The organism is Pseudomonas sp. H3_C08, from assembly GCF_054669455.1.
Genome location: NZ_CP162803.1, coordinates 5,986,275 through 6,216,960 on the forward strand (window position 1 = coordinate 5,986,275; position 230,686 = coordinate 6,216,960).

197 protein-coding genes, 5 tRNA genes, 3 rRNA genes, 1 other RNA gene and 3 pseudogenes (2 of these 209 only partly in view) are annotated in these 230,686 nt (G+C 58.2%); 123 read left to right on the forward strand and 86 right to left on the reverse strand.

Annotation, left to right across the window (positions count from 1 at the left end; translation table 11 throughout):
- The 4 genes from accB to gcbA all read right to left on the reverse strand — a co-directional run.
- Positions 1 to 79, reverse strand: partial view of an acetyl-CoA carboxylase biotin carboxyl carrier protein gene (gene accB / locus AB4N74_RS27150; RefSeq protein ID WP_093430248.1) — the start only. The gene continues 386 nt to the left of window position 1, outside the view; the window shows 79 of its 465 coding nt (coding positions 1-79); the start codon lies at positions 77 to 79; the stop codon falls past the left edge of the window.
- A 48-nt stretch (positions 80 to 127) separates the two neighbouring features.
- Positions 128 to 580, reverse strand: a complete 453-nt coding sequence (gene aroQ / locus AB4N74_RS27155; RefSeq protein ID WP_093430249.1) for a type II 3-dehydroquinate dehydratase — start codon at positions 578 to 580, stop codon at positions 128 to 130.
- 241 nt (positions 581 to 821) lie between these two features.
- Positions 822 to 2,768, reverse strand: coding sequence for a methyl-accepting chemotaxis protein (locus tag AB4N74_RS27160; protein ID WP_460097795.1), 1,947 nt, complete (start codon positions 2,766 to 2,768; stop codon positions 822 to 824).
- 51 nt (positions 2,769 to 2,819) lie between these two features.
- Complete coding sequence (gcbA, locus tag AB4N74_RS27165) at positions 2,820 to 4,490, reverse strand: diguanylate cyclase GcbA (RefSeq protein ID WP_093430251.1); 1,671 nt, start codon at positions 4,488 to 4,490, stop codon at positions 2,820 to 2,822.
- 425 nt (positions 4,491 to 4,915) lie between these two features.
- Here gcbA and AB4N74_RS27170 point away from each other — a divergent pair, with 425 nt between their 5' ends.
- The 7 genes from AB4N74_RS27170 (at position 4,916) to AB4N74_RS27200 (ending at position 12,582) form a co-directional block, all read left to right on the forward strand.
- Positions 4,916 to 5,983 (forward strand): DUF2333 family protein, encoded by a 1,068-nt coding sequence (locus AB4N74_RS27170; RefSeq protein WP_016984927.1) that lies wholly within the window; start codon positions 4,916 to 4,918, stop codon positions 5,981 to 5,983.
- A gap of 3 nt (positions 5,984 to 5,986) precedes the next feature.
- Positions 5,987 to 6,544, forward strand: a complete 558-nt coding sequence (locus AB4N74_RS27175; protein WP_093430252.1) for an NUDIX hydrolase — start codon at positions 5,987 to 5,989, stop codon at positions 6,542 to 6,544.
- Between the two features lie 284 nt (positions 6,545 to 6,828).
- Entirely contained in the window at positions 6,829 to 7,200 is a 372-nt protein-coding gene (locus tag AB4N74_RS27180) for a translation initiation factor Sui1 (RefSeq protein WP_007914613.1), read from the forward strand.
- Positions 7,201 to 7,419: 219 nt separating this feature from the next.
- Positions 7,420 to 9,333: an arginine decarboxylase gene (gene speA, locus AB4N74_RS27185; RefSeq protein ID WP_093430253.1), complete on the forward strand. Its 1,914-nt coding sequence runs from the start codon at positions 7,420 to 7,422 to the stop codon at positions 9,331 to 9,333.
- A 233-nt stretch (positions 9,334 to 9,566) separates the two neighbouring features.
- On the forward strand, positions 9,567 to 10,910 hold the full coding sequence (locus AB4N74_RS27190) for a type VI secretion system Vgr family protein (protein ID WP_460097798.1): 1,344 nt from the start codon (positions 9,567 to 9,569) through the stop codon (positions 10,908 to 10,910).
- A complete protein-coding gene (locus tag AB4N74_RS27195; RefSeq protein WP_093430255.1) occupies positions 10,907 to 11,701 on the forward strand; it encodes a DUF4123 domain-containing protein in 795 nt (264 codons plus the stop codon). The genes AB4N74_RS27190 and AB4N74_RS27195 overlap by 4 nt, the downstream gene beginning before the upstream one ends.
- Positions 11,702 to 11,718: 17 nt before the next feature.
- On the forward strand, positions 11,719 to 12,582 hold the full coding sequence (locus AB4N74_RS27200; protein WP_460097800.1) for an alpha/beta hydrolase: 864 nt from the start codon (positions 11,719 to 11,721) through the stop codon (positions 12,580 to 12,582).
- Here AB4N74_RS27200 and AB4N74_RS27205 read toward each other — a convergent pair.
- Positions 12,576 to 13,925 carry an MATE family efflux transporter gene (locus AB4N74_RS27205; RefSeq protein WP_460097801.1) on the reverse strand — a complete coding sequence of 450 codons (1,350 nt, stop codon included), beginning with the start codon at positions 13,923 to 13,925 and terminating at the stop codon, positions 12,576 to 12,578. The genes AB4N74_RS27200 and AB4N74_RS27205 overlap by 7 nt on opposite strands.
- A 159-nt stretch (positions 13,926 to 14,084) precedes the next feature.
- Positions 14,085 to 14,378, reverse strand: coding sequence for a hypothetical protein (locus AB4N74_RS27210; protein WP_460097803.1), 294 nt, complete (start codon positions 14,376 to 14,378; stop codon positions 14,085 to 14,087).
- A gap of 245 nt (positions 14,379 to 14,623) precedes the next feature.
- On the opposite strand from AB4N74_RS27210, the gene AB4N74_RS27215 reads away from it, so the two are divergent.
- The 5 genes from AB4N74_RS27215 (at position 14,624) to AB4N74_RS27235 (ending at position 19,131) form a co-directional block, all read left to right on the forward strand.
- Positions 14,624 to 14,926 carry a MazG-like family protein gene (locus AB4N74_RS27215; protein WP_122606447.1) on the forward strand — a complete coding sequence of 101 codons (303 nt, stop codon included), beginning with the start codon at positions 14,624 to 14,626 and terminating at the stop codon, positions 14,924 to 14,926.
- The gene (locus AB4N74_RS27220; RefSeq protein WP_116255834.1) at positions 14,926 to 15,675 is read left to right on the forward strand and encodes a methyltransferase; all 750 of its coding nucleotides are present in this window, start codon (positions 14,926 to 14,928) and stop codon (positions 15,673 to 15,675) included. The genes AB4N74_RS27215 and AB4N74_RS27220 overlap by 1 nt, the downstream gene beginning before the upstream one ends.
- A gap of 12 nt (positions 15,676 to 15,687) precedes the next feature.
- A complete protein-coding gene (locus AB4N74_RS27225; protein ID WP_460097804.1) occupies positions 15,688 to 16,308 on the forward strand; it encodes a DUF4136 domain-containing protein in 621 nt (206 codons plus the stop codon).
- Positions 16,309 to 16,362: 54 nt separating this feature from the next.
- Positions 16,363 to 16,920: a DUF4136 domain-containing protein gene (locus AB4N74_RS27230; protein WP_460089742.1), complete on the forward strand. Its 558-nt coding sequence runs from the start codon at positions 16,363 to 16,365 to the stop codon at positions 16,918 to 16,920.
- Positions 16,921 to 17,142: 222 nt separating this feature from the next.
- Positions 17,143 to 19,131 (forward strand): pilus assembly protein TadG-related protein, encoded by a 1,989-nt coding sequence (locus tag AB4N74_RS27235; RefSeq protein WP_116255835.1) that lies wholly within the window; start codon positions 17,143 to 17,145, stop codon positions 19,129 to 19,131.
- Here AB4N74_RS27235 and AB4N74_RS27240 read toward each other — a convergent pair.
- Both AB4N74_RS27240 and AB4N74_RS27245 read right to left on the reverse strand, forming a co-directional pair.
- A complete protein-coding gene (locus AB4N74_RS27240; protein WP_460097806.1) occupies positions 19,128 to 21,881 on the reverse strand; it encodes a PAS domain-containing sensor histidine kinase in 2,754 nt (917 codons plus the stop codon). The genes AB4N74_RS27235 and AB4N74_RS27240 overlap by 4 nt on opposite strands.
- The gene (locus tag AB4N74_RS27245) at positions 21,878 to 22,321 is read right to left on the reverse strand and encodes a TadE/TadG family type IV pilus assembly protein (protein WP_093430263.1); all 444 of its coding nucleotides are present in this window, start codon (positions 22,319 to 22,321) and stop codon (positions 21,878 to 21,880) included. The genes AB4N74_RS27240 and AB4N74_RS27245 overlap by 4 nt, the downstream gene beginning before the upstream one ends.
- Before the next feature lie 75 nt (positions 22,322 to 22,396).
- On the opposite strand from AB4N74_RS27245, the gene AB4N74_RS27250 reads away from it, so the two are divergent.
- From AB4N74_RS27250 to AB4N74_RS27265, 4 genes and pseudogenes are all read left to right on the forward strand, one after another.
- A complete protein-coding gene (locus tag AB4N74_RS27250) occupies positions 22,397 to 22,867 on the forward strand; it encodes a prepilin peptidase (protein WP_175559554.1) in 471 nt (156 codons plus the stop codon).
- A 126-nt stretch (positions 22,868 to 22,993) separates the two neighbouring features.
- Positions 22,994 to 23,782 carry a response regulator transcription factor gene (locus AB4N74_RS27255; RefSeq protein ID WP_460097808.1) on the forward strand — a complete coding sequence of 263 codons (789 nt, stop codon included), beginning with the start codon at positions 22,994 to 22,996 and terminating at the stop codon, positions 23,780 to 23,782.
- Between the two features lie 928 nt (positions 23,783 to 24,710).
- Positions 24,711 to 25,070: pseudogene (locus tag AB4N74_RS27260) on the forward strand (DUF6124 family protein); the annotation flags it as partial.
- Between the two features lie 529 nt (positions 25,071 to 25,599).
- Positions 25,600 to 25,962 carry a DUF6124 family protein gene (locus AB4N74_RS27265; RefSeq protein WP_095126100.1) on the forward strand — a complete coding sequence of 121 codons (363 nt, stop codon included), beginning with the start codon at positions 25,600 to 25,602 and terminating at the stop codon, positions 25,960 to 25,962.
- Positions 25,963 to 26,080: 118 nt separating this feature from the next.
- Here the strand turns inward: AB4N74_RS27265 and AB4N74_RS27270 are convergent, their stop codons facing one another.
- Genes AB4N74_RS27270 through cpaB form a run of 8 tightly spaced genes read right to left on the reverse strand, consistent with a single transcriptional unit; the run spans position 26,081 to position 33,529 of the window.
- Positions 26,081 to 26,353: a DUF3613 domain-containing protein gene (locus AB4N74_RS27270; RefSeq protein WP_095047374.1), complete on the reverse strand. Its 273-nt coding sequence runs from the start codon at positions 26,351 to 26,353 to the stop codon at positions 26,081 to 26,083.
- Positions 26,354 to 26,363: 10 nt separating this feature from the next.
- Complete coding sequence (locus AB4N74_RS27275) at positions 26,364 to 27,086, reverse strand: tetratricopeptide repeat protein (protein WP_095047375.1); 723 nt, start codon at positions 27,084 to 27,086, stop codon at positions 26,364 to 26,366.
- A gap of 22 nt (positions 27,087 to 27,108) precedes the next feature.
- Complete coding sequence (locus tag AB4N74_RS27280; protein ID WP_093430270.1) at positions 27,109 to 27,993, reverse strand: type II secretion system F family protein; 885 nt, start codon at positions 27,991 to 27,993, stop codon at positions 27,109 to 27,111.
- 1 nt (position 27,994) lies between these two features.
- A complete protein-coding gene (locus tag AB4N74_RS27285) occupies positions 27,995 to 28,879 on the reverse strand; it encodes a type II secretion system F family protein (RefSeq protein WP_093430271.1) in 885 nt (294 codons plus the stop codon).
- Positions 28,880 to 28,897: 18 nt separating this feature from the next.
- On the reverse strand, positions 28,898 to 30,166 hold the full coding sequence (locus AB4N74_RS27290) for a CpaF family protein (RefSeq protein WP_093430272.1): 1,269 nt from the start codon (positions 30,164 to 30,166) through the stop codon (positions 28,898 to 28,900).
- The gene (locus AB4N74_RS27295; RefSeq protein ID WP_460097812.1) at positions 30,163 to 31,353 is read right to left on the reverse strand and encodes an AAA family ATPase; all 1,191 of its coding nucleotides are present in this window, start codon (positions 31,351 to 31,353) and stop codon (positions 30,163 to 30,165) included. Before AB4N74_RS27295 ends, AB4N74_RS27290 begins: the two co-directional genes overlap by 4 nt.
- The gene (locus tag AB4N74_RS27300; RefSeq protein ID WP_093430274.1) at positions 31,350 to 32,567 is read right to left on the reverse strand and encodes a type II and III secretion system protein family protein; all 1,218 of its coding nucleotides are present in this window, start codon (positions 32,565 to 32,567) and stop codon (positions 31,350 to 31,352) included. Before AB4N74_RS27300 ends, AB4N74_RS27295 begins: the two co-directional genes overlap by 4 nt.
- Positions 32,568 to 32,587: 20 nt before the next feature.
- Positions 32,588 to 33,529, reverse strand: coding sequence for a Flp pilus assembly protein CpaB (cpaB, locus tag AB4N74_RS27305; protein ID WP_099757905.1), 942 nt, complete (start codon positions 33,527 to 33,529; stop codon positions 32,588 to 32,590).
- 338 nt (positions 33,530 to 33,867) lie between these two features.
- Here cpaB and AB4N74_RS27310 point away from each other — a divergent pair, with 338 nt between their 5' ends.
- Complete coding sequence (locus AB4N74_RS27310) at positions 33,868 to 34,074, forward strand: Flp family type IVb pilin (RefSeq protein WP_095047415.1); 207 nt, start codon at positions 33,868 to 33,870, stop codon at positions 34,072 to 34,074.
- A 71-nt stretch (positions 34,075 to 34,145) separates the two neighbouring features.
- The gene (locus AB4N74_RS27315) at positions 34,146 to 34,553 is read left to right on the forward strand and encodes a response regulator (RefSeq protein ID WP_460089761.1); all 408 of its coding nucleotides are present in this window, start codon (positions 34,146 to 34,148) and stop codon (positions 34,551 to 34,553) included.
- A 695-nt stretch (positions 34,554 to 35,248) separates the two neighbouring features.
- Here AB4N74_RS27315 and AB4N74_RS27320 read toward each other — a convergent pair.
- From AB4N74_RS27320 to AB4N74_RS27335, 4 genes are all read right to left on the reverse strand, one after another.
- Positions 35,249 to 36,919 carry a ShlB/FhaC/HecB family hemolysin secretion/activation protein gene (locus tag AB4N74_RS27320; protein WP_460097814.1) on the reverse strand — a complete coding sequence of 557 codons (1,671 nt, stop codon included), beginning with the start codon at positions 36,917 to 36,919 and terminating at the stop codon, positions 35,249 to 35,251.
- Between the two features lie 134 nt (positions 36,920 to 37,053).
- On the reverse strand, positions 37,054 to 38,574 hold the full coding sequence (locus AB4N74_RS27325) for a collagen-like triple helix repeat-containing protein (protein WP_460097816.1): 1,521 nt from the start codon (positions 38,572 to 38,574) through the stop codon (positions 37,054 to 37,056).
- Positions 38,575 to 38,873: 299 nt separating this feature from the next.
- On the reverse strand, positions 38,874 to 39,728 hold the full coding sequence (locus AB4N74_RS27330) for a MaoC family dehydratase (protein WP_099757909.1): 855 nt from the start codon (positions 39,726 to 39,728) through the stop codon (positions 38,874 to 38,876).
- Positions 39,729 to 39,730: 2 nt separating this feature from the next.
- On the reverse strand, positions 39,731 to 41,083 hold the full coding sequence (locus AB4N74_RS27335; RefSeq protein ID WP_414925518.1) for a 3-oxoacyl-ACP reductase: 1,353 nt from the start codon (positions 41,081 to 41,083) through the stop codon (positions 39,731 to 39,733).
- Positions 41,084 to 41,366: 283 nt separating this feature from the next.
- Between AB4N74_RS27335 and AB4N74_RS27340 the strand changes: the two genes are divergently transcribed.
- Entirely contained in the window at positions 41,367 to 42,644 is a 1,278-nt protein-coding gene (locus AB4N74_RS27340) for an acetyl-CoA C-acetyltransferase (RefSeq protein ID WP_099757911.1), read from the forward strand.
- Between the two features lie 216 nt (positions 42,645 to 42,860).
- Here the strand turns inward: AB4N74_RS27340 and AB4N74_RS27345 are convergent, their stop codons facing one another.
- Together AB4N74_RS27345 and AB4N74_RS27350 are read right to left on the reverse strand one after the other, a co-directional pair.
- A complete protein-coding gene (locus AB4N74_RS27345) occupies positions 42,861 to 43,628 on the reverse strand; it encodes a methyl-accepting chemotaxis protein (RefSeq protein WP_371748302.1) in 768 nt (255 codons plus the stop codon).
- A 138-nt stretch (positions 43,629 to 43,766) separates the two neighbouring features.
- Positions 43,767 to 44,807 (reverse strand): annotated as a pseudogene (locus AB4N74_RS27350) (cache domain-containing protein); the annotation flags it as partial.
- A gap of 447 nt (positions 44,808 to 45,254) precedes the next feature.
- On the opposite strand from AB4N74_RS27350, the gene AB4N74_RS27355 reads away from it, so the two are divergent.
- Complete coding sequence (locus tag AB4N74_RS27355; RefSeq protein WP_007914672.1) at positions 45,255 to 46,151, forward strand: PA4780 family RIO1-like protein kinase; 897 nt, start codon at positions 45,255 to 45,257, stop codon at positions 46,149 to 46,151.
- 323 nt (positions 46,152 to 46,474) lie between these two features.
- Positions 46,475 to 47,683 carry an MFS transporter gene (locus AB4N74_RS27360; RefSeq protein WP_257356950.1) on the forward strand — a complete coding sequence of 403 codons (1,209 nt, stop codon included), beginning with the start codon at positions 46,475 to 46,477 and terminating at the stop codon, positions 47,681 to 47,683.
- Here the strand turns inward: AB4N74_RS27360 and cueR are convergent.
- The 3 genes from cueR to AB4N74_RS27375 all read right to left on the reverse strand — a co-directional run bounded on the left by cueR (position 47,637) and on the right by AB4N74_RS27375 (position 51,018).
- Positions 47,637 to 48,050, reverse strand: coding sequence for a Cu(I)-responsive transcriptional regulator (cueR, locus tag AB4N74_RS27365; RefSeq protein ID WP_093430285.1), 414 nt, complete (start codon positions 48,048 to 48,050; stop codon positions 47,637 to 47,639). The two genes, AB4N74_RS27360 and cueR, sit on opposite strands and share 47 nt — an antisense overlap.
- Entirely contained in the window at positions 48,047 to 50,440 is a 2,394-nt protein-coding gene (gene cueA, locus AB4N74_RS27370) for a copper resistance metal-translocating P1-type ATPase CueA (RefSeq protein WP_460097819.1), read from the reverse strand. Before cueA ends, cueR begins: the two co-directional genes overlap by 4 nt.
- A 194-nt stretch (positions 50,441 to 50,634) precedes the next feature.
- On the reverse strand, positions 50,635 to 51,018 hold the full coding sequence (locus AB4N74_RS27375; protein WP_093430287.1) for a hypothetical protein: 384 nt from the start codon (positions 51,016 to 51,018) through the stop codon (positions 50,635 to 50,637).
- Between the two features lie 147 nt (positions 51,019 to 51,165).
- On the opposite strand from AB4N74_RS27375, the gene AB4N74_RS27380 reads away from it, so the two are divergent.
- On the forward strand, positions 51,166 to 51,363 hold the full coding sequence (locus AB4N74_RS27380; RefSeq protein ID WP_038360680.1) for a cation transporter: 198 nt from the start codon (positions 51,166 to 51,168) through the stop codon (positions 51,361 to 51,363).
- An 88-nt stretch (positions 51,364 to 51,451) separates the two neighbouring features.
- Positions 51,452 to 52,654: a multidrug effflux MFS transporter gene (locus tag AB4N74_RS27385; protein WP_257356952.1), complete on the forward strand. Its 1,203-nt coding sequence runs from the start codon at positions 51,452 to 51,454 to the stop codon at positions 52,652 to 52,654.
- A 5-nt stretch (positions 52,655 to 52,659) separates the two neighbouring features.
- Here AB4N74_RS27385 and AB4N74_RS27390 read toward each other — a convergent pair whose 3' ends face one another.
- From AB4N74_RS27390 to AB4N74_RS27400, 3 genes are all read right to left on the reverse strand, one after another.
- Entirely contained in the window at positions 52,660 to 52,833 is a 174-nt protein-coding gene (locus tag AB4N74_RS27390; protein ID WP_007914687.1) for a hypothetical protein, read from the reverse strand.
- Positions 52,834 to 52,993: 160 nt separating this feature from the next.
- Positions 52,994 to 54,007 carry a zinc-binding alcohol dehydrogenase family protein gene (locus tag AB4N74_RS27395; protein ID WP_099757915.1) on the reverse strand — a complete coding sequence of 338 codons (1,014 nt, stop codon included), beginning with the start codon at positions 54,005 to 54,007 and terminating at the stop codon, positions 52,994 to 52,996.
- Between the two features lie 32 nt (positions 54,008 to 54,039).
- Positions 54,040 to 54,333 carry a putative quinol monooxygenase gene (locus tag AB4N74_RS27400; RefSeq protein WP_116256689.1) on the reverse strand — a complete coding sequence of 98 codons (294 nt, stop codon included), beginning with the start codon at positions 54,331 to 54,333 and terminating at the stop codon, positions 54,040 to 54,042.
- A 119-nt stretch (positions 54,334 to 54,452) separates the two neighbouring features.
- On the opposite strand from AB4N74_RS27400, the gene AB4N74_RS27405 reads away from it, so the two are divergent.
- The 3 genes from AB4N74_RS27405 to AB4N74_RS27415 all read left to right on the forward strand — a co-directional run bounded on the left by AB4N74_RS27405 (position 54,453) and on the right by AB4N74_RS27415 (position 57,957).
- A complete protein-coding gene (locus AB4N74_RS27405; RefSeq protein ID WP_093430303.1) occupies positions 54,453 to 55,382 on the forward strand; it encodes a LysR family transcriptional regulator in 930 nt (309 codons plus the stop codon).
- A 317-nt stretch (positions 55,383 to 55,699) separates the two neighbouring features.
- Positions 55,700 to 56,434: an ArsR/SmtB family transcription factor gene (locus AB4N74_RS27410; protein WP_093430305.1), complete on the forward strand. Its 735-nt coding sequence runs from the start codon at positions 55,700 to 55,702 to the stop codon at positions 56,432 to 56,434.
- Positions 56,435 to 56,574: 140 nt separating this feature from the next.
- Positions 56,575 to 57,957, forward strand: coding sequence for an MFS transporter (locus AB4N74_RS27415; RefSeq protein WP_116256688.1), 1,383 nt, complete (start codon positions 56,575 to 56,577; stop codon positions 57,955 to 57,957).
- 118 nt (positions 57,958 to 58,075) lie between these two features.
- On the opposite strand, the gene AB4N74_RS27420 is transcribed toward AB4N74_RS27415, so the two are convergent.
- From AB4N74_RS27420 to AB4N74_RS27430, 3 genes are all read right to left on the reverse strand, one after another.
- Positions 58,076 to 59,029 carry an adenosine deaminase gene (locus tag AB4N74_RS27420; protein WP_008082147.1) on the reverse strand — a complete coding sequence of 318 codons (954 nt, stop codon included), beginning with the start codon at positions 59,027 to 59,029 and terminating at the stop codon, positions 58,076 to 58,078.
- A gap of 80 nt (positions 59,030 to 59,109) precedes the next feature.
- Entirely contained in the window at positions 59,110 to 60,075 is a 966-nt protein-coding gene (locus AB4N74_RS27425; RefSeq protein ID WP_257356953.1) for a 2-oxoglutarate and iron-dependent oxygenase domain-containing protein, read from the reverse strand.
- 144 nt (positions 60,076 to 60,219) lie between these two features.
- On the reverse strand, positions 60,220 to 61,293 hold the full coding sequence (locus AB4N74_RS27430) for a BMP family ABC transporter substrate-binding protein (protein ID WP_099759385.1): 1,074 nt from the start codon (positions 61,291 to 61,293) through the stop codon (positions 60,220 to 60,222).
- A 288-nt stretch (positions 61,294 to 61,581) separates the two neighbouring features.
- On the opposite strand from AB4N74_RS27430, the gene AB4N74_RS27435 reads away from it, so the two are divergent.
- A complete protein-coding gene (locus AB4N74_RS27435; RefSeq protein ID WP_099757917.1) occupies positions 61,582 to 62,673 on the forward strand; it encodes a calcium:cation antiporter in 1,092 nt (363 codons plus the stop codon).
- Between the two features lie 123 nt (positions 62,674 to 62,796).
- Here AB4N74_RS27435 and AB4N74_RS27440 read toward each other — a convergent pair whose 3' ends face one another.
- The 3 genes from AB4N74_RS27440 to AB4N74_RS27450 all read right to left on the reverse strand — a co-directional run bounded on the left by AB4N74_RS27440 (position 62,797) and on the right by AB4N74_RS27450 (position 65,468).
- On the reverse strand, positions 62,797 to 64,155 hold the full coding sequence (locus AB4N74_RS27440; RefSeq protein ID WP_099757918.1) for an 8-oxoguanine deaminase: 1,359 nt from the start codon (positions 64,153 to 64,155) through the stop codon (positions 62,797 to 62,799).
- A 253-nt stretch (positions 64,156 to 64,408) separates the two neighbouring features.
- Positions 64,409 to 65,095, reverse strand: coding sequence for an SDR family oxidoreductase (locus AB4N74_RS27445; protein WP_257358459.1), 687 nt, complete (start codon positions 65,093 to 65,095; stop codon positions 64,409 to 64,411).
- A gap of 22 nt (positions 65,096 to 65,117) precedes the next feature.
- Positions 65,118 to 65,468: a MerR family transcriptional regulator gene (locus tag AB4N74_RS27450; protein ID WP_099757920.1), complete on the reverse strand. Its 351-nt coding sequence runs from the start codon at positions 65,466 to 65,468 to the stop codon at positions 65,118 to 65,120.
- A gap of 84 nt (positions 65,469 to 65,552) precedes the next feature.
- On the opposite strand from AB4N74_RS27450, the gene AB4N74_RS27455 reads away from it, so the two are divergent.
- Positions 65,553 to 65,969, forward strand: coding sequence for a hypothetical protein (locus AB4N74_RS27455; protein WP_093430369.1), 417 nt, complete (start codon positions 65,553 to 65,555; stop codon positions 65,967 to 65,969).
- A 59-nt stretch (positions 65,970 to 66,028) separates the two neighbouring features.
- On the opposite strand, the gene AB4N74_RS27460 is transcribed toward AB4N74_RS27455, so the two are convergent.
- The 7 genes from AB4N74_RS27460 to AB4N74_RS27490 form a co-directional block, all read right to left on the reverse strand.
- On the reverse strand, positions 66,029 to 66,955 hold the full coding sequence (locus AB4N74_RS27460; RefSeq protein ID WP_099757921.1) for an ABC transporter permease: 927 nt from the start codon (positions 66,953 to 66,955) through the stop codon (positions 66,029 to 66,031).
- Positions 66,955 to 68,061, reverse strand: coding sequence for an ABC transporter permease (locus AB4N74_RS27465; RefSeq protein ID WP_093430325.1), 1,107 nt, complete (start codon positions 68,059 to 68,061; stop codon positions 66,955 to 66,957). Before AB4N74_RS27465 ends, AB4N74_RS27460 begins: the two co-directional genes overlap by 1 nt.
- A gap of 13 nt (positions 68,062 to 68,074) precedes the next feature.
- Positions 68,075 to 69,622, reverse strand: coding sequence for an ABC transporter ATP-binding protein (locus AB4N74_RS27470; RefSeq protein WP_320335861.1), 1,548 nt, complete (start codon positions 69,620 to 69,622; stop codon positions 68,075 to 68,077).
- Between the two features lie 618 nt (positions 69,623 to 70,240).
- A complete protein-coding gene (locus AB4N74_RS27475; RefSeq protein WP_257356955.1) occupies positions 70,241 to 70,822 on the reverse strand; it encodes an IMPACT family protein in 582 nt (193 codons plus the stop codon).
- Between the two features lie 7 nt (positions 70,823 to 70,829).
- Positions 70,830 to 71,480 carry a TetR/AcrR family transcriptional regulator gene (locus AB4N74_RS27480; protein ID WP_038360732.1) on the reverse strand — a complete coding sequence of 217 codons (651 nt, stop codon included), beginning with the start codon at positions 71,478 to 71,480 and terminating at the stop codon, positions 70,830 to 70,832.
- A gap of 87 nt (positions 71,481 to 71,567) precedes the next feature.
- On the reverse strand, positions 71,568 to 72,956 hold the full coding sequence (locus AB4N74_RS27485) for a uracil-xanthine permease family protein (protein WP_257356956.1): 1,389 nt from the start codon (positions 72,954 to 72,956) through the stop codon (positions 71,568 to 71,570).
- Positions 72,957 to 73,077: 121 nt separating this feature from the next.
- Entirely contained in the window at positions 73,078 to 73,998 is a 921-nt protein-coding gene (locus tag AB4N74_RS27490) for a LysR family transcriptional regulator (RefSeq protein WP_007914725.1), read from the reverse strand.
- A 138-nt stretch (positions 73,999 to 74,136) separates the two neighbouring features.
- Between AB4N74_RS27490 and aptA the strand changes: the two genes are divergently transcribed.
- The 13 genes from aptA (at position 74,137) to AB4N74_RS27555 (ending at position 94,707) form a co-directional block, all read left to right on the forward strand.
- Positions 74,137 to 75,486 (forward strand): omega-aminotransferase AptA, encoded by a 1,350-nt coding sequence (gene aptA, locus AB4N74_RS27495; protein ID WP_093430337.1) that lies wholly within the window; start codon positions 74,137 to 74,139, stop codon positions 75,484 to 75,486.
- 76 nt (positions 75,487 to 75,562) lie between these two features.
- Positions 75,563 to 77,056, forward strand: coding sequence for a CoA-acylating methylmalonate-semialdehyde dehydrogenase (locus AB4N74_RS27500; protein ID WP_460097826.1), 1,494 nt, complete (start codon positions 75,563 to 75,565; stop codon positions 77,054 to 77,056).
- Positions 77,057 to 77,631: 575 nt separating this feature from the next.
- Positions 77,632 to 79,168, forward strand: a 16S ribosomal RNA gene (locus AB4N74_RS27505).
- 123 nt (positions 79,169 to 79,291) lie between these two features.
- Positions 79,292 to 79,368, forward strand: a tRNA-Ile gene (locus AB4N74_RS27510).
- 10 nt (positions 79,369 to 79,378) lie between these two features.
- Positions 79,379 to 79,454: transfer RNA gene (locus tag AB4N74_RS27515), tRNA-Ala, on the forward strand.
- 234 nt (positions 79,455 to 79,688) lie between these two features.
- A 23S ribosomal RNA gene (locus AB4N74_RS27520) occupies positions 79,689 to 82,582 on the forward strand.
- Between the two features lie 151 nt (positions 82,583 to 82,733).
- A 5S ribosomal RNA gene (rrf, locus tag AB4N74_RS27525) occupies positions 82,734 to 82,849 on the forward strand.
- Together the 16S, 23S and 5S rRNA genes with 2 tRNA genes alongside form the textbook arrangement of a ribosomal RNA operon.
- A gap of 154 nt (positions 82,850 to 83,003) precedes the next feature.
- Positions 83,004 to 86,456, forward strand: a complete 3,453-nt coding sequence (gene recC, locus AB4N74_RS27530; protein WP_093442400.1) for an exodeoxyribonuclease V subunit gamma — start codon at positions 83,004 to 83,006, stop codon at positions 86,454 to 86,456.
- Complete coding sequence (recB, locus tag AB4N74_RS27535; protein WP_460097828.1) at positions 86,453 to 90,142, forward strand: exodeoxyribonuclease V subunit beta; 3,690 nt, start codon at positions 86,453 to 86,455, stop codon at positions 90,140 to 90,142. Before recC ends, recB begins: the two co-directional genes overlap by 4 nt.
- Positions 90,139 to 92,247: an exodeoxyribonuclease V subunit alpha gene (gene recD, locus AB4N74_RS27540; protein WP_460097830.1), complete on the forward strand. Its 2,109-nt coding sequence runs from the start codon at positions 90,139 to 90,141 to the stop codon at positions 92,245 to 92,247. Before recB ends, recD begins: the two co-directional genes overlap by 4 nt.
- Positions 92,248 to 92,366: 119 nt before the next feature.
- The gene (locus AB4N74_RS27545) at positions 92,367 to 92,942 is read left to right on the forward strand and encodes a YfiR family protein (protein WP_093442386.1); all 576 of its coding nucleotides are present in this window, start codon (positions 92,367 to 92,369) and stop codon (positions 92,940 to 92,942) included.
- Positions 92,939 to 94,207, forward strand: a complete 1,269-nt coding sequence (locus tag AB4N74_RS27550; protein WP_460097832.1) for a diguanylate cyclase domain-containing protein — start codon at positions 92,939 to 92,941, stop codon at positions 94,205 to 94,207. The genes AB4N74_RS27545 and AB4N74_RS27550 overlap by 4 nt, the downstream gene beginning before the upstream one ends.
- Positions 94,208 to 94,254: 47 nt before the next feature.
- On the forward strand, positions 94,255 to 94,707 hold the full coding sequence (locus tag AB4N74_RS27555; protein WP_095051054.1) for an OmpA family protein: 453 nt from the start codon (positions 94,255 to 94,257) through the stop codon (positions 94,705 to 94,707).
- On the opposite strand, the gene AB4N74_RS27560 is transcribed toward AB4N74_RS27555, so the two are convergent.
- Positions 94,704 to 95,651, reverse strand: a complete 948-nt coding sequence (locus AB4N74_RS27560) for a LysR family transcriptional regulator (RefSeq protein WP_093442376.1) — start codon at positions 95,649 to 95,651, stop codon at positions 94,704 to 94,706. The two genes, AB4N74_RS27555 and AB4N74_RS27560, sit on opposite strands and share 4 nt — an antisense overlap.
- 149 nt (positions 95,652 to 95,800) lie before the next feature.
- Here AB4N74_RS27560 and AB4N74_RS27565 point away from each other — a divergent pair, with 149 nt between their 5' ends.
- The gene (locus AB4N74_RS27565) at positions 95,801 to 97,327 is read left to right on the forward strand and encodes a CoA-acylating methylmalonate-semialdehyde dehydrogenase (RefSeq protein ID WP_460097834.1); all 1,527 of its coding nucleotides are present in this window, start codon (positions 95,801 to 95,803) and stop codon (positions 97,325 to 97,327) included.
- Between the two features lie 10 nt (positions 97,328 to 97,337).
- Complete coding sequence (gene mmsB, locus AB4N74_RS27570) at positions 97,338 to 98,240, forward strand: 3-hydroxyisobutyrate dehydrogenase (RefSeq protein ID WP_257356960.1); 903 nt, start codon at positions 97,338 to 97,340, stop codon at positions 98,238 to 98,240.
- Between the two features lie 163 nt (positions 98,241 to 98,403).
- On the opposite strand, the gene AB4N74_RS27575 is transcribed toward mmsB, so the two are convergent.
- Positions 98,404 to 98,748, reverse strand: coding sequence for a cupin domain-containing protein (locus AB4N74_RS27575; protein ID WP_460097835.1), 345 nt, complete (start codon positions 98,746 to 98,748; stop codon positions 98,404 to 98,406).
- 512 nt (positions 98,749 to 99,260) lie between these two features.
- Between AB4N74_RS27575 and AB4N74_RS27580 the strand changes: the two genes are divergently transcribed.
- Genes AB4N74_RS27580 through AB4N74_RS27630 form a run of 11 tightly spaced genes read left to right on the forward strand, consistent with a single transcriptional unit; the run spans position 99,261 to position 113,947 of the window.
- Positions 99,261 to 99,830: an acyl carrier protein gene (locus AB4N74_RS27580; protein ID WP_099757928.1), complete on the forward strand. Its 570-nt coding sequence runs from the start codon at positions 99,261 to 99,263 to the stop codon at positions 99,828 to 99,830.
- Positions 99,831 to 99,838: 8 nt separating this feature from the next.
- The gene (locus tag AB4N74_RS27585; RefSeq protein WP_116256493.1) at positions 99,839 to 101,113 is read left to right on the forward strand and encodes a beta-ketoacyl-[acyl-carrier-protein] synthase family protein; all 1,275 of its coding nucleotides are present in this window, start codon (positions 99,839 to 99,841) and stop codon (positions 101,111 to 101,113) included.
- 1 nt (position 101,114) lies between these two features.
- The gene (locus AB4N74_RS27590; RefSeq protein ID WP_093442360.1) at positions 101,115 to 102,173 is read left to right on the forward strand and encodes a beta-ketoacyl-[acyl-carrier-protein] synthase family protein; all 1,059 of its coding nucleotides are present in this window, start codon (positions 101,115 to 101,117) and stop codon (positions 102,171 to 102,173) included.
- Positions 102,170 to 103,465 carry a beta-ketoacyl-[acyl-carrier-protein] synthase family protein gene (locus tag AB4N74_RS27595; protein WP_460097839.1) on the forward strand — a complete coding sequence of 432 codons (1,296 nt, stop codon included), beginning with the start codon at positions 102,170 to 102,172 and terminating at the stop codon, positions 103,463 to 103,465. The genes AB4N74_RS27590 and AB4N74_RS27595 overlap by 4 nt, the downstream gene beginning before the upstream one ends.
- A complete protein-coding gene (locus AB4N74_RS27600) occupies positions 103,462 to 104,670 on the forward strand; it encodes a beta-ketoacyl synthase N-terminal-like domain-containing protein (protein WP_460097840.1) in 1,209 nt (402 codons plus the stop codon). The genes AB4N74_RS27595 and AB4N74_RS27600 overlap by 4 nt, the downstream gene beginning before the upstream one ends.
- Before the next feature lie 54 nt (positions 104,671 to 104,724).
- Entirely contained in the window at positions 104,725 to 107,595 is a 2,871-nt protein-coding gene (locus tag AB4N74_RS27605; RefSeq protein ID WP_460097841.1) for an aminotransferase class III-fold pyridoxal phosphate-dependent enzyme, read from the forward strand.
- 9 nt (positions 107,596 to 107,604) lie between these two features.
- Positions 107,605 to 108,342, forward strand: a complete 738-nt coding sequence (locus AB4N74_RS27610) for a 3-oxoacyl-ACP reductase family protein (RefSeq protein WP_093442345.1) — start codon at positions 107,605 to 107,607, stop codon at positions 108,340 to 108,342.
- A complete protein-coding gene (locus AB4N74_RS27615; RefSeq protein WP_077570926.1) occupies positions 108,339 to 109,103 on the forward strand; it encodes an SDR family NAD(P)-dependent oxidoreductase in 765 nt (254 codons plus the stop codon). The genes AB4N74_RS27610 and AB4N74_RS27615 overlap by 4 nt, the downstream gene beginning before the upstream one ends.
- A gap of 2 nt (positions 109,104 to 109,105) precedes the next feature.
- Positions 109,106 to 110,404, forward strand: a complete 1,299-nt coding sequence (locus AB4N74_RS27620; protein WP_460097842.1) for a DUF1302 domain-containing protein — start codon at positions 109,106 to 109,108, stop codon at positions 110,402 to 110,404.
- Positions 110,405 to 110,461: 57 nt separating this feature from the next.
- Positions 110,462 to 111,298 (forward strand): outer membrane lipoprotein-sorting protein, encoded by an 837-nt coding sequence (locus tag AB4N74_RS27625; RefSeq protein WP_093442334.1) that lies wholly within the window; start codon positions 110,462 to 110,464, stop codon positions 111,296 to 111,298.
- 33 nt (positions 111,299 to 111,331) lie between these two features.
- Positions 111,332 to 113,947 carry an efflux RND transporter permease subunit gene (locus AB4N74_RS27630; RefSeq protein ID WP_257356966.1) on the forward strand — a complete coding sequence of 872 codons (2,616 nt, stop codon included), beginning with the start codon at positions 111,332 to 111,334 and terminating at the stop codon, positions 113,945 to 113,947.
- 69 nt (positions 113,948 to 114,016) lie between these two features.
- Here the strand turns inward: AB4N74_RS27630 and AB4N74_RS27635 are convergent, their stop codons facing one another.
- The 3 genes from AB4N74_RS27635 to AB4N74_RS27645 all read right to left on the reverse strand — a co-directional run bounded on the left by AB4N74_RS27635 (position 114,017) and on the right by AB4N74_RS27645 (position 116,139).
- Entirely contained in the window at positions 114,017 to 114,427 is a 411-nt protein-coding gene (locus AB4N74_RS27635) for a MerR family transcriptional regulator (protein ID WP_034154373.1), read from the reverse strand.
- A 199-nt stretch (positions 114,428 to 114,626) separates the two neighbouring features.
- The gene (locus tag AB4N74_RS27640) at positions 114,627 to 115,202 is read right to left on the reverse strand and encodes an NAD(P)H-dependent oxidoreductase (protein ID WP_137218889.1); all 576 of its coding nucleotides are present in this window, start codon (positions 115,200 to 115,202) and stop codon (positions 114,627 to 114,629) included.
- Positions 115,203 to 115,257: 55 nt separating this feature from the next.
- Positions 115,258 to 116,139 (reverse strand): LysR substrate-binding domain-containing protein, encoded by an 882-nt coding sequence (locus AB4N74_RS27645; protein WP_460097843.1) that lies wholly within the window; start codon positions 116,137 to 116,139, stop codon positions 115,258 to 115,260.
- Positions 116,140 to 116,355: 216 nt separating this feature from the next.
- On the opposite strand from AB4N74_RS27645, the gene AB4N74_RS27650 reads away from it, so the two are divergent.
- Positions 116,356 to 117,120: a sulfite exporter TauE/SafE family protein gene (locus AB4N74_RS27650; protein WP_099757933.1), complete on the forward strand. Its 765-nt coding sequence runs from the start codon at positions 116,356 to 116,358 to the stop codon at positions 117,118 to 117,120.
- Here the strand turns inward: AB4N74_RS27650 and AB4N74_RS27655 are convergent.
- Complete coding sequence (locus tag AB4N74_RS27655; RefSeq protein ID WP_093442320.1) at positions 117,110 to 117,424, reverse strand: putative quinol monooxygenase; 315 nt, start codon at positions 117,422 to 117,424, stop codon at positions 117,110 to 117,112. The two genes, AB4N74_RS27650 and AB4N74_RS27655, sit on opposite strands and share 11 nt — an antisense overlap.
- A 184-nt stretch (positions 117,425 to 117,608) precedes the next feature.
- Here AB4N74_RS27655 and AB4N74_RS27660 point away from each other — a divergent pair, with 184 nt between their 5' ends.
- The 8 genes from AB4N74_RS27660 (at position 117,609) to AB4N74_RS27695 (ending at position 125,776) form a co-directional block, all read left to right on the forward strand.
- Positions 117,609 to 118,199, forward strand: coding sequence for an NADPH:quinone oxidoreductase MdaB (locus tag AB4N74_RS27660; protein ID WP_116256486.1), 591 nt, complete (start codon positions 117,609 to 117,611; stop codon positions 118,197 to 118,199).
- 108 nt (positions 118,200 to 118,307) lie between these two features.
- Positions 118,308 to 119,219 carry a LysR family transcriptional regulator gene (locus AB4N74_RS27665; RefSeq protein WP_116256485.1) on the forward strand — a complete coding sequence of 304 codons (912 nt, stop codon included), beginning with the start codon at positions 118,308 to 118,310 and terminating at the stop codon, positions 119,217 to 119,219.
- A gap of 103 nt (positions 119,220 to 119,322) precedes the next feature.
- A complete protein-coding gene (locus tag AB4N74_RS27670; protein WP_099757936.1) occupies positions 119,323 to 120,216 on the forward strand; it encodes an NAD-dependent epimerase/dehydratase family protein in 894 nt (297 codons plus the stop codon).
- A 140-nt stretch (positions 120,217 to 120,356) separates the two neighbouring features.
- Complete coding sequence (locus AB4N74_RS27675) at positions 120,357 to 120,974, forward strand: Fic/DOC family protein (RefSeq protein WP_186623018.1); 618 nt, start codon at positions 120,357 to 120,359, stop codon at positions 120,972 to 120,974.
- Between the two features lie 630 nt (positions 120,975 to 121,604).
- Positions 121,605 to 122,954, forward strand: a complete 1,350-nt coding sequence (locus AB4N74_RS27680) for a GntP family permease (protein ID WP_460097844.1) — start codon at positions 121,605 to 121,607, stop codon at positions 122,952 to 122,954.
- A 16-nt stretch (positions 122,955 to 122,970) separates the two neighbouring features.
- Positions 122,971 to 123,831, forward strand: coding sequence for a MurR/RpiR family transcriptional regulator (locus AB4N74_RS27685; protein WP_460097845.1), 861 nt, complete (start codon positions 122,971 to 122,973; stop codon positions 123,829 to 123,831).
- A gap of 1 nt (position 123,832) precedes the next feature.
- Complete coding sequence (locus AB4N74_RS27690) at positions 123,833 to 125,290, forward strand: N-acyl-D-amino-acid deacylase family protein (protein ID WP_093442297.1); 1,458 nt, start codon at positions 123,833 to 123,835, stop codon at positions 125,288 to 125,290.
- Positions 125,291 to 125,407: 117 nt separating this feature from the next.
- Entirely contained in the window at positions 125,408 to 125,776 is a 369-nt protein-coding gene (locus AB4N74_RS27695) for a glyoxalase superfamily protein (RefSeq protein ID WP_095051026.1), read from the forward strand.
- 396 nt (positions 125,777 to 126,172) lie between these two features.
- On the opposite strand, the gene AB4N74_RS27700 is transcribed toward AB4N74_RS27695, so the two are convergent.
- Together AB4N74_RS27700 and gliR are read right to left on the reverse strand one after the other, a co-directional pair.
- Positions 126,173 to 126,538 (reverse strand): DUF6124 family protein, encoded by a 366-nt coding sequence (locus tag AB4N74_RS27700; RefSeq protein ID WP_427120023.1) that lies wholly within the window; start codon positions 126,536 to 126,538, stop codon positions 126,173 to 126,175.
- A gap of 517 nt (positions 126,539 to 127,055) precedes the next feature.
- Positions 127,056 to 128,072 carry an AraC family transcriptional regulator GliR gene (gene gliR, locus AB4N74_RS27705; RefSeq protein WP_460097846.1) on the reverse strand — a complete coding sequence of 339 codons (1,017 nt, stop codon included), beginning with the start codon at positions 128,070 to 128,072 and terminating at the stop codon, positions 127,056 to 127,058.
- 210 nt (positions 128,073 to 128,282) lie between these two features.
- Here gliR and AB4N74_RS27710 point away from each other — a divergent pair, with 210 nt between their 5' ends.
- The 7 genes from AB4N74_RS27710 to AB4N74_RS27740 all read left to right on the forward strand — a co-directional run bounded on the left by AB4N74_RS27710 (position 128,283) and on the right by AB4N74_RS27740 (position 138,469).
- Positions 128,283 to 129,878 (forward strand): FAD-binding oxidoreductase, encoded by a 1,596-nt coding sequence (locus AB4N74_RS27710; protein ID WP_093435560.1) that lies wholly within the window; start codon positions 128,283 to 128,285, stop codon positions 129,876 to 129,878.
- A 5-nt stretch (positions 129,879 to 129,883) separates the two neighbouring features.
- On the forward strand, positions 129,884 to 131,479 hold the full coding sequence (locus AB4N74_RS27715) for a glycerol-3-phosphate dehydrogenase/oxidase (RefSeq protein ID WP_093435565.1): 1,596 nt from the start codon (positions 129,884 to 129,886) through the stop codon (positions 131,477 to 131,479).
- Between the two features lie 20 nt (positions 131,480 to 131,499).
- On the forward strand, positions 131,500 to 133,068 hold the full coding sequence (locus AB4N74_RS27720) for an FGGY-family carbohydrate kinase (RefSeq protein ID WP_093435568.1): 1,569 nt from the start codon (positions 131,500 to 131,502) through the stop codon (positions 133,066 to 133,068).
- Between the two features lie 241 nt (positions 133,069 to 133,309).
- Positions 133,310 to 134,599, forward strand: a complete 1,290-nt coding sequence (locus AB4N74_RS27725) for a phospholipase (protein WP_460097847.1) — start codon at positions 133,310 to 133,312, stop codon at positions 134,597 to 134,599.
- A gap of 49 nt (positions 134,600 to 134,648) precedes the next feature.
- A complete protein-coding gene (locus tag AB4N74_RS27730; protein WP_116256477.1) occupies positions 134,649 to 136,607 on the forward strand; it encodes a DUF1302 domain-containing protein in 1,959 nt (652 codons plus the stop codon).
- Between the two features lie 163 nt (positions 136,608 to 136,770).
- Positions 136,771 to 138,195, forward strand: a complete 1,425-nt coding sequence (locus AB4N74_RS27735) for a DUF1329 domain-containing protein (RefSeq protein ID WP_460097848.1) — start codon at positions 136,771 to 136,773, stop codon at positions 138,193 to 138,195.
- 25 nt (positions 138,196 to 138,220) lie between these two features.
- Positions 138,221 to 138,469, forward strand: coding sequence for a FitA-like ribbon-helix-helix domain-containing protein (locus AB4N74_RS27740; protein WP_093435583.1), 249 nt, complete (start codon positions 138,221 to 138,223; stop codon positions 138,467 to 138,469).
- A 293-nt stretch (positions 138,470 to 138,762) separates the two neighbouring features.
- Here the strand turns inward: AB4N74_RS27740 and AB4N74_RS27745 are convergent, their stop codons facing one another.
- Positions 138,763 to 139,626 (reverse strand): methyl-accepting chemotaxis protein, encoded by an 864-nt coding sequence (locus AB4N74_RS27745; protein WP_371748303.1) that lies wholly within the window; start codon positions 139,624 to 139,626, stop codon positions 138,763 to 138,765.
- 42 nt (positions 139,627 to 139,668) lie between these two features.
- A pseudogene (locus tag AB4N74_RS27750) lies at positions 139,669 to 140,682 on the reverse strand (methyl-accepting chemotaxis protein); the annotation flags it as partial.
- Positions 140,683 to 140,935: 253 nt separating this feature from the next.
- On the opposite strand from AB4N74_RS27750, the gene pmrG reads away from it, so the two are divergent.
- Both pmrG and AB4N74_RS27760 read left to right on the forward strand, forming a co-directional pair.
- Positions 140,936 to 141,607 (forward strand): lipopolysaccharide core heptose(II)-phosphate phosphatase PmrG, encoded by a 672-nt coding sequence (gene pmrG, locus AB4N74_RS27755; RefSeq protein WP_175559634.1) that lies wholly within the window; start codon positions 140,936 to 140,938, stop codon positions 141,605 to 141,607.
- The gene (locus AB4N74_RS27760; RefSeq protein ID WP_460097849.1) at positions 141,604 to 142,425 is read left to right on the forward strand and encodes a phosphatase PAP2 family protein; all 822 of its coding nucleotides are present in this window, start codon (positions 141,604 to 141,606) and stop codon (positions 142,423 to 142,425) included. The genes pmrG and AB4N74_RS27760 overlap by 4 nt, the downstream gene beginning before the upstream one ends.
- 66 nt (positions 142,426 to 142,491) lie before the next feature.
- On the opposite strand, the gene AB4N74_RS27765 is transcribed toward AB4N74_RS27760, so the two are convergent.
- The 5 genes from AB4N74_RS27765 to AB4N74_RS27785 all read right to left on the reverse strand — a co-directional run bounded on the left by AB4N74_RS27765 (position 142,492) and on the right by AB4N74_RS27785 (position 147,838).
- Complete coding sequence (locus tag AB4N74_RS27765) at positions 142,492 to 143,970, reverse strand: ArnT family glycosyltransferase (RefSeq protein WP_460097850.1); 1,479 nt, start codon at positions 143,968 to 143,970, stop codon at positions 142,492 to 142,494.
- 30 nt (positions 143,971 to 144,000) lie between these two features.
- Complete coding sequence (rimJ, locus tag AB4N74_RS27770) at positions 144,001 to 144,588, reverse strand: ribosomal protein S5-alanine N-acetyltransferase (RefSeq protein ID WP_099757950.1); 588 nt, start codon at positions 144,586 to 144,588, stop codon at positions 144,001 to 144,003.
- 248 nt (positions 144,589 to 144,836) lie between these two features.
- Positions 144,837 to 145,211, reverse strand: coding sequence for a DUF6124 family protein (locus AB4N74_RS27775; protein WP_460097851.1), 375 nt, complete (start codon positions 145,209 to 145,211; stop codon positions 144,837 to 144,839).
- Positions 145,212 to 145,422: 211 nt separating this feature from the next.
- A complete protein-coding gene (locus AB4N74_RS27780) occupies positions 145,423 to 146,829 on the reverse strand; it encodes a DUF2252 domain-containing protein (RefSeq protein WP_460097852.1) in 1,407 nt (468 codons plus the stop codon).
- An 85-nt stretch (positions 146,830 to 146,914) separates the two neighbouring features.
- Positions 146,915 to 147,838 (reverse strand): PliI family lysozyme inhibitor of I-type lysozyme, encoded by a 924-nt coding sequence (locus AB4N74_RS27785; protein WP_460097853.1) that lies wholly within the window; start codon positions 147,836 to 147,838, stop codon positions 146,915 to 146,917.
- Between the two features lie 204 nt (positions 147,839 to 148,042).
- Between AB4N74_RS27785 and AB4N74_RS27790 the strand changes: the two genes are divergently transcribed.
- The 7 genes from AB4N74_RS27790 (at position 148,043) to AB4N74_RS27820 (ending at position 154,135) form a co-directional block, all read left to right on the forward strand.
- Positions 148,043 to 149,083 carry a DMT family transporter gene (locus AB4N74_RS27790; protein ID WP_460097854.1) on the forward strand — a complete coding sequence of 347 codons (1,041 nt, stop codon included), beginning with the start codon at positions 148,043 to 148,045 and terminating at the stop codon, positions 149,081 to 149,083.
- Between the two features lie 503 nt (positions 149,084 to 149,586).
- Positions 149,587 to 150,369 carry a hypothetical protein gene (locus AB4N74_RS27795; protein ID WP_460097855.1) on the forward strand — a complete coding sequence of 261 codons (783 nt, stop codon included), beginning with the start codon at positions 149,587 to 149,589 and terminating at the stop codon, positions 150,367 to 150,369.
- A 695-nt stretch (positions 150,370 to 151,064) separates the two neighbouring features.
- Positions 151,065 to 151,337 carry a hypothetical protein gene (locus AB4N74_RS27800; protein ID WP_124420861.1) on the forward strand — a complete coding sequence of 91 codons (273 nt, stop codon included), beginning with the start codon at positions 151,065 to 151,067 and terminating at the stop codon, positions 151,335 to 151,337.
- A complete protein-coding gene (locus tag AB4N74_RS27805; protein WP_116665803.1) occupies positions 151,334 to 151,690 on the forward strand; it encodes a helix-turn-helix domain-containing protein in 357 nt (118 codons plus the stop codon). Before AB4N74_RS27800 ends, AB4N74_RS27805 begins: the two co-directional genes overlap by 4 nt.
- A gap of 3 nt (positions 151,691 to 151,693) precedes the next feature.
- Positions 151,694 to 152,713, forward strand: a complete 1,020-nt coding sequence (locus AB4N74_RS27810) for an ImmA/IrrE family metallo-endopeptidase (protein WP_460097857.1) — start codon at positions 151,694 to 151,696, stop codon at positions 152,711 to 152,713.
- Positions 152,710 to 153,360, forward strand: a complete 651-nt coding sequence (locus tag AB4N74_RS27815) for a C1 family peptidase (protein WP_124420859.1) — start codon at positions 152,710 to 152,712, stop codon at positions 153,358 to 153,360. The genes AB4N74_RS27810 and AB4N74_RS27815 overlap by 4 nt, the downstream gene beginning before the upstream one ends.
- Positions 153,338 to 154,135, forward strand: a complete 798-nt coding sequence (locus AB4N74_RS27820; protein WP_460097858.1) for a thymidylate synthase family protein — start codon at positions 153,338 to 153,340, stop codon at positions 154,133 to 154,135. Before AB4N74_RS27815 ends, AB4N74_RS27820 begins: the two co-directional genes overlap by 23 nt.
- On the opposite strand, the gene AB4N74_RS27825 is transcribed toward AB4N74_RS27820, so the two are convergent.
- Genes AB4N74_RS27825 through AB4N74_RS27835 form a run of 3 tightly spaced genes read right to left on the reverse strand, consistent with a single transcriptional unit; the run spans position 154,132 to position 156,324 of the window.
- Positions 154,132 to 154,803, reverse strand: a complete 672-nt coding sequence (locus AB4N74_RS27825; RefSeq protein WP_124420857.1) for a uracil-DNA glycosylase — start codon at positions 154,801 to 154,803, stop codon at positions 154,132 to 154,134. The two genes, AB4N74_RS27820 and AB4N74_RS27825, sit on opposite strands and share 4 nt — an antisense overlap.
- The gene (locus AB4N74_RS27830) at positions 154,800 to 156,014 is read right to left on the reverse strand and encodes a nucleoside triphosphate pyrophosphohydrolase family protein (protein ID WP_460097859.1); all 1,215 of its coding nucleotides are present in this window, start codon (positions 156,012 to 156,014) and stop codon (positions 154,800 to 154,802) included. Before AB4N74_RS27830 ends, AB4N74_RS27825 begins: the two co-directional genes overlap by 4 nt.
- A 19-nt stretch (positions 156,015 to 156,033) precedes the next feature.
- Positions 156,034 to 156,324, reverse strand: a complete 291-nt coding sequence (locus AB4N74_RS27835; RefSeq protein WP_460097860.1) for a DUF4031 domain-containing protein — start codon at positions 156,322 to 156,324, stop codon at positions 156,034 to 156,036.
- A gap of 121 nt (positions 156,325 to 156,445) precedes the next feature.
- On the opposite strand from AB4N74_RS27835, the gene AB4N74_RS27840 reads away from it, so the two are divergent.
- Positions 156,446 to 156,742, forward strand: a complete 297-nt coding sequence (locus AB4N74_RS27840) for a helix-turn-helix domain-containing protein (RefSeq protein WP_460097861.1) — start codon at positions 156,446 to 156,448, stop codon at positions 156,740 to 156,742.
- A 51-nt stretch (positions 156,743 to 156,793) separates the two neighbouring features.
- On the opposite strand, the gene AB4N74_RS27845 is transcribed toward AB4N74_RS27840, so the two are convergent.
- The 7 genes from AB4N74_RS27845 to AB4N74_RS27875 all read right to left on the reverse strand — a co-directional run bounded on the left by AB4N74_RS27845 (position 156,794) and on the right by AB4N74_RS27875 (position 163,425).
- A complete protein-coding gene (locus AB4N74_RS27845) occupies positions 156,794 to 157,405 on the reverse strand; it encodes an Nmad2 family putative nucleotide modification protein (RefSeq protein ID WP_124420853.1) in 612 nt (203 codons plus the stop codon).
- Positions 157,402 to 157,848: a hypothetical protein gene (locus AB4N74_RS27850; RefSeq protein WP_426386158.1), complete on the reverse strand. Its 447-nt coding sequence runs from the start codon at positions 157,846 to 157,848 to the stop codon at positions 157,402 to 157,404. Before AB4N74_RS27850 ends, AB4N74_RS27845 begins: the two co-directional genes overlap by 4 nt.
- Before the next feature lie 93 nt (positions 157,849 to 157,941).
- Positions 157,942 to 159,198: a nucleoside triphosphate pyrophosphohydrolase family protein gene (locus AB4N74_RS27855; protein ID WP_460097862.1), complete on the reverse strand. Its 1,257-nt coding sequence runs from the start codon at positions 159,196 to 159,198 to the stop codon at positions 157,942 to 157,944.
- 246 nt (positions 159,199 to 159,444) lie between these two features.
- Positions 159,445 to 160,026, reverse strand: coding sequence for a hypothetical protein (locus AB4N74_RS27860; protein ID WP_460097863.1), 582 nt, complete (start codon positions 160,024 to 160,026; stop codon positions 159,445 to 159,447).
- Between the two features lie 237 nt (positions 160,027 to 160,263).
- Complete coding sequence (locus AB4N74_RS27865) at positions 160,264 to 160,902, reverse strand: Sir2 family NAD-dependent protein deacetylase (RefSeq protein WP_460097864.1); 639 nt, start codon at positions 160,900 to 160,902, stop codon at positions 160,264 to 160,266.
- Between the two features lie 1,017 nt (positions 160,903 to 161,919).
- On the reverse strand, positions 161,920 to 162,213 hold the full coding sequence (locus AB4N74_RS27870) for a hypothetical protein (RefSeq protein ID WP_024617742.1): 294 nt from the start codon (positions 162,211 to 162,213) through the stop codon (positions 161,920 to 161,922).
- Between the two features lie 348 nt (positions 162,214 to 162,561).
- Positions 162,562 to 163,425, reverse strand: a complete 864-nt coding sequence (locus AB4N74_RS27875) for an integrase domain-containing protein (RefSeq protein WP_460097865.1) — start codon at positions 163,423 to 163,425, stop codon at positions 162,562 to 162,564.
- Between the two features lie 1,308 nt (positions 163,426 to 164,733).
- Here AB4N74_RS27875 and AB4N74_RS27880 point away from each other — a divergent pair.
- Complete coding sequence (locus AB4N74_RS27880; protein WP_460097866.1) at positions 164,734 to 165,819, forward strand: hypothetical protein; 1,086 nt, start codon at positions 164,734 to 164,736, stop codon at positions 165,817 to 165,819.
- Between the two features lie 420 nt (positions 165,820 to 166,239).
- On the opposite strand, the gene AB4N74_RS27885 is transcribed toward AB4N74_RS27880, so the two are convergent.
- The 11 genes from AB4N74_RS27885 to AB4N74_RS27935 form a co-directional block, all read right to left on the reverse strand.
- Complete coding sequence (locus tag AB4N74_RS27885; RefSeq protein ID WP_460097867.1) at positions 166,240 to 166,485, reverse strand: hypothetical protein; 246 nt, start codon at positions 166,483 to 166,485, stop codon at positions 166,240 to 166,242.
- A 376-nt stretch (positions 166,486 to 166,861) separates the two neighbouring features.
- Positions 166,862 to 167,194 (reverse strand): hypothetical protein, encoded by a 333-nt coding sequence (locus AB4N74_RS27890; protein ID WP_460097868.1) that lies wholly within the window; start codon positions 167,192 to 167,194, stop codon positions 166,862 to 166,864.
- Positions 167,178 to 168,569, reverse strand: coding sequence for a YfjI family protein (locus AB4N74_RS27895; RefSeq protein WP_457461753.1), 1,392 nt, complete (start codon positions 168,567 to 168,569; stop codon positions 167,178 to 167,180). Before AB4N74_RS27895 ends, AB4N74_RS27890 begins: the two co-directional genes overlap by 17 nt.
- A 401-nt stretch (positions 168,570 to 168,970) precedes the next feature.
- A complete protein-coding gene (locus tag AB4N74_RS27900; RefSeq protein ID WP_460097869.1) occupies positions 168,971 to 170,227 on the reverse strand; it encodes an integrase domain-containing protein in 1,257 nt (418 codons plus the stop codon).
- 183 nt (positions 170,228 to 170,410) lie between these two features.
- Positions 170,411 to 170,799, reverse strand: a transfer-messenger RNA (tmRNA) gene (gene ssrA / locus AB4N74_RS27905).
- Between the two features lie 96 nt (positions 170,800 to 170,895).
- Positions 170,896 to 171,174: a hypothetical protein gene (locus AB4N74_RS27910; protein ID WP_460089852.1), complete on the reverse strand. Its 279-nt coding sequence runs from the start codon at positions 171,172 to 171,174 to the stop codon at positions 170,896 to 170,898.
- A gap of 130 nt (positions 171,175 to 171,304) precedes the next feature.
- Entirely contained in the window at positions 171,305 to 174,115 is a 2,811-nt protein-coding gene (locus AB4N74_RS27915; RefSeq protein WP_460097870.1) for an FAD-binding and (Fe-S)-binding domain-containing protein, read from the reverse strand.
- On the reverse strand, positions 174,112 to 174,783 hold the full coding sequence (locus tag AB4N74_RS27920; protein WP_460097871.1) for a LutC/YkgG family protein: 672 nt from the start codon (positions 174,781 to 174,783) through the stop codon (positions 174,112 to 174,114). Before AB4N74_RS27920 ends, AB4N74_RS27915 begins: the two co-directional genes overlap by 4 nt.
- Complete coding sequence (locus tag AB4N74_RS27925; RefSeq protein ID WP_007915200.1) at positions 174,783 to 176,237, reverse strand: LutB/LldF family L-lactate oxidation iron-sulfur protein; 1,455 nt, start codon at positions 176,235 to 176,237, stop codon at positions 174,783 to 174,785. The genes AB4N74_RS27920 and AB4N74_RS27925 overlap by 1 nt, the downstream gene beginning before the upstream one ends.
- Positions 176,234 to 177,058: a (Fe-S)-binding protein gene (locus tag AB4N74_RS27930; protein ID WP_099757966.1), complete on the reverse strand. Its 825-nt coding sequence runs from the start codon at positions 177,056 to 177,058 to the stop codon at positions 176,234 to 176,236. Before AB4N74_RS27930 ends, AB4N74_RS27925 begins: the two co-directional genes overlap by 4 nt.
- A gap of 150 nt (positions 177,059 to 177,208) precedes the next feature.
- Positions 177,209 to 178,903, reverse strand: a complete 1,695-nt coding sequence (locus AB4N74_RS27935; RefSeq protein ID WP_427120045.1) for a lactate permease LctP family transporter — start codon at positions 178,901 to 178,903, stop codon at positions 177,209 to 177,211.
- A gap of 262 nt (positions 178,904 to 179,165) precedes the next feature.
- Here AB4N74_RS27935 and AB4N74_RS27940 point away from each other — a divergent pair, with 262 nt between their 5' ends.
- The gene (locus tag AB4N74_RS27940; RefSeq protein WP_007915207.1) at positions 179,166 to 179,933 is read left to right on the forward strand and encodes an FCD domain-containing protein; all 768 of its coding nucleotides are present in this window, start codon (positions 179,166 to 179,168) and stop codon (positions 179,931 to 179,933) included.
- Positions 179,934 to 180,066: 133 nt separating this feature from the next.
- Here AB4N74_RS27940 and smpB read toward each other — a convergent pair whose 3' ends face one another.
- Positions 180,067 to 180,549 carry an SsrA-binding protein SmpB gene (smpB, locus tag AB4N74_RS27945; protein WP_007915208.1) on the reverse strand — a complete coding sequence of 161 codons (483 nt, stop codon included), beginning with the start codon at positions 180,547 to 180,549 and terminating at the stop codon, positions 180,067 to 180,069.
- A gap of 119 nt (positions 180,550 to 180,668) precedes the next feature.
- Between smpB and AB4N74_RS27950 the strand changes: the two genes are divergently transcribed.
- Genes AB4N74_RS27950 through AB4N74_RS27960 form a run of 3 tightly spaced genes read left to right on the forward strand, consistent with a single transcriptional unit; the run spans position 180,669 to position 182,821 of the window.
- Entirely contained in the window at positions 180,669 to 182,072 is a 1,404-nt protein-coding gene (locus AB4N74_RS27950; protein WP_093435729.1) for a sodium-dependent transporter, read from the forward strand.
- Between the two features lie 7 nt (positions 182,073 to 182,079).
- Positions 182,080 to 182,514, forward strand: coding sequence for a type II toxin-antitoxin system RatA family toxin (locus AB4N74_RS27955; protein WP_003221509.1), 435 nt, complete (start codon positions 182,080 to 182,082; stop codon positions 182,512 to 182,514).
- Positions 182,507 to 182,821, forward strand: a complete 315-nt coding sequence (locus AB4N74_RS27960; RefSeq protein WP_460097872.1) for an RnfH family protein — start codon at positions 182,507 to 182,509, stop codon at positions 182,819 to 182,821. Before AB4N74_RS27955 ends, AB4N74_RS27960 begins: the two co-directional genes overlap by 8 nt.
- Positions 182,822 to 182,881: 60 nt before the next feature.
- Here the strand turns inward: AB4N74_RS27960 and AB4N74_RS27965 are convergent, their stop codons facing one another.
- Positions 182,882 to 183,409: an outer membrane protein assembly factor BamE gene (locus AB4N74_RS27965; protein WP_093435741.1), complete on the reverse strand. Its 528-nt coding sequence runs from the start codon at positions 183,407 to 183,409 to the stop codon at positions 182,882 to 182,884.
- 97 nt (positions 183,410 to 183,506) lie between these two features.
- Between AB4N74_RS27965 and fur the strand changes: the two genes are divergently transcribed.
- Positions 183,507 to 183,911, forward strand: a complete 405-nt coding sequence (fur, locus tag AB4N74_RS27970) for a ferric iron uptake transcriptional regulator (RefSeq protein ID WP_003221515.1) — start codon at positions 183,507 to 183,509, stop codon at positions 183,909 to 183,911.
- 75 nt (positions 183,912 to 183,986) lie between these two features.
- Here fur and recN read toward each other — a convergent pair whose 3' ends face one another.
- Positions 183,987 to 185,660 carry a DNA repair protein RecN gene (gene recN / locus AB4N74_RS27975; protein WP_460097873.1) on the reverse strand — a complete coding sequence of 558 codons (1,674 nt, stop codon included), beginning with the start codon at positions 185,658 to 185,660 and terminating at the stop codon, positions 183,987 to 183,989.
- Between the two features lie 240 nt (positions 185,661 to 185,900).
- Here recN and grpE point away from each other — a divergent pair, with 240 nt between their 5' ends.
- The 8 genes from grpE (at position 185,901) to AB4N74_RS28015 (ending at position 196,371) form a co-directional block, all read left to right on the forward strand.
- The gene (grpE, locus tag AB4N74_RS27980; RefSeq protein ID WP_007915219.1) at positions 185,901 to 186,467 is read left to right on the forward strand and encodes a nucleotide exchange factor GrpE; all 567 of its coding nucleotides are present in this window, start codon (positions 185,901 to 185,903) and stop codon (positions 186,465 to 186,467) included.
- Positions 186,468 to 186,569: 102 nt separating this feature from the next.
- Positions 186,570 to 188,486, forward strand: a complete 1,917-nt coding sequence (gene dnaK / locus AB4N74_RS27985) for a molecular chaperone DnaK (RefSeq protein ID WP_007915221.1) — start codon at positions 186,570 to 186,572, stop codon at positions 188,484 to 188,486.
- Between the two features lie 297 nt (positions 188,487 to 188,783).
- The gene (gene dnaJ, locus AB4N74_RS27990; protein ID WP_016986506.1) at positions 188,784 to 189,908 is read left to right on the forward strand and encodes a molecular chaperone DnaJ; all 1,125 of its coding nucleotides are present in this window, start codon (positions 188,784 to 188,786) and stop codon (positions 189,906 to 189,908) included.
- A 9-nt stretch (positions 189,909 to 189,917) separates the two neighbouring features.
- Positions 189,918 to 190,724, forward strand: coding sequence for a 4-hydroxy-tetrahydrodipicolinate reductase (gene dapB, locus AB4N74_RS27995; RefSeq protein ID WP_460097874.1), 807 nt, complete (start codon positions 189,918 to 189,920; stop codon positions 190,722 to 190,724).
- 257 nt (positions 190,725 to 190,981) lie between these two features.
- Positions 190,982 to 192,118, forward strand: coding sequence for a glutamine-hydrolyzing carbamoyl-phosphate synthase small subunit (carA, locus tag AB4N74_RS28000; protein ID WP_007915228.1), 1,137 nt, complete (start codon positions 190,982 to 190,984; stop codon positions 192,116 to 192,118).
- Positions 192,119 to 192,243: 125 nt separating this feature from the next.
- Complete coding sequence (gene carB / locus AB4N74_RS28005) at positions 192,244 to 195,465, forward strand: carbamoyl-phosphate synthase large subunit (protein WP_007915231.1); 3,222 nt, start codon at positions 192,244 to 192,246, stop codon at positions 195,463 to 195,465.
- A complete protein-coding gene (gene greA, locus AB4N74_RS28010) occupies positions 195,462 to 195,938 on the forward strand; it encodes a transcription elongation factor GreA (protein ID WP_003221530.1) in 477 nt (158 codons plus the stop codon). The genes carB and greA overlap by 4 nt, the downstream gene beginning before the upstream one ends.
- A 28-nt stretch (positions 195,939 to 195,966) precedes the next feature.
- Entirely contained in the window at positions 195,967 to 196,371 is a 405-nt protein-coding gene (locus tag AB4N74_RS28015; RefSeq protein WP_460097875.1) for an MFS transporter, read from the forward strand.
- Positions 196,372 to 196,380: 9 nt separating this feature from the next.
- Here the strand turns inward: AB4N74_RS28015 and AB4N74_RS28020 are convergent, their stop codons facing one another.
- On the reverse strand, positions 196,381 to 196,689 hold the full coding sequence (locus AB4N74_RS28020) for a YhbY family RNA-binding protein (protein WP_003221534.1): 309 nt from the start codon (positions 196,687 to 196,689) through the stop codon (positions 196,381 to 196,383).
- Between the two features lie 101 nt (positions 196,690 to 196,790).
- On the opposite strand from AB4N74_RS28020, the gene rlmE reads away from it, so the two are divergent.
- From rlmE to AB4N74_RS28105, 17 genes are all read left to right on the forward strand, one after another.
- On the forward strand, positions 196,791 to 197,420 hold the full coding sequence (gene rlmE / locus AB4N74_RS28025) for a 23S rRNA (uridine(2552)-2'-O)-methyltransferase RlmE (RefSeq protein WP_007915237.1): 630 nt from the start codon (positions 196,791 to 196,793) through the stop codon (positions 197,418 to 197,420).
- A gap of 202 nt (positions 197,421 to 197,622) precedes the next feature.
- Entirely contained in the window at positions 197,623 to 199,530 is a 1,908-nt protein-coding gene (ftsH, locus tag AB4N74_RS28030; RefSeq protein WP_016986501.1) for an ATP-dependent zinc metalloprotease FtsH, read from the forward strand.
- An 8-nt stretch (positions 199,531 to 199,538) separates the two neighbouring features.
- Entirely contained in the window at positions 199,539 to 200,390 is an 852-nt protein-coding gene (gene folP / locus AB4N74_RS28035) for a dihydropteroate synthase (RefSeq protein ID WP_460097876.1), read from the forward strand.
- Positions 200,391 to 200,406: 16 nt separating this feature from the next.
- Entirely contained in the window at positions 200,407 to 201,744 is a 1,338-nt protein-coding gene (gene glmM, locus AB4N74_RS28040) for a phosphoglucosamine mutase (RefSeq protein WP_257357000.1), read from the forward strand.
- 65 nt (positions 201,745 to 201,809) lie between these two features.
- On the forward strand, positions 201,810 to 202,565 hold the full coding sequence (tpiA, locus tag AB4N74_RS28045; protein WP_016986498.1) for a triose-phosphate isomerase: 756 nt from the start codon (positions 201,810 to 201,812) through the stop codon (positions 202,563 to 202,565).
- A gap of 4 nt (positions 202,566 to 202,569) precedes the next feature.
- Complete coding sequence (gene secG, locus AB4N74_RS28050) at positions 202,570 to 202,956, forward strand: preprotein translocase subunit SecG (RefSeq protein ID WP_460097877.1); 387 nt, start codon at positions 202,570 to 202,572, stop codon at positions 202,954 to 202,956.
- A gap of 21 nt (positions 202,957 to 202,977) precedes the next feature.
- Positions 202,978 to 203,063 (forward strand) — tRNA-Leu (locus AB4N74_RS28055).
- A gap of 97 nt (positions 203,064 to 203,160) precedes the next feature.
- Positions 203,161 to 203,237: transfer RNA gene (locus AB4N74_RS28060), tRNA-Met, on the forward strand.
- A 139-nt stretch (positions 203,238 to 203,376) separates the two neighbouring features.
- Positions 203,377 to 203,835 carry a ribosome maturation factor RimP gene (gene rimP, locus AB4N74_RS28065; protein WP_007915250.1) on the forward strand — a complete coding sequence of 153 codons (459 nt, stop codon included), beginning with the start codon at positions 203,377 to 203,379 and terminating at the stop codon, positions 203,833 to 203,835.
- Positions 203,836 to 203,882: 47 nt separating this feature from the next.
- On the forward strand, positions 203,883 to 205,364 hold the full coding sequence (nusA, locus tag AB4N74_RS28070; protein ID WP_093435760.1) for a transcription termination factor NusA: 1,482 nt from the start codon (positions 203,883 to 203,885) through the stop codon (positions 205,362 to 205,364).
- 27 nt (positions 205,365 to 205,391) lie between these two features.
- Positions 205,392 to 207,923, forward strand: a complete 2,532-nt coding sequence (gene infB / locus AB4N74_RS28075) for a translation initiation factor IF-2 (RefSeq protein WP_095119526.1) — start codon at positions 205,392 to 205,394, stop codon at positions 207,921 to 207,923.
- A gap of 159 nt (positions 207,924 to 208,082) precedes the next feature.
- Complete coding sequence (gene rbfA, locus AB4N74_RS28080; RefSeq protein WP_095049714.1) at positions 208,083 to 208,484, forward strand: 30S ribosome-binding factor RbfA; 402 nt, start codon at positions 208,083 to 208,085, stop codon at positions 208,482 to 208,484.
- Between the two features lie 4 nt (positions 208,485 to 208,488).
- Positions 208,489 to 209,406, forward strand: coding sequence for a tRNA pseudouridine(55) synthase TruB (truB, locus tag AB4N74_RS28085; protein WP_093435771.1), 918 nt, complete (start codon positions 208,489 to 208,491; stop codon positions 209,404 to 209,406).
- A 143-nt stretch (positions 209,407 to 209,549) separates the two neighbouring features.
- Complete coding sequence (gene rpsO, locus AB4N74_RS28090) at positions 209,550 to 209,819, forward strand: 30S ribosomal protein S15 (protein ID WP_003177875.1); 270 nt, start codon at positions 209,550 to 209,552, stop codon at positions 209,817 to 209,819.
- Positions 209,820 to 210,012: 193 nt separating this feature from the next.
- Positions 210,013 to 212,118 carry a polyribonucleotide nucleotidyltransferase gene (gene pnp / locus AB4N74_RS28095; protein WP_460097878.1) on the forward strand — a complete coding sequence of 702 codons (2,106 nt, stop codon included), beginning with the start codon at positions 210,013 to 210,015 and terminating at the stop codon, positions 212,116 to 212,118.
- 448 nt (positions 212,119 to 212,566) lie between these two features.
- On the forward strand, positions 212,567 to 213,217 hold the full coding sequence (locus AB4N74_RS28100; protein WP_316917645.1) for a hypothetical protein: 651 nt from the start codon (positions 212,567 to 212,569) through the stop codon (positions 213,215 to 213,217).
- A gap of 6 nt (positions 213,218 to 213,223) precedes the next feature.
- On the forward strand, positions 213,224 to 214,378 hold the full coding sequence (locus tag AB4N74_RS28105; protein WP_460097879.1) for a helix-turn-helix domain-containing protein: 1,155 nt from the start codon (positions 213,224 to 213,226) through the stop codon (positions 214,376 to 214,378).
- A gap of 361 nt (positions 214,379 to 214,739) precedes the next feature.
- Here the strand turns inward: AB4N74_RS28105 and AB4N74_RS28110 are convergent, their stop codons facing one another.
- Positions 214,740 to 217,475, reverse strand: coding sequence for a TrlF family AAA-like ATPase (locus tag AB4N74_RS28110; RefSeq protein ID WP_460097880.1), 2,736 nt, complete (start codon positions 217,473 to 217,475; stop codon positions 214,740 to 214,742).
- 335 nt (positions 217,476 to 217,810) lie between these two features.
- On the opposite strand from AB4N74_RS28110, the gene gapS1 reads away from it, so the two are divergent.
- The 8 genes from gapS1 (at position 217,811) to AB4N74_RS28150 (ending at position 223,581) form a co-directional block, all read left to right on the forward strand.
- A complete protein-coding gene (gapS1, locus tag AB4N74_RS28115) occupies positions 217,811 to 219,352 on the forward strand; it encodes a GapS1 family protein (protein WP_460097881.1) in 1,542 nt (513 codons plus the stop codon).
- A gap of 125 nt (positions 219,353 to 219,477) precedes the next feature.
- Positions 219,478 to 220,227, forward strand: a complete 750-nt coding sequence (locus AB4N74_RS28120) for a hypothetical protein (RefSeq protein ID WP_460097882.1) — start codon at positions 219,478 to 219,480, stop codon at positions 220,225 to 220,227.
- A gap of 207 nt (positions 220,228 to 220,434) precedes the next feature.
- Positions 220,435 to 221,088 carry a DUF6338 family protein gene (locus tag AB4N74_RS28125; RefSeq protein ID WP_460097883.1) on the forward strand — a complete coding sequence of 218 codons (654 nt, stop codon included), beginning with the start codon at positions 220,435 to 220,437 and terminating at the stop codon, positions 221,086 to 221,088.
- A gap of 9 nt (positions 221,089 to 221,097) precedes the next feature.
- Positions 221,098 to 221,280 (forward strand): hypothetical protein, encoded by a 183-nt coding sequence (locus AB4N74_RS28130; RefSeq protein ID WP_316917652.1) that lies wholly within the window; start codon positions 221,098 to 221,100, stop codon positions 221,278 to 221,280.
- Between the two features lie 27 nt (positions 221,281 to 221,307).
- Complete coding sequence (locus tag AB4N74_RS28135) at positions 221,308 to 222,213, forward strand: pentapeptide repeat-containing protein (protein ID WP_460097884.1); 906 nt, start codon at positions 221,308 to 221,310, stop codon at positions 222,211 to 222,213.
- Positions 222,214 to 222,215: 2 nt separating this feature from the next.
- Entirely contained in the window at positions 222,216 to 222,833 is a 618-nt protein-coding gene (locus AB4N74_RS28140) for a nucleotidyltransferase domain-containing protein (RefSeq protein WP_460097885.1), read from the forward strand.
- Positions 222,830 to 223,123 carry a hypothetical protein gene (locus AB4N74_RS28145; RefSeq protein WP_316917655.1) on the forward strand — a complete coding sequence of 98 codons (294 nt, stop codon included), beginning with the start codon at positions 222,830 to 222,832 and terminating at the stop codon, positions 223,121 to 223,123. The genes AB4N74_RS28140 and AB4N74_RS28145 overlap by 4 nt, the downstream gene beginning before the upstream one ends.
- 134 nt (positions 223,124 to 223,257) lie before the next feature.
- Complete coding sequence (locus AB4N74_RS28150; RefSeq protein WP_460097886.1) at positions 223,258 to 223,581, forward strand: hypothetical protein; 324 nt, start codon at positions 223,258 to 223,260, stop codon at positions 223,579 to 223,581.
- A gap of 137 nt (positions 223,582 to 223,718) precedes the next feature.
- On the opposite strand, the gene AB4N74_RS28155 is transcribed toward AB4N74_RS28150, so the two are convergent.
- From AB4N74_RS28155 to AB4N74_RS28165, 3 genes are all read right to left on the reverse strand, one after another.
- Positions 223,719 to 224,744, reverse strand: a complete 1,026-nt coding sequence (locus AB4N74_RS28155) for a YiiX/YebB-like N1pC/P60 family cysteine hydrolase (protein ID WP_460097887.1) — start codon at positions 224,742 to 224,744, stop codon at positions 223,719 to 223,721.
- Positions 224,745 to 224,785: 41 nt separating this feature from the next.
- On the reverse strand, positions 224,786 to 226,036 hold the full coding sequence (locus AB4N74_RS28160) for an RES family NAD+ phosphorylase (RefSeq protein WP_460097888.1): 1,251 nt from the start codon (positions 226,034 to 226,036) through the stop codon (positions 224,786 to 224,788).
- Between the two features lie 206 nt (positions 226,037 to 226,242).
- The gene (locus tag AB4N74_RS28165) at positions 226,243 to 226,557 is read right to left on the reverse strand and encodes a helix-turn-helix domain-containing protein (RefSeq protein WP_316917659.1); all 315 of its coding nucleotides are present in this window, start codon (positions 226,555 to 226,557) and stop codon (positions 226,243 to 226,245) included.
- A 93-nt stretch (positions 226,558 to 226,650) separates the two neighbouring features.
- On the opposite strand from AB4N74_RS28165, the gene AB4N74_RS28170 reads away from it, so the two are divergent.
- From AB4N74_RS28170 to AB4N74_RS28185, 4 genes are all read left to right on the forward strand, one after another.
- The gene (locus AB4N74_RS28170) at positions 226,651 to 227,064 is read left to right on the forward strand and encodes a hypothetical protein (protein ID WP_460097889.1); all 414 of its coding nucleotides are present in this window, start codon (positions 226,651 to 226,653) and stop codon (positions 227,062 to 227,064) included.
- Positions 227,057 to 227,653, forward strand: a complete 597-nt coding sequence (locus tag AB4N74_RS28175) for an antitoxin Xre/MbcA/ParS toxin-binding domain-containing protein (RefSeq protein WP_460097890.1) — start codon at positions 227,057 to 227,059, stop codon at positions 227,651 to 227,653. The genes AB4N74_RS28170 and AB4N74_RS28175 overlap by 8 nt, the downstream gene beginning before the upstream one ends.
- Before the next feature lie 4 nt (positions 227,654 to 227,657).
- Complete coding sequence (locus AB4N74_RS28180; protein WP_460097891.1) at positions 227,658 to 228,155, forward strand: hypothetical protein; 498 nt, start codon at positions 227,658 to 227,660, stop codon at positions 228,153 to 228,155.
- 187 nt (positions 228,156 to 228,342) lie between these two features.
- A tRNA-Thr gene (locus AB4N74_RS28185) sits at positions 228,343 to 228,418 on the forward strand.
- A 424-nt stretch (positions 228,419 to 228,842) separates the two neighbouring features.
- Here the strand turns inward: AB4N74_RS28185 and AB4N74_RS28190 are convergent.
- A protein-coding gene (locus AB4N74_RS28190; RefSeq protein ID WP_460097892.1) for a hypothetical protein crosses the window boundary here: on the reverse strand, positions 228,843 to 230,686 show its 3' portion. The gene runs 121 nt beyond the window's last position; the window shows 1,844 of its 1,965 coding nt (coding positions 122-1,965); the start codon falls outside the window, past its right edge; it ends in the stop codon at positions 228,843 to 228,845.

The window sequence follows — 230,686 nt, forward strand, 5'->3', positions numbered from 1 at the left end:
CGCCTTCCTTGATCTCGAGCTCGTCGATGCCGGACTCTTCCAGCAATTCGATCAGTTTCTTAACTTTACGGATATCCATGAATCATCAACTCCCAAGGGTCGGTCAGGGGCGTTTAACGCTTGTAGTTCAAGCCGTTGCCTGTGTTTCAAGCTGTTCTAGCGCAGCCTCCAGGGCCAGTCGGTAACCGCTGGCGCCAAGGCCGCAGATCACTCCCACCGCTACGTCGGAGAAGTAAGAGTGATGGCGGAAAGGTTCGCGTTTGTGCACGTTGGACAAATGCACTTCGATGAATGGGATGCTCACTCCCAGCAACGCGTCACGTAATGCGACACTTGTGTGCGTAAAAGCTGCTGGATTGATCAGAATGAAATCGACCCCTTCGCCACGCGCGGCGTGGATACGGTCGATCAATTCGTACTCGGCATTGCTTTGCAGATACAGCAGATGATGGCCGGCTTCACGGGCGCGGCGCTCCAGATCCTGATTGATCTGCGCCAGGGTCGTTGAACCGTAAGTGCCGGGTTCGCGGGTGCCGAGCAGGTTCAGGTTGGGGCCGTGCAGCACCAGGAGGGTCGCCATCTGCGTAGTCCTTGTTATGAATGAGCAATCGTCAGAACCCGGCGACTATGCCGCAAAGACTTTGTGACTGTCCAGTTCTATGCAATAGCCAGCACGATGGCCGATGTTTGCGCGAAATATGTGACCAAGTGGTTTGATCCGGTCACTTGTAGTGATTGTGCTGACGCCTTCGCGAGCAGGCTCGCTCCCACAGGGGTACATATTCCAATGTGGGAGCGAGCCTGCTCGCGAAGGCGGTTCATCAGACGCGAAATGCCTGAACGGCCGTATGCAGTTGCCCGCCCAATACCAGCAGATTCTCACCCTGCTCACGCCCGCGGCCGATCCGCACCAGATTATCCCCACCCAACTGATGAATCCGCTCACTGTGATCGCGAATCTCGCTGACCGCGCCGCTCTGCTGCGCCGTGACGTCGGCAATGCGGATCGCCGTGTCGGAAATGGTCTGGATCGCGCCGACGATTTTATCCAGCGCACCATCCGCCGCTTGCGCCTGATTGGCCGTGGCTTCGGCGTGCTCGACCTGCGCGCGCATGCCTTCAACCGATTGACGAGCAGCGGTTTGCAGGCCGGCGATCAGGGTTTGAATCTCGGCAGTTGCGCCGGCTGTACGTTGTGCCAGCGAGCGCACTTCTTCAGCCACCACGGCAAATCCTCGACCCATTTCCCCGGCACGCGCCGCTTCGATCGCCGCGTTAAGCGCCAGCAGGTTGGTTTGATCGGCAATCGAGCGAATCACCGTCAATACGCCACCAATGGTCGCTGACTCCTCGGCCAGATGCTCGATCATTTGCGCGTTGCCCTGAACCTCACCGACCAGCGCGTGCAGGCCGGTGAGGCTTTGGCCAATCACGGTCTGGCCGTGCTCGACCGCCAATCCGGCGTGACGACTGGCATCCGCTGCCTGCTGTGCATCGCCAGCGACCTGCTGAATCGTCGCCTCCAACTCGCCGAGTGAATCGCGGATCAGCGCGGTGTCACCGGCCTGATGTTCGGCGCCGTTGTGCAAGTCGTTGCTTAGTTCGGCGAGTGTGCGACTGCTGCCTGCGACTTGTTCGGCATTGCCGCGAATTGTCCCGACCAAATCCACCAGGTAGGCACGCAAGCGATTGAGCGAGGCCTCGATGTCGTGCAGTTCACGGTTGGTTTTGCCCAAATGAATGTCGCGGCTGAAATCGCCTTCGGCCCAGTTCGACAGCGCCGGAGCGAGATTGGTCAGCGTGCGGGCCAGCCGCCGCTGCAAGGTGTCGATGAGCAACGCAATCAGCAGAATCAAGCCGATCATCACGCCTTGCATCAGCCGCACTTCGCCTTGAATTTGCCCGTGCTGCGCGCGCACGACCGGCTCAAGTCCGGCGATGGCCTGCTGCACGGCGGCGATTTTCTGGTGGGTGGCGGTGCTGAGGTCGGTGCGTTTCTGGATTTGATCCCGTGTGCGTGCAAGCTCCGCCGGATAGCGTCCGAGCAAGCTGTTGAGCTCACGTTTGAGCCCGACACCGGCGTCTTCGGCAACGGCTTTTTCGCTGCTCTCGATGCCCATCAGCGCGGCGAAATCGTCGCTGCCCGATTCATTGTTGGCGACGACGCCGAGCAAGGGCAGGGCATCAATCACTTGAGATTGCGAGCGGATATTGGTGACTTCGCGCTCAACATCGGCGGCCAGTTCACTGCGCCCGCTGCTGACCAGTTTGTCCCGCGCCAGTGACAGCTTGCCCAAGTGCTGCGAAGCGACGAGCAACGGCGTCAGATAAGCCGCATTGCCGTTGGCGTAAGTGCTGAGCTGATCGAGGCTGGCGCTCAGTTCGCGCTCTGCCTGCAACAGCAAGGCCTGCGGGTCGCCCGCCAGTTTGCCGGCAGCGAGCAGGTCGGTCTTGCTGAATTCATCAAGGCCCGACAGGCTCGGGCGCAGGGTGTCGGCCAGCGCTGGCGGCAATTCGCCGAGTTCTTTCTGCAAATTGTCGATGGCCTGACTGGCACTGCTCAGGCGCAAGGCGTCGCCGCTGGCGAGGTAATCCTCGACGTTGCGTGCCACCTCGTTCTGAAATTGCTGCGACAGCCCCAGATAACGCTCCATCAACAGATACGGGCGCTCAAGGGCTTTTTGCGACCACCACAGCGTCGCGCCGAGTGCGAGGCACACGGCGACCAACAGCAGGGTATTGAGATTGGTGAGCAACTTCAGGCGCATGACGGCTACCAACGGCAGAAATGGTAAGCGCCTGAATTTATTGCGGTTCTGTTACAGGGTTATGACCGAATCAGTGGAATCCGATGAAAAAGTGGCACTTTGCTTTGAGTCGCGCGCGGTCTGCACGCGATTGCGTCCGGCGCCCTTGGCGCGGTACAGCGCCTCATCGGCCTGACTGGCCATCATCAGGCTGTCGCAGTCATCGTGCATTTCCACCACGCCGGCGCTGAAGGTGCACCACAAATCCTGCGGCTGCGCCGGGTAGTGGATTTCAGCGAAGCGCTGGCGGATCTCGTCGAGCACTTTGTGCGCGGCCTCTATATCGGTGTCGGGCATGACGATGGCGAATTCTTCGCCGCCGTATCGGCCAATGAAATCGGTTTTGCGCAAACGCTGCTTGAGAAACAGCGCGAGGCTCTTGATCACCCGGTCGCCCATCGGGTGGCCGTGGCTGTCGTTGACCCGTTTGAAATGGTCGATGTCGAGCATGGCAAAGCTCAATGGCTTGTTCTCGCGGCGGGCGCGGAACGAGCAGTCTTCGAGCAATTGCAGAATGTGCGTGTGGTTGTACAGACCGGTGAGGCTGTCGCGGACCATCCGTGCTTTGAGATTGCGCGCGCGGGCGGCGCGGTTGCGCACGGTGGTGATCAGGTGGCGCGGCTTGATCGGTTTGGTCAGGAAGTCATCGCCGCCCTCGCTCATGGCGTCGAGCTGCTTGTCCAGATCGTCCTCGGCCGACAGGTAAATGATCGGCACGCTGACATAGCGATCGTTATGGCGAATCACTTTGGCCAGTTCGGTACCGGTGCAGGCCGGCATGTACATATCGAGGATGATCAGATCGGGCTGGAAATCGGCCAGTTCCGCCATCGCCTGAATCGGTTCGATCAAGGTCCGCGTGACGATGCCGGCGCTGTTGAGCAGGCGCTCGGTGTGCAAGGCCTGCGCACGCGAATCGTCGATGATCAGCACTTTATAAGGTTCGTACTGGGCGACGCAGGTGAGGACTTCTATCTTTTCCAGCAGGCTCGACGCTTCGAGGGTGCCGGTGAGGAACTCCTGGCCGCCGGCGCGCACGGCGGCGAGGCGGGTTGGCGTGTCGGTTTCGTGCAGGCTGAAGAACAGCAGCGGCAGCGGTTCTTCCAAACCGACCTGGGCCTCGGCGGCGAGTTTCAGGCCGATGCCGGCGCCGCTGAAATCGACGTCCATGACGATCGCCGCGGGCAGGCGCTCGACCATCGAGGAGCGAAACGCCGACACACTGTCCAGCGCCTGCGCGCTCAGACCGAAGAATTCCAGTTGTTTGGCCAGGCGTTCGGCGCGGTCGTGATCTTGCAGCATCACATAGATCGGTTTGCGCAGCGGTGGCAGGAAAGTCTGGTCGAGTTGATCGCCATGGCGCAGGCCGGTGCGTGACAAGCGCTGCATCAAGCGATTGAGGTCGGTGATCAAGCCACTGCTCAGGCGACCGCGATTGGCGTCCACCGCTTCCAGCGATTGGCTGATATGGCGCGCAAGCTGCGTGTGTTCGGGCTGTTCGAAGCGCTCGGCAAAACGCAGCAGGCGCAGGTTGGCCTCGCTCAGTTCGGCGAGATCGACATTGGACCACTCAGTGCGTTGCAGGCGCTGCCATATCTCAAGAATCTGACGTGCCTGATGAATTACCCGCTGGGCAAAGTGGTGCTTGAGACGCTCACGGCTGGGGTCTTCTGGCTCGGTCATATCCTGACTACTAGTTAGGCTGCATGCTGAGATCGACTGGTGGCTCTATGCTAGCACCTCTTTTCCCTTACACGAGTGTCGTACGTCAATAATCTGCAGTGCGTCACCATTCAGTTTCTGACCGGGCGGTTTTGTTTTTGACCTGAGTGTCTGACAAGTCCCCGTAGGCCGGGCACTCCCTGACTAAGCTGGGTGATCAGGATGACGGCGCAGTCGTGCTTTTATCCGTGCAGTGAATGACCTTTGCGATGGTTTTCAATCCGATGGGCTGAAGCATGGGCATCGGGGATTCCCTTAGTCATCGTCGAAGCGTCATTCGCCCATACGAATTGCGGCTTATCTTTACGCGCGGGTGCCCGGCCCCGGCACGTTGTTGTATGGTTGTGGTCGAACCGTTGAACCCAAGTGATTGAAAGGATATCGCCATGCTGGACTGGAAAAACCGCGCGGGCAGCGCGCCTGAACGTGCCGCCGAACCCAAGTCGGCCACCCGCAGCTATGTTGGCGGATTACTGTTCAGCCGTGCATTGGCCACGCTGATCGGCATCTACCTGCTGGTGACCATTGGCCTTGGCTGGTACTGGAGCCAGGAGCCGGCGCTGTTTCCGGTCGCACAAAACGCGCAAGTGGCGGCCGAGAAAGAAGGCAAGCAGATGGTGATCGGCTACACCACCGTCGAAACCCTGAAGACCGTTGCCGGCACCTTGCTCAACAAGCCGGGCGGCTACATTTCCAACGACCGCTTCCCGCCGGGCCTGTGGATGGACAACACGCCAAGCTGGGAATACGGCGTGCTGGTGCAGGTGCGTGACCTGACCCGTGCCCTGCGTAAAGACTTTGCCCGTTCGCAGTCGCAGTCGGCGGAGGATGCCGATCTGGCCAAGGCCGAGCCGCGTTTCAACTTCGACAACAAAAGCTGGATCCTGCCGTCGAGTGAGTCGGAATATCAGGAGGGCATCAACTCGCTGAGTCGTTATCAGGCGCGCCTGTCCGATCCAACCCAGAAAAACGCGCTGTTCTATGCTCGCGCCGACAACCTGAACAACTGGCTGGGCGATGTCGGCACCCGTCTCGGTTCGCTGTCGCAACGCCTGTCGGCCAGCGTTGGCCGGGTCAAACTCAATACCGCGCTGAAAACCGAAGTGCCGGCGATCGGCGAAGTACCGCAGGTTGACGAAGAAGTCGTCGAGACCCCGTGGATGCAGATCGACAACGTGTTCTACGAAGCGCGCGGTCAGGCCTGGGCGCTGTCGCACCTGCTGCGCGCCATTGAAGTCGATTTCGCCGATGTGCTGGCGAAGAAGAACGCCACGGTCAGCGTGCGTCAGATCATCCGTGAACTGGAAGCCTCGCAGGAGCCGGTCTGGAGTCCTATGATTCTTAACGGCAGCGGCTTCGGCGTGCTGGCCAACCACTCGCTGGTCATGGCCAACTATATTTCCCGGGCCAACGCCGCGGTGATCGATTTGCGTCAACTGCTCAATCAGGGCTGATTCATGAGCCAGAACGCCAAAGAGGCGGCCCATCGCGCCGCCTCGGATGCCGAACAGATCGCCTGGGTCGATGAGCAGGACAACCTGCTCGGCGCGCTCGTGCGCGCCGATTTGCGCGAGCGCGGGCTGATTGGCCGTGGCACCTACATCATGTTGTTCAATTCTGCCGGTGAGCTGTGCGTGCACCGGCGCACCTTGAGCAAGGCGATTTATCCCGGCTACTGGGACGTCGCGGCGGGCGGCATGGTCCAGGCAGATGAGACCTACGCCGAGTCGGCGGCCCGTGAACTGGAAGAGGAATTGGGCGTCAGCGGCGTCGAGCTGACGGCTCATGACCATTTCTATTTTGAGGACACCGGCAATCGCCTGTGGTGTTCGGCGTTTTCTGCCGTGTGGGACGGCCCATTGAAACTGCAACCGGAAGAGGTGCTGGAAGCGCGCTTTATTCCGGTCGAACAGGTGCTGCAGGAAATCCAGCAGAAGCCTTATTGCCCGGACTCTCTGGCCGCATTGAAGCGCTATCTGAAGGCGCAGCAAAGCGACGTCGCAAAGAACACATAAATTGGCGCCGATTGGCACTTAGCAATCGGGATTTTTGCCGTTACACTGCGCGACCTTTTCAAGCTGCACCGCGAGTGCTTTTTGTAGAAGCTGCCGCAGGCTGCGATCTTTTGATTTTTTGTTTTGGCGTCGAAATCAAAAGATCGCAGCCTCGTTTCACTCGACAGCTCCTGCATTTGGCGCTTTATCGGTGCAGTAGCGCTGCCCCTGCCTGAGTGGGGCTTCGCGGTCGATGACCTTGCCCAAGGTCGCGATCAGTCTTTGTCCTCCCAAGAGGATTGCCGGTGGCCAAAAAAGCCGCATCCTTCGCCGCCCTGGGCGGCCTGGTATTTTCCACCGACGCAGGTCGTCATTGCCCGGAATGCAGTAAGCCGGTGGACGCCTGTATCTGCAAACAAACCGTGATCCCGGCTGGCGACGGCATTGCCCGCGTGCGACGCGAGAGCAAGGGCCGTGGCGGCAAAACGGTGACTACCATCACCGGCGTGCCACTGGCCGAAGACGCGCTCAAGGAGCTGGCGACAACGTTGAAAAAACGTTGCGGCACCGGCGGCGCGTTGAAAGACGGAATCATCGAAATCCAGGGCGATCATGTCGAGCTACTCTTGGCTGAGCTGATCAAGCACGGTTTCAAAGCGAAGAAGTCCGGCGGCTAGCAGCCTCTGTGAAAACCACCTGCGGCTTGATCCGGCGCTGAAACACTTCAGATCCGGCGTCGTCTCCATGGTTTTCACAGAGCCTGTTCATGACCGGTTTCTAAACTCCACGCAGTCAGTGCGGTCTACCGCCGCGCTGACAAACCGTCATTTTCATTCTTTAGAATGCGCCGGCCTGAGATCAGGCGACGCACTATGACTTCTTTATAGGGGACTTCGATGTCCGTACGACGCACACGCAAAGACGATGGCAGCCAATGGACAGTTGCGGACAGCCGCAGTGTTTACGGGATTCGCCATTGGGGGGCCGGGTATTTCGCGATCAATGACGCCGGTCGCGTCGAAGTTCGTCCGAACGGCCCGAGCAGCTCGCCTATCGACCTGTTCGAACAAGTCGACCAACTGCGCAAAAGCGGTTTGTCCTTGCCGTTGCTGGTTCGCTTCCCCGACATTCTGCAAGACCGTGTTCGCCAACTGACCGGTGCCTTCGATTCGAACATCGAGCGCCTGGAGTACCAGAGCAAATACACCGCGCTGTACCCGATCAAGGTCAACCAGCAAGAAGCGGTGATCGAGAACATCATCGCCACCCAGGACGTCTCCATCGGTCTGGAAGCCGGCTCCAAGCCTGAGCTGCTGGCCGTGCTGGCGCTGGCGCCGAAGGGCGGCACCATCGTCTGCAACGGTTACAAGGACCGCGAGTTCATCCGTCTGGCGCTGATGGGCCAGAAGCTTGGCCACAACGTCTTCATCGTCATCGAGAAAGAATCCGAAGTCGGTCTGGTGATCGAAGAAGCCGCCTCGCTCAAGGTCAAGCCACAGGTCGGCCTGCGCGTGCGTCTGTCGTCGCTGGCGTCGTCGAAGTGGGCGGACACCGGTGGCGAGAAATCCAAATTCGGTCTGTCGGCAGCACAACTGCTGTCGGTGGTCGAGCGTTTCCGCGCGGCAGGCCTGGATCAGGGCATTCGCCTGCTGCACTTCCACATGGGCTCGCAGATCGCCAACCTCGCTGACTATCAGCATGGCTTCAAGGAAGCGATCCGTTACTACGGCGAGCTGCGCAATCTCGGTCTGCCGGTCGATCACATCGACGTCGGCGGCGGTCTGGGCGTCGACTACGACGGCACGCACTCGCGCAACGCCAGCTCGATCAACTACGACATGGACGATTACGCCGGTGTCGTGGTTGGCATGCTCAAGGAATTCTGCGACGCGCAGAGCCTGCCGCATCCGCACATTTTCTCCGAAAGCGGCCGCTCGCTGACCGCGCACCACGCCATGCTGGTGGTGCAGGTAACCGACGTCGAGAAGCACAACGACGAAATCCCGCTGATCGAAAACAAGGAAAACCTGCCGGAAACCGTGCAGTGGCTGGTTGACCTGCTCGGCCCGACCGACATCGAAATGGTCACCGAAACCTACTGGCGCGCCACCCACTATATGAGCGACGTGGCTGCGCAGTACGCCGACGGCAAACTGACCCTGGCGGAAAAAGCTCTGGCCGAGCAGTGCTACTTCGCCGTGTGCCGTCGCCTGCACAACTCGCTGAAAGCCCGTCAGCGTTCGCACCGCCAAGTGCTCGACGAACTCAACGACAAGCTGGCCGACAAGTACATCTGCAACTTCTCGGTATTCCAGAGCCTGCCGGACACCTGGGCAATCGATCAGGTCCTGCCGATCATTCCGCTGCACCGTCTCGATGAAGAGCCGCTGCGTCGCGCGGTGCTGCAAGACCTGACCTGCGACTCCGACGGCAAGATCAATCAGTACGTCGACGAGCAGAGCATCGAAACCAGCCTGCCGGTACACGGTTTGAATGAAGGCGAAGACTACCTGCTGGGCGTGTTCCTGGTTGGCGCCTATCAGGAAATCCTCGGCGACATGCACAACCTGTTCGGTGACACCGACTCGGTGAACATCTACCAGAACGCCGATGGCAGCGTGTACCACGCCGGCATAGAAACCCACGACACCATCGAAGACATGCTGCGTTACGTGCACTTGTCGCCGGAAGAACTGATGACTCACTACCGCGACAAGTGCGCCAGTGCCCGCATCAGTGCCAGCGAGCGCACGCAATTTCTCGATGCCTTGCGTCTGGGCCTGACCCGCTCCTCCTACCTGTCTTCCTGAGGCCAGGTGGCGATCTTACCGGGTTGTCTGAATTTTTCCTGAGCGTGGCGGAAAATTCGGATGATCCGGTGGGATATCTCCCAAAATCTTCGCGAAATCCATGGCATTCCCGGCCAGCAAAGTCATCCGGTCTGCTTTTCGCGTAGGTCATTTCCTAAGTTGTACTTCAGCTCTCTACTCGGCCATGGCTCTCGGCGAGAATCCCCGACCGCCCCTCCTGTAGAGATCCGCCCATGTTCGAACCAGTCAACGAGTCGTCCTTTCGTCTCGATGTAGCGGGCCTGTCCGACCCTTTCGAAGTCCTGGCCTTTACCGGTAGCGAAGCCCTCAGCGAATCCTTTGTGTTCGAGATCGATGTGTTGATCGACGATCCGCACCTGGATCTCGCCGGCCTGCTATACCGTTCGGCGTTCCTCTGTTTCGGGCCGTCGGGGGAGGGCGTGCACGGGCAATTGCAGAGCCTTGTCCAGCATGAACACGCAGAGGGTTCGAGATTGAGCCGGATCCGTCTGGGGCCGAAACTCGGTTGCCTCGCGCTGCGCTTCAGCCAGCGCATCTTCAGTGGCCGTTCGGTGCCGCAGATCATCGAACAAGTGCTCAGGGAGCACGGGATTGTTGGTGCCCAGCGCCGCTTCGATCTGTCCGGCGGCTACCCGGCCCGGACGTTCTGCACGCAGTACCGCGAGTCCGATCTGCAACTGCTCCAGCGCTTGTGCGCGCAGGCGCGGATTCACTATTACTTTGAACACGATCGCGACCGGCATTGCCTGGTGTTCGCCGATGATCCGGCGCAGTTACCCGTGGCCGGTACCGCGCAGTATCCGCGCGCGGACGACGGGCAAGATAGGTCACCCGCGTTGCGGCAATGGCAATTGCAAAGTGCAATCGGGAGCAGTTTATCGGGTGTGCAACGGGCTGAAGGCCAGAGTGAACTGCCAGCGTTGCGCAGCGGTCACTGGCTGCGGTTGGCCGGTCATCCCTTCGCTGAATGCAATCGGCCGTGGTTGCTCACACGCATTGAACATCGCGCCGATCCTTCCCGTGAACCTCCCTACGTCAACCGCCTGTTCGGTACGGTGCAAGTGCCGTACACATCGGCTACAGCGTCATCGCGCCTGCGCATGCACAGCCTGCAACGGGCCTGGGTGGTGGCGGTCGATGAGCCGCAGCCTGACCGGATGCGTCCGGTGGCGGTGCAATTCGACTGGCTCTATCAGGGCGAAGGGGCCGCCCCGAGTCATTGTTGGCTACCGCTTGCGCCGTCCCTGACGCAGGTGTCCATGGCGGCGCTGAGCGAGGGTGTCGAGGTGGTGGTGAGTTTCTTCGAGGGGGATCCGGATCAGCCGATGATCAGCGGCGTGCTGCAGCCGCCATCCGCCGTTGCCGACACCGATGATGACCTGCCGTTGCCTCTGCCCGACAGCCTGGTGAGTGACGGCTTGCAGCAACTGCTGACTTGCGGTGAACCGTTGCTGCTGTTGTGCCTGATCCCCGGCGGCGGCAGTTTCAACCATTGCGCTCAATCGGTGTGCAGTTGCCGACTGGTCACCGCGCTTGAACAGAGCGGCGCAACATGAATGGCGCGGCGCTTGAGCCCATGGCGCAGTGGCTGTTGCTCGATGGCCCGGATGCACCGCAGGCCTTGCTGACCCTGCACCGGGCTTTTGCCGGTGTGCAGTGTTTCAGCCTGTTCGAAGGCACTGAGTTCGAACCGGTCAGCGAGCACGGCCCGGTGTTGATCGAGCTGCGTGACTGCCCGGCATTGGCCGCGTTGTGTCACAGCGACCCGAACACCTGGCGCGGGCTGTTGCTGAGCAGTGAGGTTGCGGCGCAACAACTGCTGAGTCACTTGCAGCGCATGCTCACGGTGTCGTTTGGATTGAACCACCGGGCTTTGCTCAGCTATTACAACCGGCAGACCGCGAGCTATTTTTTCGATGCCTGCGATGCCGCTGAGCTGAGCCGCTGGCTCGGGCCGATTCGTCAGCTGCGCTGGTTCGGTGGCACTTGGGCCGACCGGGCCATTGGCAGTCTGGGCTGGCAGCAGTTGCGCAACCCGGGGCTAGCCGTCGAGCCGCTGAGCATCGAAGAAAGCCTGACCCGGCGCCAGCGCGAACGCCTGCAAACCTGCTTGCTGGAGCAGCATATCTGGCGCTGGTGCCAATCGCTGGGAACCGATTACGCGACGATGGCCTCCCATGTGCATCAAGGCCTGACGCTGGGATTCAGCGACCGCACCGTGCTCGATGGCTGGTTATGGCTACGCTTGCTGCATCCGCGAGCCGTGCTGGTGCCACCGCCGGTGGGGCTGACCCAACAGCAGAGGCTTGACCATGTGCGGCGCCAGTGGCGCAGCGATCAGTCCTGAGGCGAGGTTCGGCGCGTATGGCAGGTTTATTCCGGCAAGGGTGGGGGATCGTGTTGCTGCTGGTGCTGGGCGGTTGTTCGCCGGTGCAGTTGCTCAATGCGTTGACTCCGGACAGCACGTACGCCAAAACCGTGGGCATCGCCTATGGCGACGATCCGCGGCAGAAGCTCGACGTGTATGTGCCGCATCAGCCGATGCCCGGCGCGCCGGTGGTGGTGTTTTTCTATGGCGGCAGCTGGAACAGCGGTTCGCGCGTCGACTACCGCTTTGTCGGCGAAGCGCTGGCGTCCCGAGGGATTGTTGCCGTGGTGGCGGATTACCGTTTGTATCCACAGGTGCGCTATCCGCTGTTCCTGCAAGACGGGGCGCGTGCGGTGGCATGGACCAAAGCGCATATCCACGAGTTTTCCGGCAACCCGCAGCGCTTGTATCTGATGGGACACAGCTCGGGCGGGTACAACGCGGCAATGCTCGCGCTGGACAGCGAATGGCTCGCGGCGGTGGGCATGTCGCCCAGGGATGTACGAGGCTGGATCGGTCTGGCCGGGCCGTATGATTTTCTGCCGATCAAGAATCCCGAGGTGCGCCCGGTGTTCTTCTGGCCGGATTCACCGCCGCAGTCGCAGCCGATCAACCATGTCAGTCGCGGCGCACCGCCTGCGCTGTTGATTGCGGCAAGCCGGGATGATCTGGTCAACCCGACGCGCAACACCGGTGGCCTTGCGAGCAAGCTGCGCGAGGCCGGTGTGCCGGCGCAGGATTTGTATTACTCGCGGCCCAGCCACATAACCTTGGTAGCGACCCTGTCGCGGCCGTTGCGGCGTCTGGCGCCGGTGCTCGATCAGGTGGTCGGGTTTATCGCCCACACGCCGAGTCAGTGAACGCCGCCACTGAACCAGCCATCGTTGCACTTGAGCCACCAGGCTTGCGCACCGAGGGTCAGGCTGCGCAACACCATGAACAGCAGAAAAGATATCCACAGCCCGTGATTGCCCAGACCTTGCAGCGCCCAAGCGAACGGCAATAACAGCACCACGGTGATCAGCATGCCGTTGCGCATTTCCCGCGCGCGGGTGGCGCCGATGAACAAACCGTCGAGCAGGTAGCTCCAGACTGCAATCAGCGGCAGCACGGCGAGGTAGGGCAGGTAGACGAACGCGGTGTCGCGCACGCTCTGGATGTCAGTCTGCATCTCGATGAACAAGTGCCCGGCCAGCAGGAACAGCATGGCGAAGCCGAGGCTGGCGATCAGTGACCAGCCGCCTGCCACCACCAGCGAGCGACGCAGGGCCAGACGATCACGGGCGCCGATGGCGTGTCCGCACAAGGCTTCGACGGCGTGGGCCAGACCATCCAGCGCATGCGCCGTCAGCAGCAAGCCATTGAGCAGCAGCGCGTTGGCGGCCACCGTCGAATCACCCAGTCGCGCGCCTTGTACGGTGATCAGGAAAAACACCGATTGCAGCGCCAGGCTGCGGATGAAGATATCGCGGTTGACCGCCAGCAACGGGCGCCAGCTCTGCCAGATTTTCAGCGCCGCCCAGACGATGTGCCCCGGGTACGCGCGCAGCGCCTTGCGGGTCAGCAGCAGGCCGAGCAGGGCGCCGCTCCATTCGGCGATCACCGAGGCCCGCGCCGAACCGACCACGCCCCAATCCAGGCCGATGACGAACCACAGATTGAGGACGATGTTGATCAGGTTGGTGGTCAGCAGAATCGCCAGCGGCGCCCGGGCATTTTGCGTACCGAGGAACCAGCCGACCAGCGCATAACTGGCCAGCGCCGCCGGCAGGCCGAACAGGCGTGTATGGAAAAAGTCCCGGGTGAGTTGATCCAGCTCCGCCGACGGTTGCATGAAGTGCAACGCAACACCACTCAGCGGCACACCCAAAGTGCCAAGCACCAGTGCCAGTCCCATCGCCAGCAGCAAGCCCTGCAACAGAATCTGCCGCAACGCCGCACCGTCGCTGCGCCCGGCGGCTTGCGCGGCAAACCCGGTGGTGCCCATGCGCAGAAAGCCCATAGCCCAGGCGAGAAATGTGTACAGGCTGGCACCGACCGCCACCGCGCCTAATTGATGGGCGTGGGGCAAGTGGCCGATAACGGTGCTGTCGACCAGCGCCACCAACGGTACGGAAATATTCGACAGAATCATGGGCGCGGCGAGTGCCCAGACCTTGCGGTGCGTCGGGCGGTCGCGCCAGTCGGCGATCAGAGTGGACATGCGGGCTCCTTGGGGAGCGGCATTGTAGCGATTCCTCTGGCCTGAAACGCGATTCACTGTAGGAGTGAGCCTGCTCGCGATAGCGTCCGTTCAGTCAAAACAGCTTCGAATGACACACCGCTATCGCGAGCAGGCTCACTCCTACAAGGTTTTGTGGCGCTAGTGAATAATCCAGCTAAGCAACCACAACCCCAGCAACAACCAGATGATCCCGGCAATGATCGACGCACTCATGAACGCCCGAATCGCCGACCACAACAGCATCAACCCGACAATCAGGGCGATGATGCTGATGATCGAGGTGTCCATGCCCAGGGTTTTGGCCAGGCCGTCGACAAAGTTGCCACCGGCATTGCTCAGAATGTTGAACAAACCACTGAGGCCATCGACGATAAAGCGGATGACTGAACCGAGCGCCTGCCCGAGCCATTCGAAAAAGCTTTCTACCTGCATGTGTGCATCCTGATGAAAGAGCTGAGCCTTGGGCCACAACGCGGGTGGCCGAGTTCCCTGCATGATAGAAGGTTTGCACCCATTCTGTGTGGGAGCGAGCCTGCTCGCGAATACGGTGGATCAGTTAACTGATGGGTTGAATGACACAGCGCTTTCGCGAGCAGGCTCGCTCCCACATTAGATCACCTGCGCCGCTTGCCTTTGGTGGGTATCCCCCCGAAGCTATACGCCTTCAGGAGAACCCGATGAACCTTGTTGAACTGACCGAACGCCTGCACGCCATTCGCGACCGTAATGACTGGCGGCAATTTCACAGCCCGAAAAACCTCGCCATGGCAGCCAGTGTCGAAATGTCCGAACTGGTGGAAATCTTCCAGTGGCTGACGGAAGACCAGTCGCGCCAGTTGCCCGCCGACAAACTCGCCCACGCCGGGCAGGAAGTCGGCGATATCGTGTTGTACCTGTTGCTGCTGTGCAGCGAGTTGGGCCTGGACATGAATGAAGTGGTGCGCGCCAAGCTTGCCGACAGCGAACGGCGGTTCAACTGATGAGCGACCGGCATTTCGATCAGTTGGCGACGCGGTTCGCCGAAAAAATCTATGGCGGTGCGAAAGGCGCGATTCGCCTCGCGGTGTTGCAGGCCGACCTAATCGAGGCACTGCCGGATCGTCCGTTGCGAGTGCTCGACATTGGCGGCGGCCTCGGCCACATGTCGCTGTGGCTGGCTGAACGCGGTCACGATGTGACTTTCACCGAGCCGGCCGCACCGATGCTCGACGGCGCGCGCCAGCGCTTCGCCGACGCCGGGCAAACCGCAACATTCATCCAGGCGCCGTGGCAGGAACTGCTCGGGCAACTCACTGAACCGTACGATCTGGTGATTTGCCACGCCGTGCTCGAATGGCTCGCCGAGCCTCACGCGATCCTGCCGGTGCTGCACCAACTCACCAAGCCCGGCGGCTGGTTGTCGCTGGCGTTCTACAACCGCGATGCGCTGATCTACCGCAACCTGCTCAAAGGCCATTTCAAGAAAATGCGCAAGAACAGCATGGCTGGGGAAAAGCAGAGCCTGACCCCGCAGCAGCCTCTCGACCCACGGGAATTGGCAACGCAACTCGAAGGCCTGTGGCAGGTCGAAACCCAGAGCGGGATCCGGGTTTTTCACGACTACATGCCGGTGGAATTCCAGGCCCGCGCCGAACTCGCGGATTTGCTCGAGATGGAGCTCGCTCACCGCCGTCACCCAAGCTTCGCCGGGCTTGGGCGCTACTTGCACTGGATCTGCCGGCCGATCTGATCGGAGCGCGACATGAAAGCTCAATCCGGGTTATTGCTGATCTGTCTGGGGTTGGCTGCCTGCCAGGGCAGCAACCCGTACGTGGCGCAGTCGCGGCCCTTGCCGCCGGCGCCGGCGCCGGCGCAAGCCGCCACCACCTTCGACCGTAGCGCTTACCCGGCGCCGCCGCGTGACTACGGACGCTATCGCAGTTGGGCCTGGCTCAACGGGCAGTTGCCGCCGGGTACGGCGTGGGCGGACTCGGCGCAAGTGGCCGAAGCGGTGAGCAATGCCCTCGATCAGCGCGGTTTGCGCCCGTTGCACGACAACCGCCCGGCCGACCTGTTGGTCAGCGCCGATCTGCGGCTGGAAACCCGTTTGCGGCAGGTCCAGGACGACTACGGCTACTACGGCGGCGGATACGGCGGCTACGATCGATATGGTCGCGGTTATGGCATGTACAACACGGTGCCGATCGTGCGCACGTATTCGGAGCAGGTCGTGGTGGTGCAGGTCAATCTGTTCGACGCCGGCAGCGGGCAACCGGTCTGGAGCGCCAGTGCCGAAACCGCGAACAAGGGCAGCGAAATCGATCGCACCGATTCGATCCGCGAAGCTGTGGAAAAGGCCATGTCGGCGTATCCTCCGAGTTAGCTTTCTGCCAACGGGAAGCTGCCGCAGGTTCATGTCTTCCACCGGAGAAAAACCATGTTCCGCCGTCTCGCTCTACTGGCCATGGCCGCGCTGCTCAGCGCCTGCGCCGCCAACCAGGTCAACCACGACTTCGATGCCAGCCGCGACTTTGCCGCCTATCGCAGCTGGAGCTGGAAAGACCCCGCCCTGCAATATCGCCCCGATGATCCACGAATCAAAAGCGACCTGACCGAACAGCGCATCCGCCAGGCCGTCGCCGATCAGCTCGACCAGCGCGGTTTGCGTCCTGCGGCGGCGGGGGCCAAGGGTGACTTGAATGTGCAGACTTATCTGATCGTCGAGGATCGTCAGCAGCAAGTGACGACCAACTATGGCGGCGGTTGGGGTGGCCCGTGGAACGGTTATTGGGGCGCGCCGATGTACAACGAAACGCGCAACATCACTTACAAGGTCGCGACCATCCAGATCGACCTGCTCGACGGCAAGGACGGCAAACTGGTGTGGCGCGGCAGCGATGAGCAGATGCTGTCCGGCAAGCCGAATCCCGAAGATCGCAGCAATGCCATTCGCGAGACTGTCGGGCGGATTCTGGCCAACTATCCACCGCGCTGAATCCGTTAAAAAGTGGGAGCTGTTGAGCTCCCATTTTTTGTTCCACCCTAAATTCTGATGTGGGAGCGAGCCTGCTCGCGAAAGCCGGGTGTCATTCAACTGTTATTTATCCGACACGACGCCTTCGCGAGCAGGGATGTTTGTCTGTTCGAAATGGTGCGTTGCCATTAGGCGCGTCTACACTCAGTTGCACCAATGGAGCTTGCGGCAAAGGAGTGCGCCATGTCGCCTCGTTCGCGATTCACCAGCCCGGCCCGGCAGCGCGGGGCGATTGGCTTGATGGCGGCGGCCACCCTCAGTCTGGCGGTGGTGATGCTGCTGTTGGTGGTCGACACCGGCCGCTTGTACATGGAACAACGCAAATTGCAGCGGGTGGTGGACAACGCCGCCCTCGAAGCCGTCAGTCGTGGCGGCAATTGCCTGCCGGGGCTGAGCGCTGCCAGTTACGCCGGGCAAAGCGCCGTGCGCAACGGCTACGTTGTCGACGCCAGCAACACCCTCGCCACCACGTGCGGCACCCTGGTGACTGCCGCCAGCGGTTTACGCACGTTCGCCGTGGATGCCACGCAAATGGCTGCGGTCAAAGTCGTCGCCAGTCGCACGGTGATCACCAGTTTTGCCGGCGGCGTACAAGCCTTGTTCAGCGGTACACCGGTCAGTCTCAATACCACGCTGAATGCCTCGGCGGTGGCCGCCAAACCGCAGCCAACGGTCGCCCAGCTGAATATTCGCAGCACGCTGGCGAGCATCGATACGGCCCAGTCGAACATCCTCAATCCGCTGTTTTCCGGGCTGCTCGGCGGTAACGTCAACCTCACCGCGTTAGGCTGGGACGGCCTGCTGAACACCGATATCAACTTGCTGAAATACCTTGATCAGCTGGCGATCAATCTCAACGTCGCGGCCGGCAACTACACGCAGTTGCTCAATACCCAGGCCACGGTGACGCAACTGATTCAGGCCGCCGCGACGGTGGTGCAACTCAATGGTGCGACGGCCCAGGTAATCACTGCGCTGGGCCAATTGCAGGTGGCGGCGGTCAACGCGGCGCCGGTCAAACTGGGTGACATCCTGCAATTGCAGACCGGGACCACGGCAGCAGGGCTGGACGCCAATCTGCAACTGCTGCAACTGATTCAGGGCGTGGTGCAACTGGCCAACAGCAAGAGTGCGGTGGCGGCGACGCTGCCGATCAGCGTGCTCGGGCTGGCGAATGTCACGGTGCGGGTGAAAGTGATCGAGCCGCCGCAGTTTTCCGCCATTGGCGATCCGGCGCGGGCCAAGGTCAATCCGACCGGGCCGGACCGGATTTATGTGCGTACGGCGCAGGTGCGCACGCTGGTCTCAGTGAATCTGCCGGTGCTGTCCGGGGTCACGGGACTGACCAATGCGGTGTTGGGATTGGTCGCGGGACTGACGCCGACGCTCAATGCAGTCCTGAGTCTGAATCTGGTAGCAGTCCTGAGTTCGGTCGCCTGCGCCGGTTGCCAGCAACTTGACCCACTCCTTTTGCCATCCCCCGAAATTGACATCAGCCTGGATGCTGGTGGCGCGAAAAGCTATGTCACCGATTACAGCTGCCCAACCGGGACAACAGGCACGAAAAGCCTGACTGCCCACACCATCACATCCATTGCCGACCTCAAACTCGGCAAGATCGACCCTGCCAACGCCTTTTCCTCGGCCGCCGAACCGACTGTCACGCCATTACCGTTGGTTGATCTGGGAATCGTCACCTGCCACAAAATTCTGGGCATCGGGACTTGCGACCCCTCCACCCATATTCAATACGGCGCTGGCGGCATTGCGATCATGCTCGACACCAGCGTTGCGCAAAACACTCAGGATCTGGTGTTCTCCAGCGCTACGCCATTCGCCACCCCGGCCAACCTCAAATTACCCCCAAGCATTCAGTCAGCCGCACCCACCAGCAACATCGTCGGCAGCCTGTCGAACACCCTCGCGGGGATCAACCTGATCGTCTACAAACCCCAGGGCAGCAATCCATTGGGTGCCGTTGTTACCGGCGTTGCCTCGTTGATCAGTGATGTCACCAGCAAACTGCTGCCGGTGGTGACCAACCTGGTCAGCCCGTTGCTCGACCCGCTGCTGAACAACCTGCTCAAAGGCCTGGGCATTAACCTGATGGATGTCGACGTCGGTGCCAACATGACCTGCGGCCAGACCGGCAAGGCCTATCTGGTGATCTAGGCGTCCACGGCAACCGGCAACTCAATGCAGAACCGCGCGCCCTCCACCGAGTTGCGCACGCTCAACTCGCCGCCCATGTTGTCGATGATGCCGTAGCTCACCGACAGCCCCAGCCCGGTGCCGACGCCGATGGGTTTGGTGGTGAAAAACGGCTCGAAAATCCGCTCCAGCAAACGCGGATCGATGCCGCCCCCGTTGTCCTCGACCCACAGTCGCACATGCTGCTCATCACGTTCAGCGTAAATTGAGATCCACGGTTTGAAGCTTGAGTCCTTCTCGCGTTTGCTCAGTAACGCATCCCGCGCGTTGACCATCAGATTGATCAACACCTGTTCAAGCTGATCGACGTAGCCACGCACTTGCACCTCGAACCCGGTCTCGCTGATGCGCAAATCCACGCCTTTGCCGCGCATGCCCTCGGCCAGCAGCGACAGCGTGCCTTCAATGGCCGAGGCCGGGTTGAACAGTTGCTGCTCGATCTCCGAACGTCGGCCGAATACGCGCATGTGATCGACGACTTTCGCTGCACGCTGCACCTGCGCATCGATGCGATTGAGCTTGTCGGTCAGGTAATCGACCTGCACATCGCCGTTGCCCAGGCGCTTGAGCACGTTGACGATGGCCATGCGCATCACGTTCAGCGGCTGATTGATTTCATGGGCGAGGCCGGTGGCCATTTCGCCAAGGGTGGCCATTTTCGCGCTTTGTGTGAGTTGCTGCTGCGAGCGGCGCACCTCGGTGTTGTCGCGGCCTACCGCTTGCACTTCGATCAACTGGCCGTGCTCATCGAACACGCCGCGATCGGACCACACCCACCAGGCATGTTCGCGGCCGGGCAGTTGCAGGCTGATATCCGCGGTGCTCACCGGTTGCTCCACGGTCAGTGCAGCCAGACGCTGGACGAACGCAGTACGTTGTTCCTCGGACATCCAGCTGCCTAGATCGACCCCTGGCAGTTCCTCCGGCGTGCATTCCAGATACTTCGCCAGCGGCCGGTTGCCAAAGGTCAGAATCAGATCCGGGCGATAGCGACAGATCATTGCCGGCGAGTCTTCCACCAGAATCCGATAGCGCTCTTCACTCTTTTTCACCTGTTCGGCTGCCAGGGTCGCCTCGGTGACGTCCAGCCATAAACCGACCGCTTCGACCGGCAGGCCGAGGTCATTGCGCAGCAGACGGGCTTCATCGAGCAACCAGTGATACTCGCCGCGACGGTCGCGCAGTCGATAACGGCTGCGCACCGAACCTTCGCGCAGCAACTGGCGGCTGCGGGCGAAATACACCTCGCGATCCTCGGGATGGATCATCTCGACCAGAGCACCGTCGCTGCAGTCCTCAAGGTTCCAGCCCAGCAAGGGTTGCAGGCTGGCACTGAAGAACGCCGGGATCAGCGCGCCTTCCTGGTAGTGCTGGACGTAAATCACCGCGGGCGAGCTGGCAATCAGGTTGTCCAGCCGCGCATGCGCGGCGGCGGCCCGTTGTTGCTGGTTCTGGATGTCGCTGATGTCGAGCATGAAACCGACCAGCCTGCGGTGCTCGCCGCTGCCAATCAGTTGGCCCTGTACGCGATACCACGTGGGCGCTTGCGCGGGATTGCCGTCGTGCAGACGCACCGACAGCGTCAGGGCTTCACCGTGTTGTTGCAAAGCGTGCAGACGGCTGCGCAACTCGTCGCGGTCGGCGGGATGGATTTGCGTCAGCCAGTCTTCCAGCGGTAATCCGCCAGGGTTCACGTTCAAGACCGCCGCCAGCGCGGGTGCCAGTTGAATGTGCTTGTCGCCTGCCAAAATCTCCCACCAGCCTGCACCCAATAGGGTTTGCAGCGCTTCGATGCGCTCCAGTTGCAAGTGATGCTGCTGTTCGCGCAGGCGGCCGAGCAACGGCCCGGCCAGCGCGCCGAGCAGTGCCATCCAGTCACGCTCGGTCAGGTATGGTGCGGCGCTGTCCACGGGATAAAACCCACAGAGCAGCCAGGCCACCACACCGTGTTCATCGCTATACGGCACCGCGAAACCTTCGGCACTGCCGAACAGAACCTGCACTCGCGAATGTTCATCCAGGCCCTGATGCGCGCCGACACGTTGCGGCGCGGCACCGTTCAGGCTGTCCAGCGGCGTGCCCAGACGTTGCTGGTCGTGCCACAGGTTCGGCGCATCGTGGGCGCGATGCTGACGATAGATCTGCCAGCCCTGCTGCTCATCATCGAGCAAGGCCAGCGCCAGACAAGGGATGTGCCAGCGCTGGGCGATCATTTGCAATTGTTCGCTGACGATCGTAGGCAACCGCGCCTGGCTGCATGCGCGCAACTGTTCGCTGATCTGCCCGGCGAGCAATTGGCAGGCATCACGCTGGCGCGATTGTTGGCGTTCGAGCAACAAGTCGGCGATATCGATCAACTGCATCAGCCAGCCCTCGCCCAGCGGTTGAATCCAGCCACGCACGTGCACGGTCTGCTCGCCCAGACCGAAGAAGTCGAGATCAAGCAAAAGCCCCTGCCACTCCCTTGGCCGACCTTCGATGGTCAGTGTGCTGTGCGGCAGTAGATAGGCGCTCAGCGGTAAGGGTCGATCGTGAGTCTTGAACTGCGCCAGCAGATGCCGCAGCGGCCCGGCCATTTGCAGCACGTCACCGTCGTCGTTCAGGTACAGGTGCAAGCCTGTTGCGGGTGAACCGAGTGGGTCGGGCAACTCATGGGCGGCGGGCGGTGTGCGTTTGAGCAAACGCCCGAAAAGTTTGTCTCCCGACGTCAAAATTGCAGACTCGACTTGGCGGTCAGGTAGGTGGGCAGGCTGGGTACCGTGCCGATGCCCGGCAGAACCAGAAACGGCATGACCTGATTGAGCTTGCTGACCGGGTAATTCACTTGCACTGTCAGCAGGCCCGTCGCGCTGTATTCGACACTGGTGTCAACGCCGACCACCAGGTTGAAGATCGGACGGATCCAGGATAATTGCTGGGTCAGCGTGGCATTCGCGGTGTTGATCACCACGGTTGAATAGTTGGGTGTGTTGGGATCGACCGCGACACTGCGGCGCACGGCTTCGGACGTGGCCTGATTGAACGATTGCATCATCACCAAGGGCAGGCTGTAACTGACCAGGCCGTAAAACACGGCGAAAAAGATGATGAACACCAAGGCGAACTCAATCGCCACCGCACCTTTTTGCGACTTGCGAAAGCCGGTTTTCATGAGTGCGTCTACCCTGACTGTCACTGCGTAGTCTCAGCATAGAATCATTCCGCAAAAATGGACGGTTTTTACCGGATGTACAGTTTTCTCCTCCTGATCTGGCTGGGCCTGTGCGCGGAGCAAGATGCCCGCCAGCGACGCATTGCCAATGGGCTGACGCTCGGTGCGGCGGCGCTGGCGCTGATCTGGCTGTTGTGGACCGGCAGCACTTGGCTGGGCGCTGAGGCGGGGCAGGGCGGTTGGGCCTGCCTGATCGCACTGGCGCTGACCCTGCCGGGTTTTTTCATGGGGCGCATGGGCGCCGGCGATGTGAAATTAATGACAGCCCTCGGTCTTGCGACGGACGGTCTGTTTATTCTTGGCGTATTTATGGGGGCGGGCGTCGCCAGCCTGATCTGGATGCTGCTGGCGCCAAGAGTCTGGCTCCATATGAGTCAAGGGCTTAGAGAACGTCTGCGATATCTGGCCCCCGGCATGTCAAAAAAGCTGCCATTTGCACCGTTCGTGCTGGTCGGTGCAGTGCTCGTTATGCTTTGGATCCACTAGTCGCCAAGCGCCACTAGTTCTATGTACATAGTCGGAAAGTACGTCTACTTTCAAATGAACTGGTTATACAGCCAAAGGCTGGCAGTACAGGAATGGTCAGCTTTGGCCTGGGACATGGAGTAGCACGTGAACAAGCTTACGTCTGCGGTAAAAGTCCTCGTGGTCGACGATCAGCCGTTGATCGTGGAGGAGCTGTGCGAGTTTCTTGAAAGCAACGGTTATCGCTGTGTGCCATGCGAATCCAGTCTGCAGGCTATCGAGCGTTTCAGTGAGGACGCGGAAATCGGTCTGGTGCTGAGTGATCTGCACATGCCGGACATGGATGGCATTCAACTGATTCAGGCGTTGCAGCGTTTGGCGGGCAAGCGTCGGGTGTTCGAGGCGATCATGCTCACTGGGCGTGCCGACAAGCAGGATGTGATCAAGGCATTGCGTGCCGGGATTGCCGATTATTATCAGAAGCCGATTGATCTGGATGAGTTGCTCGACGGGGTGCGGCGTCAGGAGGCGGCGCTGCAGGAGCGGCAGAAGAATCTGCAATTGGGGCATTTGAATCAGAAGTTGCAGTATCTGTCTGAGTCGATTGATGACCTTTATCAGGATCTGGACAAGGTGCGTCGTAGTCCTTCGGCGGTGGTTCGTGATGTGTTGGGCGGTGAGCCTGCCGAGGCGGAGGCTCAGGAGATGCCGGAGATTTTCAATCAGTTGTCGCCGCGGCAATTGGATGTGGCGCGGTTGGTGGGCAAGGGGCAGACCAATTATCAGATTGCCTGTGAGTTGGGGATTACCGAGAACACGGTGAAGCTTTATGTTTCGCAGGTGTTGCGGTTGACGCATATGCATAATCGGACGCAGTTGGCTTTGGCCTTGTCGCCTAGTGCTTCTGCTTTGCGGCAGCGGGTTACGGCGCATTGACTTGGCGGCCTGTGGGCCGACCAGGTTCTTGGGGTTTTGGGTGAATATCCGTTGCTGCGGGTGTTGCTGCTGGCGGTTCCGCTCTTACAGCGGGTCACTTTTTCAGACGCCAAAAAGTAACCAAAAGGCTGGGCCCCGGCGTTCGGCCCCTCGCTAGGGCTCGGGGTTCCTTCGTTCCGGGATCTATCCGGGGGCATCGTCTACGGTTTGCTTCGCTGCACCTCCTCTCGATGTGTTTGGCTTCGCCAAACGGTCGCTGCGCTCCCACCCCCGGATAAATCCCTCCACTCAGCCTGCCGAAGGGGCCAGCAGATCAAAAGCTGCAGCCGAGCTAACGCTCATCCTGTTGAGTGGTTAGGAGCGGGTGAGGGGCTTTTGATCTGTTTCAGAGTCTGAATTCGACTCGGTCTTTCATGTCGGCGTAGCTCTACCAGACAACTCGGTCAGTCCCCTCTCCCTCTGGGAGAGGGCTAGGGTGAGGGGCTTTTGATCTGTTTCAGAGTCTGAATTCGACTCGGTCTTTCACGTCGGCGTAGCTCCCCCAGCCAACTCGGTCAGTCCCCTCTCCCTCCGGGAGAGGGCTAGGGTGAGGGTTGGCTTTTGGCTGTTTAAATTTGTTGGAGATAACCGGAACCTTCCCACACGGTTTTCAGGTTGTCCGTCAGACGTGCTCTCTCTAGTCTCTGACTGTCGCTGAACACTCAGCGATCGGGTGTGAGAACCCGGCAGTTTATGGTCATCCAGTTTCTGTGCACGCATAATCGCCGCCAGCTTGTCTGCTGTCTGCAATGTGTCATGGCGGCTGTGTGCGGGCAGACTTCGGTCTGGCCGGGTGTCCATAACCGGTATTCTCACCCCGCATACAGCTGCCACCTTTTGCCCCGTGAGAATGGCAGTGGGTGGTGGCAAAGACTTTGGAATTGTTTCAATGGACAAACTGATCCCCGACCCACCCCACGAACCCATCACCCCGCTCGAAGAAGCCATCCGCGCCGACGACCTCGTCAAAAACCGCGAGGCCATCAAACGCGCCCTCGATTTCTACCTCTGCCCCGAACCCGCGAAACCCCACCAACCGAGCACGATGTTTCTCATCCATCCGAAAATCGATACCGAAAGCCTGCTCGCCCATGCCTGCGAATCCCTGGCTTCGGCCAATACGCTGGCGGGTAACTTTGCCGATCAGTTGGGTCGGCCGGAGCGCAATGCCGCGCTGGCGATTCAGCAGATCATCACGCTGGCCGAGCTGGCGGTAAACCGGGCACTGGATCGGGTGTACCCACAGACCTTACCCGCCAGGCACACCGCGTCATCGTTCTTCGCGAGCAGGCTCGCTCCTACATTTTGAAATGCATTTCAGCTGTGGGAGAGCACAGGGGGACGGCTTCTGATTTGCGTTGGATTCGCCCCTCATCGGAAACGCCGCCCGCCCAGCCCTCTCCCTATGGGCGGTCCGAAGTTTCGGGAGGGCTAGGGTGAGGGTTGGCTTTTGGCTGTTTAAATGTGTGGCAGATAACCGGAACCTTCCCACACGGTTTTCAGGTTGTCCGTCGGACGTGCGCTCTCTAGTCTCTGGCTGTCGCTGCCAATTCAGCGACCGGGTGTGGAAACCTGAATTTCAAGTAGATGCGTTGCATCGCTACCGCAATCATTGTCGGCATCTTCTTTCGTCTGCAAACTGTGTCGCGGCGGCTGTGCGCGGGCAGGCTTCGGTCTGGCCGGTTGCCTACTTATCGGTTTTCCACCCTGCGTACAGCTGCCACCTTTTGTCGTGTGGAAACGACAAAGGTTGGCTCCTCAGCCAAGTAGGAGTTGTTATGGACAAACTGATCCCCGACCCACCCACCGAACCCACGACCCCACTCGAAGAAGCTATCCGCGCCGACGACCTCGTCAAGAACCGCGAGGCCATCAAACGCGCCCTCGATTTCTACCTCTGCCCCGAACCCGCGAAACCCCACCAACCCACCACGATGTTCCTCATCCATCCGAAAATCGATACCGAAAGCCTGCTCGCCCATGCCTGCGAATCCCTGGCTTCGGCCAACACACTGGCCGGTAACTTTGCCGATCAGTTGGGCCGCCCGGAACGCAATACCGCGCTGGCGATTCAGCAGATCATCATGCTGGCCGAGCTGGCGGTAAACCGGGCACTGGATCGGGTGGATCCGCAGACCTGATCCGGCAGGCACACTGCGTCATCGTTCATCGCCAGCAGGCTGGCTCCCACATTTGGAAATGCAATCCACCTGTGGAAGCGAGCCTGCTCGCGAAAGCGCTCGCAAGGTCACCGCCTCACTAATTCTTGCTCTCGATCTTCCCACCCGCATCCGGATCATAAAAATCCGGAATCTCGTATTTGTACTTCTTCAACCAGCGCTGCATCGCCAGATCACGTTCGGTCGCGGTCGCCGTTTGGGGTTTTGGCGAGGCGGCTTTGTTACGGCTTTGCAGGACCAGCCAGCCTTCGGTTTCCTGTTGTTGCGCCGAGGCGGGGCCGGCGTCGATGGCGGTGGCGCTGAGGGGCAGGCTGAGCAGGGTCAGGTAGCACAGGCCTTTGAAGGGATGCATGGCTGTCTCCTTATTTGAGCGATGGCGGCAACGGGTCAGCGACGGCGGCCACTTGATTGCTGGTGGCGGGTTTGGCCTTGACCGGGGCTTTGAGTTTTTCTGCGCGTTGCTGGGCTTCGGTGAATTGTTGCGGGGTCAGTTTCGCGCGGCTGACGATTTCGGCGGCTTGTGGCCAGTCGTTCTGGTACAGCAGCAGGGTGACCATGTTCAGTGTCGCCAATTGATTGTTCTGCTTGAGTTCGATGGCGGTGAGGAACTCGAAGCGCGCATCGTTGAGGCGCAGTTGATTGAGATAGACCACGCCCAGGTCGTTGCGGATTTTTTCGTCGGTGGGGGCTAGGCGGGCGGCGCGTTGCAGGTGGGCCTGGGCCTGGCCGTTGTCGCCGCGAGCAGCGTAGAGCTGACCGAGGCCGTGTTCGGCTTCGGCGGTCAGGCAGCCGCCGAGCAGGCCGCGGTACAGCGGCTCGGCTTCGCTACGGCCGAGCAGACGATAGACCTTGGCTTTGCGCAGGCGCACTTCGCTGATGTTGTCCGGCAGGCTTTGCAGGTTGGCCAGGCTGGCGTGCAACTTGCCGTCGTTGGCCAGGTTGTCGGCGAGGTTCAGGGCCAGTTCCTGCTCCTGAGTCATTTTGCTGCAACTGCTCGGTGACAGCAGTGCTGTCCAGGGTGCCTGGCCGTCGGTGGCGCAACCGCCGAGCAGCAACAGACTTGCCATGACTATCAGTACTTTCATCAAACGCTCTCCATGAGCAAGGTCAGTTTGCGAACGCCCGGGCAATCGCAGTGAAGCCGGGGCCGGCGAGGACGATCAGCAGTGCCGGAAACAGAAACAGCATCATCACTACAGACATCTTCGCCGACATTTTCGAGATGTATTCCTGCAGGCGGGTCAGGCGTCGGTCATCGAGCAGTTGCTTGAGCGCCAGCAGCGATTTCATCGCGCCGCCGCCCTGTTGAATCAGTTGCTGCAGGATCACGCAGGTGTCGCTGAATTCGTCCACGGCGAGCATCACCGCGGCTTTGTTCAACTCCTGGCCAAGTTCCAGACCGGAGTCGACACGGGTCAGGATCAGGCGCAGTTCGCTGGTCAGTTCCGGCAACAGTTTTTGCGCTTCGATGCTGAGTACACGCAGGGCTTGTTCGACTGCCATGCCGGATTCGAAAAGGATGCGCAGCAGCGGAATGAACGTCGACACCTCCACGGCGATGGTTTGCTGCCGGCGTGCCGCCGCGTAGGCCAGCAAGCGTTTAGGCAGCAGATAACCGCCGCCGGTAGCGAGCATCGGCACGATCCAGCGGTTGTCAGCCTGGGGGAAAAACACCTCTTGCAGAAAAATTGCCAAACCCAACGTTAGCAGCGGCGTGCCGATCTGGCAGGCCGCAAAAAGCGCGCGTTCATTGGCCCGGCGCCAGCCGATGCGGTTGAGCAGGGTCTGGGTTTCGCTGTCGATGCTCACCGAACGCTGGCCGAACTTACTGCTGCCCAATGCGCGCAACCAGTTGCCGAAGCGATTCTCGCGCACCAGTTGTCCTTGCAGGCGCTGATTGATCTGACGCACCCGGCGCCGCTCCATCAGCAGGTGATTGATCACCAGCATCAAGGCGCCGAGCAGCAACATCAGTGCCGCGAGCCAGACCATGTCAGACGCTCCTCAACATGCGCCACAGCGCCAGGCTGCCGACCACTTGCAGCACGGCGGCGCTGATCAACATGTGCTGACCACTGGCGTCGTTCCACATCCCCAGCATGTAGCCGGGGTTGGTCAGCATGAAGTAACTCACCAGCAGCAGCGGCAATGAGCCGAGCACCCACGCGGTCATCCGCGTTTCGCCGGTGAGGGCGCGCAGTTGGCGGGCGCCCTGGTCGCGTTCGCGGATCAGTTTGATCAGGTTCTCCAGCAGCTCGCTGGCGTTGCCGCCGTAGCGATGATTGACCTTCAGGCCGAGGGCGAACATGCGCAGTTCATCCTGTTCATACAGCTCGGCAAAATCACTGACCGCATCGGGCAGGTTCACCCCCAGTTGTACGTTGCGCTGGACCCGGCCCATTGCTGTTTTTAACGGATCTTCGCTGGCTTCAATGCCGCCCATGACCGCGTCACTCAGGGTGCGCCCGGACTTCAGGCTACGCACGGTGTGATCAAGCAACTGCGGCAGTTGCTCGATCATGCGTTTGATCCGGCGTTGGTAAAGAATGGCGATGTATAGCCGCAACAGCAGTGGCGGTATGACGATCATCAGTAGCAGGCCGATCCAGTCAGCAAGAAAATACCCCAGCGCTATCGCCAGCGCCCACAGACTCAGCCACAGGCCGAAACGCTCGGTCGGGCGGCCCAGTCCGGCACGCAGAAACATCCGCTCCAGTCCGACCCACACAGGTTTTTCCGGCGCCAGTTGCGGTTGTCCGGCGGCGAGACGGTTGAGCACTTTTTCCGTGGCGGTCTTGCGCAGACCCTGCAAAAACAGGCGAATCGACAGCCCCAGCAGCGTCAGGCAGATAACAATGAGAATGATCGCTCCCAGCATGCTCGATGCTCCTTGCCGTCAGCCCAGATGTGTCTCGTGGCGCAGCTTGTCGCCGGCCGGATTGACGGCTTCGCGCAGGAAACCGAAACCGCTGCGGCGGTCGAGGCGGAACAGAGTATTGGTGACGTAAACGTCTTCGCGAATGCCGACCACTTCCACGACCTCGCTGACGCAACGGCGCCCGTCGGGCATGCGCGTCAACTGGATGATCACGTCGAGGGCGGCGCAGATCATCTGGCGCAGGGTGCGTTCGGCGATGGAACGGCCCGTCAGACCGACCAGCGTTTCCAGGCGCAGCAGGGCATCCTGGGCGTTGTTGGCGTGCACGGTGCTCATCGAACCGTCGTGGCCGGTGTTCATCGCCGTGAGTACATCGACCACTTCGACGCCACGTATCTCGCCGAGGATGATCCGGTCGGGGCGCATCCGCAGGGCATTGCGGATCAGGTCGCTGGCCTTCACTTCACCGTGGCCTTCGGCATTCGGCGGACGGGTTTCCAGGCGCACCACGTGCGGGTGGCCGAGCTGCAATTCGGCGACGTCTTCGATGGTCACCAGACGTTCGTGCGGGTTGATCAACTGGCTGAGAATATTTAGCAGCGTGGTCTTGCCGGTGCCGGTGCCGCCGCTGATCAGGATGTTGCAGCGCTTGCCGACGGCATCCTGGAAAAACTCGAAGATCGACAGGTCGACGGTTTGCATGGCGATCAGGTCGCTGCTTTTAAGCATGTCCTTGCGGAATTTGCGGATCGACAGGCAGGGGCCGTCGAGGGCAATCGGCGGAATGATCGCATTGACCCGGCTGCCATCGGGCAGGCGTGCGTCGACCATCGGTGAGGACTCGTCGAGGCGCCGTCCGAGCGGTGCAAGGATGCGCTGCATCACGCGTTCGACGTGATGCGCATCGATAAACCGCAGGTCACTCTGGTGCAGCACACCGTCGCGTTCGATGAATACCCGATGCGGGCCGTTGACCAGAATCTCGGTCACCGAATGATCGCGCAGCAACACCTCCAGCGGACCGAAACCGGTGAGTTCGTCGACGATCTCTTCGGCCAGCCGCTCCATCTCGTAGCGGGAAATCGCCAGATGCAAACGGGCGATGTACTCGGCGACCTTGTCGGTGACGAACTGTGCGAGTTGCTGACGAGAACCTTCCAGCAGGTTTTTGCCCGACTCTTCGAGGGCGTCGATGATGTAGCGATGCAGGACCAGTTTCAGGCCTTCGTGATCGCTGTTGCCGCCGCTGCTGCGGGGCGCAGCGCCGAAGAGTTTTTCTGCGCTCATGAGGTGCCTCGCAAGCGGTCGAACCAGGTGACTTTGGGCTTGGCCAGACCCTCGGAACGTTTGGCCAAGCGCTCACCGAGGGCGCGCAGGCTCTGGGTAAGTTTTTCGCGCGGGGCCAGTTCGAACAGGCTGACGCCCTGGTTTTTTGCGTTCAGGCGCACTTCTGGAGTGAGGGCCAGCGTGGCGATCACTTCCAGATTGAAGGTCTTGCCGAGGGTTTCCGAATTGGGCGCAACGTTGCTCAAGTAACGGTCGATCAGCAGCCGCCCGTGGTCGAGCTTCATGCCTTTTTCCCGCCACAGATTGAGCACCGCGAGGTTGCGTCGGCAGTTGAGTACGTTTTGGTCGGTGTACCAGAGCAACTTGTCGCAATGGCTGACAAAGGTGCGCAACGCCTCGCTGTCGGTCTGCCCGGTGAGGTTCACGACGATGTGCTGGAAGTGCTGGCGCAGGGCGCTGAGCAACATGTACAGCTCGGCGGCGCTGGTGTTTTCCAGCGGCTCATCGGTGCTGGCGTAGGCGAGAATGCGCAGGCCGGCTTCGGCGCTGGTGAAGGCGCTGTCGATCAGCGTGGCGTCGAGCCGGCGCAAGTGACGCAGGGCATCGCCAAAGTGAAACGAACTTTCCAGCCCGAGCAGGGCGAGGCTGTCACCGCGCGGCAGACCGAGATCGAGCAGCAAGGTTTGCTGACCGCTCTTTTGCACCACCAGCGCCATGTGGTTGGCCAACAGCGCGCCATCGGAACTGCTCTGCACGCCATACATGACCGTAAGGCCGCCCAGTTGCGTATTCGGCGCCACGGGCGGCAGGCGTTTACTCAAGCGTCGCACCAGCCCGGAGACTTCACTGGAGCGCGAACCGTAGGCGACAAAATCCCGGGCCCCGGCACGCATGGCATTGAGCACCAGCTGATTGTCCATGCCGTCGCCGAGGGCCACGATCGCCAGCATCGGTTTGGCCTCCAGCGCGCCTTCGATCAACGCGCTCTGGGCGACCACATGTTCGCGATCCAGGCCGACGAACACCAGGCTGGCAAAGGTGACATCCACCAGCGCCAGCAGCTCATCCAGGCTGCCGCCACCGGCGCTGACTACCTGACCGAGCGGCGCGAGTGCGCCCTGCAGCCACTCCAGATCGGTGCTGTTGCGGGTGATGGCGAGAAAGGTCTGGCTCAGGTTCTGGCTCATTGCGATAACCCGCTGCGCTTGTCGAAATTGCCGTTTTCCAAGAAGAACATGCGGTAGAAGTTCGGGTCGTAATTGCGCAGTTTTTCCCCGGGCAACGACGGCAACTGGGCATCGGCGGCCAATGGCTGCACCAGATGCGGGGTGACGATCATCAGCAGTTCGCGCTCTTCGCGCTTGATCTGCGAGCCTTTGAAAAAAGCGCCGAGCACCGGGATGTCACCGAGGCCGGGAAACTTGTTCACCTGCGAGCTGTTGGTGGTGCTGATCAAGCCACTGATGACGAAACTCTCGCCATCGCCCAGCGACACGCTGGTGTCGGTGCGGCGGATAGTCAGCGCCGGCACAGTGGTGCCGGCGATCTGTACGGCGTTACTGAAGTCAAGTTCGCTGACTTCCGGGGCGACCTTCAACGCGATGCGGTCGCGACCGATGATGGTCGGCGTCAGGGTCAGGCGGATGCCGAATTCCTTGTATTCGATCGACACGCTGTCGCTGCCGGAGCTGGGCACCGGAATCGGAATTTCACCGCCGGCCAGAAAGCTTGCGCTCTGCCCGTTCAACGCCACCAGACTTGGCCGCGCGAGGGTGTAGGCGAAGCCGCTGGTTTCCAGGGCATTGATGATTGCCATGGTCTTGCCGCCGATCCACGAGAAGTTGAACAGCGAGTTGTCCACCGGCAGGCGGGGCTGCGGCACCCCGTCAATCGGCGGCAGGGTGCCGGGCGAACCGAAGAGGAAATTGCCGCGCGTACCGATCAGTGAGGCGGTGGCTTGCTTGAGTTTGGTGCGGCTGACTTCGACGAACCGAATATCGGTCTGCACTTGCGACGGCAGGTTCGGATCATCCGACGGCAGACTGCTGTTCAGCGCGGCAGTGGCGGCGCCCTGAACAAAGACCATGCTCTGGCGCGGCTCGCTCGAACACGACGTCCAGACCATCAGGCTGGTGGCGCCGGGTGCAACACCGGTGAGCAGAAAGGACGAGCTGCCGTTGGCGTGGACATCGGCGATTTTCGGGTCGCCAATCGCCAGACGCGTGATCGCCACGGGGGACTGCACGTCCTGCTGAAACCCTTCGCCGATTTCGATCACTGGCGGCATGCGCCCCAGTGCCGAACAATTGCCGACTGCCGCGAACGCAGCGTCCATCGACAGGCCCATCAGTAACAGGGCGCGCAGCATGGGTTTGAATGTCGGCCTGAAACGACTCTGCATGCCCTTGGATCCTTGCGCAGTCATGGGTTTTGTTGGGTGATCTGGTTGCCGCGAATGATTTCCACGGCAGGCCGTGCGGCGCCACCGGAACCACCACTGGACGGTGCTTTCGGTGCGGTGCCCATGGCCAGTTGGTTGAACTGGAAGAGTTGTCGGTTGGCGGTGTCGAGATGGGCCGTGGACTGGTTTTCGCCGGCCCAGTATTTGGCCAGGCGCTGCTCTTCACTGCTGCGTACGGCCAGGCGCAAGGTGCCGGCCTGGGTGGCGAGCATCAGGCGACTGAGCAGTTGCTCCGGCACCGCCAGCACCACGGTGCGCGCGGCGACGCGGCGTTGATCCTGTTTGAGTTTTTCGTCTGCACTCAGGGCCGGCGAGGCCGGTTGACCGTCGTTGGTCAGGCCGTACTGGTCACCCACCCCAAGCACGCGCATGGCCGGCAAAACGATCTGCGCCGACTGTTCGAGGTTGCTGGAATCCTGGCGCAGGTAGAGCAAGACATCGACGTAATCGCCGGGAATCAGTTGCCCGGCGGCACCGATCACTTCGTCAACAGCCACGGTGAGCGCGCGTTCGTCACTGTGAATCATGCGTGCCAGTGAACCGCCGGCGGTGAAGCTTTCATCGTTCAGCCAGGTGCCGGCGCTGAGGTGCCGCCAAGGTGTGCGGCCAATGGCCTGATCGACAGTGCTCAAGCTGCCCGCCGGTGCACTGCGCAGTTTTTCCACCGCTACATCGGCGGCGGTCAGCGCAGTGAAGGGTGGCACATCGTGCAGCAGCACCACCACGGGTTGGCGGGTCTGGTCTTCGGCGATCGCGACAGTTTTTTCAACAGTGACAGTTGGGGCGACGGGGGCGACGGCGACGGGCGCTGGTTGACGACTGAGTACCAGTCCCCAGTAACCGACAAAAATGGCTCCCAATAACAGGATGGCTGCAAGGCCCATGGTGACGCGACTGTTCATGACGGCTCTCCCTTTCCTGCTGCACTACCCACTGCTATTGCTAACGAGAGAAGTTCCCAATCCGGCAGCTATGAACATGCAACTATTTCGCTATTTCCACGCTAGCTGATCCAAGCCAAAACGCCATTACTGACAGGAAAATAACTCACGAAAGTATGAGTCTTGGCCAATTAACAGCAGCCGATGGCAAAAACACGATTGGATTAATACTTTCCGGTTAATTCGTTCTTACAGTTGTTGGGTGGGGGTTTGTTGACAATGCTCAAATGGCACGGTGGGTCTTTGCCGTTGTAGTGACATCAGCGCCAGAGGCGCAAAGGAGCAGTCCTATGTTTCGCATGACTTTCGACTATCTAATGTCCAGAGCCCGGGTGTTCATCAAGAATGAAGAAGGGGCTTCGGCGATCGAGTACGCCATTGTGGTGGCGATGGTCGCCGTCGTGGTTGTGGCATTCGTAACCCCTCTTGGCGATAGGGTGCTGGCGATCTTCAATAATATTTTGACGTCTCTTGATGGTACGGCTGTGACACGGCCGACGCCTTGAGTCATGGGAACGCTGCACCTGGCTGATATCGCACTACAATGGATTTTCCATTCAGCTTTCAGGTATTGCCTATGAACGCGTCTTCGCCGCACCGCCAACAGTTGCTTCTGGTTGACGATGAAGAGGACGCGTTGCTGGAGCTGGCGGAGTTGCTCGAGGGGGAGGGGTTTGTCTGTCATACGGCGACGTCGGTGAAGCTGGCGTTGCAGCATCTGACTCGCCATCCCGATATCGCGTTGGTGATCACTGATTTGCGCATGCCGGAGGAGTCCGGCATGTCGTTGATCAAGCGCTTGCGTGAGCATACTTCTCGGCAGCATTTGCCGGTGATTGTGATGTCGGGGCATGCGGATATGGAAGACGTCAGTGATTTGTTGCGGTTGCAGGTGGTGGATCTGTTTCGCAAGCCGATTTATTACGTCAGGTTGTTGGAGACTTTGGATAATTTGTTTCCCAAGCCTAAGGTTCAGGTTGGCTGAGGTTGAACTCGGCGGCCTCTGGGCCGACCGTGCTTTGGGTGTTTTGGGTGAATATCCGTTTTTTTGGGTGATGCAGCTGGCGGTTTCGCCCTTACGGCGAGGCACTTTTTCCAGACGCCGAAAAAGTACCCAAAAAGGCTTGCCGCAACGTTCGGCCCACTCGCTGAGGCTCGGGGTTCCTTCGCTCCGGGATCGATCCGGGGGCAGCGCCTACGGTTTGCTTCGCTGCACCTCCTCTCGCTGTGTTTGGCTTCGCCAAACGGTCGCTACGCTCCCACCCCCGGATCAATCCCTCCACTCAGCCTGCCGACGCGGCCGGTGAATCAAGATCAAGAGCTGCAGCCGAGCTAACGCTCATCCTGTTGAGTGGTGAGGAGCGGTAGCGGTGCGCGGTGCGCGCGGTGCGCGCGGTGTGCGCTGTTTTGCTTTGGCTTTTCTGTGGGGGCGAGTTTGCTGCGGACGGCGTTCCTGCGAAAGCGGCCTGACAGCCGGCCAGTTTCTAACTGAATGCACTCAATCCAACTGTAGGAATGAGCCTGCTCGCGATGGCGGCCTGACAGCCGGCCAATTTCTAACTGAATGCACTCAATCCAATTGTAGGAGTGAGCCTGCTCGCGAAGGCTGCCTGCAATCCGACCCAGTTCTGCCGTTTGTACACTCCACCCGCCGCTGCCGAAGCCTCTTGGTGTTTCAGCTTACAACTGGTAACTGAAACTGATGCTGTACCTGGGCTTGCGATTGAACGTGTCCAGCGCTTCATCCGACATTGCCTTCGCCGCTTCCAGCGCAATGTTGTAGTACTTGGCATCGCCAAACCGTAGCCCGATCGCCGCCGATGACAGATTGTTGGCCCGCACCGGCAATTCATTGAACCAACTGCGCGAGCGATCGAGTACGACATACGGTTGCAGGATGCGCACCCAGTTGCCGTCGCGGTTGAAGCTGTAGTTGACCTCGTACGCCACGCCCCAGCCCTTGTCGCCGGACGCTTGATCGTCGGGATAACCACGACCGAAGTTCTGCCCGCCGAACACCGCGCGCTCGCTGTCGGGCAGGGTATCGTCGCTCCAGTACAGCGCGGCCGACAGCACCCCTTGCCAATTGTCGAGGAACTTGTCGCTCTGTACGCCAGACAGGCGCAGGCGAAAGAAGTCGAGGTCGATGGCGTTGTTGTTGGTTTTCGCGCCCATGCTGTCGAGGCCCTGGTACACGCCGCCGCTGAGGATCCGCAACTGGCGGGCATCGGCCTTGCGCCAGTCGCTCTCGAAGGCGAGGGCGCGGATGTCGGTGCGTTCTTCGACACTCAGCGGGAAGCCGATCACCTTGTAGCGGGTCTTGTCGTTGACCGCGTAAAGCCTTGAACCGGCCGTCAGCAGTTCGTTGGAAGCGGCAATCAGCGGCAGGGTGAAACCGATCGAGTAGCGGTCGTTTTCGCGGTGCGGTTTGAGTTGCAGGCCATTGTCGAGCAGGACATTGGTGCCGGGGTCAGCACGGTAGCGTGAAGCCGACAGCGCCAGTTGTGCGCCCTCGTCATTGAGGAACTGGTTGTAGTCGAGCCGGTAGTAATGTTCGTGATCGTCACCCGGTGGAAACAGGCCGCTGAGGGTCAGTTGCTCGCCCATCGCGGTTTGCGAATTGCTGCTGACACCGAGCAGGGCCTGGGTGCCGTTGCGGTTGTCTTCGGTAGTGCTCAGCGTACTGGTGAAGGGTTTGCGACTGGCCTGGGCCACCAGCGTTGTGGCGCCATCGGTGGTGCCGGGCGGTGGCACCTGGGCCTGGATCGTCACCCCGGGAATGCGCGTCATCAGCGTGGTGTAGCGCTCGAACGTCTTGCGGGTCAGCGGCCGCTCGGTCTGAATCTTCGCCGCCAGTTTGTCGAGCAGCGCTTTGACCCGGCCGACATCGCCCTGGATCTGGATATCGCGGACGTAGCCTTCCACCAGCACCACGCGCGCTACGCCTTCATTGAAATTTTGCTGCGGCAAGAACGCGTAGGACAGCAGGTAACCGTCCTGCTGATAGCGTCGGGTGATGTTGCGCGTGGCCTCGATCAGCTCGGCGAGCGTGGCTTGCCGGCCGATCAGGGGCTTATAGATTTCGGCGAGTTCGTTGAGCGGGTAGAGGGTGCCGCCTTCGATCTGCACGGTTTGCAGTTTGATCTTGGTGTCCATCAACAGCGGTTGCGCAGCGGCGGCACCGGCGTCCGGCACTTGCACCGGCGTGGCGCTTGGGCGATAGGCGTCGGCCGGCAGGTTCGGCACCGGCAGATTGCGGATGGTTTCGTTGCTGTTGAGAAAGCTGGGCAGGGTGTCGGCGAGGGCGGCGGAACTGAGACTGAGGAACAGCAGGGATGCCATTACGCGCATAGGACACTCCATGGTCAGATCACGGCACTGGGCTGAATTTTCCTAAGAAAAAAGGCGGAAGACTCGTGGGAATCTTCCGCCCTCAACCAAGCGTAGGCGCTGTAGGTGAGGCCGTCGAATCGGCCAGGTGCAATTTAGCGTGTGTTGCCTCCCAGAGTGCCAGTCAGACCACCGAGTACACCGCCCAGACCGCCACTGGTGGTACCCCCGCTGGTACCGCCGTTGACCAGTCCACCGACGGCGGCGACGGTGCCGCCGACGTTGCTGACCAGACCACCGACTGCGGTGGTGACCGGGTTGTTGGTCGCAGCAATGCTGCCGCCGATACTGCTGACCGCGCCGCCCACCTGGCCGGTGAGACCTGCAACAGGTGAGCCGATACCGGTAGCGGCGCCGAGTTGCTGAGTCACGTTGGTAACGCCACTGGTGACCGGGTTCAGGCCTGCCCCCAAGGTTCCGCCAACCGTGGCCAGAGGTGAGGTGGTTGCGGTGATCGGGGTGCCCGAACCGCCGAGTACGGTGTTGAGCGAAGCCACTGTGTTGCCGGCCGCTGCGAGGACGTTGCCAGGCGCTGCGAGAGTGCCGTTGCCTGCCGCCAGACCTGAGCCGACATTGACCACCGCGCCGCCAACGGTTTGCAGCAGGCCAGTACCACCGAGGCCACCGCCCACTCCACCAGTACCCGAACCAGTGCCGTTGGACACCAGACCACCGGCCTTGGCGACTGCGGTGCCGGTATCGCTCAACGCGCCGCCAAGCGTATCGGTCAAGGCGTTGCCGTTACCCGCATCGGTAACATTGCCGCCCAGTGTGTTCACCGCACCACCGACTTGCGCAACCACGCCTTTGAGCGGATCGCCCAGACCGGTCGCATCGCCGACTTTGTCAGTGGTGCTTTCAACCATTGCGATCACTGGCACCAGACTACTGCCGAGTTTGTTCGTCAGTTGACTGGTCGGGCCGCTGGTCAGCGTGGTGTCGAGGGTATTGCCGAGCATGGTGACTTTCTCGCCGACACCATCAAGCAGCGGCGCGACTTTGGTCACCACACCGCCCACCACCGGTACGCTGCCCGTCGCAGTGGACAGCTTGGCGCTGAGGTCGGAGACGCCGTTGCCAACATCCGTCACTACACCGCCAACCGAAGCAACGGTGGTGGTCAGGCCATTAGGGTCGGTGGCCAGTTTGCCTACGCCATTGGCGACGCCATCACCCAAGGTGCTGACAACATTGCCTGCGGTGTTGGCCGCACTCTGCACCACACCACCGACCACCGGTACGGTGCTCAGCGAGTCGCCGATCTGGCCAACGCCATCGCCGACGCCAGCGACGGTCTTACCGACATCCTGCACCAGGGTGGTGGTCACCAGCGGTGTGGTGGTCGGATTGGTCGGGTTGGTCGGATCCGTTGGGTCTGTCGGGTTGGTTGGATTGGTCGGATCGGTGCCACCGGTTCCGCCTGTGCCTGCAGTATCACCGCTGCCGCCCGTACCGCCAGTACCCGAGGTGCCGCCAGTGCCAGCGGTGCCGTCCGCCGCAGAACTGCCGGAGCTGCTGTGATGGCCGCCACCGCCGCTGCTGCAGCCGGCGAGGCCGAGGGAGAGAATCAATGCCAGAGCGATTGCCGATTTGCACCACACATCTTGAGTTTTCATGATTGAGATTCCTTGCACCTGTCACAACGTTCGTTGTCTTCGATGGCTCGCCGATCTGGTGTCGGTGATGCCTTCGCCCGTTGTGCTCAATCTCAGTCCAGGGGCAGGTTTCAGGCCATTCTCAAGTTGGTATTAACGCCTTTATATATAAGGTGAAGTTCAGCGCCTAAGGACTAATACCCAGGATATAGCCGGACAAAAAAAGGCCTTGATAATCAAGGCCATGGTTTTTTCAGCGGAAGGCGGAAGGACGGCGAAAACTTAAGTTATATACACACAATTAACGGTATCCCGCGTGCTCAGGCAATCGGTTGCCACTGCCCGACCATATGCTCCAGGTCTTGCGCACCGATCAGCCGCAACTCACCACTGGACCCCGCCGCACTCGCCAGCAGGGTCACCTCACTGGGCAGGCGCACCGGTTTGCGAAAGTGCACGGCGATCTCAAGGTTGGCCTTGGGCAAATGATCGTTCAGCGCCGCGAGGGTCCGCGCCTTGTTCCACAAACCATGGGCGATCGCTGTTGGAAAGCCAAACAACCTGGCACTGGCCGCACTCAGGTGAATCGGGTTGTAGTCTCCGGACACTTTGGCGTATTGCCGACCGATATCGGCCGGGGCTTTCCAGCGCGCCACCTCCACCAGCGATTGCGACGGCTCCCAGGTCTGCTCGGCCGGCTCGCCCTCAAGTTTCACACCGCGACAGAGCATCTGGCTTTCCGCTTCCCACAGCGGCCCGAGCTGATCATCCAGGGTGGTCAGCAGATCGAACGTCGCACCTTTGGGATGCGCTTGCAGATTCGTCACGCGCACGCTGACCTGCGCCCGACCGATCCCGCCCATCGGGCGCAACACGCGAATGCGGTTGCTCAGATGAATCAGCCCCAGCAGCGGGAACGGAAAGGCTTTGGCGGTGAGCAATTGCATCTGCAATGCAAAGGCGAGGATGTGCGGATAGGTCGGCGGCAACAGACCGTCATCGACGAATCCGCAGACCTTGCGATAGCCCGCCAGGCGTTGGCCATCGACATCGACCCAACAGCGCAGGCCGCTGTCGGGTAATTGGGTGCCGGTGATTTTGCGTCGCGTCGCCGCCCGTGCGTAGAGCCCAGGCAGGCTCGGTTCGCGATCCAGCGTATGCCATTCGATGCTCATGCCTAAGCCCCCAGAACGCTTTGTCCGCAGACCCGCAGCGCCTGCCCGGTGAATGCGCCGGTGCCCGGTTGCGCCAGCCACGCGACGGCTTCGGCGACGTCTTGCGGTAAACCGCCCTGACCGAGCGAACTCATGCGTCGGCCCGCCTCACGCAGGCCAAACGGAATGTGTGCAGTCATTTGCGTCTCGATAAAACCGGGGGCGACGGCATTGATGCTGATCCCACGTTCCAGCAGCGTAGGCGCCCAGGCTTGCGCAAGACCAATCAGCCCGGCCTTGCTCGCGGCGTAGTTGGTTTGCCCGCGATTACCGGCAATGCCGCTGATCGAGGCCAGCAGAATCACCCGCGCGTTGTCGCGCAGCGTGCCGCTGTCGAGCAGGGCCTGGGTCAGCACTTGCGGTGCGTTGAGGTTGACCGCCAGCACCGCGTCCCAGAATTCCGGGGTCATATTGGCCAGGGTTTTGTCGCGGGTGATGCCGGCGTTGTGCACCAGAATATCGAGGCCGTCAGGCAGTTGTTCGATCAATTGCGTGGCGGCGTCGGCGGCGCAGATATCCAGGGTAATCGCGCGGCCGCCGAGGCGGGCGGCAAGGGCTTCCAGATCGGTCTTCGCCGGCGGCACGTCGAGCAGGATCACCTCGGCGCCGTCGCGCGCCAGGGTTTCGGCAATCGATGCGCCGATACCGCGAGCCGCACCAGTGACCAGCGCCTTGCGTCCGGCCAGCGGCCGGGTCCAGTCAGTCACTGGCGTCGCACAAGCTGTCAGGCGAATCACCTGGCCGGACACGAACGCACTTTTCGGCGAGAGGAAAAACCGCAGCGGGCCTTCCAGTTGATCTTCGGCGCCCTCACCGACGTAGATCAATTGCAGCGTGCCGCCGCTGCGCAGTTCCTTGGCCAGCGAACGGGAAAACCCTTCCAGCGCTCGTTGCGCACTGGCAGCAAACGGATCTCTGAGGGTTTCCGGGGCACGGCCAAGGATCACCAGATGGGCGCTGTGCTCAAGATTCTTCATCAACGGCTGGAAGAATTCGCGCAGTTGCTTGAGCTGGTCGGTGTGCAGCAGTTCGCTGGCGTCGAACACCACGGCTTTGAGTTTCGGGCCGTGGCCGGGAATCCATTCGGTGGCGGCTGCCGGTTGTTCGCCGTAACGGTAGATGCCGTCGGTCAAACGGTTGGCGAAGGCACTGACGCGCTCCGCCAGTGGCCCGCCGCCGATCAGCAGCGCCCCTTCCACCGGCCGCAGGCGCCCGGCCTGCCAGCGTTCCAGCCGCACCGGCGACGGCAGGCCCAGCGCCCCGACCAGGCGATGGCCGATGGACGAGTTGGCGAAGTCGATATAGCGGTCAGACATGGAACGCTCTCCAGAAGTTGGGGTTCAAAGTGTGGACTACCGATGGCAATCAATCGTTCGATCCACGCAATAAGGCCTACGCTAGAACAGCAGAGTAGTTTGCCCCCGGCGTTTGTGTTGCCGAACCCACAGTCAGAAACACAGCTGACCCCTGTAGGAGTGAGCCTGCTCGCGATAGCGGTGTATCAGTCAAGAAATGTTTATCTGACCCACCGCTATCGCGAGCAGGCTCACTCCTACAGGGGATCGGCGTGAATTCAAACCTTCGGAAAAGGAGTTATTCATGAGTCAGCTGCGCCGCGTCGCGATCATCGGCGGTAACCGCATTCCCTTCGCCCGTTCCAACGGGCCGTACGCCACGGCGAGTAATCAGGCGATGCTCACCGCCGCCCTCGAAGGCCTGATCGAACGCTACAACCTGCACGGCCAGCGCATTGGCGAAGTGGTGGCGGGCGCAGTGCTGAAATTGTCACGAGATATGAATCTGACCCGTGAATGTGTGCTCGGCTCGCGTCTGTCCCCGGCGACGCCCGCCTACGACATTCAGCAAGCCTGCGGCACTGGCCTGGAAGCGGCGATCCTGGTGGCGAACAAGATCGCCCTCGGCCAGATCGAGAGCGGCATCGCCGGTGGCGTCGACACCACCTCGGACGCGCCGATCAGTGTCAGCGAAGGCCTGCGCAGAATCCTCTTGCAAGCCAACCGCGCCAAGACCACCGGCGACAAGCTGAAAACCTTACTGCAGTTGCGGCCGCAACACCTGATCCCGGAATTTCCGCGTAACGGTGAACCGCGCACCGGCCTGTCGATGGGGCAGCACTGCGAACTGATGGCGCAGACCTGGAACATCCCGCGTGAAGATCAGGATCAACTGGCCCTCGAAAGCCACCACAAACTCGCTGCGTCCTATAGCGAGGGTTGGCACAACGACCTGATGACACCGTTCCTTGGTCTGACCCGCGACAACAATCTGCGCCCGGACCTGACCCTGGAAAAACTCGCGACGCTGAAACCCGCCTTCGAAAAAAGCGCGAAAGGCACGTTGACGGCAGGCAACTCCACGCCGCTGACCGATGGCGCGTCTGTGGTGCTGCTCGGCAGTGAAGAGTGGGCGAAGGAACGCGGCTTGCCGATCCTCGCGTACCTGCGCGATGGCGAAGCGGCGGCAGTGGATTTCGTCAACGGCGCCGAAGGGCTGCTGATGGCGCCGGTGTATGCCGTGCCACGGTTGCTGGCACGCAACGGGCTGACCTTGCAGGATTTTGACTACTACGAAATTCATGAAGCGTTCGCGGCGCAAGTGCTGTGCACGTTGAAGGCCTGGGAAGATCCCGAATACTGCAAAACCCGGCTGGGCCTTGATGCGCCGTTGGGTTCGATTGATCGTAGCCGGCTGAACGTGAAGGGCAGTTCGCTGGCGGCCGGGCATCCGTTTGCGGCGACCGGTGGGCGCATCGTCGCGAACCTGGCGAAGTTGCTGGACGCGGCGGGGAAGGGCAGGGGGTTGATATCGATTTGCGCGGCGGGTGGGCAGGGCGTCACCGCCATCATCGAACGCTGACGCTGAAAGAGCCCCTCACCCTAACCCTCCCGAAACGTCGGACCGCCCAGAGGGAGAGGGGACCGATTGGGGGATGCTTCAGAGGTGCGCCGACCTGATCTTGCTTTACAGAATCCATAATCGACGCGGTATTTCAGGTCGATGTATAACGCCAGACACCTCGGTCAGCCCCCTCTCCCTCGGGGAGAGGGCTGGGGTGAGGGTGGCTGTTGAGGTTCAGGTACGAAACCGTCTGACCAACCCATCCAGCTCATTCGACAACCCCGCCAGACTCTGCGAATCCAGACGCGCCGAGTTGGCCAGTTCTGCCACCAACTGCGCATCCCCGTGAATCTGGCTGATGTGCCGGTTGATGTCCTCAGCCACCTGATGCTGTTCTTCAGCAGCGGTAGCGATTTGCGTGTTCATGTCACGAATCACGTCCACCGATTCGCGGATCTGCCCGAAGCTTTCGCGCGCCTCGCCGATACGCGTCACCGACTGCTGCGAGACCTGCAGGCTGGCGTGCATCTGTTGTGTGACCTGACTGGTGCGCTTGGCCAGATTGCCGAGCAGACCATCGATCTCTGCCGTCGAATCCGCCGTGCGTTTGGCCAGTGCGCGCACCTCATCCGCCACCACGGCAAAACCGCGCCCCTGTTCACCGGCGCGGGCTGCTTCGATGGCGGCGTTGAGCGCCAGCAGGTTGGTCTGTTCGGCGATGGAGCGGATTGTGCCGAGGATCGACTGGATATCGTTGCTGTCGCGCTCCAGTTGCTGCATTGACTGCGCCGATTGCTCCAGCTCCTGGCTCAGTTGATCGACGCTGTGCACCGCCGCATCAATCTGTTGCTGGCCTTGGCGGGCCTGACGTTGGCCGCTGTCGGCGGAGTCAGCCGCCTGACTGCACGAGCGCGCGACTTCGTTGGCGGTGGCGACCATTTCGTGGAACGCGGTCGAGACCATGTCGACGGCTTCACGCTGACGCCCGGCGGCTTCGGCCATATCGCTTGAGACGCGGGTCGAACTCTGCGAGGTCGCGAGGATTTTCCCGGCGGCGCCGCCGATATGCTGAATCAGGCTGCGGATCGCGGTGAGGAACTGATTGAACCAGTTGGCCAGTTGCGCGGTTTCGTCGTTGCCACGGATGTCGAGGTTTTTGGTCAGGTCGCCTTCGCCCTGCGCAATGCCTTCCAGGCCACTGGCGACGCTGCGGATCGGCCGCACGATGAGGGTGGCGAAACTGGCGCCAACCACGGCGAACAGCACGGCCAGCACGGCGGCGATGATCGCGATCAGCCAGGTCAGTTGCGTGGCCGAGCTCATCACATCGCTCTGCTTGATCAGGCCGACGAAGGTCCAGCCCAATTGCTCCGACGGCCAGACGTTGGCCATGTAGCGCTCACCGTTAAGCTCGACTTCGACCAGGCCTTTGCCGGCCTTGGCCAGCTGCGCATAGCCTTCGCCGAGGCTGTCCAGCGGCTTGAAGTTGTGTTCCGGCTGTTTCGGATCGACCAGCACCGTGCCGCTGTTTTCCAGGAGCATCAGGTAGCCGGTTTCGCCCAGCTTGATCTGTTTGACGATCTCGGTGAGCTGCTTGAGCGTCACGTCGATGCTGACCACGCCGCCGTTGCTGCCGAGTTTGTTGTCGATGGTGCGCACGGTGCTGACGTAGGTCGCATCGTCCTGCGCCCAGTAGTAAGCGGCGGTCCGCAACGGTTTGCCCGGTTTGGCCTGGGCAGCCTTGTACCACGGCCGCTGACGCGGGTCGTAATTGTTGAGTTTGGGATCGTCCGGCCATGACACATAACCACCGGCGGCGGTGCCAACGATGGCGTAGGCGTAAGCCGGGTGGGCGTTGCCCAGGTCCTGGAGGAACGCGAAGACCTTTTTGTCCATCTCGCCCTGCGGGATGGATTCGGCGTTGGCGCTCATGTAGGTCTTGAGGCTGTCGTCGGTGTTTTTGATCAGCGGCTGCGACGCCAGGTAATCGACGTTCTGGCTGATGCCATCAAAAAACAGCTGCATGGCATTGCTGACCTGACGGATTTCGCGACCGCTGCTGTCGACAAAACTGTCCCGGGCATCGCTGCGCAGGTTCATCACCACCAGCGTTGCGACCAGCACCACCGGCAAGCAGGCGATGATTGCAAACGCCCACGTCAATTTCTGTTTGATGTTCATCCGCGCTCCAGATTTTCTTGTAGGCCCACGCAGTGCAGATGACTTGTGGTTTATTGGCAGCCGAAAACGTTGTGGATCACTCGTATCCCCGAGCGCGGCATCGCTGATTGTTGTGGAACGATTGCCGGACAAATCCCTCTGTCATTGAGGGCTTCGGCTGCAAAACAGGGAAATTGAGGCGACTTTGCAAAAATCTGCCGAAGGGGCATCAGCCGGATGTCAGATTCTGTCGCAAATGCCCTTGAAGACATGTACCAACAAGTACAACAGCCTCGGCTATGATTCCCCTCGGTCGATGCGCGAGCGCAGAGTTGGCCCTGTTTAATCCGGCACAGTGTGTGCATTCTCAACGTTCACAGGTCGGCAACCCCTCCCCGTGATGCGAGGATTGCCGTATAACGAGTGACATTCGCGTGTTTGGTAATAAAGGACCCACAATAAAAGCTGATGAAGACTCCAAAACGCATTGAACCCCTGATCGAGGACGGTCTGGTCGACGAGGTGCTGCGCCCACTGATGAGTGGCAAAGAAGCAGCTGTTTATGTGGTGCGCTGCGGCAATCAGTTACGTTGCGCAAAGGTCTACAAGGAGGCGAACAAACGCAGTTTCCGCCAGGCGGCCGAGTATCAGGAAGGCCGCAAGGTGCGCAACAGCCGACAGGCTCGCGCAATGGCAAAAGGCTCCAAGTTCGGTCGCAAAGAGACCGAAGATGCCTGGCAGAACGCCGAAGTGGCGGCGCTGTTCCGTCTGGCCGGCGCCGGTGTGCGGGTGCCCAAACCCTACGACTTCCTCGACGGCGTGCTGTTGATGGAACTGGTGGCCGACGAGTTCGGCGATGCCGCGCCGCGTCTCAATGACGTGGTGCTGGAGCCGGATCAGGCGCGCGAGTATCACGCGTTCCTGATTTCGCAGATCGTGCTGATGTTGTGTACCGGTCTGGTGCACGGTGACCTCTCGGAGTTCAACGTGCTGCTGACGCCAACCGGCCCGGTCATCATCGACCTGCCGCAAGCTGTCGACGCTGCCGGCAACAACCACGCGTTCAGCATGCTGGAGCGCGACGTTGGCAACATGGCTTCCTACTTCGGACGCTTTGCCCCGGAGTTGAAGCTGACCAAATACGCCAAGGAAATGTGGGCGTTGTACGAAGCCGGCACCCTGCACCCAAACAGTGTGCTCACCGGTGAGTTCGATGATCCGGAAGACCTGGCCGACGTTGGCGGGGTGTTGCGCGAGATCGAAGCGGCGCGGCTCGACGAGGAACGCAAGCAGGCCATCCGTGCTGCGGACGACGAGCCGAAAGGCAAGTCCGACGAACCACCGCCACCACCGTGGATGCAGTGATTGCTTGATGAGAAACCCGGCTTCGGCCGGGTTTTTTGTTTGAATCAGAAGCCTTGGAACCCAGAAGCCCCTCATCGGAACGCCGCCCGCCCAGCCCTCTCCCAGAGGGAGAGGGGGCCGACCGAGGTGTCTTGCGTCATACATCGACCTGAAAAAACGAGTCGATTATGGATTCAACGAAAAACGTTCAGGTCGGTGTACCTCCCAAATATCCCCCAATCAGTCCCCTCTCCCCATGGGAGAGGGTTAGGGTGAGGGCTCTTTCGGATCCCCGCAAATTCAAGTCTACTGTCCACCGCGCCAACCACACTCAAGGACTGAATGTGACCACCCCGAGCAACACCCACCTGATCGTCACCGCTCGACTGATCTCCGATTTCGGCGCCTTCCTCAACATGGTCGCGCTGGCCACCTACGTCTACCTGCTGAGCAACAGCGCAATAAGCGTCGGGATCTTTCTCGCCAGTCGCGTCGGCGGGGGGATTTTTGCCAGTCTGATCGGCACCGCGTTTTACCGTCGTTGCAGCGGACGCGCACCGCTGATCGCCTTCGACCTGCTGCGCGCCAGCGTGCTCGGTCTGTTGTTGATCGTGCCCGTCAGCCAACAGGCCTTGCTGTTGCCGGTGATCGCCTTCGGTCTGGGCCTGGGCAATTCGATGTTTGCCATCGGCCTCAACAGCCAGTTGCCGCGTCTGGTCCCCGCTGATCAACTGCTCAAGGCCAACGCCTGGATCACTTCGGCCTCATCCGCTGCGATGGTTGGCGGCAGCCTGGTTTCAGGTTTGCTGGTCGCGGGGTTTGGTTTTGAAACGGTGTTCGCACTGAATGCGCTGACCTATTTGCTGGCCGCGTTATTGATTGTGCCGCTGCGGTTCGCACCCGCAACCGTCAACGACGCACCGGAACGCGGCGAATGGACAGCGCTCAAGCAAGGCCTGCGTTCTGCGCCGGTGATTGCCGCGATGCTCGCGGTCACCATGGCCGACACTTTGGGCAGCGCCGCGCACAACGTCGGCTTTCCGATCATCTCCAGACTGCTCACGCCGGAGTCGGCGAGTACCACGCTGGGGCTGATGCTCGCAGTGTGGGCCAGCGGCAAGCTCCTCGGTGCGCGAATCGCCAGCCGTCTCAAAGGCTCGGACAACATCCATCTGGAACGGCGGTTTTTCTTTGGCGTGGCGCTGATGTCCTGCGGCTTTATCCTGATGTTCCAGCAACACAGCCTCTATGCCCTGTTGCTGTTTTCCTTGCCGGCAGGGTTGGGTGACGGTTTTTCCGAGGTCGGGCTGATGTCGCGTCTGCAACGTGAACCCGAGCAATTGCGCCTGCCGATCTTTAGCGTACTGACTTTGCTGCAAATGACCGGGTTCGGTATCGGCATGCTGATCGCCGCGCCGTTCTACGCCTGGTGGACGCCGGGTGCCGTGGTCATGCTGTTCCACGGCATTCCGCTCAGTACGTTGCTGCTGGTGAAAGTTCTGGCGCTCAAGCGCGGGCGGATTGTGCGCAGCAGCCCGACGCCAGCTCCTTGAGGATCGGGCAATCGGGGCGGTGGTCGCCGTTGCAGTGCTCGACGAGGTCTTGCAGGGTGTCGCGTAATTCGCCGAGCTCGCGAATCTTCTGGTTCAACTCGTCGATGTGCTGGCGCGCCAATGCTTTCACATCGGCGCTGGCCCGTTGGCGATCCTGCCAGAGGGTCAGCAGTTTGCCGACTTCCTCCAGCGAAAAGCCCAGATCCCGCGAGCGCTTGATAAACGCCAGCGTGTGCAGATCATCGTCGCCATAGACCCGGTAACCGCTGTCGGTGCGATGCGCCGCTTTGAGCAGGCCGATCGACTCGTAATAGCGGATCATTTTCGCGCTCAGGCCACTGTGTCTGGCCGCTTGGCCGATGTTCATCGGTGTTCCTCCAGGTCCTTGGGTTTCCAGGTTTTCAACAGTAGCGCATTGCTCACCACGCTGACGCTCGACAGCGCCATCGCCGCGCCGGCCAGCACCGGATTGAGGAAGCCGAACGCCGCCAGCGGAATGCCGATCAGGTTATAGACGAAGGCCCAGAACAGGTTCTGGCGGATCTTCGCGTAGGTCTTGCGACTGATCTCCAGCGCCGCCGGCACCAACCGTGGATCGCCGCGCATCAGGGTAATGCCCGCCGCGTGCATGGCGACGTCGGTGCCGCCACCCATGGCGATACCGATGTCGGCAGCGGCGAGGGCCGGGGCGTCGTTGATGCCGTCACCGACCATGGCGACCACGCCGGTTTTTTTCAGCTCGGTGACGGTCGCGGCTTTGTCCGCTGGCAGCACTTCGGCGTGGACATTGCTGATACCGAGGGCCTCGGCGACCACGCGCGCACTGCCACGGTTGTCGCCGGTCAGCAGATGGCTGTGGATATCGCGGGCGGCGAGCTGCTGCACGGCTTCCAGTGCACCGGGTTTCAGGGTGTCACCGAAGGCGAACAAGCCGAGCACTTTCGGTTCCGGGCTTTGCTCGATTAACCACGACAGGGTGCGGCCCTCGGCTTCCCAAGTCTGGGCAGATTCGCTCAGGTTGCCCGCGTTCAAAGCACTTTCTTCGAGCATCCGCCGATTGCCCAGCGCCAGACGCCGGCCTTCAAGATTGCCGGCAATGCCGCGACCGGTCAGCGATTGACTGTCGCTGACATCCGGCACGTTCAGGCCTCGTTCCGCTGCGGCATCGAGTACCGCTTTGGCCAACGGATGTTCACTGCCGCGTTGCAGCGCGCCGGCCAGTTTCAGCAGCGTGTCTTCATCACCATCCACTGCACTGAAATGGGCAATGCGCGGCGTGCCGGAGGTCAGCGTGCCGGTTTTGTCGAACACCACACTGCTGACTTCATGGGCGCGTTCCAGCGCTTCGGCGTCCTTGATCAGAATGCCGTGACGCGCCGCTACGCCGGTGCCGGCCATGATCGCCGTCGGCGTGGCAAGCCCCAGCGCACACGGGCAGGCGATGACCAGCACCGCGACGGCGTTGATCAACGCGGTCTCCATGGGGGCGCCGTAGAGCCACCAGCCGATCAGTGTCACCAACGCGATCAGCAACACCGTTGGCACGAAGATCTGGCTGACTTTATCCACCAGTTTCTGGATCGGTGCTTTCGCGGCTTGAGCGTCCTCAACCAGACGAATGATCCGTGCCAGCACGGTTTCTGCGCCGAGCGCCAGGGTGCGCACCAGCAAGCGGCCTTCACCGTTGATCGCGCCGCCGGTGACTTTGTCTCCGGGTTGTTTCGGTACCGGCAGGCTTTCGCCGCTGATCAGTGCTTCATCGGCGTGGCTCTGGCCTTCGATGACTTCGCCGTCGACCGGGAAACGCTCGCCGGGTTTGACCAGCACCAGATCGTTCAGGCGCAAAGCGCTGATGGCGACATCCTGCTCGCGACCGTCGATGACTTGAATCGCCCGTTCCGGACGCAATGCTTCCAGCGCGCGGATGGCGCTGGCGGTCTGGCGTTTGGCGCGGCTCTCCAGGTATTTGCCGAGCAGCACCAAGGCAATGACCACCGCCGACGCTTCGAAATACAGATGCGGCATGCGCCCGGCGGCGGTCGCCCACTCGTAAAGACTCAAGCCGTAGCCGGCGCTGGTGCCGAGGGCCACCAGCAAGTCCATGTTGCCCGCTCCGGCACGCACGGCTTTCCACGCGGCGACATAAAAACGTGCACCGAAAATGAACTGCACCGGCGTGGCGAGGGCGAATTGCGCCCAGGCCGGGAGCATCCAGTGGATGCCGAACGGTTGCAGCAACATCGGCGCCACCAGCGGCAGGGCGAGGGCAATCGTGCAGATCAGCGCCCAGCGTTCATGCTTGAGGCGCTGTTGCTGGTTATCGGTTTGCGGGTGTTCGGCTTGCCAGACGCTGGCCGAATAACCGGCCTTGCTCACGGCCTCAAGCAGCGTTTGCGGGTCGACCTGACCGAGCAATTCGAGGTGTGCGCGTTCGTTGGCCAGGTTGACGCTGACGCTTTTGACGCTCGGCACTTTGTTCAGCGCACGTTCGACGCGACCGACGCAGGAGGCGCAGGTCATGCCTTCGATATTCAATTCGATAGTCTGCTGCGGCACGCTGTAACCGGCGCGCTCAACTGCTGCCATCAAGGCCGGCAGACTGTCGCCGGGCGCCTGTACGCGGGCCTGCTCGGTGGCGAGGTTGACGCTGACGGCACTGGCACCGCTGACTTTGCTCAACGCCCGCTCGACACGGCCGGCGCAGCTGGCGCAGGTCATGCCGGCAATCGGCAGGTCGAAAGTGATGGAATCGGACATTGGTCGTACTCCCTGTAGTAGATGCCTACAAGGATCAACCTTGCCATGCGGGCAAGGTCAAGCGCCATTATTTGACGCGCCGCAAAACCAACTGTGGGAGCGAGCCTGCTCGCGAAAGCGGCGGGTCAGTCAACATCATCGCTGAATGACACGCCGTATTCGCGAGCAGGCTCGCTCCCACAATTGGGATTTACTTAGTATTCGAGATCGGCGCGCTTCAAGTAGACGCCTTCCGAATTCATCGCCAACCGATACTTCAGCACATCACCGGCATGCAATTTGATCTCCTGCGACCCCGGCGCGAGCATCCCCGGGTTACAACCGGCGACCTGTCCCGGCAGCAACTTCAAGCGCAGCGAAACAGTGCCCGGCGGCAGGTTGAAGGAAATGCTTTGCTCCTGCAGCAGCCGCGCCGAAAGCTGATCCTGGATGTACACGCCGATCTCGCAAGAAGTCGACACTTCCAGGCGCTCGCGGGAAATAATCAGCACCGCATAATCCTCGCCAGCAGCTTGCACTTGAGGGACGGCGGCAAAGAGGCTGAGAAAGCCAAACAGGCTGAAAGCTGACCAGCGCATGGCTGAATCTCCTGAATCGAGTCATTGATGTACGCAGCTTGGCCGAGCGCGACGCCGATTGCCAGCCCGGCAGTTTATTGAAGAACTTGACCTTGCCATCGTGGCAAGCTCGAGACTGCCGGCAACCTCACTCAAAGGAGTCATTCCATGCAAGTGTTCAACGTTCAAGGCATGTCCTGCGGTCACTGCGTCAAAGCCATCACCAACGCCGTGCAGGCCAGGGATCCAGCGGCCAGTGTGCGGGTTGATCTGGCGGCTAAAGAGGTCGGCGTCGAAAGCGCCATGAGTGCTGATCAGGTCATCGAAGCGATCCGCGAGGAAGGATATGAGGTGAAGCTCGTCTGAATTTGATCGTTAGCGAGCTATCGGAATGTTCAAGGCGTTCGGGCGCGGCTAGACTGTCGGGCTGCCGACTTGCCAACCTGGATGCCTGATGAACTTCCGTACCATTCTGATTCTCGGTGCCTTGACCGCCTTCGGGCCCTTGGCGATCGACTTCTATTTACCTGCATTTCCCTCGATGGCGCTGGCGTTCGGCACTGACGAGAAACACGTGCAGATGACGCTGGCGGCGTATTTCGCCGGGTTGTCCATCGGCCAACTTGCCTATGGTCCGGTGGCGGATCGCTTCGGTCGACGCATCCCGTTACTGGTGGGCCTTACGCTGTTCACCTTGGCATCCCTGGCCTGCGCTTATGCGCCAAACCTGGAATGGCTGATCGGTGCGCGTTTTGTCCAGGCGTTGGGCGGCTGTGCGGGGATGGTGATTTCCCGGGCGGTAGTCAGCGACAAGTGCGACGCAGTCGGTTCGGCGAAAGTCTTTTCGCAATTGATGCTGGTGATGGGCCTGGCGCCGATTCTGGCGCCGATGCTTGGCGGTCTGCTGGTCAACACCACAGGCTGGCAGTCGATCTTCCTGGTGCTGACCGGCTTCAGCGCGCTGGCCGCATTGGCCGTGGCGCTGGGGCTGCCGGAAAGTATGCCGGCGCACATGCCGCGTCAGCCGTTGTCCGGCGCGCTGCGCCAGTACGGGCGCTTGCTCAAGGACCGGGTTTACCTCGGCCACGCCCTGACCGGCGGCATCGCCATCGCCGGGATGTTTGCTTACATCGCCGGTTCGCCGTTTATCTTCATCAAACTGTATGGCGTGCCGGCCGAGCATTTCGGCTGGCTGTTCGGCACCAACGCGGCGGGGTTCATTTTGGTGGCGCAGGTCAACGCGCGGATGTTGGCCAAGCGCGGCCCGGCATTCCTGCTGTCGCGGGCGGTATGGGTTTACTTCGCCGCCGGGCTGACGCTGCTCGCGGTCAGCGCAATGCACACAGAGTCCTTGTGGCCGCTGCTGATTCCACTGTTCATCTGCGTGTCGAGCCTGGGTTGCATCAGCCCGAACGCCGCCGCTTGCGCGATGAACGGGCAGGGCGCACGGGCCGGCAGTGCTTCGGCGTTGCTCGGTTGCATGCAATTCAGTGTCGCCGCCGGCGCTTCGGCACTGGTGGGGGTGTTGCACGACGGCACCGCCGTGCCGATGGCCATGGTCATCAGCCTGTGCGGTTTGCTGGTGGTGTGCGTGGCGCTGCTCACCCGCCGTCTGCAGAATGCCCGGGCACTGGCGCAAGCTCAGGCCGAGGCATAAATACCTCAGCCGGCAGCGCGCTGCTGGCTGCGATCGGGAATCTGATGGGGTGCGCACAGTCGCGCTTCGAGGGTGCGGGTGAAGGCCAGTGCTTCGGCTTCACTGCGGAATGTCACGGCGTGTTGGTCCAGACGAACCTGCCACTGAGACTTTGCCACTTCTTTTATCAGGATCTTCATTGCTGACCTCCCTTGCGTAAAAGATGTATCGCAGAGGCTTCGATTGTAGACCTGAATACGATCGCAATTGTGACAAGGGTCAAGCATCGGACTGACGGCAAAAAACAGCGCAGCCCCGCCGACCGCTCTAGGTTCGGCGAAGGCTGCTCTGTGTGATTTTTTAGAAACCTTCTAAAACAATTTTGCCCTTGGCTTTGCCACTTTCCAGCAGCTCATGGGCGCGACGCAGGTTCGCCGCATTGATCGTGCCGAAATGCTCGCCCACCGTGGTCTTCAACGTCCCGGCATCAATCAGATCCGCCACGCGGTTGAGCAGTTTGTGCTGCTCGATCATGTCTGGCGTCTCGAACAGCGAGCGGGTGTACATGAACTCCCAGTGCAGCGACAGGCTCTTGCGCTTGAGCTTGCTCACGTCCAGCGACTTCGGATCGTCGATCAACGCCAGTTTGCCTTGCGGCGCCAGCGCTTCGACCAGTTGATCCAGGTGCTGGTCGGTCTGGGTCAGGCTGGCGACGTGGGTCACGCTGTCGATCCCGGCGCGCTTGAGTTCTTCGCTCAGCGGCTGGCTGTGATCGATGACCAGGTCGGCGCCCAGTTCTTTGACCCAATCGCGGGTTTGCTCGCGGGACGCGGTGCCGATCACCTTCAGGCCGGTCAGTTGCCTGGCCAATTGCGTCAGGATCGAGCCAACCCCGCCGGCGGCACCGACGATCAGCAGGCTCTGGCCTTCATCGGTATTGCCTTCGCGGATTTGCAGGCGCTCGAACAACAACTCCCATGCGGTGATCGCGGTCAGCGGCAGTGCGGCGGCTTCGGCAAAACCGAGGGATTTCGGCATATGGCCGACGATGCGCTCATCCACCACGTGCAGTTCACTGTTGCCGCCGGCACGGGCGATGGAGCCGGCGTAGAAAACCTTGTCGCCGGCCTTGAACAACGTCACTTCGCTGCCGACAGCCTTGACCACACCGGCAACGTCCCAACCCAGCACTTTCGCCGCGCCGTTTTCCGGTGCCGCGTTCTGCCGCACTTTGGTGTCGACCGGGTTGACCGAAATGGCTTTGACTTCCACCAGCACGTCGCGCGGGCCGGCGACCGGTTCTGGCAGTTCGATGTCTTGCAGGGACTTGGCGTCGTTGATCGGCAGGGAAGCGTAATAGGCGATGGCTTTCATGAGTGGCTCCGTACGGGTAATAGAAGAAGGGATCAGACAATCGCGCCGAGGCGCTTGAGTTGGAAGTGTTCGATGGCGTGGCCGGCGCTGGCCTGGAAATGCTGGAAATGCGCGCTGGCGTTGTGCGCCTCAAGAATCGCTTCGCTGGCCCAGTGTTCGATCACATAAAACACCTGCGGATCAGCGAGGTCGCGGTGCAAGTCGTACTGGCTGCAACCGTCTTCGGCGCGGCTCGGTTCAACCAGGGCGCGCAGGCCTTGTTCGAGAAGATCCTGTTGGCCGGGTTTGGCGATCAGGGTGGCGATAGCGGTGAAGGGCTGGGACATGCTCGGCTCCAGAGAAGCGGGATGAATGCGATGGAGAGATGATTGGCTATTTCTCTGCGAGATAAAACCGGCTAAAAGAGCAGTCTCTTTCAATTTTTTTTTGATAATCGAGGCTGAGCATGCTGCGTTTTGACGATTTGCAGTTGTTTGTCCGGGCGGCGGATCTGGGCAGTCTGTCGGCAGCCGCGCGGGTGATGGACATGTCCGCTGCCGTGGCGAGTGCGGCGTTGAAACGGATCGAACAGCAGCTCGGTGCGCGCTTGCTCGCGCGCTCGACCCGCAGTCTGCGCCTGACAGCCGAGGGCGACGGCTTTCTCGAATACGCGCGGGCGGCGCTGAGCAACCTTGATGAAGGCCGGCGCTTGCTGGCCAGCGGACAGGATCAGGTCAGTGGGGTCTTGCAGTTGTCGGCGCCTTCGGACTTCGGCCGCAACCTGTTGCTGCCGTGGCTCGACGAGTTCCAGCGCGAGCACCCGAAGCTGACCGTGCGCTTGCTGCTCGGCGATCGCATCGCCGACCTGTTCCGCCAACCCGTGGACATCGCTTTGCGTTACGGCGAGCCGGAGGACTCGAGTCTGGTTGCTTTGCCTATCGCCCCGCACAACCGCCGTGTGCTGTGCGCCTCCCCGGCGTATCTGGCCCGACACGGCGAACCGCGCCAGCTCGAACAACTGGCTCAGCACAACTGCCTGCTGTACATGCTCGGCAGCCGGGTGCATGACCATTGGAGTTTTCATGACGGTAAACGTGAAGTTGGTCTGACCGTCAGTGGTGACCGTTTCAGCGATGACGCCGACGTTGTGCGTCTGTGGGCGGTGGCCGGCGCCGGAATTGCCTACAAGTCGTGGCTGGACGTGGGCGCCGATGTGCTCGCCGGGCGGCTCAAAGTGCTGCTGCCAGAGCTGCTTTGTGAGCGCGCACCGCTGAATTTGTTGTGCGCCCATCGCGCCCAATTGAGTAAGCCGGTGAACCTTCTGAGGGAAATGCTCGCCAGCCGATGCGCTGAAGTGAGTAGTCAATTTCCCGCTTTTTCGGAAGTTGATCATTAGTCGCAGGTAAATAGAGAAATTTCTGTCAGGAACAATCACCACCTGCGCAGGCCCCGGCGCAGGACGCGCGGGCTAACCCGCTTATACTAGCGCCCGCCTCATGCCAGCACCGACACCCCGGCCCGGAGACCCTCGCACCGCGTCGCCAGTCTTCGAGTGACGGTCGCGCAACTGCTGCGGGTTCTGTGCCGGAGCAGGCTGCGTCAGCGGCTTGCCTCGCCCCGGTTCATGGCGATTTTCGCGTCTTGGCCGATGACTCATTACCGGCCAAGATGTCTCCGAGCAGTAGACGATACGATTCAACAGGGAGTGAACACATGGAACATGCACCTTGCATCAGCCAGATCGCCACGTTGCTGGCCGACCCCAAGCGCAGCGCGATGATGTGGGCGTTGATGGATGGCTCGGCCCGGCAAACCGAGGAGCTTGCGCTACTGGCAGGGCTGTCGCCATCGTCGGCCAGTGCGCATCTGGCGCGGCTATCCACGGGTGGTCTGTTGAAGGTCGAAGTCCGTGGTCGCAAACGCTTTTTCCGTCTCTCGGCACCGGAGGTCGGTGCTGCGATAGAAGCATTGGCCAGCGCCACCATTGCCAGTGCTCCACGGGAAATTCCCGAGGTCTTCAAACGCACCACCCCCATGGCCAAACCGCAAACCGCGCCGTCCTCATTGTTGCGCGCGCGTTTTTGCGATGACCACCTCGGCGGTACGCTGGCGGCGGACCTGTATCAGCGCTTGCTCGATGCCGGCTGGATCGAACAGCTCGAACAACGCGTCGTGGTGACCCACAAGGGTTCGAAACTGTTGGCTGGACGTGGCGTGTTCATTCAGGCGCTGGCCCATCGCAACGTGCAGGTGGCGTGTGCTTGTCCAGACTGGAGCGAACGTCGTCCGCACATGGGGGGATCACTCGGCGCCGCGTTATTGCAGTTGTTCATGCAGTCCGGCTGGCTGACCCTGCCCAACGACTCGAGAGCTTTGCAATTGACCGCCACCGGCCAACGGGAGCTGCATCGCTTTGCCAAGGAAACCGAGCTGGAAATGGCGTTGTAGAGCACTCGCAATCGACGTCCGGAACTGCGTAGGCGCTTCTGGCGTCGCCCGCGACTGCGAACAGGTCGTATCCAGCACGAACGCCGTTTCGCGATCAAGCACACTCGATCCGGGGATATTTTTCGGATGGGGGAGGTGGCATGGAGACTCACGGCTACAGCGCGGCAGAACGTCTGGAACGACTGCCGATCAGCGGTTATCACCGGATCATTTTCATCATCATCGCCTTGGCGTTTTTCTTCGATTCCATGGATCTGGCGATGATGACCTTCCTGCTCGGCTCGATCAAAGCCGAGTTCGGCCTGAGCAGTGCGCAAGCGGGATTGCTCGCCAGCTCGAGTTTTTTCGGCATGGTGCTGGGGGCGTCGCTGTCCGGCATGCTCGCCGATCGCTTCGGGCGTAAACCGGTGTTTCAGTGGAGCATCGTGCTGTGGGGCGTGGCCAGTTATCTGTGCTCGACAGCGCAAACGGTCGAGACGCTGACGCTGTTCCGCATCCTGTTGGGGATCGGTATGGGCATGGAGTTTCCGATCGCCCAGTCGATGCTGTCCGAGCTGATTCCAGCGCAGCGCCGCGGACGTTACATCGCGTTGATGGACGGCTTCTGGCCTCTCGGCTTCGTTGCTGCCGGCGTGCTGTCCTACTTTCTGCTGCCGCTGATTGGCTGGCGCGACATCTTTCTGGTCTTGGCGGTGCCGGCGGTGTTCGTACTGGCGATCAGGTTTTTCATTCCCGAGTCACCGCGCTGGCTGGAGCAGGCCGGGCGCGATGACGCTGCGGATAAGGTGTTGAACGGCATCGAGGCGCGGGTGCGTTCGTCGCTCGGCGGTGCCGCGTTGCCGGAACCGATTCGATTGCCGCGTACCGTGACGCCGCCGGGCAACTTCTTTGCGGCGCTGAAACAGATCTGGTCGCCGCAGTATCGCCAGCGCACGACGATGCTCTGGAGTCTGTGGTTCTTTGCGCTGCTCGGCTTTTACGGGCTGACGTCGTGGCTCAGTGCGCTGTTGCAACAGTCGGGTTTCGCGGTGACGCAGTCGGTGTATTACACGGTGCTGATTTCCCTGGGCGGGATTCCCGGGTTTCTCATGGCCGCATGGCTGGTTGAGCGCTGGGGGCGCAAACCGGTATGCATCGTGACGTTGCTCGGCGGAGGTGTAATGGCGTTCCTGTATGGGCAGAGCGCGGTGTTTGGCGGTAACGTGGCGCTGCTGATCGGCACCGGGTTGCTGATGCAGTTTTTCCTGTTCGGCATGTGGGCGGTGCTCTACACCTATACGCCGGAGCTTTATCCGACGTCGGCGCGGGCGACCGGCTCGGGCTTCGCCTCGGCGATTGGCCGCGTGGGTTCGCTGCTTGGGCCGTTGGTGACCGGACTGGTGTTCCCGATTACCGGGCAGGGCGGGGTGTTTGCGCTGGGCGCGGCGTGCTTTGCGATTGCGGCGGGGGTGGTGTGGCTGTTCGGGATGGAGACGCGAGGGAAAACTCTGGAAGAGCTGACTGAAACCCAATCCATCGGCTAACACCGATCCAATGTAGGAGTGAGCCTGCTCGCGATAGCGGTCTGTCAGGTAACACATCGGTGTCTGACACTCCGCTATCGCGAGCAGGCTCACTCCTACAAAGGTTATGCGGTGTTGCTTAGGGTTTTACCAGTCGCGCATCCAGGCTGTTCTGCGCCAAACGCTTGGCCTGATCCTGGGTCATGCCCAAGTGTTCATGCAGCGCGTAGAAGTTTTCAGTCACGTAACCACCGAAGTACGCCGGGTCATCGGAGTTCACCGTGACCTTCACGCCACGCTCGAGCATGTCGAGGATGTTGTGCTGCGACATGTGATCGAACACGCAGAGTTTGGTGTTTGACAGCGGGCACACGGTCAGCGGGATCTGCTCGTCGATGATCCGCTGCATCAAACGCTCGTCTTCGATGGCGCGCACGCCGTGGTCGATGCGCTGGATTTTCAGCAGATCGATAGCTTCCCAGATGTACTCCGGCGGACCTTCTTCGCCAGCGTGGGCAACGGTCAGGAAGCCTTCGTGACGGGCACGATCGAACACGCGCTGGAACTTGCTCGGCGGGTGGCCCATCTCGGAGCTGTCGAGGCCGACCGCGACAAACGCGTCACGGAATGGCAGTGCCTGGTCCAGAGTTTTCTCGGCTTCTTCTTCGCTGAGGTGGCGCAGGAAGCTGAGGATCAAACCGCTGGTGATGCCCAGTTGCTGCTCGCCATCCTTCAGTGCCGCGGCGATGCCGTTGAGCACCACTTCGAACGGGATACCCCGGTCGGTGTGGGTCTGCGGGTCGAAGAACGGCTCGGTGTGAATCACGTTCTGCGCTTTGCAACGCAACAGGTAGGCCCAGGTCAGGTCGTAGAAGTCCTGCGAGGTGCGCAATACGTCGGCGCCCTGGTAATACAGGTCGAGGAATTCCTGCAGGTTGTTGAAGGCGTAGGCCTTGCGCAGGGTTTCCACGTCGTTCCACGGCAGGGCGATCTTGTTGCGCTCGGCCAGGGCGAACAGCAGCTCAGGCTCCAGCGAGCCTTCCAGATGCAGGTGCAGTTCAGCCTTGGGCAAGGCGTTGAGCCAGTCGTACATATTCTTTTCTCATCAGGTGCAATGACGGCATTCTACAGATGCTCGCCGAAACAATTGGCAAAACCTGACCAAGCGATCCATCACACGGCTTCTTGCTCGCGGCGATAGGCGTAGGTATCGGCGAAACGCGAGAGCAGGAATTCGGCGCAGGTAGTCGTCGGATATTTCGCCGGATACTGTGCGTCCTGACATCCGGGCAGGCATTCGATGCGGGTGTCCGGATGCGGCTCGGCGAAGAACGGCATCGAGTAGCGATCCACGCCGAGCGGGCTGATCACCCGGTGCGGGGTCGAGCGATAACGGTCGTTGCTCCAGCGCGCCATCATGTCGCCGAGGTTGACTACGAAGGTGCCGTCGATGGGCGGCGCGTCGATCCATTCGCCTCGCACGTTCCTGACCTGCAAGCCACCGGCGCTGTCCTGATAGAGCAGGGTGATGCAGCCGTAATCGGTGTGTGCGCCGGCGCCTTGCTGCTCGGCGGAACTGGCGGTGTGACGTGGTGGGTAATGGATCATGCGCAGGACGCTGACCGGGTCGACGAAGCGGCTGTCGAAGAAATCGCGTTCGATGCCTAGCGCGAGGGTCATCGCCCGCAGCAGGGTTTGCGCGAGGGCCTGCATGTCGAGGTAATGCTGCTCCATCAACTCAGGCCATCCGATCTGCGCGGGATGACGGTTCGGCCCGCGTAACGGTTTTTCAGCGAGCACGTCGGGATGATTGGCCGGCAGGTGCAGGCCCATGTCGAAGGTTTCTTTCAGATCACTGGGCTTGCTCGGGTCGAGTTGCTCGGTGGCGATGGCGCCGTAGCCACGATGGTGGCGGGTCTGGGTGATGTCGATCTTGAGTTTTTCTGCTGCTGGCAGGGCGAAGAAACGCTGGGCGTGGTCGAACACCGCGTCGATGCGCTGCGCTGAAATCGGATGACCCTTGATGTAGAAAAAGCCCCATTCGCGGCAGGCCAGGTCGATTTGCGCGGCGACGGCGGGCCAGGCGTTTTCATCGGCGGAGTAGAGGGGGCTGATATCGATGATCGGAAGCTGATCCATACACAATCCTTGAATACGCTGTGTTTCCAATGTGGGAGCGAGCCTGCTCGCGAAGAGGGAGTGTCAGACAACATTTTTGTTTAATGACACACCGCTTTCGCGAGCAGGCTCGCTCCCACAGGGTTTGCGTGGTGAGTCGGGGGATTACTTCGGCATCTCAGCCTTCATGCCTTCAACGTAGTAGTTCATCGACGCCAGTTGCGCATTCGTCGCGCTTACGCCTGCGGGGATTTTCTCGACCCCGGCCTGATCCTTGATCGGCCCTGTAAACGGCTGCAATGCACCGCTCTTGATATCGGCAATGATCTGCTCGGCCTCGGCTTTCACCGGTGCCGGCACCAGGTCGCTGATCGGCAGTTCAACCGTGCCTTCCTTCAACCCACCCCAGTAATCCTGAGGTTTCCAGCTGTGATCGATCACGCTCTGCGTCGCCTGAATGTAATGCGGCGCCCAGTCGTTGACGATCGAAGTCAGCACGGCTTTCGGCCCGAAGTGGGCCATGTCCGAGGCATACCCCACCGCGTACACGCCACGACGTTCGGCGGCCTGAATCGGCGCCGGGCTGTCGGTGTGCTGGAATACCACGTCGACGCCTTGATCGATCAGCGCGTTGGCCGCATCGGCTTCCTTGCCCGGGTCGAACCAGGAGTTGACCCACACCACTTTGATCTCGGTGCCGGGGTTGTACTTGTTCAGTGCCAGCTGGATGGCGTTGATGTCGCGGATCACTTCCGGGATCGGGAACGAAGCGACGTAACCGATCTTCTTGGTCTTGGTCATCTTCGCCGCGAGGAACCCACCGACGTAGCGACCCTCGTAAGTACGCGCCAGATAGGTGCCGAGGTTCTTGTCCTGTTTGTAGCCGGTGGCGTGTTCGAAGGTCACCTTGGGAAACTGCTTGGCGACTTTGACGGTGGGGTTCATGTAGCCGAAGGAAGTGGTGAAGATCAGGTCGTATTTATCCTTGGCCATGTTGCGGATCACCCGCTCGGCGTCGGCGCCTTCGGCGACGTTCTCCACATAGTTGGTGGTGATCTGATTGCCGAATTTTTCCGCGAGGGCCTTGCGCCCCTGCTCATGCTGATACGTCCAGCCGTGGTCACCGATCGGGCCGATATAGACGAAACCGACCTTGAGCGGATCGGCAGCGCTGGCGCTCAGACTGATTCCCAGACCGAGGGCGGCGCACAGCAGTTTGTGCAGCGGACGTATTTGCATGAATTCGAACTCCATTTTGTTGTGTGTGGTCAGGGTCAATGCAAATTGCTGACCAACAGGACAACAAACTCCTTCGAAACCGCAGTGTGACCTTCGCGAGCAAGCTCGCTCCCACAGGTGAACGCATTTCAATGTGGGAGCGAGCTTGCTCGCGAAGGGGCCGGCAGGGCCGATAAAAGTGCATGCCTGAAACCAGCTGCCATCGCTTGGTGCGCTAAGGTGTAACGAAACGTTAGCGCCGCCCCGCAGTCAGTAGCTCATTCGCTCTCTTTCGGCAAAAGGCCCGCCATGCTCACAATTCTCAAGCAAGAAAGCTTTCTGCTGCTGGCAGTCATCGCCGCGTGCGTTGCCTATCCCCTGGAACACTGGCTGCTGCACAGCGGCCAGATCGTCGCGCTACTCGGCGGTCTGGTGCTGATCGCTTTCATCGTCGCCGCCTCGATGCGCGTCGCCCATCACGCAGAATTGCTCGCGGAAAAGGTTGGCGATCCTTACGGCACGATGATCCTCACGCTTGCGGCCGTGCTGGTCGAAGTGGTGATTCTCGCGATCATGATGAGCAACGAAGCGTCGCCCACGTTGGTGCGCGACACGATCTATTCTGCCGTGATGCTCGACATCAACGGCATCCTCGGCCTCGCCGCACTGATGGGCGGGATCAAACATGGCGAGCAGTCCTATAACGACGATTCCGCGCGCAGCTACAGCGTGATGATCCTCACCGCCATGGGGGTGTCGATGGTGGTGCCGGAGTTTATTCCCGAGGCCAACTGGAAGATTTATTCGGCGTTCACCATCGGCGCGATGGTGGTGCTTTACGCGCTGTTTCTGCGCATGCAGGTCGGCCCGCACAGTTACTTTTTCAGCTACAGCTATCCGGACAAACGCCGCAAGAAAGAACCGCAGGACGCGCAGACGAATGCGCCGAGCATCGGCCTGTCGATCGGCATTCTGGTGTTTGGCATTGTGGTGATCGGCGCACTGGCCGAAGTGATGTCGAAGACCCTCGATCTGGGCCTGGAAGGCACGGGCGCGCCGCCGGTGATCACGGCGATTCTGGTGGCGGCGATTTCAGCAGCGCCGGAGATTTTGACCGCGTTGCGCGCAGCGTTGGCCAACCGCATGCAGTCGGTGGTGAACATTGCGATGGGCGCGTCGCTGTCGACGGTGATTTTGACGGTGCCGGTGATGGAAGCGATGGCGCTGTATACCGGCCAGCCGTTTCAGATGGCGATGACGCCGGTGCAGACGGTGATGATCTTCATCACGCTGATCGTCAGCGCGATCAACCTCAATGACGGTGAGACCAATGCCATCGAAGGCATGACCCACTTCGTGCTGTTCGCGACGTTCATCATGTTGTCCCTGCTCGGTCTCTAGCCCCGACACAAAACAACTGTGGGAGCGAGCTTGCTCGCGAAAGCGGAGTATCAGTCAACTCAAATATTGACTGACACGACGCCTTCGCGAGCAAGCTCGCTCCCACAGGGATTGGTGATCGGATCAGGTACCGGCGATCAACTGGCGCGCCGCCTGGCTGTGATCGGCAATCAGGCCTTTCAGATCAAGACCCTCAACCTGGCCATCGACCACGCGCCACTTACCACCAATCATCACCCGATCCGCACGATCGGCACCGCACAACAGCAACGCCGAAATCGGGTCATGGCTACCGGAGAAGCGCAGCTCATCAAGCTTGAACAACGCCAGATCCGCCTGCTTGCCCACGGCAATCTCACCGATATCGGTACGGCCCAACAGGCTCGCCGAACCCTTGGTCGCCCAGCCCAGCACGCGTTCCGGGGTGATCTTCTCGGCGCCGTAACGCAGACGCTGGATGTACAACGCCTGACGCGCTTCGAGAATCATGTTCGACGCATCGTTGGACGCCGAACCATCGACGCCCAGACCAAACAGCGCACCGGCGTCAGTCAGATCGATACTCGGGCAGATGCCGGAGGCCAGACGCATGTTCGAACTCGGGCAATGGCAAATACCGGTGCCGGCCTGACCGAGGCGGGCGATTTCGTCCGGGTTGAAGTGAATGCCGTGGGCCAGCCAGGTGCGCGGGCCGAGCCAGCCGACGCTGTCGAGATAATCGACGGTGCGCAGGCCGAAACGCTGCAGGCAGAAATCTTCTTCATCGAGGGTTTCGGCCAAGTGGGTGTGCAGGCGCACGTCGAGCTTGTTCGCCAGTTCCGCGCTGGCCGACATGATTTCCGGGGTCACCGAGAACGGCGAGCACGGCGCCAAAGCGATCTGGATCTGCGCGCCGTCGCCACGTTCGTGGTACTCGTGAATCAGGCGCTGACTGTCGTCGAGAATCACCTGACCTTCCTGCACGGTTTGCTGCGGCGGCAAGCCACCGTCCTTCTCGCCGAGGCTCATCGAACCGCGAGTGAGCATGGCGCGCATGCCCAGTTCGCGGACGGTTTCGACTTGCACGTCGATGGCGTTCTCCAAGCCATCCGGGAACAGGTAGTGGTGATCGGCCGCAGTGGTGCAGCCCGACAGCAGCAGTTCGGCCAAAGCGACTTTGGTGGCGAGCGCGAGTTTTTCCGGCGTCAGGCGCGCCCAGACCGGGTACAGGGTTTTCAGCCACGGGAACAACGGCTGATTGACCACCGGCGCCCAGGCGCGAGTCAGGGTTTGATAGAAGTGATGGTGGGTGTTGATCAGGCCCGGCAGGATCACATGTTCACGGGCGTCGAACACTGCATTGCACGGCGCCGACGGCTGTTGGCCAGCGGCGAGGACTTCGACAATGACACCGTCTTGCACAACAAGACCGCCACGGGCATCGAGCGAGTTGGAGGTGAAAATGGCGAGGGGATTTTTTAACCAGGTACGGGTCGCGGGCATGTTGCCGGCTCCTCTGAAAATGGGGTTCAGGGTTGCCAGCTCAGTGATGCCCTGTCTGCTGATCCAGGGTCGCCGCGAGGACGAGGTGCGCAGTTTCAAACAAATTGTTGCAGCGGGCAAGCCCAACCCGACAGGACAACACGGTCCCTTGTAGGAGTGAGCCTGCTCGCGATAGCGGTGTATCAGGCAATACTTTTGCTGAACGACACACCGCTATCGCGAGCAGGCTCACTCCTACAGGGGATTTGTATGCTTACCAGGGAATCGTTTCACCCTTGTAGTTGATGAAGTGATGCCCGCCCTTGCCGGTATACGCATTCACCTGATCAACCAGCCCACGGGTGCTGGTTTCCACGTCAAGGTCAGCCCCTTCGCCGCCCATATCGGTCTTCACCCAACCCGGATGCAGCGACAACACTGTCATCTTCTGCTCACCGAGTTGCGTGACAAAACTGTTGGTCATCGAATTCAGCGCAGCCTTGCTCGCCTTGTACAGCGCCAGCTCCGGCGCGTCCGGCACCGTCACGCTGCCCAGCCCGGAACTCATGAACGCCAGCACGCCGCTGCCATCGCGGATCTGCCCGACAAACCGCTGGGCCAGATTGATCGGTGCCACCGCGTTGGTGAAAAACAGCTGACCGACTTCGGCCAGTGTCGCGCCGCCCGGGGTCTGGTCCGCCGGGCCTTTGACCCCGGCGTTGACGAACAGCAGGTCAAACGTTTCGCCCTTGAGCTGCTGACTCAGGGCGATCACCGCTTGCTGGTCATCCATGTCGAGCTTCTCGATCCGCACCTTGCCCAGCGCTTGCAGCGCCTCGGCGTTTTGCGGATTGCGCACGGTGGCGGTGACTTGCCAGCCGTCGGCCAGCAGGGTTTTCACCAGACCGAGGCCAAGGCCCCGGGAGGCGCCGATGATCAGTGCGTTTTTTGCAGACATGATGGGCTTCCTTGATGAATGAGGATCATGGATTCAATGGACAGGCCTGACCGAGGCGAAGTTGCAACTCTTGCCGCAGCGTGTCGAGTTCGCGCATACGGGTTTCGATCAGTTGCAGTTTGTCGCGCAGCAACTGCGCCACGGCGTTGTCCGGGTTGGGGGCGTTCCACAGCGCGGCAACGCTTTCACTGATCTCGCCGAGGGTAAATCCCAGGCGTTGCGCGGTTTTGATATAGAGCACCAGTTGCACCATGTCTGGCGGATAGTCGCGGTAACCGTTGGCACGGCGTTGCGCGGCTATCAGCCCACGCTGCTCGTAGAAGCGCAGAGTGTCACGGCTGACGGCGCAGGCCTGGGCTAATTCACCGATGCGCATGCGGGCTCTCAAAAAGGCTATTGACCCTGGAGCATACTCCAGGCTTTACCGTGCTTGCTCCCTGAATTTTGCGGAGCATGGATGATGTGGACTTCAACGCAGTATCGCAATGTGGTGCTTGGCAGTGCCTGGTATGACCTGATCGTCACGGTGGCATTTGCCACGCCGTGGAGTTTTGCCGCTTTGCATGGGTTTTTGACCGCGCTGAATTTGCCCGGTGAACTGCCGGCGTTTGCGCCTGTGCACCTGTTGATGGCGAATTTGCTGGGCTCGGTGGTGTGCGTGTGGGCGGTGCTGCGGATTCGTGATCCGCAGGCGCTTTATGGACGGTATGACGCGGTGGGGCGGTTTTTGTTTGCGACTTGGCAAGCATATGCCTTGGCCCATGGCGCCAGTTCGATCCTGATTATTTTCCTGGTCTTCGAACTGGCGTGGGGCGTTGCTCAGGTGTTGCCTGTGCGGACGCCTTCGCGAGCAAGCTCGCTCCCACAGGGGATCTGAGTGAACTCGGTCAACTGTGGGAGCGAGCTTGCTCGCGAAGAGGGCAGTGAATTCACCTCTTAATGCCCTGACTGCCAAGGCTGCCCAAGCGAAACCGGCGCATACAACCGCGTCCGCAACGCATCCCGCGACAACAGCACCAGCACCACAATCGTCGCCACATACGGCAGCATCGCCAGCAAACTCGACGGAATCGCCAGCCCCAAACCCTGCGCCACCAAGTGCAGGATGCTGGCGAGGCCGAACAAATAAGCCCCGAGCAACAACCGCCACACCCGCCAACTGGCAAACACCACCAGCGCCAGGGCGATCCAGCCACGCCCGGCGGTCATGTTTTCCGCCCACATTGGCGTGTACGCCAGCGACAAATATGCACCGGCCAGCCCGGCCATTGCCCCGCCGAACAGTACCGCCAACGTGCGCACGGTCAACACCGGCAACCCCATTGCACTGGCCGCATCCGGATTCTCGCCGACCGCTTGAATGATCAACCCGACACGACTTTTGATGATCACCCACGCCACCAGCGCAAACAGCGCGAACGACAGATACACCAGCAAATCCTGAGCAAACAGCATCCGCCCGATCAGCGGAATCTCACTCAGATAAGGGATCGCCAACGGCTCAAACCCGGCCAGTGGTTTACCGACCCAAGCTGCGCCGACAAAGGTCGACAGCCCGACACCGAAAATCGTCAGTGCCAATCCGGTCGCTACCTGATTGGCGTTGAACACCAACGCCACTAGCGCAAACAGCGACGACAACAACATCCCGGCCAGCATCGCCAACAACACGCCCAGCCACAGGTTGCCGCTGTTGAGCGCGACGATAAAACCGATCACCGCGCCAAACAGCATCATCCCTTCCTGCCCGAGGTTGAGCACGCCGCTCTTCTCGCAGATCAATTCCCCCAGCGCCACCAGCAACAACGGCGTGCCGCAACGCACCATGGCGTAGAAAATATTGCTCAACAGATCGATATCCATCACAGCGCTCCGGCGGTTACGGCAGTGGTCGAAGTGCGCTTCACCCAACGCAGGTTCAGGCGTGGCCGATAGAGAATCAGCACGTCACTGGCGAGCAGGAAAAACAGCATCATTCCCTGAAACAACTGGGTGATCGCCTGCGGCAGATTCAGGGTCATTTGCGCGCTCTCGCCGCCGATATACAGCAGCGCCATCAACAGGCTGGAAAATAGAATCCCGATCGGATTGAGGCGTCCGAGAAACGCCACGGTGATTGCCGCGTAGCCGTATCCCGGCGACACCTGCGGTACCAATTGGCCAATCGGTCCGGTGACCTCGCAGACACCCGCGAGCCCGGCCAAGCCGCCACTGATCAACAGCGCCAGCCAGATCAGCCGCTTCTCGCGAAAGCCGACGAACCCCGCCGCGCGCTTGTCCAGCCCGAGTACTTTGATCTGGAAACCGACAAAGCTTTTCTGCAACAACACCCACACCGCGACCAGTGCGAGCAAGGCGAAATACACCCCGGCGTGCACGCGGCCATCCTCCATCAACAACGGCAAACGGCTGGCATCGCCGAACATCGCCGATTCGGGAAAGTTGAACCCGGCGGGATCCTTCAGCGGCCCGTGCACGCAGAACAGCAGCAGATTCAGCGCGATGTAATTGAGCATGATGCTGGTGAGGATTTCGTTGGCGTTGAAGCGTGTGCGCAACCACGCAGTCAGCCCGGCCCATGCCGCGCCGGCGAGGGTGCCGGTGAGCAGAATCAACACCAGCGCCCAGCGGCTTTGCAGGTCGATGATATTCACCGCCAAGGCACTGCCGGCGAGTGCGCCGAGGAGCAATTGACCTTCAGCGCCGATGTTCCAGATTCGCGCCTGATAGGCCACTGCCAAGCCCAGTGCGCAGAGCAGAATCGGCAGCGCCTTGACCAACAATTCAGAGACGCCATACAAATCGCTGACCGGTGCGATCAGCAGCGTGTGCAAGGTTTGCAGCGGATCATGACCAAGGGCGATAAACAGCAGCGAGCCGCAACCGAGCGTCAGCGCCGCCGCCAGTAACGGCGAGCACCACAGCATCAGGCGCGATTGCTGGCCACGGGGTTCGAGGGAAAGCAGCATGTGTATAACTCCGTTAAACCGTGGCGGCTGAAGGGGCGTGGTCGAACTGGCCGGCCATCCAGCCGCCGACGTCGCTGAGTTGTGTCTTGCTGGTGTCTTGCAGTGCCGACAAACGTCCACCGCACAGCGCGCCGAGGCGGTCGCTGATCTGGAACAATTCGTCGAGGTCTTCGGAGATCACCAGAATCGCCGCGCCGGCATCGCGCAGCGCGATCAGCGCACGGTGAATGGTCGCGGCGGCGCCAACGTCGACGCCCCAGGTCGGGTGCGCGGCGATCAGCAGTTTCGGTTGCTGGAGAATTTCCCGGCCGAGGATGAATTTCTGCAGATTGCCGCCGGACAGACTGCGCGCGGCGGTTTGCGTGTCCGGGGTTTTTACACCGAAGCGCTGAATGATCTGTTGGGCGAGGGCTTCGACTTTACCGCGCTGGATTAGCCCGTTGCTGACCAAGCCTTGTTGGAAAGCCGTCAGCAGGGCGTTGTCCGCCAGACTCAATTCCGGCACCGCGCCATGCCCGAGGCGTTCGGCGGGGACGAAAGCCAGGCCCAGTTTGCGGCGGGCATCCGGGCGCAAATCGGCGACGTGTTGCTCGGCGAATCGAATGGTCGCGGCTTGCGCCCGAGGCAAGGTTTGCTCGCCGCTGAGCAGGGCCAGCAACTCATCCTGGCCATTACCAGCGACCCCGGCGATGCCGACAATTTCGCCGCTGCGCACTTGCACATCAATGTCAATCAGCGAGCAGCCGAACGGATCCGGGTTGTGCCAACTCAAGCCCTTCACCCGCAAAAACGCCGCGCCGCCGCTGACCTTCGGATAGTCGCCAATCAACGCCGCCGCTTCGCCGACCATCATCTGCGCCAATTGCTGATCCGAGCACTCCGCTGGCAGGCAATGTCCGGCCACGCGCCCACCGCGCAGAACCGTCGCGCTGTGGCACAACGCGCGCACTTCAGCGAGTTTGTGGCTGATAAACAGAATGCTGCAGCCTTCGGCGGCGAGGCGGCGCAGGGTGATAAACAATTCGTCGGCCTCTTGCGGCGTCAGCACCGAGGTCGGCTCGTCGAGAATCAGCAGGCGAATGTCCTGCATCAGGCAACGAATGATCTCCACCCGTTGCCGCTCGCCGATCGACAGGCTGTGGACAAGTCGCTCCGGCTCCAGCGCCATGCCATAACGGCGCGACACTTCACGAATTTTCGGTTCCAGTTGTTTCGGCGTGCCGGCTGCTGCGCCCATCGCCAAAGCAATGTTTTGCGCCACGCTGAGGGTTTCGAACAGTGAGAAATGCTGGAATACCATGCCAATCCCCAACTGCCGCGCCTGCGCCGGGTTGCGGATATTCGCCGGCTGACCTTGCCAAAGCATCTCGCCGGTGTCGGCCTGGGTGACGCCGTAGATGATCTTCATCAACGTACTTTTGCCCGCACCGTTTTCACCGAGCAGGGCGTGAATTTCACCGGGCGTGATGCTCAGGTCGATGGCATCGTTGGCCAGACAACCGGGGTAGCGTTTGCTGATGTGGCGCAGTTGCAGGCGCGGGGTGTTGGAAGCAATTGGCATGACAGGCTCGACTTGCTTGGAGTTGTGCCTGTGGATAAAGCAATTTCCTGGCCATTGAGTCAGGAACGCGAGCGGGCCGCGTGTGGCAGCACTCGGTATAGAGCATTGAAGGCCGAATCACGTACGACGATGGCACCAATTCAGAGCAAAGCCGTTGCTCGGGCGCCAGTTTTGCCCGTCGCGATATGATCAAAAAACGAGCAATCCCTTGGGGGCTAGATGGATCCAGCGACTGCGCCAGCCATGAACGGGTTATCCACAGCTTGTTCCACAGTTATTGTGCGCAAGCTGCAAACCCGGGCATAAGCACTGCGGTGCTTTCTTCTAATGGTGATAAACCGCGCTAACTGACTGTTTATGTTTGAAAATTTCGTTTCGTCGGGAGAATTGAACGAAAAGTGAACAAACCGCGCAAAGCCACGTGACAGAAGGGTTACAGCGGAATGTACTCAGGTTATCCACAGTCGGGTGCACAGCCGATGTGGGCAACTCTGTGGAATAAGGAAATTCGGGATCGCCCCAAAAGATCGCAGCCTTCGGCAGCTCCAACAGGGGAGCGCATTTCAAATGTAGGAGCTGCGGAACGCTCGGGCCGCGATCGGACGATCTTTTGATCTTTTATCGTTGAAGCAAAATCCGCCCACGGCTCAAATCAGCTAGCTGGGTTTGCAAGACATCGATCTGCGCCTCACCCACCGCCAACTTCAACTCAACGCCGTTTGCCGTGAAGTTTTCTTCGACAACCAATCCACCCAGATCGGCCACCCGCAACTTCACCAGCGCCAACTCGGCAAACCCGCAAGCACAGCTCAACGGCACCCGGCTGATCAATTCGATTTTGGCCGCCGTCTGCAGGCACTTGTTCGCGCCCCCGCCATACGCCCGGGCCAAACCACCCGTGCCGAGTTGAATGCCGCCGTACCAACGAATCACCAGCACTGCGACCTGGTCGCAATCCTGCGCTTCAATCGCCGCCAGAATCGGGCGCCCGGCCGTGCCGCCCGGTTCGCCGTCGTCATTGCTGCGGTATTGATCGCCGAGTTTCCACGCCCAGCAATTGTGCGAGGCGTTCAGATCGCTGTACTGCTCGAAAAACGCCTGCGCGTCGGCAGGGCTGCCGATCGGCGTGGCGAAGGTGTTAAAGCGGCTTTTGCGAATCTCTTCGCGGTACTCGCAAAAACCGCTGAGGGTGAAAGGCATAAACGTCTTATAGAGGAGGAGTGAGGCCGCAGCCTTTGAGAATGATGCGGATCAGGTTGTTGCCGGCGTCTTCCATGTCCTGCTTGGTCAACTTGCTGCGACCACTGACGCGGCAGATCTGCGTGGCGAAGTCGGCATAATGCTGAGTGCTGCCCCACAACAGGAAGATCAAGTGCACCGGATCGACCGGGTCCATTTTGCCCGCATCGATCCACGCTTGAAATACCGCCGCGCGGCCAGTGAACCAGGCGCGATAATCCTGATTGAAATATTCGCTGAGGCATTCGCCGCCGCTGATCACTTCCATCGCAAAGATCCGCGAGGCCTGTGGCTGGCGGCGGGAGAATTCCATCTTGGCGCGAATATAACGAGTCAGTGCTTCGGCCGGATCGTCCTCGGCGGTGAGGGTGTTGAAGGTGCTGTCCCACAACTCGATGATGTTGCTCAGCACCGCCACGTACAAGCCAAGCTTGTTGGTGAAGTAGTAATGCAGGTTGGCCTTGGGCAACCCGGCATTCTGCGCGATGGTGTTCATGCTGGTGCCTTTGTACCCGTGACGAGCGAACTCGTCTTCGGCGGCTTTGAGGATGGTCTCTTCGTTCTTCTGACGAATGCGGCTGGCGGGTTTGCCGCCATGGGCAGGGACTTCAAAGGTCATAGGCACTTCCGGGTTTGTCTGTGGGTGCAACCAGTTGCGTTGATAGCGCACCCACAGGCATCCGACAAGTCCTTGCGCGAAAAACCGTTACGCCTGTTCGATCTTGTTCAGCGGCGCGTGCGCTACAGCGGCCTCGGTTTTCGACTCCGGCAGCAGCAGGCACAGGATGATTGCGGTCAGGCCGCCGCTGGTGATCGCCGAATCAAACAGGTTCTGCACCAGCTTCGGCAGCAGGTGTAGCAGGGTCGGTTGTGCGGCGATGCCCAGGCCGACGCCGAACGACGTGGCGATGATCAACATGCTGCGTCGATCCAGCGGCGACTGCGCGAGGATGCGCACACCGGCAGCCGCCACCGCGCCGAACATCACCAGGGTCGCGCCGCCGAGCACCGGTTTCGGAATCTGTTGCAGCACCGCGCCGATCATCGGGAACAAGCCGAGGCAAAACAGAATCGCGCCGATGTACAGCCCGACGTAGCGGCTGGCGACGCCGGTCAACTGAATCACACCGTTGTTCTGCGCGAACGTGGTGTTGGGGAAGGCGCTGAAGGTCGCGGCGATCATGCAGCTGACGCCATCGCCGAGTACGCCACCGCGCAGGCGGCTTATATAAGAAGGGCCGCTGATCGGTTGGCGAGCGAGCATGCAATTGGCAGTGAGGTCGCCGACGGTTTCGATGGTGCTGATCAGATAAATCAGCGCGACCGGCAGGAAAGCCGTCCAGTCGAAATTGAAGCCAAACTTGAACGGCGTAGGAAAACTCACCAGTGGCAAGTCAGGCAATGGCTGCGGTACCAGTTTTCCAGTGAACCACGCGGCGAGGCTGCCGAGCACCAAACCGATAATAATCGCCGATAGACGCACCCACGGCGTGTTCGAGCGGTTGAGCAGAATGATCGTCAGCAACACAAACACGCCCAGCGCCAGATTGCCCGGCGCACCGAAGTCAGGCGCATTGAAGCCTCCGCCCAGGTCGGTGATGCCGACCTTGATCAGGCTGATACCGATGAGGGTGATAACGATCCCGGTCACCAGCGGCGTAACCACGCGACGCAGTTGACCGATGAAGCGGCTGAGAACGATCTGCACGATTGCGCCGAAAAAGCACACACCGAAAATCATCGCCAGAATGTCTTCCGGGCTGCCGCCGCGCTGCTTGACCAGAAAACCAGCGGAGAGCACCGCACCGAGAAAGGCGAAACTGGTGCCTTGCAGACAGATCATTCCCGCGCCGATCCCGAATGGTCGCCGCGCCTGAATAAACGTGCCGACGCCCGAGACCATCAAGGCCATGCTGATCAGATAAGGCAAATGCGCAGTCAGCCCGAGGGCCGAGCCAATCACCAATGGCGGGGTGATGATGCCGACGAAACTGGCGAGCACGTGTTGCAGTGCGGCAAGAATTGCAGCAGCGGGTTTGGGGCGGTCGTTGAGGCCGTAGATCAGGTCGCTGGACGGTGCGGAATCTGGCTGCATGGCTTAAGGCTTCTTGTTGAAGGATCGGGATTGATCCTGCACTGCAAAAAACTGTCCACTTGCTCAGGTTATTTGCCAGATTTGTCGCCAGGGCCCAACGCTGGCAGGCCTCGGCGGATTTTCAACGCGTTGCCGCCAGACTCTCCAAAAAGCTTTCCAGCACCAAATGAGGGCGCCGCCCCTTGCGCGTGACCGATGCCAGGCTCAGGTCATAAAAACGCGTTTGCGATTTCAATGCACGCAAGCGACCTTGCTGCACCCAAAGGCTGGCGTAATGATCCGGCAGATAACCAATGTAACGCCCGGTCAAAATCAAAAACGCCATCCCTTCACGGTCGGAGGCGCTGGCGGTGCAATTGAGTGCCTGGTAATGCGCCTGAATCTCCGCCGGCAAACGGAACGTCGGGGCAATCGCGTCCTGACTGTTCAGGCGCTCGTCATCGAGTTGCTTGTCATCGACATAAAACAGTGGGTGACCAACAGCGCAATAAAGCAGCGAACGCTCGCTGTACAACGGCTGATATTCCAGGCCCGACAACGCACTGGCCTGCGGTACCACGCCGACATGCAGACGCCCATCGAGCACGCCTTGCTCGACTTCATTGGGCGCAATCATGCGGATCTGGATCTGCACATCCGGCCCGCGTTCTTTCAATTGGGCGAGGGCGTGGGTGATGCGCATGTGGGGCAGGGTGACGAGGTTGTCGGTCAGGCCAATGATCAACTCACCCCGCAAATGCTGGTGCAGACCGTTGACTTCGGTGCGAAAGCTTTCCAGCGCACTTAACAGTTGCAGTGCCGACTGATACACCTCGCGACCTTCCTCGGTCAGCGAAAACCCGGCTCGACCACGCTGGCACAGACGCAAACCGAGGCGCTGCTCCAGATCGCTCATCTGTTGGCTGATCGCCGAGCGACCGATGCCGAGCACGGTTTCCGCTGCCGAGAAGCCGCCGCACTCCACCACACTGCGAAAAATCCGCAGCAAGCGGATATCAAAGTCACTGACCTGGGCCAGCGGATCGGGGCGACGGCTGCTCATCTTATTGTTCTCATTGTTTAGCAAAGTTCTAACTGAAGGTTAGAAGAGTTGGATTTCACCGACTTTATCCGCGTGGCAATTTAGCTGCAACAACGCTTTTTATCTCCCTGACGCTTATGCCCTGCGAGGTTTTGCCCGATGAACATGCCTGAAAACGCGCCGTCGCCACTGGCCAGCCAACTGAAGCTGGACGCGCACTGGATGCCGTACACCGCCAACCGTAACTTCCAGCGCGATCCGCGTTTGATCGTTGGCGCCGAAGGCAGCTGGCTGATCGACGACAAGGGCCGCCGGGTATACGACTCGCTGTCCGGGCTGTGGACCTGCGGCGCCGGCCACACCCGCAAGGAAATTCAGGAAGCGGTTTCCAAGCAATTGGGCACCCTCGATTACTCGCCGGGCTTCCAGTACGGTCATCCGCTGTCGTTCCAGCTGGCCGAGAAGATCACTGAGCTGACCCCGGGCAACCTCAACCACGTGTTCTTCACCGACTCCGGTTCCGAGTGCGCCGATACCGCCGTGAAAATGGTTCGTGCCTACTGGCGCCTGAAAGGTCAGGCGACCAAAACCAAAATGATCGGCCGTGCCCGTGGCTACCACGGCGTGAACATCGCCGGCACCAGCCTCGGCGGCGTCAACGGCAACCGTAAGCTGTTCGGTCAGGCGATGATGGATGTCGATCACCTGCCGCACACGCTGCTGGCGAGCAATGCCTTCTCCCGTGGCATGCCGGAGCAGGGCGGTATTGCTTTGGCCGATGAACTGCTGAAACTGATTGAGCTGCACGATGCTTCGAATATCGCCGCAGTATTCGTTGAGCCTATGGCCGGTTCCGCTGGTGTACTGGTTCCGCCACAGGGTTACCTGAAACGTCTTCGCGAAATCTGCGATCAGCACAGCATCCTGTTGGTGTTCGACGAAGTGATCACCGGTTTCGGCCGCACCGGCAATATGTTCGGCGCCGACACCTTTGGCGTGACCCCGGATCTGATGTGCATCGCCAAGCAAGTCACCAACGGCGCGATCCCGATGGGCGCGGTGATTGCCAGCTCCGAGATCTACCAGACCTTCATGAACCAGCCGACCCCGGAATACGCCGTGGAATTTCCACACGGCTACACCTACTCGGCACACCCGGTGGCTTGTGCCGCTGGCCTGGCGGCTCTCGACCTGCTGCAAAAGGAAAACCTGGTACAGAGCGTTGCAGACGTCGCCCCGCATTTTGAAAACGCGCTGCACGGGCTGAAAGGGTCGAAGAACGTTATCGACATCCGTAACTTCGGTCTGGCCGGTGCTATCCAGATTGCCCCGCGTGACGGTGACGCCATCGTGCGTCCGTTCGAAGCCGGCATGGCCCTGTGGAAGGCCGGGTTCTACGTACGCTTCGGCGGCGACACCTTGCAGTTCGGCCCGACTTTCAACAGCAAGCCACAAGACCTCGATCGTCTGTTCGACGCGGTCGGCGAAGTGCTGAACAAGCTCGACTGATTTTTCCTTCTATATATACCTACAAAAACGGGCACTCCTTAACGTGTGCCCGTGGACAAGAATTCAGGAGTTTTCGATGAGCGTTATCCCGCATTTGATCAATGGCGAACTGGTGACCGAGAACGGTCGCGCGGTTGATGTGTTCAATCCGTCCACTGGTCAGGCTATCCACAAGCTGCCATTGGCCAGCCAGGCCACCATCCAGAAAGCCATCGATGCCGCCAAGGCCGCGTTCCCGGCCTGGCGCAACACGCCACCTGCCAAACGTGCGCAGGTGATGTTCCGCTTCAAGCAACTGCTGGAGCAGAACGAAGCGCGCATCTCGCAATTGATCAGCGAAGAACACGGCAAGACCCTCGAAGACGCCGCCGGTGAACTGAAGCGTGGTATCGAGAACGTCGAGTTCGCTTGCGCTGCTCCGGAAATCCTCAAGGGCGAGTACAGCCGCAACGTCGGCCCGAACATCGACGCATGGTCGGACTTCCAGCCGCTGGGCATTGTTGCCGGTATCACCCCATTCAACTTCCCGGCCATGGTGCCGCTGTGGATGTATCCACTGGCGATAGTCTGCGGCAACTGCTTTATCCTCAAGCCGTCCGAGCGTGACCCGAGCTCGACACTGCTGATCGCTCAGTTGCTGCTGGAGGCCGGTCTGCCGAAAGGCGTGATGAGTGTTGTGCACGGTGACAAGACGGCGGTGGACGCGTTGATCGAAGCGCCGGAAGTCAAAGCGCTGAGCTTCGTTGGTTCGACGCCGATTGCCGAGTACATTTATGCCGAAGGTACCAAGCGCGGCAAGCGCGTCCAGGCACTGGGCGGCGCGAAGAACCACGCGGTGCTGATGCCGGATGCCGATCTGGACAACGCGGTCAGCGCACTGATGGGCGCGGCTTATGGTTCCTGCGGCGAGCGCTGCATGGCGATCTCGGTGGCCGTGTGTGTGGGGGACCAGGTAGCGAATGCACTGGTGGCGAAACTGGTTCCACAGATCAAGGCGCTGAAAATCGGTGCTGGCACTTCGTGCGGTCTGGACATGGGCCCACTGGTAACCGGTCAGGCGCGCGACAAAGTCAGCGGTTACGTGGATGACGGCGTGGCAGCGGGCGCGACCCTGGTGGTCGACGGTCGTGGTTTCAGCGTGGCCGGTCATGAAGAAGGCTTCTTCCTCGGTGGCTGCCTGTTTGACAACGTCACCCCAGAGATGCGTATCTATAAAGAAGAGATCTTCGGCCCGGTACTGTGCATCGTTCGCGTGAACAGCCTGGAAGAGGCAATGCAACTGATCAACGATCACGAATACGGCAACGGCACCTGCATCTTCACCCGTGACGGTGAAGCGGCGCGTCTGTTCTGCGACGAGATTGAAGTCGGCATGGTCGGCGTCAACGTGCCGCTGCCGGTTCCGGTGGCTTACCACAGCTTCGGCGGCTGGAAGCGTTCACTGTTTGGTGACCTGCACGCTTATGGTCCGGATGGTGTGCGCTTCTATACCCGTCGCAAGGCGATCACCCAGCGCTGGCCGCAGCGAGCCAGCCATGAGGCTTCGCAGTTCGCGTTCCCTAGCTTGTAAGTAGAGGGGCGATGCAACGAAGGCCGACCCTTGGGGTCGGCCTTCGTGTTTTCAGGGTTTTTTGACCGATGTGACAGAATTATGAAAATAAGTGTTGACGGCGAATTTCAGATGTCTATAATTCGCCCCACTTCCGGCGCAGTCGAAACGGAAAACTCCTTGAGATTCAATGAGTTATGTAGGTTTCGGCGGCAGGTTGCTTCAGTTCATCGAAGCCAGAAGGAAGTTGAAAAAGAGGTGTTGACAGCAGCGTGTAACGCTGTAGAATTCGCCTCCCGCTGACGAGAGATCGGAGGCGCAAGTGGTTGAAGTTGTTGAAGAATTCTTCGAAAGCTTCTGAAAATAATCACTTGACAGCAAATGAGGCTGCTGTAGAATGCGCGCCTCGGTTGAGACGAAAGATCTTAACCAACCGCTCTTTAACAACTGAATCAAGCAATTCGTGTGGGTGCTTGTGGAGTCAGACTGATAGTCAACAAGATTATCAGCATCACAAGTTACTCCGCGAGAAATCAAAGATGTAACCAACGATTGCTGAGCCAAGTTTAGGGTTTCTTAAAAACCCAAAGATGTTTGAACTGAAGAGTTTGATCATGGCTCAGATTGAACGCTGGCGGCAGGCCTAACACATGCAAGTCGAGCGGATGAGAGGAGCTTGCTCCTGGATTCAGCGGCGGACGGGTGAGTAATGCCTAGGAATCTGCCTGGTAGTGGGGGACAACGTTTCGAAAGGAACGCTAATACCGCATACGTCCTACGGGAGAAAGCAGGGGACCTTCGGGCCTTGCGCTATCAGATGAGCCTAGGTCGGATTAGCTAGTTGGTGAGGTAATGGCTCACCAAGGCGACGATCCGTAACTGGTCTGAGAGGATGATCAGTCACACTGGAACTGAGACACGGTCCAGACTCCTACGGGAGGCAGCAGTGGGGAATATTGGACAATGGGCGAAAGCCTGATCCAGCCATGCCGCGTGTGTGAAGAAGGTCTTCGGATTGTAAAGCACTTTAAGTTGGGAGGAAGGGCAGTAACTTAATACGTTGCTGTTTTGACGTTACCGACAGAATAAGCACCGGCTAACTCTGTGCCAGCAGCCGCGGTAATACAGAGGGTGCAAGCGTTAATCGGAATTACTGGGCGTAAAGCGCGCGTAGGTGGTTCGTTAAGTTGGATGTGAAATCCCCGGGCTCAACCTGGGAACTGCATTCAAAACTGTCGAGCTAGAGTATGGTAGAGGGTGGTGGAATTTCCTGTGTAGCGGTGAAATGCGTAGATATAGGAAGGAACACCAGTGGCGAAGGCGACCACCTGGACTGATACTGACACTGAGGTGCGAAAGCGTGGGGAGCAAACAGGATTAGATACCCTGGTAGTCCACGCCGTAAACGATGTCAACTAGCCGTTGGGAGCCTTGAGCTCTTAGTGGCGCAGCTAACGCATTAAGTTGACCGCCTGGGGAGTACGGCCGCAAGGTTAAAACTCAAATGAATTGACGGGGGCCCGCACAAGCGGTGGAGCATGTGGTTTAATTCGAAGCAACGCGAAGAACCTTACCAGGCCTTGACATCCAATGAACTTTCCAGAGATGGATTGGTGCCTTCGGGAACATTGAGACAGGTGCTGCATGGCTGTCGTCAGCTCGTGTCGTGAGATGTTGGGTTAAGTCCCGTAACGAGCGCAACCCTTGTCCTTAGTTACCAGCACGTTATGGTGGGCACTCTAAGGAGACTGCCGGTGACAAACCGGAGGAAGGTGGGGATGACGTCAAGTCATCATGGCCCTTACGGCCTGGGCTACACACGTGCTACAATGGTCGGTACAAAGGGTTGCCAAGCCGCGAGGTGGAGCTAATCCCATAAAACCGATCGTAGTCCGGATCGCAGTCTGCAACTCGACTGCGTGAAGTCGGAATCGCTAGTAATCGTGAATCAGAATGTCACGGTGAATACGTTCCCGGGCCTTGTACACACCGCCCGTCACACCATGGGAGTGGGTTGCACCAGAAGTAGCTAGTCTAACCTTCGGGAGGACGGTTACCACGGTGTGATTCATGACTGGGGTGAAGTCGTAACAAGGTAGCCGTAGGGGAACCTGCGGCTGGATCACCTCCTTAATCGACGACATCAGCTGCTCCATAAGTTCCCACACGAATTGCTTGATTCATTGAAGAAGACGATAGAAGCAGCTTTAAGCTCCAAGCTGATAGCTCCAAGCTAACAGTTACGCGCTCGAAATTGGGTCTGTAGCTCAGTTGGTTAGAGCGCACCCCTGATAAGGGTGAGGTCGGCAGTTCGAATCTGCCCAGACCCACCAATTTTGTTATGGGGCCATAGCTCAGCTGGGAGAGCGCCTGCCTTGCACGCAGGAGGTCAGCGGTTCGATCCCGCTTGGCTCCACCATATAACTGCTTCTGAAAGCTTAGAAATGAGTATTCCGTTGAGAATATTGATTTCTAGTCTTTTGATTAGATCGTTCTTTAAAAATTTGGGTATGTGATAGAAAGATAGACTGAACGTTACTTTCACTGGTAACGGATCAGGCTAAGGTAAAATTTGTGAGTTCTCTTAATTGAGAAATTCGAATTTTCGGCGAATGTCGTCTTCACAGTATAACCAGATTGCTTGGGGTTATATGGTCAAGTGAAGAAGCGCATACGGTGGATGCCTTGGCAGTCAGAGGCGATGAAAGACGTGGTAGCCTGCGAAAAGCTTCGGGGAGTCGGCAAACAGACTTTGATCCGGAGATGTCTGAATGGGGGAACCCAGCCATCATAAGATGGTTATCTTGTACTGAATACATAGGTGCAAGAGGCGAACCAGGGGAACTGAAACATCTAAGTACCCTGAGGAAAAGAAATCAACCGAGATTCCCTTAGTAGTGGCGAGCGAACGGGGACTAGCCCTTAAGTGGCTTTGAGATTAGCGGAACGCTCTGGAAAGTGCGGCCATAGTGGGTGATAGCCCTGTACGCGAAAATCTCTTAGTCATGAAATCGAGTAGGACGGAGCACGAGAAACTTTGTCTGAATATGGGGGGACCATCCTCCAAGGCTAAATACTACTGACTGACCGATAGTGAACTAGTACCGTGAGGGAAAGGCGAAAAGAACCCCGGAGAGGGGAGTGAAATAGATCCTGAAACCGTATGCGTACAAGCAGTGGGAGCAGACTTTGTTCTGTGACTGCGTACCTTTTGTATAATGGGTCAGCGACTTATTTTCAGTGGCGAGCTTAACCGAATAGGGGAGGCGTAGCGAAAGCGAGTCTTAATAGGGCGTCTAGTCGCTGGGAATAGACCCGAAACCGGGCGATCTATCCATGGGCAGGTTGAAGGTTGGGTAACACTAACTGGAGGACCGAACCGACTACCGTTGAAAAGTTAGCGGATGACCTGTGGATCGGAGTGAAAGGCTAATCAAGCTCGGAGATAGCTGGTTCTCCTCGAAAGCTATTTAGGTAGCGCCTCATGTATCACTGTAGGGGGTAGAGCACTGTTTCGGCTAGGGGGTCATCCCGACTTACCAAACCGATGCAAACTCCGAATACCTACAAGTGCCGAGCATGGGAGACACACGGCGGGTGCTAACGTCCGTCGTGAAAAGGGAAACAACCCAGACCGTCAGCTAAGGTCCCAAAGTTATGGTTAAGTGGGAAACGATGTGGGAAGGCTTAGACAGCTAGGAGGTTGGCTTAGAAGCAGCCACCCTTTAAAGAAAGCGTAATAGCTCACTAGTCGAGTCGGCCTGCGCGGAAGATGTAACGGGGCTCAAACCATACACCGAAGCTACGGGTATCACCTTCGGGTGATGCGGTAGAGGAGCGTTCTGTAAGCCTGTGAAGGTGAGTTGAGAAGCTTGCTGGAGGTATCAGAAGTGCGAATGCTGACATGAGTAACGACAATGGGTGTGAAAAACACCCACGCCGAAAGACCAAGGTTTCCTGCGCAACGTTAATCGACGCAGGGTTAGTCGGTCCCTAAGGCGAGGCTGAAAAGCGTAGTCGATGGAAAACAGGTTAATATTCCTGTACTTCTGGTTATTGCGATGGAGGGACGGAGAAGGCTAGGCCAGCTTGGCGTTGGTTGTCCAAGTTTAAGGTGGTAGGCTGAGATCTTAGGTAAATCCGGGATCTTAAGGCCGAGAGCTGATGACGAGTGTTCTTTTAGAACACGAAGTGGTTGATGCCATGCTTCCAAGAAAAGCTTCTAAGCTTCAGGTAACCAGGAACCGTACCCCAAACCGACACAGGTGGTTGGGTAGAGAATACCAAGGCGCTTGAGAGAACTCGGGTGAAGGAACTAGGCAAAATGGCACCGTAACTTCGGGAGAAGGTGCGCCGGTGAGGGTGAAGGACTTGCTCCGTAAGCTCATGCCGGTCGAAGATACCAGGCCGCTGCGACTGTTTATTAAAAACACAGCACTCTGCAAACACGAAAGTGGACGTATAGGGTGTGACGCCTGCCCGGTGCCGGAAGGTTAATTGATGGGGTTAGCTAACGCGAAGCTCTTGATCGAAGCCCCGGTAAACGGCGGCCGTAACTATAACGGTCCTAAGGTAGCGAAATTCCTTGTCGGGTAAGTTCCGACCTGCACGAATGGCGTAACGATGGCGGCGCTGTCTCCACCCGAGACTCAGTGAAATTGAAATCGCTGTGAAGATGCAGTGTATCCGCGGCTAGACGGAAAGACCCCGTGAACCTTTACTATAGCTTTGCACTGGACTTTGAATTTGCTTGTGTAGGATAGGTGGGAGGCTTTGAAGCGTGGACGCCAGTTCGCGTGGAGCCATCCTTGAAATACCACCCTGGCAACTTTGAGGTTCTAACTCAGGTCCGTTATCCGGATCGAGGACAGTGTATGGTGGGTAGTTTGACTGGGGCGGTCTCCTCCTAAAGAGTAACGGAGGAGTACGAAGGTGCGCTCAGACCGGTCGGAAATCGGTCGTAGAGTATAAAGGCAAAAGCGCGCTTGACTGCGAGACAGACACGTCGAGCAGGTACGAAAGTAGGTCTTAGTGATCCGGTGGTTCTGTATGGAAGGGCCATCGCTCAACGGATAAAAGGTACTCCGGGGATAACAGGCTGATACCGCCCAAGAGTTCATATCGACGGCGGTGTTTGGCACCTCGATGTCGGCTCATCACATCCTGGGGCTGAAGCCGGTCCCAAGGGTATGGCTGTTCGCCATTTAAAGTGGTACGCGAGCTGGGTTTAGAACGTCGTGAGACAGTTCGGTCCCTATCTGCCGTGGACGTTTGAGATTTGAGAGGGGCTGCTCCTAGTACGAGAGGACCGGAGTGGACGAACCTCTGGTGTTCCGGTTGTCACGCCAGTGGCATTGCCGGGTAGCTATGTTCGGGAAAGATAACCGCTGAAAGCATCTAAGCGGGAAACTTGCCTCAAGATGAGATCTCACTGGAACCTTGAGTTCCCTGAAGGGCCGTCGAAGACTACGACGTTGATAGGTTGGGTGTGTAAGCGCTGTGAGGCGTTGAGCTAACCAATACTAATTGCCCGTGAGGCTTGACCATATAACACCCAAGCAATTTGCGTCGAAGAGACCAGATTGCGGTGTGTGAAGACGAAACGAACCGAAAGTTCGATGTTCACAAACACCGAAAGCTGTCACATACCCAATTTGCTGAAGCGAGGCCACAAGGTCACGAGTCAGTACCCGAATTTCTTGACGACCATAGAGCGTTGGAACCACCTGATCCCATCCCGAACTCAGCAGTGAAACGATGCATCGCCGATGGTAGTGTGGGGTTTCCCCATGTGAGAGTAGGTCATCGTCAAGATTAAATTCCGAAACCCCAATTGCGAAAGCAGTTGGGGTTTTGTTTTGCCCGCAGGAAAGTTCGTACAGCATTCAAGGATGTCGTCCGGCTGTCATACCCTGTCGACAATGCTAAGGTTCTGCCCTGGCTTTTGTACTTCTCCAAGGAAACCCTTATGCCGGACGCCCAGTCCCTCAACGCTGCATTCATGGTGGTCCAGAGCAATAGTCTGGACGAACTGCGCAGCCTTGTGATCAGCATAATGCGGCGCTATCCACTGGCCCCGCTGGAAAACGAAATCGCTCTGGTGCAGAGCAACGGTATTGCCCAGTGGCTCAAATTGGCCTTGGCTGAAGATCCAGAGGACGACGATCTCGGAGGTTGCGGTATTGCTGCCGCGATAGATGTGCAACTGCCGGGCAGTTTCATGTGGCAGCTTTACCGTATGGTATTGGGTCGAGATGAAATTCCTCCCAAATCCCTGCTCGATAAGGCCCCGCTGACCTGGCGCCTTATGCGTCTGCTGCCACAGGTCATTGATCGCCCGCATTTCGAGCCGTTGCAACGCTTCCTTACCCATGACACCGACCTGCGCAAGCGCTATCAATTGTCCGAACGCTTGGCGGATCTGTTCGACCAATATCAGGTGTACCGGGCCGACTGGCTGGAAGACTGGGCCGAAGGCCGGCATCAATTACGCACGGTCAGAGGTGAAGTAAAACCACTGCCCCCGACCAGTTGCTGGCAGGCAGAACTGTGGCGCGCGCTGCTGGATGACGTAGGCGAACAGGGCATGGCGCAGAGTCGTGCTGGCGTCCATCAACGGTTTCTCGAACGCATCAATAACCTCAACGAAGCACCTGCGGGATTGCCTTCGCGAGTGATCGTTTTCGGGATTTCTTCGCTGCCAGCCCAAGTGCTTGAAGCGCTGGCCGGGCTCGCACGTTTCAGTCAGGTTCTGCTGTGTGTACACAACCCGTGCCGCCACCATTGGGCCGATATCGTCGCCGACAAGGATCTGCTGCGGCATCAATACAAACGGCAATCGCGCAAGACCGGAATGCCAGCAGTGCTGGATCCTGAAACACTGCATCAACACGCCCATCCACTGTTGGCTGCGTGGGGCAAACAGGGCCGGGACTACATCAACCTGCTCGACAGTTATGACGATCCCAATAGCTATCGGGCGGCTTTTCGCGACGGCCGCATAGACCTGTTCAGCGAAACTCAGCCGCACAATCTGCTCAATCAACTACAGGACGATATCCTGGAGTTGCGCCCACTCAATGAAACCCGTGAGCACTGGCCTGCTGTCGATCTGGCACAGGACGAGTCGATCCGCTTTCATATTGCCCACAGCGCTCAACGTGAAGTCGAAATACTGCATGACCAGCTCCTGGCACGCTTCAGTGCCAATCCGGATCTGCGTCCGCGCGATGTGATCGTCATGGTGCCTGACGTCGATAGCTATGCCCCGCATATCCGCGCGGTTTTTGGTCAGCTTGACCGGCATGATTCGCGGTTTATCCCCTTCACATTGGCGGACCAGGGACAACGTGGCCGTGATCCACTGCTGATCGCGGTCGAACACCTGCTCAAGCTTCCCGACAGTCGTTTCCCGGTCAGTGAAATTCTCGACCTGCTCGACGTTCCCGCACTCCGCGCTCGCTTTGGTGTAGAAGAGCGCGACCTGCCGACACTGCATCGCTGGATCGAAGGCGCGGGCGTGCGTTGGGGCATGAGTGCCGAGCAGCGAGCGGGTCTGGGTTTACCCGACGAGCTTGAGCAAAACAGTTGGCATTTCGGCCTGCGTCGCATGCTTCTGGGCTACGCCGTCGGCAGTGCCAATGCATGTGAAGGGATTGAACCCTACGATGAGATTGGCGGGCTCGACGCCGCACTGATCGGGCCGTTGGTGGCTCTGCTCGATGCGCTGGAACTCGCCCATCAACAGCTCACCCAACCCGCTCAACCCAAGGAGTGGGGATACCGTTTGCAGGCCCTGATGCAACTGTTCTTCAAGGCCAGTAACGAGCATGACGACTACTTGTTGACCCAACTCGAAGAGCTGCGCGAAACCTGGCTGGAAACCTGTGACGCCGTAGGTCTGGCGGATGAGCTACCACTGACCGTGGTTCGTGAAGCATGGCTCGCCGGCCTGGACCAAGGGCGTTTGTCTCAGCGTTTTCTGGCCGGTGCCGTGAATTTTTGTACGCTGATGCCCATGCGTGCCATACCGTTCAAACTGGTCTGCCTGCTGGGAATGAACGACGGCGACTATCCACGCGCACAGCCGCCGCTGGACTTCGACCTCATGGGCAGCGACTACCGTCCGGGAGATCGCTCACGACGTGAAGATGACCGTTATCTTTTGCTTGAGGCGCTTTTGTCGGCGCGCAATCAGCTGTACATCAGTTGGGTGGGACGCAGCATCCGCGACAACAGTGAGCGACCAGCCTCCGTGTTGATTGGCCAACTGCGCGATCACCTCGCCAGCGGTTGGCGATTGCTCGATGAAAACCGCGATCTGCTGAGTGCCATGACGCAAGAGCACCCGCTGCAGCCGTTCAGTGCGCGCTATTTTCATGAGGGCGATCAACTCTTCAGCTATGCCAGCGAATGGCAGGTTCTGCATCAACAGCATGAGTCTCAAAACGAAGCGCAGGTGCTGACGCCTTATGTACAAGATGAGCCGCTGAGCCTGGCGTTGTTGCAGGACTTTTTGCGCAACCCGGTCCGGCACTTTTTTACCCAACGTCTCAAGGTGTATTTCGAAGCGGCCGAAGCCCCCCTGGCCGATGAAGAGCCCTTCGTGCTGGACGCATTGCAGCGTTACACGCTCAGCGACAGCCTGCTCGAAGCTGCTCTCAGGCAACCGGACAATGTCGAACAGGCGCTGACTGCCCAGGCACGACGTCTGCAAAACAGCGGTCTGTTGCCAATGGCGGGGTTTGGCGAGTGCCTGCAGCGAGAGCTGATCGAACCTCTGCCGGATCTACTGCAGCGTTATCAGCAACTGCTGACACTGTGGCCGACCCCGTTGAGCAGTGCCACGCCGGTCAACCTTGAATTACAGGGCTTGCGACTCGAAGGCTGGCTCGCCGGTTTGCATCAGCGTGCTGACGGAGGCCTGTTGTCGGTCACGACCATTCCCAACAGCATTGGCTCGATAAAAAGCCGTAAATGGCATCGTCTGATCAAACCCTGGGTCAATCATCTGGTGGCCTGCGCCAGTGGACTTTCGCTGAGCACCGCATTGGTGGCCAGCGATGACACGCTGCTGCTTGAACCGATGGAGCCGGATCGAGCGGTACGTTTCCTCGGCGATTTGCTCCTCGCCTGGCAGGCCGGGATGCGTCAGCCACTGCCGATCGCGGTAAAAACTGCCTTCGCGTGGCTCGCTCAGAGCGACCCGCTGAAGGCCGAAGCGGCCGCGCGTAAAGCCTATGAAGGTGACGGGCAGACCAGCGAAGGCGAGCGCCGCGAGAGCCCTGCGTTGTCACGGCAATTTGCCGATTTTGACGCATTGCTTGCCGAAGAGACGTTCTCCGGTTGGTGTGACGCCTTGTATCGCCCGTTGTTTGAAGCGCCCTGGCGTTCGCTGTCCACCGAAGGGGCTCGCGCATGAGTACCAAGACACCCCTCGCACTGGCATTCCCGCTACAGGGCAGCCAGTTGATCGAAGCCAGTGCCGGTACCGGTAAAACCTTTACCATTTCGGCTTTGTATCTGCGGCTTATCCTCGGGCATGGTGACGAGGCGTGTGGATTCGGCCGAGAATTGTTGCCACCACAGATTCTGGTGGTGACCTTCACCGATGCCGCGACCAAGGAACTGCGCGAACGCATACGCACGCGTCTGGCTGAGGCCGCGCGATTCTTTCGTGACGAAACGCCTGCGCCCGACGCGCTGATCGCCGAATTGCGTGATCAATTCGACTCCCCACAATGGCCCGGTTGCGCCAACCGCCTCGATGTCGCCGCGCAATGGATGGACGAGGCAGCTGTCTCGACGATCCACAGTTGGTGTCAGCGCATGCTGCGTGAGCATGCGTTCGACAGCGGCAGCTTGTTCACCCAATCCCTGGAAACCGATCACAGCGAGTTGCTCGGCGAAGTGCTGCGCGATTACTGGCGGCTGTTCTGTTACCCGATGCAGGGCGATGCCTTGAATTGGGTTCGCAGCAATTGGGGTGGGCCGGCGGCGTTGTTGCCTCGCGTGCGCGGCCTGTTCGCCAGCGAGCGTGACAGCGACGAGGGCAAGGCGCCTGCGGAGCTGATCGATGAATGTCTGCAAGAACGCCGTGCCGCGCTGATCGAGCTGAAAATGCCATGGCGTCAGTGGGCAGACGAATTGCTCGCCATCTGTCATCAAGGTGTTGCGAGCAAAACTGTCGACGGTCGCAAGATGCAGGCGCGTTACTTCGAACCGTGGTTCGAAAAGCTCAAGGCATGGGCCGAAGATGAGTCCCTGGAACAACTGGATATCGGCACTGGTTTCACCCGACTTACTCCCGACGGGATGGCCGAAGCGTGGAAAGGCCATGCTCCCAGTCACCCCGGCCTGGACGCGATGCCGAAGCTCAAGTCGAGTCTCGATGCATTGCCAACCCCTGATGCCGCAGTGCTGCAACATGCCGCCAAATGGGTAGGCGCGCGCTTTGAAGAAGAGAAGCGGCGTCGCGCCGAGATGGGCTTCGACGACATGTTGTTGCGCCTGGATGCCGCTCTGCAATCCGACGGAGGCGAACGTCTTGCGACGTTGATTCGCGAGCAGTTCCCGGTCGCGCTGATCGATGAGTTTCAGGACACCGACCCGGTGCAGTACCGAATCTTCGAAAGTATCTATCGCATCGAAGACAACAGTCCTGAGACCGGCCTGTTCCTGATTGGTGATCCGAAGCAGGCGATCTACGCTTTCCGTGGTGCAGACATCTATACCTACCTGCGCGCGCGTCAGGCCACCACTGGCCGGCTGCATACGCTGGGCACCAACTTCCGTTCCAGCCACGGCATGGTCAACGCGGTCAATCATGTTTTCGCACGCGCCGAGTCCCGAGAGCAGGGCCGCGGAGCGTTTTTGTTCCGCGAGAAAAACGGCGACAACCCGGTGCCGTTCCTCCCCGTCGAATCTCAAGGTCGCAAGGAACAGCTGCAAGTTGCCGGGCAAGCTGTCGCGGCGTTGAATGTCTGGCACTTGTCCACCGACCAGCCACTGTCAGGTGCGGTCTATCGTCAGCAGTTGGCGGCAGCGTGCGCCAGCGAAATCACCTCGCTGCTCAATGGTGGGCAAAACGCTAGCGCAGGGTTTATTCAGGACGGCAAAGACTTCAGAGGCCTGAGGCCGTCCGACATCGCGATTCTCGTGCGCGATGGTAAAGAGGCCCAGGCCGTACGTGGAGAACTCGCCGCCCGTGGCGTGCGCAGCGTTTATCTGTCGGACAAGGATTCGGTATTCGCGGCACAAGAAGCCCACGACCTGTTGTCCTGGCTCAAGGCCTGTGCCGAGCCGGATGTCGAACGCTCCCTGAAAGCGGCATTGGCCTGCATCACCCTGAACCTGCCATTGGCCGAACTGGAACGTCTGAACCAGGACGAACTGGTCTGGGAAACCCGGGTCATGCAGTTCCGTGGCTATCGCGAGCTATGGCGCAAGCAAGGCGTGCTGCCGATGTTGCGCCGCCTGCTGCACGACTTCCATCTGCCGCAAACCTTGATGACGCGCACCGATGGCGAGCGTGTCCTGACCAACCTTTTGCACCTGTCGGAATTGATGCAGCAAGCAGCAGCGGAGCTGGACGGTGAACAAGCGCTGATTCGCCATCTGGCTGAACTGCTGGCAGTGTCTGGCCAGGCCGGCGAAGAGCAGATTCTGCGTCTGGAAAGTGATGAGCAATTGGTCAAGGTCGTGACCATCCACAAGTCCAAAGGCCTGGAATATCCATTGGTGTTCTTGCCGTTCATTTGTTCGGCAAAACCCGTGGATGGCAGTCGCCTGCCACTGCATTACCACGATGCAGAGGGCAAGGCTCAGATGAGTTTGAAACCAACTGCCGAGTTGGTAGCGCAAGCGGACGATGAGCGGTTGGCCGAAGACTTGCGCTTGCTCTACGTTGCGTTGACTCGCGCACAACATTCCTGCTGGTTGGGCGTGACGGATCTCAAGCGGGGCAATAACAACAGCTCGGTGCTGCACCTCTCGGCGCTGGGTTATCTGCTTGGTGGTGGCGCATCGCTTGGCGAGTCCAGCGAACTGAAACGCTGGCTGCAAGATCTGCAACAGGATTGCCCGGCTATCCATATCGATGAAATGCCCCAACCCACTGACGAGCATTACCAGCCGCCACGCAATGACGCCGTGCTGAGTGCCACACTGTTGCCCAAGCGCAAGGCCAGCGAAAACTGGTGGATCGCCTCCTACAGCGCTCTGCGCATCAGCGACGTGTTGAGTGGCGGCAGCGATGAAGCACCGGACAGCCCGCAAGCGCAAAAGCTGTTTGATGACGAACGCCTCGACCCCGATGCTCCACGGGAAATCATTGCCGGCGGTGCCGATATTCACCGCTTTCCGCGCGGCCCCAATCCCGGAACGTTTCTCCACGGTTTGCTGGAATGGGCCGGAGATGACGGCTTTGCCGTTTCCCGCGAGGCGCTGGAGGATGCGATTGCCCGACGCTGCAACCTGCGCGGTTGGGAGGGTTGGATCACCACCTTGAGTGACTGGTTGCAGCATTTGCTCAAATCGCCACTGCCGATTGCCGGCGGGCAGCCACCGGTTGTACTCGAACAACTGAAGCAGTATCGGGTCGAGATGGAGTTCTGGTTCGCCAGCCATAAAGTCGATGTAGTCAAACTCGACGAACTGGTGCGTCAGCATACGCATCGGGGCGTGGCCCGCGTGGCAGCCGAACCGGTGCAACTCAACGGCATGTTCAAAGGCTTCATCGACCTGACCTTTGAACACGATGGCCGTTATTACGTGGCGGACTACAAATCCAACTGGCTAGGTGTGGATGATCAGGCCTACACCGAGCAGGCCATGGAACAGTCAATCCTCGACAACCGCTATGACCTGCAATACGTGTTGTACCTGCTGGCATTGCATCGCCAGCTCAAGGCGCGGCTGCCTGATTACGATTACGACCGACATGTCGGCGGCGCGTTGTATCTGTTCCTGCGTGGCACGCGTGCTGACAGTCGTGGTGTGTATTTCGCCCGTCCACCCCGTGAACTGATCGAGCGTCTCGACCGTATGTTTCAAGGAAAACCTGAACCCAAGTCCGAACCCGCCTGGGAACAGGGAGTCCTGCTATGAGCCGCACCTTTGCCGATTTGCTCCCCACGCCGTTGGCAGCCGACAGCCTGTCGAGGCTTTCGCCGCTGACTCGCGCCGATGACCTGTTGATATTGCTGACTCGTTGGGTCGAGCGTGGCTGGCTGCGTGCGCTGGACAAAGCGTTCGTCGCGTTCCTGCACGAACTTGAGCGCGACACCGATCCGCTGGTGCTGCTGGCTGCCGCCCTGACCAGCCATCAACTGGGCCACGGTCATGTCTGTCTTGATCTGTACGAAACCCTGAAGGCTCCTGACTTCGCGCTGTCGCTGCCCCCCGAAGGCGACGTGCAAGGCGGTGTGCTGTTGCTGCCGTCGCAATTGCTTGAGGCGCTCGACGGTGCTCACTGGTGCAAGGTTTTGGCCGGCAGCTCTTTGGTCGCGCTGGCGGCGGATACCAGCGATTTCGCACTGCAACGCCCGCTGGTATTGTCGGGCAAACGTCTGTATCTGCGACGCTACTGGACCTACGAACGGCGCATTGATACGGCGTTGCGCGAGCGCCTGCAGCAAGTCGAAGCAACACCGGACGATCTGCCGCAGCGCTTGAACGAACTGTTCGGATCAGCGAGAACGGGTGAGGTGATCGACTGGCAGAAACTCGCCTGCGCCATTGCGACTCGTGGTGCCTTCAGCATCGTCACCGGGGGGCCGGGGACCGGCAAAACCACTACGGTCGTGCGTTTGCTGGCCCTGCTGCAAGCACCCGCAGTCGCTACCGGTCATCCGCTGCGGATTCGTCTGGCGGCACCGACAGGCAAGGCCGCGGCGCGGTTGACCGAGTCCATCAGCCAGCAGGTGCAGTCGCTGAAAGTTACCGAAGAGGTGCGGGCGAAGATTCCTTGTGACGTCACCACCGTGCATCGCCTGCTGGGCAGCCGTCCCGGCACCCGCCATTTCCGCCACCACGCCGGCAATCGCTTGCCACTGGATGTGCTGGTGGTCGACGAAGCCTCGATGATCGACCTGGAAATGATGGCCAATCTGCTCGATGCCTTGCCACCCCATGCACGCCTGGTTCTGTTGGGCGACAAGGACCAACTGGCCTCTGTGGAGGCGGGCGCTGTGCTGGGGGATTTGTGCCGTGACGCCGAGGGTGGCTGGTACAGCCCGCAGACCCGACAGTGGCTGGAGTCGGTCAGCGGTGAGTCGTTGCAGGGCAGCGGCTTGCATGAAGACGTCGATGGCGCTCACCCGCTGGCCCAGCAAGTGGTCATGCTGCGTCACTCCCGGCGCTTCGGCGAGGGCAGCGGGATCGGTCAGCTCGCGCGTCGGGTCAATCAACAGTTGCCGGATGAAGCGCGTCAGTTGCTCACCGCCGGACACTATGACGACGTGTATTCGTTGCCGCTCAAGGGCGAACAGGATCACAAGCTGGAGCGCCTGCTGCTGGAAGGGCACGGCGACGGCCCGCAGGGTTACCGCCATTATCTGAGTGTGCTGCGTGATCAGCGTCCACCCTCGGGCCGGCCCCTCGAACATCCGGACTGGGTCGTTTGGGCCCGCGAAGTCTTGCAAGCTTTCGACACTTTCCAGTTGCTGTGCGCCGTGCGCAAAGGGCCATGGGGTGTCGAAGGCCTGAATCAACGCATCACCGCCGCATTGCTCAAAGCACGTCTGATTGAAAACGATCAGCAATGGTACGAAGGCCGTCCGGTTCTGATGACTCGTAACGATTACGGTCTGGGCTTGATGAACGGCGACATCGGGATCGCCCTCAAGCTGCCCGAGCGCGAAGGGCCGGACGCGGGAAAACCGGTATTGCGCGTGGCGTTCCCGCGCAACGACGGCCGGGGCGGCGTGCGCTTTGTACTGCCCAGCCGCCTGAACGACGTTGAAACCGTCTACGCCATGACGGTACACAAGTCCCAGGGCTCGGAGTTTGCCCACACGGCGCTGATCCTGCCGGATGCCTTGAACCCGGTGCTGACCAAAGAATTGATCTACACCGGTATCACCCGCGCCAAGCACTGGTTCACCCTGATCGAATCCCGCCCGGGGGTGTTCAAGGAAGCAGTGCAGCGCAAGGTCAAACGCCTGAGTGGGCTGATGCTGGAACTGGAAGAGGGCGCCGTGCCTCGGGGGTGAAAATCCAGTCGATTGACGGCGATTACTGACCGACCGGTCAGGGGTCGCTGTCTCGCTGGCGTTCCAGTGCTGTGCTATCGTTGCGGCATCATTTCGCTACGATCCAAGAGAATCCCTGCATGAAGGTGTCTGTCTGGGCGACAGAGCGCGTAGTTGTCTGCAAGCACGCGTTGCTTGTCGGTCTGCTCTGGTTGTTGACGGGTGCGGCTGTCGCACAGTCGCAAGCGCCGACGGGCATGGCCGAACAACGGGCCAAATCTGTCACTCAGGTTGTTCTTGGCATTCTCAGCTACGCGCGCTGGCCGGTGGAACCGGCGCAATTGCGCTTGTGCATCGTCGGCCCCACCGAATACACCGATGATCTGGTCAAAGGCACCACTCAAGCCACCGGCCGGCCGGTGACCGTACGTCGCCTGCTGGCCGACAACCCGGCCATCGTCAGCGACTGCGATGCGGTGTACATCGGCAAACTCACGGTGGATGAACGCGCTCGCTTGTTCGCTTCACTGATCGGTCATCCGGTGCTGAGCATCAGCGAAGGCGGCGATCAGTGCACCGTTGGCAGTCTGTTCTGTCTACGCGTTGGCGATGAACAGGTGTCTTTCGAGGTCAACCTCGACTCTGTTGCCCGCAGCGGCGTGCGTATTCATCCAAGCGTGCTGCAATTGTCGCGTCGCAAACCGGCGGCGCCATGAAACTGTTCCGAGCGGAAAAACGCCCGACGTTGGGGTCGGTCATCGGCCGAGGGCATTTGATTGTTGCGCTGGTGGGCGTGGCGATGGCCAGTGTTTCGCTGACATTGCTCGGTGTATTGGCGTTACGGGTTTACGCCGACCATAACCTGCACTTGATCGCCCGTTCGATCAGCTACACCGTGGAAGCTGCGGTGGTGTTCAACGACAAGACGGCCGCCAACGAATCGCTGGCGCTGATTGCTTCCGCCGAAGAGGTCGCTGATGCCCAGGTGCTGGACAGCCAGGGACAACTGCTCGCGCATTGGCAGCGACCGGAAAACGGCTTGTTCTCTGAGCTGGAAATGCAGATCACCCGCGCCGTCCTGGAAAAACCCATCAGCCTGCCGATCGAGCATCAGGACCGTGAAATCGGTCGCGTATTGCTCACTGGTCATGGCGGTAGCCTGATGCGCTTTCTGCTCAGTGGTCTGGCGGGGATCATCCTCTGTACCGCGATCAGCGCCTGGGTCGCGCTCTACCTGGCGCGGCGCCAGTTACGCGGCATCACCGGCCCCCTGCGCAGCCTGGCCGCCGTGGCGCACGCCGCACGCAGTGAACGCGCGCTGGACCGCCGCGTGCCGCCGGCGCAGATCGCCGAACTCGACAACCTCGGCAATGACTTCAACGCCTTGCTCGACGAACTGGAGTCGTGGCAAACCCATCTGCAAAACGAAAATGAAACCCTCGCTCACCAAGCCAGTCACGACAGCCTGACCGGTTTGCCAAACCGCGCCTTTTTCGAAGGGCGGTTGATCCGCGCGTTGCGCAATGCCGGCAAACACGATGAGCGCGTGGCCGTGTTGTTTCTCGACAGTGACCGTTTCAAAGGCATCAACGACAACTTCGGCCACGCCGCCGGTGATGCGGTGTTGGTGGCCGTAGCCAACCGCGTTCGTGCGCAGTTGCGCGAAGAGGATCTGGTGGCGCGGCTGGGCGGTGACGAGTTCGCTGTGCTGCTCACGCCGCTGCACAAGGTCGAAGATGCCGCGCGGATTGCCGACAAGATCCTCGCCAGCATGGACATGCCCATCGCGTTGCCGGGCGACACCAGTGTGGTGACCTCGCTCAGTATCGGCATTGCGGTTTTTCCCGATCATGGTGCCACGCCGGGGGCCTTGCTCGATGCCGCCGATGCGGCGATGTATCAAGCCAAGCGCCTGTCGCGCGGCGCCCAATTCACGGCCGGGGCGGAGCACCCGGTCGATTCCGTGCAAACCAGGAGCTGACTCTCGTGTCCACACTGACCATTCGATCTTTTTACGCTGTGCTGTTGATGGCCGTACTGGCCCTGACCGGTTGCCAGACCGCCCCGCAAAAAGGCCTGACCCCGGCGCAAGTCGCCGTGCTCAAACAACAGGGCTTTGAACTGACCGACGAGGGCTGGGAGTTTGGCCTGTCCGGCAAAGTGCTGTTTGGCAGCGACGTCGAAAGCCTGAACACGCAAAGCACCGAGATCGTCGAACGCATCGGCAAGGCATTGCTGGGCGTCGGTATCGAGCGCGTGCGCGTCGATGGTCACACCGATGCATCGGGCAAGGAAACCTACAACCAGCAACTGTCCCTGCGCCGTGCGAAAAGTGTCGCCAACGTCCTGCGCACAGTCGGCATGAAGGACGAGAACATCCAGCTGCAGGGCCTGGGCAGCAAAGAGCCGGTGGCGTCCAACGATACGGCAGCCGGTCGTACGGAAAACCGCCGGGTCTCGATTGTGGTCAGCGCCGACTAATCGGCGAACTGCATGTCGCGGGTTTGCCCCATCAGCAGGCCCTGATTACGCTCGGTCACCTCACGGATGTAATCCCACAACAGGGTGATCCGTTTCAACTTGCGCAGATCCTCCCGGCAGTACATCCAGAACTGCCGGGTGATGTCGATGTCCTTCGGCAATACCGGCAGCAGGCGCGGATCCTGTGCGGCGAGGAAGCACGGCAGAATCGCCAGAGAACGCCCCTGCTGCGCCGCGACGAACTGCGCGATCACGCTGGTGCTGCGCAAATGCGCGCTGGCGCCCGGCAACACGTTCGCCAGGTACAGCAGCTCCGAGCTGAACGCCAGGTCATCCACATAACTGATGAATTGATGCTTGCCCAAGTCTGCCGGGCGGCGGATCGGTGGATGTTTGTCGAGATATTCCTGAGTCGCGTAGAGCTGCAAACGGTAGTCGCAGAGTTTGCAGCAGACGTACGGCCCATGCTCCGGGCGTTCCAGGGCAATGACGATGTCGGCCTCGCGCTTGGACAGGCTGATGAAGTGTGGCAGCGGCAGGATGTCCACCGAGATGGCCGGGTAGGCGTCGACGAAATGGCTCAGCTGCGGCGTGATGAAAAAGCTGCCGAAGCCCTCCGTGCAGCCCATGCGCACATGCCCGGAGAGTGCCACGCCAGAGCCGGATACCTGCTCGCAGGCCATGTGCAATGTGCTTTCAATCGACTCGGCATAACCGAGCAAGCGCTGGCCTTCGCTGGTCAGGACGAAACCGCTGGTCCGCGATTTCTCGAACAGCAAAGTGCCCAATGCCGCTTCCAGCGAACTGATCCGCCGCGACACCGTGGTGTAGTCGACAGCCAGCCGTTTGGCAGCAGTGCTGGCCTTGCGGGTGCGGGCGACTTCGAGGAAAAACTTGAGGTCGTCCCAGTTCAGCGAACCTAGAGAGGTGATGTTTTTTTGCATGATGGACGGGCTTATATGTGCGTTCTTATTAGAAGTTTGCACATCTATACTCCAAAAACAGTCCGACAACCAATTCGTGACACACGCCTCATCTCAAGGCGAACCCTTCGCCTTGGCTCCTACGATAAAAACAAGTTTCGGAGACCAGCATGAACGCATCGCTTACGCCCAACGACACCACGCTGCAGAAGGTCAAACTGCTGATCGACGGCGAGTGGGTCGAGTCGCAGACCACCGAATGGCACGACATCGTCAACCCGGCCACCCAACAGGTGCTGGCCAAAGTGCCGTTTGCCACCGCCGCTGAAGTCGATGCCGCCGTCAGCGCCGCCCAGCGTGCTTTCCAGACCTGGAAACTGACTCCGATCGGCGCGCGCATGCGCATCATGCTCAAGCTGCAAGCGCTGATCCGCGAGCACTCCAAACGTATTGCCGTCGTCCTGAGTGCCGAGCAGGGCAAAACCATTGCCGACGCCGAGGGCGATATTTTCCGTGGTCTGGAAGTGGTCGAGCACGCGTGCTCTATCGGCAGCCTGCAAATGGGCGAGTTCGCTGAAAACGTCGCCGGCGGCGTCGATACCTACACCCTGCGTCAGCCAATCGGCGTGTGTGCCGGCATCACCCCGTTCAACTTCCCGGCAATGATTCCGCTGTGGATGTTCCCGATGGCCATCGCTTGCGGCAACACTTTCGTTTTGAAGCCTTCGGAGCAGGATCCGCTGTCGACCATGTTGCTGGTGGAGTTGGCCATTGAGGCCGGCGTTCCGGCGGGCGTGTTGAACGTGGTTCATGGTGGTAAAGATGTGGTCGATGGCCTGTGCACGCACAAGGACATCAAAGCCGTGTCCTTCGTCGGTTCGACCGCTGTCGGCACTCACGTTTACGACTTGGCCGGCAAGCACGGCAAACGCGTGCAATCGATGATGGGCGCGAAGAACCACGCCGTGGTGCTGGCCGATGCCAATCGCGAGCAGGCGCTGAATGCCCTGGTCGGCGCCGGTTTCGGTGCGGCCGGGCAACGTTGCATGGCCACCTCGGTGGTGGTGCTGGTCGGCGCGGCGAAACAATGGCTGCCAGATTTGAAAGCGCTGGCGCAGAAACTCACCGTCAACGCCGGCAATGAGCCGGGCACCGACGTCGGCCCGGTGATCTCGAAGAAAGCCAAGGCGCGAATTTTCGACCTGATCGAAAGCGGCATCAAGGAAGGCGCCAAGCTGGAACTGGACGGCCGCGACATCAAGGTGCCGGGCTACGAGCAAGGCAACTTTGTCGGCCCGACCCTGTTCTCGGGCGTGACCACCGACATGCAGATCTACACCCAGGAAATCTTCGGCCCGGTACTGGTGGTGCTGGAAGTCGACACCCTTGATCAGGCGATTGCGCTGGTCAACGCCAACCCGTTCGGCAATGGCACTGGCCTGTTCACCCAGAGCGGTGCGGCGGCGCGTAAATTCCAGACGGAAATCGACGTCGGCCAGGTCGGCATCAACATTCCGATCCCCGTGCCGGTACCGTTCTTCAGCTTCACCGGTTCGCGCGGATCGAAACTCGGCGACCTAGGCCCGTACGGCAAGCAAGTGGTGCAGTTCTACACGCAGACAAAAACGGTCACGGCGCGCTGGTTCGATGACGACAGCGTCAACGACGGCGTAAACACCACCATTAACCTGCGCTGAGGAATCGACCATGAAAATCGCATTTATCGGTCTGGGCAATATGGGCGCGCCAATGGCACGCAACCTGATCAAGGCCGGCCACTCGCTGAGTCTGGTCGACCTGAACAAAACCGTGCTGGCGGAACTGGAGCAACTGGGCGGCAGCATTCGTACTTCGGCCCGTGAAGCTGCTGAAGATGCCGAACTGGTGATCACCATGCTGCCGGCGGCGGTGCATGTGCGCAGCGTCTGGCTCGGTGAGGACGGTGTGCTGGCTGGCATTCGCCAAGGTGTGCCAGCGGTGGATTGCAGCACCATCGATCCGCAGACCGCTCGCGATGTGGCTGCCGCTGCGGCGAAACAAGGCGTGGCCATGGCCGACGCGCCGGTGTCCGGTGGCACCGGTGGCGCGACGGCGGGGACGCTGACCTTCATGGTCGGCGCCACCCCGCAACTGTTCGCCACCCTGCAACCGGTGCTGGCGCAAATGGGCCGCAACATTGTGCATTGCGGCGAAGTCGGCACCGGGCAGATCGCCAAGATTTGCAACAACCTGCTACTGGCGATTTCGATGGTCGGTGTCAGCGAAGCGATGGCGCTGGGCGATGCGTTGGGCATCGACACCTCGGTGCTGGCCGGGATCATCAACAGCTCGACCGGGCGTTGCTGGAGTTCGGAGATGTATAACCCGTGGCCGGGCATCGTCGAAACGGCGCCGGCCTCGCGTGGTTATACCGGTGGGTTCGGTGCGGAACTGATGCTCAAGGATCTGGGGTTGGCGACCGAAGCTGCGCGTCAGGCGCACCAACCGGTGGTGCTCGGCGCGGTGGCGCAGCAGTTGTATCAGGCGATGAGCCAGCGCGGTGACGGCGGGAAAGACTTCTCGGCGATCATCAACAGCTATCGCAAGCCTGCAATTGAAGGGCAGCGCTGAACAAACTGTGGGAGCGAGCCTGCTCGCGATGACGGCGGTTGCTTCAACAAGGAAGTGACTGACGGTCCGCTTTCGCGAGCAGGCTCGCTCCCACAGGGGATTTGCGTATATCAGACATTGTTTGCCGGGAAATCACGTCGGGTGATCTCCCGGCTTTTTTGCATCAGGCAAACACGAAATATTTACGCACGGTCTCGACCACTTCCCACGTGCCTTTCATCCCCGGCTCAACCACGAAAATATCGCCGGCGCGCAGATGAATCGGCGCCCTGCCGTCCGGAGTAATCACGCAGTAGCCTTCCTGGAAATGGCAGTACTCCCACTTCACATAATCGACGCGCCATTTGCCCGGTGTGCAGATCCATGTGCCCATGATCTTGCTGCCGTCTTCGCTGGTGTAGGCGTTGAGATTGACGGTGTGCGGGTCGCCTTCGAGTTTTTCCCATTTGCAGGCATCGAGTACCGGCAGCGGATGAGTGTCGCGTAGAACGGTGATAGGGGCGGTCATGTGTCGGCTCCAGACAAGGCGATCAAACGGAAGCTGCACCCTATAGCGCCGTGCCTTGGCCCAGATGTCTGTGCTCGACATGCAGATATCCAGAAACGCTGCCAGGTTTTACGAATGGAGACGTAAACCTTCCAGCAAAATCAATTAACGGCAGTATTGATCTAAAACAAAGGCTATGAAGTTATAACTATTTTACTTGTCTGGTTTTTACTTTTAGTACGTCTGTTCCGTTGCGTCCTTAGTTGCTTTCGATAGTCAACCTGCCTGATACCGCGGGCGCCCCACCATACCCCGTCTTTGTTAAGTAAATAAGTCGCTCACCGCAACAAGGAGGTGCGGTTTCAGTGGGGGTTTGCAGACTTTTTTCGAGTTGTAAAAAAACCTTGAATAGTTCGTTGACTCTCCCCTTAAGGGCAGAGTTTAGATTCCCGCCGCGTGAGAAGTTGCTGTGGGAAAAGTTACTTTTCATAAGTCGAATTCATGAAGTAGTCACGACATATAGGGAGATAGAAATGAACAATCCATTGGACTTGGAACATGTCGTTGCCAGCACTCGCGAAATCCTCGCACAGCTGTTGGTGATGGATGCGAATGACATCGAAGAAAACAGCAGCATCGTCGAAGACCTCGGTGCCGACTCGCTGGACATCGTCGACCTGAGCTTCCAGCTGGGCCGCCAATATGGCTGCACACTGCCGAAAACCAGCGTGCTTGACCATGCGGTGGCGGTTTGCGGGGATGCCAGCGAGTTTCTCGCCAACGGTCGCATTACCGAAAGTGGCAAGCACCTGCTTGAGCAAAGCCTCAGCGCCTACACCCCGGATCAACTGAAGGCAGGCATGCAACCGGCTCAGGTCTTCGCGGCGACCACCGTGCGTAACTGGGCCAACCAGTGCCGCAATCTTTTCAACTATCTGCCGGCAGCGTGCCCGGATTGCAACGCTCACCAAGCGGTTCTGAACGAGCGCCAACAAGTGGTCTGCGGCGCGTGCAGTGCACGTCTGGTGCCGGCGGATGGCGATGAAGTGTCGCGTCAATTGGTTGAGCAGTTTGTCACCACTCACACCAAAGAAGCGGTGTAGGAGTTCTCATGCGGGCACGAGAAGTCTATGTGAGCGGGTTCGGTCTGGTGGCGCCCATGGCGCTGGACGCTGCCACGTTGTTCGAGCGGATTTGCCGGAAGCAATCCTGTGTCCGCGAACATCCTCGGTTCAAGGCGCTGGGATTCAACAACAGCGCCGCCGGTTTTATCGACGATACGCAGTGGCAGCGCATCGGGGCCGGTTTCGGTGGCAACGCGGCGCTGCACCCACGGCAAAGTGTGCTGGCCGAATACGTTGCCCGGCAGGCGCTGGAGCATGCCGGTCTGACACCGGCAGACTTTGCCCACAGTCGCAGCGGTCTGTTTCTGGGCGCCAACAAGTACTGTGCCGACAGCCACGACCTGCAGCGGCTCAGCCGGTGCATGGATCAGGGCGGACGCGTCGACCTCGACCGTCTGCTGGACAGTCCGGCAGCGTCCAGCGCGACTTTCACCCGGCGGGTCGATCAACAGACGCAGCACCTGGCCGATCGGCTCGGCATCCGCGATCACATCTCGACCCATTCCGATGCCTGTGCCGCCGGCACCATGGCCATCGGCAGTGCTTACCGGGCGATCGAGCGCGGAGAGATCGATCTGGCTATCTGCGGCGCCGTCGAACTGATGGCCAACGAACTGCCTTATTACATGTTCAACAGCCTCGGCGCGCTCTGTCAGGCCGACTTGCCGGCGAGCGAACAAAGCCGCCCGTTTATGCCTGACCGCAGCGGTTTTGTCCTCAGCGAAGGCTCGGCGATGGTCATTCTCGAATCTGCTGAACACGCACAGCGGCGCAAGGCTGCGCCCCTGGGCCGGGTGTTGGGGTACGCGAATGTCTGCGAGGCACAGAAAATGACCTCCAGCAGCCGCGATGGCAGTAAATACGAGGAATGCATGGAAGCAGCAATCGAAGATGCCGGGCTGCTGCGCAGCGCCGTGCAACACGTCAACACCCACGGTACCTCCACGCAGGCCAATGACAGTTGTGAAGCGTTGGCGCTGCAGCGTCTGTTCGGCGGCTGCCAGGACTTCATGACCTTCACCGCCAACAAGTCCGCCATCGGGCATTCCCTGGCAGGCAGTGGCGCGATCGAAGCGGTGCTGTCGCTGATGAGCCTGCGTGACGGTGTGCTGTTGCCCACGCTGAATTACGACCCCGAGCGTGCCGAATACCCTTCGCTGAAGTTCTTGAGCGAGCCGGTGCGACAGCCGATCAGCGTGGTGATGTCCAACTCGTTCGGCTTTGGCGGCATCAACAGCTCGCTGGTTCTGGGGAGGGCATGACATGAACCGAGCCATCTACCTGAATGCCGCTGCGGTGCTGAATGTGGCGGGCAGTGAATGCGCTGACTTGCTCGGCACACCCTGCGCGGCGCAACCGCTGGCCTTTGACGCACAGCGTCAGGCGTTTGCCTTGCCGACGCCGCGACTGGCCAGTGATCTGTTTGATCGCAAGATCCAGCGCAGCGTCGAACCGCAGGGCTTGCGCCTGTTGCATTGCGCCGCACGGCTGGCGCCAGCGCTGGCGGCGCTGCAATTGCCCGCTTCACGCATTGCCCTGACAGCGGCCATTCCTGAAGTCGACGCGCCGAGTCCTTGCTGGGATGCGGTGCAGGCGATCATCGAACAGCCGCAAAAACACCTGGCGCAGTTATTGGCCAACACACCGCCCCTGCATGCGCTGACCCTGCTCAACAGCAGCGTCATGGCCTATGTGGCTGAAGCATTGAATTGCCATGGGCCAATGGGTGGATTTTGTTCTCAGGACAACGCCGGGCTGGATGCGCTGATCGAAGCCTGCCAGCAGATTGGCGAGCGACATGCCGACGCCGCGTTGGTGGTCAGCAGCAGCCCGAACCTGACCCCGGCCCTGTATCTGCGCGAGCCCGATCAGGCGAACGAAGCGATTTTCGGTGAGGGCGCCGCCGCGCTGTTGCTGGCGTCGACACCGCCGCCGGGTGCGGCACACGCCGTGCGCATTGCCGGATTTGCCCGCGGTTACAGCAACGATCCGCAACGCTCTGTGGCGGTGGGTCGGCGCGTCATCGATCAGGTCCTGAGCGTCGAAAAACTGCGGGTCGGCGACGTCGAGCATATCGTCGGCAATTGCGCTGACGGGCAAGTGATGAAGTTGCTCGAAGCTTTCCCGCGCGAGATTCGCAGCACTCGCGCCATGACCGGCGAACTGGGCGCCAGCGGCTTGCTGACAGAGGCCGCACTGACTTTGCATCTCAGCGGTGATACGGCGGCGGCACCGGGTTACACGCTGCTCGTCAGCCACACTCGCGCCGGTCACTGGGGCGCATTGCTGTTGGCCAGTGAAACCATGGAGAAGCACGCATGAGTGCGACACGGATTGTGATCACCGGCATGGGCGCCGTCACCGGTTTCGGTTTCGAATGGCAGACCCTCTGGGAAAAAATGCTCGGCGCCGAACATTGCGTGCGGGCATGGCAGCCGGACGACTTGCAAGAGGCGTCGTTCGCGGTGCGTTATGCCGCGCCTGTCGACATGCGCCTGTTGCCGGAAAAACTGCAAAGCCATCCGGCCTGGACGATGCCGCTGGAAAAGCGCAGTCGGTTTGGCTGGGTGGCTGCCACGCAGGCAGTCGGTGACAGCGGCTTGCAGCCAGAACAGTTGCGTGGCGCGGCGGTGCTGTGTGCCTCGGGAGCACCGCAGCACATGCTCGCCGACATGCTGCTGACCGAAGCCCCGAATGGTGGCACCCCGAGCTGGTCGTACCTGATGCCACGGGCCGGGCAAGTGAATGCCGATGGCTCACTGCGCCAGAGCAACGATCGTCTGGCGCGGGTAATCGCCGACGACCTGGGCTGTGAAGGACCGGTGATCAATATCAGCAGTGCCTGTGCCGGTGCTTCACAAGCCATTGGCAATGCCTTCCAGATGATTCGTCGCGGAGAAGTCAGCGTAGCGCTGGCGGGTGGCGCCGACTCGGTGCTCAACCTCGACACCATGGCCGCGTTGTATTTACTCGGTGCCGCGTCGGGTGAGCAGCGCTGGGGCGCGGATCTGTGCCGTCCGTTCGATCGAGACCGCAGCGGTCTGATTGCCGGCGAGGGCGGTGGTTTTGTCGTGCTGGAAAGCCTCGAACATGCCTTGGCCCGTGGCGCCACGCCGTATGCCGAGGTGTTGGGTTTCGGCAGCAGTCTGGATGCCTACAAAGTCACCGCACCGCAACCGGAAGGACGCGGTGCGGCACTGGCGATGCAGGCCGCGCTGGATGACGCCGGTTTGCGCGCGCAGCAGATTGATCTGATCAACGCCCACGGCACTTCGACACCGCTCAATGACGTGGCCGAGACCCTGGCGATCAAAGGCGTGTTCGCCGAGCACAAGCATTATCGAACCCTGGCCGTCAGCGCCAACAAATCACAGTTCGGTCACCTGATCGCGGCCGCTGGCGCCCCTGAATGCATCGTCACCGCGTTGGCCTGCCTCAACGATCTGGTCACGCCAACGGTGAACCTGCATGACGCTGACGAACAGTGCGATCTGGATTACTGCGCCGGGCAAGCCGTCAGCCGCCGAGTGGATTACGCGTTGAGCAATTCCTTTGGTTTCGGTGGCCTCAATACCTCGCTGGCCCTTGGCAAATATCGGGAGCATGGAAAATGACTGACGCCACTGTACGTGTCGCGATCGCCGGCAGCGGTTGTGTATTGCCCACCGGCTGGGGCGTTGAGGGTTTCTGGGCGGCGGCCCGCGAAGGGCGCAGCGCAATCTCGCCCCTGAACTCGTCGCTGTTCCGCAGCGAGCGGGTGACTGCGTTCGGGCACATCGCTGATCGAGATCATCAACGTAGCCGTCAGGACGTTGCGCAAAACCTCCAGCGTTACTGCCCGCCGGCGGTGATCTGGGGCGTCAGTGCGGTGCGCCAGGCGTTGGCCGAGGCCGAGCTTGAACCGGGCCGCGACAACGTGCGTTTTGGTCTCTATTGCTGCCAGGGCGGTTACACCCATCCCTCGCTCGCGTCTTACGGTGAACTGCTGCACGAATGTCAGACCGAGAGCGGTGCCGACATGCAGCGTCTGGCCAAACGTGTGTTGCAGGAGCGCGCGCTCGATCCGTTTCTGGTGCTCAAGAGCCTGAGCAACGGTTTGCTCGGCGTCGTCAGTCTGGCCTTGAAGCTTGAGTGCGAATGCAACGCCTACATGCAAGGCGTGGCCGGCAATCTGGCGGCGCTGCGCGAAGCCTGCGCGGCGTTGCAGAGCGGTCGGATCGATGCGGCCATTGTGGTGGGCGCGGGTAGTGAACTGGATCCGCTGGCCCTCGCCGCATTGGCCGAGGTGGGGGTGATCAGCACCGACGGTTCGCCAAGCCTGCGTGCCTTTGATCGCCAGGGCCGTGGCGGCATTGCCGGCGAAGGTGCGGCGGCGCTGGTACTGCGCCGCGCCGATGATCTGCCGGCCGGGCCGCAAGCCTGCCTGACAGCACTGTTCGCCCATCCGCGTCTGGACTCGCTGAGCTTGCCGGACAAACAGGTGGATCTGCTGATCAGCAGCGCCACTGGCGATCCGCACAAGGATGCCGATCTGGCCCGCACGCTGGCGCGAACCGGCGCCGCGCACATCACCAGCAGCACGCCGCTGACCGGCATGCTCAGTGGTGCACCGAGCCTGGTTGATCTGATCTTTGCCCGGCTGGCTTTGCAGGCGCAGAGCATCCCGCCGGTCAGTGGCCTGGAGCAACCGCTGGATGCGCATCTGCCGTTCGTTATCGGCGGGCCGCGCGATGCCGTGCTCCACGATTGCCTGGTCATCAACCGCGACGACAACGGTTTTAGCGCCGGTTACCAACTCGAAATTCACGCGGCCGACTGACCGTCGGCACGCAACGAAACGCAGCTGATTTTTTACTCAAGGGATAGAACTGTCATGGATTACCGCGATTACGTACGGCCGAAATTCGTTGAATTGATGCAGGCCCTGGGCCTGGAGTGCCAGTTCCACAGAGCGCTGGGCAGTAAATTGTTTTACCGCGACCGCCAGGGCGAAGAGGTGACGGTTACTGACTTCCTCGGCGGTTACGGCGCCGCGCTGTATGGCCACAACGATCCGCAATTTGTCGATCAACTCGTCGACCTGCTGCGTGCCGATGTGCCGTTCAATGCGCAGATGTCGGTGCGCGGTGCGGCCGGTCAATTGGGGCGTGAGCTCAGTGAAGCGTTCAACCGTGAGCTGAACAACAGCGAACGCTACATTTCGACCTTCTCCAACAGTGGCGCAGAGTCGGTGGAAATCGCCGTCAAGCACGCCGAATACCGTCGTCAGAAAAACCTGCAGAAGCAATTCGACGAGCGTGATTTCGCCCTCGCCAATCTGGTTGCCAGCGACAAGGCTTACGTCGAACTGGACATCGACGATCTCGATTTGCCCGCCGGCCTGCTGCCGCAGAATCTATCCTGCGTCACCGTGCGCCAAGTGGCCGAAGCGGTGCGTCAGCACAACCTGGCGCAGTTGCATGTCGAGCCGGTGTTCCTGGCTGTACGCGGCAGCTTCCACGGCAAACTGGTGAACACCGTTCAGTTGACCTATGGCAAGCAGTACCGCAAGCCGTTCGCCCGTTTCGGCCTCAACGTCGAGTTCATCGACCCGCAGCAACCCCAGCAATTGCAAGAGCTGCCGGCCCGCCACGTGCGTCACTGGCTGAGCCTGGAATGGAGCGGCGAAACCCTGCAGGTTCGCCGTGAGGCGTTCAGTGCGATCACCGCCGTATTACTTGAGCCGATTCAGGGCGAGGGCGGCATCAACGAGTTTGCCAATGAGTTTTATCTGGGCCTGCGGCGTCTGTGCAACGAGCAGCAATGCCCGCTGATCATCGACGAAGTGCAATCGGGTTTCGGCCGCACCGGCACCTTGCTTGGCGCCAGCCATTTCAACTTGCAGGGTGATTACTACTGCCTGTCGAAAGCGCTCGGCGGTGGCCTGATGAAAATCGCCGCGACGGTGATTCGCGCCAGCCACTACGAAAACGATTTCAGCTACATCCACAGTTCGACCTTTGCCGAAGATGACGCGTCCTGCCATATCGCCCTGGCGGCCTTGCGCCGTCTGTTCGAGAACGACCGCGCGATGCTCAAGGACGTGAACAAGAAGGGCGAGTACCTCAAGGCTTCGCTGCTGGAACTCAAGGCGGCCTATCCGGACGTCATCGCCGATGTGCGTGGGCGTGGCTTGCTGCTGGGCTTCGAACTGCACGACCTGACCGGCACCAGTTCACTGGTTCAGGCCTCGGCGCAGTACAACGATGCGCTGGGCTACATCATCGCCGGCTACCTGCTGCAATTCGAATCCCTGCGCGTGGCGCCGTCGGGCAGCAATGCCAATGTGATCCGTCTGGAACCGCCGGTGTGCATCACCTTCGAAGAAATCGACGGCTTGATCGGCTCCTTGCAGAAAGTCTGCGATATGCTGCGCCGCCGCGATGCCTTCCCGCTGGCCGCCGGGGTGTGCGCCGACAGCATCGCTGATGTACCGGCGCGTGAGGTCAGCTTCAAGGAGGCCGAAACCCGCCCAAAGTCTGATGAGAACGTGCGCGTGGTGGCCCGCGTGGCGTTCATCAACCATTTGATTGATTCGGACATGCTCAGCGACGTCGATCCTTCACTGTCGACCCTGAGCGCTGAACAGAAACGCGAGTTCATCAAACGCATGGCCCCCGAGCGCCGTGCCGCGCCAATCGGCCCGGTGCAGATTCGCTCGAAACTCGGCACCGCCGTGGAGTTCACCCTGTACCCGCTGTGCATGGATTCCGACGCCATGGCGGCGTACATCGCCAGCGGCGATCTGCAAACCATCCGCGAAGAAGTCGGCAACCGTATCAAGGATGCCCGCGCCGACGGCTACAGCGTCGCCGGGCTGGGCATGTACACCTCGATCGTCACCAACAATTGCCAGGCGCTGCAGATTCCCGACATGGCGCTGACTTCCGGCAACGCGCTGACCATCGGCATGGGCCTGGAAGCCATCGAACAGGGCTGCAAACAGCAAGGCCTTGAGCTGGGCGAGCAGACCGCTGCAGTGGTCGGTGCCGCCGGCAACATCGCCTCGACCTACGCCTCGCTGCTGTCGACCAGCGTCGAGCACCTGATCCTCATCGGTAGCGGCCGCGACGGTTCCCTGCGTCGTCTGGAAAAAACCGCGCAACAGATTTACGCCGAAGCCGCCCGCGCGATTCTCAAGGGTGTCGCCGAACACGATCGCCTCGCCCGTCGCCTGCAGCAAATTGATGGAATCGATGCGCTGTTGCAGGCCCACGGCAGCAGTGCCGATCTAGGCCTGCGCGTGGCGAAACTGGTCGAAGAACGCCTGGGCGCGAATGCCTTCATCACCGTCAGCAACGATCTTGATGTGCTGAAACAGGCACGCATCGTGCTCTGCGCAGCGAACGCACCGCAGCCGTTTCTCTTTGCCGAACACTTCGCCGAAAACAGCGTGATCTGCGACATCGCCGTGCCGCTGAACGTTGACCAGAACCTCGCTAGCCAACGCTCCGACGTGCTCTACATGCACGGCGGCATCGTGCAGACGCCGCTGGGCGATGGCCTGGTGAAAAACGTTCGCGCCTATCTCAAACAGGGTCAGTTGTACGCGTGCATGGCCGAGTCGGTGCTGATGGGCCTGTCCGGTATGAAACAGCACTACTCCTACGGCGACATCAGCCGCGAGCAAGTGCAGCAGATTCGTGCACTGGCGGCGACTCATGGCTTCAGCCTCGCGCAGTTCAAAACCGACAACTCGCTTTAAGGAACGGTCATGCCGAATAAAGTAGCAGTGGTGACCGGTGGCAGTCGCGGCATCGGTCGGGCGATTGTCCAGACCCTGGCCGGGGCGGGTTATCAGATCGCGTTCAGTTACGTGCGCGATGAAGTCGCGGCGATGGCCTTGCGCGATGAGGTACAGGCGTTGGGCATCGATTGTCTGGCATTGCAGTGCGATGTCAGCAGCGGCGACAGCATCAAGGCGTTTTTCGAACGGGTCGATCAGCATTTTCAGCGTATCGATCTGCTGGTCAACAACGCCGGCATCACCCGTGACGGCTTGCTCGCGACGATGTCGGCGCGCGACCTGGTCGAGGTGATCCAGACCAACCTGATTGGCACGATGCTGTGCTGTCAGCAGGTGGTGCCGGGCATGTTGCGCCAGCGCAGCGGTTGCATCGTCAACATCAGTTCGGTGGCGGCGCAGAAGCCCGGCAAAGGCCAAAGCAACTATGCCGCCGCCAAGGGCGGGGTCGAATCCTTGACCCGTGCCTTGGCGGTGGAGCTGGCGCCGCGCAACATTCGCGTCAACGCGGTCGCCCCGGGCATCGTCAAGACCGAGATGAGTACGGCGCTGATCGGCAGTCAGGAAGAAGAAATCCAGTCGCGTCTGTTGATCAAACGCTACGCCGAACCGGAAGAAATCGCCGAAGCGGTGCTGTACCTCGCCGATCGCGGTTTGTATCTGACCGGGGAGGTCCTGTCGGTCAACGGCGGGTTGAAAATGCCATGAGCCGGACCATTCTGATCACCGGTGCGGCCAAAGGCATCGGCCGCGCGGTTGCCGAGAACTTTGCCGCCGACGCCGACAATCGCCTGATCCTGCTGGATCTCGATCTGGCCGAACTGCAGCGCTGGGTCGACGAGCGACAGGAGCAGATCAAGGCGCGGGTCGAAACCCATGCGGCGAACATTGCCGACCTGCCGGCCATGCAAGCGTTCTTTAAAACCCTCGGCTCGCAAGTCGAATACGTCGATGTGCTGGTCAACAGCGCCGGCATCTGCAACGAGAACGAGCCGGAAGATCTGCACAACTGGCACAAGGTGATTTCGGTCAACCTCAACGGCACGTTCTACGTGACCTCGTTGTGTCTGGCGCTGATGCCCGACCGTGGGCGGATCATCAACATGTCGTCGATCCTCGGCCGTGCCGGCAAGGTGCGCAACACCGCGTACTGCGCGTCCAAACACGGCATCGTCGGCATGACCAAGGCGCTGGCGCTGGATCTCGCTTCGCGGCAGATCACCGTCAACGCGATTCTGCCAGCGTGGATCGACACGCCGATGTTGCAGGGTGAACTGGCGACGCAAGCGGCAATTGCCGGTTTGACCCAGGAGCAGATCGTGCGCAACGCGAAGAAGAAACTGCCGATGCGCCGTTTCATCCAGAGCGAAGAAGTGGCGGCGATGGTGCGTTACCTGGCCAGCCCCGAGGCTGGCGGGGTCACCGCCCAGAGTCTGGTGATCGATGGCGGTGTCGGGTTGGGAATGTAGCGATGCCTCGATTTCACAACAGTCACATCGTGGGTGCGGTGTGGGCGTGCATGGCTGCGCCCGCCGCGATGGCCGAATTTACCGTCGCTGATCTGAAGCCCGATTACGCCGACGGTGAAGTCGGTGTGGCCACGGCCATGCGTCTGCACGGCGACGATCAGGTCACGCAAAAAGCCGTGTATTTCAAAGCCAACCTGGAAGACAACTGGGAGGGCGGTTACTACAAGGCCAAGGGCCGCGTGCGTTACGACGCGCGCTACGACGGCAACAATCCGTACAGCGAACGGGCGCGCGACAAGTACCGTTTCGACGCTGATTGGCGGCACCTCTACGTCGGCCATTCGCTGGGTGACGGCGAAGTGACGGTGGGCTGGCAGCAAGTGGTCTGGGGCCGCGCGGATGAATTGCGCGTGCTCGATCAGATCAACCCGCTGGACTATCGCGACGGTCTGACGCCGCTGCTCGAAGACAGCCGCATCGCCGTGCCCATGGTGCGTTTTGCGCAACCGGTGGGCGAGTGGGAACTGGAGGCGCTGTGGATCACTGACTTCGTGAAAAACCAGGCGCCGGTTGAGGGCAGTGAATTTGCCGCGCCACTGTTTGCCGCGCCGGACCCGCAGTATTTCCTGCTCGATTCCAAGCCCGGCTATGACGGCGACAAAGGCTATTCCTATGGCCTGAGCGCCAACGGCCGGATCGGCGCGGTGGACACCAGTTTTGTCGCCTTGAGCGCGCGTCAGCAGGACCCGGTGTACGCGGTCGAAGGCCTCGCCGACGACGGTCGCACTCGGCTGGAACGGCAGTTTCCCCGTTACACCATGGGCGGTGCCGGGCTGGCGATCGACGCCGGGCACAGCATCGTGGTGCGCAGTGAGGTGGCGTACTTCGACAACTGGCGCGTGACCAATCCGACGCGTGCCTACGGTGCCGACAGCACGCCCATGGTCAAGTCGCTGCTGGGTGTCGACTACCTGTTGCGCGACTGGCTGATCTCCGCGCAATGGCAGGAGCAGGTGTTGCTCGACTGGCAGGACGGCATGTTGCAGGACAAACGCGAACCGCTGTTCACCCTGTCGGCCGAAGGCACCCATTGGCAGGACCGCCTCAAGAGTCGTCTGGTCGCTGCTGCCTCACCACCGTTTCAGGACAACGCATTGCTGCAAGGCATCTTCACCTACAAGCCGGTGGACTACATCAAGCTCGGCCTGGAAGTGGATGTGTTCTTCGGCAAACCCGACAGGTCTTTTGGCGAGTACAGCAAGCGCGATCAAGTGCGGCTGTCGGCCGGTTATCTGTTCTGACCCATCACGCCTGCCGCGCTCGCGCAGGTGCACTCATCCAACGAAAAGGAAGTTGTTATGTTGCCGTTTTTGAAAAGTCTGACCACCGCCGCATTGATCCTCGGTAGCGCCTGCGCCAGTGCCGCCGAGGCTGGCAATGCTGATGAGATCATCCGTCAGGTACGCGATCGCAATGACGGGAACAGCTTCATGTCCCAGGTTTCGCTGATCCTGCATGACAAGAAAGGTAATACCCGGGTTCGCGAGTTCACCTATCTGCAAAAGGATTACCCGGACAGCGACAAGTTCAGCATGTACTTTTCCGCGCCGACTGACGTCCGTGACGTGGCCTTCCACATCGAAAACCCGCACGAAACCCTCGGCCTGGAAGACAGCCAGTGGATGTACCTGCCAGTCAGCCGCCAGACCCGCCGCATCTCCACCACCGACAAGCGTGGCTCGTTCATGGGCAGTGAGTACTCGTACGCCGATCTGGACAAGATCCGCGTCAAGGATTACTCGCAGAAGCTCGTCGGCGAAGAACAGATCAAGGGCCGCGACTGCTACGTGATCGAGCGCGAACCGGCGTCCCCCGAAGTGCTGGCCAAGACCGGTTACAACAAGCTGAAGGTGTGGATCGACAAGCAGAATTTCCTGGTCATGCGTCAGGATTTCTTCGACGTAAAAGGTGTATTGATCAAGCAGATGCGCACGCAGAAAGTCGCGACCATCGACTCGATCGACAGCATCGTGCTCAGTGAAACCGAGCACTTCATCGACGGCACGCGTTCGGAAATGCGCTTCAACCAGTTGCAGTACAACGTCTCTCTGGAAGACCGCCTCTTCACCCAGACCGCCATCAAACGCGGGCTGAAAACCGGTGACCTGCCGGACTTCGCCGTGTCTGCCCGCTAAGCGCCGACCCCGACGACCTGGAACCGCATGATCATGGAAAGATATCTGAATTTCGTCGAGCGCTATGCGCGGGCGATTGTTTTCCTGCTGGTGGCGATTACGGCGTATTTCACTTATACGCTGGGCGCGCTGGTGTCCGACACCAACCCTTATCTGCTCAAGGAAAGCCACCCGGCGCGCAAGACCATCATCGATTTGCAGGGTGAATTCACCGGCACGTTCGACTCGGTCATGGTGGCGCTGAACAACCCGCAAACGGTGTTCAACAAATCGACGCTCAACGCACTGTTTTCGATGTCGCAATCAGTGCGCAAGATGATTCTGGCCAACGATGCCGACAAGGAGCAGTTGGCGCAAATCGTCGCCCGGCATGCAGACGACAGCCGTGCGCAGTTGTTGACCCGGGACATTCTCGAGGATGGCTTTTCGCAGAACGATTACGCTAACGCCAAGGCCTTGCGTGATCATGCCCAGAGTCAAAACTGGGATTCCCATGATCAGCTGTTCCTGACCTTTCTCGCCGAGCGGATCAACCCGATCCGCGAAATGGCCTCGATGGGCGACCTGGAAAACATCGTCCTGACCGACGACGGCGAGCTGTTGATCCACAAAACCCTGAATGCCTATGACATGGACCCGGCGCTGGTCGAGTCGCAGATCATGGGCAACGAATTGATGGTCGACGGGGTGGTGTCCAAGGACAAGAAAGTCGCGATGCTGGTGGCCGAACTTGGCACCAAGCAGGACGACGCTCAGGCGCAATTGCGCGCCTATCAGATCGTGCGCGGCATCGTCGCGCAATATCAGGCCGAGCACCCCGAGTACAAGGACGAAATCTTCATTGCCGGCATGCCGATCTTCATCGCCGCGCAGCAGGAGATCATCGATCATGACCTGGCCGTGCTGTTTCCGATCGTGTTTTTGCTGATTACCTTGCTGCTGACTTTCTTCTTCCGCAAACCACTGGGCGTGCTGCTGCCGCTGTTCAACATTCTGTTCTGCACCATCTGGACCTTGGGCCTGATGGCGCTGTTGCGGGTGCCGTTCGACCTGTTGACCAGTGTGCTGCCGGTGTTCCTCTTCACCATTTGCTGCTCCGATGCGATCCACGTGATGGCTGAATATTACGAGCAGAAAAACGCAGGCAAGAGCAATCGTGAGGCCAACCGTGAAACCCAGCGTCTGATGGTGGTGCCGGTGGTGTTGACGACCGTGACGACCATCGCCACGTTCATGATTTCCACCACCAACAACATTGTCAGCATCCGCAATTTCGGCGTGTTCATGTCGATCGGTCTGACGGCAGCGTTAATCATTTCGCTGCTGCTGATTCCGGCGTGGATCGCGATCTGGGGCAAGGATCAGCCGCAGCAGGCCAAGGCTGAAGTACACAAGGAATCGATCATCTCGCGGTACCTGGTGGCGTTCTGTGCCTGGATGATCCGCTTTCGCAAACCGATCCTGATGGTCATTCTGCCGCTGCTGGCACTGGCCACCGTGTTCACCTTCCGCGTCGATATCGAAGACTCCGGCATTGCTTACTTCAAGCCTGAGAGCCACATTCGCGTGTCGGATCAGTTCATCAACCACGCCAAAGTAGCGGGCACGGCGCCGGGCTGGATCGCGATCGACAGCAAAGAGCCGCGCGGTGTGCTGACCACCGAAGTGGTGCAGTTCATCGACAAGCTCGACCACTTCATCAAGCAGCAACCGAACGTCAGTTACGGCTACTCGCTGGCCACGTACGTCAAGCGCATGAACCTGGTGCTCAACGACATGAACCCGGAGTATCTGCGGGTGCCGAATGCCGTGGAGAAGGTCACCTCGGTCAATGACGACGGGCAGGTCGAGCAGTTTGAAGTGCCGGGCAATTCGCTGATCGAGCAGCACGTGATGCTGTTCGAAAACGGCGGCGGTTCGGACCTGAACAACGTGCTCAACGCCGATTTCTCCAAGGCCTTGACCCTGTACACCATGACCTCGTCCGTCGCCAGCGACTATCAGGGCATGCTCGATCGCCTCGATGCCTGGTTGCTGGTGAATAAACCGGCCAACCTGGAAGTGACCCACGCCGGCACGCCGTTGATCTGGACCGGGGTGTTGCAGGAAATCACTCAGGGCCAGGTGCTGAGTTTTTCCCTGGCCTTGCTGGTCGTCACGCTGATGATGATGTACTGGCTCAAATCGGTGCGCCTCGGTGTGCTCGGCATGCTGACCTTGCTGACCACGTCGGTGACGGTCTATGGCTTCATGTTCCTCTTCGGCATTGAGCTGAACATCGGCACGACGCTGGTGACGTTCCTGGTGGTCGGCGTGGTGGATTACGCGGTGCACCTGCTGTCGCGCATCAAGTTGCTGGTGCAGCAGGGCATTGAGATCGACGCGGCTATTTTGCAGGCGATGCACAGCGTTGGCCGCTCGACGGTGATCAACGTGGTGATCTTCTCCGTAGGCTTCATGGCGCTGCTGTTTTCCGACTTCAAGCCGATTGTCGATCTGGGTGCACTGGTGGCGATGGCGCTGTTTTCCAGCGGGGTCATGACCATTGTCCTGGTGACACTGGTATCGCCGTGGTTCTTTGCGGCGATTGCGCCGGTGCATGCGCCGGCCCCAGCACTGCGCACAGAGGGGGAGCCGGTGCCGGGCTGATTCGCCAACGTGCGTGCGCGCCTGCCCTGAGACGGCAGGCGAGTCTGCTCATGCGGCGCAGCAGGGTTTTCAGTTCAGTGTATTGACCGGGTTTTTTTCGCCATAGCGGGCGATGCGCTCGAACTGACATTCCTGGCGGGCGTCGTTGAGGTTGTGTTCAAACGCCTCAAGGCCATCATGCAATTGCTGCAAATCGCCGATCTGGGTCACCAGTTCGGCTTTTTTTTCGGCAATGGCTCGTTGCGCCATGTCCCACGGGAATTCGTCGCCGCGGTAGTTGTTGAGGATCACCTGCAGCTCTTTGAGCTTGAAGCCCAGTTGCTGGGCGCACTTGATGAACGTCAACACTTCGACACTTTGCTGGCTGTAGATACGGTATTTGCCTTCACGCTTGGGCTCGGGCAACAGGCCGATTTCTTCGTAATGGCGAATGCTTTTGACTGTGGTGCCCGACAGCTGGGCGGCTTTGCCGATATACATAAGGTCCGTCTCGATGGTCAAACATAGCGTAGCGCGATCGGGCGTCATGCCGGATCGGCGGCGATTATATGTCCAATACCATCTGAAAATGGCAACTGCGCGTAAATGACGTGCACAGGCGACGGACGGGCTCGAGAAGGGAGCCCGAAGAGGCACTGACGGCGGCTTGTGCGCCGTCAGTTGAGGCGGCTGGAAAGCCTTAGACGGCGGCGGTCACGCGCGCCTGTTCCAGCCAGGCATCGCGCTGGTTTGGCTTGGAGCCAAGGATCGGCCCGAAGGTCAGGGTCTTCAGTGGCTTGATGCCGCAGAATTCCAGCGTGGTCTTGCGCATCTGATTCAGCCCCGGCATGCCGTAGATCCATTTGTAGTACCAGTACGGCGTGTCCATGGTCACCAGCAAATGCGCGGTGCGGCCTTTGAGCAGCTTGTCGGGGAAGGCTTTGCCTTCGCGGTATTTGAAGGCGAAACCCGGCAGGAAAATCCGGTCGACGAAGCCTTTCAACAGTGCCGGAATCCCGCCCCACCAGATCGGATAGACGAATGTCAGATGTTCAGCCCAGGTGATATCGGCCTGGGCTTGCAGCAGGTCCGGCTCCAGTGGCTGCACCTTGTTGTAGCCTTCGTGCAGGACCGGGTCGAACTCCAGCGCATCCAGACGCAGCAGCCGCACTTCATGCCCGGCGTCCTTGGCGGCCTGAACGTAAGTCTCACTCAATGCCCCGCAAAAGCTGTCGGTGGAGGGGTGACCCAGTATCACGAGCATTCGTTTGCTCATTGTGTGTACTCCTGAAATGAAGCTCACAGGATAGAGTCTGCCCCTAGCGGTAGAGTCAAGGCACCAGCGCATCAAACAAGGCCCGGGCGTAACCGGGCAGGTGGTCGAAGTCCCGTGCGCACAGTTGCAAGGTGCGATGCGCCCAGACTTCGTCCAGCGGCCGGCACGTTACCGAGTGCACCGCCGCCCAGCGTTCGATGGCCACCTTGGGCACGATAGCCAGCCCCGCACCTCGCGCCACCATGCGCATGACGCCCTCGAAGCCATCGGCACGGATCCGGATCGACATGCGCTGGCCGATGTGCAGCGCCTGTTCCTCCAGGTGAATCGCCAACGCGCTGTGGCTGCCAAGCGCTACGTAGTCGTGCGCCAGGGTTTCACCAAACGTCAGCGACGCCTGACTCGCCAAAACATGCTCAGGGGGCAGGATCAGCACCAATGGATCGTCGCGAAAGGGCCGGGTCTGCAGACCGTGGGTGTCGACCGCATCGGAGACGATCCCGAGGTCCGCCGCGCCTTGGCGCAAGGCATGGGTGATGCGCGCGCTGGGCAACTCCTGCAAGTCGATGTCGAGATTGGGATGATCGCGCAGGAAGTCCGCGAGTACTTCCGGCAGGTATTCGGTGATCGCCGTGGTGTTGCACAGCAAACGCACCTGACCTTTGACGCCTTGGGCATAGTCGGCCAGATCCTGCTGCAGGCGTTCGGCTTGTTGCAGGAGGATGCGTGCGTGTTGGGCCAACGCTTTACCGGCCGGCGTCGGGGTGACGCCACGACGGCCGCGTTCGAGGAAATCGATGCCGAGCGAGGCTTCCATTGCGCGGATTCTGGCGCTGGCGGCGGCCAGGGATAAATGGCTGTGGACGGCGCCGGCGGTGATGTTGCCGGTGTCGAGGATGTGCAGGTAGAGGCGCAGGTCGGTGAGGTCGAAGTGCATGAGGGTGGCCTCTGGTTTTAGGGGGTTCGGGCTGGCCCCTTCGCGAGCAAGCTCGCTCCCACAGGGAGTTGCGTACGACACACATCCAATGTGGGAGCGAGCCTGCTCGCGAATGGGCCAGAAGCCTCAATGGAATAATCAGCCTCTTGCTAAAAGAGAGGCACCCTCAGTATATGGCAGATTTTCAGCCAACCCCGACTGGCGCACAGTAGCGCCATGAACACACTCGCGGAATTCTATCAAAACCTCGGTCTGGCCCTGTCCTTACTGGTCATCCTGACGTTCATCCTCGCCGGCCTGATCAAAGGCGTGATCGGCCTCGGCCTGCCCACCGTCGCCATGGGCTTGCTCGGTCTGGCTATGGCACCGTCGCAGGCAGCCGCGTTGCTGATCATCCCGGCAACACTGACCAATGTCTGGCAACTGGCATTCGGCGGGCACTTGAAAGGACTGAGCAAACGCCTCTGGCCGATGCTGCTGATGATTTTCCTCGGCACCGGAATAGGCACGTTATCGATCGGCATGGCGGGCGGGCATTGGGTGGTGCGCGGGTTGGGCGCGGCGTTGTTGCTCTATGCGTTGAGTGGTTTGTTTCTGCCAACGCTGAGCGTCAATCCGCGCCATGAAGGCTGGCTGGGTCCGGCGTGCGGTTTGATCACTGGCGTAATCACCTCGGCCACCGGCGTCTTCGTGATTCCGGCGGTGCCGTACCTGCAAGCGCTGGGCTTGAATCGCGATCAACTGGTGCAGGCACTGGGCCTGTCATTCACCGTTTCGACGCTGGCATTGGCCGCAGGATTGCTCTGGCGTGGCGCCCTCGGTGGCGGCGAACTGAGTGCTTCGCTGCTGGCGCTGATCCCGGCCATTCTAGGTATGTTGCTGGGCCAATGGCTGCGCGAACGGATCAGCGCCGTGTTGTTCAAACGGGTGTTCTTTGTCGGTATGGGCGCGCTCGGCGCGCACTTGTTGATCAGCGGTTAGCCGAGGCTTCGCTGAGCATTTCGATCTGGCGGATATCGAAATCGCGCTCCAGATAGTCCATGCGCTGTTCAAAGAAAGCCTTCATGTGCGGCAAATTCGAATGCACGTCCAGGTGAGCCTGGGAGGCCCAGATCTCGTAGAAGATAAACAGCGTCGGATCTTCCTTATCACGCAGCATGTGGTACTCGATGCAACCTGGCTCGGCGCGGCTCGGTTCGACGTAAGCGCGAAACAGCGCTTCGAAAGCCTCGGACTGTTCCGGGCGGGTCTTGGCGTGCAGGATAAAACCCAAGCGTTCACTCATCACAACGACTCCTCACATTCAGAATGCCGCGGATGTTATTGCAACAATCGGTGATGGATTCGTGCTTTTTAATCAAATGTATTTTGCACAATCAGGCCTTATTCCGCGCGAGGCGGATCGTTAATCTGCCGCCATTCCAGTTTCCCTTCTCCATCCAGCCCAATGGCTGCGCCGAGGCTTTCTCATGAAAAAAGTGCTGTTGCTCAATGGCGGTAAAAAATTCGCCCACTCTGACGGTCGCTACAACGCCACCCTGCACGAAGCCGCGTTGAGCGTGCTGGATCGCGGCGGCTTCGATGTGAAAACCACCTTCATCGACGAGGGCTACGACATTGCCGAAGAAGTGGCGAAATTTCTCTGGGCCGACGTGATCATTTATCAGATGCCGGGCTGGTGGATGGGCGCGCCATGGACGGTGAAAAAGTACCTCGACGAAGTTTTCACCGAGGGCCATGGCAGCCTCTACGCCAGCGATGGCCGCACTCGTTCCGATGCGTCGCAGAAGTACGGCAGCGGCGGTCTGATTCAGGGCAAGCAATACATGCTGTCGCTGACCTGGAACGCACCGCAGCAAGCCTTCGATGACCCGACGGATTTCTTTGAGGCTAAAGGCGTCGACGCGGTGTACTTCCCATTCCACAAGGCCAACGAGTTTCTCGGTATGACCGGGTTGCCGACGTTCCTTTGTGTGGACGTGATGAAGCGGCCGAATATCGAGGCTGATGTGGCGCGTTATGAGCAGCATCTGACCGAGGTGTTTGGTCTGAAGGCCTGAATGGTTTCGGGCTACTATCGGTGGTAACAGCGAAAGATCGCAGCCTGCGGCAGCTCCTACAGAGAGTTGCAGTCATCTGCGATCTTGGCGATTTCAAAGAGGACACCCGTGAAAGCCAGATCCGATGAGTTGCAGATTTTCGTCTGCGTGATCGAATGCGGTTCGATTTCCGCCGCCGCCGAACAGGTCGGGCAAACGCCGTCGGCGGTCAGCCGCACGCTGTCGAAGCTGGAAGCCAAACTCGACACCACACTGATCAACCGCACCACGCGGCGCATGGATCTGACCGAAGAGGGCAAGTATTTCTTCGAGCAGGCCAAGCTGATTCTCGATCAGATGGATCAACTTGAAGAACGCCTGTCCTCGCGCCAGCAAACGCCGTCCGGGCGCCTGCGGATCAACGCTGCGTCACCGTTCATGCTCCACGCAGTGGTCCCGTATATCGACGAATTCCGCCGCCTCTATCCGGACATCCAGCTCGAACTCAACAGCAATGACCTGATCATTGACCTGCTGGAACAAAGCACCGACATCGCCATCCGTATCGGCACCCTCGCTGACTCGACGCTGCATGCGCGCTCGCTCGGTTGCAGTCCGCTGCTGATCGTCGCCAGTCCCGCTTACCTGAAAAAACATGGCGCGCCGCAGCAAGTCGCGGACTTGAGCGAACACACCTTGCTCGGCTTCACTCAGAACGAAGGCCTCAACCAATGGCCGCTGCGCTACGTGCACGGTGACCGCTGGCCAATCAACCCGGCGATCGGCGCCTCCAGCGGCGAGACCGTGCGCCATCTGGCGCTGGAAGGGCAGGGCATCGCCTGCCTGTCGCACTTCATGACCATCGATGACATTCGGGCCGGGCGCCTGAAAGTCTTGCTCGCTGAATTCAACAGCGGTTATCGCCAGCCGATCAACGCCGTGTACTACCGGAACTCGCAACTGGCGTTGCGCATTCAGTGTTTCCTCGACTTTATCCAGAGCAAACTCGCCGCTTACGCCAGCGCCGATTTCAAGGGCTGATTCGTGACCTCTGCGCAAGAGTGAATTGGTCGAGGGCGGGTTTTTCCCTCGGACCCACAGGCCGATACTCGACCCATCACTTATTCACGCAGGGAGTTTCTCCATGAACGTATTCGTCACCGGCGCTGCCGGTTTTATCGGCGGCTCCATCGCTAGCGGTCTGGTCAAGGCCGGGCATCAAGTCACCGGTCTGGTGCGCAACCCTGAACAAGCGGCTGAGCTCAAGGCACTGGGCATGACCCCGGTCATCGGCACCCTCGACGACAAAGCATTGCTCGCCGAACAGGCCCGTGCTGCCGACGCAGTAATCAACGCCGCCAGCAGCGACCATCGCGGCGCCGTCGAAGCATTGCTCGACGCGTTGCGCGGTTCCAGCAAAGTGTTCCTGCACACCAGCGGTTCGAGCATCGTCGGCGATGCATCCGGCGGCAAGTCCAGCGATGTCATCTACTACGAAGACAACTTGCCAGAGCCGACTGTCGACAAAGCAGCGCGCGTGGCAATCGATAACCTGATCCTCGCAGCGGCGAACGACGGCGTGAACTCGGCGGTGATCTGCAACACGCTGATCTACGGCCACAGCCTGGGCGTTATCCGCGACAGCGTGCAATTGCCGCGTCTGCTCAAACAGGCGCGTAAAAGCGGCGTGGTGCGCCACGTCGGCACCGGCCAGAACATCTGGTCCAACGTGCACATCGAAGACGTCGTCGCCCTATACCTGCTGGCGCTGACCAAGAACGTACCGGGTACTTTCTACTTCGTCGAAAGCGGCGAAGCATCGTTCATCGACATGACCACCGCCATGGCCGAAGCCCTGAACCTGGGTCAACCGCAAGACTGGCCGTTGCAAGACGCCGAAGCCGAATGGGGCTACGAAATGGCCAACTACGGCCTCGGCTCCAACAGCCGCGTACGCGGCAAACACGCCCGCGAACTGCTGGGCTGGGCACCGAAACGCACGTCGGTGGTTGAATGGATTCGTAACGAAATGGTGTGATGGGTGTTTAAGCCCCACCGGGCTTTGTTATCGCCCTTTAGAACGGCTGCCATCGGGCAGCCGTTTTCGTTTCGGGCTTTACGCTTGTGTCACGCCAGACCTATGGTGCTCTGAACATTGCCAGTTCAGCAGGGACAAGGATGATTAACCGTTATGACGCAGAAGGGGCGCAAAGCAGCTTTCAGCCCGGCTCGAATGAGCAAGTGCTGAGCAATAAACTGGGAATTGTCGAACCCGAAGACATGGATGATGCAGAGCTGGTTCTGTTGGAAAAGCTCTACCAATCGGTACTTATCGAGCATTTGCCTGATCGGTCACTGACTGTTCAGGATTTGAAGGATTGGCATCGACACTGGCTCGGGAACATCTATCCATGGGCGGGTGATGTGCGCGCGGTAAATTTGGGCAAGGATGGATTTTTCTTTGCTGCTGCGCCGCAAATTCCTCGATTGCTCAATGGATTTGAAAGGGACTGCCTGGCGAAATACACGCCATGTCGGCCCGATCTGGACGAAAACCTGATTCGCGCCATTGCTGTAACGCACGTCGAGTTCATCCTTATTCATCCCTTTCGCGAAGGTAACGGACGCTTGTCGAGATTACTGGCGGATGTCATGGCCGTTCAGGCGGGCTACGTGCCGCTGGACTACAGCAGTTGGGAGCGAAACAAAGAGGCTTATTTTGCAGCCATCAACCAAGGGCTTAACTGCAACTACGAACCCATGGAGTATTGGGTCCGGCAGGCATTGTGGACTTGAGGCGGAGCTACTTGGCCAGGGACAAGTGCAGGAACTTGCTGGACCTGAGTTTGAGTTTGCGCTCAATGGTCTCCACGCTTTGACCCGTCTCGATGGCTGTCGAACTGGCAACTGCGCGAATCAACGTTTCGGTTGTCAGTTTTTTTTTGGTGCGAGGCGTGGGGCTCATGGCAGGGACTCCGCGGAGGTTGTCAGGCGAGTATAGCGCTTGGCTGGATTTGAAAAACATGTCTATGGCTGGGCACCGAAACGCACGTCGGTGGTTGAATGGATTCGTAACGAAATGGTGTGATCCGTACGCTACGTCCCACAGGTTTTGCGCATTCTGTCTGGAAGAATGCGATCAAACTGTAGGAGTGAGCCTGCTCGCGAAAGCGGTCATTCAGCCAGTGATGATATTGACTGTTACGACGCAATCGCGAGCAGGCTCACTCCTACAGGGGGCTGTGTTGGCTGTAAAAGTATGTAAATTCCGCCCCGAAATTTTCATTAGTCACGACAAGACATATCCATTAGCGACACGTCTTGCCTCTCCACGAAAATTACTTTCATGCGGTTTGAAATCTCGATCTCGAAATGATTTATGAGTTTCACAACCCATTCGAACGTGACCCTTTCGAGGAGTACCGCATGACGCCTTCCTTCGGCTATTGGCTGCTGGTCTATGCCGCCGTCGCCATCATTGCGCTGATCGTGTTGATCGCCCGTTACCGGCTCAACCCGTTCATCGTAATCACCCTGATTTCCATTGGTCTTGCGCTGGTCGCGGGGATGCCGCCGTCGGGTGTGGTAGGGGCGTATGAGGCCGGGGTAGGCAAGACGCTGGGGCATATTGCGCTGGTGGTTGCGTTGGGGACGATGCTCGGCAAGATGATGGCCGAGTCCGGCGGCGCCGAGCAGATGGCGCGCACGCTGATCGATAAATTCGGCGAGAAGAACGCGCACTGGGCGATGGTCTGCATCGCCTTCTTGGTCGGCTTACCGCTGTTCTTCGAAGTCGGTTTCGTGTTGCTGGTGCCGATCGCGTTCACCGTGGCACGGCGCGTTGGCGTGTCGATTCTGATGGTCGGCCTGCCGATGGTCGCCGGCCTGTCGGTGGTGCATGCGCTGGTGCCGCCGCACCCGGCGGCGATGCTCGCGGTGCAGGCTTATCAGGCATCGGTCGGGCAGACGTTGCTGTATGCGATCGCCATCGGCATTCCGACCGCAATCATTGCCGGTCCGCTGTACGCCAAATTCATCGTGCCGCGCATTCAATTGCCGGCGGATAACCCGCTGGAAAAACAATTTCTCGACCGCGAACCGCGCGACAAACTGCCGGGTTTCGGCATCACCATGGCAACCATTCTGTTGCCGGTGGTGCTGATGCTGATCGGCGGCTGGGCCAACCTGATTTCTACCCCGGGCAGCGGTTTCAATCAGTTTCTGTTGTTCATCGGCAACTCGGTGATTGCGCTGCTGCTGGCGACTTTGTTGAGCTTCTGGACGCTGGGTATCGCCCAGGGTTTCAACCGTGAATCGATTCTGAAATTCACCAACGAATGTCTGGCACCTACCGCCAGTATCACCCTGCTGGTCGGTGCTGGCGGTGGTTTGAACCGCATTCTGGTGGAGGCTGGCGTCACCGATCAGATTGTCGGTCTCGCCCACGAATTCCACCTGTCGCCGCTGATCATGGGCTGGTTGTTCGCGGCGTTGATGCGCATCGCTACAGGCTCCGCGACGGTGGCGATGACCACCGCATCCGGCGTGGTCGCACCAGTGGCCATTGGTCTGGGTTATCCACACCCTGAACTGTTGGTGCTGGCGACCGGCGCGGGCTCGGTGATCTTTTCCCACGTCAACGACGGCGGCTTCTGGTTGATCAAGGAATACTTCAACATGACGGTCGCGCAGACGTTCAAGACCTGGACCGTGCTCGAGACGTTGATCTCGCTGGTCGCTTTTGGTCTGACCGTCGGCCTTTCTTACCTGCTGTAACCGGAGCCCGCCGCCCATGGACATCCTCTACCAGATCCGCGCCCGCCAGGATTCCTTCAGCGCCGGCGAAGGTCGCATCGCCCGGCTGATGCTCGACGACGTCGGTTTTGCCGCCAGCGCCAGCCTCGAAGACCTCGCGCAACGCGCCGAAGTCAGCACCGCCACGCTGTCGCGGTTCGCCCGCACTGTCGGCTGCCGCGACCTGCGTGATCTGCGCCTGCAACTGGCCCAGGCGAGCGGCGTCGGCAGCCGATTTCTCGACCCGGCGGGCACGCCTGAGCAGTCGGCGTTTTACGGGCAGATCGTCGGCGACATCGAAACCACGCTGCGCCAGCACCTGGCCGGATTCGACGAATCGCGCTTTGCCGATGCGGTGAAAATGCTTGGTCAGGCGCGGATGATTCACGCATTCGGCATGGGCGGTTGCTCGACCCTGTGCAGCGACGAATTGCAGGTACGCCTGGTGCGCCTCGGCTACCCGATTGCCGTGTGCCATGACGCGGTGATGATGCGCGTCACCGCCGCCAGCCTGAATGCCGAGCAATTGCTCATCGTCTGCTCGCTGACCGGCATCACCCCGGAATTGCTCGAGACTGTCGAGCTGGCGCGCAACTACGGCGCGCGCATTCTGGCGATCACCCGCGCCGACTCGCCACTGGCAGAACTGGCCGACATCGTCCTGCCGCTGCAAGGCGCCGAAACCTCGTTCATCTACAAACCGACGGCGGCCCGCTACGGCATGCTGCTCGCCATCGATGTGCTGGCGACCGAGCTGGCACTGGCCAATCCTGAAGACAATCAAGAACGTCTGCGGCGGATCAAACTCGCCCTCGACGAATACCGTGGCGGCGACGATCACCTGCCGCTGGGAGACTGACATGCTGTACGACACGCTGATTCGCAACGCCCTGATCATCGACGGCAGCAACGTGCCCGGTTACCGCGCCGACGTGGCGATTCGCGAGGGCCGCATCGAGCGTATCGGTGACTTGCACGACGCCACGGCAACCGAAGAAATCGACGCCGCCGGCCGCGTGCTGGCGCCGGGCTTCATCGACGTGCACACCCACGACGACACGGTGGTGATTCGTCAGCCAGAGATGCTGCCCAAGCTCAGCCAGGGCGTGACCACGGTGATTGTCGGCAACTGCGGGATCAGCGCTTCGCCCGTGACATTGAAGGGCAATCCGCCCGACCCGATGAACCTGCTCGGCACAGCGGCGGCATTCGTTTATCCACGCTTCAGCGATTACCGCGCGGCGGTGGAAGCGGCCAATACCACGCTGAACGTGGCGGCACTGATCGGCCACACGGCGCTGCGCAGCAATCATCTGGATGATTTGTTCCGTACCGCGACGCCAGAAGAAATCGCGGCGATGCGCGAACAGTTACGCGAAAGCCTTGAGGCCGGTGCGTTGGGTTTATCCACAGGTCTGGCGTACGCCAGCGCCTACAACGCCTCCACCGATGAAGTGATGCAACTGACCGAAGAACTGACGGCATTCGGCGCGGTGTACACCACGCACCTGCGCAGTGAATTCGCCCCGGTTCTGGAGGCGATGGATGAAGCGTTCAGCATCGGTCGTCACTCGCGTTCACCGGTGATTATTTCCCACCTCAAGTGTGCTGGCGTCGGCAACTGGGGGCGCAGTCCGCAACTGCTCGCCTCATTGGAAGAGGCCGCCAAAACTCACCCGGTCGGCTGCGATTGCTATCCGTATGCGGCGAGTTCATCGACACTGGATTTGAAGCAAGTCACCGATGCGCATCGCATCACCATCACCTGGTCGACGCCGCACCCCGAGGTCAGCGGTCGCGACCTGATCGACATCGCTGCCGAATGGAATCTGCCGCTGCTCGATGCCGCGAAACGCCTGCAACCGGCCGGCGCGGTGTACTACGGCATGGACGAGGCGGATGTACGAAGAATCCTCGCCCACCCGTTGTCGATGGTCGGGTCTGACGGACTGCCGGAAGACCCGTTCCCGCATCCGCGCCTGTGGGGCGCTTTCCCACGGGTGCTCGGACATTTCAGTCGCGATGTCGGGCTGTTTCCGCTGCACACCGCCGTGCACAAGATGACCGGATTGTCGGCGGCGCGATTTGGCTTGAAGGAACGCGGCGAGATTCGTGAAGGCTATTGGGCGGATCTGGTGCTGTTCGATCCGGCGACCGTGCGTGATGTCGCGGACTTCAGTGATCCGCAGCGGGCTGCGCAGGGGATTGATGGGGTTTGGATCAATGGCGTGTTGAGTTACCGCGATGGACAGGCGAATGGCAGGAGAGAAGGGCGTTTTCTGGCACGCGAAGGTGATTTGCGCCAAGGGTTTCATTGATTCTGATGGCGCCACGTCTCATGGTGGCACTCTGAGATTAAAGAAAGTCATCAACAGGCCGAATTGCTGACATCCACCCCGTCTACACTGTCGGGCCAACCAGTCAGGGAGCACCCCATGAGCTTCGGCAAAACCACCCCGATCCTGCGGATCTTCGATGAAGCCAAAGCTGTCGAGTTCTACGTCGATTTTCTGGGTTTCAAGATCGACTGGCAGCATCGCTTCGAAGCGAATTTTCCGCTGTATCTGCAGGTGTCGCGGGGCGAGTGTGTGCTGCACCTGTCCGAGCATCACGGCGATGCAACCCCCGGTTCGGCGCTGCGTATCGAGACGGATGAGCTTGAGGCGTTTCAGCAGCAGTTGGTGGCCAAGGATTACAAGTTCTCCCACCCGGGTATTCAGGCGATGCCGTGGGGGAGTCAGGACATGACGATCGTTGATCCGTTTGGTAATCGGCTGGTGTTTACCAACGCGATTTGTCTCTGAGCTGAAAAGCCCCTCACCCTAGCCCTCTCCCTGAGGGAGAGGGGACTGACCGAGTTGTCTGACGCTATGCACCGACCTGAAAGATCTGCAGCGATTATGGATTTACGGCAGCACTTTCAGGTCGGTGTATCTAGTGAACATCCCACGGTCGGCCCCTCACCCTAACCCTCCCCCGGAGGGAGAGGGGACCGATCCGGGGATGCTTGAGAGATACACCGACCTGAACCTGCTCGGTCGAATCCATAATCAACTCGGTCAGTCAGGTCGATGTCTAGCGCCAGACAACTCGGTCGGCCCCCTCTCCCTATGGGAGAGGGCTGGGGTGAGGGGAAAATGGCACACCGCAAAAAGAAGCCCGCCACCTAACCATCACAGTTGGGGCAGCGGGCTTTTTCGTTACTCGGTCGGCACTAACCTGTCCAACACGCGATTGACGGCCATTTCCGCCACCATCACCACTTGCGCAATACCCTGCAGTGTCTTGCGGTGTGTGCCTTCAACCTGCGCGGCATGGTTGTTGAGCATGACGGTCGCCGAGCCAAGCGTTTCGCTGGCGTCGGCCAGCAGGGATTCGGTGCCTGCCTCGGGGTTGGCCATGTACAGCGTGTTGGGGGAGTAGGGCGTTGCCATGAGGTCGGCGTTCGTCGGACCGAGGTAGTGGTCGAGCGCGCGCTCGGCGGCTTCGTGGAATTTCTTTGAATCGGCGGAATCGTAGGGGGAGGCCGGGTCGGTGACCGGCGGGTTTGGCGTTATCTTGAACATAGCTGTGTTCCCTTTGTTGAGCGGCAACCCTTTGGCTACTAAACGAAAGGGTGGCAGCTGTACGCAGGTTAGTAGACCGGGGAACTCAGCTAAAAGCCGGCGCGCCGAAGCGCCCTGCGTACAGCCACCATCAAGCTCAGGTACGCGAGTACCTGTGATGAATGTACGACCAGCAGAATTACCGCCGGGCTACTAAACCCGATCACTGGGAATCAGTGACGCAATCAAGTTACGCAGCATGCTCCGGGCGCACAAGCCGGCGGATTCTGGCTTAGGCGTAGGTTACGGCGCAAGGATTTGTGGGCTGTTTCGCGTAACGCTGAGTGTCTTTAAACACCTGTGATGCGGGATGTTTATTGCGCTCAAGTATCGAGGATTTGCCTGTAGGAATTGGGTGCTGCAGTTGGCGCATTCGCGAGCAAGCTCGCTCCCACAATGGATCTGCAGTGAACATCGAATTTGTGAGCCGCCGAGATCTACTGTGGGAGCGAGCTTGCTCGCGAAGAGGCCCGAACAATCACCCGCGATGCATCTGCCGAAACTCCCCCGGCGGCATCCCGCGTCGGCTCTTGAACGTGCGGTGAAACGAGCGGGGTTCGGTAAACCCCAGATACTGCGCAATGTCCTGAATCGGCAGCGTGCTATTGAGCAAATAATGCTCAGCCAGCTCCTGACGCAAATCATCGAGAATCTGCTGATACGACGTCCCCGCCTGATGCAACTGCCGCTGCAACGTCCGCACCGAAACGCTCAACTGTTCGGCAACCTGTTCCTTGCGCGGCAACCCCTCCTTAAGCAACTGCCGCAGAATGTTTTTCACCTGCTGCTCAAGCGACGCATCCTCCAGCGTCGCCATCAAGCCCAGCGCATGTTCTTCCAGCGTTCGCAGCAACTGCGCATCGGCCTGACGCAACGGCAGCTGCAAATACGCCAGCGGCACGACCAGCGCCGAATACGGCTGATCGAACAACACCGGGCAATCGAAAAACGCTTCGTACTGCGCTGGCGTGGCCTCCGCCGGGCATGAGTGCTCCAGCCAGACAGCGGCCGGCGACATCTGCGTGTCGGCGATCCAGCGCGCATAGTGCAGCCATGACCCCAACACGTTTTCCACCAGATGCCGACGAATCCGTGGACGCTGATAACGGCAAGTCCAGATCAGATGCACGTGACCGTCCTTCACCTCGGCACGGCTGACGCCCATGTCGCCGACCAGTTTCTCGAACGGCATGATCCGGCTCATCGCATCGCCCAACGTCGCGCAGTTCATGGTGATGTAACCGAGCACGCTCCACGAATTGGGCAGGACGAAATTCGCCGCGTTGAGCCCGAACAACGGATCGCCCGAGTGCTCGCAGAAATAATCCAGCAAGCGTTCATGCGCTTCACCGGGCAAACGCAGGGTGTTGTCGCTCAACTGCTGCGCCTGCAAACCCGCCGCCGCCAACGCCGGCTCGATGGCCATGCCCAGTTGTTCGGCATGGCGCAGGTACTTGAGCAGGGGCGGAACCGAGGTGTAGCCGAGCGATTGCATGATCCCATTCCTTTGATCAACGGCAGCGGAGGCGGACGAATAGCCTGAAAGGTAATTTGAAACCCCGACTAAAGTAAATGGCTGACGCTTGCGCGACGTTTGACTCAATTGGCTACACGAACTGGCCGGATGCGACCGTGACACTTGGCGGCCGCTGGCTAGTATGGAGGCCTGAAATATCACTGATCTGACGGTAAGAAGGACACACGCATGCGACGCTGGAACGGCTGGGGAGATGCAACCACGGTGGTCGAACTGCCGGCCCAGGGCGCGGAGTTTCTTCATGAGCGCTTGGGCGAGGGGCGCGCGCTGCCCGATGCAACGCTAGAGGCGGCGCTGGCGCGTGTGCCGAATTCGCGGTTGCAGGCGCACACTTTGTACAGCGTCGATGCCCATGATCGTTTGCTGCATGCCCGAGGCCAGAGCCTGCCGGACTGGCTGGCGCTGCGCGAAGGTGCGCTGGGCCATTATCCCGATGCGGTGGCCTTTCCCGAGACCGCTGAGCACATCCGCCAGTTGCTGGCGCTCACCCATGAACAAGACTTGTGCCTGATCCCGTATGGCGGCGGCACATCGGTGGCCGGCCACATCAATCCACCGGATTCGGCGCGGCCAGTGGTGACGGTGTCGCTGGCGCGGATGAACCGCCTGATCGACCTCGATGAACAGAGCCTGCTGGCGACGTTCGGCCCCGGCGCGAGTGGGCCGCAGGTCGAAAGTCAGTTGCGTGCGAAAGGCTACACGCTTGGGCATTTTCCGCAGTCGTGGGAGCTGTCGACGCTGGGCGGTTGGGTCGCCAGCCGTTCCAGCGGTCAGCAGTCGCTGCGCTATGGCCGGATCGAGCAGTTATTCGCTGGCGGAACGCTGGAAACCTTCGCCGGGCCGCTGGAGATTCCAACCTTCCCGGCCTCTGCCGCCGGGCCTGATCTGCGCGAAGTGGTGCTCGGTTGCGAGGGCCGTTTCGGGATCATTTCCGAGGTTAAAGTGCGGGTCAGCGCGCTGCCCGCCGATGAGCGTTTCTACGGTGTATTTCTGCCCGACTGGCCGCAAGCGCTAAGGGCGATCCGCCAATTGGCTCAGGCGCGCGTGCCGCTGTCGATGCTGCGCCTGTCCAACGCCGTGGAAACCGAAACGCAACTGGCGCTGGCCGGTCATCCGCAACAAATCGCTTGGCTGGAAAAGTATCTGAAACTGCGCGGCGCCGGTGCGGGCAAGTGCTTGCTGACCTTCGGCGTGACCGGCAATCGTCGGCAAAACGCGCTGTCGCTGAAACAGGCGCGACAACACCTCAAGGCCTTCGGCGGCGTGTTCACCGGCACCTTGCTCGGCAAGAAATGGGCGCAGAACCGCTTCCGTTTCCCCTACCTGCGCGAGAACCTGTGGAACGCCGGTTACGTGGTCGACACCCTCGAAACCGCCACCGACTGGAGCAATGTCGACCACCTGCTCAACCTCGTTGAAAACAGCCTGCGCGAGGCCTTGGCCGCCGAAGGCGAGCGCGTGCACGTGTTCACCCACCTGTCCCACGTCTACGGCGAAGGTTCGAGCATCTACACCACCTACGTGTTTCGCCCAGCAGCGGATTACCCCGCGACGCTGGCACGCTGGAAAGCGCTGAAACACGCGGCCAGCCAGACCATCGTCGACAACCACGGCACCATCAGCCACCAGCACGGTGTCGGCAAGGATCACGCGCCGTACCTGCTGCGCGAGAAGGGCGCATTGGCGATGGACACCTTGCAGGCGCTGAGCAAACACTTCGATCCGGCCGGGCGCCTCAATCCCGGCACGCTGCTGCCGGAGTGACGGCCATGAGTCAGGACTGGAACGCCGCGTGGCGCCAGCAGATTCTGCCGACGCTGGCCGAGGAAAGCTGGGATCTGATCGTCATCGGCGGCGGTATCAGCGGCGCCGGCATCCTGCGTGAAGCCGCGCGTCGAGGTTGGCGCTGTCTGCTGCTGGAGCAGCGCGATTTTGCCTGGGGCACGTCCAGTCGATCTTCGAAAATGGTCCACGGTGGTTTGCGTTACATCGCCAAAGGCCAGTGGCGCCTGACCCGCGATTCGGTGCGCGAGCGCCAACGCCTGCTCGACGAAGCGCCGGGGTTGGTCGAGCCGATGAGTTTCCTGATGCCGCACTATCGCGGCGGCTTTCCCGGGCCGCGGGTGCTGGGTGGTTTGCTGAGCGTTTACGACGCCTTGGCGGGACGGCGCAGCCATCGCTTTCATGATGCGCAACAGCTTCGATATCTGGCGCCGGGGGTGAAGGAAAACGACTTGCTCGGCGGCACCTGTTTTGTCGATGCGCTGACCGATGATGCGCGGTTGGTGATGCGCGTGTTGAGCGAAGCGCGGGCCGAGGGTGCGGTCGTGGTCAATGGCGTGCGCGTCGAACAGTTGCTGCGGGAAAGCGGCCGAGTGTGTGGCGTTCAGGTCGAGGATTGCGAAGCCGGCTCGTCACTGCAATTGCGCTGCGGCGTGCTCGCGGTGGCTACCGGCGCCTGGGCTGAACGCCTGCGCCCGGCAGAGGCGCCACGGCAATTGCGGCCGTTGCGCGGTAGTCATTTATTGTTGCCGGGTTGGCGTCTGCCGGTGGCGCAGGCGTTCACTTTCATGCATGAGCGCGACCGGCGTCCGGTGTTCGTTTTCCCGTGGGAAGGCGCGACGGTGGTCGGCACCACGGACCTTGATCACCGTGAGGATCTTGATCAGAGCGCGAGCATCAGCGGCGAAGAACTCGACTATCTGCTGGCGGCTTGCACGCAACAGTTTCCCGGAGCGCAAGTGAACGCTTCGGACGTGCTGTCGACATGGTCGGGCGTACGTCCGGTAGTCGGCAGTGCGGCGGGCAATCATCAAGACAAACCGTCGAACGAAACCCGCGAGCATGTGCTGTGGCAGGAGCCGGGTTGCGTAACCCTGGCTGGCGGCAAACTGACCACGTTTCGCCCGCAAGCCATCGAAGTGCTTAAGGCCTGCGCGGCGATGCTCGAGCGTCCTTTCGTTGACGACGCCGCGCCAGTGTTTGCCGCTGTGCCTGCGCTGGCGATCCCTGAATTGAGCAACCATCAGTGGCGACGCCTGGCCGGACGGCATGGCCGCGACCTGCCGAGGCTGGCGCAACTGATCAAAGAAGTCAGCCACGAAACGGTCGGTGCTACGGACACGTTGTGGGCAGAACTGGCCTTCGCCTGCGAAGCGGAAATGGTCTTGCACCTCGACGATCTGCTCCTGCGCCGCACGCGTCTGGGCCTGCTGTTGCCGCGCGGTGGCGAAGCGTATTTCGCCGCCATCCGCCAAACCTGCCAGCCACGACTGGGCTGGAGCGACGAACACTGGCAGCAGGAAGAACAGCGTTATCGGGCGTTGTGGCAACGCCATCACGGTTTGCCGGATGCCACGCCTTGATGCCCCCAGAAGAGAGCTCCATGGATAACCACCCGAACAAGCGTTACCTGCTGGCCATCGACAACGGCACCCAGAGCGTGCGCGCGCTGCTCTTCGATTTGCAGGGCAATCTGCTCGGCAAAGGCAAGGTCGAGTTGCAGGCGTATTACTCGACGCAGCCGGGTTGGGCCGAGCAGGATCCTGAGTATTACTGGGCGAAACTCGGCGAGGCGTGTCAGCAGGTCTGGCAGCAAACGGGGATTGATCGCGCGCAGATTGCCGGCGTTTCCCTGACCACGCAGCGCGGCACGGTGATTAACGTCGATGCCGAGGGCAAGCCATTGCGCCCGGCGATTCTGTGGCTCGATCAACGTCAGAGCGAGGTCGAGGGCGGCATCAAAGGGCCGTGGGGCTGGCTGTTCAAACTGGTCGGCGCCCAGGCGACTGTGGATTATTTTCGTGCTCAGGCTGAGGCGAACTGGATCGCTCAGCATCAGCCTGAAGTGTGGGCGGCGACGGACAAGTTTTTACTGCTCTCGGGGTTTCTCACCCATCGACTTTGCGGACGCTTTGTCGATTCGGTCGGTTGCTGCGTCGGCTACCTGCCGTTCGACTTCAAACGCCTGAAATGGGCCGCGCCGAGTGACTGGAAATGGCAGGCGCTGGCGGTGCGCCCCGAGCAATTGCCGACCCTGCACAAACCCGGAGAAACCCTCGGCCACATTACCGCCGAGGCCGCTCGCCATACGGGTATTCCCGAAGGCTTGCCGCTGATCGCTGCCGGCGCCGACAAGGCTTGCGAAGTGGTCGGTTCTGGCGTGGTCGATGCGAGCACGGTGTGCTTGTCCTACGGCACCACGGCGACGATCACCAGCACCCGCTCGCGCTATCTGGAAATCGTCCCGTTGATCCCGCCATATCCATCGGCGGTGCCGGATCAGTACAACTGCGAGGTGATGATTTATCGCGGTTACTGGATGGTCAGCTGGTTCAAGAACGAGTTCGGTTTGCGCGAGATGCAGCAGGCGAAAGAGCAGGGTATCGAGCCTGAGCAGTTGTTCGATGCACTGGTTGAGGCGGTGCCGCCGGGCTCGATGGGCCTGATGCTGCAACCGTATTGGTCGCCGGGGATTCGCGAGCCGGGTGTCGAGGCGAAAGGCGCGATGATTGGCTTCGGCGATGTGCACACCCGCGCGCATATTTATCGGGCGATTCTGGAAGGGCTGGCGTATGCGTTGCGTCAGGGCATGGAGAATATCGAGCGGCGTTCGAAGGTCTCGGTCAAGCGGTTGCGCGTGGCCGGTGGCGGCTCGCAGAGTGATGCGGCGATGCAGCTCACGGCGAATATTTTCGGCCTGCCGGCGGAGCGGCCGCATGTGTATGAGGCGTCCGGTCTGGGCGCGGCGATTTGTTGTGCGGTGGGGTTGGGGTTGCATGCGGATTTCCCCACGGCCATCGCGGCGATGACCAGAGTAGGGGCTGTCTTCACCCCACAACCCGATGCGCAAAAAATCTACGAGCAACTGTACAAAGAGGTCTATCTGCGCATGTACCGCCAGCTCAAACCGCTGTATCAGAGCATCCGCAAAATCACCGGTTACCCCGCTTAGCTGACCACCACAAATCCCTTGTAGGAGTGAGCCTGCTCGCGATAGCGGAGGGTCAGCCAGCATCTATTTGACTGACACACCGCTATCGCGAGCAGGCTCACTCCTACAGGGGGCGGTGGTGTTTTTTATATTCCGTACGTGGCGCCATCGGAGAACTTTTCTGGTGAGATCGGACAGTGTCAGCGGCGGGGTCGGTTGTTAGGCTCATCCCCCACGGCACCGCCAATAAGAACGAAAAGCAATGAAGCTGACCTTCCTCCTGTTGCTGCTTTGTGCAACGGCCCCGAGCGCCTGGGGCTGGTCGAACCATACGGTCGGCAGCTATCTGGCGTTGCAGGATCTGCCGGCGTTGCGCGACGCGCCAGCGGTTGCAGTCGAGCCACTGGAGCAGTTTCTCACCGAGCAATATCCGGCCGTGCTGGCGCTGTTGGAGCAACAGGAAAGCTTCGCCCGCGCGCACTTCACTCAGTACCCGCCACGACCTGACAACCTGAAATTGCCCGCAGTGCCGAGTGACAATTTACGCCACGACTTTCTCACTGCGCTGCGCATCAATCCCGAGATTCACTTGGCAATGGTCATCCAGCCATTACCCGGCAAAGACCTGCCCGAGCGCGAGCATCTGCAAGCTAACCAGGTCATGGTCGAACAAACCCTGTCACCGTGGAATCGTCAGCGTTTCATCGTGGTCACCGATCATGAAAAAGTCGCAGCCCTGGCCGTGCTCGCCAGCGCTGCCGACGAGCCGGATTACGGCCACGACATCAATCTGTTCAGCGACAACCCCGGCAACGTCGGCGCGATCTACGGTTTCGGCCCGCAACCGTTCGGCGATGCGCGTTTCCAGTACAGCTCACAGGCGCCGTTCCACATGGGCTTCTTCCATGAAAGCGCGGTGGTGTATGCGGCTGCCGGTTTCCTCGAGCGCAGCTGGCCGGACTGGCGCGCGTATCAATACCTGGGCTTGGCGCGACTGGCATTTGCCAGCGGTCATCCGTATTGGGGGTATCGCTTTCTCGGCTGGGGCCTGCACCACATTCAGGACCTGACCCAGCCGTATCACGCCAAGCCGCTGCCGGGCGTCGACCTCGCCAGTCTTCTGCTGCTGGAAGGCAAGGCGCTGGCCGGTTTCGCCGCCGACAAACAAGCCTCCATCGAGCGCGTCGCCACACGGCACATGGAAGTGGAGAAATATCAGTCGACCTGGCTACGCCGCGTGCTGCGTGCCGGTCAGCCGCATCCGATGCTCGCGGCTTACGCCGATGTGGCCCAGGACAAAAGCTACCCGCCGTACTCGGTCGACTACCTGCGCGAAGTGGTCAGCGCCGAAGCCGTCAACGACTCCGCCGCCTTCGACGAAGCCATCGACCAGTGGCTTGCAACGGCGCCGGTCAGCAGTGATTTCAGCAGCGGCAATCAGCTGCAACGAGAAGACTTCGACCACCCGGCACTCAACCAGCAGTTGTTCAAACTTCTGGGACATTTCGGCGCTCACAGCCGAATTTACGTCAGCACGGGTTTGGCGCCGTAGTGCGCCGCAACGCACACCACAACAATAAAAAACAGGGAAGGAGGAACAGATGATCAACACTCGATTGCGCCTGACGGGCGCCGCGCTCCCCGGTGTCGGCCTGGCAGGGCTGCTGCAGTTGTGCGCAGTCGATGCGGCGCACGCGGTGGAGTTCAGCTTCATGGACAAACAGGTCACTGGCTCCCTCGACACGACCTTGTCTTACGGTCGTTTGTGGCGGGTGCAGGGCCGCGACAAGACTAACGATGACGTCAACACCAACGACGGCAATCGCAACTTCGATACCGGGCTGGTTTCCGAGGTGTACAAGATCACCTCCGAGCTTGAGGCCAACTATCAGAACTACGGCGTGTTCGTGCGCGGCACCGCGTTTTACGACACGCAACTGATGGACAAGCGCAACGACTACTACGACAACAACAGCCCCTCGCAACCGAGCCAGAGCTACCCGCAGGACAACCATTTCACCAGCCAGACTCGCGACATCGCCGGCAGCCGCATCGAGATGCTCGACGCCTATGTGCACGGCAGCTGGGACGTCGCGCAGATGCCGGTAACCGCGCGCGTCGGTCGGCAGGTGTTCAACTGGGGTGAGGGGATTTTCTATCGCGGCGGGATCAACACCACCAACCCGGTGGACGCCGCCAAGTACCGCTTGCCCGGCGCCGAAGTGAAAGAAGTGCTGGTGCCGGTCGAGGCACTGAGTTTCAACATCGGCCTGACCGATTCGCTGACCATGGAGAGTTTCTACCAGACCAACTGGAAGGAAACCCGCATCGATCCGGTCGGCACCTTCTACTCGCAGACCGACCTGTTCGCCGACGGTGGCAACACCGGTTACAACAACTTCAGCGGCACAGCGCTCGACACGCCGGTTCCGGGGTTCGGCAACGTCATCGGTTTGTACAGCGCGCTGGGCAACAACCCGTTGCTCAACTCCGCCCTGCAAAGCACCGGGCTGTACGCCAATGGCGTGACACCGGCCTACGGCAACACACTGAAAGTGGCGAGCGTCGGCAAGGACTACAACGCACGCAACGATGGCCAGTTTGGTTTTGCCTTTCGCTATATCGCCGAACAGCTCAACAGCACCGAGTTCGGTTTGTACATGGTCAACTACCACGCCAAGGAGCCGACCATCGCGGCGGACCTGGGCGGCTACAAAGGCATCGACATGGACGCGCTGACCAACCTGTTGTCCGGTGTCGCCGGCAGTCAGGCCGGGGCGCTGGCCAATGGGTTGGCGACGGCCGACGTGATGGGCAATATCCAGGCGCATCGGCGTTATGCCGAAGACATCCGCATGTACGGCTTCAGCTTCAACACCACGTTGGGCGAGGCCTCGGTGTTTGGTGAGATTGCTTATCGGCCGAATCTGCCGATTGGCGTTGCGGCGACCAACGATTTGATTGGCGACCTGGCCAACGGTGCTGCGGCGGCAGTGACGGGCAAGTCGATCAACGTCGGCGGGCAGATGGTCACCCTCGACAGCCAGATCAATAACGCCGAGCGTGTGGAAGCGTTCAATACTTCGCTGGGCACCATCTACAACTTCGGCCCGACGGCTTCGTTCGACTCGCTGTTCGGCATCTTCGAGCTGGCCTCCGAACACCTGCGCGGCAGCAGCCTGCAATACACCGCGTATGACGGCAGCCGTCGCTACTACGCCGGCACCGGTAACTATTCCTATGTCTCCGGCGGTGATCGCGACGATCAGGTCAATCGCAATTCCTACAGCTACACGGCGATGCTCAACGGCACCTGGAACGACGTATACGCCGGGGTCAACGTCTCGCCGTACATCGTCTACAAGGACGATTTCGAGGGCAACAGCTATCAGGCCGGCAACACCATCGAAGGGCGCAAGGCCTACACGTTGGGGATAAAAGCCAATTACCAGAACAAGCTTGAAGCCGAGTTGCAGTACACCGAGTTCTACGGCGGCGGGCAGAACAACGGCATCCGCGACCGCGACAACGTCGGGTTCAACCTCAAGTATTTCCTTTGATACCCAGACCACAGGCGCCCCCCTTGTAGGAGTGAGCCTGCTCGCGATAGCGGACTTTCAGTCGCTGCAGGTGTTGTCTGACACACCGCTATCGCGAGCAGGCTCACTCCTACAGGGGATCTACGGTGATTTGCAGGCCTCACTCCCGTTTCGGAGATCGATCATGTTTCATAATTCAAAATTGACCAAAGCTTCGCTAGGGTTTGTGTTGGGCCTGGCTGCCAGCACCGCTCTAGCCGCCATCACCCCACAACAAGCCGAACAACTGAAAACCACCCTGACCCCCATGGGCGCCGAGCGTGCCGGCAACGCCGCCGGCACCATCCCCGCGTGGACCGGTGGTATCACTCAAGCGCCGGCCGGTTACAAACCGGGTCAGCATCACCCGGATCCTTTTGCCGCAGACAAACCGCTGTTCACCATCACCAAAGCCAATCTCGACCAATACAAAGCCCACCTCAGCCCCGGTCAGATCGCCCTGTTCAACACCTACCCCGACACCTTCCAGATGCCGATCTACCCGTCCCGGCGCTCCGGCTCGGCGCCGCAATGGCTGTACGACAACACCCTCAAGAATGCGACCTCGGCCAAATTGCTCGAAGGCGGCAGCGGTTTCTCCGATGCCTACGGCGGTGTGCCGTTCCCGGTGCCCAAGGACGGCGTTGAAGTGCTGTGGAACCACATCACTCGCTATCGCGGTATCTACGTCGTGCGCCGCGCCTCCGAAGCGCCGGTCCAGCGCAACGGCAGTTTCGCGCTGGTGACCTCGCAGCAGGAAGCGCTGTTCAACTACTACCGCCCGAACGGCCAGTTCGCCGACCTGAAGAACATCCTGTTCTATTACCTCGCCTTCGTGAAAAGCCCGGCGCGACTGGCCGGTGGCGCCGCCCTCGTGCACGAAACCCTCGACCAACTCAAAGACGCACGCCAAGCCTGGATCTACGACGCCGGCCAACGCCGCGTGCGCCGCGCACCGAACCTCGCCTACGACACGCCGATCGCATCCTCCGATGGCCTGCGCACTGCCGACGACACCGACCTGTTCAACGGCTCGCCGGATCGCTACGACTGGAAGCTCAAGGGCAAACAGGAAATCTACATCCCCTACAACAACTACAAAGTCGGCAGCCCCGACGTGAAATACGCGCAACTGCTCACCCCCGGCCACCTCAACCCGCAATACACCCGCTACGAACTGCACCGCGTGTGGGTGGTGGAAGGCAACTTGAAACCGGGCTCGCGGCACATCTACTCCAAACGCGTGCTGTTCCTCGATGAAGACAGCTGGGGCGCGGCACTGGTTGATCAGTACGATGGACGAGGCGAGTTGTGGCGCGTATCGATGGCCTACCTGAAAAACTTCTATGACCTGCCGACGACGTGGAGTGCGCTGGATGTTTTCCACGATTTGCAGGCGCGTCGTTACTACGTGCAGAACCTTGATAACGAAGAAGCGGAGACTGTCGATTTCGCGCAGCCGGTGCCGGAGGATGCGTACTTTATGCCGTCGGCGTTGCGGCAGCGTGGGACGCGGTTAGTGATTGCGCTGGCTGTTCTTGGGCGGATGGATGTTAGTCTCGATCAATGATTTTTAGTTGATAGCAGGAGTCATCATGGCCAGCATCACAATTCGAAATATTGATGGTCCGCTCATGGATCAGTTACGGATTAACGCGGCCCAGAACGGAAATTCCATCGAGGAGGAAGCTCGCATGATTCTGGGGCGAGCATTGATTAGAAGGGATAGCGCTGGAGGCTTGGGTAGCCGGATTCGCCAGCGCTTTTCCTCGGTCGGAGGGATCGACCTTGCTTTGCCTTCACGGCAGGAAAAAGCCAGGGTTATGGATTTTCCAGATTGCTGATGCTCGAAATGCGCACGCGCTGAAGAATACCTTCAAGGAGCTGCCGAAGGCTGCGATCTTTTGATCTGGCTTCTGATTTGTTCAAAAGCGAAGATCAAAAGATCGCAGCCTGCGGCAGCTCCTACATTAGGCGGAGTTTTTTTCGGGACATCGGGGTGATGGGGCGGACGCAATCGCGAGCAGGCTCACTCCTACAGGGGATTGGTGTAGTTCACATAGTCTGTGATCAACACCATTTCTTGTAGGCCTTCGCCTGCTCGCGATGCGGTTGTAGCTTCAGCGCTGAATCAGGATCAAACGCGGAAGTGGCTGACCATCTGCTGCAATTGACCACCCAGACGCGCCAGTTCAACACTCGACGCTGCCGTCTCATCACTCGCCGCAGCGGTCTGTTCCGACACGTCGCGCACGTTGATGATGCTGCGGCTGATCTCTTCAGCCACGGCGCTCTGCTGTTCGGCAGCAGCAGCGATCTGCTGGTTCATCGACTGGATGTTCGACACCGTACGGGTGATGTTTTCCAGCGATGCGCCAGCCTTGCGGGTCAGGGCGACGCTGCTGTCGGTCAGGGCGCGGCTGTTGCTCATCACGGCCGAGACTTGCTGGGTGCCGTTCTGCAGACCGGCGACCAGGCCTTCGATTTCTTCGGTGGATTTCTGCGTACGCTGGGCCAGACCACGAACTTCGTCGGCGACCACGGCAAAACCACGACCGGCTTCACCGGCACGCGCGGCTTCGATTGCAGCGTTGAGGGCGAGCAGGTTGGTCTGTTCAGCAACAGCCTTGATCACGTCCATGACGCTGCCGATCTTGTCGCTTTCCTGTTGCAGCACGCTCATGGCTTCGGTCGAACGCACCACTTCGCTGGCCAGACGCTCGATCTGCGCGATGGCTTCGTTGACGACTTTGTCGCCTTCGCGGGCTTCGCCGTCAGCGGCGGCAGCCGCTTGCGAGGCTTCTTCGGCATTGCGCGCAACTTCCTGCACGGTGGCGGTCATCTCGTGCATCGCGGTGGCAACCTGATCGGTCTCGACCTTCTGGCTGTTCACACCGGCGCTGGTCTGCTCGGTCACGGCCGAGAGTTCTTCGGCGGCGCTGGCAATCTGGGTGACGCCGTCGCGGATGCCGCTGATCAAGTCACGCAGGGTCACGCCCATGCGCGCGATGCCTTGTTGCAGCACGCCGAGTTCGTCGCGGCGGGTGACGGTGACGTTCTGGGTCAGGTCGCCGCTGGCGATGCGCTCGACCACGGCGAGGGTTTCTTGCAGTGGACGGGTGATCTGACGGGTGATGATCACCGCAGCAATCACGCCAACCAACAGCGCCAGCAGGGTGCTGATCAACTGGAAGGTGCGCGCCTGGGCGCTTTCGACATCGCGGCGGTCGAGTTGAATCTGGTACAGCTGCTCGCTGGTGTTGACGATCGCGGTGCCTTGATCGGTCATTTCCTTACGGGCCTGCACGGCGTCGGTGTTGGCGTTTTTGTACGCCATCAATGCGCTGCGATAGTTGACCAGTGCGGTTTCCAGTTGACGCAGGGCGTCTTGCTGAGAGTCGGCGAAATGCACGTTCAGTTGCTTGAGGCTGGCGATTGCGACATCCAGTTGGCCGACGGCTTTCTGCTCGGTTTCGGCGTTGGTGGTGGCGGTATAGCCGCGCACTTCGTAGCGCGCGAGGATGAACGCTTCCTTGGCGGCGGTGATCGCCTGGAACTGTTCGAAACGCTGTTCACTCATGTCCATCTGCTGCACGCGTTTGCTGATCGACTCGATCTGGTTGTACGCGGTCTCGGCACTCACGCTCATGCTGTCGCGCGCGCTGTTGCCGGTGCGGTAAGCGTTGCGCATTTTGTTCAGCGAGGTCTGGTATTCAGCGATGGTCGCTGCCTGCTCCTTGAGCAGCTTGACGTTTTCCGGGCTCTTGAAGCTGTTGATCAGCTTCTGTTGTTGCGCGGCAAAACTTTCAAGGGTGGTCTGCACGTTCTGTGCGGCGGTTTCATCGCCATTGGTCAACATGTATTGCAGGCGCACCACGCGCAGTTTGGTCAGGCCGGAATTGAGCTGGGTGATATCGCTCATCCAGTTGCTGCGGTCGATCAGGCCACCGAGGCTGGTCCAGCCTGTCAGGGCCAGTACGCAGGTCAGGGCCAGCACCAGGCCGAAGCCCAGGCCCAGTTTCATGTTCACGCTGATGTTGCCGAACCAGCTATTCATCAAAAATCCTCCAGAAACGTTGGGTTTCTTGTCGTCGGTTAGGCTGGAAGATTGTTGTTTTTTTGAGCCAGCAAGGGTGTTAGCAGGTTTGTATCGGCCGCATTTCCCAGAGCTGAAAGGATTTTGTCCTACGGAGTTTGTAACAACGGATCCCAAGACTTTTTTCACATGGGTTTCACTGGTTGCCCACGCGCGCCTCTGTACCTTCGCCGCATCGAATAAACCCGAGATGCACAGTGGCGAGGCGGTTTTTGTGGAATTGAGACTGAGTCTGTTCGGCGTCAAGCGCTCGATCGATTTGAGCTTTTTGGCGCGTTTTCGCAACACTTGGGTGGTGTTGGCGGCATCGGTATTGGTGATCCCACTGACCCTGTGGTTGCTGGCGCCGGCGGCGGTGCCGGACCTGGCCCACGGCAATGTCGCCGGTGCGCAAGCGTTGGCGACAGGTTGGGCCAAGGGCGAGATGATCGTGCTGGTGCGTCATGTCGAGCGTTGCGATCACTCCAAAGCCGCGTGCCTGAGTGGCAATGACGGCATCACCGATCGCTCGCGCAGTGTCGCGGTGGCGGTTGGTGCCCGGTTCGAACAACTGGGCCTGAACAACGCCGACATCTACAACAGCCCGTCGATGCGCACGGTGCAGACGGCCGGCTACATGTTCAATCATGCCGCCAGCGGTGACGACTGGTTGATCAACTGCCGGGGGCGCATGTTGCAGGATGCGCTGGCCCACAAGATCCCTGGGCGCAACCTGATTCTGGTGACCCACAGCGAGTGCATGGCGCAAATCGAGAAAGACCTCAAAGTTTCGGCCTCGGACATGGGTTACGGCTCGTCATTGTTTGTTTCCGCTGCCAGCCCGGCGGCTCCCAAGATGCTCGGCTTTATTGAAGCCTCCGACTGGCGCACGGTGAATACCCGATGAAATCCCGCTTCTACGCTTACAACTTTGGTATTCCGCTCGCTTGTGCGGCGCTGGTGTTCCTGATGTTCGACATGACCAACATCGACATCGCCTTCAGCAACCTGCTGTTCGATCCGCTGACCCAGAGCTTCCCGCTCGACAAAATCCACTTCTTTGAAAAGCTCACGCACAAATGGGCGCGGATCATTCCCAACTGGACGGCGGAAATCGCCCTGATCGGCGCGCTGCTATCGGTGGTCTGGCCATTGGTCAATCCGCAGAAACGTCCGCGCCTTGGTGCGATGCTGGAGCGCAGTAAAATCGCGCCAGTGCTGCGATTTGCCGCTGATCACCGTAGGGATTTTCTGTTTGTGGTGGTCGCATTTGCCGTTTGCACCGGGGTGATTCACTTCCTCAAGTCCCACACCAGCGTTTACTGCCCGATCGAGACCACGCTGTACGGCGGGAAAATGGCCCACATCGAGTGGTACAGCAACTTTCAACTGTTCCATGAAGCCGGCAGTGGCCGTTGCTGGCCGGGTGGCCATGCGTCGGGCGGCTTCACCATGCTGGCGCTGTATTTCGTGGCGAGACGTTATCAATGGCGTTTTTCCAGTGCCATCTTGTGGGGCTCACTGTTGCTGGGGTTCGTTTATGGCACTACTCGCGTCCTGCAAGGCTGGCACTACATGTCCCACACCTTCTGGGCCGGAATCTTCGTCTGGCTGGCGTGTTTGCTGACGGCGCTGGCTTTCTACGGGCGGGCACGGCTGGATGTGCCGGTGCTGAGCAAGCGTGAGCAGAAAGCTTTCAGTGCTCAGCCAGAGGTTTCTCTCTGAACCCGTTCGGATGAAATGCAAAACCCGCCAATCACCGGCGGGTTTTTTTATGCGGTTGCGCAGGTCTCAATAGCCGACGAAGTAATACGCCTGGCGCCCGACCATCATGGTTTTGAGCACTTTCAGTGGCGGCGCGGGCTCACTGTCACCAGCCATCACCACGACATGCGAGGGTGATGCCGCGAGAAAATCTCGTAACTGCGCCTCGGTATCCAGACCTTTGAGTACTTGCTGGGTATAGAAGACCGTCGCGCCACCGACCCGCTCATTGGCCTGAAACAGCGCAACTTGATGTCCGGCGGTTTGCAGCGTCTGAATCTCTGCACTCAACGGCAGGAACGAAAGCTTTTTGTCGGCATGAGGCAACGCCCACTGCGCGGCGGCGAGGTAAATGCCGATCACCAGTGTGAGCACGCCGACTGCCAGTGTCTGACGCCGCCTGGCGATTCGGCCTACGAATCCATTGCCGGTTTCATACTGCTTCAAGCGCTCGAACAGCACGCCTGCATACTCCGCTGCGATCACCGCGGCGGCCGGTGTCATCGACATCAGGTACACCGTGCGTTTGCTCGACGCCAACGTCAGCATGATGAACTGCGCCACGATCCACAGGCTGAAAAACAGCAGGTAACGATTGGCCTTCAGGTGTTTGCGGAAATGCCAGAGTCCCAGGTACACCAGAATATTCCACGGCAGAAAGGCTTCCGGCAGTTTGGCGAGGTAGTAGTAGAACGGTTCGTAGTGCCCGGCCTCGACGAACGAACCGCTGAAGCGCCCGACGCTGTTGGTCAGCAGCACCTCTTTGACGGCCTGCGCGCCGCCGTGCTGGAAGAGGATGACGAGCCAGATCAGCAGCGGAATCAAACCGAGCAGGGTCAGGAAACCCGGTCGCAGCCAGTCAGCGATTTTCAGTCGTTTGTCCATCAGGTTGTCGGCCAGCAGATAGGCAAAAATCACCACTCCCGGCATCGCCAGCCCCAGCACACCTTTGCTCAACGTGGCGATGGCGATCCCGACGACAAACAGCAGCGAGTTGCCCAGAGTCGAGGCCCGCTGCGCCTGATAAAAAGCCAGCAGTGCGGTGGTCACGCCGAGGGCGAGTAATGCATCCTCGCCGACGCCGCGCACATTGCTCCAATAACTGGCCATGGTCGCGAGCAGAATGCCTGCGGTCCAGGCAATCATTTTCGGCCGCTCGAAACGCCGCAACATGCCGTACAGCAGCATCACACTGAGCAACCCGGCAACCGCCGACGCCAGCCGCACGGCCCACGGTGAAACGCCAAACACACGCATGGCGCCCGCATCCAGCCACAGGCTCAACGGTGGTTTTTCCAGAAACGGTTCGCCGAACAAACGAGGTGTCACCCAGTCGTCGTCCAGGTGCATCTCCATAGCGATGCCGGCGACGCGGGCCTCGGTGGAACCTTGCAGTTGGTGGTTGCCCAGTGCGAAGAAAAACAGCAGGGCGGCAAGCAGAAACAGCGAAGTGACGGCACGCGACATAGGGTTCAGGCAACCGAAAGGGGCGGGAGGCCTGAGCATACGTCGGCAATCCTTAACAAATTGTGAAACTCACGCCAAAGGTTTCGACCAGCGCTTTTCCGGTGTCTCGAACCTTGAATTGACCCGCGCCGTCAGCACGTGATCCTGCCAGCGCCCGGCAATATTCAGATACGCCTTGGCGTAACCCTCACGTTCGAAGCCCAGGCGCTCCAGCAAGCGCGCACTGCGTTCGTTGCCGGGAATGTAGTTGGCCATGATCCGGTGCAGGTTCTGGGTATCGAACATGTAAGCGATGCCAGCCTCCAGCGCTTCCTGCATCAAACCTTGACCCTGTTGGGCCTCGTCGATGTGATAACCCAGATAACACGCCTGAAAGGCCCCGCGAATGATGCCGCTGAAGTTGCAGGCGCCGATCATCTGCTGGCCGTCCGGGGTCAGCAGCGCGAAATGCATGGCCAGCCCGGCCTCGAATGCGCTGGCCTGCACGTCGAGGCGCCGGCGAATTTGCTCGGTGGAAAAATATTCAGTGGTGCGGATCGGCGACCATGGCGCCAGGTGGCGCAGGTTGCGTCGGTAGAACTCGCTTTCAAGCTCGGCCTGCTCCGGTGCAAGTATCGCGAGCGTCAGGCGTTGGCAGGGCAGGGTCAACAGCGGCATCGGGCGCTCCGGAATGGGGGATCTTCCGGCAGAGTCGCGCAATCCGCCGGGTTACGGCAAGTCGTGGCGACGCAGGGGCTTTGTTTCAGGCAAAAAAAAGCCCGCAGGAGCGCGGGCGAACCGTAGTTTCTTGAATGAGCGAGCGGACTGTACAAGGGTTGGCCGCGCAGCTGCAGTGAAGAAAAATTCATCTCGATGGGCGGCGCCAATGCAGTCCGATGCGCAACCGAGCGCCGGGGTTTCGCCCGTCAATGGCGGGTTTCAGGCCCGGTAGTGTTCAGCGGTTTCTGCGGATCCAGATTGTCCCGTGCCCGACAAATCAGGATCTCGGCCAGTGCGCTCAATTGCTTCATGGCCACCGCCACATGACGTTTCGAGCCGTCGAACTCATCGGCAAAGGTTGCGCTGATGGCCGCGAGGGAATCGAGGATCTCACTGGCGTGGGTGAGCAGTGTCAGGGTGTCGACATCGTCGCGCACCCTGATGAGCTGATTGAGCGGGATGCTACGGCGCCGCTTTTGCGCTTCGCTGCGTGCGCTGGTATTCGATTGCGGTTGGGTGCTGGACGCTGGCGCATCGGACGGTGCCGGGCCAACCAGCGAAAGGCGGGGGATTTTCTTCATGACGTAGCTCCGTGGAGTGAACATTCACTGCAATTGCGGCTGCCAAACCGTCCGCTGGATGGCAGTGGTCGTGGAGCGTAACGCCCTGAGGAACTGTGCACCAGTTCATCAAAGTCGACGCGTGTTGCGGGAATTTTCCTAGGACGTTCGATGTGGGAAGGAGGGCGTGGCGGCAAAACCAATGGCAATCACGGTGATCACGGACGTCATTTCAAGGCAGGTGATCAGCAGCAAAGTCAGCCTCTGACCGCGCGCGCAACTGCCCCTTGCGACACGCCGTCTGGAAGCGTTCGAAGTCACGTTCGTTTTGCGCGGTGTAATGTTGCGCGTACTTCAACAGCGCATCCGCCAGCGCATCGCCTTTGCCGATGTAGCCACTGATCTGCGCAGCGAGGCCGGAGGCCTTGGCATGTGCCCGGGCGAGGGCGCGGCCGCAAACGCGACCATAAGCGGCAAAGGTTTCAGCGTCGAAGTTTTCCAGTTCGGCGGAGATCTTCATGTCGCGTAATTGCCGCACGTAGAATTGCCGACCGCTGGGGCCGGTCGTCCAGCCCAGAAACAGGTCGCTGGCCGCCTGCATCAGGCGCTGCCCTTCGACCACGCGCTGCCCTTCATGACGCACCCTGGATTTGCTTTTGAAATAGTCGGCGAGCACCGAACGCCGGGCTTCCTTGAATTGCAGGAACAGCGGGAACTCCTGATCGTCCGTCAGCAGCGCCACCAGACAACGCGTGCCGACACTGCCGACGCCCACCACTTTGAACGCCAGATCCTGCACGTGAAACCGCGACAACAACTCGCGGCGGTCGGGTTGCAACGTGCTGCGATACTCGCGCATGAACGTGTCGAAGAGCGGCCGCCAGTCCGCGAGCCGCAGCCAGTCATCCTCGGCATCCAGCAGCGTGGTGTTTTTGTGCAGGTGAAAAATTTCCGGCAGGTCATCGCGAATGATCAGACGCCCGTGGGCATCGCGCTCGCTGATTTTCGGCAGCAGCTCGGCGTGTGTGCGCCGTTCGGCCTTCTCGATGGCGCGCTCCACATGTTCAAGGGTACTTTTGCGTGCCTGCGCCAGCAGGTCGTTGTAGCTGATCGACTCGTACCAGTTTTCCAGCACGCTCTGCTCGGCGCACTCCAGCAGCGTGGTCTGATAGGCACCGACCATTTCACGGCACACCTGTTCCTCGACCGATTCGCCGTGGCGCAAGTCACGGGCGGCCACCACGAAACTTGCCGCGAGACGCTTCAGATCCCACTCCCACGGCCCGGGATGTGCTTCGTCGAAATCGTTGACGCTGAACAGCAGATTTCGCTCAGGCGTGGCGAAACCGCCGAAATTCATCAGGTGGCAGTCACCACAGATGGGCAAGTTCAGGCCCATGTTCGCCGTGCCCGCCAGATCGTGCGCCTGCAACAAGGCATTGCCGCGAAAGAACGTGAACGGCGACACCAGCATGCGCCCGTAACGCAGTTCGACCAGCGACGCGACGCGGCCCTGGCTGGAGGCCTTGATCAACGGAATCGGGTCACGGTTCAGCTTGCCGGTGGCCGCCTGAGCGCTGCGCGAGCACTTCTTGCGCGCGTCTTTGCCTTGTTGCATGCGATCTTTTAGAGAGGTCATGGGGGCTCGGTGTGGCGGAAGGGGCGCTGTAAGTGTAGAAGCGCTTCCGGGGTTTATCCGCTGGCGTGAGCCCGGTGACGTCAACTCAATACTCCGCCACCTTATCTTCGCGCAGAACCCACCCGGCCTCGCCCGCCATCAACGTGTATTGAACCTGGCGCATCTTCCCCGTGCGGCCTGCGCCTGCATCAGTGCTGTCATACACCGGGAAGCGCTGCACCAGCGCGTTTTCCACCACTGCAAACGAATCCTCGCCCTGATAACCCTCGGCGATTTTCGGATTGTCGCTGACCGGCGGCAGGTAGATTTCGCTCAGGGATTTCTTGTTGTTGGCGGAATAGGCGATCAGCTCGCCCGGCATGCCGCGTCCGGGCGAGCGGGTAAACACGTAGAGTTCGGGGGAGCCGTCGTTATTGAGGTCAGCAACCTCGGCACGCACGACCTCACCGGTGAGCGCCCGGCTGATGACCGCGTTATCGATCTCCAGACCTTTGGGGGTGATGCGCAGCGTCGGTTTGCCATCGACCTGTTCGGTGTTGACGTGAAAGGCAATGCCCTGCCATTTCAGCGTCTGCTCGAATGGCTGTTTCCCGCTGGTGGCGTCGCTATTGACCCGTCGCAGAGACAGCTCGTAGTTGGCCACTTCGTTGCGCCGTGCGGCATTGCGCATGAGATAGACCTGAACGGTGTACTCACCATCGGCCGGCAATGTTCCGAGGAAATGATTGCCCATGATCGAACCGTTGAACAGCGCGTAATCCGCGCCTTTGGCGGTGATGTTGAAGTAGGCGGAGGTGTTGGACGGTTTGAAATCGACGGTGAGCAACTGGCCGGCCTTGGCGTTGAATCTGTACTCCGTCGTCTGCTCGCCCTTGATCGACTGTTTGCGTTGGACACTGTCGGCGCTGGTTGTGAAATCGATCGGTTCGACGCGCACAGCGCCAGTATCTGCTGCGAGGACCGGCAGAGAAATCAGTGCGGCCAGCACGGCGGCAATCCAGGTTTTCATCATCAACTCCATCGCATCTCGATGTACCCAGCATAGAGGCTGCGTCGAGCAGGCACCCAGTGATTACGCGGATTAAATGTTGCTGGATTTGAGCACGTGCTTGAGGTGATGTTTCTGACACGAATCAGCTGTTCACATAATTCTCACTTGAGTTTTGCCATGATCATTACCGGTATTCCATCGGCCCGAGCGAGTGATCCCGTCATGAATGTGAGCGTTCTCTACGCTTTGGTTGCGGCAGCATTGTTTGGCGCCAGCACGCCACTCGCCAAGCTGCTGGGGGTACAGATTTCACCGATTCTATTGGCCGGGTTGCTCTATCTGGGCAGCGGGCTGGGTTTGACCGTCCTGCGTTTTGCCCGCGATCGAGGCTGGCAGCGGTCCGGACTCGGAGCCGGCGAATGGCCGTGGCTGGTCGGAGCCATCGGCTTTGGCGGCGTGCTGGCGCCAGTGGCATTGATGTTCGGTTTGACCAGAACGTCCGGTGCGAGCGCGTCACTGATGCTCAACCTGGAATCAGTGCTCACGGCGCTGCTAGCGTGGGTAGTGTTCAAGGAAAATGCCGATCGGCGAATCGTGATCGGCATGCTCGCCATCGTGGCCGGCGGTGTCGTGTTGTCCTGGCCGCAAGAGACCGTGTCGGCGCAGGACTGGACAGGCCCGCTGGCCGTCGCCTTCGCCTGCTTTTGCTGGGCCATCGACAATAACCTCACGCGGAAAGTCTCTGCCTCGGACGCACTGTTCATCGCCGGCAGCAAAGGCCTGGTCGCCGGTCTGGTCAACTGCGGCCTGGCCTTGTTCATCGGCATGCAAATGCCTGCGGCCACCACGCTGGTGCCCATCCTGCTGGTCGGATTTCTCGGCTACGGCGTCAGCCTGGTGATGTTCGTCCTCGCCCTGCGCGGGCTGGGCAGTGCACGCACTGGCGCGTACTTTTCCACCGCACCGTTTCTGGGCGCAGCTATATCGATTCTGCTGCTGGGCGAGTCGGTATCGCTGATGTTCCTGCTCGCCGCAGCGTTAATGGGCGTGGGGGTATGGATTCACCTGATGGAGAACCATATTCATGAGCATCAGCATGAACTGCTCGAGCATGAGCATCGTCATACACACGACGAGCATCATCAGCATGCGCATGGGTTTGAGTGGGATGGAACGGAGCCGCACAGCCATCCGCATGTGCATACGCCGATGCGGCATCGGCATGCGCATTTTCCGGATGTGCATCATCGGCATGAGCATTGAAGTGTGTGGGCGGGGTTGGTTTTCGGAAGGGGCTGGATGGGGTGGCGAGATGCGACAAAGCCCGCACTTGGCGGGCTTCGTCGTTGAGGGTTGGTGGGCCGGGGTAATCTGAACTCGTCTACTAACCTATTGATTTTTATTATTAAATTTACTTTTTGATTTTCGTTGGAATACCAATTGGAATACCCCACGAGCATATGCATGGTCTGGCACGTCGCTTTTACGGCCTTGCTTCTCATTTATGATTTGGGGTGATCTTCCTGCCGCTTTCAGAACACAGGTTACGCTTGATAAGAAAATGAAGGTGGTGAATGGTAGAAACCGGCCATTGAGCTTGCAAGGTGTCTAGAGAATCCGGGGCGATTCAGTACTGGGTCCCCAGTCCAGTAGATCGGCCGTCATTTGCCAGCGTTCCAATCGATTGAAAACTGATTAATCAAATGGCTTTGTAGCTTTGGCTAATCTACGCAGTTACACATTGGTGAGAGGGCTAGGATTGCATCATGTCGAGGTATAAATTCTCCAGTACAGAACGATGGGCGATTTTTCTTGTACATGGCATGAAGTGCTATCTGTGCAAAGTTCCGATCGACCTCAGCACGATGGTGGTCGACCATGTGCTGCCCGAGTACCTGCTCGATAGCCCCTCAGCTTGCAGCGCCGCTAAAGCGAAACTTGGCCTTCCCGCTTCGTTCGACCTGAATTCTTTTGAAAATTGGCTGCCGGCCTGCAGCGTGTGCAATGGAACAAAGTCATCGGTTCAGTTCGAGCCTTCTCCCCTGATTCAGGTACTCCTACAAAAACTTGCCGCTAAGGCGGACGAGGCTCATAGGGTTAGCGCTGAGGTCGTTCGCGCTCGTCAAGTAGCCAACGCGCTCAATGTGTTGGAGCGAGCGCATGAGAGCGGCGTTAAGCTGGAGGGGGAAGCCCGTGAGCGATTGTCAGTTCTGTTGCAATTTGCTTCAGCGCGAGAGTTTGTGGGCAGCGGGCAGCCACTTCGTTTGACTCCTTCTTTTCAATTCGTGACCACGACGGTGAAGGATGCGCTGGGTTGGGGGGCCACACACTGGTCTCTGCCTCCTCGTGAAGGGGGTGAGCCCTCATTGGTTGTCCTGTTTCGGGCGGAGCGAGGCGAGTGCGTTGATTGCGGTCTGATCCAACGGGTGTTTCAGCCAATCAACCAGGAAGGGGGTGGTGATGCGATCTGCGCCGTATGCCTATCGCGCCTCGACTGGATGGACCCTGTAGCCTTGGGAGATTTGCCAACGCACTACCGGGAAATATGAAGCATCTTGATATCCGTTTTTATGCGCTCCGATCAGTACAGCCAGGACGCCGCGATCATCACTTGAAACCGGGCAGAGGAGCTGCGGGTGTCAGGTCGATAGTGCTGCGCGTTCATTGTTGCGGCAGTTTTGTTAAAATAGGCCAGCGGTGGTGGACTCAGGAAAACTACGTCGGCGGGTTGGTTGTGACGATATAAACCCGCGGCTCTCCCGGCTCTCCATGATCAGGCACTTCAGACCATCCCCGTCTTCTATGGCAGCCAGGGTGATGTCCGTTCGGCGTCCTTTTCCATGTACCGACCAACTAAACCCATAGCCTGCTGAGGATGGTACTTGTCCCATCCTCAGCGCTCGATCGTTTTCCGGTACTCAGACTGCAGTAATTCTCTCGCAGCGGCCTGATCACTTTCTCCCGACGGGCGCCCACCTTGGTTTCGTCTGCATCCCAAAGCTGGGTGAAACTGACTGGCAGTCTTTCCGAGCCTTCAACGCTTTCTGTCTCGGGCTTCGCTCCTCCCTCGCAAATAGTGTCAAGTCGATGCCTCCAACTTACAGGTGATAGTGGCAAATTGATCTTTGCTTGGGATCCAATGTTAATATCGGCTTCCGGGCGATGACGCATCTTTTGCATACGTTTGGCTTTGACGTATTTTTTTCTTACGTATATGGTTTGATTTTCTTACGGGCAGTGCGTGATGGATATCAAGACGCAAATCGAGACATTGCTGAGTAACTTTTGGGACAAACGAGCGCAGGACATCATCGATGATCCTTTGTCGACCGATGAACTGGGTGCTCCTCTGGACTCCATCTCTGCTGTCGACGCTTTTGTCGGGATCGACAAGCTGGTCCAGCGTAAGCTGCCCGTCGAGCTGATCATTCGCCACGGGGGATACAACTCCAAGGTCCAGTTCATCACTGAAATTACCGATAAGGTTCTCCGCCATCTCAAGGAGCAGCCGAAATGAGTGATGTTATGTCGTCGGGAGGCAATGACTTCGGTAATCGCCTGCGGCAAGCCCGTGAATATGTAGGGCTTTCGCAAGAAGAAGTTGCGACGGCGCTAGGACTGTCTCGTCCGTCGATCACCAATATCGAACTGGGCGCCAGAAAGGTTGAGGCGGCGGAGCTTGGTAAGCTGGCCAAGCTGTACCGGCGGACACTTGACTACCTGTTGACAGGTGTCGAGCCAGCCCCGAACGGGCCGGAGCAACTGGCATTCCTGGCGCGGGCGGTGAAGGGCTTGTCCGAGAAAGACCTGGAAGAAGTGGCACGCTTTGCTGAATTTCTGAAGCAATCGTTGCGTAACCGCGGGGAGTAAGTCATGGGTGCACGCGACATCGCGGTGGCGACAGCCAAGGTGGCTGCCGAGGTCTTTGCATCCTCTCGCGCCATGGAGCGCATCGAGCAGGACGGCTACACGCGCATCGATCCTTTTCGTATCGCTGCAGGCGAAGGCGTTTCGGTGTTGTTACGGCCCATGGATAAGCTGCTCGGAGCCTTCCTGCGTGAGGAGCGGCCGGGGATTCTGGTGAACTCGGCTCGCTCTGCCGGCCTTATTCACATGACCTGCGCCCATGAATTAGGCCACTACTTCATGGGGCATCAGAGTGCGCTGGACGAAACCATAGACTACGGTGGCAATGCCGTAGTGATGGAGCAGGAGGCTGAAACCTTCGGCTACCACCTGCTGGTTCCGAAGCCTTTGCTGAGCATCATCTGCAAGCGAAAAGGATGGAGCAGGACATCGCTGACCAATCCTCATGTGCTCTATCAGATGTCTCTTCGCTTGGGCGTCAGCTACTCCGCCGCGGCTTGGTCTTTGGTTCGGCACAATGTTCTGACGTATGACGTTGTTCAGGGGTTGTTAAAAATTCCGCCTGCCTCGATCAAGCAATCTTTGCTTCAGGGGTGTTTGCCGGACGCCACGAAGGATGTTTGGCTATTCGACGAAACCGATCAATCCTCGGTGCTGGAGCCGCGTCCGGAAGATCACTTGGTGGTGCGCTTGAAAAGCCACGCGTCCGCTGGCTATCTGTGGCAGGCAGATTCTGCGGAGCAGGTGGTCGAGCAAGGGTTCACGCTGGCTCCATTATCAGTTGCGCTACCTGTGGGGCCGCAGAAGGTGGTATTTGGAGCCGATTCCACGCTGGATTACTTGCTGTCAGCGAAGGCGGTGGATACCGAAGAATCTCATGCAGTAACGCTTTCCGAAGTGCGACCATGGATGGGCAAGCAGGCCGGCGACGCTTCATTCTATTCCAAGACGCATTTCGAGCCGATCGCAGAAGGGCTGAGCCGTGAATCGAAGGCCGCTTTGATTCGAGAGGTCGCTGGCTCGTGATCACCATCGAGTGTCTGGTTGACAACTCTCCGGTCAGGGCAAGAAATCAGGGTAATCGTCCGACCTGCGTGGCTTTCGCGGTGACCGACTTGAATCGCCGCTTTGCTGATGATGACTTGGGACCTGAATATTTCTACCGTGCGACGATCCGGAGGATTCCCGGTTGGCAGCCCGGTGATGGTGTTCAGGTCGCTGCTGCGGCTGAAGCGTCGCGGGCTGGTCATGCCCGCGAGACCGACTTTCCTTATCAGGTCGATGAGCCCGTTGTTCCTCTAGAGGCCTTACCTGACACCCTGGACTTGTTTGGTCACCCCATCCGCTTCTTCAACGTCGATGTAGACGAACTCATCATTCGCATGCGGATGGGAGTGCCTATTGGTCTAGCTCTGCGGCTCACCTATGAGTTCTATTTACCTGTCAATGGAGTAATCACGTTCAGCAATTCGCTACTTCCCGGAGCGATGCAGCATGCAGTGGTGGCTGTCGGTTTAGGGCATGACGCCCAGGGCGAGACCTGGTTTTTGACCCGCAACAGTTGGGGGGCGGCGTGGGGGCAGAACGGACATGCTTGGATCCCGGTTGCATATATTGCTGCGCATGCTACATGCGCATTTGGAGTGGAACATGGCAGTCCTGATTCAGCGTGACCGAGTGGTATCCGCGTGGCAGGCCGCTGCCCGCCATCTGGTGACATGCCCAGATTACGTGACTCGAAACTTGGTGTTAGAGATCACTTCGCCTGGGGTCCTGGAGGCGCAGGACAGAGATGTCATTGGCGCAGTCGATACCGCACTTCGCCAGCGCTGGTCGGGTCTCAGCGTGCAGACGGTAGCGGGCACCATTTTTCCGAACGAGATGTACCGCCGAGAAGGGCGCCCGGCGTTCTATGAGTCTTATCTGAACGCAATGGCTCGCGGGATGAAGGGCGGGACATGGGGCACCTACGCCTATCGAATGATGCGTAGAGTCAGTCGTGACGGCAAGACAGTCTTCAATCCACTGGAGGTTATCGTCCGCAAACTTCAGGCCTCCAAGACCGGACGCAGCTTCCAAGCGGTCTACGAGCTGGGTGTGGTGGATGTCGAATACGACATCCATGACGACGGATTCGGATTTGAGTTGCCGTTGTATGATCCTGCTGCCGATCGAAACAAACCGATGAATATGCCGTGCCTAAGCCATCTCAGTTTCAAGGTGACCGGCGACAAGCTGGATCTGACAGCGGTGTATCGGTCTCATTGGTACGGTCAGAGAGCTTTGGGTAATCTGATCGGGCTGAGCAACCTGCATAAGTTTGTCAGCGATGAGTCCGAATTCGAGAGAGGAGTTCTGACCTGCATCGCAACGCATGCCTATCTGGATGTGGAATCGCTGGGTGGTGCGAAGGCCGCTAAGCAGATGCTTGCGGCATTCCCTGACTAGAACAGCGAACCCTGTCGCTTCGAGCTAAACGTTTCCACTGGGATGTTGTACAGGGCGCTCATTCCGTTGCGGAAGTCCTTGATACCGCCGTAGCTAGGGTGGCGAATGGCAATAACTTCGACATCGAAACGGCTTGCGTAGTTAAAGGCATCTCCGCCAATGGCCACCACCCGGCGCACACCTAGCCACTTGATCAGTGTTTCGTTGAGCAGGTCTACCTTCTGCAGTTCGCGCGCGGTGAACTTGCGATTGGTGAATGGGTTGCCTGGCTCGTGCGGATGAAACGGGAAAACGTTCCATAGCAGCGGCGGAAGGGCGAGCGCTCTGAGTACTGACCAGATTTCGGAGGCGGTGCGCTCGACCACTGCAGGGCCGACCGTTGCCTGCTTGAAGCTAGAGCCCGGGTAGCGCTGCATCATTTCCGGCAGGTGAAATTCATCGGTGAGCGCAAGCCCAGTCCGCCGCCCGCCGCGATAGCCCAGATCTCGTCCCATCCATATGGTGTCGACACCGATATCGGTCGCGGCCTTCAGATAACCTCGCAGATTGCGCCGGCGGGCAGCGACAGCGTCGCTGCGGTCATGGACGGGGCACTTGTCAGCGTAGGGATTGAACACATTGTCCAATTGCAGTTCAGACAGGGCATTCACAAAGGCGGTAGGGTTCATGGCTGCTCTTTTTTTTCCAAAGGTTCAAAGTGCATGGTGTGCTCTTGCACATTGATATGTACGGTTCCGCCTCTGTGCTCCTGCAATTCGCGGAAAACCTGAAATCCGGTCAGGATCGCTTTTTCCCACTGCCACAGCTTGCACGCCTCGACCTCGTAGCCTTCAACCATGCTTTCAATCTGTTTTAGCACGCTGTAATCCAGCGCGCCTGGGTTGGCATCGATATAAAACTTGCGGCTCTTAGCATGGTTGAATATCCAGGTCGCGATGCCTTCCTCGATGATCATCGCACGGGCACCGTCTTCGTTCTCGTCTTTCTTAGGGTCAGACTTGCGCTTGCGTTTGAGCAGCGCTCGCAATACTGGCGACCAGCCTAAGAACGCAACGTAGGCCAGATGGAAAACGTCGTGGAAGCGGTAGTCGTCCGGCTCGTTGCTGTTATCTGTGAGCCGATCCCCAATGAATACCCCCTTCAGGCTCTGAACCACATAGCCGTTCTCCCGGGTGCCTCGCTCGTTGAACTCCATGGCCAATTCGGCGGGGAATTGTTCATGATCAGGGCACTTGAGATCAAACGCTGGGGGATAAACGGCTTCGTCATCCGGCCATCGGCTGAGGATTTTGTCGATGTTGCTCCGGGCCACGTCCTCAAATCTAAGATCGAAACTGGCGCAGGCTATGGCCAGCTCTGCCAAATGAATGCCGAGATTCAGGCTGCGGGCTGCGGGAGCCAAGGCGCGCATAGAGTTAAACGAAACCTCGGCTAGCACGCCTGCCCGGTTCGCCAATCTGGCGAGCTGAGTGGAGCGGTCGACATTGTCCGGGCTTCTGCGCATTTCCATGAGGCTGTCGATATGCCGGAAAGTCACGGGCAGGATAGGAGGCTTCTCGCTTTCCCCAAACTCCGAACGCAGATAGGCGATGCAGCTTGCACCTATTTCATCCGGGCCAACATCGACGGATGCCGCGATGTTGATCAGATACCACAGTGCATCTCCCAGCTCCTCTGCGGCCAAGTCGTTGACGGAAGCTGCTAGACGGTCACGACCAACCTTTTTGACTGCGGAGAGTAGCCCTCCCACTTCACCGAAGTAGCCGAACTTCAGCTTCTGGTAACCGCCTTCATCCGTTTGAAACTGGTTGGTACCGCCAGCTTTCAGTCGGTATTGAGGGATCGACAGCGAGGGTAGTTGCGGTGTTGGTATCGGCATGGAAGCTCCCTTTCCATTGTCAGATGCCAGAGTGAGCATCTCGATGAGCTTGGATCATCTCGGATCGCATCTGCCTTGCGCAACTGACAATTTTCTCTCTATCAGCACCGTACGCCCCCATTGCTAGTGCCCGCGTCCTGACAGACTTGGTTACATCATAGTGTGGATAGAGCGTCTTGGACTGGAACCAGCTGCGTCTCAAGCCGAGCTTATCGGCGAAGGCATGCAATTCTTCCAAAGAATCGGCGACCAGATGGTTCCATTCACGGCCACGCCACTTGATTCCCTCTGCATCAACATAGACCGCCATGGTCCTCGCCTTGAACAGAAAAGTGTGCAAATATTTTGCACACATTTGGCAAAAAAACTCAATCGAAATGAATGCATCAGACCTCGGTAGAAGCATAAAGGCAGTACGTAGGCAGAGGGGGTTGACTCTGAAGTACCTGCAAAAAAACACGGGGGTTCACTACACCCAGATCTCCAAGATGGAGCGGGGCGGTTGCAAATTGCTGAGTAAAAACTTGCTAACTATTTGCAATTTTTTGCACATTTCACATGCGCCGGATAGTCAGCTCGTCCCCTCCGAAAGCGTGGTCGACACGGTGCAGGCGATCATTCGCTCATGGCCGCAAAGTGAGGGGTTAATTCGTCATTTTCTGGAAGGGATTGAAATGGCGCTTGAGGGTGGATGCCGTACTGACGGGCATGGCCAGCGTCTTCCCTAGTTTTCACTGGGATACAACGCTGGCGTGATCCTTCGAATGTTACCGGTTAGATTAGCCCCAGGAAGCTGGTCGGCCTCTGCGGCCCCGATCGGTGATCTCCTTGAACCAGGCATCGATTTCGGCCCTGAAGTCTTTCGAAAACCCGTTCCGGTAGTTTCTCGAATGTGGGTAGAGATCGTCTCCTTCGAAGTCTCGTAGGTGTTCAGGAATCTCTACTGCGCTCGCCCCCCAGTAAATAAATTCTTCACCGATCAGAACGTTGTCCGAGCCGGTATCCCTGTTCAGGTTGTCCCGGTTCAATGCTCCTCCAGCGAAGCTGTGATGTGAGTCTTCTTGAATCCAGCCATCGCCGTCCCGACGGTAGATGTTATCTCCATAGGCCATGCTTTTGCTCGCACGCAGATTGGGTCGCTTGGTTTTGAACGCTTCGTGCTCCCAGTATTCTTGAAAGGACATTTTCTGGGACACTCGCATCGCGAAGATCATCCTGCCTTCTAGTTTCAGCGCTTTGCTGCCACAGCCAATGATGATGTCTCCTCTCTGGGCTCCCTCCCTGATTTGTGGTTTGCAGGTGCCCAGAGTACAGATGCCATGAAACGGGTTTGGTGCAAAGCCGTAATCCCTCACGAGCTTGTAGGAGAATACTTTCGGTAGATCACTCATTGGCACTCGACCCGATCGATGTCGCGTTCTTCTCGTGGACTGCCGTCTGCGCGCTCCCAGACCGGTTCTCCTCCGATGACCTCATGCAGTCGCGGACTGTCGATCGTAAGTACGGAGTAGGCGTGTTCATCGAATACCTGAGGTAGTGACTCGACGTCTTCGGCGATGGCCACGATACGTGTGCCACGTGTTGCAGCATGTTCCGCGGCACCTTCCAGGCACTCATAGCCTTCCTCCGGGATCAGGAAAATGCTGATCACGGCGTTGTCAATGCAGCTCTGGATCTCATAGGAGACAGGCAGATCCGCCTGAGCAGCTTCAACTTCAGGTTGCTCGGCTCCGGTCATGCAGACCTCGAAACCTCTTTCGTTCAATTGTTGTGACACGGTCTGGGCTTTATGTTCGAGCCCTGTCGTGAAGACGATGCACGCCTTATCGCTCATCAGTGAAACTCCTCAACCGGGTGTGTGGGTAGTTGGACGGATTGAAGGGAACCGCTGTAGCCAGCGTTCCAAGACGCAATAGGCGGACGGCGGCTATTCATCGTCGTCATTGCCTTCGCGAAAGCTGATCGTGTGATTCTCGAAGTCCGCCATCACGTAGCCTTTTCGCTTTTTAACGAGCTGTCGGAAGATGCTGAAGCCGTCCATGATCGCCTTCTCCCATTGCCACAGTGCGCACCAGGCAACCTCGTACCCCCTGACGAAATCCTGAATGGACTTCAGCAGGTCATAGTCGACGTGATCGACGGTCTCGAACAGCTCGCACTCAAGCCCGCGGCCAAAGATAAACGTGGCAACCCCTTCCTCGATGAGGATGGCCCGGGCGCCGTCTTGGTTTTCGTCAATTTCAGGAGCGCATTTGCGCTTCAGGTGGAGGAGTGCGCGGAGCACCGGGGACCACCCCAGATGAACTGCAAACGCCAGGTGGAAGACATCGTGGAAGCGGTAGTCATCACGCTCCATTTTGTTGTCGGTTAGGCGATCGCCAATGATGATCTTGTTGCACTTCTGAATGACGTACTGCTTCTCGCCTGCAGTCTCTTCGGCAATGTAGAACTTCAGCCGTGGAGGGAATCGTTCATTCTTGGGCATCTCGGCATCAAAGCGCGACGGGTAGGTCGTCTCTGCCGGCCAACGACTGAAAGTCTTCTTGAGGTTTCCAAGCGCCGCGGCGCCCATGTCCACATCGGCTGAGTTCGCTGCGGCGACCAGTGCCCGGAATATCTCTACCATGTGAGCAGAAAGCTGGTCGCGGTTGCGCTTGAACGTGCCGATTTTGAAGTCATTGAGCAGATCGCCCACACAACCGGCGAGCGCAAGGACCTGTGTGCTGAACGACTCTTCCGAAACCGTTTTGCCATCTCGACTCTGCAGGTCGGCAAAACCCAGGTTGGGATCCTCAGGCATCACGCTCTCCCAGTCCTCTAGGCCGCGAAACGCCTGTTGAGCGATCGTAGGCAGGTCGAGCTGGGCTCGCGTGGCCAGCGTTGAGAAATACCAGAGCGTGTCGCCGAGCTCCTCGAGGATGGTTGCGCTGTAGCGCTTAAAGGCTGCCCTATCTCGCTGCAGTTTCTTGAAGGCGCTCAACAGGCTGCCGACCTCACCGAAAAGCCCGAGAATCGTGAGCTCCAATCCGGCATCTGGCAGCTTGTCGGTCGTGTGCGCAATGCGCTGGTATGTGCTGATGCTAATCCGGTCGTCACGTATCTCTGATGGCAGGATGACGAATTGTTCAGGCGTCTTTGACGGGTCGAAAATTCCTTTCGGTGAAGGTGAAGTCTGTGCGTCCATGCAGCCTCCGGCTGAACTGAGATGTCAGGCTCGACTGTCAACGCCGTGAAGTCGATTTGATATCATCATGATGGATCCAATGTGAGCTATTCAAGTCCTGAGCTGGTGATTCGGACGGAGAGTCGTGCCGCTGACATACTCAGTTACAAAGACGTCGTTCGTTCTCTTGCTTCAAGAGCGAATATCGCTTTATAGCCATTCGCTGGTGTCGGAGGGCATGCCCTCCGACCACTGAAGCTTGGCTGATTACGACTGGCGGTGCATCTGGATCTTGAAAGGCTTGCCAAACGGATCCGTTGCCTGAAGTACGACGATATCAGAGGAGACGAACTCTAGGCTGTATTCATCGGACATACCGCTAGGGTAGGCGTCGCTCAGTTCGGGGGTAGGTTTACCAGATAGCTTCTCTACCAGCTGTGGGCTGATGTCTATTCCCGCTACCTCGATGGATTTGGTAGTCGAGTGTATATTTTGCAATGTAATCGACATCCGCTCGCTGTCAGCAGTCCAGTTGCCGGCACCTATAACGTTGTAGCTGAATTTATAGCCTTGCTCCTTGATCTTGCCCTCTAGCGTGATGACGCCAGAAACGTTGTATTTCCCCTCATGAAATAAGTTGGTGCGACCTTTGAAATGCAGGGTGCCATCGGTTACCGGATAGGAGTAATCGCTGTCCCATCGACCGACGACATCCGGGTTGAAGTTGGTGAGCGGATGGAAGATAAAATATAGGGCGGCGATGCCCGCCGCGCTACTGAAGAAGGATGTGACGGAAGCCACGATTTTCATGACCGGTGACAGCTTTTTGAAACGCTCAATAACACGCATGAACAGAGTCCTTTTAAACATCGAAAGAGATCTAAGGGTATATAAAGGCTCAGTTGCTGAAGCCTTATCATTAGCGTGTCGGCAACGCTGTAAAATGCTGTAGACCAAAACGCTAATAGTTTTTCTGTGGTAATGGTTTAAAACTAAAAAATATCTAAGAGCCAGCACGAAAACCCGAAGGTTTCGCTGTTCTAAGGGGCAGTGTCGTCGCGGCGGTTATCAACTAGGTAGGTCAGCCTACCCAAGGAGCGAAACGAGGGCAGGGATGTGCTCTACTGCGTCCGGCAGACACAGTTCTCGGGTGCTCGGCTGGGCAACTTGTGCAGGGTTGACGTGCACGACGCAGGCACCTGGGCGACGCGCAATGATGGGGATCTCGGCGGCCGGGAGGACCACGCCCGACGTGCCGATAGACGGTAGGACATCGCATTCTTTCGCGGCTAGAACTGCGCTCTTCCACGGTGCGGTCGGCAGATCTTCACCGAACCACACGACGCTTGGGCGAAGTTTTCCTTTACAGCGTGCGCAGCGCGGCGGCTCGATCCTAAGGCCCTCACTGGCGACCGGCTTTTCGAAGGGGAAGATAGACGGGGTTCGATGGCAGGCGAAGCACTTTGGCTGCCCAAGGCTTCCATGCAGATGGATGACATTTGTTGAGCCGGCGCGGTCATGAAGATCGTCGATGTTCTGGGTAACGACAGTCACATCTCTGTATCTGGCCAACTGCGCGATTGCGAGATGTGCCGCATTCGGCGCAGCTGCTGCAACTTGGGCCCGTGGCCACAGGTACCAGCCCCAAATCAGCGCTGCGTCCTCGCGAATCGCGTTGGCGGTCTCCAGCTTTTCCGGATTATGACGCGGCCAGATGCCCGTCAACGGCTCGCCCTCCCATTTTCAAATTTGATTAACGCCACGCTTGCTTTCACCCGTCAGTAATTCCGCGCGATCCTGTCGGGCGCAACGCTATTTAGTGTATGTGCGAATCTTTTCGTTGGGCATGGGTGTAGGTGTGGCGACAGCGGCGACGCCGGCGACAACCCACGTAGGTGTGGCCTGGGGAATGGCGACAGAAGTGGCGACAGTCGCCACTTTCTCAGCGCATTGACCGTGACACTTGACCGCCTTTTCGTGTGGGTATAAAAAATTGGCGCACGGATCGCTGTCGTTGACAGCGCCAGCCCAGGTAACCAGAACCTTGAAGGCTACGGCACTCGCGTGGTGGTTCTTCCCCAAGTGCGATTAGCGTCCGGCGGCTCGCACTGTCACTCCCCAAGAGTGATGGATGCCTACTCGACCAATCTGCCCATGCGGCAGACGATGGACCTTCCTCTCTGCACTGCGACAACGTCACCTCTCTGCAAACTTCGCTGCGCCAGACTGCGTCCGTCTCTTTCTCCTGGAAAAAGACGGACGCTCGTAGCGCTGCTGCAAGCCACGTCGTACAGGGCATTGCCGCAACTCTCCTCGTGACAATCGGCCTGACAAATCCGATCGTCGCCATCCGCAACGACACAGGCATCGGTGCCGCAGCCAATGGAAAGGCTGCGCCTGACTGACAGTCAGGCATGCCCCAGGAGCCTAGGTCTTTGCCTTCTCCCACCCATGATCTCCAGGTACCGAACTCGTCAGCCGGCACAGCCTCCACCCGCCCGCATCTTCGGATGCGCCAAGGAGGTCAGGTTCATGGGTTCATGCCCTTGCTCCCGGTTGTGGATGCGGAGATTCTATCTGAGGGAATACATATTTTCTGTTACCTCCGAGTTGCTTAAGCGTTTCTAGTATCCAATCGCAGTAGTGATTGATCGAACGCACTATCTTGCCCGTTGCCAAAAATCGCAAAAAAATCACCTGTCGAAGGACAGGTGATTTTCGTGTTCAGAATCGCTGAGAGAACTATAAGAAGACTTTCATCGCCCCAATCAAGATGCCGATCGTCACGGCGAGCATGGAAGCCATACGAATGGACAACTTGAGATCAGATTTGGCGATCTCTGCAGTCAGCCGATGATTAGTATTAGCGATTTCAGCAGTCGCCTTGCCGATTTCAGCAGCGAGACTTGCGAGATCACTTTTCGTCGCGAGTAGTGTGAGCATGTCAGATTCCAATGCTTGGATAACAGCTTCGGCTTTGAGCTCAGGTACGTCGATTGCGCGCAGTGCCTGATACATCGCCAGTTCCATTTTCATTAAGGCCTCCTAAAACAAAAAAAGGCCTTCCCCACGACGGGAAAGGCCCGTCGTGGGTGGGAAAGTCATGCTTCCATCGACATTCAAGTCGACTGTCCGCGCTGCCGGAAGCTATGCGGTCATTTGGTGGATCCTGCGGAGAACCGCAGCGCCGTCTTGAAGATCCTGGCGGCTTGGGTGCTGAACTAATCAGCTAGATGCATAGCAAAAGTGCCCCTGAGGACTTCGGCTGTCAATCCGGTAATCGGTTTTCGACTGTTTCCTAATGTTGTATGAGGCTCCTTCCTGCCTGCGCTCACCACCACCTTCAGACTCGGGTTGTTGAGGATCGACGTCGAGCTGCCTAAATTATCGGCCGAGGTACGTAGCGGTAATTTGGGTTCTCTCATGCCCGAGTTCACGGCTGATAACTTGTCGAGCAATACGGTCTTGAGAACGCTGCACTAGGGTCAATTCCCTGGAGGAGATTCCTCCTGCCGCCGGTGCCTTCCATCCTGTTAAAGCTACATAACGGCTTTGGGCATAATGATGACGCAACCCATGCATGTGGCTCAGACCTGCTGCCTTGCACTGACCATCGTAAGTATTTCTCTGCTGGATATACGTTTTCTGAGCCGGGATTAATGAGTTGGCTCCCGCTAACTGATGTGCCGCGTTCAGCACCTCGCGCTGTTGCGAAGTAGTGATCGGAACAGAGCGATCACGCCCACCCTTCGTCCATGAGCCCTTGAGGAGAATGTGATCTTTTTGATCCGCATACTTGGGCTGAAATTTGATCGCTTCCTCACGGCGTAATCCAAACGCGGACTGAAGCCGGAGGCTCATGCGCACATGGGCATCGGTGATCTTCTCAAGGTCTGTTCCCAGTTCCTGAGCTTTGCTGACGTTAGTGACGAAGCGCCGTTCTGCCACACCCAGTTGCGTGTTGTCCGCGGGTAGAATGCCAGCCTTGCCGATTTTTTCAGCCCACCATCGAAGGTGTGCAAGCCGATTTTTGATGGTGCCGGGTGACAGGCCTTCGCCTTGCCAGCGATCCAGCAATGCCAGTACGTGTTTGCCCTTTAGCGACGGGGCTTTCATCTGCCGGAAACCAGACTCGCGCAGTTGGCGAGCGATCAGCCCCAATGAACGGATACGGTCGGCCTGAGTGTTGTGACTGCCATCGCGATTGCGCCGGCAAAGTTGCCGCAGGGTGTAGGTCAAATCGTCCATATCCCATCCACTCACTGGCTTTGTTTTGTGCTGTTGTCCTGTCCTGAAAATCATCGGTAAGTGTTGGTGCCAACTCGCTAGGCGAGATCCCCGAAGGGCAGGGGCATGGTGTTCAGGAAACACCGGTGTCTCGGCTGAGACGTCCGTCTTCCTTCCTGCTGGAAGGTCGGACGGAGATGGAGCGGGATGAGTTAGTTTTTAATGTTGATGAGTACTCCAAGGAATGGATGGGATTGTTAAGTGGAAGCAGTTGGCATTGCGCAAAGGTCCGCTATTTGGGGCAACGTAGTAGCGGCATATTAGGGAATAGGTCTACAGACAAAGGCGGCTCCATCCCATGGATATGGGTCGGTATGCTTCTGGAACCTTGCATACCTGGCTAACTCCATCCTGTTGGATCAGCGCTCGCAGGAGTCTTGCGCTTTTGGGATGACGACTCTCGAACCTGTCGTCTTAGGTTTTTGCTGGGCCAGTGTATGGGGGCATCATCATGTATGCCGCACGTTTTAGGAGTCAGGATTTGCCCGTGATGTTGAGGCGTCGGCGGGGCCGTCACTGCGGTTTGCAGTGACGGCCCGGTTCATTTGGGTTGCGCGTTTTCGGGTAGGCGCATACATATCATTGCCTGAGGGACTGACGCGGCCTTCGGCCTTGTCGGCTCCCTGCTCAGGGGCGGCATGGTTCCCAAGCCACGCCTTTACAGGGAGCTTGTGTGAGAAACGAGGGCTGCGCGAGCAAGCATGAGCATTCGGGTGGGGAGGGCTATAACCAGCAACCTGACGCGGGAGGCATGGCTGAAGATTCGTAAAATTTGTAGATGCCTCCTTTGGGTCTTCTTGCCAGTGAACAGCTTCACGCGAAGAGATGAATCTAACGTCCTCTCAGTTGACCAACGTCGCCTTTCCAGCGCTCGCAAACTACGAAACCTTTTGAGTGCGGCAGCACCGGGCGGCTTGAATCTATCTCTTTCAATCAAGCTTCGGCAGGTCTACTCCCATCTTGATCAGCATCGCTGTGCGGGAAAAGGACACTTACATAAAGCGTGCGGTGGCGAGTTTGTCGCAGGTTCTGTTAGGCGAATACTGGCTACTAATGGCCGATAGCAGCCGCTAACAACTGCCGATATCGGCCAGCAGGGGTATACGCCAACGCCTACTTTTCGTCGAAAGGGCCTCTCAATTCGGTGAGCGGCTCAGCGAGAGTTTCATTTCAGAGTCAGTGCGAGCTGGTTCGTCACATGATCATTTGCTGAGGCCTCTGTACTGACGCAATTATGGCAAAATTGCCTGACCAACAAAGGAGCTGCAAATGACCCACGACGCAAAGGAAGCCCTACACCTCATCAATTTGATTCTGGCGATTTCCCCTGTTGCCTGTATCTTGCTCATCTTTGCCTGCGCCAGCGGTGTTTCAAAAGAAAAACACGCAACCCTCTATAACTTTGCCTATCATCTTGATCCGCGGCAAGGGCTCGCCTCTCAATGGCCGTTGCGCTTTTGGCTGACGACAATCCTCGTGTATTTCCTAGCTGCGGGTTATTTGTGTTGGGCGCCGTATACTTTGTCGTTTACACCGGAAGGATTCGATACATTCATCGATATCAGCAAGTTTCCTCTCGCATTACTTTCGTTAACGATTCCCGTCGGCGTTTTCATTAGCAGGTTACACAGTACCCAGCAGACGGCGGCGCAGATAGAGGCGACCGACATGAAGAACCGACTGGATGCCTTTCATGCACAGCGTAAAGGAATAGTTGAGTACATTGCATCGCTTGGAACCATCGAGCTGGCGCATCAAGTGTCTCTGAAGATCCAGATAAACCAAGCATTCCATTCGGTGGTCTTTTGTAACTCAACCCACGAAACAGGTGCGCTGGAAGCAGATGAGCGGGTGATGAGGCAGGTTATGTGGCAGGTAGAGTCAATATTGGATGACTTGGCGCGGCTCATACCATCCTTTGAGCCTTTGAAAGACCGTACCTCCAAGAAGCCCAAATCAAATGACTGCGGAATATATCTTGAGCTGGTGAAGTCGGTAAACGACCTATGCGCAAAACTGAGCGTTACCGACTATGTAATAAATCCGCAGCACAAACGTACGACGTTCAAGGCAATACTCCCAGGAGGGAAACGAGAGCAGCATGTCCGACTGCCTGGTAACTATCATGAGCTGATCGCTATTCTGAACTACTGCGTAACGATAAGTTACTATGCGATGGTTTCTGAAAATCGTAGCTGGAGAGGTCTGGAGATTCGACTACAGATGGAGCAGCTCAAGCAGCAACTGTATACGTTGGGGCTTGAGGTGTTGCATTATAATGATTCCATTAAGTCTTATTCGACCGAGACGATCATTTATCCCAAGCTGATATCCGAAGCGGTCAGCGCACCTTAATAATTTGGCTCTGCATTAAAGGTCGTAATAATACGGGTGTAAGAGGCCTCGCCGTAGGAAACGTCCGCTCTTGTGCAAGCACCGCCAACAGCCCGCCCGACCAACCAATGGCGGACGTCCAGTTTAAGGCAAGGTTTATACGTAGATAAGCACCCAGATGTACCATTGACGCTACTACGTGCCTTCTCCACCCCCTCAGTAAAGCTCAAATCGGGTATGCATAATATTTCCAGAAAACTGAGCTGTTCGAAGGATTGCTCGCTCACTCACTTCGGAATTTCTCCAATCCACACATGCACCTAGCTAGGCATCGCGGCCTAATCAAAATTGCCTGAGCTATCCAGTGACTGGTACCCAAGAAATAAAAAACCACCTGTCCTAAAACAGGTGGTTACCGGTGTGGCTGGAAGAGAGACTTTGTCAGTGGATAAAAGCAATCCCACCTAAGAGAATCGCCACCCCAAGGGAGAGCATCAAGCCAATATCTACAATGAGACTCACCCGAAACCGGGATAGCTCTGCCCGAAGTTGTGCGAAGTCGGAATCAGATGTACCTACAGTAGATAAATGCATATCAGAATCCATCGCTTGGATAACTGCTTCGATTCGCTGCTCAGGCACGTTGATCGCCTTTAGGGCTTTGTAGACTGCCAGTCGATTTTTCATTAAGGCCTCCAAAATGAAAAAAAGGCCTGCCCCAAGACGGGGAGGCCCGTCTTGGGTGGGGAAATATCATGCTTCCGTCGACATTCAAGTCAACTATTCGCGCTTCCGGAAGCGATGCGTTTTGGGAGGATCCTGCGGGAAACCGCAGTGCCGTCTCGAAGATCCTGGCGGCTAGTGTGAGCTTGTAAATTGCATCCACTGACATTTGCCGTCAATCCGAAAACCGGCTATCAAGTGTTCCCTAATGTTGGGCAAAGGGTCATTTGCGTCTGACACTTTCGTCTTCTGATTTTGGTTCAGCGGGCAAGCCTTTGATCAGTCAGCAGTTGGAGATAGCCATCGTCATGGTGCTCACGCTGATCGATCCTCACCCTAATCATCCATTTTCATTCGTTTGAAGGAAGAGAAGCACAGCTTTCCAGCATCCGTTGACTTGCTCCAGCTGATGCCAGTGTCTCGGTCGGATGTGCAGAGTGTTTTCATGGTGGTGCAGCACCACCCCGTCATTACGCAATTGCTGGATGAGCAGTTTGATGTCGACACGGTCTGAGTTGGATGTGGCGACAGCGGCGACACTGGCGACAACCTGCGGGATGCCACGGTTGGCATCTGGCGACAGATTGGCGACGGACGTGGCGACACATCGCAGGACTGGGGGTGTCTGATTTTTCGATTGGAAGCGGCGTACGGCGTCATTCAGACGGAACACGACACACCTCAAAAGTCTTGGCATCTTGGCTCTTCACGCAGTTCGCTGTGAGTAGCTCAACGAGGAGCGTGGCGGTGTGCTTACAGCTCTTGCGTGCAAAGCGAGGGCCGTTGCGATTGATGTCTCGGATGGTAAAGCGGGTCCAGCCTTTCTGTTTCAGCCAGCGTAACAAACGATCCGCTTCTTCTCTTAGAGGGTTAACCGGCTCTTGCTCAGTCAAGCGCTGGATCTCGGCGAGGTAATAGTCCATTAGCGTTGAAGCGCGCTGAATATGCTCCTCGTTCAAGGCAGTGGCTTCTTCGATCACCGCCAGAACCCCCGCGATGCGCAGAATATTGGCAGCAGCTTTACTCGCGACGGACTGAACGCCGGCCAGCTCACCGAACTCGCCAGACTGGCACTCTATGGTGTCGTGAATATCAATCCAAGCCACGCGGGCGCTGTGCGTCAACTCCAATGTCGTGAGCTTGAGTGATCCGTCCTTGTTGGTCGCTAACGGTTTCTTCAGCAGATCAGTGATATGCGTTTGGTAGCGTTGGATCTTGGGGTCTTGCGTCAGATCCACCGCCTGGTACAGGCGCTGACCGATCAAACGTTCAGGCCAACTGATCAGGAATCTGCCGAGCACACCTTGGCCATTGATCATTGGATCTTTGAGGAATTGGTGAGCCAGGCACGGCTGCAGCATCAGATGCATGCTGAGACGACGATCATAGGCTCGCAGGCTTTCCCCGGGCGTGGACCGTGTCCGGTCAATGGGACTGCCATCCCAGATTTTCGACAGCGTGGTGATTGCTTTGAGCTGGTTCTCTTTACTCATGGTGCTGCCACCGAGGAATTGACCACCTTCGTCATTGAACAAGCCCATGCTTGGTAGCCCATAACACAAGTTTTTTGTGAGGCCTTCGATGGTAGGGTCGGTGGAAATCAGTCTGGGCTGGACGGGGTCGGAGAGTTCACAGATTTCATGCTTTGCCTGTCGCTGAGCCTTGGCCGCAAGGCGGATGGCAGATTGGTAAGCATTGAGCTTTTCCGTGTACACAGACCACTGCTCTCGCTCCCAGTTATGTGCTGCAGAGAGAGCTTGATGGTCCACTGCACTTTTACGGTCGCCTGATGATGCGACCGTTAGCAAATACAGAGACAGCGGATAGGTGCGGCCATCGAGTTGTACGTTGCCGTGGCCTTGAGTCACTAGAGCCGCAGTGGCCAGCACCGATTGTGCTGCCATGGCTATCGGTGCGCCGATGACCTCTGCCATCCGTTCTACCGCGCCTCCCAGGAGTTCACCGAGTGCTTCGACCGGGTAGGTCAATGGTTGGGGCCGATAATCCAAGAGAGGGCTCGGTGGATCGCATTTTTCGCACAATTGCATCGACAACAATCTCCTAGGACGTCAGTTTTTTCATCGTTACTGAGGAGAAAGCACGCCGATGCGTCGGAGTTTCAACGCTCTACAATGCTCGGAATCGTCGTCACCTGCTCCTCGTGAGGCGTTGGTGTACTCCGCGCTCGACTCGCGATCAACCGGGACATCGGGGAGCGCAATTGACGTGGAAGACCTTGGATCTCGGTAGCTCTAGATAGATTTATGACCTTTTGTAAGATCGTCGAGCGAGCCACTTCAAGCGTTGCTGCGAAGCCTTCCCGACCGCAGCGGCGTTAGCGGAAAAGTAGGATCGATACTGGTGGTGGCGACGACCGCCAGTGTGTCGCCTCGCCCGTAGTCAGATCAGACGAGTGTTGTCGCCGCCGTCGCCATCAATTTGAATCTGATTAACGAATCGAGACGACTTTCTGGCTTCTGTTTTCATGGATTGCTGCGATTGAAAAGTCCCCTGTGGCCGCCTTTTGAATGTGCTCGCTCCACCAGGCCATCATTGGGCGTCGACGCTCAATGTAGTCCGCGCGGTTGTAAGCGCTTCTAACCTCATCTTTGTCGACATGAGCCAGGGCAACCTCAATCAGTTCGGCATCCCAGGCATGCTCGTTCAGGATAGTGCTCGCCATGGAGCGCATTCCGTGGCTTACGAGTCGCCCCTCAAACCCCATCCGCTTCAGCGCCATGTTGGCGGTCTGGCTGTTGCAATGGGTGCGTGGATTACGGTCGGCAGGAAACACGTACTCCCTGTGTCCGCTGTAGGGCTTGATGGCTTCCAGAAGCGCCAAAGCGTGCTCCGTGAGCGGGATGATGTGTGTGCGGCGTTTCTTCATGCGCTCCGCTGGGATCGTCCAGATCTTCTTCTTGAGATCGATGTCAGCCCATCGGGTGGTCGCAGCTTCTGCAGGCCGAGTCATCGTGTGGAGTTGCCACTCGATGAGGCACCGGGTGGTTCTTTTGATGCTGGCGTTGGCAATTGCCACCATGAGTTCATTGAGCTCATCGGGGGGCAATGCCGCCATGTTTTTCTTCTTTGGTTTTTTAAAGACCGATCGAATTCCGCTCAGGGGGTTGGCATGAATGAGTCCGTAGTTCACCCCGTAAGTCATGATTTCGTTGAGGCGTTGGGTCAGGCGTTTGACCGTTTCCAAGCTGCCTTTGGTTTCAAGTGGCCTAAGCAACTTGATGACCTGAGGCGCGCTGATTTCAGAAATCGGGGTCGCTTGTAGATCCGGGAAGATGTGCAGCGTGAGCGAGCGCCAGATGTCTTCAGCGTAGGCGGTTGTCACGGAGTCTTTCTTGAGTTCAAACCAGGCTGTCGCGACGTTTCGAAAGGTGTGCTCTGTCGCGGCTTTTTTCGCTTGGCGATCTGCATCACGTTGCTCTTTCGGGTCGAGTCCTTGGGCAACCAGCTCCCTGGCTTCAACCGTGCGTTTTCGCGCATGAGCCAGGCTGAGTTCCGGGAATGTTCCCAGTCCCATGTTGATCCGTTTCTTGGTGACGGGATGGATGTAGTTGAAATTCCAAAGCCTCGAACCGTTGGTTCGGACTCGTAACTGAAGGCCGTCGCCGTCGGTCAATGTGTAGTCTTTGTCCTTAGGCTTGGCGGCTTTGATTTTAAGGTCTGAAAGGCGTGTGGCTCGGGCTCCCATGGGTACTCCAACGCTGTTTGTGTATTCCAAAATTTACCAGTCACGGGCTTGGAATACGCCTTGGAATACATTTCAAAATGGATCTGCCTGAAGCGCTGTGGAGCTCAATGGCCCTGAAAACCCCGTATTTACTGGATTTCAGGCACAAAAAAAGACGTCCGTGGACGTCTTTAGATGATGAAGTGGTGGAGCCGGGGGGATTTGAACCCCCGTCCGCCAGTACTCCGCTGTCGGTACTACATGCGTAGCCGTTTCTATTAAGTTAACCCTCAGCGACCCGAAGGGCAGGGTGCTTTGGGCGAGTTGTGTAAGTTTTAGCCGCTTCGTCCACAACGTACTGCACGGCGATTCTGTTCTATATGACAATCATTTTGGGTTTACAGACATCCCCTGATGATTGCTGGACCCGAAGGTACCAGGAGCATTGTCAGCTGCAATTAAGCAGCGAGAGCAACACCGTATTGGTCGTCATTGGCAACTATAAGTAGTTGCAACAGTGGATTTACGACTTCTGTTACCAAGTCGGCATGCACCTAGAGTTTCGCAACCGGCGTCGAATCCTAAACGGCCCCGAACTCATTGCTCAGTACATCTGTTTGAGCAACAAGCCTGCGCAGTGTACGCCAATCAGCCCGCAAGGCCAACCCGAAGGTTGGCCGGGAAGCTGATCAGTTGTTGGTGCCGGTGGATTTGCGCAGTTCCACGATGGTTTGCGAGGTTTCCGCAATGCAATCGTCGATCTTGCCTTGGGCCTTGAGTGCCTTGGCCTTGGCCACACTGGTTTCAGCGCGCTGACTCAGTTCCGGATTCGCTGACAGCTGCCCCTTGCCATTCTCAATGGTCTGAATATTGGCATCACACAGGTCAGCAGGCTTGCCGTCAGCAAACGAAGCGGACGCCATCATCGATGCAGTAACGAACAGACCTAACAGTACAGAACGTTTCATGTGTATCTCCTTGAACCGAGTGGGTCCAGACTTCGCTGGCCGTCAGGACGGGCAACCGTATGGAAGAAAAACCCCGATCAGTCGGGGTTATTCTGTGGACTACAGTCGAACTCAAGGGTTCTATTTTTCTTCAGCAGGCCTTCGCCCGGGTCACGCGATCCACCAGATAGACCAGTCCGTGGTAGTCAATTCCGCCATGTTGCGTCAGACCGATCTCACAAGTCCGACTGGTGGAAATTCCCTCGCTGCAATGCTGCACGGCATCCTTGAGCGTGCGCAGCGAATGGCTGTTCAGCTCCGGCGTGGTGAAGCCTTTGTCGCCGGCAAACCCACAGCAATGAATGCCTTCCGGGATGACCACGTTGTTGCTGCACTTGCGCGCCAGATCGATCAACGCCTGGCTTTCGCCCAGATGTTGCGTGCTGCAGGTCACGTGTACGGCAATCGGTGCCTCTTGCGGGGTGAAGTCGAGTCGATCGAGAAGGTGCATACGAATGAAGCGCACCGGGTCGTACAGATCCAGACGGGTTTCTCCTACGTCCTGAACCAGTCGCAACGTGCACGGACTGGTGTCGCAGTAGATCGGATCGAGTCCGCCGCGACTCGCATGCAGCAGTGCGCTGATCAACTCTTGGCGTTTGTGTTCGGCCTGTTCGGTGTAGCCTTTTGAGGCGAAGGGCTGGCCGCAGCAGAGATTGTCCTGATTGTCCGGGAACACCACTTGGTAGCCGGCCTTCTCCAGCAAACCACGGGTTTTGTCGTAGAGCGACATTTGCTCTTTGTCACCCGCCGCCGGCCCCATCACTCGCGATACACATGCGGCTAGATAGACCACACGCGGGCGCTCGTCCGACACGCTGGGGCTGAAGCGAATGGCTTTCTCCGGTTGCGGCATCGCATTCGTCCACAACGGCACCTGGCCTTTGGACAGGCGCGTAATGGTTGCCGAAAGTTTCGCCAGACGCGGTGCACCGAGCATCATTCGTGCGCCGTTGGCCACGTGCAGGGTGAAGCGTGCGCCTTGCAGGGTCTTGGCGAAATTTCCTTCGATCCAGTCAGCGGTTTTCTGATGCGTTGCGTGTCGGGCTCGGAGTTTTTTCACCAGCTCACCGGTATTGATGCCTACAGGGCAACGTTGCGCGCACAGACCGGTCGCGGCGCAGGTGTCGATGCCTTGGTACTCGTAGGCTTTTTCCAGTTCGCTGGTGTCGACACCTGCACGTTTTTTCGCCTGAATATCGCGCCAGATGACGATGCGCTGGCGCGGGCTCAGGGTCAGTCCTTTCGACGGGCAGACCGGTTCGCAGAAGCCGCACTCTATGCACTTATCGACAATCTCGTCGGCTGCTGGCAGCGGCTTCAGATGTTTGAGGTGGATCTGCGGATCTTCGCTGAGCACCACGTCGGGATTGAGAATGCCGTTAGGGTCGAGCAGACGTTTGAGCTGCCACATCAGTTGATAGGCGTCGCTGCCCCATTCCAGTTCCACGAATGGCGCCATGTTGCGCCCGGTGCCGTGTTCAGCCTTTAACGAGCCGCCGAACTCCACCGCCACCAGTTGCGCGACGTCGTCCATGAACGCTTGATAGCGTGCGACTTCTTCCGGGTTGTTGAAGCCTTGGGTGAAGACGAAGTGCAGATTGCCTTCCAGTGCGTGTCCGAAAAGGATCGCTTCATCGTAGGCATGTTTGTCGAACAGCTCGATCAGGCGATTGACGCCGATCGCCAGTTGTTCGACCGGGAAGGTCACGTCTTCGATGATCACCGTGGTGCCGGTTTTGCGCACTGCGCCCACGGCGGGGAAGGTGTCCTTGCGGATCGCCCAGAGCTTGGCGTTCTCGGCAGGGTCTTCGGTAAAGTCGACCTGCTTCTCCACTGGGAAGCCGCTGAGCGACGCCATGATCTGCGCCAGTTGTTCCTGCAGCAAAGTGGAAGATGCGGCGCGGGATTCGATCAGCAGCGCGCAGGCATTGTTCGACAGCTGTTGTACGAAAGCGGGCATGCCCGGTTTGTCTTGCACCGAGCGCAGGCTGCGCCGATCCAGCAGTTCTACGGCGGACACCGGTTGGCTTTTCAGTACGGTGACCGCGTTGCAGCAGGTTTCCACATCCGGAAACACGATCAGCGCCGAGGCCTTGTTCGGGTGATCGATCACCGTGTCGTAGGTCACCGCGCTGATAAAACCGAGGGTGCCTTCGGAGCCGACCAGCAGGTGGCTCAAGATATCCACGGGCTCATCGAAATCCACCAGGGCGTTGAGCGACAGGCCGGTGGTATTTTTCAGACGGTATTTGTGGCGGATTCGCGCAGCCAGTTCGGCGTTGGCGCGGGTCTCGCGACCTAAAGTTGCCAAGCGCTCAAGCAGATCGCCGTGGCTTACGCGGAATGCCGCGACACTGGCCGCGTCTTCGGTATCCAGACGCGTGCCATCGGCCAGCACCAGCCGAATCCCGGCCAGCGTGTGGTAGGTGTTTTGCGCGGTGCCGCAGCACATGCCGCTGGCATTGTTAGCGACGATGCCGCCAATCTTGCAGGCGTTGATCGACGCCGGATCCGGGCCGATCTTGCGCCCGAACGGTGCCAGCCATGCGTTGGCCTGTGCGCCGATCACCCCGGGTTGCAGACGGATTTGCGTGCCTTGGCCGCGAATCTCGCGGGCGTTCCAGTTATCCCCAAGCACGATCAAAACAGAATCGCTGATCGCCTGACCGGAGAGGCTGGTGCCCGCCGCACGGAAGGTCACTGGAACATGGTCGCGCTGAGCCAGTTTTAGCAGCGCCACCACTTCATCTTCGGACTCGACGCGGATTACCAGCTTCGGGATCAGTCGATAAAAACTGGCATCCGTACCAAAGGCCAGAGTCGATAACGGGTCATCAAAACGGCGCTCGGCTGGAATCAGTTGTTGCGCATCACGCAGGAAATTTACCGGAAGCGTCATTGGTCCTCCAGGATCAGCACCACGAGGTCTTTCGGGCCGTGGGCGCCGTAAGCCAGCACTTGCTCGATGTCCGCTGTTTTCGACGGGCCGGACACCAGCAACGCATTGGTCGGCATGCCCTGGGCCCACACGAATTCCTCTTGCACCTGATAGAAGTTGTCACGGATTTCGCTGGCCTTGAGCAGGGCGAAATGCACCGGCGGTACCAGGCTCATCAACCGCGGTTCTTCGCGGGTTGGCCAGAGGATCAGGCTGCCGGTGGCGGCGATGGCACCGAGGGTGCCGGTGAGGCTGGCCGGGGTGTCGTTGAACAGTTCGGCTTTCCACTCTTCCATTGGTCGGTCGTAGGATTTCAGTGTCGGTAGATCAGGATTGTTCGCCCAATGCTGTTTGATTTTCTGCCCGTGCGCTGTCGTCGGCGCGATCAACAAACTCGGCAACTGGCGGTCGCGCAACAATTGTGCGAGCAACGCCGGCCATTCTTCGCCCGAGGTCAGGTGGATTTCGGTGTGCACCGCTTCCATCAATTTGCGCAGTTGCGGGATGCGTTGTTCGGCGCTGTAGGTGTAAGGCTGCGTCACTAGTTCGACATCGAAGTTGTCGGCAATCGGTGTGGCGCCAGTCAGACTTTTCCGCAGCTTGCCGAGGATATTTTGCTTGGCGCTCATCAGCGGTCTCCCTGTTTGGCCAGATGCTCGCGGGCCATGTCGTGCAGTGAGCGGGCAGCGGGTTTCGGCGCGCTGTGGTTTTGTGTCCATGGGCCGACATTGCTCGGGGTCAGGGCACGCAGGCGCGTGGCGAAGAAGCCGAACAATCGATACAAGGTCGGCGAGCTGTTGAGCCTGGCCCAGGCGTTCCAGATGAAACGTTCCTTGCGCGAATACTTGCTGCCCTGACCGCGCATCACTTGATTCGGGCTGTCCGGGGCTTTGACGTTCTCTTCGCGCAGGCGTCGCAGGATTGCCGGAATCGGAATTTTTACCGGACAGACTTCGCCGCAGGCACCGCACAGCGATGATGCGCTCGGGTGATCGGGGACTTTGGCCAGACCGACCATGTGCGGGGTGATGATTTTGCCGATCGGTCCCGGGTACACCTCGCCATAGGTGTGGCCGCCGACGCGGGTGTAGACCGGGCAATGGTTCATGCAGGCGCCGCAGCGGATGCAGTTCAAGGTCTGACGCAGTTCACTGTCGGCGAAGGCCTGACTGCGACCGTTGTCGAGCAACACCAGATGCACTTCCTGCGGGCCGTCGAGTTCGTGCTCCTTGCGCGGGCCGGAGATCATGTTGACGTAAGTGGTGATCGGAATGCCCAGCGCCGAACGCGTCAGCAGTGACAGCAACGGCACCACGTCGCGTAGGTTTTCCACGACTTTTTCGATGCCGGTGACGGCGATGTGCACCGGCGGCACGGTGGTGGTCATGCGCCCGTTGCCTTCGTTTTCCACCAGCAGCAGGGTGCCGGTTTCGGCGACGGCGAAGTTGACACCGGAGACGCCGATGTCCGCTTCGAAGAATTTCTGCCGCAGGACTCTGCGACCGATCTGAATGAGTTGGTCAACGTCCTTGGTGTATTCCACGCCAAGTTTGTCGTGGAACAAGGACGCGACCTGACCGGCATTCTTGTGGATCGCCGGCATAATGATGTGTGAAGGCTTCTCGTGGTCGAGCTGGACGATGTATTCCCCCATATCGGACTCCAGACATTCAATGTCCCGAGCCTCGAGGAAATGGTTCATCTCCATCTCTTCGCTGACCATCGATTTGCCCTTGATCACTTGCCGCGCCTCGTGAGCGCGGATGATCGATAAGACGATGCCATTGGCCTCGTCCACCGTTTCCGCCCAGTGCACTGTCACACCGTTGCGGGTCAGGTTCTGTTCCAGTTGCTCGAGCAGGTCGGGCAGCTTGGACAGCGCGCGGGCCTTGATCGAATTGCCCAGTGCGCGCAAATGTTCTCTTTCGTGGGCATCACTGAAAGCGGCTGCCCGCTTGACCATCAGTGAGTCCATGGCAGTGCGGAAATTGTTCCGTAGCTGCTGATCGCCCAAGGCATTGTGTGCCCGGGTGCGGAAATCTTCTTCTACGGCGACCGTAGGAATAATCGCGGAAGTGCTCATTGCGCACCTCCGGTTCGTTGCCACAAGAAGCTCGCGAGATGTTGCCCGCGCAGCGCTTCTTTTTGTTTCTCCAATGCGCCGTTGATGTTCATCAAACAGCCACAGTCGGCGCTTAACACCTTGTGCGCGCCTGAATCCTTCAGCGCTTGGGTCTTGTCAGCCACCATCGCGCCGGAAATGTCTGGCATACGGACGCTGAATGTCCCGCCGAAGCCACAGCATTCGCTTTCGTGGTCGTGGTTGACCCGTTCCACGTTGCTCAACTGCGCCAACAACTCGCGGCCGTGCAGGTGGGTGTTCATTTCCCGCCGTGCCGAACACGAAGTGTGCAGCGCGACTTTGACCGGTTCGCCGCTGTCCTTGAGCTGCACCTTGCAGACGAACAGCAGAAACTCGGCCAGTTCATAGGTGCGGGCCGCGAGGGCCTGAACCTGTTTCAACGTCTCCGGCTCGTCCTTGAACAAGTCGGCGTAATGCTCACGCAGCATGCCGGCGCAGGAACCCGACGGCACCACCACCGGATAATCCCCGGCAAACAGCGCCAGTTGCGAGCGCGCTACCGTCCGCGCCTGCTCGGTGTAACCCGAGGTGTAGGCCGGTTGGCCGCAGCAACTCTGCCCTTGCGGATACTCGACCCGGATCCCTTCGCGCTCCAGCAAGTGGATCGCGTCCATCCCGGCTTCGGGGTAGAACAGGTCGACCACACACGTGCCGAACAGGTAGACCCGCGACGGTTTCTCGCTGGGGTATTGCCGAGGTTCGGGCAGTGGCGGTGCCACGCGGGTCGCGTTTGGCACAGCGTTGTAAAAAAGCTCGCTCATCAGGCGTGTCTCCGGGTGGGCCCGGTTATCCGTCTGTGACGGCTGCTGAATATAAAGAGCGTTGCTTTCAGCAGCCTTACAGACCGGGTTGTGAATTGCTGACGCCGAAATCACGGATCGGCGTCGGTTATTTCTGTTTCGCGTGTAGGTTTAGTGCACCAGCATGCCGGTGAACCAGTAGGCCTGAGCCAGGGTGATCAAACCGACAATCGTTGCAAAGAATAGGCTGTGCTTGAGGGTGAAGCGGAACAGATCCGACTCCTTGCCCACCAGACCGGTCGCGGCGCAGGCCACGGCGATCGATTGTGGCGAGATCATCTTGCCGGTCACGCCGCCGCTGGTGTTCGCTGCCACCAGCAGGGTGTCATTGACGCCGATCTGGTGAGCGGTGGTCGCTTGCAGCGAGCTGAACAGGGCGTTGGATGAAGTATCCGAACCGGTGAGGAACACGCCCAGCCAGCCAAGGAACGGTGAGAAGAACGGGAACGCCGCGCCGGTCGCTGCCAATACCAGCGCCATGGTCGAAGACATGCCGGAGTAGTTGGTGACGAAGGCGAACGCCAGCACCATGCCGATCGACAGGATGGGCCAGCGCAGTTCGTAGAAGGTCTCTTTCAAAGTGGTCAGACCAGTTTTGAAGTTGATCTTCAAGACCAGCATCGAGATCAGCGCGGAGAAGAAAATCGCCGTGCCGGTCGCGGAAATCGGGTCGAGTTTGAACACCGCTGGAATGGCGGTAGGGGTGGCCACGATGGGCGCGGTTTTGATCACTAATTGATCAAGGTGCGGAATCGCGAAGTTGAACACCCAGCTGTACATCGAACCGCCAGCGGCGAACATCGCTTTGAAAGGCTTCAGCGTCCAGATGGTCACCAGTACGGTGAGGATCAGGAACGGCGACCAGGCTTTGAAAATTTCCCCGAGGCTGTAAGGCGAAGCCACAGTGGTGCGCTTCTGGCCGAAACCGCCGACGCTGGCGGTGATCGCTGCGCTCGACGTGGCGCCGGCGATTTGCGCGCCTGCGGTGCGTTTTGGCTGCCAGATTTTCAGGAACAGGGTCAGCGATATCAGGCTGGCCAGCGCCGAGGTGATGTCCGGCAATTCTGGCCCAATGAAGTTCGAGGTGAAGTATTGGGTGATGGCGAAGCTCAGGCCTGCAACCAGCGCAGCCGGCCAGGTTTCACGTACGCCGCGCAGGCCGTCCATCATGAACACCAGCCAAAACGGCACGAACAGCGACAGCAACGGCAGTTGGCGACCGGTCATGGCGCCGATCTTGAACGCGTCGATACCGGTGACTTGGCCGGCGACGATGATCGGGATCCCCAGTGCACCGAACGCTACCGGTGCGGTGTTGGCGATCAGGCACAGGCCAGCGGCGTACAGGGGGTTGAAGCCCAGTCCGACCAGCAACGCGGCAGTAATCGCCACGGGCGCACCGAAACCGGCGGCACCTTCCAGGAACGCTCCGAAGCAGAAACCGATCAGCAGCACTTGCAGGCGCTGGTCGTCAGTAATCGATAACACCGAGCTGCGAATGACCTCGAACTGACCACTTTTGACCGTCAGTTTGTAAAGGAACACCGCCGCGACAATGATCCAGGCAATCGGCCACAGACCGTAGGCGAAGCCATATCCGGCAGCGGCGAAGGCCATGTCGACCGGCATGTGGAACGCGAAGATCGCCACGGCAATCGACAGGGCGAGGGTGATGCTCCCGGCCACGTGGCCCTTGAGGCGGAACACCGCCAATGCGAGGAAAAAGAACACGATGGGAATGACGGCCGCGAGTGCGGACACGCCGAGACTGCCGAGCGGGCTGTAGAGCTGTTGCCAGGTTTGCATATGGGGTGGCCCCTAATTGTTGTTGGTCAGGCACTGTCAGCGTTCTTGGATAATTGGTAAGACCAATTTACAATCGCTGTTGGCTAGGGTAAAAGCCTTGGTGTCGGTGTGTCAATTTGCCGCTCTAAAACTTTTGTCGAGCAAGCGGTGCAGATCGCATCTGATCTGGTTTGCGCAAGTGGCGTCTGGTAGATGTCGGCAAGGCGCCGATAGGCCAGAATAGAGAGCCCGGCGAGCGGTCGGGATCGTGGAGAAATGAGTTATGGGGTTTGATCAGATTCGGCAGCGCCGTTTGTCTGACGATATTGTCGAGCGACTTGAGGGGATGATCCTCGAGGGCACGCTGAAGTCCGGTGAGCGGCTGCCAGCGGAGCGCACGCTGGCAGAACAATTTGGCGTATCACGGCCGTCGCTGCGCGAAGCGATTCAGAAACTGGCGGCCAAAGGTCTGCTGGTCAGTCGTCAGGGCGGCGGCAACTATGTCGTGGAAAGCCTCGGCTCGACGTTCAGTGATCCGCTGCTGCAGTTGCTCGAAAGCAATCCTGAAGCACAGCGCGATCTACTGGAGTTTCGGCATACTTTGGAGGCATCGTGCGCCTATTACGCCGCATTGCGCGCCACCGATGTCGATCGTGAGCGGCTGACCGCCGCGTTCGAAGAGCTGCAGGACTGCTATTCGCGTCACGATGAAGTCAGTCGGGCGGAGGAGGGCGCGGCGGATGCGAAATTCCACCTGGCAATTGCCGAAGCCAGCCATAACGCCGTGCTGTTGCACACCATTCGCGGGCTGTTCGATCTGCTCAAGCGCAACGTCGTCACCAACATCGGCGGCATGTACAAGCAGCGCACGGAAACTCGCGACATGCTGATTACCCAGCATCGGGAATTGTATCTGGCGATTATTGAAGGTCGCGCGGAGCAGGCGCGAGAAGTCTCCAGCCGACATATCTTGTATGTGCAGGAAGTGCTGGAAGAGGTGCGGCAAGAGGTTCAGCGCATGGCCCGGGCGGAGCGGCGCAAGGGGATGTGATCAGTTGTTTTTGTGTTGATGCTGCAATAGCTTTCGCAAGCAAGCTCGCTCCCACATTGAAATGCATTCCAAGGTGGGAGCGACGGTGCGACGATTCGACCTGCTCGCGAATACGCTTTAAAGGCAGAAGAAATTAGTCTTCCTTGCCCTTGTTGCGCACCGCACGCTGCAGTTCACGACCGGCGTCGCGCTCACGCTCGGTATCACGCTTGTCGTATTCCTTCTTGCCCTTGCCCAGAGCAATTTCGCACTTGACCATGTGCTTGCTCCAGTACCAGGACAGGCAGACGCAGGCGTAACCCTTTTGCTGCACAGCGGCGGCGAGCTTTTCCAGCTCGCGGCGGTTGAGCAGCAATTTGCGTGTGCGCACCGGGTCAGCGATGACGTGGGTACTTGCGGTCATCAGAGGCGTGATGTGGCTGCCGAGCAACCATGCTTCGCCATCCTTGAGCAGAACATAGCTGTCGACCAGCTGTAGCTTGCTTGCCCGCAGACTTTTTACTTCCCAGCCGGCCAGGACCAGACCAGCCTCGAACTTGTGCTCGATGAAGTAATCGTGTCGCGCCTTTTTGTTCTGCGCGATGGTCCCTGTTGGGTGTTTCTTCTGTTTAGCCATAGGGGCGGCATTATATGGAGATAAACCGCCGTCGGCTACGGTGTTGCTGCGTGCTTGAGCAGGTTGAGTGAATCCCGGACAATGCGGCCTCTTTTTCTAACGCTTGGGCGTGATAAACGATGTCGACAGACAAGGTTTCTGTCCACGGCAGTTGGGCTAGCCGCTGGGTATTCATACTCGCCGCGACCGGTTCGGCCGTGGGACTGGGTAGTATCTGGAAGTTCCCCTACATGGTCGGGGTCTACGGCGGCGGCGCCTTTGTGCTGATGTTTCTGGCGTGCATCGCGCTGATCGGCATCCCGGTCATGCTCGCTGAAACCCTGATCGGCCGGCGCGCCCGCCAGAGTCCGGCGAACGCCTTGAAGGTGCTGGCGCTGGAAGCCGGGCACTCGGGCAAATGGTCGTGGGGCGCATTTGCCGGGATGATCACGGCATTGTTGATCCTGTCTTTCTATAGTGTGGTCGGCGGCTGGTCGCTGGACTACATTGTCGACATGGGCCGCGGCGACTTCCAGGGCGCCACAGCCGATCAGGTCGGCGCTTATTTCGGCAATGTCATCTCCAATCCATGGCGTCTGACACTTTGGCATACGATTTTCATGCTGCTGTCGGCCTTCGTCATCGCCAAGGGCGTGGTCGCCGGGCTTGAGCGCAGCCTGCGCATCATGATGCCGCTGCTGTTCGTGATGATTCTGGTGTTGCTGGGTTACAGCATGACCACCGGGCATTTCATGGAGGGCGTGCATTTCATGTTCGACTTCCACCCGGAAAAAGTCCTCGACGGCTTGTTGCCGGCCATGGGGCACGCGTTCTTCTCGCTGAGCGTCGGTGTCGGTTCGATCATGATCTACGGTGCTTATATGCCGAAGAGCTCATCGTTGTCGGGCACCGTTGTCGGCGTGGCACTGCTCGATACCTTTGTTTCGCTGATCGCCGGTCTGGCCTTGTTCCCGATTGTATTTGCCGGAGGCCTGAACCCTAGCGAAGGGCCGGGGCTGATGTTCGTCAGTCTGCCATTTGCCTTTGGTAACGTGGCGTTCGGTCAGTTGATGGGCGTGGTGTTCTTTGTGCTGGTGGCGATCGCTGCCTGGAGCTCGGCGATCTCCCTTCTGGAACCGATGGTTGCCTACTTGGTTGAGCGCACCAAAGTCAGCCGCGCGTGGGTGACTTTCTGGCTTGCCTTCACTTGCTGGTTCGTCGGTCTGGGCACGGTGTTCTCCTTCAATATCTGGAAGGAAGCCAAATTTTTCGTGAACGAAGGCGGGATGTTCCATCTCTACCAATGGGGTGCGCAGAGCGGTCTGGACTTCTTTGGTGTGATCGATTTCTTCACCTCACGGATCATGCTGCCGCTCGGTGGCCTGTGTTTCGTGCTGTTTGCCGGATGGGTGATGGGGCGTGAAGCGGTACGCGACGAGTTGTCGATCCGCAATCCGCTACTGTTCGCCCTGTCTTTGTTCTTGATGCGCTACGTGGCGCCCATCGGCATTCTTGTAGTGTTTGCCGCTCAGCTCTGGAAGTAACGCTCACATGACGACACATATTCAACGATCGGCGTTGCTGCCGTACCCGGCGCAATTTCTCTACGACCTGGTCAACGACGTGGCGCGCTACCCGGAATTTCTGCCGTGGTGCTCCTCGGCGGAAGTGCTGGAAAGCTCGCCGGAGCATATGCGCGCCAGTGTTGGCGTGGCCAAGGGCGGCCTCAGTCAGCATTTCGTGACGCGTAATACGCTGGTGCCGGGGCAGTCGATTGAAATGAACCTGGAAGAAGGCCCGTTCAATCAGTTGCACGGCGTCTGGGTGTTCAAGGCTTTGAACGAGAAGGCCTGCAAGATCAGTCTGGATCTGTCGTTCGATTACGCCGGGCCGCTGGTACGCGCGACGTTGGGGCCGCTGTTCAATCAGGCTGCGAATACGCTAGTGGACGCGTTCTGCCAGCGCGCCAAGCAGATGCATGGTTGAGCCGGTGATCGAGATAGAGGTGGTATACGCGGCGGTGGATCGTCAGGTATTGCGCTCGTTCAACGTCAATGAAGGCGCGACGGTGCGGGCTGCGGTGCTTGCATCGGGTATCTCTAGCGAGTTTCCAGAGTTGAATCTGGCGGAGTGCCCGCTGGGCATCTTTGGCAAAGTGGTTGCTGACCCGGACTCGCGGGTTATTCAGGCAGGGGAGCGCATCGAGATTTATCGCCCATTACTTGCCGATCCGAAAGAGGTTCGGCGCTTGCGAGCGGCCAAGGCTGCCGAGGCCAAAGCGCGAAACGCGTAAAAAGCCAAATCGCAGTCAATAAAAAACCCGGAATTTCCGGGTTTTTTATTGCGTCGCAAATTATTGCGGCGAGGTGTCCAGCGGCTCTGGTGTTGGAACCGGAACGGTTTCCACACCATCGACGTCCTTCTGGATCTGATCCAGCAAGGAACCTGGTTTGACCGGTTTTTCCGGTTTTGGCTTCTCGGCGTTTTCAGCAGGAGCGGTCACGGTCGTGCCATTGTCCTTGCCGAGAATGGCTTCATCACGGCTTACGCCCGGCATAAAGTCACCGGACAGGCTGACAAGCTGGTCGTTTGAGTTGAAAATAACGCTGATGCGTTCCTGTTGGCGTTCACCGCCACCCGGTTGCAGGCTGTACAGATAATCCCAGCGATCGGCATGGAACGTGTCGACAAGCAGAGGGTTACCCATGATAAACCGTACTTGCGGCCGGGTCATTCCCGGGCGTAACTGGTCTATCATGTCCTGCGTGACGACATTGCCCTGCTGGATGTCGATTTTGTAAACCCCGGGGAATGAACAACCGGCGAGTGCGAGCAGTCCCACAAAGGTGAAACTGGTTAGCAAGAGCTTGGTGTTTTGCATCGGTGGGCGACTTCCACTATCTTGGCTGGGACAACGTAAACGCCGATCATACCCGCATTAAGAGAAGCTGCGAAGCAGCATCGCGAGAAAGCTGACCATGGTTGAAAATAGCGAACTACGCAAAGCCGGCCTCAAAGTGACCCTGCCACGGGTCAAGATCCTGCAAATGCTCGACTCTACAGAGCAGCGTCACATGAGTGCCGAGGACGTCTACAAGGCGTTGATGGAGGCTGGTGAGGACGTCGGTCTGGCCACGGTTTACCGTGTTCTGACCCAGTTCGAAGCGGCTGGCCTCGTGGTCCGTCACAACTTCGACGGCGGCCATGCGGTATTCGAATTGGCCGACGGTGGCCACCACGACCATATGGTCAACGTGGAAACCGGTGAAGTCGTCGAATTCGTCAGCCCGGAAATCGAAAAGCTCCAGAAGGCAATTGCCGAGGAGCACGGTGTTGATCTGGTAGATCACAATCTGGTGCTGTACGTGCGCAAGAAAAAGTAAGCATGTCGCGCGAATTTCACATTCGCGAAACGAACGAAGGCGACCCAAGGGTCGCCTTCGTGCTTTCTGTCATTGCTAAACCTTGGCAGTGACCACCATTTTTTTCGCGTGGGCCAGGGATTCCTTGGTCAGATCGATGCCGCCGAGCATCCGTGCCACTTCTTCTATGCGGTCACTCTTGCTCAGTTTGGAAACGGCAGTGTGCGTCGCCTCTTCACCGCGCACCTTGTGCACGAACAGATGCTGATGGCCTTGCGCGGCCACTTGCGGCAAGTGCGTGACAGTCAGTACCTGGCCGCGATCGCCGAGACGGCGCAACAGTTGGCCGACAATTTCTGCGGTCGGGCCACCGATGCCGACGTCCACTTCGTCGAATACCAGAGTCGGAACACGGGATGTCTGTGCGGTGATGACCTGAATCGCCAGGCTGATCCGTGACAGCTCACCGCCGGAAGCGACTTTCGCCAGCGCCTTCAGCGGCTGGCCCGGGTTGGCGCTGACCAGCAATTCGACCTGTTCCAGCCCGTTGGGCAATAACTCGTCGCTGCTGTTGGCCTTTAATTCGATGGTAAATCGACCACCAGGCATACCCAGCCGCTGGATCTCCTGCTCAACCGCGCTGGCTAGACTGCCGGCAGCCTGATGACGCAAATCGCTCAGTTCTCGGGCTTTCTCCTGGTAGTGGCGGGCGTAGGAGGCCAATTCTTCACCCAGGCGCTCAATGGATTCGTCATTGGCGTTGAGGGTTTCGATCTCATCCAGCAGTTTCTGCTGCATTTCGCCGACTTCGGTGGGTTGAATCCGGTGTTTGCGCGCCAGGGTATAAATAGCGTCGAGACGTTCTTCCAGATATTGCAGGCGCGCCGGATCGGCATCGAAGTTATCGAGGAAGCGATTCAGTTCGCCAACGGCTTCTTCGACCTGAATCTGTGCGCTGGTGAGCAAACTGCTCGCTTCGCCCAGTGCGCCAACGGAATTGTTCACGCTCGACAGGCGATTAAGGCTGGCGGTCAGTGCATTCAATACATTGCCGGAATCGCTTTCGCTGCATTGTTCGACCACTTGCCGACAAATGCCCAGCAAGGTTTCGGCGTTGGTCAGGTTTTTGTGTTCCTGCTCAAGTTGCTCCAGCTCGTTATCACCGAGGCCGAGGTTTTCCAGCTCTTCAAGTTGATAGCTCAGCAATTGATGGCGGGCGCGTTGTTCGTCGCCGGAATTGGAGAGGCGCTCCAGCTCCTGGCGAGTCTGGCGCCAGCGCTGGGCGGCGAGCTGAACCTGGCGGGCCAGGTCGGTAGCGCCGGCGTACTCGTCCAGCAGGCGGCGGTGAGTATCGGTTTTCAGCAGGGACTGGTGTTCATGCTGGCTATGGATATCGATCAACAACTCGCCCAATGACTTGAGGTCGCCGAGCGGGCAGGGGGTGCCGTTGATGTAGCCGCGTGAACGACCTTCGGAGGTGATCACCCGGCGCAGAATGCACGGGCCGTCGGTCTCCAGGTCACGCTCGGCCAGCCATGCGCTGGCTTCAGGGATGTCCGCCAGATCGAAGGTCGCGAGGATGTCGGCCTTGTCGGCGCCGGGGCGCACCACGCCGCTGTCGGCACGATCGCCGAGGGTCAGGCCCAGCGCGTCGAGCATGATCGACTTGCCGGCGCCGGTTTCACCCGTGATCACGCTCATCCCGCGATCAAGTTCGAGATCGAGATGTTCAACGATGGCGTAGTTATGTACGGACAGGTGCACCAGCATAAAGGCCGCTCCCAAGCTAAAGGTCTGGTTATTTATACAGTGTTTTGTTTCGTGCTGACAATGCCCTCCCTTAGGTCGATTTGCTTGAACCGAAAATCTGCTTAGCGCATTGAGGAATGAAGATTCGACACTTTTTTGTAGGGTTAATGTTTGAAGGCCCTTGAAGCCTGATTTTGCGGCCCCATATATCGGGGCAGAAGCGCGAGTCAGGCTCGCGGACGAAATTGAAAGGAGAATTCTATGGCTGACGAACAGACAGTAGATACGCAAAACCCAGAAGCCAATCAGGCGCCCGAAGGTTCGGGTGATGACCTGGCGACCCGTGTACAAGTGCTCGAAGAGCAATTGGCCGCCGCGCAGGATCAATCTCTGCGTGTTGCTGCCGATCTGCAGAACGTCCGTCGCCGTGCCGAGCAGGACGTCGAGAAGGCGCACAAGTTTGCCCTGGAAAAATTCGCCGGCGACCTGTTGCCAATCGTCGACAGCCTGGAGCGCGGCCTTGAGCTTTCGAATCCGGACGACGAAAGCATTCGTCCGATGCGCGAAGGCATCGAGCTGACGCTGAAGATGTTCCACGACACCCTCAAGCGTTATCAGCTGGAAGCGATCGATCCGCACGGCGAACCGTTCAACGCCGTTCAGCATCAGGCGATGGCCATGCAAGAAAGCGCCGACGTAGAACCGAACAGCGTTCTGAAGGTGTTCCAGAAGGGCTACCAGCTCAACGGTCGCCTGCTGCGTCCGGCCATGGTTGTGGTCAGCAAGGCGCCTGCGCCAATTTCGCCTTCGATTGACGAGAAGGCTTGAAATTAGCCGCAAGGCCCCCATTTAGAAGTCAAGCGTTTAAGTATTACCGCAGTCAGCCACCACTGCTGCGGCAAAAAAATCCAAAGTTTCGGGAGAGTTAACATGGGCAAAATTATCGGTATCGACCTGGGGACCACCAACTCCTGCGTCTCCGTGCTGGAAAACGGCAAAGCAAAAGTTATTGAAAACGCTGAAGGCGCGCGTACCACGCCGTCGATCATCGCTTACGCCAACGATGGCGAAATTCTGGTAGGTCAGTCGGCCAAGCGTCAGGCTGTGACCAACCCGCACAACACTCTGTACGCGGTGAAGCGTCTGATCGGTCGTCGTTTCGACGAAGAAGTTGTGCAGAAAGACATCCAGATGGTCCCTTACAAGATCGTCAAGGCTGACAACAACGACGCCTGGGTTGAAGTGAACGGCCAGAAAATGGCACCGCCACAAATCTCGGCTGAAATTCTGAAGAAGATGAAGAAGACCGCCGAAGACTACCTCGGCGAGACCGTGACCGAAGCGGTGATCACCGTTCCGGCCTACTTCAACGACAGCCAGCGTCAGGCGACCAAAGACGCCGGCCGCATCGCTGGTCTGGACGTAAAACGCATCATCAACGAACCGACCGCAGCTGCTCTGGCTTACGGTATGGACAAGGCCAAGGGCGATCACACCGTGATCGTTTATGACCTGGGTGGCGGTACTTTCGACGTTTCCGTGATCGAGATCGCTGAAGTTGATGGCGAGCACCAGTTCGAAGTTCTGGCCACCAACGGTGACACGTTCCTCGGCGGTGAAGACTTTGACATTCGTCTGATCGACTACCTCGTTGACGAATTCAAGAAAGAAAGCGGCATGAACCTCAAAGGTGACCCGCTGGCCATGCAGCGCCTGAAAGAAGCCGCTGAGAAAGCCAAGATCGAACTGTCGTCCGCTCAGTCGACCGACGTCAACCTGCCGTACATCACTGCAGACGCGACCGGTCCTAAGCACCTGAACGTGAAGATCTCGCGTGCCAAGCTCGAAGCACTGGTTGAAGACCTGGTTCAGCGCACCATCGAACCTTGCCGCATCGCCATGAAAGACGCCGGTCTGGACGTTGGCGCGATCAACGACGTGATTCTGGTCGGTGGTCAGACCCGTATGCCGCTGGTACAGAAGCTGGTTACCGATTTCTTCGGTAAAGAAGCTCGTAAAGACGTTAACCCGGACGAAGCTGTTGCCATGGGTGCTGCGATTCAGGGCGCTGTTCTGGCTGGTGACGTGAAAGACGTTCTGCTGCTCGACGTCAGCCCGCTGACCCTGGGTATCGAAACCATGGGTGGCGTGATGACCGCGCTGATCGAGAAAAACACCACGATTCCTACCAAGAAATCGCAAGTGTTCTCGACTGCTGACGACAACCAGGGCGCTGTGACCATTCACGTTCTGCAGGGCGAGCGTAAGCAAGCCACTCAGAACAAGTCCCTGGGCAAGTTCGACCTGGCCGACATTCCACCTGCTCCACGTGGCGTGCCGCAGATCGAAGTGACCTTCGACATCGACGCTAACGGCATCCTGCACGTTGGTGCGAAAGACAAGGCCACCGGCAAGACCCAGTCGATCGTGATCAAGGCCAACTCCGGTCTGTCCGACGAAGAAATCGAGCGCATGGTGCGTGACGCCGAAGCCAACGCTGAGGAAGACCGCAAGTTCGAAGAGCTGGCCGCTGCCCGTAACCAGGGTGACGCACTGGTTCACTCGACGCGCAAAATGATTGCTGATGCGGGCGACAAAGTCACCGCCGAAGAGAAGACTGCGATCGAGGCTGCTGTGGTTGCTCTGGAAGCCGCTGTCAAAGGCGACGACAAGGCCGCTATCGAAGCCAAGGTTGAAGAGCTGTCGAAAGTCTCCGCTCCGGTTGCTCAGAAGATGTACGCCGAACAGGCGCAGCCAGCTGATGGCGCAGCCCCGCAAGGCGAATCGGCTGAGAAGGCTGACGACGTTGTCGATGCAGAGTTCGAAGAAGTCAAAGACCACAAGTAAGTTGTTGGTCGGCCGGTTGACTGCCTTTAGGCAGTGACTGGTAGGATGTCGCCGCGCGGGAGCTAGCTCCCGCGTTGGCGTATCTGGAATACGCGAATTTTTACAGCATGCGACAAGGTTCGGATGTTGGCGGTATGGCCGGGAATGCTCCTGCTTTTCGCGCCGCAAGTACCGCAAGAAACAAAGACCAGGATCGTTGAATTGACGTGAGTTGGGTCCGGGCCTGTATTGGGGCTCAACGAGTTTGGCCATCCTCAGGAGGGGTTTGCCGAACGTCCTCAAGAGTGCAGAAGACTTATGGCAAAGCGTGACTATTACGAAGTGTTGGGTGTTGAGCGCGGCTCAAGCGATGCGGACCTGAAGAAGGCTTACCGTCGTCTGGCGATGAAGCACCACCCGGACCGTAATCCCGATGACAAAGCGTCGGAAGAAATGTTCAAAGAGGCCAACGAGGCCTATGAAGTGCTGTCCGACTCGAGCAAGCGTGCGGCGTACGATCAGTACGGCCATGCCGGCGTCGACCCGAGCATGGGTGGCGGTGGCGCCGGTTTCGGCGGTCAGAACTTCTCGGACATCTTCGGTGATGTCTTCAGTGATTTCTTCGGTGGCGGTCGCGGCGGTTCCCGTGGCGGCGCTCAGCGTGGCAGCGACTTGCGCTACACCCTGGAACTGAATCTGGAAGAAGCGGTGCGCGGCACGTCGGTGAATATCCGTGTTCCGACACTGGTCAACTGCAAGCCGTGCGATGGCTCGGGCGCCAAGAAAGGCTCCTCTCCATCGACGTGCCCGACTTGCGGCGGCATCGGTCAGGTGCGCATGCAGCAGGGCTTCTTCTCGGTGCAGCAAACCTGCCCGCGTTGCCATGGTCAGGGCAAGATCATTTCCGATCCGTGCGATTCCTGCCACGGTGACGGTCGCGTTGAAGAGTACAAAACCCTGTCGGTCAAAGTGCCGGCCGGCGTCGATACCGGTGACCGCATTCGTCTGTCCGGCGAAGGCGAAGCGGGTACGCAGGGCGGCCCGACGGGCGACCTGTATGTGGTTATCAATGTCCGCGAGCACGACATCTTCCAGCGTGATGGCAAACATCTGTTCTGCGAAGTGCCGATCAGCTTCGTTGATGCGGCGCTGGGCGGCGAGCTGGAAATTCCGACCCTCGACGGTCGCGTCAAACTGAAAATCCCTGAAGGCACCCAGACCGGCAAGCAATTCCGTGTACGCGGCAAAGGTGTGGCGCCGGTGCGTGGAGGTGGTGCGGGCGACTTGATGTGCCGCGTGGCAGTCGAGACCCCGGTCAACCTGAACCGTCGTCAGCGCGAACTGCTGGAAGAATTCCGCAGCTCGCTGGCGGACGACAATAGCCATTCGCCGAAAACCACCGGTTGGTTCGACGGTGTGAAGCGCTTCTTCGGCGATCTGTAAGGAGTCGGCATGCGACGTATAGCTGTGATGGGCGCTGCTGGGCGCATGGGCAAGATTCTGGTCGAGGCCGTGCAGCAGCGCGCGCCGCTGACCGGGTTGACCGCTGCCGTGGTTCGTCCGGGCAGCACGCTGATCGGCGTCGATGCCGGTGAGCTGGCCTCGCTGGGTCGCATCGGCGTGCCTTTGTCCGGTCATATCGAGGCGGTCGCTGAAGAGTTCGACGTATTGATCGACTTCACCCTGCCGGAAGTGATGCTGAAAAATCTTGCGTTCTGCCGCAAGGCAGGTAAGGCCATGGTTATCGGTACCACTGGCCTCGACGCTGGGCAGAAGCAGTTGCTGGCCGAGGCGGGCAAGGATATTCCGATCGTGTTCGCGGCCAACTTCAGTGTCGGTGTCAATCTGTCGCTGAAGCTGCTCGACATGGCGGCGCGCGTGCTGGGTGATGATGCGGATATCGAAATCATCGAAGCCCATCACCGGCACAAGATCGATGCGCCGTCGGGTACGGCGTTGCGCATGGGTGAAGTGATTGCCAGTGCGCTTGATCGTGATTTACAGAAAGTCGCGGTGTACGGTCGTGAGGGTCATACCGGCGCTCGTGAGCGTGAAACCATCGGTTTTGCCACTGTGCGTGGTGGTGATGTGGTCGGTGATCACACCGTGTTGTTCGCCTGCGAAGGTGAGCGCCTGGAGATCACGCACAAGGCGTCTAGCCGTATGACGTTCGCCAAGGGCGCGGTGCGTGCGGCGCTGTGGCTGGATGGTCGCGAGCCGGGTCTGTACGACATGCAAGACGTGCTCGACCTGCGTTGATACACTGCTGAACCCGGCGCAAACGCCCTGTTTGCGCTGGTTTTTCTCCGCTCGGCGACGACCTGTCGCATTCTCCGGCCTTTTCGGCTCTTTAGCGGTGGACCAAAAAAGGCTTTTTCTGTAAGCTACAGCTTTAGTGTGTCCACTAAAAGCGCGCAGAATAATTCAGTGAAGAAGCGGGGTGACGTGTCCATACGTCACTCCGCTTTTTTACAACCTGCGATCGCCCTTTCATGCGTTATTTACGGGAGGTCTTCTTGACTAAGCCAGCCATACTTGCCCTTGCTGATGGCAGCATTTTTCGCGGCGAAGCCATTGGTGCCGACGGTCAAACCGTTGGTGAGGTGGTGTTCAACACCGCAATGACCGGCTATCAGGAAATCCTTACCGATCCTTCCTACGCCCAACAGATCGTTACCCTGACTTACCCGCACATCGGCAACACCGGCACCACGCCGGAAGATGCCGAGTCCGACCGCGTCTGGTCCGCTGGCCTGGTCATTCGCGACCTGCCGCTGGTAGCGAGCAACTGGCGTAACACGATGTCCCTGTCCGACTACCTGAAAGCCAACAACGTTGTGGCAATCGCCGGTATCGACACCCGTCGCCTGACCCGCATCCTGCGTGAAAAAGGCGCACAGAACGGCTGCATCATGGCCGGCGACAACATTTCCGAAGAAGCGGCAATCGCCGCTGCGCAAGGTTTTCCGGGCCTGAAGGGCATGGATCTGGCGAAAGTCGTCAGCACCAAGACCCAATACGAATGGCGCTCGACTGTCTGGGATCTGAAAACCGACAGCCACGCGACCATCGACGCTTCCGAGTTGCCATACCACGTGGTTGCCTATGACTACGGCGTCAAGGTCAACATCCTGCGCATGCTGGTCGAGCGCGGCTGCCGCGTCACCGTGGTGCCTGCCCAGACTCCAGCCGCTGATGTGCTGGCACTGAAGCCGGACGGCGTGTTCCTGTCCAACGGCCCTGGTGATCCGGAGCCGTGCGACTACGCGATCAAGGCGATCAAGGAAGTCCTGGAAACCGAAATTCCGGTATTCGGTATCTGCCTCGGTCACCAACTGCTGGCTCTGGCCTCCGGCGCCAAGACCCTGAAAATGGGCCACGGCCACCACGGTGCTAACCACCCAGTGCAGGATCTGGACACTGGCGTCGTGATGATCACCAGCCAGAACCACGGTTTCGCGGTAGACGAAGAAACCCTGCCAGCCAACGTGCGTGCGATCCACAAATCGCTGTTCGACGGCACCCTGCAAGGCATCGAGCGCACCGACAAGAGCGCGTTCAGCTTCCAGGGTCACCCTGAAGCGAGCCCGGGCCCGAACGACGTCGCGCCACTGTTCGACCGCTTCATCAACGAGATGGCCAAGCGACGCTAAGCGTTCGCCTTGAGACTGTAGAGAGAAGCCCTCGAGGGCGGCCCCGACACCGGTGGCCCCCTTGAGACTTCAGAAATCGATCAAGACGGCTTGCCGACTGACCTGCGGATTTGAGTGACAAACCTATGCCAAAACGTACAGACATTAAAAGCATCCTGATTCTCGGCGCTGGCCCGATCGTTATCGGCCAGGCCTGCGAATTCGACTACTCCGGCGCCCAGGCCTGTAAAGCCCTGCGCGAAGAGGGTTACCGCGTCATCCTGGTGAACTCCAACCCGGCCACCATCATGACCGACCCGGACATGGCCGACGCGACCTACATCGAGCCGATCAAGTGGCAGACCGTTGCCAAGATCATCGAAAAAGAGCGTCCGGACGCGGTGCTGCCAACCATGGGCGGCCAGACTGCTCTGAACTGCGCCCTGGATCTGGAGCGCGAAGGCGTTCTGGAGAAGTTCGGCGTAGAGATGATCGGCGCCAACGCTGACACCATCGACAAGGCTGAAGACCGTTCGCGTTTCGACAAGGCGATGAAATCCATCGGCCTGGCGTGCCCGCGTTCCGGTATCGCCCACAGCATGGAAGAAGCCAACGCGGTTCTCGAAACCCTGGGCTTCCCGTGCATCATCCGTCCGTCCTTCACCATGGGCGGCACCGGTGGCGGTATCGCGTACAACCGTGAAGAGTTCGAAGAAATCTGCGCCCGTGGTCTGGACCTGTCGCCGACCAAAGAGCTGCTGATCGACGAATCGCTGATCGGCTGGAAAGAATATGAAATGGAAGTTGTCCGCGACAAAAAGGACAACTGCATCATCGTCTGCTCGATCGAAAACTTCGACCCGATGGGCGTGCACACCGGTGACTCGATCACCGTAGCTCCTGCGCAAACCCTGACCGACAAGGAATACCAGATCCTGCGTAACGCCTCGCTGGCGGTACTGCGTGAGATCGGCGTCGAGACTGGCGGTTCCAACGTTCAATTCGGTATCTGCCCGAACACCGGCCGTATGGTCGTGATCGAAATGAACCCGCGTGTATCGCGTTCCTCGGCCCTGGCTTCGAAAGCCACCGGTTTCCCGATCGCTAAAGTCGCGGCCAAACTGGCTGTGGGTTACACCCTCGACGAACTGTCGAACGACATCACCGGCGGCAAGACCCCAGCGTCCTTCGAGCCGTCGATCGACTACGTCGTCACCAAGCTGCCACGCTTCGCCTTCGAGAAGTTCGCCAAGGCTGACGCACGCCTGACCACGCAAATGAAGTCGGTCGGTGAAGTCATGGCCATCGGCCGTACCTTCCAGGAATCCCTGCAGAAAGCCCTGCGCGGTCTGGAAGTCGGCGTTTGCGGTCTGGACGAGAAGCTCGACCTGAGCAACCCGGAAAGCATGAGCGTGCTCAAGCGCGAACTGACCGTGCCGGGCGCCGAGCGTATCTGGTACGTGGCAGATGCTTTCCGCGCTGGCCTGTCGGTCGAAGACATCTTCGGCATGAACATGATCGACCCGTGGTTCCTGGTGCAGATCGAAGATCTGATCAAGGAAGAAGAGAAGGTCAAGACCCTCGGTCTGTCCGCTATCGACCGCGACCTGATGTTCAAGCTCAAGCGTAAAGGCTTCTCCGATCAGCGTCTGGCCAAATTGTTGGGCGTGACCGAGAAGAACCTGCGTACTCATCGCCAGAAGCTGGAAGTGTTCCCGGTCTACAAGCGCGTTGACACCTGCGCCGCCGAGTTCGCCACTGACACCGCTTACCTCTACTCCACCTACGAGGAAGAGTGCGAAGCTGCGCCGTCGGGTCGCGACAAGATCATGATTCTGGGCGGTGGTCCGAACCGTATCGGCCAGGGCATCGAGTTCGACTACTGCTGCGTTCACGCTGCTCTCGCCCTGCGCGAAGACGGCTACGAAACCATCATGGTCAACTGTAACCCGGAAACCGTTTCCACCGACTACGACACTTCCGACCGTCTGTACTTCGAACCGGTAACTCTGGAAGACGTGCTGGAAATCTGCCGCGTCGAGAAGCCGAAAGGCGTGATCGTCCAGTACGGCGGCCAGACTCCGCTGAAACTGGCTCGTGCCCTGGAAGCCGCTGGCGTGCCGATCATCGGCACCAGCCCGGACGCCATCGACCGCGCTGAAGACCGTGAGCGTTTCCAGCAAATGGTTGAGCGCCTGAACCTGCGTCAGCCGCCAAACGCCACCGTGCGCAGCGAAGACGAAGCTGTTCGTGCCGCCGCGAAAATCGGTTATCCGCTGGTGGTGCGCCCGTCCTACGTACTGGGCGGCCGCGCGATGGAAATCGTTTACAAGGAAGACGAGCTCAAGCGTTACCTGCGTGACGCGGTGCAAGTGTCCAACGACAGCCCTGTGCTGCTCGACCACTTCCTCAACTGCGCCATCGAAATGGACGTGGATGCGGTCTGTGACGGCAAAGATGTGGTGATCGGCGCGATCATGCAGCACATCGAACAGGCTGGCGTTCACTCCGGTGACTCCGCGTGCTCGCTGCCGCCGTACTCGCTGCCGGCGCACATCCAGGACGAGATGCGCGAACAGGTTAAGAAAATGGCTCTGGAACTGGGCGTTGTCGGCCTGATGAACGTGCAGTTGGCGCTGCAAGGCGAAGACATCTACGTCATCGAAGTCAACCCGCGCGCTTCCCGTACCGTACCGTTCGTGTCGAAGTGCATCGGTGTCTCCCTGGCGATGATCGCTGCCCGCGTGATGGCCGGTAAGACCCTGAAAGAAATCGGCTTCACCAAAGAAATCATCCCGAACTTCTATAGCGTGAAAGAGGCGGTGTTCCCGTTCGCCAAGTTCCCTGGCGTTGACCCGATTCTCGGCCCAGAGATGAAGTCGACCGGTGAAGTGATGGGCGTCGGTGACACCTTCGGTGAGGCATTCGCCAAAGCCCAGATGGGCGCCAGCGAAGTGCTGCCGACCGGCGGTACTGCATTCATCAGCGTGCGTGACGACGACAAGCCACTGGTTGCAGGCGTGGCCCGCGATCTGATCAACTTGGGCTTCGAAGTGGTAGCCACTGCCGGCACTGCCAAGCTGATCGAAGCCGCAGGCCTGAAAGTGCGCCGTGTGAACAAAGTGACTGAGGGTCGTCCGCACGTGGTCGACATGATCAAGAATGACGAAGTCACCCTGATCATCAACACCACTGAAGGTCGTCAGTCGATCGCTGATTCGTACTCCATTCGTCGTAATGCCTTGCAGCACAAGATTTACTGCACAACCACTATTGCTGCTGGCGAAGCTATCTGTGAAGCGCTGAAGTTCGGTCCTGAAAAAACCGTGCGCCGCTTGCAGGATCTACACGCAGGATTGAAGGCATGATCAAATACCCAATGACCGTCCAGGGCGCCAAAGCCCTGGAAGAAGAACACGCTCACCTGACCAAGGTCGTCCGTCCGAAGCTCAGCCAGGACATTGGTACGGCTCGCGAGTTGGGTGACTTGAAGGAAAACGCTGAATACCATGCTGCCCGCGAACAGCAAGGCATGGTCGAGGCGCGGATTCGTGATATCGAAGGCCGGATTCAGAATCAGGTCATCATCGATGTCACGACCATTCCGCACACTGGCAAAGTGATTTTCGGTACCACCGTCGAAATCGCCAATGTCGAGACTGACGAAAGCGTCACTTACCACATCGTGGGTGAGGATGAGGCTGACTTCAAACTTGGCAAGATTTCGGTCGGCTCGCCTTTGGCCCGTGCCTTGATTGGCAAGGAAGAGGGCGATGTGGTCGCCGTGAAAACGCCAAGCGGCGTGATCGAGTACGAGATTGTCGAAGTCCGTCACATCTGAAAAAGGGCGCCCGCTGCATGCGGGCGCCATGCTTTGGCAGCTGACCCAGATGCTTTGGGTTGGCGGTCTATGGCTGATTCATCTCGGTTTGCAGCCGGCGTTGGGCAAGATTGGCCTGGCACGGCTGCTGATCGATGAGGTGGCCAGTGCATTTGAAGTGCTGGTGGTAGGTTTTGCCGCCGTATGCGTTATTTTTCAGGCTTTGGTGCTGGTACAGGCCGAGGGCCTTGCCAGTCTATGGCGAGATTTTCGCGGTCAGGTGCTGCTGATGGCGTTGTATGCGTGTGCGATGTTTGTCGCAGTGCGTGTCGGCTGGCCGGATGCGCAGCGCTGGCAGGTCTTCAGTTATCTGGTTCTGGGTTTTTCCGGGCTGGTGCTGGTGATGCAGCCGGTGCCAGGATGGAGTGGCAGGGTGCGCGAAGCACACCCTTGACCCTTGTCATCACTTGAAGCGATGAACGTTCGACAGCTGCTTGTTGACGCTGAAGTTCTTGCGGTAAACCAGTGCCATCTTGCCGATGACCTGTACCAGGTCCGCTTTGCCGACCTTGCACAGTTCTGCGATATGCGCCAGGCGCGACTCGCGATCGAGGATGTTGAGCTTGATCTTGATCAGCTCGTGGTCCGCCAAAGCGCGTTCAAGTTCGGCTAAAACACCTTCAGTCAAACCGTTGTCAGCCACCGTCAAAACCGGTTTCAGGTGGTGGCCAATGGATTTGTACTGTTTCTTCTGCTCTGGAGTGAGCGGCATAATCTGACCCTTTCGTCTGGATTCTGTAAAATGGCGGCCATTTTACCCGAGGGCTCGTGGATCCGCCCAATTAATCACGACCCTAATCATCGAGGTGCCCAATGGCGCGTTCCAAGACAAGCCTTGGTTGGCTGAAACGACATGTCAACGATCCCTATGTGAAGCAAGCACAGAAGGATGGCTACCGCTCGCGTGCGAGCTACAAACTTCTGGAGATCCAGGAGAAATACAAGCTGATTCGTCCCGGTATGAGCGTTGTCGACCTGGGTGCGGCGCCCGGTGGCTGGTCGCAGGTGACTAGCCGGCTGATCGGTGGTCAGGGGCGTCTGATCGCCTCGGACATCCTGGAAATGGACAGCATTCCGGACGTGACTTTCATTCAGGGCGATTTCACCGAGGACGAAGTGCTCGGGCGAATTCTCGAAGCCGTGGGTAATTCGCAGGTGGACCTTGTGATTTCCGATATGGCCCCCAATATGAGTGGTACGCCTGAAGTGGATATGCCGAAAGCCATGTTCCTTTGCGAGTTGGCGCTTGATCTGGCGGAACGGATCCTCAAGCCGGGTGGAAATTTTGTGATCAAGATTTTTCAGGGCGAAGGGTTTGATGTTTACCTGAAGGACGCTCGCAAAAAGTTCGACAAGATCCAGATGATCAAACCAGACTCCTCTCGTGGCAGCTCACGTGAGCAATACATGCTGGCTTGGGGTTACCGCGGTCGTAGCGAGTAAAACGAGGTTTTTTGGTGGGGTGATAGGTTTTTCGTATTTCGCTCCGCGTGCATAAGCGAATATTGTGTAGAAAGTGTTTCACAAAGGGTTACAGACGGCGCCTGCCAGAGTTGTAGGTAATGTAGTAAGTTAGGCCGGTGAATATCATGCGAAGCGCGCGCCAGTAGCGGAGCTTGCTTCAGAGGGTAGTTAATTGAACGATATGGCAAAGAATCTGATCCTGTGGTTGATCATCGCGGCTGTCCTGGTGACGGTGATGAACAACTTCTCCAGCCCTAACGAGCCGCAGACCCTCAACTATTCCGACTTCATCCAGCAGGTCAAGGATGGCAAGGTCGAGCGCGTAGCCGTTGATGGTTATGTGATTACCGGCAAGCGCAATGATGGCGATAGCTTCAAGACCATTCGTCCGGCAATCCAGGACAATGGCCTGATCGGCGACCTGGTCGACAACCACGTTGTGGTTGAAGGCAAGCAGCCTGAGCAGCAAAGCATCTGGACTCAATTGCTGGTAGCCAGCTTCCCGATCCTGGTGATCATCGCGGTGTTCATGTTCTTCATGCGCCAGATGCAGGGCGGTGCCGGCGGCAAGGGCGGACCGATGAGCTTCGGCAAGAGCAAGGCGCGCCTGCTCTCCGAAGATCAGGTGAAAACCACTCTGGCTGACGTTGCCGGTTGCGACGAAGCCAAGGAAGAAGTCGGCGAGCTGGTTGAATTCCTCCGTGACCCGGGCAAGTTCCAGCGCCTGGGCGGTCGTATTCCTCGCGGTGTGCTGATGGTCGGTCCTCCGGGTACCGGTAAAACCTTGCTGGCCAAGGCGATTGCCGGCGAAGCCAAGGTTCCGTTCTTCACCATTTCCGGTTCTGACTTCGTCGAGATGTTCGTCGGTGTCGGTGCCAGCCGTGTTCGCGACATGTTCGAGCAGGCCAAGAAGCATGCTCCTTGCATCATCTTTATCGACGAAATCGACGCCGTCGGTCGCCATCGTGGCGCCGGCATGGGTGGCGGTCACGATGAGCGTGAGCAGACCCTCAACCAGTTGCTGGTTGAGATGGACGGCTTCGAAATGAACGATGGCATCATTGTTATCGCTGCAACCAACCGCCCAGACGTCCTCGACCCAGCGCTGCTGCGTCCGGGCCGTTTCGACCGTCAGGTTGTCGTTGGTCTGCCAGATATCCGTGGTCGTGAGCAAATCCTCAAAGTACACATGCGCAAAGTGCCAATGGGTGACGACGTCGCTCCGGCCGTTATCGCGCGTGGTACTCCGGGCTTCTCCGGTGCTGACCTGGCTAACCTGGTCAACGAAGCGTCTTTGTTCGCTGCACGTAGCGGCAAGCGCATCGTCGAAATGAAAGAGTTCGAACTGGCCAAAGACAAGATCATGATGGGCGCCGAGCGCAAATCCATGGTCATGTCCGAGAAAGAGAAGCAGAACACCGCTTATCACGAAGCTGGCCACGCCATTGTCGGTCGCGTCGTGCCTGAGCATGATCCGGTCTACAAGGTGTCGATCATTCCACGTGGTCGTGCGCTGGGTGTGACCATGTTCCTGCCGGAAGAAGATCGTTACAGTCTGTCCAAGCGTGCGCTGATCAGCCAGATCTGCTCGCTGTACGGTGGCCGTATCGCTGAGGAAATGACCCTTGGTTTCGACGGTGTGACCACCGGCGCTTCCAACGACATTATGCGTGCCAGTCAGATTGCGCGAAACATGGTCACCAAGTGGGGCCTGTCGGAAAAACTCGGTCCGTTGATGTACGCCGAAGAAGAGGGTGAAGTGTTCCTCGGTCGCGGCGGTGGCGGTCAAGCTGCCAGCTTCTCCGGTGAGACAGCCAAGCTGATCGACTCCGAAGTGCGCAGCATCATTGATCAGTGCTACGGCACGGCCAAACAGATTCTCACGGACAACCGTGACAAGCTTGATGCGATGGCTGATGCGTTGATGAAGTATGAAACGATCGATGCTGAACAGATCGACGACATCATGGCGGGACGTACACCACGCGAGCCACGTGATTGGTCGGGGGGCACTGGTACACCACCACCTCCGGTGGTTCGTGACGAGCGTCCGGAAACACCGATTGGCGGTCCGGCTGCTGACGTTTAAGGTTTGAAATGACTTCTGTACAGTCCCTGACCCGGTTGCCTTGCGGCAACCGGGTTCTTGATTTGGCCCAGACGCATGTCATGGGTATTCTCAATGTCACCCCTGATTCTTTCTCCGACGGCGGCCAATACAGCCAGCTCGATGCGGCTTTGCGCCACGCCGAGGCTATGGTTGCAGCGGGTGCGACGCTGATTGATGTCGGTGGCGAGTCCACTCGCCCAGGCGCGCGCGCAGTGTCATCGCTCGAAGAGCTTGAGCGTGTGGCGCCGATCGTCGAGCTGATCAATCGCGAGTTGGATGTGATCATTTCGGTGGACACTTCTACGTCAGCCGTTATGCGCGAAACCGCACGATTGGGTGCCGGGTTGATCAACGATGTGCGGTCACTGCGGCGCGATGGCGCGCTGGATGCGGCGGCGGCTACGGGTTTGCCGGTGTGTCTCATGCATATGCTCGGTGAGCCTGGAGACATGCAGGACAATCCGCAGTATCAGGATGTCACGCGCGAAGTCGGTGATTTTCTAGCCGAGCGCATGGCGCAGTGTGCGGCGGCCGGTATTCCTGAGGGGCGGATCATTCTTGACCCGGGTTTCGGTTTCGCCAAAACCCTGCAGCACAACCTAAGCTTGTTCAAGCACATGGAAGCCCTCCATGCGTTGGGCCGGCCACTGCTTGTCGGTGTTTCCCGAAAAAGCATGATCGGGCAGGCCTTGAATCGTCCTGTCGGCGAGCGGCTGCATGGTGGTCTGGCACTGGCGGCGCTGGCATCGGTGAAGGGGGCGCGTATATTGCGCGTCCATGATGTAGCGGAAACGGTAGACGTGGTGCGCATGATCGCGGCCGTGGAATCAGCCGAATAAGAATGATGGAGCAGTTATGAGCAAGAAATACTTTGGTACTGACGGCATTCGTGGTCGAGTCGGTGAATACCCGATTACTCCTGACTTCATGCTCAAGCTCGGCTGGGCTGCCGGCATGGCGTTCCGCAAAATGGGCGCTTGCAAGGTGCTGGTCGGCAAGGACACGCGGATTTCCGGCTATATGTTCGAGTCGGCCCTTGAGGCTGGTCTGACATCGGCGGGGGCTGATGTGATGTTGCTGGGTCCTATGCCGACGCCGGCCATTGCCTATCTGTCGCGTACGTTTCAGGCTGAGGCCGGTATCGTGATCAGTGCCTCGCACAATCCGCATGACGATAACGGCATCAAGTTCTTCTCCGGTAAAGGCACCAAGCTGCCGGATGAGCTGGAGCTGATGATTGAAGAGCTGCTCGATGCCCCGATGACTGTGGTCGAGTCGAGCAAGATCGGCAAAGTGTCGCGAATCAACGATGCATCAGGTCGCTACATTGAGTTCTGCAAAAGCAGTGTGCCAACCGGAACCAGTTTTTCCGGTCTCAAGATCGTTATCGACTGTGCGCACGGTGCGACCTATAAGGTGGCTCCGAGTGTCTTCCGCGAGTTGGGGGCAGAAGTCGTCGTGCTGTCAGCGCAGCCAAACGGTCTGAATATCAATGAAAACTGCGGCTCGACCCATATGGGTCAGTTGCAGGCTGCGGTGCTCGCCGAGCATGCCGACCTGGGTATCGCTTTCGATGGTGATGGTGATCGGGTGCTGATGGTCGATCACACTGGCGCCATCGTCGATGGTGATGAATTGCTGTTTATCATCGCTCGTGATCTGCATGAGCGGGGCAAATTGCAGGGCGGTGTCGTTGGTACCCTGATGAGTAATCTGGGGCTGGAACTCGCGCTGGCGGATCTTTCGATTCCATTTATTCGTGCCAATGTCGGCGACCGTTACGTGATTGCCGAGTTGCTTGAACGCAACTGGCTGGTCGGCGGAGAAAACTCGGGGCATATCGTTTGCTTCAATCACACCACGACCGGTGATGCGATCATCGCTGCGTTGCAGGTGCTGATGGCGCTGAAGACCCGTAATGAAGGTTTGGCGCAAACCCGCCAGGCATTGCGCAAGTGCCCTCAGGTACTGATCAATGTGCGTTTTGGTGGTGGCGAAAGTCCGCTGGAGCACCCGGCTGTCAAGGAGGCCAGTGCGCGCGTCACCCAGGCAATGGCGGGACGCGGGCGCGTGCTTTTGCGCAAGTCCGGGACAGAGCCTCTGGTGCGGGTAATGGTCGAAGGCGAGGATGAAACCCAGGTTCGCAACTACGCCGAAGAGCTGGCAAAACTGGTAACTGAAGTTTCTGCCTGATACGGCTTGCAAGCCATGATTGTGTTGGGTAACATCTGCGCCCACTTTGACCGACGAGGTACAGCATGCGTCGCCCTATGGTAGCTGGTAACTGGAAGATGCACGGTACCCGCGCCAGCGTCGCTGAGCTGATCAACGGCCTTCGTCATCTGGCCTTGCCAAGCGGTGTTGATGTCGCGGTATTCCCGCCTTGCTTGTATATCAATCAAGTGATTGATGGCTTGAAAGGCAAATCGATTTCGGTCGGTGCGCAGAATTCTGCGGTGGAATCCATGCAAGGTGCATTGACCGGTGAGATTGCACCGAGTCAGTTGGTGGATGCAGGTTGTTCCCTTGTGCTTGTCGGGCACTCCGAACGCCGCCAGATAATGGGTGAGCGAGACGGGATGCTGAATCGCAAGTTTGCAGCGGCACAGGCATGTGGCTTGATTCCGGTGTTGTGTATAGGGGAAACCCTTGAGCAACGCGAAGCTGGAAAAACTCTTGAGGTTGTCGGGCGTCAGCTGGGCAGCATCATCGAGGAGCTGGGTGTAGGTGCTTTTGCCAAGGCAGTCATCGCTTACGAGCCTGTCTGGGCCATTGGTACCGGACTGACTGCAACGCCGCAACAGGCTCAGGATGTGCATAAAGCCATTCGCGAGCAGTTGGCGGCAGAGAATTCTGAAGTCGCACGAGGTGTGCGCCTTCTATACGGCGGCAGCGTGAAGGCGGCCAATGCGGTCGAACTGTTCGGCATGCCGGATATCGATGGGGGGCTCATTGGTGGAGCTTCCCTGAATGCAGATGAGTTCGGTGCGATCTGTCGCGCCGCGGGAAACTGAAAAAATGCTGGAAACAGTCGTAGTCGTTTTTCATCTGCTGGGTGCATTGGGCGTAGTTGCTCTGGTTTTGCTGCAGCAGGGTAAGGGTGCGGACGCTGGCGCGTCTTTCGGAGCAGGTGCTTCAAATACTGTGTTCGGAAGCCAAGGTTCCTCTACCTTTCTTAGTAAGTTTACTGCTATACTTGCCGCCGGTTTCTTCATAACCAGCTTGGGGTTAGGTTACTTTGCTAAAGAGAAGGCTCATCAGCTGACTCAGGCAGGTCTCCCAAATCCAGCAGTGTTGGAAGTGCCTAAGCAACAACAACCGGCTTCTGATGATGTCCCGGTGCTTCAAGAGCAAAAGTCGACTACTCCAGCGACTGACGTACCTCCAGCTCAAGAGCAGAAGTAAGAAGGGTTTCAACGTAGTTTTGCCGAGGTGGTGGAATTGGTAGACACGCAACCTTGAGGTGGTTGTGCCCATAGGGTGTAGGGGTTCGAGTCCCCTTCTCGGTACCAATTAGTCAGGAGAGCCCGCTGTTGCGGGCTTTCTTGCAGGTGGAAGGTTACATTGACCCTATAAGGGATCGGTCGTATACTTCCGCCCCAGCTTTGTCGCGGGGTGGAGCAGTCTGGTAGCTCGTCGGGCTCATAACCCGAAGGTCGTCGGTTCAAATCCGGCCCCCGCAACCAGTTTAAGGAGCCCCTTTTAAGGGGCTTTTTGTTAGCTGGACACTTTCAACGCCGCTGTTCGACGGCGTTTCAAGGATGGGCGTTAAGCCCATTTTTTTATTTTGCAAAGCATGCACATATCATGCACTAGGGGGTTCAGGTGTCGAGCAAGCTAGAAGAGTTGCAGGCCTTGCTGGCCCCGGTGGTCGTGGCCCTGGGCTATGAATGCTGGGGTATCGAGTTTTCGGCTCAGGGTCGTCACTCGATGTTGCGCGTTTATATCGATAAAGAGGGTGGCGTGCTGGTGGACGATTGCGCCATTGTCAGCCGTCAGATCAGCGGTGTACTGGATGTTGAAGATCCAATTTCCGTTGAATACACCCTCGAAGTTTCCTCGCCTGGCATGGAGCGCCCACTGTTCACTCTTGAGCAGTTTGCAAAATTTGCCGGTGAACAAGTGAAGATCAAGCTGCGCTCGCCTTTTGAAGGTCGACGCAACTTTCAGGGCCTTCTGCGCGGTGTAGAAGAACAGGATGTCGTGGTGCAGGTAGACGACCATGAGTTCCTGTTGCCGATCGATATGATCGACAAGGCCAACATTATTCCCAGTTTTGACTGAGACGCGGATCCCGCGGATCCAATGGCTTGCGAAAGGCGAGGCGTACGATGAGCAAAGAAGTACTGCTGGTTGTTGAGTCGGTATCCAATGAAAAGGGCGTACCGGCAAGCGTAATTTTTGAAGCGCTGGAGCTGGCTCTGGCCACTGCTACCAAAAAGCGTTTTGAAGACGAAGTAGACCTGCGTGTGGAGATTAATCGCCACACCGGTTCTTACGAAACTTTCCGTCGCTGGACGGTCGTTGAAGAGAATGATCTCGACGATCCGGCCATCGAAACCTGGCCAACCAAGGTTGCTGAAACGCATCCTGGCGCCAAGGTTGGCGACGTCGTTGAAGAAAAGATCGAATCCATCGAGTTCGGCCGCATCGCTGCACAGACTGCCAAGCAGGTCATCGTGCAGAAAGTTCGCGAAGCCGAGCGCGCTCAAGTGGTCGACGCCTATCGCGAGCGCCTGGGAGAAATCATCTCCGGCACCGTGAAAAAAGTCACCCGCGACAACGTGATCGTCGATCTGGGTAACAACGCTGAAGCGTTGCTGGCCCGTGAAGACATCATTTCTCGCGAAACTTTCCGTGTCGGCGTGCGCCTGCGTGCGCTGCTCAAGGAAATCCGCACCGAGAACCGCGGCCCGCAGCTGATCCTGTCGCGTACCGCGCCGGAAATGCTGATCGAGCTGTTCCGCATCGAAGTGCCGGAAATTGCCGAAGGCCTGATCGAAGTAATGGCAGCGTCCCGTGATCCGGGTTCGCGCGCCAAGATCGCCGTCCGCTCCAAGGACAAACGCATCGACCCGCAGGGCGCTTGCATTGGTATGCGCGGTTCGCGCGTCCAGGCAGTGTCGGGCGAGTTGGGCGGTGAGCGTGTTGATATCGTCCTGTGGGATGACAACCCGGCTCAGTTCGTGATCAACGCCATGTCCCCGGCTGAGGTTGCGGCAATTATCGTTGACGAAGATGCCCATGCAATGGACATCGCCGTTGGCGCAGACAATCTGGCTCAGGCCATCGGTCGAGGTGGTCAGAACGTGCGTCTGGCGAGCCAGTTGACTGGCTGGACCCTGAACGTGATGACCGAATCGGACATCCAGGCTAAGCAGCAAGCAGAAACCGGCGACATCCTGCGCAACTTCATCGACGAGCTGGAAGTCGACGAAGAACTGGCTCAGGTGCTGGTAGATGAAGGCTTCACCAGCCTGGAAGAGATTGCCTACGTACCGTTGGAAGAAATGCTCAACATCGACGGCTTTGACGAAGATATCGTCAACGAGCTTCGCGCTCGTGCCAAGGATCGTTTGTTGACCAAAGCCATCGCTACTGAGGAAAAGCTGGCAGACGCCCATCCGGCCGAAGACCTGCTCTCGCTTGAGGGTATGGACAAGGATTTGGCGATGGAACTGGCGGTGCGCGGCGTAATTACCCGCGAAGACCTGGCCGAGCAGTCTATTGACGACCTGCTCGACATCGACGGCATTGACGATGATCGTGCCGGCAAGTTGATCATGGCCGCCCGAGCCCACTGGTTCGAGTAATTAGGCGCGGCCTGAGGAGAGAAGTGCATGACGCAAGTCACGGTGAAACAACTGGCCGATGAGGTCAAAACACCGGTAGAGCGCCTGTTGCAGCAGATGCGTGAGGCAGGTCTGCCGCACACCGCCGCCGAAGAAAATGTGACTGACAGTGAGAAGCAGTCCCTGCTGACTCACTTGAAAAGCAGCCACAAGGCGAAAGTGGAAGAACCACGCAAGATCACGCTGCAGCGTAAAACCACCAGCACCCTGCGTGTTGCTGGCAGCAAAAGCATCAGCGTTGAAGTCCGCAAGAAGAAAGTTTTCGTACAGCGCAGCCCGGAAGAAATCGAAGCCGAGCGCAAGCGTGAACTGGATGAGCGTCGCGCAGTAGAAAATGCTGCCCGTCAGAAGGCTGAAGAAGAAGCCAAGCAACGCGCCGAAGTAGAAGCGCGTAATCAGCCTGCTGCTGCGCAGAACGCTACCAGCGACGCCGTTGCGGCGCCGGCTGCAGTTGCCGAACCTGTTCGCGAAAGCGCACCGGTGGTTGCCGCTGCTCCAGCTCCGTCTGCTGACGTTCGCAACAAGCAGAACGAACAGCGCCGTCCGGACAAGCCACGTGCTGACGATAACAATCGTCGCAGCGGTGGCGGTGATGGCGAGCGCAAAAACGCTCCGCATCGCGCCTCGGTCAAAGAAAAAGCGCCGGCTCCACGCGTGGCACCACGCACTACCGACGAAGAAAGCGATGGCTTCCGTCGTGGTGGTCGCGGCAAGGCCAAGCTGAAGAAGCGCAACGCACACGGTTTCCAGAGCCCAACCGGCCCTGTCGTGCGTGATGTGCAGATCGGCGAGACCATCACTGTTGGCGATCTTGCCAATCAGATGTCGGTCAAGGCTGCTGAAATCATCAAGTTCATGTTCAAACTGGGTACTCCAGCGACCATCAACCAGGTGCTTGATCAGGAAACTGCTCAACTGGTAGCCGAAGAACTGGGCCACAAAGTGACCCTGGTCAGCGACACCGCCCTGGAAGATTCCCTGGCCGAGTCCCTGAAGTTTGAAGGTGAGTCGTTCTCCCGTGCGCCAGTCGTGACCGTAATGGGCCACGTTGACCACGGTAAAACGTCCCTGCTCGACTACATCCGTCGTGCCAAGGTAGCTGCTGGCGAAGCCGGCGGTATTACTCAGCACATCGGTGCATACCACGTTGAAACCGAACGCGGCATGGTCACTTTCCTCGACACCCCGGGTCACGCCGCGTTTACCGCAATGCGTGCTCGTGGTGCCAAGGCGACCGACATCGTGATCCTGGTGGTTGCAGCGGACGACGGCGTGATGCCGCAGACCATTGAAGCTGTTCAGCACGCTGTAGCGGCTGGCGTTCCACTGGTTGTAGCAGTGAACAAAATCGACAAGCCGGGCGCCGATCTCGATCGCATCCGTAGCGAACTGTCGGTTCACGGCGTGACTTCCGAAGAGTGGGGCGGTGATACGCCGTTCGTTCCGGTTTCGGCGAAAGTCGGTACTGGCGTGGACGAGTTGCTTGAAGCCGTTCTGCTGCAAGCTGAAGTTCTCGAACTGAAAGCAACTCCATCGGCTCCTGGCCGTGGCGTTGTGGTTGAATCGCGTCTCGACAAAGGTCGTGGCCCGGTGGCAACCGTTCTGGTTCAAGACGGTACCCTGCGCCAAGGCGACATGGTTCTGGTCGGTTCGAACTATGGCCGCGTGCGTGCCATGCTCGACGAGAACGGCAAGCCAATCAAAGAAGCCGGTCCATCCATCCCTGTCGAGATCCTCGGCCTGGACGGTACCCCGGACGCTGGCGACGAGATGAGCGTGGTTGCTGACGAGAAGAAAGCCCGTGAAGTGGCTCTGTTCCGTCAAGGCAAGTTCCGCGAAGTCAAACTGGCTCGCGCTCACGCCGGCAAGCTGGAAAACATCTTCGAAAACATGGGTCAGGCCGAGAAGAAGACGCTCAACATCGTCCTCAAATCCGACGTCCGTGGTTCGCTGGAAGCGTTGAACGGTGCCTTGAATGGCCTGGGCAACGACGAAGTACAAGTGCGTGTAGTCGGCGGCGGCGTTGGTGGTATCACCGAATCCGACGCTAACCTGGCACTGGCTTCCAACGCTGTACTGTTCGGCTTCAACGTGCGTGCCGATGCTGGCGCTCGCAAGATCGTCGAGCAGGAAGGTCTGGATATGCGTTACTACAACGTGATCTACGACATCATCGAAGACGTCAAGAAAGCCCTGACCGGCATGCTCGGCAGCGATGTTCGCGAGAACATCCTGGGTGTGGCCGAAGTGCGTGACGTGTTCCGTTCGCCGAAGTTTGGCGCGATCGCAGGCTGCATGGTGATCGAAGGTGTTGTGCACCGTAACCGTCCGATCCGTGTACTGCGTGAAGACATCGTTATCTTCGAAGGCGAGCTGGAATCCCTGCGCCGCTTCAAGGATGACGCTTCCGAAGTACGTGCCGGCATGGAATGCGGTATCGGCGTGAAGAGCTACAACGACGTCAAAGTCGGCGACAAGATCGAAGTCTTCGAGAAGGTTCAGGTTGCTCGCAGCCTCTAACTCGCACACTTCAGGAGCCGTGATGGGCTGCCGTACTCAACGGTGCGGCGCATCACCCGGACTCTAAACGCAACGCCCGGTCTGGCTTTTGTCAGGCCGGGCGTTTGCCGCTTTCAGACCTTGCGGGTTTCACCGCAGGGCAGTAACAGGTAACAAATCATGGCAAAAGAATACAGCCGTACCCAACGTATCGGCGATCAGATGCAGCGTGAGCTGGCCCAACTGATCCGTCGCGAAGTCAAAGATCCACGCGTGGGTCTGGTCACCATTACCGCTGTGGAAGTCAGCCGTGACGTCGGTCACGCCAAGATTTTCATTACCGTGATGGGCCAGGACAACGCTGAAGATATCGCGCAAAGCATCAAGGTGCTCAACGCCGCCGCAGGTTTCCTGCGCATGCAGCTGGCCCGTGAAATGAAACTGCGCAGCGTGCCGCAATTGCACTTCCACTACGATGAATCCGTCGTGCGTGGCGCGCACCTGTCGGCCCTGATCGAGCGCGCCGTGGCTGAAGACAATCAGCACCTGGACGTCGCTGCACCTGAAGACACCAAGGAGTAATTCGGTGGCTCAGGTCAAACGTATCCGTCGTAATGTCAGCGGCATCATCTTGCTCGACAAACCGTTGGGGTTCACCTCCAACGCTGCGTTGCAGAAGGTCCGCTGGCTGCTCAATGCCGAGAAGGCCGGTCACACCGGTAGCCTAGACCCACTGGCCACCGGCGTTTTGCCGTTGTGCTTCGGTGAGGCCACCAAGTTCTCGCAATACCTGCTCGATTCCGACAAGGGTTATGAAACTCTGGCGCAACTGGGCAAGACCACCACCACGGCAGACGCCGAAGGTGAGGTTTTGCAGGAGCGCCCGGTGACCGTTGGTCGCGCCGATGTCGAAGCGGTTCTGCCGAAATTTCGCGGGCAAATCAGTCAGATACCGCCGATGTACTCGGCGCTCAAGCGTGATGGCCAGCCGCTGTATAAGCTGGCTCGTGCAGGCGAAGTAGTGGAGCGCGAACCGCGTTCTGTTACTATTGCGCGCTTGGAATTACTGGCCTTCGAAGGCGATACTGCGCGTCTTGCGGTGGATTGCAGCAAGGGCACCTATATTCGCACCCTGGTGGAGGATATCGGTGAGCAACTCGGTTGTGGTGCGTACGTCGCTGAATTGCGTCGTACCCAGGCCGGGCCTTTCACCCTGGCGCAGACGGTTACCCTCGAAGAGCTTGAAGCAGTACATGCCGAAGGCGGCAACGAAGCGGTTGATCGATTCCTGATGCCATCGGACAGCGGCCTGCTGGATTGGCCGTTGCTGCACTTCTCGGAAGCGAGTGCGTTCTACTGGCTCAACGGCCAGCCGGTACGTGCCCCGGATGCTCCGAAGTTCGGCATGGTACGGGTACAGGATCACAATGGTCGCTTCATCGGTATCGGTGAAGTGAGCGAAGACGGGCGCATTGCACCACGTCGACTGATTCGGTCGGAATGACCGAAACCGGTCTGTGTCAAAGCAGGCTGGCGAGGGTGGCTGTTAACAGGCACGGTCACTACTCATTTATAGATACAGGGATTTGTCCCTGGCCTGTTGAAGCTGTTTCCCTGAAACAGTTTCCTGATAAAAAGGATTGCCTCATGGCTCTCGACGTTCAAGAAAAAGCTCAAATCGTTGCTGACTACCAGCAAGCTGTTGGTGACACTGGTTCGCCAGAAGTGCAAGTTGCACTGCTGACCCACAACATCAACAAGCTGCAAGGTCACTTCAAGGCCAACGGTAAAGATCACCACTCCCGTCGTGGTCTGATCCGCATGGTAAACCAGCGTCGCAAGCTGCTGGACTACCTGAAAGGCAAGGATCTGGGTCGTTATCAGACTCTGATCGGTCGCCTGGGTCTGCGTCGCTAATCAGCGATTGCGCTATGAGGTTGGTTGTCTGTCGGACGTCTGCGGTTTACCGCTGGCGGCTTGCAGGCTCCCAGCCTCAAGTTTTATCTGGATACACGTTTTAACCCGGACAACGGTTGGGCCGATTCCCGACATTGCCCAAGAATTCGCAAGAAACCAGTTCCCCCAAGAGCCACAAAGAAGGTAGGACACCGTGAACCCGGTAATCAAAAAATTCCAGTTCGGTCAATCGACCGTTACCCTCGAGACTGGCCGTATCGCCCGTCAGGCCTCCGGCGCAGTATTGGTCACCGTTGACGACGACGTCAGCGTATTGGTGACTGTAGTCGGCGCAAAACAAGCCGATCCGGGCAAGGGCTTCTTCCCTCTGTCCGTTCACTACCAGGAAAAGACTTACGCTGCCGGTAAGATCCCTGGTGGTTTCTTCAAGCGTGAAGGCCGTCCTTCCGAGAAAGAAACCCTGACTTCCCGACTGATCGACCGTCCGATCCGTCCACTGTTCCCTGAAGGCTTCATGAACGAAGTGCAGGTTGTCTGCACCGTCGTTTCCACCAGCAAGAAAACCGATCCGGACATCGCTGCGATGATCGGTACCTCGGCTGCCCTGGCCATCTCGGGCATTCCGTTCGACGGCCCGATCGGCGCCGCTCGTGTAGCTTTCCACGAAAGCACCGGCTACCTGCTGAACCCGACTTACGAGCAGCAAGCTGCTTCGAGCCTGGACATGGTCGTTGCCGGTACTTCCGACGCCGTACTGATGGTTGAATCGGAAGCCAAAGAGCTGACCGAAGACCAGATGCTGGGCGCGGTACTGTTTGCTCACGACGAGTTCCAGGTGGTGATCAACGCCGTTAAAGAACTGGCTGCCGAAGCTGCCAAGCCGACCTGGACCTGGGCGCCTGCGCCAGAAGCCACCGAACTGCTGGGCGCTATCCGTGCCGAGTTCGGCGAAGCGATCTCCCAGGCTTACACCATCACCGTCAAGGCCGACCGTTACGCGCGTCTGGGCGAGCTGAAGGATCAAGTCGTTGCCAAGCTGTCTGGTGAAGAAGGCCAGCCTTCGTCCAGCGAAGTCAAAGCCGCTTTCGGCGAAATCGAATACCGCACCGTTCGCGAAAACATCGTTAACGGCAAGCCACGTATCGACGGTCGCGACACCAAAACCGTACGTCCGCTGAACATCGAAGTCGGCGTTCTGCCGAAGACTCACGGTTCGGCGCTGTTCACCCGTGGTGAAACCCAGGCTCTGGTCGTTGCAACACTGGGTACTGCCCGTGACGCACAACTGCTGGACACCCTGGAAGGCGAGAAAAAAGACCCGTTCATGCTGCACTACAACTTCCCTCCGTTCTCGGTGGGCGAGTGTGGTCGCATGGGTGGTGCTGGTCGTCGTGAAATCGGTCACGGCCGTCTGGCCCGTCGTTCGGTTTCGGCCATGCTGCCAGCCGCTGACGTGTTCCCGTACACCATCCGTGTAGTTTCGGAAATCACCGAATCCAACGGTTCGAGCTCGATGGCTTCCGTTTGCGGCGCTTCCCTGGCCCTGATGGATGCTGGTGTGCCGATGAAGGCGCCGGTTGCCGGTATCGCCATGGGTCTGGTTAAAGAAGGCGAGAAGTTCGCCGTCCTGACCGACATCCTTGGTGACGAAGACCACCTGGGCGACATGGACTTCAAAGTAGCCGGTACCGCCAAAGGCGTTACTGCGCTGCAGATGGACATCAAGATCAAGGGCATCACCGAAGAGATCATGGAAATCGCTCTGGGCCAAGCCCTGGAAGCGCGCCTGAACATCCTCGGTCAGATGAGCCAGATCATCGGCCAGTCGCGTACCGAACTGTCGGCCAACGCTCCGACCATGATCGCGATGAAAATCGACACCGACAAGATCCGTGACGTTATCGGTAAAGGTGGCGCGACCATCCGTGCGATCTGCGAAGAAACCAAGGCTTCGATCGACATCGAAGACGACGGTTCGATCAAGATCTTCGGCGAAACCAAGGAAGCGGCTGAAGCAGCACGTCAGCGCGTTCTGGGTATCACCGCTGAAGCCGAGATCGGCAAGATCTACGTCGGCAAGGTTGAGCGCATCGTCGACTTCGGCGCATTCGTCAACATCCTGCCGGGCAAGGATGGTCTGGTGCACATCTCGATGCTGAGCGACGCTCGCGTAGAGAAAGTGACCGACATCCTGAAAGAAGGCCAGGAAGTGGAAGTGCTGGTACTGGACGTGGACAACCGCGGCCGTATCAAGCTGTCCATCAAAGACGTGGCAGCGGCCAAGGCTTCGGGCGTTTAATCACCCCCAGGCTTTAGCGCAATGAAAATGCCCCGCCGTGAAAACGGCGGGGCATTTTTTTGTCTGCCAGAAAAGGTCAAGGTACAAAGTTGCCGGAGCCCGAGACCGGTGCTAGGTTTAGCCCACCGCCCGTGTAGCTCAGCCGGTAGAGCAGCGCACTCGTAACGCGTAGGTTACGTGCTAGTTTTCCTTTATGCGTAAAAAAATATCTAGATAAATCAATCTCTTGTCTTGAGGTAGGGTTGCGCATTTTTCAGTTTTTCTGCGTTGCCGATCTCTCGATTAGCACTTACGTGCTTCTGCTCATTTTCTCCTCTCTTGATTTAGAACCGTGCAGTCGAAGCGCTAGACGCGCAAAGCTTATGCTGACCGGTAGCCTGCCGCTTCTTGTTTTGCTCCCTCAATTGAGGGAGAATAACCGGAAGTCAGATCCTAGAGGGATACGCGTATGCAGGCTTGTCAGATATTCAATGATCTTGAAGACGTTGCCTATCGCCTTGGGCAGCTGAGGATGACTCCGGAGGCCGTTCGCGAGGCGGTCTATCAGGGCCATTTGCATCGTGTAAGGTTGACTCCAAATCACCCTACTATCTTCCCTGGAATGGAAATGTGGGGGTGGATTGTTGGTTCTCTTCGAGACCAGCTGCGGGCACTTGGGTGGGCTGCCCATGAAAAAGCTAACTACCCTGTTACGGTTCACCCGGACCTTAAGCTCGCTATTGCGGTGGCGTCTGCGGACGCAGGTGTGGGCAATCCATTTTGCATTCCAACTAACCGCTCCAAAAAAGGGAAGAATACGGTTGATGCTATTGAGCAGAACTGTCAGCTCGACATGTTCGCCGATCTGATACCTGAGCCTACTAGTTTCGCTGAGTATGATGGTTACGAAACCTGGATTTTGCTCCATTACACTGATCATGCGAACAATGAGATTCGGCTAGAGCTTTCACGGCCATCAGGCATTGATCAGAGCGGCAAGATCAATGCTTGGTCTGAGCGCATTCTCCTTGGCACTATCGATTTAGATGACGATTTTGCTGCGATTACTTCCGATAGCGGCCCCGACATAGATATCGACATTCGTCGTAAGAACGCATGATTTTATATGTTTAACTCATTACGATTCGCGCTTGCCAGAAGACGGCGTGGAATGAAAAAGAGGGAGCTGGCGACATTGATCGGGGTTACCGAGCGCTCCGTATCTGGGTATGAAAGCGGTACGCAAGAGCCTGAGTTAGGGACTCTCAGTAAGATTGCTGGTGCGCTTCGATTTCCCGAAGCCTTTTTCTTTGGAGATGATCCTGAGGTTCCGACACCGGATGTTGCTAGCTTTCGTTCACTTTCGAAGATGACTGCATCTCTCAGAGACAGTGCCCTAGGAGCTGGCGCAATAGCATTGCTGCTGAATGATTGGCTTGAGTCTCGCTTTGATCTTCCTGTCGCTGACGTTCCGGATTTGGGGAGTGAGCGAGATTCGTTCGCATCCAACGGCCAGTTTGAGGCTTTAAGCAACTTTCCCATGAGCCAAGGGCCAGAAGTCGTAGCGGAGATGCTACGCGCCCACTGGGGGCTCGGTGAGCACCCTATAAAAAATATGATTCTGCTCTTGGAGTCAAAAGGGATTCGAGTCTATTCGTTAGCTATCGATGCAAAAGAAGTGGATGCTTTTTCCATGTGGAGTGGAGGGCGTCCGTTTATGTTTCTCAACACATTCAAATCAGCCGAGCGCTGCCGTTTTGATGCCGCGCATGAACTGGGTCACCTCGTAATGCATCAGCACGGGCACCCTCAGGGGCCAGATCTTGAGCGAGAGGCAAATGCTTTTGCTTCGGCTTTTCTGATGCCGAGAGCCAGTATTTTGGCCATGGCCCCACGCTCGGTCACTCTTAATAGTCTTATAAAATTCAAGAAGATATGGGCGGTCTCTGTCGCGGCGTTGAATTATAGACTGCATAGTTTAGGGCTTGCTACAGATTGGACCTATAGGACTTTATGCATCCAGATTGCGCAAGAGGGGTATCGAGTTAACGAGCCCGCTCCTATCAATCATGAGCGTTCTGTCGTTTTGGAAAAGATATTTGCTGCCCTTCGAGCAGAAGGTCTCACGAAGTCTGATGTTGCAGATCAGTTAGCTATATCCCCTGATGAGATCAACGAACTGACATTTGGTCTCATGCTCAATGTCCTAAGGGGGAAAGGAGAGGAAAATTCAGGTGGTAAGACTTCTTCATCCGCTAAACTACGCTTGGTTAAGGGGTGATGAGGCAGCCCTTAAGTTTGATCCGATGCTCCATGAGTAACGTCGAGTCGTTAGACACTATGGCTCAGCAATAATTGTTGATGGGCCATAGTCGTAGTTAGGTTGGCGGGGCAAGCGTCTTTTAAAGTTTTCAGTGTGATAATTACTGAGCTGTTCCTAAATTACAGACGGGCTTGCCATTCTCTGTGATCACAGACGATCCATATTGTTCACGGGCCTTAGAAGGCGACGCCGAGCCTGGCTCATGCAGATCATCTAAACATGGCCCCCTCTGAACAAAAGCCGACGAAGGGGGCCTGCTATTTTAGACCCGAATAAGAGTCGCTCGGGCGGTTTTTGGCAATAGGAGAACAGTCTCTTCTTACTTAAGGTTATACCTAAGCTCCCGCTTCAAGAATGCCTCGTCACCACCCTCTAGAACCCGACGGACCGCTTTATTGGTTGCCACTGCCTCCAAGCTGCCTGAAGTGTATTTCAGCACTCCATTTACGTTCTCCGCAACGACCACTTGTTCGGCGTCCGCGTTGACTACTAGGTTTGCGTTATGTGTCACGAGAATGACCTGTCGAAACTGTTTTATGCCGCGAAAAATCTCGACCAGTTCCTCTATGATGAACTCATTATCGAGGTCGTCTTCTGGCTGATCAAAAATCAACGGCTGAGTAAACGCTTGGGTCGCGAGCTTCAAGCATAAGTAGACAGTTCCCTTCTGCCCAACCGACAGACGTTCGAGAGGACGACCTCCATACGAAATCACAGGTTCAACACGGAGAAATGCTGACCGCTGAGCAACGTTGTAAAACAAGTATGCAAGGTTGCCCGAAATATAGCCGTCTTCCTCAATAGGATGGAGACGTTGCTGCATAAAATTAAAGAACGAAGTCGCGTCAGTGATCGGAAAGACCTCCCGAATTCTATCCTCGGTGGAAAATTCGGCAGTGGCACGAAACGATCTTAAATTCAGGACTTCCTTTAGCTTCGCGAGGAACAACGCCTGATCGAAAATAATACGACCTTCAAGGGTGATCTGCCGGTCTGATAGAATTCTCTTCATCAGATCTTTCTGTTCTAGGGTCCAATCAGGGTGGCCTTGCTGTACAGCCTTCCATCTAGCTTCAATTGCATCTTTCTGACGGATTATCTCTCCCTCAATCAACGCAGGTATTGTCGCTCTTTTAAGGATTGCCTCGTCGAGTTCCCTTTGTTTCTCCTGGATCGCTGCGAGCTTAGACCTCAAAGCCTCGATGGTACTTCGGTAAGATTCCGCATTCTGTAGCAACCCAGAAAGATCTCCGGTGTAAACCAGTGCAAAATCAGCGCGAATTCTCTCATTGTCTTCTTCGCACGCCTTAATCTCTGTCGTTGCCTGTTCTCTTAGCAGACGAATAACGTCCAATTGCGCGGTGATTTCAAGCAGCGGAATACTCGGATCGATGGTGGTCGCCTTCGGATCAAATCCCGTTTTGAACGTTTCCAGCTCCTCTTTCAACAGAGCGAGACGTCGTATCTTTTCTTGGGCTCCCGATACCTTCGACACATTGGCCGTGAAACGCTCAAGCTTTTCTTTATTTGTTTCAGTCGTAATCGAATCAAGCAGGCTCTGGTTTCTGGAGATTTGAGATTCAATGCTTATCCGATCATAAATTACCTCACCTTTTTCGTCCGTCTGTTTGAACCATTCCTTATGTTTTTCCACTACAGACAGGATCTCGTGGGACTTGGCATCCACCTCACTGTCAAACGACAGACCCTGAATGCCGAGCATCTGCTTGATCTCTTCTCCGACAGTTCCCATCGTCACCTTCGTCTTTACCTCATTCTGTGAGATATAGACAAAGGGAAGCTCAGCGCCTTCTTTTGCATGATGCGTCGCCGTGCTGGTGAGATCTTTGTTGAAAACGACGGAGAAATGCTCACTTAAAACATACGGCGAGGTTTTGGTGGCTGAGCCGAATGCCTTACCCAGATAGTCCACCAAACAACTCTTACCTGTACCACGCCCACCAATCAGACAGACAAGATCACTATTCATGGCAAGCTCAGGCTCGACGCCAAAACGAGGGTTTTCATACAGCGGATTATCGGGAAATGGTGAAAGCTCCTGAGCGATTGAAACCGAACTCACAAAGGGCTTTATGTAGCTTTCAGCTGGATTCGATTCTTGCACTCGCACCCGAGCGGTCGGTTCAAAGATGATCTGCCGAAGGCCGTCAAAAGTTGGATCAGCCTTGATCCATGTCTTCTTGAGTTTCGTTTCAGTACGCCACGTCTTGAAAGATGCAATAGAATGTCCGTCACTACCTGAGACGCAAGGCTTCGGTCGGCCTCCGATGGTTGCCACGAAATTATCAATGAACGTTTCATTCGCCGGTGTCTTTCGGCAGGCGAACAAGTCTATGTTTTCTTGATCACGTTCCTCAACAATGTCCACCAGCTGCATGAAATAGATATCTTCAGACGGCTGAACCTTCCAATCAATCTTTTCCATCCCGCCGTAACAGTCATAGGGAACCATAACCAGGCGGAGATCTTCGGGAATGGTTTTCAGTGCAGCTTCGAACGACGCCTTGGTTATCTCAGCCGTTTCCGCCCCGATGCGCGCAAGCGCAACTGGATCGTCCAAGTAGCCGTCTTTGGCACCGTGCTTCTTCGCTTTTACCGCATCCAACCGGCGAGCATACTCAATCAGAGCCTCGTCCGAGAGTGGGCGGTCTATTAGCCGAAGACGGAGTTGGCCCTTGAAATCATTTAGCTGCTGGTCTGTCAGTTTATCAGAGCAAAGAACATGAATATTTAGGCGATGTTTCGTTGCTGATTCGATTCGAAGCTCAATCGCTGGAAAGACTGTTTTTTGTATTACTTCACCAGCCTTATGCGCCTTGCGAAGCTCAAGATAGCCGTCGAAAGTCCAGTAGTCGTTGATGGCATATACTGCTACATCGCTTTCATTGATATTGGAAACGATTTTAGTAATTGCAGCAGCTTTTTCTTCCGGCGACATACTTGAAAAACTTCCCCCTTTATAGCTGTAGGAGGCAGGGGTATGGATGTGGAGATCCCATAGTCGCCATTCTGATCCTTTTGGAAAGGTGCGCACTCTTCGACTTCCTCGTCTTTGATTTTTTAGCACCTCGCAGGTGCTGGGTTCTCATGCCGGTACTGGCATCCTGAAGCTTGGTTATATACCTGCATGCTAGCTCTAATAGCCTGGTACTCAGCATACCTGAGCAGCGTCTTTAGTTGGGGCTTCTGAAAGGGTTTGCGAACACCTTGCCGCTAGGGGTGAGCCTACCGGTGGCGATTGCTCTCCGGCTGAGCACCGGGCTGTCGCAACAGGTGTTGCTGCGGGGTGGATTAATCCCTCCAAAAAGGCGTCTTGGCATCGCACACTATGTAAGAATGTCATTGGTCCCAAAGAAGGATGCCACTTTCATGGCGAAGCTGCCGATCCCAACAAAGCGTTTCGACGAAGGCTTGACGGAAATTCAACGCATTATTCGACGCTACGATCCGCTCAGCTTACTGGGCGCGGCGTTGAGGTATCTATACGCTCCTACCAAGGATCGCTTTGAGCAGGCATCCAAGCAGCCATGGTTGATCATGTTGTTTATAAAATGGACTTTTCTGGACCCATTAGTAAATAGCCCATTGAGGCGTCCTTCTATCTCTCAGAATGAAATTCTTGAGTTGCTACAAAAGGTCCTTGACCTAACGGAAACCGGTAGCCTGCCCGATGAGTACGAAGACGTGCGGCTTTTTTTCCGGGCGGTGGCCTACCAGCAGTTTTTTCATCAGACAGAGAGCGGCTTGGTTGATATTGCTCGTCAGGAGCTTTTGTTCGCAAAAGTCCCGGAAAATCATTACTTCAAAACTCGTTTCCTGAAGGGCACCGGTGTTTCTATACAGGACTTTCTGCGTCTTTCTTTTGCGATTCTTGCTAGTACGAAGAGAAGCGGCCCTGTGCTTCAGCGAGAAACTCTTTTTGGCCTCTGTCCCGCATTTACGCCGATGGCCGTAGACGCCTATCTACGTACCATTTCTGTCGAAGTTGGCGATTTGCATCGCACCTTAGAAGAGGTAGACAAGGACGGACGCCATCCGAACGAGTATTTGGAGCAAACGCCCTTCCTAAAATACCCACTCATCAAGGTTCGCTCCGAATATTGGTGTGTGTCCCCTCATGTTCTTGAGCGATCCTTGGGACACTTCATCTACGACTACCTCAAGCGAGCGGACGTCGAAGGGTTCAATAACGCTTTCGGTAAGTCGTTTGAAAAGTATGTAGGTGATTGGTTGAGCAAGTCAGGGTTGCCGACAGCCAATGAGAGCGCGTTGAATCTGATCCTCCCGGGTCAAGGGAAAGTCGTCGATTTCTTTGTGGCTGATGGTGATTCGAATGTGCTGATCGATGCGAAAGGTGTGGAAATGGCGCAGCGGGGTAGGGTTGCGTTTCAACGGGGGGATGTTCGTCGAGCGACACAAACGTCCTTGATTAAAGCTTTCGAACAAGGGAATGAGGTTGCTGCTCGAATCGCTTCGTTGGGCGGTGATCATCCCGTGATTCGTCAGCGTCCCACTACCTACCTGCTGGCTGTTACATACAAAGAGCTGTACATCGGGAACGGAGTTACTTTCGCAGCCGTTGTAGGAGATGCAGTGCTCGAAAAAATACGATCCAAGTATGCTGAGCAATATTTGATCCCCGTCGAGAATATCTACTTCCTCACGATTCATGAATTTGAAGAGCTGATGTGTATGGTAGCAAGCGAAAAAATTGGTTTAGTAGAAGCCCTGGAGAAGGCTAAACAAGCTGATTCTGAGCGGATGACCCAAAAATTCAATTTCGAGCTTCATATCAATGAGTGGTCGAAGCAACTGGGCAGAGAGCAACCGTTACGAGAGATCCTCAAATCGATGGTGGATGAAATGCGCGTTGCATTTCCTGCTCAGCCTGAGACTGCTCCGCAAAAATAGACCTGGAAGCAGCTCTGAAGCTGATCGTCTCTTTGAACTCCACCAGCTTGCCAATGCGGCGGATAATGTTCCTCGTATTCTTCCAGCAGATAAGCAGCCCTAGGGCTGCTCTATGGTTCCCGCATATGGATAGCCGCACCCCCCAGAAACCGTATGAAATGCTGGTCCTTGCTATCGATAAGCGGAGAAGGAAACGCAAGATACGAAAGATTGACACGCATGTGCCTCTGCGTTCGGAGGGGCGAGATACCGATCACTGTGAGATTTATTCCATAGTCGGCATGCTCAATACACTTCCCCCTAACGAGTTGAATTATCCCGTCCAGGTGGTTCACCGTGATCGTCCAGACTTTCTCCTGATAATGGCGACTCATCAGGTCGGAGTCGAAGTGACCGAGGCAGTTTCAGAAAATACCGCCAGCATGGACAAATTGCGGGAGTCGGAACCAGACCTGACTGATTCGAAAGATGATGAGGCGCAATTCTTTTTCTCCCGGAAGGCCGTCCTGGGTGAGGAGAAAATCTATGCAGCAGTTCTCAGGGACATGATTCGAGCCAATAATCCCGGCGGCGGTTGGGTTGGTAACGGTGCGAAGGAATGGGCGGAAGCGTTGGCTCACGTTGTAACGAGCAAAGTGGAGAAGGCCAACAAGCCCGGCTTCAATAGCTTCACGCAGAACTGGCTGCTGATCTACGATAATTGGGATGAGCCTGCTCGTAGGCGAGATCTCGCTGACGAATACCTCCTCCATATGTTGCGTGAGAAAAGCACTTTCCAAACGTTTGACCGAGTGCTTGTTTTGGATGGTCGCGAGTTGGCCAGCTTCACCGTGGAGGGAGCCGCGAGACGGAAAATCCCGCGTCACACCTTCTGATGCTTGCTCGATTGTTGCTTTCTGTCTATGTCACGATGACCTAGGCTTTCCTTTTACAGAAAAAGCTCCACAGCCCTTCGAAGGCATTTTCGCCAGCTGTGCCCCCTCAATTGTCATTTGCGCGGTGGTTGATGCCGCGTTGCGAAGAGGGTACTCAGCTCAATTTTTTTGCGCCAATACACTGACGGCGGATATAGACCTAAAGGCATGGCGCGACCGAACGTCGTAGTGGCACACTGTCGTCATGTCGCAGGATCGCTTGGAGGGGATATGGAAATATGGGAAGCGGACAAACTGGTACTTTTTATTGCTTTTGTGATACCTGGCTTCATAAGCATAAAATGTTATCAGTTGTTCTTTCCGGGTGTGCAGCGAAATGCATCTGATCAACTTATTGATGCAGTGGCATATAGCTGTATAAATTATGCATTGCTTCTGTGGCCTATTATGGCTATTGAACATAGCGTCCTTCGTACAGTGCATCCGATGTTGTACTGCATGTTCTACGTCCTAGTTCTATTCGTCGCCCCGATTTTCTGGGTGGTGCTGTGGAAATGGATGCGAACTTGGAATATTTTTCAGAAAAACGCACCTCATCCTGTGGCGAAATCTTGGGATTTTGTTTTTCAGCAGCGGAAACAGTATTGGATTATCGTCCATTTCAAAAGCGGCGAAAAAATCGGCGGTAGATACGGAACAAAGTCTTTTGCATCAAGCGCACCGGCTGTTGAACAGATTTACCTGGAAGAAGAATGGTTGGTCGAAAACGGAGTTTTACAGCGAGCGGTCAAGGAGAGCGCAGGGGTTCTCATTGGGGCAACCGAGATATCTCACATCGAGTTTCTGAACTATAACGCCTAGGAATAAGAAATGAGCAAAGATAATGATCGACCTGTTTTTGTAAATAACGGCTATCAACCAGAGCGGCTGGAGAAGGGCTATCAACCTGTCGAAAGTGTTCCTATCAGCCGCCCTGAACCTGGGGCTGGTTACCAACCTACTAGCCATGGTGATAGCCCGACGAACGTGCCCTCTCCGCCGAAGGAGCGTTGATATGTATAAGACCAGCATAAGCTAAATATGATGGACGAGAACCCACCCTCAGAGAGCGCAGGCGTCGAGGCAATAACAGACGGGGTCTCCAGCATCGTGCAGCGGAAGCCGCGTGAGGCACTACTGCCAGGTAACCGGGAGGTTATCACGGATCTTTACGTCAGCAGGAATGTCGAGAACGAGCCTAAGGACTATGCGTTCAAGGTGTACGTCAGACTAAACGCCAAAAAACAGACGCTTAGAAAAGTCTCCTTCCAACACAGCGTCTTTGACGCTTGCTACTTCAATAACTGTAATTTCGATTCCTGCGACTTTACCGGCTGCCGGTTCGTTGGCTGTAATTTCCATCAGTCTGCATTCTCTGGATGCAAGTTTGAGTATGCGGTCTTCGAGCGTTGCCAAATCGACGATGACATCCTTGAGCGAGAGGCGCCGCGCGAGGAAAACCTGAAGATGCGGTTTGCAAGATCGCTTCGGATGAATTTTCAGCAAATCGGTGATGCCAAAGCTGTCAATCGGGCGATTTCACACGAGTTGGAGGCTACATCGAGTTATCTGAAAAAATCTTGGTCATCAAGGGAGACATATTACCGAGATAAGTATCCGGGCTGGAAGAAGGTGCCACAGTTCATCAAATGGCTTGAATTCAGGGTGCTGGATGCAATCTGGGGCAATGGCGAGAATACGCTTAAGCTCCTGCGGGCAATCGTAGCGGTTCATCTGCTAATAGCGTTTTACGATACTTATCAATTCGGTAACCCTTGGGATCTAACGGCCTATCTCACAAGCCTCGCGGCCTCTCCTGGAGTGTTCTTCGGCATCGCCACCCCGCACCCTTATCCTATCTGGTTCTCGTCAATTATCGCTGGTACGCGTCTTGTTGGATTCGCCTTTCTCACAGCAATCCTTGTAAAACGTTTCGGGCGGAGATGAATATGCACATTTACGCCTTTGGTTCTATCTGCCGTGGCGAGATTGACCTAGGATCAGATGTCGATCTCCTAGCCTGTATCGACGGTCCAGCAGAGCATATTGATCACGAAAAATACTCCGTGTATCGATATGAGCGAATTCAGGCTTTGTGGAAAGAAGGTAATCCGTTCGCTTGGCACCTGCATTTAGAGTCGAGGTTACTGTTTTCACCGGATGGCACAGACTTTCTGAGCGACCTCGGGAAGCCTGCGCGTTACACGGCAGATGCCGTAGATTGCACTAAATTCAAAATACTTTTCGATCGCTCTTTCCACGAATTGAGGGAGTCTTCGAACAGTGCAACCTTCCACCTTTCGTGCATGTTCTTGGCAATCCGCAATTTCGCAACTTGTCATTCGCTTTCGCTAGGTCATCCCATCTTCTCTAGGAAATCTCCTCTGATGGTGCAACCAAGCTTAGATATCGATTCGCAAGTGTTCTCCATCCTGACACGTGCACGATTACTATCGACACGGGGTTACGGGAAAAACATAACGCACGAAGAAGTCATCACCGCTATCGAAGCAGTCGCTATCGTTCCGCGGTGGATGGATGCGCTACGGAGCCAGAATTCGCCATGATTGAATTCAATAACCGAATTGATGCTCAGCGCATAATTCTTAACCTTATTAATCGCGAGCATTGGATGGAGGAGCTTTATGGTCTCTCTAGTGGTGCTATCGACCGCTGGGTTCGTGCCAATGGAATTGATCCCACCGCCGATCTGCCCCGTGCAGTCTACGAGTCGGCCGATAAGCTTTTTTTTCTAGCTAATAAAAGCCAGGAACAAGTTACGGATGAATATCGGCTACTATCGGTTGAAGTTCTGGAGTTGACTCAAAGAATTGCGAAGATCGTTGATGCCATATGACTGCTTTCGGCGGATTACTGCCTTCAAATATCGGAAATTTTAAGTAGTACCTGTGTTTGCCTCATCGCAGCGCGGTGGATAATAAAATCCAGCAAGCCTACGGCGTCCATATAAAAGTGTAGTGAGATATTGAGATGAACGTAAAACTGAGTGAAGAAGAGATGCGCCAAGCGCTTTTTGGCTCCTCAAATAGATTGGATTCAACGCCGCCAAATACGTCCACCCCGGCGGTAGCCTTAAAGCGGCCGTCTGATTCGAAGTCTCGCAGCCCCGCTAAATCAGTTTTCCCGAAGCTAAGGGTTTCGCTACGAGTCACCAAAGAATTTGAAGGGTGTGCCGAAGTGTTTATTTACGATGCAAATACCTTAAGTACGCTTGTCGCCGAACAAGAAGCAAAAGCTGAGGCAAAAAAGCAAAAATACAATTATTTTGAATTGGTGTCGGTGAAGTCAATTTAATAACAGTTCCCATTAACTTTTCAAGATTTATTAGTGGGTCGTAATTAAATTGTCCGTCGAGGTATTTCGCCACCTTGGCGATCTTAACAAACAAACCTTTAGGTTTTACACCGGCAGAAATGTCGGGTTGGCTTAGATCAGTCAAATTTTCTTTTCTGCTCGCTGAGCACAGGGGGCGACGACCTAACAGCAATTATCTGCTGCGCCGCATCGATCCTTTTTTTGGTGACATCCATCAAGTTTATGTACAGCTGAAGTTCGACCGCAAAGTATTGGAGCTTGGTTTGCTGCCATAGACTCATGTACTGCCCATACATAAAATTGAATTGCTGAAGTTGCTGCTTTGCCGCAGGTAATTCTCTGTGCGCGACTTGTGCTCTATCGTCATTGGATCCTGGCAGTTTCAGAAACTCCGCTGCATCGTAGCGCCACGGGTTTCGTAGCAAATCCTCTTTCCATAAATCTAAATATCCTGAAGCTTTCACGATCTCGCAAATGGCTCCATCGTGTTGTGGATGCCCAATGAGGAAGGGTAAGAGCTGCTCAAAGGTCTGAATATCGGCGCCCGCAAGTTTGCGAATCTGCTGCAAAATAAAATTTGTCGCCTTTGCCTGACGTTCAATCGGACTTTCGGATTCGGCGAACCGAATTTCACTGGAGGTAGCCTGTCGAAGTGTGTCTGGTACGGCATGAAGGAGTGGCGAAGTAGCAAAATCAATCGGATAACAATACTCGGCATTGCGAACGAGTTGCACTCCTGAATAGGCATAGGCTTGAGCAACCAAGCGCGAGCAGAACTGTCGGTTCGATTCATCAAGCTTGCAACCCGCTCGCCAGAATTTAGATTTAACTGCTTCGGGAACAGAATACTGCTTGCCGATTTGTGTTCGCGCATAGGCACAGGCACGCTGTACTACATTCGAATCGGCACCTTGTAGACGAAACACTGCGACATGTCCTTCTTTTGCGAATAACAGACGCTGAGTATTGGCTGAATGAACTCCATCTGCGTCCGAATGAATGTAGCTGTGATCTGCGACGTACAGCATGGCGTGCGAGAACGGACCTCCCGTCAGCTTGCGGACAGCCCTGCTGATCATTTCATCTTGAGCCGTCAGAATGATGTCGCCTATCCGAAGATTGTTGGTATCAAGAATGTACATCTGTGATCCTTTGGGCCAGTTGGCCGCAAAAAATGAGTGTCTTAGTTGATAGTTCCAAAATCTGAACCAAGGCGCCTTCGGGTTAATTCATCGAAGGTTATGAAATCTAAATTTTCAAAGTCATGCGTTAAAGTTTGAATTACGGCGATTTTATGAAAAATCAAACTTCCTTTCTGATGTATTAGTTTTGGTGGATAGTCGGGGTTTTCCCATTCCTCGTCTGTAATGCCGACGCGAGAATGCTCAGGAAACAAAACTAAATTTATGCCTTTGTATCCGGTTTGAACAGAAGGATAAGTAATTCCGTCTATTTGAGTGTTGAATTTTTTTCTTAAATACTCAAAAACAACTTGCGTAGAGATATAGCTAAGCTCGTCTTGACGACCTTTTGGTTTGGACATTTTATGGATCAGTTGTTTCAAAAATTCAAAAGCATGTGACGCATCGGAAAAGCCTGGAGTTAAAGGCGTCAGGTCGGATCTGTTTAGCTTATCTAGTTCATTGAGTTGTAGAAGTTTAAGGATGTTGTGAGGCTTGAATGCGCCGGAGATTACGATATCTCCTGCTATCGGGCGGAGTTCACTTAGGCAGGTATTTCTTTCAAATGAGCAATAGAGAGCCGAAATTCCACTAGGTGTCATTCTTTGGCTACTAGCTCTGTCGCGTGGAGCGGGCCCAAGTTCTAACGCGGGACGTTCACTTATTTTTTTTTGCTCAGCTTCATCCCTGGCCAGTCTTGCTCTATACACAACGTCACCAGAATCGAGCACTTTAATCAATTTTGGTTCTAATAAGTTGGCAGGACTTATAAAGTTGAAGAGCGAGTCGAGGAAGGAATAAGCTGTGTTGCTGAAAAAACGGTGTCCATGAACGATATCTTGACGAAAGCTTTCCCACTGAACCTGATAAACGTTGTGCTCTTGCGTCCCGTCGTTTAAAAAGTAAGTGTGTGTGCTTCCATCGTCAGGCTTCTCTAGGTTGCTACCGATGTATTCAATAACTTCATCTGCAAGTTCTTCGTTGCCAAGTTCAAAGTGTTCGAGGACTATTGTTTCAAGCCAATGGATATCTACAATTCCAGAACTAGCATCAAACACCATCGCCTGTTCGTATTCAGAAAGTCTGTCGGTATGGCAATACGATTCACTAAATCGGTCTGAAATGTAAGCTATAAGCTCGTTTTTGGAAATGCAGTGGGTTTGATTTGAGCAGTATAAGCAACGAGCATGATCGCCATGCTGATTTATGTAGAACTTTAAGGGTTCCGGTTTTATGCAGTCAGCGCAAATCATATTTTCCCCTTTTAGTGAATATTTATTTCGCACATCCATTATTGATAAAATTGCAGTGTGAACTCTTAAGTCTGGTCGTGAATGGCTGCGTTTTCGAAGGAAGCTTTGGCAGAAGAGCGCTTCTGAAGGCTTTCAGGTCGTTTTCATTCAGCGCGGCGATGTCAGCTCGATGAGTTCCTCATTGTGATCAAGGGCAGCTGGGCAGCCTAGGTAGCATCCTCATCTTTGCGCCTGCCAGGGATCATTTCCAATCTGACGTCACGCACTGCCTTTGCTAGCAGTGTTTCAAAGCTCGTGGATGGGTCCCGATGTAGGTAGCACTGGAGCACGAGTGCCAGTGGCGAGATGCCCATTCCCTCCGCAAGATCATCAATGGCTTTCAGGCTTGGCGAGCGAAGTCCACGCTCCAGCAGGCTGATGTACTCTCGGCTGACCTTCGGTGCGAAGTCAGTCTGAGCCAAATCAGCTTTGTGCCGCATATCCCTTAGAGCCTGCGCAAATGCGTCATTCAGCTCGCGCATGCGGCTACCTCCAAAAAAGGAGTATGTAGCCACATTGAGCTTCTGGTTGCAGCGTACTATAGTACGCCGTTAGTAAACTCTTTGAGATATAATATGTTCGAAACCCACGAGAACGCACGATTGCAAAGTCCACTATTCGTCTTGGAGGAAGGAACGCACCGTTGGGCCTACGTCTCGCAGACAACGAACCATGAGTGGTTTTTTGTCACGTACGTGACGTTCGACGAAGGCGTTTGCTCACAGCAACAATTCATGATCCCGGCCGCTCAGTACCTACTTGGGCTGGTCTCTAGGGATGCGCCCGAGGAATTCATCTTGGAGATCCAACTCGTCTCCCCGCCCTGGATGAACGAAAAAGGCACATGGTTGATGGAGCCAATTAGAGCGATCCAAGCGGTAGGTGAGAGATTCTGCTACGAGCTGATGGATGGAAAAATCTACCCTTCCGAGTTGCTTGTGCATCCTAGGAAAACGCTGTGGTCCAAGGTCGATAAGGCAAATGAATAATTTCATTGAAAGGCACCTTGCCGATCAGTACCGGCCCCTGCTTTTTCCGCAAGACTTCTCCGAGCAAGCTACATTCGGTTTTGAATGCAATGACGGTTGGGCTAATCTCATCGAAGCAAGTCTGCGGCTGATCCGACATCGTACCGAGTGGAGAGCACTCGACGTGAAAGTCACGCAAGTGAAAGAGAAGCTCGGTCAGCTTCGCATTTATCACCGTGGGGGGGACGAGAGTATCGGTGCTGCTTTCGACATCGCCGAGTTGGTTTCAGGCTGTGTCTGTGAGCTGTGCGGCAAGCCGGGCGAAGTGATAAATCTTGAAGGCTGGCTCTTGGCTCGCTGTGGTAAACATCGTGAGCGGCAGCATTCGCACCAAATCGAACCTCACAACGCTGACGAAGACTTCCTCGCCAGCTATACACAAGCCGTAGATTTGATTTTGTCGTTTTTCGGAGGGGGTGCAGTACTTTGGGTGCAGCAAGAACGAACTGTCTTCGGCGGACGGCGACCCTACGAAATGCTTGCGACGGAAGAGGGGTGCCAGGCGATTTTTACTCTGCTGAAGCGTCTGGAACATGGGGTTGGAGTGTGACCTCATGAAATTAATTGCCGCTACAAGTGTGGTGATGGCTAATCACCCATATCTACAGGAGCACTTACGCCGTGAACTGGAATGGGAGTTCAACCAAGGGCCAGTAAATTTGAGACAGGTGCGAAGTCTCGTATCGTCGCCTAGGTTGACGTCGTTTTACGTGCGTGCATTCAGTCATCCGGCGCTTACTATTACGGGGGACACGTACTTGGATAACCATACTATGTTAGCGGACTGCCTACAAAAAACTTGGGCTATATCTCTACAAGAATTTACCCATCTGACGGGAGAGGTGGAGTTCGTCGACGAGTATTGCCCAAAGGATGCTTCAGTGATGAAGCTCCAAATATGGCCATACGATCCGAAATGCCTAGATGACTTTGCGATGGCCGTGGCTGTAGCGCTAAGCTACACACCTGCGGAGTTGATGGCGGAATCACGGATTTCGCTCGCCATAGATGAGTTGGTTAGCGACTGGGGCTTCTACACTGATGAGTTCTGAACCAAACCATTACGAATCAAAAGGTCACGGATGTGGCTAGAACGGTGCTCGGTTTGTATGTTGTGAAGAGAGTTGATATTTATAATAAACGGGGTTTTAATAGTTTTAGGGTATAAGCAGCTCATAGGAGGACTTTGATGTATCGACGCGCATTGGGATCTGCTACCTTCCCTAAGGTAAGTTAAAGGCCGGTGTAGCTCAGTTGGTAGAGCATCTGATTCGTAATCAGGAGGTCGCAAGTTCGATTCTTGTCTCCGGCACCATAATTAAATCAATTCTATTTATCGTAGTGGGATTGCTTCAATCATTTATAATTTGCGTCGATGAATATCTACGATGTTAGAGCCGTTATAATTTGCTAGCGATGACTCTAGCGCACCGATTCGCGCCATTAATGAAACTTCTCGTGCTACTGAGTCCTCGTAAAGCTTTTTATAGTGATTTTTTTCGGACTTTAGTTTTCTGACTTTTTCCGACGTATACGTAGTGGTTGAGTCTTTTGTTGAGTTCGCAGCTTGCTCTATGGCGTCGATTAATAACTTAAATCTCCCATTGGATCTTCGAATAAATCCTCGATATAGCCCCGCTTCCGTCGCTACCGTGTCAAGGTTTATTTTACTATTGTTGGGTATGTTGATGCATTGCTTGGACTTAAGACGTTCCAAGGCTTCAAAGCAGCATAGGATGTTACGCATCTTTGATTTCTCCAAATTTATTCCGGTAGTAAGTTTCTAACTCTAAAAGATCTTCCAGTTCGGTCAGGTATTCTGAGGTTCCAATACCGAGCGAATTTAAGAATGTCCTTTGTGATTTTATGGTTTTTTGCATCTTTATTTCAGTTAGTACGGCGCCTGGGCAGCGTAGGCAAGAAGTTAAAGGTGCCCTCATTATCCGGTCGCAATCGTCTATATTAGTGCAGCCGCCGAGGACGGTAGATTTGTAAGCAATCTTGCCATCATGAATCGCAATTCTCGTAGTCTCTGCATCGGTCATAATGATATTTACAGTGGACTCTGACTTTTTATTTGATTCAATCCAAGCTCCATGCCCCCCATGAAGTTGGACTTTAGAATTGAGTACCTCCGAAGAATAGTTCAACGCTGACACTATATTATTCATGGAGCGATATTCGTTCTTGAAATGATTAATTTCATAGCCGAACAAATTGGAATATTTATTTCGTCCTCGTGCGTAAAATAATGTCATCGCCCTAGATAGATGTTGGAGCTGACGCTTCAATGAAGTATAAGTTATCAAGTTGCTTTGTATTCCGTAGAAAGCAAGCGAGCGTCTGAATTGGTGGGTGGTAAAATGCCAATGCTTATTTATTTGGAATCTTTCATCAGCAATCCATTTTTTTTGAAAGTCAACTTTTGTTAGATTATCGTAATCCTCAGCAGTGATTACCATGTCGGCATGGTCGAAAATATAGTTCATGTGCCAATGAACTAAGTTTGCAGGTGTGTCGAGATCGCCGCTAAATCTCTTTTTAGACATATGAAAGCTCAAATTGCTCAAATTTGGAAACAAAAGCATTGTGTCGGAGGGGACGCCGTAGCTCTGAGCGATTACATCACATATTAATCTTGCGGCGCTTAGGGCGTTGTTTATCTTGGGGCTTGTTATCCAGTAGGTTGATTTTCTGGATTTTGAAAGTTTGGTGGTGATGCCAAGTAAGCGAAGTACATTCCGGTTTTTAATTTTTTTTGTTGTGAGGCAGTTGTATCGAAGGCTATACGCTTCGTCATCCCTCATTCCAGAAAATGCATGTATCGTACACTTTGAGGCAAACTGGATGCTCCTTAAGTATCTGCCTAGACTAACGGTGCAGGATACGTTATGTCTGCTGAACAGATTGCTCAACCCGTAGTGCGCTGCTTTGTCGATTACTACTTGAGACGACAAAGTGCTATTTTTACCAGTATGTGAATTAGAGGTATAGTAACTTTCCAATTCTGTCAAGAAGGGGCGTATCATTGCTCCATGATTTACAAACTCATCAATTCGCCCTCTGAGGCAAGCTAAGCCACTTAGGTAAATTCGAGGAGGGATAATAGCAGTCTGGTTGTCGTCATATTTTCTGTCCCGAATGTTATTGTATGCAATATTAGATAAGTCGGTTTCAAAGCCAAGAAGCCCGGTATCTAATGTACTTAAATGGTAGGCTAACGTGTACGCCCTGGCTATGTCTTCACTCGCAGTAATAGTTTCGGTAAACTCTTTGAAGGAGTGGCTGGTCTTAAAAATATAAAATAAATCAACTTCTTTTGATTCACAAAAAACAGACATTTTGCCTAAAAGACGATGATATGCTTGGAGTGTTCCCACAGAGATGCCTGACCCAAGCTGACCTCGTTCGCGTGTATACATTATTAGGAACATTAACCACTGTACTTGCTTGATAAGTAGCAAGTCGCTTGAGTAGTTCCTAGACACGAAATTTATATTCTTATATGAACGGGTTCGATGATCATATGGACCCAGCTTCCATGTCATATCTTGCGCTAAAGAAAGCGGTTCTCCTTGCTCGT

Coding starts and splice junctions, on each gene's coding strand:
- aroQ (WP_093430249.1), bottom strand. CDS start 580: ATGGCGACCCTCCTGGTGCTGCACGGCCCCAACCTGAACCTGCTCGGC.
- AB4N74_RS27160 (WP_460097795.1), bottom strand. CDS start 2,768: ATGCGCCTGAAGTTGCTCACCAATCTCAATACCCTGCTGTTGGTCGCC.
- gcbA (WP_093430251.1), bottom strand. CDS start 4,490: ATGACCGAGCCAGAAGACCCCAGCCGTGAGCGTCTCAAGCACCACTTT.
- AB4N74_RS27170 (WP_016984927.1), top strand. CDS start 4,916: ATGCTGGACTGGAAAAACCGCGCGGGCAGCGCGCCTGAACGTGCCGCC.
- AB4N74_RS27175 (WP_093430252.1), top strand. CDS start 5,987: ATGAGCCAGAACGCCAAAGAGGCGGCCCATCGCGCCGCCTCGGATGCC.
- speA (WP_093430253.1), top strand. CDS start 7,420: ATGTCCGTACGACGCACACGCAAAGACGATGGCAGCCAATGGACAGTT.
- AB4N74_RS27190 (WP_460097798.1), top strand. CDS start 9,567: ATGTTCGAACCAGTCAACGAGTCGTCCTTTCGTCTCGATGTAGCGGGC.
- AB4N74_RS27195 (WP_093430255.1), top strand. CDS start 10,907: ATGAATGGCGCGGCGCTTGAGCCCATGGCGCAGTGGCTGTTGCTCGAT.
- AB4N74_RS27200 (WP_460097800.1), top strand. CDS start 11,719: ATGGCAGGTTTATTCCGGCAAGGGTGGGGGATCGTGTTGCTGCTGGTG.
- AB4N74_RS27205 (WP_460097801.1), bottom strand. CDS start 13,925: ATGTCCACTCTGATCGCCGACTGGCGCGACCGCCCGACGCACCGCAAG.
- AB4N74_RS27210 (WP_460097803.1), bottom strand. CDS start 14,378: ATGCAGGTAGAAAGCTTTTTCGAATGGCTCGGGCAGGCGCTCGGTTCA.
- AB4N74_RS27215 (WP_122606447.1), top strand. CDS start 14,624: ATGAACCTTGTTGAACTGACCGAACGCCTGCACGCCATTCGCGACCGT.
- AB4N74_RS27220 (WP_116255834.1), top strand. CDS start 14,926: ATGAGCGACCGGCATTTCGATCAGTTGGCGACGCGGTTCGCCGAAAAA.
- AB4N74_RS27225 (WP_460097804.1), top strand. CDS start 15,688: ATGAAAGCTCAATCCGGGTTATTGCTGATCTGTCTGGGGTTGGCTGCC.
- AB4N74_RS27230 (WP_460089742.1), top strand. CDS start 16,363: ATGTTCCGCCGTCTCGCTCTACTGGCCATGGCCGCGCTGCTCAGCGCC.
- AB4N74_RS27235 (WP_116255835.1), top strand. CDS start 17,143: ATGTCGCCTCGTTCGCGATTCACCAGCCCGGCCCGGCAGCGCGGGGCG.
- AB4N74_RS27245 (WP_093430263.1), bottom strand. CDS start 22,321: ATGAAAACCGGCTTTCGCAAGTCGCAAAAAGGTGCGGTGGCGATTGAG.
- AB4N74_RS27250 (WP_175559554.1), top strand. CDS start 22,397: ATGTACAGTTTTCTCCTCCTGATCTGGCTGGGCCTGTGCGCGGAGCAA.
- AB4N74_RS27265 (WP_095126100.1), top strand. CDS start 25,600: ATGGACAAACTGATCCCCGACCCACCCACCGAACCCACGACCCCACTC.
- AB4N74_RS27270 (WP_095047374.1), bottom strand. CDS start 26,353: ATGCATCCCTTCAAAGGCCTGTGCTACCTGACCCTGCTCAGCCTGCCC.
- AB4N74_RS27275 (WP_095047375.1), bottom strand. CDS start 27,086: ATGAAAGTACTGATAGTCATGGCAAGTCTGTTGCTGCTCGGCGGTTGC.
- AB4N74_RS27280 (WP_093430270.1), bottom strand. CDS start 27,993: ATGGTCTGGCTCGCGGCACTGATGTTGCTGCTCGGCGCCTTGATGCTG.
- AB4N74_RS27285 (WP_093430271.1), bottom strand. CDS start 28,879: ATGCTGGGAGCGATCATTCTCATTGTTATCTGCCTGACGCTGCTGGGG.
- AB4N74_RS27290 (WP_093430272.1), bottom strand. CDS start 30,166: ATGAGCGCAGAAAAACTCTTCGGCGCTGCGCCCCGCAGCAGCGGCGGC.
- AB4N74_RS27295 (WP_460097812.1), bottom strand. CDS start 31,353: ATGAGCCAGAACCTGAGCCAGACCTTTCTCGCCATCACCCGCAACAGC.
- AB4N74_RS27300 (WP_093430274.1), bottom strand. CDS start 32,567: ATGCAGAGTCGTTTCAGGCCGACATTCAAACCCATGCTGCGCGCCCTG.
- cpaB (WP_099757905.1), bottom strand. CDS start 33,529: ATGAACAGTCGCGTCACCATGGGCCTTGCAGCCATCCTGTTATTGGGA.
- AB4N74_RS27310 (WP_095047415.1), top strand. CDS start 33,868: ATGACTTTCGACTATCTAATGTCCAGAGCCCGGGTGTTCATCAAGAAT.
- AB4N74_RS27315 (WP_460089761.1), top strand. CDS start 34,146: ATGAACGCGTCTTCGCCGCACCGCCAACAGTTGCTTCTGGTTGACGAT.
- AB4N74_RS27320 (WP_460097814.1), bottom strand. CDS start 36,919: ATGCGCGTAATGGCATCCCTGCTGTTCCTCAGTCTCAGTTCCGCCGCC.
- AB4N74_RS27325 (WP_460097816.1), bottom strand. CDS start 38,574: ATGAAAACTCAAGATGTGTGGTGCAAATCGGCAATCGCTCTGGCATTG.
- AB4N74_RS27330 (WP_099757909.1), bottom strand. CDS start 39,728: ATGAGCATCGAATGGCATACGCTGGATCGCGAACCGAGCCTGCCTGGG.
- AB4N74_RS27335 (WP_414925518.1), bottom strand. CDS start 41,083: ATGTCTGACCGCTATATCGACTTCGCCAACTCGTCCATCGGCCATCGC.
- AB4N74_RS27340 (WP_099757911.1), top strand. CDS start 41,367: ATGAGTCAGCTGCGCCGCGTCGCGATCATCGGCGGTAACCGCATTCCC.
- AB4N74_RS27345 (WP_371748302.1), bottom strand. CDS start 43,628: ATGGCCGAAGCCGCCGGGCGTCAGCGTGAAGCCGTCGACATGGTCTCG.
- AB4N74_RS27355 (WP_007914672.1), top strand. CDS start 45,255: ATGAAGACTCCAAAACGCATTGAACCCCTGATCGAGGACGGTCTGGTC.
- cueR (WP_093430285.1), bottom strand. CDS start 48,050: ATGAACATCGGCCAAGCGGCCAGACACAGTGGCCTGAGCGCGAAAATG.
- cueA (WP_460097819.1), bottom strand. CDS start 50,440: ATGTCCGATTCCATCACTTTCGACCTGCCGATTGCCGGCATGACCTGC.
- AB4N74_RS27375 (WP_093430287.1), bottom strand. CDS start 51,018: ATGCGCTGGTCAGCTTTCAGCCTGTTTGGCTTTCTCAGCCTCTTTGCC.
- AB4N74_RS27380 (WP_038360680.1), top strand. CDS start 51,166: ATGCAAGTGTTCAACGTTCAAGGCATGTCCTGCGGTCACTGCGTCAAA.
- AB4N74_RS27385 (WP_257356952.1), top strand. CDS start 51,452: ATGAACTTCCGTACCATTCTGATTCTCGGTGCCTTGACCGCCTTCGGG.
- AB4N74_RS27390 (WP_007914687.1), bottom strand. CDS start 52,833: ATGAAGATCCTGATAAAAGAAGTGGCAAAGTCTCAGTGGCAGGTTCGT.
- AB4N74_RS27395 (WP_099757915.1), bottom strand. CDS start 54,007: ATGAAAGCCATCGCCTATTACGCTTCCCTGCCGATCAACGACGCCAAG.
- AB4N74_RS27400 (WP_116256689.1), bottom strand. CDS start 54,333: ATGTCCCAGCCCTTCACCGCTATCGCCACCCTGATCGCCAAACCCGGC.
- AB4N74_RS27405 (WP_093430303.1), top strand. CDS start 54,453: ATGCTGCGTTTTGACGATTTGCAGTTGTTTGTCCGGGCGGCGGATCTG.
- AB4N74_RS27410 (WP_093430305.1), top strand. CDS start 55,700: ATGGAACATGCACCTTGCATCAGCCAGATCGCCACGTTGCTGGCCGAC.
- AB4N74_RS27415 (WP_116256688.1), top strand. CDS start 56,575: ATGGAGACTCACGGCTACAGCGCGGCAGAACGTCTGGAACGACTGCCG.
- AB4N74_RS27420 (WP_008082147.1), bottom strand. CDS start 59,029: ATGTACGACTGGCTCAACGCCTTGCCCAAGGCTGAACTGCACCTGCAT.
- AB4N74_RS27425 (WP_257356953.1), bottom strand. CDS start 60,075: ATGGATCAGCTTCCGATCATCGATATCAGCCCCCTCTACTCCGCCGAT.
- AB4N74_RS27430 (WP_099759385.1), bottom strand. CDS start 61,293: ATGCAAATACGTCCGCTGCACAAACTGCTGTGCGCCGCCCTCGGTCTG.
- AB4N74_RS27435 (WP_099757917.1), top strand. CDS start 61,582: ATGCTCACAATTCTCAAGCAAGAAAGCTTTCTGCTGCTGGCAGTCATC.
- AB4N74_RS27440 (WP_099757918.1), bottom strand. CDS start 64,155: ATGCCCGCGACCCGTACCTGGTTAAAAAATCCCCTCGCCATTTTCACC.
- AB4N74_RS27450 (WP_099757920.1), bottom strand. CDS start 65,468: ATGCGCATCGGTGAATTAGCCCAGGCCTGCGCCGTCAGCCGTGACACT.
- AB4N74_RS27455 (WP_093430369.1), top strand. CDS start 65,553: ATGTGGACTTCAACGCAGTATCGCAATGTGGTGCTTGGCAGTGCCTGG.
- AB4N74_RS27460 (WP_099757921.1), bottom strand. CDS start 66,955: ATGGATATCGATCTGTTGAGCAATATTTTCTACGCCATGGTGCGTTGC.
- AB4N74_RS27465 (WP_093430325.1), bottom strand. CDS start 68,061: ATGCTGCTTTCCCTCGAACCCCGTGGCCAGCAATCGCGCCTGATGCTG.
- AB4N74_RS27470 (WP_320335861.1), bottom strand. CDS start 69,622: ATGCCAATTGCTTCCAACACCCCGCGCCTGCAACTGCGCCACATCAGC.
- AB4N74_RS27475 (WP_257356955.1), bottom strand. CDS start 70,822: ATGCCTTTCACCCTCAGCGGTTTTTGCGAGTACCGCGAAGAGATTCGC.
- AB4N74_RS27480 (WP_038360732.1), bottom strand. CDS start 71,480: ATGACCTTTGAAGTCCCTGCCCATGGCGGCAAACCCGCCAGCCGCATT.
- AB4N74_RS27485 (WP_257356956.1), bottom strand. CDS start 72,956: ATGCAGCCAGATTCCGCACCGTCCAGCGACCTGATCTACGGCCTCAAC.
- AB4N74_RS27490 (WP_007914725.1), bottom strand. CDS start 73,998: ATGAGCAGCCGTCGCCCCGATCCGCTGGCCCAGGTCAGTGACTTTGAT.
- aptA (WP_093430337.1), top strand. CDS start 74,137: ATGAACATGCCTGAAAACGCGCCGTCGCCACTGGCCAGCCAACTGAAG.
- AB4N74_RS27500 (WP_460097826.1), top strand. CDS start 75,563: ATGAGCGTTATCCCGCATTTGATCAATGGCGAACTGGTGACCGAGAAC.
- recC (WP_093442400.1), top strand. CDS start 83,004: ATGCCGGACGCCCAGTCCCTCAACGCTGCATTCATGGTGGTCCAGAGC.
- recB (WP_460097828.1), top strand. CDS start 86,453: ATGAGTACCAAGACACCCCTCGCACTGGCATTCCCGCTACAGGGCAGC.
- recD (WP_460097830.1), top strand. CDS start 90,139: ATGAGCCGCACCTTTGCCGATTTGCTCCCCACGCCGTTGGCAGCCGAC.
- AB4N74_RS27545 (WP_093442386.1), top strand. CDS start 92,367: ATGAAGGTGTCTGTCTGGGCGACAGAGCGCGTAGTTGTCTGCAAGCAC.
- AB4N74_RS27550 (WP_460097832.1), top strand. CDS start 92,939: ATGAAACTGTTCCGAGCGGAAAAACGCCCGACGTTGGGGTCGGTCATC.
- AB4N74_RS27555 (WP_095051054.1), top strand. CDS start 94,255: ATGGCCGTACTGGCCCTGACCGGTTGCCAGACCGCCCCGCAAAAAGGC.
- AB4N74_RS27560 (WP_093442376.1), bottom strand. CDS start 95,651: ATGCAAAAAAACATCACCTCTCTAGGTTCGCTGAACTGGGACGACCTC.
- AB4N74_RS27565 (WP_460097834.1), top strand. CDS start 95,801: ATGAACGCATCGCTTACGCCCAACGACACCACGCTGCAGAAGGTCAAA.
- mmsB (WP_257356960.1), top strand. CDS start 97,338: ATGAAAATCGCATTTATCGGTCTGGGCAATATGGGCGCGCCAATGGCA.
- AB4N74_RS27575 (WP_460097835.1), bottom strand. CDS start 98,748: ATGACCGCCCCTATCACCGTTCTACGCGACACTCATCCGCTGCCGGTA.
- AB4N74_RS27580 (WP_099757928.1), top strand. CDS start 99,261: ATGAACAATCCATTGGACTTGGAACATGTCGTTGCCAGCACTCGCGAA.
- AB4N74_RS27585 (WP_116256493.1), top strand. CDS start 99,839: ATGCGGGCACGAGAAGTCTATGTGAGCGGGTTCGGTCTGGTGGCGCCC.
- AB4N74_RS27590 (WP_093442360.1), top strand. CDS start 101,115: ATGAACCGAGCCATCTACCTGAATGCCGCTGCGGTGCTGAATGTGGCG.
- AB4N74_RS27595 (WP_460097839.1), top strand. CDS start 102,170: ATGAGTGCGACACGGATTGTGATCACCGGCATGGGCGCCGTCACCGGT.
- AB4N74_RS27600 (WP_460097840.1), top strand. CDS start 103,462: ATGACTGACGCCACTGTACGTGTCGCGATCGCCGGCAGCGGTTGTGTA.
- AB4N74_RS27605 (WP_460097841.1), top strand. CDS start 104,725: ATGGATTACCGCGATTACGTACGGCCGAAATTCGTTGAATTGATGCAG.
- AB4N74_RS27610 (WP_093442345.1), top strand. CDS start 107,605: ATGCCGAATAAAGTAGCAGTGGTGACCGGTGGCAGTCGCGGCATCGGT.
- AB4N74_RS27615 (WP_077570926.1), top strand. CDS start 108,339: ATGAGCCGGACCATTCTGATCACCGGTGCGGCCAAAGGCATCGGCCGC.
- AB4N74_RS27620 (WP_460097842.1), top strand. CDS start 109,106: ATGCCTCGATTTCACAACAGTCACATCGTGGGTGCGGTGTGGGCGTGC.
- AB4N74_RS27625 (WP_093442334.1), top strand. CDS start 110,462: ATGTTGCCGTTTTTGAAAAGTCTGACCACCGCCGCATTGATCCTCGGT.
- AB4N74_RS27630 (WP_257356966.1), top strand. CDS start 111,332: ATGGAAAGATATCTGAATTTCGTCGAGCGCTATGCGCGGGCGATTGTT.
- AB4N74_RS27635 (WP_034154373.1), bottom strand. CDS start 114,427: ATGTATATCGGCAAAGCCGCCCAGCTGTCGGGCACCACAGTCAAAAGC.
- AB4N74_RS27640 (WP_137218889.1), bottom strand. CDS start 115,202: ATGAGCAAACGAATGCTCGTGATACTGGGTCACCCCTCCACCGACAGC.
- AB4N74_RS27645 (WP_460097843.1), bottom strand. CDS start 116,139: ATGCACTTCGACCTCACCGACCTGCGCCTCTACCTGCACATCCTCGAC.
- AB4N74_RS27650 (WP_099757933.1), top strand. CDS start 116,356: ATGAACACACTCGCGGAATTCTATCAAAACCTCGGTCTGGCCCTGTCC.
- AB4N74_RS27655 (WP_093442320.1), bottom strand. CDS start 117,424: ATGAGTGAACGCTTGGGTTTTATCCTGCACGCCAAGACCCGCCCGGAA.
- AB4N74_RS27660 (WP_116256486.1), top strand. CDS start 117,609: ATGAAAAAAGTGCTGTTGCTCAATGGCGGTAAAAAATTCGCCCACTCT.
- AB4N74_RS27670 (WP_099757936.1), top strand. CDS start 119,323: ATGAACGTATTCGTCACCGGCGCTGCCGGTTTTATCGGCGGCTCCATC.
- AB4N74_RS27675 (WP_186623018.1), top strand. CDS start 120,357: ATGATTAACCGTTATGACGCAGAAGGGGCGCAAAGCAGCTTTCAGCCC.
- AB4N74_RS27680 (WP_460097844.1), top strand. CDS start 121,605: ATGACGCCTTCCTTCGGCTATTGGCTGCTGGTCTATGCCGCCGTCGCC.
- AB4N74_RS27685 (WP_460097845.1), top strand. CDS start 122,971: ATGGACATCCTCTACCAGATCCGCGCCCGCCAGGATTCCTTCAGCGCC.
- AB4N74_RS27690 (WP_093442297.1), top strand. CDS start 123,833: ATGCTGTACGACACGCTGATTCGCAACGCCCTGATCATCGACGGCAGC.
- AB4N74_RS27695 (WP_095051026.1), top strand. CDS start 125,408: ATGAGCTTCGGCAAAACCACCCCGATCCTGCGGATCTTCGATGAAGCC.
- AB4N74_RS27700 (WP_427120023.1), bottom strand. CDS start 126,538: ATGTTCAAGATAACGCCAAACCCGCCGGTCACCGACCCGGCCTCCCCC.
- gliR (WP_460097846.1), bottom strand. CDS start 128,072: ATGCAATCGCTCGGCTACACCTCGGTTCCGCCCCTGCTCAAGTACCTG.
- AB4N74_RS27710 (WP_093435560.1), top strand. CDS start 128,283: ATGCGACGCTGGAACGGCTGGGGAGATGCAACCACGGTGGTCGAACTG.
- AB4N74_RS27715 (WP_093435565.1), top strand. CDS start 129,884: ATGAGTCAGGACTGGAACGCCGCGTGGCGCCAGCAGATTCTGCCGACG.
- AB4N74_RS27720 (WP_093435568.1), top strand. CDS start 131,500: ATGGATAACCACCCGAACAAGCGTTACCTGCTGGCCATCGACAACGGC.
- AB4N74_RS27725 (WP_460097847.1), top strand. CDS start 133,310: ATGAAGCTGACCTTCCTCCTGTTGCTGCTTTGTGCAACGGCCCCGAGC.
- AB4N74_RS27730 (WP_116256477.1), top strand. CDS start 134,649: ATGATCAACACTCGATTGCGCCTGACGGGCGCCGCGCTCCCCGGTGTC.
- AB4N74_RS27735 (WP_460097848.1), top strand. CDS start 136,771: ATGTTTCATAATTCAAAATTGACCAAAGCTTCGCTAGGGTTTGTGTTG.
- AB4N74_RS27740 (WP_093435583.1), top strand. CDS start 138,221: ATGGCCAGCATCACAATTCGAAATATTGATGGTCCGCTCATGGATCAG.
- AB4N74_RS27745 (WP_371748303.1), bottom strand. CDS start 139,626: ATGGGCGTGACCCTGCGTGACTTGATCAGCGGCATCCGCGACGGCGTC.
- AB4N74_RS27760 (WP_460097849.1), top strand. CDS start 141,604: ATGAAATCCCGCTTCTACGCTTACAACTTTGGTATTCCGCTCGCTTGT.
- AB4N74_RS27765 (WP_460097850.1), bottom strand. CDS start 143,970: ATGCTCAGGCCTCCCGCCCCTTTCGGTTGCCTGAACCCTATGTCGCGT.
- rimJ (WP_099757950.1), bottom strand. CDS start 144,588: ATGCCGCTGTTGACCCTGCCCTGCCAACGCCTGACGCTCGCGATACTT.
- AB4N74_RS27775 (WP_460097851.1), bottom strand. CDS start 145,211: ATGAAGAAAATCCCCCGCCTTTCGCTGGTTGGCCCGGCACCGTCCGAT.
- AB4N74_RS27780 (WP_460097852.1), bottom strand. CDS start 146,829: ATGACCTCTCTAAAAGATCGCATGCAACAAGGCAAAGACGCGCGCAAG.
- AB4N74_RS27785 (WP_460097853.1), bottom strand. CDS start 147,838: ATGAAAACCTGGATTGCCGCCGTGCTGGCCGCACTGATTTCTCTGCCG.
- AB4N74_RS27790 (WP_460097854.1), top strand. CDS start 148,043: ATGAATGTGAGCGTTCTCTACGCTTTGGTTGCGGCAGCATTGTTTGGC.
- AB4N74_RS27795 (WP_460097855.1), top strand. CDS start 149,587: ATGTCGAGGTATAAATTCTCCAGTACAGAACGATGGGCGATTTTTCTT.
- AB4N74_RS27800 (WP_124420861.1), top strand. CDS start 151,065: ATGGATATCAAGACGCAAATCGAGACATTGCTGAGTAACTTTTGGGAC.
- AB4N74_RS27805 (WP_116665803.1), top strand. CDS start 151,334: ATGAGTGATGTTATGTCGTCGGGAGGCAATGACTTCGGTAATCGCCTG.
- AB4N74_RS27810 (WP_460097857.1), top strand. CDS start 151,694: ATGGGTGCACGCGACATCGCGGTGGCGACAGCCAAGGTGGCTGCCGAG.
- AB4N74_RS27820 (WP_460097858.1), top strand. CDS start 153,338: ATGGCAGTCCTGATTCAGCGTGACCGAGTGGTATCCGCGTGGCAGGCC.
- AB4N74_RS27825 (WP_124420857.1), bottom strand. CDS start 154,803: ATGAACCCTACCGCCTTTGTGAATGCCCTGTCTGAACTGCAATTGGAC.
- AB4N74_RS27830 (WP_460097859.1), bottom strand. CDS start 156,014: ATGCCGATACCAACACCGCAACTACCCTCGCTGTCGATCCCTCAATAC.
- AB4N74_RS27835 (WP_460097860.1), bottom strand. CDS start 156,324: ATGGCGGTCTATGTTGATGCAGAGGGAATCAAGTGGCGTGGCCGTGAA.
- AB4N74_RS27845 (WP_124420853.1), bottom strand. CDS start 157,405: ATGAGTGATCTACCGAAAGTATTCTCCTACAAGCTCGTGAGGGATTAC.
- AB4N74_RS27850 (WP_426386158.1), bottom strand. CDS start 157,848: ATGAGCGATAAGGCGTGCATCGTCTTCACGACAGGGCTCGAACATAAA.
- AB4N74_RS27855 (WP_460097862.1), bottom strand. CDS start 159,198: ATGGACGCACAGACTTCACCTTCACCGAAAGGAATTTTCGACCCGTCA.
- AB4N74_RS27860 (WP_460097863.1), bottom strand. CDS start 160,026: ATGCGTGTTATTGAGCGTTTCAAAAAGCTGTCACCGGTCATGAAAATC.
- AB4N74_RS27870 (WP_024617742.1), bottom strand. CDS start 162,213: ATGAAAATGGAACTGGCGATGTATCAGGCACTGCGCGCAATCGACGTA.
- AB4N74_RS27875 (WP_460097865.1), bottom strand. CDS start 163,425: ATGGACGATTTGACCTACACCCTGCGGCAACTTTGCCGGCGCAATCGC.
- AB4N74_RS27880 (WP_460097866.1), top strand. CDS start 164,734: ATGACCCACGACGCAAAGGAAGCCCTACACCTCATCAATTTGATTCTG.
- AB4N74_RS27885 (WP_460097867.1), bottom strand. CDS start 166,485: ATGAAAAATCGACTGGCAGTCTACAAAGCCCTAAAGGCGATCAACGTG.
- AB4N74_RS27895 (WP_457461753.1), bottom strand. CDS start 168,569: ATGCAATTGTGCGAAAAATGCGATCCACCGAGCCCTCTCTTGGATTAT.
- AB4N74_RS27900 (WP_460097869.1), bottom strand. CDS start 170,227: ATGGGAGCCCGAGCCACACGCCTTTCAGACCTTAAAATCAAAGCCGCC.
- AB4N74_RS27910 (WP_460089852.1), bottom strand. CDS start 171,174: ATGAAACGTTCTGTACTGTTAGGTCTGTTCGTTACTGCATCGATGATG.
- AB4N74_RS27915 (WP_460097870.1), bottom strand. CDS start 174,115: ATGACGCTTCCGGTAAATTTCCTGCGTGATGCGCAACAACTGATTCCA.
- AB4N74_RS27920 (WP_460097871.1), bottom strand. CDS start 174,783: ATGAGCGCCAAGCAAAATATCCTCGGCAAGCTGCGGAAAAGTCTGACT.
- AB4N74_RS27925 (WP_007915200.1), bottom strand. CDS start 176,237: ATGAGCACTTCCGCGATTATTCCTACGGTCGCCGTAGAAGAAGATTTC.
- AB4N74_RS27930 (WP_099757966.1), bottom strand. CDS start 177,058: ATGAGCGAGCTTTTTTACAACGCTGTGCCAAACGCGACCCGCGTGGCA.
- AB4N74_RS27935 (WP_427120045.1), bottom strand. CDS start 178,903: ATGCAAACCTGGCAACAGCTCTACAGCCCGCTCGGCAGTCTCGGCGTG.
- AB4N74_RS27940 (WP_007915207.1), top strand. CDS start 179,166: ATGGGGTTTGATCAGATTCGGCAGCGCCGTTTGTCTGACGATATTGTC.
- smpB (WP_007915208.1), bottom strand. CDS start 180,549: ATGGCTAAACAGAAGAAACACCCAACAGGGACCATCGCGCAGAACAAA.
- AB4N74_RS27950 (WP_093435729.1), top strand. CDS start 180,669: ATGTCGACAGACAAGGTTTCTGTCCACGGCAGTTGGGCTAGCCGCTGG.
- AB4N74_RS27955 (WP_003221509.1), top strand. CDS start 182,080: ATGACGACACATATTCAACGATCGGCGTTGCTGCCGTACCCGGCGCAA.
- AB4N74_RS27960 (WP_460097872.1), top strand. CDS start 182,507: ATGGTTGAGCCGGTGATCGAGATAGAGGTGGTATACGCGGCGGTGGAT.
- AB4N74_RS27965 (WP_093435741.1), bottom strand. CDS start 183,409: ATGCAAAACACCAAGCTCTTGCTAACCAGTTTCACCTTTGTGGGACTG.
- fur (WP_003221515.1), top strand. CDS start 183,507: ATGGTTGAAAATAGCGAACTACGCAAAGCCGGCCTCAAAGTGACCCTG.
- recN (WP_460097873.1), bottom strand. CDS start 185,660: ATGCTGGTGCACCTGTCCGTACATAACTACGCCATCGTTGAACATCTC.
- grpE (WP_007915219.1), top strand. CDS start 185,901: ATGGCTGACGAACAGACAGTAGATACGCAAAACCCAGAAGCCAATCAG.
- dnaK (WP_007915221.1), top strand. CDS start 186,570: ATGGGCAAAATTATCGGTATCGACCTGGGGACCACCAACTCCTGCGTC.
- dnaJ (WP_016986506.1), top strand. CDS start 188,784: ATGGCAAAGCGTGACTATTACGAAGTGTTGGGTGTTGAGCGCGGCTCA.
- dapB (WP_460097874.1), top strand. CDS start 189,918: ATGCGACGTATAGCTGTGATGGGCGCTGCTGGGCGCATGGGCAAGATT.
- carB (WP_007915231.1), top strand. CDS start 192,244: ATGCCAAAACGTACAGACATTAAAAGCATCCTGATTCTCGGCGCTGGC.
- greA (WP_003221530.1), top strand. CDS start 195,462: ATGATCAAATACCCAATGACCGTCCAGGGCGCCAAAGCCCTGGAAGAA.
- AB4N74_RS28015 (WP_460097875.1), top strand. CDS start 195,967: ATGCTTTGGCAGCTGACCCAGATGCTTTGGGTTGGCGGTCTATGGCTG.
- AB4N74_RS28020 (WP_003221534.1), bottom strand. CDS start 196,689: ATGCCGCTCACTCCAGAGCAGAAGAAACAGTACAAATCCATTGGCCAC.
- rlmE (WP_007915237.1), top strand. CDS start 196,791: ATGGCGCGTTCCAAGACAAGCCTTGGTTGGCTGAAACGACATGTCAAC.
- ftsH (WP_016986501.1), top strand. CDS start 197,623: ATGGCAAAGAATCTGATCCTGTGGTTGATCATCGCGGCTGTCCTGGTG.
- folP (WP_460097876.1), top strand. CDS start 199,539: ATGACTTCTGTACAGTCCCTGACCCGGTTGCCTTGCGGCAACCGGGTT.
- glmM (WP_257357000.1), top strand. CDS start 200,407: ATGAGCAAGAAATACTTTGGTACTGACGGCATTCGTGGTCGAGTCGGT.
- tpiA (WP_016986498.1), top strand. CDS start 201,810: ATGCGTCGCCCTATGGTAGCTGGTAACTGGAAGATGCACGGTACCCGC.
- secG (WP_460097877.1), top strand. CDS start 202,570: ATGCTGGAAACAGTCGTAGTCGTTTTTCATCTGCTGGGTGCATTGGGC.
- nusA (WP_093435760.1), top strand. CDS start 203,883: ATGAGCAAAGAAGTACTGCTGGTTGTTGAGTCGGTATCCAATGAAAAG.
- infB (WP_095119526.1), top strand. CDS start 205,392: ATGACGCAAGTCACGGTGAAACAACTGGCCGATGAGGTCAAAACACCG.
- rbfA (WP_095049714.1), top strand. CDS start 208,083: ATGGCAAAAGAATACAGCCGTACCCAACGTATCGGCGATCAGATGCAG.
- rpsO (WP_003177875.1), top strand. CDS start 209,550: ATGGCTCTCGACGTTCAAGAAAAAGCTCAAATCGTTGCTGACTACCAG.
- AB4N74_RS28100 (WP_316917645.1), top strand. CDS start 212,567: ATGCAGGCTTGTCAGATATTCAATGATCTTGAAGACGTTGCCTATCGC.
- AB4N74_RS28105 (WP_460097879.1), top strand. CDS start 213,224: ATGTTTAACTCATTACGATTCGCGCTTGCCAGAAGACGGCGTGGAATG.
- gapS1 (WP_460097881.1), top strand. CDS start 217,811: ATGGCGAAGCTGCCGATCCCAACAAAGCGTTTCGACGAAGGCTTGACG.
- AB4N74_RS28120 (WP_460097882.1), top strand. CDS start 219,478: ATGGATAGCCGCACCCCCCAGAAACCGTATGAAATGCTGGTCCTTGCT.
- AB4N74_RS28125 (WP_460097883.1), top strand. CDS start 220,435: ATGGCGCGACCGAACGTCGTAGTGGCACACTGTCGTCATGTCGCAGGA.
- AB4N74_RS28130 (WP_316917652.1), top strand. CDS start 221,098: ATGAGCAAAGATAATGATCGACCTGTTTTTGTAAATAACGGCTATCAA.
- AB4N74_RS28135 (WP_460097884.1), top strand. CDS start 221,308: ATGATGGACGAGAACCCACCCTCAGAGAGCGCAGGCGTCGAGGCAATA.
- AB4N74_RS28140 (WP_460097885.1), top strand. CDS start 222,216: ATGCACATTTACGCCTTTGGTTCTATCTGCCGTGGCGAGATTGACCTA.
- AB4N74_RS28145 (WP_316917655.1), top strand. CDS start 222,830: ATGATTGAATTCAATAACCGAATTGATGCTCAGCGCATAATTCTTAAC.
- AB4N74_RS28150 (WP_460097886.1), top strand. CDS start 223,258: ATGAACGTAAAACTGAGTGAAGAAGAGATGCGCCAAGCGCTTTTTGGC.
- AB4N74_RS28155 (WP_460097887.1), bottom strand. CDS start 224,744: ATGTACATTCTTGATACCAACAATCTTCGGATAGGCGACATCATTCTG.
- AB4N74_RS28160 (WP_460097888.1), bottom strand. CDS start 226,036: ATGATTTGCGCTGACTGCATAAAACCGGAACCCTTAAAGTTCTACATA.
- AB4N74_RS28165 (WP_316917659.1), bottom strand. CDS start 226,557: ATGCGCGAGCTGAATGACGCATTTGCGCAGGCTCTAAGGGATATGCGG.
- AB4N74_RS28170 (WP_460097889.1), top strand. CDS start 226,651: ATGTTCGAAACCCACGAGAACGCACGATTGCAAAGTCCACTATTCGTC.
- AB4N74_RS28175 (WP_460097890.1), top strand. CDS start 227,057: ATGAATAATTTCATTGAAAGGCACCTTGCCGATCAGTACCGGCCCCTG.
- AB4N74_RS28180 (WP_460097891.1), top strand. CDS start 227,658: ATGAAATTAATTGCCGCTACAAGTGTGGTGATGGCTAATCACCCATAT.